Genomic DNA, 230,686 nt, shown 5'->3' with positions numbered 1-230,686 from the left:
TTTTCTTTTACTTGGACATTTAAGCGATAACGGTCGCCATCTAAATAACCGCCGCCGACATTAACAATATAGAATGTCGGGATGTTAGAGCCATTTAAATAGATAGGGCGAATCACTTTTAATGCTTGTTCAAAAAAGATATCGCGTGCGACAGAACGTTCACCATCATTAAAGACGGTGATATCTAATTGTCCCGTCCATCTCTTCACTTCAGACATTATTCTAGTCCTTTAAGCAGCACATCACGTTCAATCCAGTTAATCACATTGTCTAAACCATCTTCTGTTTTAAGGTTAGTAAATGTGAATGGACGCTCACCGCGGAAAGTACATGTATCTTCAGCCATTTGGTCTAAAGAAGCACCGACATATGGCGCTAAATCTGTTTTGTTGATAATGAAGAAGTCAGATTTAATCATACCTTGTCCGCCTTTACGCGGGATTTTTTCACCTTGTGCAACGTCAATAATATAAATTGAGAAATCTACAAGTTCTGGACTGAATGTCGCAGCTAAGTTGTCGCCGCCAGATTCAACGAAAATCAATTCAATATCTTCATGACGTTCCATTAATTCATCAATAGCCGCAAAGTTCATCGAAGCATCTTCACGAATAGCTGTATGTGGACAACCGCCAGTTTCTACACCGATGATACGATCTGCAGGCAATACGCCAGTGTTCACAAGAATTTTTTCGTCTTCTTTTGTATAAATATCATTCGTAATAACACCGATACTTAATTCTTTTGAAAGGTGTTTTACTACTTTTTCTACAAGTTCGGTTTTACCAGCGCCTACTGGACCACCGATTCCGATTTTAATAGGTTGAGTCATAAATCTTGCCTCCTAGGAAATAAAGATTCGTACATTCACTTTTTCATGTTCCATTTGATTGATTTCAAGTCCTGGTGCAGTGATGCCGAATTCAGATGCTTTAAGCTCAAAAATGTGGTTGCGTGTCTCTTTCATAAATGGAATCATCTGCGTCACAATACGTTGACCTGCAGTTTGTCCTAAAGGGATGGCTCTGACCGCGTTTTGAGTTAAAGATGAAACGTTTTGATATAAATAATAATCGATAATCATTTCAATATCGACACCGAGATAGTGACCAAGCATTGTAAAACAAATTGCGGGATGCAATTTTGCTTGTTTCGCTTGATATTGTTCGTGATACCAATGAATCCATTTACTGTCGTAAAGTTCATCCGCAAGTTTCACCATACGTGTGCCCATTTGTTTAGTGCCCACACGTGTTTCTCTCGGCATATTTTGAACAAATAATAAACGATCTAATTCTAATACTCTTTGTTCATCATTCTGATTCAGTGCTTCATAAACGAAGCGCATCGCTAATCCATCCGCATAGGTGAGTTGTTCACTTAAAAAGAGTTTCAGCCATTCTTGGAAGGACTGTTCGTCATGAACAGTCCCTCTTTGAATATATGTTTCTAGTCCGAAAGAATGACTGAATGCACCTGTAGGAAATTGCGAATCGCAAAATTGAAACAAGCGTAAAGATGCATGATCAATCATGTGAATGTCCTATATGACGGAAAGCTTTATTGACTTTGCGATCCTCGCGTGAATGGGGGATACCAAGTGATTGTAATAAATCTTCAACTAAATAATCGTATTGTACCAGCATCTCACTTTCAGTGAACTGTGCAGGCAAATGACGGTTACCTAATTGATGGGCAATATCTCCCATTTCTTGCAGTGAACGTGGTTTGATAACCAAGATATCTTCAGAGTTGACATCTACCACGATACGGTTGTTGTCATCTTCATATAAGATATCGCCATACTGCAAATCTACAGGGTTTTTTAAGCGGATGCCGATTTCATTGCCATGGTCTGTTTTTACACGTTGGATGCGTTTAACTAAATCAGAGTTTTCTAGATACACTTTTTCAGTGTGTTTTTGTTTTTCTTCAGGTGATAAATTGGCGATATTGCCAAGAATTTCTTCTACTATCATGAAAGCTAGCCTCCTAGAATAAGAAGTAACGTTGTGTTAATGGCAATTCTGTAGCAGGTTCGCTTGTAATTTTTTCGCCATCTACAAACACTTCATACGTTTGCGGATCTACGTCTAATTTTGGTGTTGCTGTATTATTTTTCATATCCGTTTTACGTAATTTACGGATATTTTTAACTGGACGTACCATACGGTGTAAATTCAATTGACGTTGAATATCGTTCATATAAGCAATATTTGAAACAAACGTCATATTTGTACCTGTCATATTGCCGCCGAATTGGCCGTACATTTTACGGAATTTAAGTGGTTCTGAGATAGGGATAGAACCGTTCGCATCACCGTTGACTGCAGTACTGATCATACCGCCTTTTAATACAACATCAGGTTTTACACCGAAGAATGCAGGTTCCCAAATAACGATATCTGCAAGTTTGCCTGGTTCGATAGAACCTACATATTCTGAGATACCGTGTGTGATTGCAGGGTTGATTGTATATTTTGCGATATAACGTTTGATACGGTTGTTATCATTGTATTCTGAGTCGCCGTCTAAATAACCGCGTTGTTCTTTCATGCGGTGTGCAACTTGCCAAGTACGTGTAATCACTTCACCGACACGACCCATCGCTTGTGAGTCAGAGCTGACCATACTGAATACACCCATATCTTGTAATACGTCCTCAGCTGCGATTGTTTCTTTACGGATACGTGAGTCTGCGAATGCCACGTCTTCAGGAATAGAAGCATTCAAGTGGTGAGTAATCATAACCATATCTAAATGTTCGTCAACTGTATTTGTTGTATAAGGTAATGTTGGGTTAGTGGATGATGGAAGGACATTAGGATAGCTTGCTGATTTGATTAAGTCAGGCGCATGTCCGCCACCAGCACCTTCAGTGTGGTACATATGAATAACACGGTCTTTAATGGCTTTCATTGTATCTTCCATGAAGCCCGCTTCATTCAATGTATCTGCGTGTAATGCGATTTGTACATCATAATCATCAGCCACATCTAATGCATGGCTTAGCGCAGATGGAGTAGCACCCCAGTCCTCATGGACTTTCAAGCCGATTGCGCCAGCGTGGATTTGTTCAATTAATGCAGTGTGGTTGTAAGCTTGTCCTTTACCAGTGAAACCAACATTGATTGGTAAAGCTTCAGCTGCTTCTAACATACGGTGCATATGCCAAGGACCTGGCGCAACAGTTGTTGCCTTAGAACCTTCTGAAGCACCTGTACCGCCACCGATGTGCGTCGTTACACCACTTTCAAGTGCAACCCATGATTGTTCAGGGTTTATAAAGTGCACGTGTGTATCAATACCGCCGGCAGTCACAATTTTACCTTCGCCAGAAATGATATCTGTGTTTGCGCCGATAATGATATTTACGTTGTCCATAATATCAGGGTTGCCGGCTTTACCATATCGCATAATGTAGCCGTTTTTAATTCCGATATCTGCTTTGTATACTTTATCGTAGTCGATAATAACTGCGTTTGTGATTACTGTATCTGCAACATTGCGGTCATCACGTGTAACATTAGGGTTTTGGGCCATGCCGTCACGAACAGATTTACCGCCGCCAAAAGTTGCTTCATCCCCATATGTCGCATAATCTTTTTCAACGCGTGCAAATAAGTTGGTGTCACCTAATCGAATAGAATCTCCGACTGTCGGACCATATAAACTTGTATATTGAGATTGCGTCATTTTAAAGCTCATCGATTATACCCACTTTCTTTATTCGCATTATTCATTCCTTCGTCGTTTGTAATACCAGCGTTTGGATGGTCATCATCTACACGGAAGATACGATCTTCATCAATCGGTCCGTTGACCATTCCGCGGAAACCGTAAATACGACGATTGCCATTATATTCAACAAGTTGTACTTTCTTTTCATCCCCAGGTTCAAAACGTACAGCTGCACCTGCAGGAATATCTAAGTGTTTGCCATAAGCTTTTTCTCTATCAAATTTTAAGCCGTCATTGACTTCAAAGAAGTGGTAGTGAGAGCCGACTTGGATAGGGCGGTCTCCTACGTTTTTGACGACGATGACTGTTTCAGTAGAATCAGTACCTCTATTTATTTCAATTTCAGTACGTTTTACAATAATTTCACCAGGTTTCATAATGAAAAATCCCCCTTTAAACAATCGGATGATGTATTGTAATCAGTTTAGTACCGTCAGGGAAGGTCGCTTCAACCTCGATATCTGTAATCATATCAGCTACACCTTCCATTACATCATCCTTATTTAAAATTTGTCTGCCGTAACTCATAAGGTCGGCAACGCTCTTACCGTCTCTTGCACCTTCTAACATTTCGTAACTGATGATAGCTACTGCTTCAGGATAGTTTAATTTTAAGCCACGTTTTTGACGTCTGCGTGCAACGTCGTTCGCAATAACCAACATCAATTTATCTTGTTCACGTTGAGTAAAATGCAAAGTGATCCCTTCTTTCATATATGTTAAATAATACTTATCCATTGTAAGACTCGACTTATCGATATACAAGAAATATATATTTGTAGTGCGAAATATAATTGCAAATTAACAAGTTAGAGCCTTAACATACACTTTTATTAACCTAAAGGAGATTTACCTTTTTTGGTAATTTTTCAAACAAGTTAGATTTACAATTTTATAGGACATGTTAAACAATATTGTAGGTTATCATAAATAAGAGCATTCGATTTTTGTTCGAAATCTTATTCTGTTATAATTTTAGCGGTTTATATTTTTAAGAAATCAGGTGAAGGATCGATGCGTCAATTTGTCGACGTTGTATTAAAGAATATTTCACAAGTATTATTATTGAATAATGCTTGGACGGGACTATTGATATTGATTGGATTATTTGTGGCCGACTGGAAAATCGGTCTCGCAGCATTACTGTCTAGTATCATTGCTTATGTGTTTGCACCTTATACAAACTATTCAGAAGAAGAAATTAAAGAGGGGCTTGCTGGATTTAATCCAGTATTAACAGGGGTCGCATTGACCGTTTTCTTAGTCCAAGACTGGCTAGGCATTGTGATGACAGGTCTTGCAGTGGTATTAACCTTGCCGTTAGGTGCAGCATTTCGTAATTTGTTAGCACGCTTTGAATTGCCGATGCTGACAATGCCCTATGTATTTATCAGTTGGATGTTCTTATTTATGTCATTCCAATTTGAACATGTGAATGCAGGGGTTAATATTTTGCCGTCAAAAGTGCAAGAAATTCACTTTTCTCATCATACGATTCATGGCATCATGACCTTTTTAGATGGTTTTAGTGAAATATTCCTAGTACAAAGTGCAGCAGGGGGTCTCATTATATTATTTGGGATCTTTGTTGCTTCCAAACGCGCAGGTATCTATGCGATTATCGCTAATATTATCGGTGTATTTGTCGTGATGATGTTCGGTGCTAACCATGATGACATTAACACAGGTTTATATGGTTATAATGTCATTTTGGTTATTTTAGCATTAGGTATTACTTTCAAAGAAAAATCAGTATTCAATCGCTATTTAAGCATGTTGTTTGGTATTTTCATCACCGTTGTGGTTCATGCAGGATTAGTGACATGGTTAAAACCATTTGGTTTACCAGCGTTCACTCTGCCGTTTATTGTCGCAACGTGGATCATGATGTTGGCGGGAAAATCTACGATGCCGCATGAAAAAGAAGAACAAGAAGCTTATTTAAAAGATGAGGCATAATTAAAACGGCTTACACAATGTGTTCCTGTGTAAGCCGTTTGATTATAATGTTGAAGTTTCAAGTAACATCATCGGTTCGTATCAATGATATGAGGTACGTAGTTGAATATATTGAGTGACTAAAATAAGTTAAGCTCTGATTTGGCAATATTGGTATACGCTGCATCTTCCATAGGCGGATTATGCAGACCGGCACGCATATCACGATAATAACGTTGAAGCGGTCGCTCCATTTCTAAACTTTTCGCACCGACAATCCGCATGGCTATATCAATCACTTTCAAACCTTGATTCATCACAAGAATTTTACTGGCAGACGTTTCATTCCAAACTGGCGCATCTGGCGCTTCATGATATGTCCGCGCAGTTGACCATAAAAATGCGCGTGCTGACAGTAACAGCGATTCCATTTCACCGATTGCTTGTTGAACTGTTGGGAGATGACCGATAGGGTGGTCAATACTGTTAGGCTGATGTACTTCAGCGAAATGCTTCGCATAATCTGCTGCCGCTTGTGCGATGCCTAAATAGACACTTGGGATATGCAGAATCCAACCATTCGGGCCTTTCGATCCGCCCGCAACTTCTACAAAGTTTTCTTGTGGAATATGCACATCTTCTAAGACTAAGTCGTGACTTTCAGTGGCTCGCATCCCAACGACATTCCATGTTTCTGCGACAGACACGCCGGGTGTGTCTTTTTTGACTAAGAAGAAACCAAATTGGTCAGTTGCTTCATTATACCCGCTGACTAACAAGTGTGTTAAAGCTGGAAGCATTGAAGTAAAGGTTTTGACGCCATTTAATACATAATCCGTACCGGATGCTTTGGCATGTGTTGCAGGTTTGCCGCCGCGTGTCGGACTACCGGTATCTGCTTCACTTACTGCTCTGTTGATCAGCGCACCTGCCTTGATGTCTTGTGCTAATTGATCAAGTAAGTGAGGCTCCCATTTCTGTTCTTCAAATATTTGACCCGCTGTACTTAAATGCCAACCGATAGATAAAGCTGTTGCCCCATCAATTGCGCCTAAATAACTTTGAATAATAACCATATCTTCAATTGTCGCACCTTCACCGCCATAAGCTTTTGGTAAGGTTAATAAGCTGTAGCCTTCTTTGACGAGCCACGCTATATTTTCATGGGGGAAGCGGCTATGTTTATCATTGTATGCTGCGTGCGCTTGAAATTCGTCTTTGACTGATTGTAACTTTGTTAACCATTTGCGTTGAATCTCTGTATGAACTAATCCTGATTGTAACAACGTTATTCCTCCTGACGTATATTGCTGTATTAAGTTTAGTGTATCACTCGGATTAAAGAGTTGGTAGTGTTTAGCAGCTTGCATTAGATTCAACGGAGAAATTCTATATAGTACAACTGAATATTGCGTTAAACACTTACTTTACATTTTTTCGCAAATTCCATTTAATAGGGAGTGAACCTAAAATTTGGAGGTAAACCATGAAAAAAATATATTTTAACCACGATGGCGGCGTAGATGATTTAGTTTCACTCTTTTTATTACTACAAATGGAAGATGTTGAATTAATCGGAGTCAGCGCAATTGGTGCTGATAGTTATGTAGAACCTGCAGTCAGTGCTTCTGTTAAAATCATCAACCGCTTTTCAGATAGAAAGTTGGATGTTGCCGCATCGTCATTAAGAGGCAAGAATCCATTCCCTAAAGAATGGCGTATGCATGCCTTCTTTGTTGACGCATTACCAGTATTAAATGAATCACGAATTAAACAACATTCAACGCAGCTAGAGATAGAAGCTTATGAAGATATCATTGAAAAATTAGAAAGCAGCGATGAAGCAGTAACGTTATTGTTCACTGGTCCTTTAACTGATTTAGCGCAAGCATTGGAAGTCGCACCACAGATTACTGACAAAATTGAACGTTTAGTATGGATGGGCGGTACGTTTTTAACGAAAGGAAATGTAGAAGAGCCGGAACATGACGGCACAGCTGAATGGAATGCCTTTTGGGATCCAGAAGCAGTCGCAACTGTCTTTGACGCAGACATTGCGATTGATATGGTTGCGTTGGAAAGTACGAATAAAGTACCATTAACGATTGATGTACGACAAATGTGGGCAGATCAACGTGATATTTTAGGTGTAGATTTCTTAGGCGTATGTTATGCGGCGGTACCGCCATTAACACACTTTGTGACCAACTCTACGTATTTCTTATGGGATGTACTTACTACAGCATCAGTCGGCAAACCAGACTTAGTCCACGTTGAAGAAGTTCAAACGGAAGTCATCACTAAGGGTCCAAGCCAAGGCCGCACAAAGCGTGTGACTGAGGGAGGAAGAACGATTCGTTTAGTGGATGATGTGAATAGAGATGATTTCTTTGAATATATTACTAAACTTGCGTCTAAAGTCCGTGTATAATTGTGTAAAATGGAACAAATATATGTTAACTTAACGTAAATATAAGTTAACATTTGTGGTATAATCTTTCTTGTAAGTTATTGAGGAGGTTATTTTATGACAACAAAACATATTACTTTCACCGCAATTATGACAGCGATTATCGCATTGCTAGGATTGGTACCGCCGATTCCGCTTCCTTTCATGCCTGTACCGATTGTCTTGCAGAATGTCGGTATTTTTCTCGCAGGTATTCTTTTAGGTAAAAAGTATGGTACATTAAGCGTAATTGTATTTTTAATTTTAGCAGCGTGCGGTTTACCTGTCTTAACAGGCGGGCGCGGTGGTATAGGCGTATTTGCTGGACCATCAGCAGGTTTCTTATTCTTATACCCAGTCGTCGCTTTCTTGATTGGCTATGCACGCGATAAATCAATAGAACGAATCAATTTCGGTCGTTTATTTATTCCTACATTAATTGCGGGTATCTTTTTATTAGATATTGTCGGCACATTAGTGATGGGCGTGATTACACATATGCCATTATCAAAAGCATTCTTCTTATCTTTTGTCTTTATGCCAGGGGATATTATTAAAGGCATTATCGCTTGTTTAATTGGTGCGGCGTTATTAAATCATACACGCTTTAAACAATTGATTCGTTTCTGAGTTATCAGAAAGAGGGATGAAGATGGGACCGCTATCTATGCGATTAATTGATCAGCCTGGAACAGTTGCTTATCAAGATGAACACAAAACGATTTATTTAACACCACAAGAACCGCTCACGTATTATACTAATAAGTGGGTTTATCATGAGATGCCGACGTTTGAAACATGGTTAAAACATGTTGATACACAAACTAAAGCGCATCTAAAACAAGGCAGCCATCATTTGGCATTTACATTTCCAGAAAACACAAAGTTAGATACAACATTTCGTACATACTTTGAACGAGAAAATTTTGAAGTTGTGTTATTGGAAATGTATGCGATAGAAGCACATGCGCTTGCTGGTGAGATGCCAAGTGATTTAGATATTCGTTGGGTCGACATTTATCATTTGGATGATTATTTAAAAATCTGCCGCTACTTTTCTTTAGATTATGGAAAAGACTATGCGGATGAAGTGGTTAAAACATTAAGACAGCAATTCGAAGGGGCGACTAATGTGAAGCGGGTCATCGCGTATAAAGATGCGCAGCCTGTCGGCACATTAGACATGATTGAATCAGAAGACACGATTGAAATTGATAGTTTCGGTGTAATTAAAGAGATGCGTGGCCAAGGCATTGGACGTGCCATGCAGGCCTTTGTCGCAAATTATGCGCAAAACAAACCTATGATTCTAATCGCAGATGGTGAAGATACCGCAAAAGAAATGTATATCAAACAGGGGTATACCTTTATTAGCTATTGTTATAGTGTGGTAAAAGAAAATATATAAATAGATAAATTAAAAGCTGTGTTCCGCAAGTTAATCTTGTGCGGACACAGCTTTTATACGTTCTGGATGACTATAAATATTAAAGTTGCCATCTCTGATAAAACCGATTGCGGTAATATTCAAATCATTCGCTAAAGTCACCGCTAAAGTAGTGGGTGCAGATTTAGAGAGAATTACACCCACACCGATCTTCGCAGCTTTAATTAGAATTTCTGATGAGATACGACCGCTGAAAATCAATACTTTATCTCTGACAGGAATATGGCGTTCAATACAGAAGCCATATAACTTATCGAGCGCATTATGTCGACCGATATCTTGGCGATGTTCAAAGAATGCATCGCCATCGCTGATGGCCGCATTATGCAGGCCACCTGTACGTTTGAATAGTTTACTTGCAGTTTGAAGTCTGGTCATCATATTAATCACTTGTTTTGGCGTTAAAGTGATATTGGACAATGACGTCTTGGCGACTGCCGCATCATTTTGAAAGTAAAATTCACGACTCTTACCGCAGCATGAAGCAATCATACGCTTCGTCGAATATTCAAAACGGTCCCCTAAATCTTTGGTTAATTCAACATGCGCAAAGCCTTTACTGTCATCGATTTGAATCGATTTCAATTCACTGCGTTTCAAAATGGCACCTTCAGACGCTAAAAAGCCCAGTACCAATTCTTCCATATGGTCTGGACTACAGATGACGGTCGCAAATTCTTCGCCATTTACCATAACGGTCAACGGAAACTCTGTAACATAACTATCAGTGGTTTCGAATAAATCTCCACCTTCATAACGGACAATTGTCTGATTCGTTAAAACATCTTTATCTTTATTCATATGCATGACTCCTTAATTTAACAATATACTACATCACCAGAATTTACAAAAAAGATTTGCATAGAAGCTGTATTTATTGAAAGTGAAGCGTTGTACAAGTAAACAAAGAATAGTAAACTTAAAGTAAACAAAAGAGAGGTGGCAATTATGGCTAGTATCAGAGATATCGCAAAACAAGCGGGTGTCAGTCCAGGAACAGTATCTCGTGTACTTAATGAAGATCCGACATTGTCTGTATCGGACAGCACGAGAACACGTATATTAAATACCGCAAAGGAACTTGAATATCATAAGGCAGTGCGTGTGAACCGCCAAGTTCAAATCATTACGTATGCGTCGCGCAGAAGAGAAATGGCAGATCCTTTCCACCGAGAATTACGCTTAGCGATAGAGTCAGAGATTAAGAAATTGAATTTAACTTTAAAGAAAACACTTAGAATTGAAACAGGCTTTAAAAAACAAGATTTATTAGATGTGAAAAAAGCAGGTGCAGTGTTAGTCATCGGTAATTTTTCTCTCGATGCGTTACAAGAAATTTATCATCACAACCCTAATATGGTTGTGATTAATAATAAACAAGTACCTGATTATATTGATGCTGTTTATTCAGATTTAGAGCAAGCCATGTATCAACTGCTAGATCAAATCAAAGCAGCGTATCCGAAAGCAACAGTTGCTTATTATGGCGGTATGCGTGAAGAACGTAAATTGGATGGCGAAGAAACAATGGAAAGTGATGCCAGATATCACGCTTATCTTTCTTGGTGTCAACAGAATGAGGTAATGCCGATGGGGCATCTTATCGGTTGGGCAAGAGAAGAAGGGTTTGAAGCGGTTGAACAAGCTGAAACGATTCCAGATATTTTGATAGCGGGTAATGATATGGTAGCCATCGGCTTGATTCAAGCCTTACAACAAAGAGGGGTTTCTATCCCTAAAGAAGCAGGCGTCATTGGTTTCAATGATTTAGATGTGAATCAGTATGTGACACCTTCTTTGACGAGTATCCGTATTGATATTGAACAGTTCGGGAAAAGTGCGGTGTTAATGGCGAAAGAACGGATTCAAAAAACACGTCAGTCAGCGATGCATGTAGTGATACAAACAAAACAAATAGAACGTCAATCTTTTTCCTTCAAGAAGAACTAGAAAGTGTTGACAAAACATTTAGTAAACAAATAAACTTTAATTGTGTTTACTAATAAATTTACCTTGTGAGAGGAGTTATACTATGTTGGCATCGATGCAAACGCAATTTGAAAAGCAATTTGAGACAAAACCAGATGTTGCTGCATTTGCACCAGGACGTATTAATTTAATCGGAGAACATACTGACTATAATGGCGGATATGTATTTCCGGCCGCAATTGAATTAGGCACATATGGCTTAGCACGTAAACGTGATGATCGCACGATTCGTTTTTACTCTTTAAACTTTGAAGAAAAAGGTATCATCTCATTTTCGTTAGACGACTTGGATTACAATACAGACCATAGTTGGGCGAACTATCCAAAAGGGATGGTTAAGTTTTTAATTGAAGCAGGCTATTCAATTGATTCAGGCTTTGACGTCATCGTAGAAGGTAATATTCCAAATGGAGCGAGCTTATCTTCTTCAGCTTCTATTGAAATGTTAACGGGTTGGTTAATGAAACAGTTGTTTGATTTAGAGGTTGAACGCTTAGAATTAATTCAGCTTGGACGAAAAGTAGAAAATCAATTTATCGGTGTGAACTCAGGCATTATGGATCAGTTTATTGTCGGTATGGGACAAAAAGATCAAGCGATTCTTTTAGATACACATACATTAGAGTATCATTACGTTCCAACTGAGTTTGGAGACTATACGATTTCTATTATGAATACAAATAAGCGTCGTGAATTAGCAGAATCTAAATATAATGAACGTCTTGAAGAATGCCAGAAAGCATTAGCTGCTTTACAACAATCAGTAGATATTGATGCACTTGGACATTTAGATGTGGAAACTTTCAATCAACATGCGCATTTGATCGAAGATGAAACGATACGTCGTCGTGCACGACATGCGGTCACTGAAAATGCGCGTGTCAAAGAAGCGTACGATGCGTTAGCACAATCTGATTTCGAGCGTTTTGGCACATTATTAAATGAAAGTCATGCTTCATTAAAAGAAGATTATGAAGTAACAGGCAAAGAGCTGGATACGCTCGCTGAGTCTGCGCAAGCAGTTGACGGTGTACTGGGTGCACGAATGACAGGAGCAGGATTTGCGGGATGTGCGATTGCGCTCGTACATCAATCAAAAGTTCAAGATTTAGAAGCAGAAGTTTCACGTATCTATACAGATAAAATGGGTTATGCGCCATCGTTTTATCATGTCAATATCGGTGACGGTGTAAAATCAATCGAACTTTAAGGAGGAAAATCATGTCAGTTTTAGTATTAGGCGGTGCAGGCTACATCGGAAGCCATGCAGCGCATCAATTGATAGATGCTGGATTTGATGTCGCAGTCGTAGATAATTTAGGAACAGGCCATAGAGGTGCTGTACCGAAAGCAGCACGTTTTTACGAAGGTGATATTCGTGACAGCGAATTCTTAAATCAAGTGTTTGCGAAAGAAGCGGTCGAAGGTGTTTTCCACTTCTGTGCGTATTCTTTAGTTGGAGAATCTGTAGAGAAACCTTTAGATTATTTCAATAATAATGTATATGGCATGCAAGTATTGCTTGAAGTAATGAAAGCACATGATGTGAAAGATATTGTCTTCTCTTCTACTGCAGCGGTATATGGCGAACCTGATGTCGTTCCGATTACAGAAGATGCGAAGAAAGCACCGACTAATCCTTATGGTGAAAGCAAATTGATGATGGAGAAAATGATGCATTGGTGTCATAACGCATATGGTATGAATTATGCAGCATTACGTTATTTCAATGTCGCAGGTGCACGTGAAGATGGCTCAATTGGTGAAGATCATAATCCAGAAACACATTTGATTCCTATCGTGTTAGAGGCAGCTTTAGGCCAACGCGATGCGATTACGATATTCGGTGTAGATTACGATACCGAAGATGGTTCATGTGTCAGAGATTATCTGCATGTTACAGATTTAATCGAAGCGCACATCTTAGCGTATCGTTACTTAAAAGAGGGCGGAGAAAGCGGCGCATTCAACTTAGGCAGCAGCCAAGGTTATTCAGTGATTGAAATTGTAGAAGCAGCACGTCAAGCAACGGGTGAAGCCATTCAATCAGAAATCGGTCAACGTCGTGCAGGTGATCCAAGTAAATTAATTGCTTCAAGTGACAAAGCACGTGAAGTACTAGGCTGGGAACCAAAACATGATGACATTCATGAAATAATTGAAACTGCTTGGCATTGGCACCGTGCACATCCTAACGGCTATGAAGATAAATAAAAAGGAGGCTGTCTCATGAAGCTGAATCAACAGCTGGTACAACGCTTTATTTCTTATGCAGTCACGTATGGGGATTTTGAAACAGAAGATGCGTACTATATTCAAAATTTAGTGTTAGAAATCACACAGGCAGAAGATGTTGAAACTGCAACGCAAGATCTATCAGAATTAGATACACCGAATGCGATTGCGCAGTATTGGATTCAACAAATGATTCAACATGATTTGATTGAAGATGCGGTCTATCAAAAAGAACAAGTTGAAACGAAATTACTAGATTTAATTACACCGAAACCTTCAACCATCAATCATAACTTCAGAGCGCTGTATAAAGAAAATCCAGAAAAAGCGACACAATACTTATACGATATTTGTATGCGTAATCACTATATTAAGGCAGATGCGATTGCGCAAAATATTCACTTCTATACACCGACACACTATGGTGACTTAGAAATTACCATTAATATGTCTAAACCTGAAAAAGACGCAAAAGAAATTGCGGCAGCACGCGAAGCGAAACAATCAAGTTACCCATTATGTGCGTTATGCATGGAGAATGAAGGGTACGAAGGTTCAGTTACACAAGCGGCACGTCGTAATCATCGTATTGCACGTATTTCGTTAGATGGCGAAAGCTGGGGCTTCCAATTCTCGCCTTATGCTTATTTCCCTGAACATAGTATTGTATTATCTGCACAACATGTTCCAATGGAAATTGGACGACAAACGTTTGTGAATCTGTTAGACTTCGTGAAACAATTTCCGCATTACTTTGCGGGTTCAAATGCAGACTTGCCAATCGTAGGCGGATCAATCTTATCACATAACCATTATCAAACAGGCCGACATACTTTCCCGATGGATAACGCGGCAGAATTAGAGCGCTTTAAACTCAATGGCTATGCGGAAGTCGAAGCGGTAATTTTGGATTGGCCAATGAGTGTCATTCGTTTGAAAGGGAACAATCAAGCGCAATTGATTGATGCGGCAGAACATGTCTTCAATCAATGGAATCTATATAGTGATGAAACGGTTCAAGTTAAAGCACAAAGTGAAGCAGGCGAACGTCATCATACGATTACGCCGATAGCACGTTATCGTAAGGAAACAGGTAACTATGAATTAGATCTTGTCCTTAGAGATAATCAAACATCAGAAGCGTATCCAGATGGTATTTTCCATCCGCATCCAGATGTACAACATATTAAAAAAGAGAATATCGGTTTAATTGAAGTCATGGGGACTGCGATTTTACCGGCACGTTTAAAACGAGAACTGAAAGAAGTCGAACACTATGTTTTAGGTGATACACAGCTAGATTTAGGTGTGCATCGAGCATTTGCGGATGAACTCAAAGCAGCACATCACTTCACTGAAGATAATGCAGAACAGATTGTTTTAGATGCGGTGGGACAAAAATTCAAGCGCGTTCTAGAAGATGCAGGTGTCTTTAAACGTAATCAAGAAGGATTAGAAGCATTCAAACGCTTTATTCAAACTTTATAATCATATGAAAAGGCCGATAGGATATGGGCCTTTTTCTTATGGAAACATAAAAGATAATATACAAATACAAATTGGAATTTATGTAAGTAAAGCGTATAATTTACAGTGAATAAAACATTTCAGGAGGCTCTTTAAAGATGAAATTGAAATACTTTACAGTTTTATTGTTAAGCTTCTGTTTAATCATTGCGGGATGTTCAAAGGATAAAAAATCAACTGACAGTAATCAAAAAGATAAAACATTACATGTCGCAGCGGCCGCAAGTTTAACGGATGTGACAAAAGAATTAGAAACAGCGTTTAAGAAAAAACATAGTGATGTGGACGTGACATTTAACTATGGCGGTTCAGGTGCTTTAAGACAACAAATTGAAAAAGGCGCACCTGTTGATGTCTTTATGTCAGCGAACACTAAAGATGTGAAAGCTTTAAAAGATAAAAAGAAAGCCGATAACACATATGATTATGCGAAGAATCAATTAGTTTTAATTGGTGAAAAAGGGACAGATTTGAAATCTGTGAAAGATTTAAAAGACGGACAAAAACTTGCGATTGGTGAAGTGAATTCTGTGCCTGCAGGCAAGTATGCAGAACGTTATTTAAAAGATAACGGCTTATATGATAGTGTGAAAGATCATTTAGTCTTTGCGAAAGATGTCCGCCAAGTGTTGAATTATGTAGAAAAAGGTAATGCGCAATTGGGTTATGTCTATAAAACGGATTTATATAAAAATAAAACGAACAATGATAAAGTAAAAGAAATCGAAGCGGTTAAATTAAATCAACCGATCATTTATGAAGCTGGAACTACATCTGATAATAAAGCCGCTAAAGCTTGGATAGAATTCTTGAAATCAGATGAAGCGAAACAAATCTTAAAAGATTATCAATTTGAAGTGTAGGAGGAGTGGCAATGCCTGATTTAACGCCATTTTGGATATCAATTGAAGTGGCTGTAATCAGCACAATCATTGTAACGGTACTTGGAATACTAATTTCAAGATTGTTATATCGACGACAAGGTCGGATTGTGACACTTCTTGAGAGTATTATTATTTTACCTATCGTGTTACCGCCGACTGTCATGGGGTTCTTATTATTAATTGTATTCTCACCTAAAAGTCCGGTAGGCGCATTTATGACTAACGTCTTGCATATGCCAGTCGTTTTCACAATAACGGGTGCGATTATCGCATCTGTTATTGTTAGTTTCCCTTTAATGTATCAACATACGATTCAAGGTTTCAGAGGAATCAATCATAAAATGTTGAATACTGCACGTACGATGGGGGCGAGTGAAAATAAAATATTCTTCAGACTGATTTTACCGCTGTCTAAACGCGCAATTTTGTCTGGTGTAATGATGGCCTTTGCGCGTGCGATTGGTGAATTCGGTGCGACTTTAATGGTTGCGGGTTATATTCCAAATAAAACTAATACGTTGCCGTTAGAGATTTACTTCTTAGTTGAACAAGGCAAAGAAAATCAAGCATGGCTGTGGGTCTTAGTGTTAGTTGCCTTTGCGATCACTGTCATCGGTACGATTAACTTAATGAATAAAGATCGTTATTTGGAGGTGGATTAACGTGTTGACCATCCAAATTAAATATCAATTAAAAGCACAATTATTAAACTTGAATATTCAAGATGAAGTGCCTAAAATTTATGCGATACGCGGTCCATCTGGAGTAGGGAAAACGACGATTTTAAATGTGATCGCAGGTTTGAGATTTGCGGATAGTGCGTTCATCAAAATCAATCATCGCGTTTTAACAGATACGAAGGAAGCGCACAATGTTAAAATACAAGACCGTCAAATCGGTTATTTATTCCAGGATTATCAACTCTTTCCGAATATGACAGTCTACCAAAATATCACTTTTATGGCACAACCATCTGAACATATCACACAACTGATGCATCAATTAAATATCAGTTATCTACAAAAGCAGTATCCAGCAAGATTATCGGGAGGAGAAGCACAACGTGTCGCATTGGCACGTGCTTTAAGTACAAGACCCGATTTATTATTGCTCGATGAACCGTTTTCTAGTTTAGATGATGCGACAAAAGAAGAAAGTATGCGTTTAGTCAAACGTCTCTTTGATGAGTGGCAAATTCCCATCATCTTTGTGACACATTCAAATTATGAAGCAGAACAACTGGCGGATGAAATTATTACGCTCGGTTCTATATAATGTTAAGCGCATCAGTTTTAATCCGGTCTATCTCAATTGAGGTATGACCGGATTTTCGGTGGCGTGAAATCATTTGAACAATTGTATCATGTCACTATTCGTCTTATAATAGAATCAATGCACTTAAGAAAGGAATCGAAAGATGTCAGAACGTTATTCCAGACAAATCTTGTTTAAACATATAGGCAAAGAAGGCCAAGAGAAAATTGCGCAAAAACATGCGCTGATTATCGGCATGGGTGCATTAGGGACACATATCGCAGATGGTCTCGTCAGAGCAGGCATCAAACAACTCACGATTGTCGATCGTGATTATATTGAGTTCAGCAATCTGCAACGACAAATGTTGTATACAGAACAAGATGCGATAGATGCGATGCCGAAAGTGATAGCGGCGAAAGAAAAGTTACAAGCAATAAGAAGTGATGTTATCATTGATGCGCATATCGCACAGGTGAATCCTCAGTTCCTAGAAGCACATGGGACGGATGTAGATTTAATTTTAGATGCGACAGATAATTTTGACACACGTTTATTAGTGAATGATTTTGCATATAAATATCATATACCATGGATTTATGGCGGTGTGGTACAAAGTACATATATAGAAGCCGCATTTATTCCTGGTGAAACCCCGTGTTTCAATTGTCTGATGCCGCAATTACCGGTTATTAACATGACATGCGATACAGTGGGTGTGATACAACCTGCAGTGACGATGACAACGAGTCTGCAGACACGTGATGCGTTGAAAATCTTGACAGAAACACCTTTTACGCCAAAATTGACTTATGGCGATATATGGGAAGGGACACACTATACCTTTGGTTTCAGTCGAATGTATAATGTGGACTGTCATACGTGCAGTGACCATGCGACTTATCCGCATCTTAACCACTCTGATTTACAATTTGCGACATTATGCGGCAGAGATACGGTACAATATAACAATGAAGATATTACCCAGGAAATGTTGAAAGAATATTTGGAAACGCATCATATTAAGTATCACGCGAATCCTTATATGATTCGTTTTGAATTCAACAATCATCGGATTGTCAGCTTCTCAGGCGGTCGCATGTTGATTCACGGCATGACGAAACCTGAAGATGCAATCAAATTAATGAATCAATTACTCGGTTGAGTCCAATTTACAGGAGGTTTATTAAATGAAGAATGAACATGTAAACGTTAAGTTAGATAGAACAATCAATGCGGCTGTACTCACGGTATCTGATACAAGAACAAAAGAAACAGATAAAGGCGGTCAGTTAGCGAAGTCATTACTATCAGAAATTAATGTCGAAATCACAGATGACCATTACACGATTGTCAAAGATGATAAACAAGCCATCACACAACAAGTCCAACAATGGTTGAATGAAGATGTGGATGTAATTATCACAACTGGCGGTACAGGTATTGCGCAACGTGATGTGACGATTGAAGCTGTCACACCATTGCTTACGAAAGAGATTGAGGGCTTCGGAGAGTTGTTCAGATATCTTAGTTATGTAGAAGATGTAGGAACACGTGCTTTATTATCACGTGCAGTCGGCGGTACAGTCGGTGAACAATTGATTTTCTCTTTACCAGGTTCTTCTGGTGCAGTCAAACTTGCAATCGAAAAATTAATTAAACCTGAATTGAATCATCTCATTCATGAATTAACAAAATAGAAGATAGGATAGAAGCGGTTAGATTTTACTTAAGTAGAATGTTGACCGCTTCTTATCTATATCTACTTGTACAATAAGGGAAAACACTGAAAGCGATGATGCATTTCACGTGATTCCTTAAACTTTTTCATCCATTCAGCCTATTTAACTTAAAGAGGTCGCATTATATAATAGAAATAACATGAAAAAACGGAACGATTGCCTTATGTGAGCGTTATATCACATGACAATGGTTCCGTAGTGCTGTTGTATGATTCATGTTTCCTTTGAAAACGGGTAAAACATGAGCAACAACAGTTTATGATCTGCGGTAATCTCCAGATTTTCCGCCAGATTTTGAGATAAGGTAAGTTTCACCGATGACCATGCCTTTATCAAGTGCTTTGGTCATATCGTAAACGGTTAAAGCCGTTGCTGAAGCGGCTGTGAGAGCTTCCATTTCTACGCCAGTCTTACCTGAGGTAGAAACAGTGGCTTCAATATTAAGTGTGTATGACGATGTTGTATCCCATTCAAAGGCAATATCGATACCCGTCAGTGAGAGCGGATGACACATTGGAATAATTGTAGAGGTATTCTTAGCTGCCATAATTCCCGCGATTTGGGCAGTATTCAGCACATTACCTTTCTTATTTGTATGTTCTATAATTTGCTTGTATATGGCTTCATTCACAGTAATGCTTGAATGTGCAGTCGCAATACGTTTCGTGATTTCTTTTTCTGAAACATCGACCATTTTCGCATTACCTTGAGCATTGATATGAGTAAATTCAGACATGTTATTCCTCCTCGCTTAGACATTATAGCACGAAATAAATTAGATGATAGGAGCAGATAGTTTATGCCAGTTGAAAAAAGAAATCCAATTGCGGTAAAAGAAGCAATCAAACGTGTAGTAGCACAAGCGTTTCGTACAGAAACACAACAAGTCCCTTTAAATGACAGTTTAGGTTATGTGCTGTCTGAAGATATCGTAGCTACGTATGAAATTCCACGTTTTAATAAATCACCTTACGACGGCTTTGCGTTACGAAGCGAAGATACACAAGGTGCCAGCGGAGACAACCGTATTGAATTTGAAGTGATTGATCACATCGGTGCAGGCAGCGTTTCTGATAAAACAGTCGGCCCAAATCAAGCGGTACGTATTATGACAGGTGCTGAAATTCCTGCAGGTGCGGATGCAGTTGTGATGTTAGAACAAACACGTGAAAGCGACCATTCATTTACCATTCGTAAAACCTTTGAACACAATGAAAATGTGTCATTAAAAGGTGAAGAAACAGAAGTCGGTGATGTGGTCTTAAAAGCAGGCCAACGTATCAATGCTGGCGCTATCGCAGTGCTCGCGACATTCGGCTACACAGAAGTGCCAGTACGTCGCTTGCCATCAGCTGCGATTATTGCGACAGGCAGTGAACTGTTAGATGTCGGCGATGAGTTAGAACCTGGTAAAATCCGTAATTCTAACGGACCAATGATTCAAGGTTTATTAAATCAATTCGGCTTAGACTGTGAAGTTTATAAAATCCAAGAAGATGACTTCGACAGCAGTTTAGCAGTGGTTAAAGAAGCTTTAGCAACACATGATATGGTCATCACAACAGGTGGTGTTTCTGTCGGCGACTTTGATTATCTACCAGCGATTTATAAAGCAATCGGTGCAGAAGTGCTCTTCAATAAAGTACAAATGCGCCCAGGCAGTGTGACAACAGTTGCGGTCGCAAACAATCAATTTTTATTCGGTTTATCAGGCAATCCATCTGCTTGCTATACAGGTTTTGAACTGTTCGTGAAACCTGCAGTATTAAATATGATGGGAGCGATTGAACGCTTCCCGCAAGTAGTGAAAGCAACGTTAATGGAAGACTTCAAAAAACCAAATCCATTTACACGTTTCATCCGTGCTAAAGCGACTTTAAATGGTTTACAAACAACAGTGGTTCCTTCTGGCTTCAATAAATCAGGTGCTGTTGTAGCCATTGCACATAGTAATGCGATGATTATGTTGCCGAGCGGTACACGCGGCTTTGAAAAAGGTTACACAGTAGATGTCATCTTGACTGAAACAGATACATTTGAAGAGGAATTAGCACTATGATTTTACAAATTGTGGGATATAAAAATGCGGGGAAAACGACTTTAGTAGCAGAAATCGTTAAATTTCTAAAAGCACAAGGTTATCGTGTGGTGACCATCAAACATCATGGCCATGGCACTGAAGATATTACACTGCCGAACGCAGACGTAGATCATATGAAGCACTTTGAAGCAGGTGCAGACCAAAGTATTGTGCAGGGGCACGCTTTGAGAGAGACCCTCACCCGTTCAACTGAGCAAGAATTATCCCACATTATTGAGTCAGCGGTAACGATTGACTATGATGTATTACTCGTCGAAGGTTTTAAACAAGCGGATTATGATAAAGTGATTATTTATAGAGATGAAGCGGAATTAGTTTCTTTATCTGAGCTGAGTCATGTACAATATAAGTTACCGTTTCAAAAAAATTCAGAGTTAAGTCATTTTAAATCATGGCTGTTAACTTTTATTGATAGAAAAAAGGATGAGTCAAAATGAAACAATTTGAAGTTGTGACTGAGCCGATTCAAACTGAACCGTATCGAGATTTTACCATTACACCGCATCAGGGTGCAGTAGTGGTCTTTACAGGACATGTCAGAGAATGGACGAAAGGCATTCGTACAGAACATCTTGAATATGAAGCCTATGTTCCGATGGCTGAGAAAAAATTAGCGCAAATCGGCGATGAAATCAATGAACAATGGCCGGGCACGATTGTCAGCATTGTACATCGTATCGGACCGCTGCATATTTCTGATATTGCGGTATTAATCGCAGTCTCTTCACCGCATAGAAAAGATGCGTATGCGGCAAATGAATATGCGATTGATCGTATTAAAGAAGTCGTACCGATTTGGAAGAAAGAAATATGGGAAGATGGGGCACAATGGATTGGCCATCAACGTGGCTATCACGACGATGCAGTTGAAAGGGGGCAAACAGAATGAAAGTCCTTTATTTTGCGGAGATCAAAGAAATCTTACAAAAAGGTACAGAAGAATTCGATTTAGAAAATGAAATGACAGTAGAAGCGTTCAAAAAGTACTTATTTGAAACCTATCCGGAAATCAGCGGTAAACAATTCCAAATCGCCTTGAATGAGGAATTTGTACCGAATGATGAAATGATTCAACAAAATGATGTGGTTGCGTTGATTCCACCGGTAAGTGGAGGTTAAATCAGTGAAAGCAATTATTTTAGCAGGCGGCCGTTCAGAACGCTTCGGTTCGCCTAAGGCATTTGCGATGTTGAATGGTAAGATGTTTTATCAACACATTATTGATGTCTTAAAAGCAACAAATGTCTTTAATGAAATTATCATCAGTTCTAATGCTGAATTAGCTGATCAATTTAAGGATGTTAAAGTCGTCGTAGATGATGAAGAACATCAAACGAAAGGACCGCTAGCAGGGATTTATTCAGTGATGAAACAGGATTTTGAAGCAGAGTTATTCTTTGTGGTTTCTGTAGATACACCGCTCATTACCGAAAAAGCTGTCAGTACCTTATACCAATTTATGGTAGAACATGTCATTGAAGATCAACTGGATATTGCGGGATATGAAGAAGACGGTTATCCGATTCCGACCATCGCATTTTACAGTCCGGCATGTCTGCCTGTGATTGCGCGTGCACTGGAATCAGATGATTACAGTATGAAACATGTGTATGACCAAGTGTCATCTGACTGGTTAGATGTGCATCAGGTGGATACGCAGCCGAATTGGTATGAAAACATAAATTACCAAGAAGATTTAGCCAAAGTCAGAAATCAATCGCTTTGATGAGATGTATCAAGACGATAAGAGAGAAAGAAAAGGGGGTCAAAAGATGGTAAAACAAATAACAGATAAACTAGGTCGTCCAATTCGCGACTTAAGATTATCCGTGACAGATCGCTGTAATTTCCGCTGTGATTATTGTATGCCTAAAGAAATTTTCGGCGATGACTTTGTCTTTTTACCCAAAGATGAATTATTGACTTTTAGTGAAATGGAAAGAATTGCTCGCGTATATACACGCTTAGGTGTGAAGAAGGTCCGTATTACTGGCGGGGAACCTTTAATGCGCAGAGATTTATATAAATTAATTGCGGCGCTCAATGCTATTGACGGCATAGAAGATATTGGTCTGACAACCAATGGTCTATTGTTGAAAAAACATGGTCAGAAGTTATATGATGCCGGTTTAAGACGTATCAATGTCAGTTTGGATGCGATTGATAATGAATTATTCCAATCGATTAATAACCGCAACATCAAAGCAGATACTATCCTCGAACAAATTGATTATGCCGTATCTATCGGTTTTAAAGTGAAAGTGAACGTTGTCGTTCAAAAAGGGATAAATGATGATCAAATTATTCCGATGATTCAATATTTCAAGGATAAGCATATTGTGGTGAGATTTATTGAATTTATGGATGTCGGCAATGATAATGGTTGGGATTTCAGTAAAGTCGTTACTAAAGATGAAATGCTTGCGATGGTTGAAGATGAGTTCGATATTGAAGCGGTCGAACCGAAATACTATGGTGAAGTCGCAAAATATTACCGCCATAAAGATAATGGCGCACAGTTCGGCTTAATCACAAGTGTCTCTCAATCATTTTGTTCAACTTGTACAAGAGCACGCTTATCTTCAGATGGCAAATTCTATGGTTGTTTATTTAGCACTGTTGATGGCTTTAATGTCAAAACATTTATGCGTTCAGGTAAAACAGATGATGAACTGCAAGCGAAGTTTGAAGAATTATGGAATATTCGAGATGACCGCTATTCTGATGAACGTACAGAACAAACCGTCGCAAATAGCAGACGTAAGAAAATTAATATGAACTATATCGGCGGATAAATCGCAGATATAACGAAAGTAAAAGCACGTCTTTCTCAAATTTAAAGGAAAGACGTGCTTTTTCATGGCGATTACTTTGCGAAGTTTTCAAATTCTTTGATGACAGAAGCGACGAATTGACGTTGTGAATCGTCTAATAAATAAAAGACTTGGCGTTCATCAGTCTCTGAACGTTCTTTTGCGATCAGTTCTCTTTTATAAAGCTTTCGTATCAATACATCAATTTTACTTGCATTCCATTTCATATCGTAATGGAGTGTATCCCTCAATACTTTACCCGTAATTTTATCTGTATCATTGAAACGATATAAGATAATAAATTCTTCCATGGTAAGATGGTGTTCTGCTTTTAGCCAATATTTAATTTGACTAAGTTTACATTCTGTCTCAATTAAATAGTCAATTGTCTGTGACATTGGTATTCCTCCTCTTGCCCTTTCATAGTTGTATTCCCCCAGGAATAATAATTGTTTTACTTATTATATTATATAACGAATTTCAATATAAATCTATTCTCTTTAATTTACTATAATAGTAAAAAAAGTGCGTTATCGCGGAAATTATGAACCGAAATTGAATATGTTGAAAGAAAAGTTGACTCAAGTGTTCAAACAAATATAGAAAAAATGACAAATGTCATAAGGAATCCATGACAGACGTGACTAACGTCAATGATTCAAACCAGATATTATGGAATCAACTAAGGTTAGAGGTGATTCTATGATAAAGGTAAACAATATAACCAAAACTTTTGAGAAAACGAAAGCGATAGATGGCGTTTCTTTTGAAATAAATAAAGGTGAATGTATCGCTTTAATCGGTGTGAATGGTGCAGGTAAGTCTACATTGATTGACTTGGTATTAGGCAATTTAGTCCCAGATGAAGGCAGCATTGACATGAGTCCATCTGTTCAAAATCATATCGGCGTGTTATTTCAAAAGACCATTTTTAATGAAGGGGTCAAAGTAAAAGAGCTTTACGCATTTTATGCATCTATCTATAAAAAAGCACTAGATTATAACCAATTTAAGACGTTGACTCAGTTTGATGATAAACAATTGAATCAATATGCGACAAAATTATCAGGGGGTCAGCAACGTTTATTAGATTTCATGTTGATGCTGACAGGAGAACCGCATCTCATTATTTTAGATGAACCAACTACAGCAATGGATGCGAAGACAAGACGTTATTTCTGGCAAATCATTGACGATTTGAAAGCGCGAGGGATCACGATTTTATATACTACGCATTATATAGAAGAAGTAGAGAAAGTCGCTGACCGTGTGATTGTCTTGAAACAAGGTAAGATGACAAACGATAGTTCACCATCAAAATTAAAGCACGCGAATAAAACATCGATGATTTATTTGCCTGAACAATTTGAGGCAGTTATTCAAAATCAAACACAATTAAGTTATCAAAAAGTTCAAAGTGAAATTCAAATTAAAACAGATGAAGTTCAAAAGGTTTTACAACAATTGATTGAAATAGATATCGATTTGAATGAATTAGAAATTAAGAAAAGTTCGTTAGAAGATTATGTGTTTGAAAGTGAAGAGGAGGATCTGTAATGGTATTTAAATATTTGAAATTAGAGTGGACAATAACTTTACGCCAAAAAATTTATCTTATTCTATCAGTGGGAATGCCATTAGTATTTTTCTTGATTTTCACATCGTTAGCCAAAGTGCCTCAAGCAGAAGCAAATCAAATTTATAAAGAAAGTTTGATGAGTATGACTGTCTTCAGTTTAACAAGTTATTGCTTATTAACTTTTCCTATTGAATTAGTACAAGATAAACAGAATGGATGGCAGAAAAAACTATTTGCGACACCGATGACACCAGTAAAATATTATTTAGCTAAAGTGTTTAAAATAATGAGCATGTTTTTATTTTCGATTGTGCTGATGTTTACAGTAGGCGGCATGATACGACATATACACATGTCTGTGTTTGAATGGATTGCTTCAGGTATTTTATTATGGCTTGGATCAAGTTTATTTTTGTCTATTGGATTAGTGCTTGCACAATATAAAGATGTGAAACAAGTAAGCAGTATTGGTAATTTGTTGTATATTATTTTAGCTGTCGTGGGTGGGTTATGGTTTCCGATTAGCTTGTTTCCAAAATGGCTAGCCTCTATTTCTCATTATATGCCGACGTATCGTTTGAAACAGTTAGGATTAGATATGATTCAGCATCAAACGATTAATTTAACGGCACTTGGTTTTCTTTTGGGATACTGTATACTATTTATAATTATTGCTTTAGTTATTCAAAGAAAAACGGATGTGATGTAATGTCTTATTTGTTACGTAAAATAAAGAAAAATCCAATGGGAGCCGCGAGTTTCATTTATTTAATGTTTCCTATCATCTCTTTAATGTATCTAGATGTTAAAGGGCCAAGGTTACTCGCGGTTTTAATCATTATTGGTTTTATCATAAATTATGGCATCATGATTTTTTCTGATGTCTATCAACATAAAGTTAAACGCTTGATTGTATGGCTGATTTATTTATTGGGTGTTTTCTATTTTTGTTGGGCGATGGGCAGTACGTTTATCATGTTCTTCTTTTTCGGTTCTTATGTGCTGCCATTTGTATATGAAGCGACAGTAAAGTCTCTAGAGAGTATTCTTTTTTATATCGCTGTGATTATTACAACTGGTTTTACACTTTACTTATTCCCAGCAGCTTTACCTCTTGTTATTGTCCTTGTGCTTGTCGTCATCATAACACTGTTTATTAACTTTAGATTTATTGAAAATAAAAAGGTGAAAGCACAAATAGAAGAGAAAAATCGCCATATCAATTTATTAATAGCGGAACAAGAACGTCAAAGAATCGGTCAAGATTTACATGATACACTTGGTCATGTCTTTGCGAGTTTGAGTATTAAATCGGAACTGGCAGCTAAGTTGATAGAACAACTTCCAAAGAAAGCTAAGGAAGAAATATTAGCGATTAATCAACTATCAAAAGAGACGCTAAATAAAGTAAGATCTATTGTTGAACATTTGAAATTTCAAGATTTTGAAGAAGAAGTGAAGTCTGTAGATGATTTGTTGAAGCAAGCGGACATTGCTTTTGATTTCGAAGGACAATCTACTGCCAGGACGTTAAATAAAGGACAACAGTCGATATTGGCGATGTTGTTGAGAGAAGCGGTTAATAATATCATTAAGCATGCGCATGCGACAAAAGTAACGGGAAGGTTGAAAGAAGAACATCACTTGATTGAATTGGTCATCAGTGACAATGGGATAGGTATGAGTGAATCGGAAGCTACGTTACACAGTATTAGTACCCGTGCAGCCTTATTAGATGGTACAGTAACAGTAAAGTCTGAACAGGGTGTAACACTAATCATTCAAATTCCAAGAGGTGACCAATTATGATAAAAACGGTTTTAGCTGAAGATCAAGAGATGTTGAGAAAAGCGATGGTTCAACTGATAGAGATGGATGACAATATTCAAGTGATTGCGGATATTTCAAGCGGGGCAGAAGCATGGCAAATCATTGAATCCAAGCAACCGGACATCGCAATTTTGGATATAGAGATGCCGGAATTAACAGGGCTAGAAGTGCTTAATAAAATTAAAGAGGCAAAATTAAATACAAAAGTGATTATCGTCACAACCTTTAAACGACCAGGTTACTTTGAAAGGGCGGTCGCTAATGATGTAGATGCTTATGTATTAAAAGAACGTTCTGTAGAAGAATTGATTCAAACGATGCATAACGTCATGAAGGGGCAAAAAGAATATAGTGAATCTTTGATGACGACTTATTTTCAAGAAAAGAATCCGTTGACACCGACCGAACAATTAATACTTAAAGAAATTGGTAATGGATACTCTAGTAAGGAAATTGCGCAGAAATTATACCTTTCAAATGGGACAGTGCGCAATTATACTTCAGTCATGATTGATAAGATGGAAACAGAAAATCGATTTGATGCGTGGAAAAAAGCGGTAGACAAAGGTTGGATTATATAAAAAGTGCAGACCGCGTGATCTGCACTTTTTTGATTTAAGCTTGTTCTAAATATTTTACTTTGCGGCCATGTAGGACATAGTAGAGTCCTGCAGTGATAATCGTTAAGACTGCCATGAAACCATATAGTTGTGCATAGGTAATAGATGAAGTAAAGGTACCTAACACGGAAGGGCCAAAACCGATACCAAAGTCCACGCCGATAAAGAATGTAGAAGTGGCTAGACCATATTTTTCTGGGGTTGTGACTTTGATTGCGATGGCTTGCATCAGTGATGATAAATTACCATAACCTACACCTAAAGCTGCCCCTGCAAGTAATAACATCCAGCCTGAATGTGCAAAATATAAAAGCACAAAGCTGATAAGTAAGAAGCAATAAGATGGATATACGACAACGTTTTCGTTCTTGTTATCCATTAAGCGTCCTGTAATTGGACGTGTAATTAATGATGTTAAGGCATAGAAAATAAAGAAGTAACTTGAAACGGTCACTAAGTTACGCTCTTCTGCGAAGAATTTCAAGAATGTCAAAATAGAAGAGTAAGCCACACCAGTGACTAAAATAACAATCGCAATAGGTATCGCATCTTTTGCGATAAATTGACTTAAACTGAAGCCTTTAGTAGATTTTGAATCTGTCACTTTCGTTGTTTCAAAGTTGACGTTAATTAAGAATGATAAAATCAAAGCGATAATACCTAATACTAAACATAAAGTGAAGAGGACATCGATTGAAAAACGATTGGATAATAATAAACCGAAGAATGGTCCTACTGCTGTACCGAGTACTAAGCTGAGTGAGAACATACTGATACCTTCACTTTTACGTTCAGGCGGTGTGATGTATGCGGCGATTGTACCTGTTGCAGTTGTCGCAACCGCTGTAGCTACACCGTTAATTAAACGTGTGAACATTAAGAAACCAAGTGAACCTTCAACAAAGTAAAGGGCTTGCGTGATAATGAGAAATATCAATCCAATGAGCAGGGTACGTTTTGGCCCTAATGCATTGACATATTTGCCTGTGATGAAGCGGCCGATTAAAGACCCCACAATAAACAATCCAGTCACTAGACCGGATAAACTATCAGAAACGCCATATTCGCTCTTGCTGTATCCTGCAATGACCACAATTAAAAGATACATACAAAGATAGACGAAGAAGTTGACGATGAAATTCATATTGAAACTTTTTGTCCAAATAGGTGCGTGTTGAGAATGCTCCACGCGAACTCCCTCCTTAAAATTGATTTTTAATTGCTTGAAGTGTTTGTATCGTTTGTTCGATATTTTCTTTTGACAGACCTGCATCTTCAATAATTTGTTGTTGAAGTGCTGTGACTTTGGTCATAACTTCATGATAAATTTGATTGCCTTTATCTGTCAGACCTAATAATTTCTGTCTTCTATCTTCTCCTGGTGTAACAGTCAAGAGGTCGTGTTCAAGCAACACTTTTAATAATTTACGCGTTGATGGTTTTTCGATACAACGACGTTTAGAAATTTCAACCAGTGTTGTCGGTTCGTGGAGGTAAATGTCTTTTAAAACTAAAAATTGAGCAGTATGCAGCTGATACTGATCAAGTAAAGGTTGAACGTTTTTGACATAAGGTCTATATAATTCAGTAAAGCTATTAAATAATTGATTAATTTCCATGATGTAGCTCCTTAAATTAAGATAGAGGTTGAGACCTCAGTAAACGTCACAACCTCCTGTATATACGAAATCATTTGAAATTTGTTTTGCAGGGAAATTTTAAGATTTCGCTTAAAGGTTAGCTAAGCTAACTAATTTACTTTACTATTGTAGGAAAATCTCACAGAAAAATCAAGAGATTTTTTCGAAGATAGTCTTTCAAAAGGCAATTAGATTCATAATTTGATAAGATGAAGAAAAATGAAGAGAGGATGGTCTAATTGGTTCCGTTGAAATTTGATCATATCATCCATTATATAAAGCACATTGATGAGTTTCAGTATCCAGGAGAGGTTATGAAATTATCGCCGGGCGGCTTACATAACCGTTATGGCACACACAATAAATTGGTTTACACTGACTTAGCTTATATTGAAATTATCGGTGTGAATAATGAAGAGAAATTAAAGAAAGTCATTAAATCGAATGAAGGGCGCGTTTCGTTTGTGGCGAAAATTGTCCAAGATAATTTCATTCAAGGATTTAAAGCGATGGCATTACGAACGAATGATTTAGATAAGTTGAAAGATGAATTTGAAGCAAAAGGTTTAGATGTGGTAGGTCCGATTGAAATGGGTCGTGAAAATAAAAAAGGGGAACAGACCTCTTGGCGTTTACTTTATTTGAACCAGCCTGATGCCAAATTGAAGCCGCCATTCTTTATTGAATGGAATAAACCAGAAGAAGAACGTATCGAAGCGTTAAAGGATAAGTTCCAACCGCACTTTAAAATAAAAGCCATTGAAATTCAAACAACGGACAAAACGTTAGTTGTCAATCAATGGCGTGATTGGTTCGAAATGGAAGTAGTATCAGATGAAGAAGACATTACTATCTTAAAGTTGCCAGATGAAGCAATTGAATATCGTATTCAATCCGGCCGTAAAGATAAATATGCGATTGTACTTCAAGACACAACAACGGATCAACCGTATCATATTGTGACACGTGGCGGTGCGTATCATTTCGAACCTTGATAGCTAGTAAACATAATGATAGACTGCGTTCGCAATCATAATCGCATACGATAAAGCGATGAGACCTAATATAACAGCTAACCACATATCAAGGCGTGTTTTACGCAACAAGACGAGATATACTGCACTGACTAAAGAGAAAGCAGTAAAGAAGACACGCAAGCTGAGATAGTCTATTTGAACATGGTTGACTAATGTTATACTAATCACAATGATGTTTAAAATAATCATGATAATTAAGAAGCTATTTCTCACAGTTTTCACCTCTGAATCTTTATAGTTTATAGAGTTACGTGAGGATACGACATGAAAGTCACTTAATTTCATTGTATAATAAGTAGATAGTGTAAGGAAAATAAAGGAGATTTTATTTTATGGAAAAGATGAATATCACGAACCAAGAACATGATGCATTTGTTAAATCTCATCCAAATGGTGATTTACTTCAACTCACACAATGGGCAGAAACGAAAAAGCTGACTGGTTGGTACTCTAGACGTGTTGCGGTAGGGGAAAATGGAACAATTAAAGGTGTCGGCCAATTGTTATTTAAGAAAGTACCAAAATTGCCTTATACACTTTGTTATGTGTCTAGAGGGTTCGTCGCAGATTACGATGATAAAGCAGTCATCGAAGCCCTCCTTCAATACACAAAAGAAATTGCTGAAGATGAAAAAGCTTATGCGATCAAAATAGATCCAGATGTAGAAGTGGATAAAGCAGGGGAAGCTTTAGGTAATTTAAGACAATTAGGGTTCAGACATAAAGGTTTTAAAGAAGGCTTATCTAAAGATTATATCCAACCACGTATGACAATGATTACTCCAATCGATAAATCAGATGATGAATTGATTCAAAGCTTTGAACGCCGTAACCGTTCAAAAGTACGTTTAGCATTAAAACGCGGCACAAAAGTAGAACGCGCAGGTCGCGACCAACTGAAAATTTTCGCGGATTTAATGCGTATTACAGGTGAACGTGATGGTTTCCTAACACGTGATATCAGTTATTTTGAAAACATTTATGATGCATTGCACCCGGATGGTGATGCAGAGTTATTCTTAGTGAAACTTGAACCTAAGCCTGTATTAACAGAACTTAATGGTGAAAATGCAGAAGTTGAACAGGATATTGAACGTTTGAAACAAAAGAAACAAGATAAAAAGACGTTAAATAAAATCAAAGATGCGGAAGCTAAAATCGCACGTAACCAAAAATTGATTGATCAAATGGAAGAATTGCATCAACGTCATCCTGAAGGGATTTATTTATCAGGAGCACTCTTAATGTTCTGTGGTGAAAAATCTTATTACCTCTATGGTGCATCTTCAAATGATTACCGTGATTTCTTGCCGAACCATCACATGCAGTTTGAAATGATGCGTTATGCACGTGAAAAAGGTGCGAAAACATATGACTTCGGCGGTACGGACAATGATCCGGATAAAGACTCAGAACATTATGGTTTATGGGCCTTCAAGAAAACATGGGGCACTTATTTAAGTGAGAAAATCGGTGAGTTTGATTATGTCTTAAATCAACCATTATATTATATGATTGAAAAAGCAAAACCGGCATTAACAAAAGCTAAAATTAAACTTTCTCGCAAAATTAAAGGCAGAAAATAATACAGAGTTGCAACATATTTTCATAGACACAGATGAAAAGGTTGGGATGATATATCGTCCCAATCTTTTTTTGTGAAGAAATATAAAAAATGAGTGAAAACAACGCCCTTTTAATGAATGATATGTTAAATTTAAAGTAATGAGATAATAGGAGGAACATGCACATGATAAACCGTTTGCTGAAGTTCTCTTTAGGCAATAAATTCGCAATATTTTTGATGGTTGTATTAGTCGTCTTGGGCGGTGTCTATTCAAGTGTCAAAATGCGTTTGGAATTATTGCCTGATGTAGAAGAACCGATGATATCTGTCAATACAGTCTTACCAGGAGCTACGCCACAGACTGTACAAGAGGATATCAGTGATAAAATAGATAACCAAATTAGAGGAATGGCACATGTAAAAAATGTTAAAAGCCAGTCATTAGAAAACGTCTCTATGGTTCAAGTCAGTTATGATGACGGCACAGATATGGATAAAGCTGAAGAAGCTTTGAAGAAAGAAATAGATAAGCTTAAACTGACAGAAGATGCAAGAGAACCTGAATTAATGCGTAATAGTATGAACGCATTTCCTGTCGTAGTTTATTCGTTTTCAGATAAAGATGGGAATTTAGAGAAAGCTACAAAAGCGATTGAAAAGCAACTGATTCCTAAACTGGAAACAGTAGACGGCGTACAAAATGTGCAGATGAATGGTCAAACAGCGCGTCAAGCAACGATTAAATTTAAACAAAGCGAGTTGCAAAAACGAGGCATGAGTGCCAAAGGTGCAGAAGACTATATTAAAAATGCTTCTGGCAAAACACCATTAGGTTTATTCCAATTCGGTAAAAAAGAAAAATCCATTGTAGTTAATGGAGAATTCACTTCAGCAGATGCTTTGAAAAACTTCGTGATTCCTGTCAGCGCAGCACAAGGATCACAGGGTCAATCTGGATCAGATGAAAGTTCAATGGCACCACAAAGTGCACAGGGACAACAAAGTCATGAAATGGTAAAACTTTCAGATATCGCAGATGTGAAAATCGGGCAAGAACGTGAATCGATATCAAGAACCAATGGTAAAGATGCGATTGATGTTCAAATCGTAAAAGCACAAGATGCGAATACGGTTCAAGTGAAAAAAGATACTGAAGCTAAAATTAAAGACTTTGTGAAAGACAATAAGAACTTAACAGAAACAAAGATTATGGATACGGCTAAGCCAATCCAAGATTCCATTTATACGATGCTCGAAAAAGCGATTCTAGGTACGATTGTTGCGATTATTGTGATCTTGTTGTTCCTTCGCAACATTAGAACTACCGCAATTTCAGTCGTTTCAATTCCAATGTCTTTATTGATTGCGATGATTGCCTTAAAGCTATCAGATGTCTCCTTGAACATCTTGACATTAGGTGCATTAACCGTCGCAATTGGTCGTGTCATTGATGACTCTATCGTTGTTATTGAAAATATATATCGACGGATGTCTGATCCAAAAGAACGAGAAAGCGGAGACAATTTGGTAACCAGCGCAACAGCTGAAGTATTTAAACCGATTATGTCTTCAACGCTTGTAACAATTGTCGTATTCTTACCACTTGTCTTTGTGGCAGGTTCCGTTGGTGAGATGTTCAGACCTTTCGCATTGGCGATTACCTTTAGTTTATTAGCATCACTGCTGGTATCGATTACCATCGTTCCAGCACTAGCTTCAACGTTCTTTAAAAATGGTATCAAAAAGAAACGTGAACGTTCTCTAGGTGCAGTAGGCAGAGGTTATAAAAAGGTATTGAATTGGTCATTGAACCATAAATGGATTGTCTTGATTTTAACGACTGTCATTTTAATCGGCAGTGTTGGATTAGGTGCTGCTAAAATCGGTACAAGCTTTATTTCAACTGGTGAAGACAAATTCATGGCATTAACGTATACGCCAAAACCAGGTGAAACAAAAGAACAAGTACTCAAAAATGCAGAACAAGTTCAAAAATATCTTAATAGTAAAGATAAAGTGAAGAAAGTTCAATATTCACTTGGTGGCGCTTCACCCGTCGATCCGACAGGCAGTACGAATAATATGGCTGTCATGATTGAATATGCGAGTGATACGAAGAACTTTGATACTGAACCAGACAGAGTGTTAAAACATATCGCAGACTTTAAGCAAGAAGGCGAATGGAAATACTTAGACATGGGTACTGGCGGCGGTAATAATGAAATAGAAGTTAAAGTTTCTGGCCCGTCAGGTCATGAAATCAAAGGTACAGTTAAAGCGATTGAAGATAAGATGAAACAAACATCTGGCGTGGTTAATGTTAAATCTGATTTAACAGAAGTCTATGATCAATACACAATTGATGTTGATAAAAACAAAGCAACAGAGAAAGGCTTGTCAGCGGGTCAATTAGCAATGGGCTTAAATCAAAACATTCCAGAGACGACACTGACAACAATTAATGAAAAAGGCCATAAAGTCGATGTAAAAGTAGAAAAAGAGAAACAGACAAACTGGACGAAAGAAAAATTAAACAATCTTGAAATACCAACACCGACTGGTGAAATGGTACAGCTTAAAGATATCGCAACATTGAAATCAACAGAAACACCAAGTAAGTTGATTAAAGAAGACGGCGACTATACAACCACTGTAACAGGTAAAATCAGCGGTAAAGATGTCGGCGGTATTTCAACGAAAGTCATGGATAAAGTGAATAAAATTGATAAACCTGCAAATGTGAAAATCAATTCAGGCGGTGCGACAGATGACATCAATAAAGCTATGACACAATTAAGCTTAGCTATGCTAGCAGCAGTTGTGATTGTGTATTTAGTCTTAGTGTTAACATTCAAAGGCGGTTTAGCACCATTTACCATTCTATTCTCACTCCCATACATTGTCATTGGTGTAGTATTGGCATTAGTCCTTACTGGCGAAACACTTTCTGTACCAAGTATGATTGGGGTCTTAATGTTAATAGGTATCGTAGTAACCAACGCAATTGTACTTATTGACCGAGTTATCAATAATGAACAAAAAGGTATGGCAATGAAAGAAGCGTTGTTAGAAGCGGGCGGAACGAGAATACGTCCAATCCTAATGACAGCACTTGCGACTATTGGTGCACTCGTACCAATGTTATTCGGACAAGACAGTTCAATCTTAATTTCTAAAGGATTAGCCGCAACAGTAATTGGAGGGCTTGTTTCTTCAACATTATTAACACTGATTGTAGTACCAGTGATATATGAAATTCTATTTACAATGAAAGACAAAGTAACGAACATGTTTAAACGAAAACCTAAAAAAGATAATCCGAATTGATTTTAGATGACAAAACAAAAATCGCCCCTCAGCTTTTACATTTAATAGCTGAGGGGCTTTTCTTTCTTAATATAAGACAAATGTTAAAATAGTACTGATAATGAAAATAAATAGGGTCATCACATTTAATAAGAAGACACCTTTTTGATCGCCTTTAGAATACTTGAAGGCTGTAATCTCCACGTTTCCTACAAGCATGACAATAACCGCAAATTCCCACCAAGCGACTGGAGGAACTGTTAAGTTAATCATTGCGACAATGAGTATGAGTAATCCACCCATGACCATGCGTAAAACACTGCTGTAAATTGTATTCATTTTGTAAATACTGATATAACTTACAAACAAATACAAAACGGGTAGTAATAATAGATAGAGTTGCATCGTGTGTACTTCCTTTCTGGTAATCGCAAATCACATTCAATCATGATGTGTTCTTAATCAAGATATTGGTTTTATTGTTGTTTTATTTGTGAACGAACGTGCGCGATTTCATGTTCGATTTGTTCAAGCTGTTTAATCAATGGATCCACTTGTTGGCCAGTTGATTCACGCTTTTCCAAATCATCTTGCAGACGAACGTAATCTTGTTTTAATTCTGCTAATTGACTTTCTAAATCCAAAAGATACACCACCTTATTGATTTTTAATATCAATAATAATAGTATAGCATGGAAAGATTAGAGATGTAATGAGCGAGAAATGACATTTCATGATGTTTAAATGTCTTTATATTGAAAGAGAAAGAAGGGTGACTTATGACAGGCAAATTCGCAATAATTGTTTTACTGATTGCGCTAGGTTATTTGCTGAAACGTGTAAATATATTAAAAGAAGAAGATAACCAAGTTTTAGCTAAATTAGTACTGAATGTGACTTTACCTGCATTAGTCATCGTCAATTTAAATCAAGCTGATTTGGATATGTCTTTATCAGTATTACCGATTATGATGGTGATTTACGGTATTGTTGCAAAAATTATCGCAATCAGCTTTTTCTTGAAGTATGACAATGAGATGCGAGGAACCATTGGTATGATGATGGCATCGCTCAATATTGGATTATTTGCATATCCGCTCGTACAAGCAATATGGCCGAAAGTCGGCATGATTTATTTTGGTATGGCAGATATCGGAGGTGCCATTGTCATGTTCGGCATCACATACTTTATTGGTAATTACTTCAGCAGCGGTGGGAATAACACCTTTAACCTCAAATTTCTTGTAATGAATTTATTGAAGTCTATTCCATTAATGACGTATTTGATGATGTTTGGATTGAATATGAGTAATCTGCATTTACCAAAGGCAGTCATCAGTTTCTTAGATGTATTGGCACAAGCCAATATGCCATTGTCTATGATCTTGTTAGGTTTAATGTTGAATTTCAGAGTAGAACGTCGTTATTTACCAATTGCCTTAAAATATTTAACAATTCACTATGGCTTCGGATTGATAGCCGGATTACTCGTTTACTTCTTCTTACCCGTATCAGATCCGATGATTAAAACAACATTAATGGTCATTTGGCTGTTACCGATTGGTGTTGCGGTAATACCGTATTCAATCCAATTCCAATATCGGACATTGCCGTTAATTGGCATGACGACCAATATGACGATTGTCATCAGCATTGTGATACTTTATTACTTCCAAATGTTTTTCGTATAGCACAAAGGGAGTGTCAACCATTACTTCAGTGGTCGACACTCCCTTTGTCTATATTGAGACTCAAATATTTGATGTGAATATTTTATGCTTTCAGACCGCCAAGCACAAAGGCGGCGATAACAATTAAGACAATACCTGCCACAATACCAATCATTTGGCGTTTATCTTTACGTTCTTTCAAGATAAAGATGCCGCCGAGTGTTGAAACAATCACAAGCAGTTGTGAGAATGAGAAGCTTGTCGCAACACCGACTTTTGGTTGTGAATAGAATAAGAACAAGTTACCAATAGCCCAAATCACACCGGGCAACAGATTACGTAACGTATAATGCATAGACGTTTGATGTTTGGCGGATAATAAGAAACCGCCAATTGCCATACCGATAGATTGGAAGAAGAGTGCATCTAAGCCATTGACACTAAAGATTTGTGCGACAACAACATAGACAACATAGCCAACAGTAGAAATTAATAAGATGATAAGCGCTTTACCTAATTTAGATTGGCCTTCACTTGTTTCATTTCTTCCTTTCAATGATGTCAATGCAATACCGCCAACAAGCAATACCATTGCTAAGAGTCCCATAGCAACTTGTGTTCCTGTACTCCATTCTCCTAAGAATAGGGCACTAAATAACGTAGTTCCGACCAGTTGCATGCCTGTAGAAATTGGCATCGTTTTAGATACGCCGATTAAATCAACTGAGCGTAATTGATAACCTTGGCCTAAAGCCCAAAATGCACCGGAGATTAATCCGACAATGATCACTTTAGGTTCAAAACTAGAATGTCCTGTTAACAGCAGTACAATACCTACAATCAATGCACCGAGTGTCGTGCCTCGAATTTGATTATAGGGTCCACCGCCAACTAGAACGTTGATTAATACAACACTACCCCAAAATAGGGCAGGAAGTAATGCGATAAGTAAATCCATCTCGATTCTTTCCTTTCTATATTCATACTTCCCCTTTGTTAGAATAAGAATAAATCAATTGCAAATAAAAGAAAAATAAAACGTCTGCTATGAAGGTTAACCTCATAACAAACGTTTATATCATTTGATATATTTGAATTTTTTACGTTCTGAACGGATGTCAAAACCAAGTTCGCTGAAACGGTCCACTAATTGATCGTTTTTACTGCGAATTTTAAAATAGACTTTTTCAATCGCTGCTTGTTGAAATGCAAAGTTAATCGCATAGCTTAATAAGTTGAATGCGATACCTTCATGACGATAATCCGTGTGTGAAGAAAAGTATTTGATTTCGGCTTTGTTTCGATCTGGCTTCATTTGCAAGTAGAGATAGCCTTTTAATATACCTTCACTGACGAAAAAGAATAGATGATTATTATTGTCTATAGTATTCACGATTTCAGAAGCAGTCATAGCATCACGTCTGAACACTTTACGATGCAAACGATTAAAGTGTGTGAAGAATGCTTTATGGTAAGGAATAATGTGTCTATCTGCTTCGTTACTCTTCTCTATCGTATGATCCGTTGAAAGATAGTAGTCTGTAAAAGTGTAGTGTGCATCAATCGCTTTCATCAATGAATTGTTGTAATGATCTGTGATATCGAAAGAGAAATTGAAATGTGCATGTTCTGGTTGTTCTGCAATGATAGTTTCGAACAGTGATTTAAATGCTTGTGCGTCTAATACATCTTCATGACTGATAAATGGACCTACAACTTTAAAGTGGTTGGTATCATATGCGAAACCGCCCATCATCATATGAATTTGATGATTGTCATCAACGAGTGCATACACACCTGTATCTTGTTTTAAAGCTTCAATACTTTGTGTCAGTGCGACATTTTTTTCGTGAAGTTTATAGAGATAGGAACAAAAGGATGTATCGGCTTGGTGAATAAAACTTTGGATGTCTTTTGCAGCTTCAATTTTAATTGCTTTCATAAGAACCTCCTTGGTTGTGAGATGAACAGCACCTTTGTCTACATTATACTGTGTTTTTAATTGAGTTGAAAGGAAACGTAAGAGAAACAAGCTGAATAAATCGTGTTACAATGGAAATACGATTTTGAGAAAGGAACATGAAGATGAAATCATTAATTCTAGCAGAGAAACCCTCTGTGGCTCGTGATATTGCGCATGCATTGAATATTAATCAAAAGCGCAATGGTTATTTTGAAAACAATCAATATATCGTAACATGGGCCTTAGGTCATTTGGTGACGAATGCAACTCCAGAACAATATGATTCGAAGTTTAAAACATGGGATTTACAAGAATTGCCGATTATTCCAAAATATATGAAAACCGTCGTCATCCCTAAAACTAAGAAACAATTTAATACAGTCAAAGCTTTAATGTTAAAAGATACAGTGAAAGAAATTATTATTGCGACAGATGCCGGAAAAGAAGGGGAACTTGTTGCACGATTGATTTTAGATAAAGTTCATAACAAAAAGCCGATTAAACGTTTATGGATCAGTTCAATCACTGAGAAAGCAATTCGTAATGGCTTCAAGCATTTGAAAGATGGCAAAGCATATATGCCTTTATATCGTGCTGCATTAGCACGAAGTGAAGCAGATTGGATTGTGGGGATTAATGCGACACGCGCATTAACAACGAAGTATGATGCACAATTATCATTAGGTCGTGTTCAAACACCAACGATTCAATTAGTGCAAATGCGTCAAGATGAAATCAGACATTTTAAACCGATGCAGTATTATACGTTAGAAGCACAAGTGGAAGGACAAACTATTAAATTAGTGTCTGAACGCCGTATACACGATAAACAAGTCTTAACAGATAGAGTAAAGCAATTAGAGGGACAATCTGCGACAGTTGAAGCGGTCACTTCTAAGCGAAAGAAACAATATCCGGCAAAACTGTTTAGTTTAACGGATTTACAGCAAGAAGCTTATCAACGTTATCGTATGGGTGCGAAAGAAACGTTAAATACACTTCAAAATTTATATGAGCGCCATAAACTAGTTACGTATCCGAGAACTGACTCAAATTATTTGACTGATGATATGGTAGATACGTTTAAAGAACGTTTACAAGCATTGCTTGCGACGGAGTATAAAGAAGCGGTGCGTCCGCTTGTAAATAAATCATTCAGCACTAAAATGGGGATTATTAATAATCATAAAGTATCAGACCATCATGCGATTATTCCAACTGAAATTCGTCCGAATTTGAATGATTTAAGCCAACGTGAACAACATGTGTATTTGATGATTGCAGAACGCTTTATTGAGAACTTGTTGCCGCCGTATGAGTATGAAGCAGTTAAAGCCAGCTTGAAGATTGGCAAAGAGACATTTGAATTACAAGATAAAGTTACGTTGAAACTTGGTTTCAAACAATTGCGCAATGAAACAACAACACAATCAGAACCAACACATTTTAAACAAGGTGCATCTTATAAAGTACAACGTTTCCATATTCTGGAACATGAAACCACACCACCGCCATACTTTAATGAGGGGACATTATTAAAAGCAATGGAAAGTCCTCAAAAATTCTTTGAATTGAAAAACAAAAAACATTCTCAAACGTTAAAACAAACGGGTGGTATTGGTACGGTTGCGACACGTGCAGATATTATAGAGAAACTCTTTAATATGAATGCGATTGAAGCAAGAGACGGTCACATTAAAGTAACGTCTAAAGGCCGTCAGATTTTAGAGTTAGCACCGCAATCTCTAACTTCACCATTACTTACTGCAGAATGGGAAGAAAAACTAACGCAAATTGAACAAGGCAAATATGATTCACGCCAATTCATCAAGGAAATGAAACATTTCACAGAAACGATTGTGAATGAAATTAAGAATAGCGAACAAAAATATAAGCACGATAATCTTACGACAACTGAATGTCCGACTTGCGGCAAGTTTATGATTAAAGTCAAAACGAAAAATGGCCAAATGCTTGTCTGTCAAGATCCAGCATGTAAGACGAAGAAAAATGTACAGCGAAAAACCAATGCACGTTGCCCGAACTGTCATAAGAAAATGACATTATTCGGTAAAGGTAAAAAAGCGACTTACCGTTGTGTATGCGGTCATTCTGAAACACAAGAACAAATGGATCAAAGACACAAAAATAAAGGTAAAGGAAAAGTATCTAAACGTGAGATGAAGAAATATATGGGTAAAGAAGAAATGAACAACAATCCATTCCAAGATGCTTTAAAGAATTTAAAATTATAAAGTAATAGATGAAGCACTCATGACGAACGTACTTTAACGAACAATATTGAAAAAATAATGTTGGAATCGTTCGTTAATGAGTGTTTTTTTAATAATTATATTTAAATCGTTTGGTTTTTGTTAAATCTTCATTGTATTTTCGCTAAATAGGGATTAGAATATTAAGGTATTTCATTTAAGGAGAATTCAAAGTGAAAAAATATTTCCAATTTGATAAGTATCAAACGAATTATCGTCGTGAGATTTTAGGCGGTTTAACAACTTTCTTATCTATGGCTTACATACTAGCTGTTAACCCGCAAATTTTAAGTTTAGCAGGTGTAAAAGGCATTCCTGATGATATGAAAATGGATCAGGGTGCAGTATTTGTCGCAACTGCCTTGGCCGCATTTGTTGGTTCGTTATTTATGGGACTCATCGCAAGGTATCCGATTGCGTTAGCACCAGGTATGGGATTAAATGCGTTCTTCGCATTTACTGTTGTGTTAACAATGGGGATTCCATGGCAAATTGGTTTAACAGGTGTTTTATGTTCTGGTATCTTCTTTGCGATATTAACCGTTACAGGACTCCGGGAAACCATTATTAATGCCATACCTTATGAGATGAAGATGGCTGTTACAGCTGGTATCGGCTTATTTATTACATTTGTCGGTTTGCAGGGCGCAGGTATTATTGTGAATAATGATTCAACGCTCGTAACACTCGGACATATTACAGATGGCAAAGTTTTGTTAGCAGTCTTTGGTATTATTGTCACAGTAGTCCTTTATGCGAAAAAAGTACCAGGCGCTATTTTTATCGGTATGATTTTGACTTCAGTAGGCGGATTAATCACTGGTTTAATTCAAATGCCGCATGCAATAATTGGTAAGGTCCCAAGTATTGCACCTACATTTGGTGTTGCATTTGAAGCGTTTAAAGATCCAGGTCAATTATTTACAGTACAATTCTTAATCGTTATTTTAACGTTCTTATTTATTGATTTCTTCGATACAGCAGGAACATTAGTGGCAGTGGCTTCACAAGCAGGTATGATGAAAGATAATAAATTACCACGTGCAGGTCGTGCCTTATTCTCTGACTCAATCGCAACGATTGTCGGCTCTATCTTCGGTACAACAACAACGACTTCTTATATCGAATCTACTTCAGGTGTTGCGGTAGGAGCGAGAACAGGTTTTGCGAGTATCGTAACAGGTGTCTGTTTCTTATTAGCATTATTCTTCAGCCCGTTAATGGCAGTTGTAACAAGTGCAGTTACAGCACCGGCATTAATTGTAGTAGGGGTATTAATGGCAGGAAACTTATCACAGATTGATTGGAAGAAATTTGAACTTGCTGTACCTGCGTTTATCACAATTATTATGATGCCTTTATCATATTCAATCGCTACAGGTATCGCATGCGGATTCATTTTCTATCCTATTACGATGTTAGTCACAAAACGTCATAAAGAAGTACATCCGATTATGTACGTACTCATGGTATTATTCATTTTATACTTTGTATTCGTACATGGTTAAATCATATTTTGAAACAAGCTCAATATTATATGGGCTTGTTTTTTCATAAAATAAGACACTTGCGAATGTGCAAGTGTCTTTCATGATACTATGCTTAACCTTTGCCGCCCATAAATGCTGGATAGTTTGTCATACCGCCATCTACATATATTGTTGTACCGTGAATGTAGCTTGATACATCTGATGCTAGGAATAATGCGACATTGGCGACTTGATATGTTTCGCCTATTTCTCTTGCAGGAATCATTTGAAGTGTTTCTTCGCGTGTTTCTGGATCAGAGAATTTTTCTTTCGTATGTTCTGTTACGACGGCACCTGGTGAAATATTGTTAATGCGGATACCGTATTGCGCATATTCCATAGACATTGTTTCCATCATACTTTTTAAACCGGCTTTACTTGCTGAATAGTTCACGTAGTATGGCCAAGGAATAATGTCATGCACGCTTGCGGTATTTATGATAACGCCTTTCTTATCTTCTTTAAGGAAGTATTTTACGGCTTCTCTAGAACCGATAAAGGCGCCTGTTAAATTGATATCCAAAGCTTTTTGAAATTCTTCAACAGACATTTCGTGAGAAGGTACAGGGTTTTCAAAGCCGGCATTATTAATCATGATGTCTAGTGTGCCGAAATGTTGAATAGCTTGTTCAACAAGATTCATGATGTCTTTTTCGACTGTCACATCACCTTGTACAGGTAACGCTTGGCCACCATATGCTTCTATTTCTTTTTTTAATTTCTCTAACTCAGGTTCGTGTTTAGATGAACGATAATTCAAAATAACTTTCGCTTTCGCTTTACCGAATGCTTCTGCGTAAGCTTTGCCTATACCGCTGCCACTACCAGTAACAATAACGACTTTATTTTCTAAATCTTGATACATAATTGAATCTCCTTTTTCTCTATATCATGCTTTATATCTATATCAATAGAGTGAAAAAGCAGTATGATGATTATGAAAATGAATGCTTTTAATATACCCGCTGATAAAAGTGAATAACCTCACGCACTTTGTTATGGAAATGTAATTAATAATAGAAGCGGTTACATAATATAGGAAGAAATCCATAAAATTGCATTTAAAAGAACAAAAATACCGGCAATGGTGCCGGTATATAGCTATCAGTTATTTAATTCTGCGTCCATGTTCGTCATATATTGCACGCGCATGACGATTTGGCATATAAATAGGTGTACTCATCACAATAAATAGGAAGAACAGCATAAGGAAAAACAAAATCCAATGCACAATCATTCCGACAAAAAGAATAATTGCGATGAATGATCCTGCGATACCTAATAAAGGAATAATCACCATAGGGCGGATTGTACTTTGACTGTCAGCTAATAATGCAATCACTAGTAATAAATAAAAGAAAGCATTAATGATTAATGGCTGCCAACCAAATGAAACGATGATAGAGCCGCCTATGAAAGGAATACCATATAAAAGTTCAGAAAGCAGTAAGATAATGCTTATAATAATCAATGCAAGTCTTGTACTGTGTTTCACTTTTAATCACCACCATTCATTTACTATTATATAGGATATGAGTCGATTGAAAAAATATGAAGACTTAGAGAAAAAATTCTCTATACGGGTTGAAGTGCGCATACATTTGAAGTAAAATATACTGGTATGTGTTAGAGAAAAAAGTCTTTCATAAAAAAGTTACAGGAAATGGTTGCAACTGAGCACGTATTCGTGTAACATATCTAATGTTGGACTTTGAATACGCGATGAAGCGAAAGGTTACTGACACACCCGGCCGCTTTGCCATGGCGTTGTGTGAGATAGTTTTCGTGGAGAAGTCTATCACTAAATGTAGACGATATAAGGAGGGAAAATTATGGCAAAACAAAAAATCAGAATCAGATTAAAAGCTTATGATCACAGAGTAATTGATCAATCAGCTGAGAAAATTGTTGAAACAGCAAAACGTTCTGGTGCAGAAGTTTCTGGACCAATTCCATTACCAACTGAAAAATCAATTTACACTATCATCCGTGCGGTGCATAAGTACAAAGATTCTCGTGAGCAATTCGAACAACGTACTCATAAACGTTTAATCGACATTGTTAACCCTACACCAAAAACTGTTGATGCTCTTATGGGCTTAAACTTACCATCAGGTGTAGACATCGAAATTAAATTATAATAGAAAATCATAGGAGGTGGACTTTCGATGACCAAAGGAATCTTAGGAAGAAAAATCGGGATGACACAAGTATTCGGTGAAAACGGAGACTTAATCCCAGTAACTGTAGTAGAAGCAGGTCAAAACGTAGTATTACAAAAGAAAACTGAAGAGGTAGACGGTTACAACGCTATCCAAGTAGGTTTTGAAGACAAACAAGCATACAAAAAAGACAGCAAGTCAAATAAATATGCTAACAAACCAGCTGAAGGTCACGCTAAAAAAGCTGACACAGCACCTAAGCGCTTCATTCGTGAATTCAGAAACGTTAATGTTGATGAATACGAAGTAGGTCAAGAAGTCTCAGTTGATACATTTGAAGCTGGGGACATCATTGACGTAACTGGAGTATCTAAAGGTAAAGGTTTCCAAGGTAATATCAAACGTCATGGCCACGGTCGTGGACCAATGTCTCACGGTTCTCATTTCCACAGAGCGCCAGGTTCAGTAGGTATGGCATCTGACGCATCTAAAGTATTTAAAGGTCACAAAATGCCAGGTCGTATGGGTGGCAACACAGTGACAGTACAAAACTTAGAAGTTGTACAAATCGATACTGAAAACAACGTTATCTTAGTTAAAGGTAATGTGCCTGGTCCTAAAAAAGGATTAGTAGAAATCAAAACTTCAATTAAAAAAGGTAACAAATAATTAATTAACGAAAGGAGGAAAATGCATAATGGCAAATTATGATGTATTAAAAGTAGACGGATCAAAAGCAGGTTCAGTTGAATTAAGCGATGCTGTATTCGCAATTGAACCAAATAAAGATGTTCTTTTCGAAGCAATTAACTTACAACGTGCTTCATTACGCCAAGGTACACATTCGGTTAAAAACCGTTCAGCAGTACGTGGCGGTGGACGTAAACCATGGAGACAAAAAGGTACAGGACGTGCGCGTCAAGGTACTATCCGTGCTCCACAATGGCGTGGTGGCGGTATCGTATTCGGACCGACTCCAAGAAGCTATGCATACAAAATGCCTAAGAAAATGCGTCGTTTAGCATTACGTTCTGCATTATCTTTCAAAGTACAAGAAAATGAATTCAAAATTGTTGATGCTTTCGGTTTAGAAGCACCAAAAACAAAAGAATTCACTAAAGTATTATCAAACTTAGAATTACCTAAAAAAGTTTTAGTAGTTACTGAATCAGAAGATGTGAATGTTGAATTATCAGCACGTAACATCCCAGGTGTTCAAATCACTACTGTAACTGGATTAAACGTATTAGACATCACAAGCGCTGACAGTGTATTAATCACAGAAGCAGCTGCTAAAAAAGTTGAGGAGGTGCTCGGATAATGGAAGCAAGAGACGTTCTTAAGCGCCCCGTAATCACAGAAAAATCTTCAGAAGCTATGGCTGAAGACAAATACACTTTTGATGTAGATACACGTGCGAATAAAACACAAGTTAAAATTGCAGTTGAAGAAATTTTTGATGTTAAAGTAGACAAAGTAAATACCGTCAACTACAAAGCTAAGAAAAAACGTATGGGCCGTTACCAAGGCTATACAAACAGAAGACGCAAAGCGATCGTTACACTTAAAGAAGGATCAATCGATCTATTCAACTAAAAAATAAAATTACCAATAAGGAGGTAAGCGACAATGGCTCTTAAACATTATAAGCCGATTACAAATGGTCGTCGTAATATGACTTCATTGGATTTCGCTGAAATCACAAAAACGACTCCAGAAAAGTCATTATTACAACCGCTACCGAAAAGAGCGGGACGCAACAACCAAGGTAAATTGACAGTACGCCATCATGGTGGCGGACACAAACGTCAATACCGTGTCATTGATTTCAAACGTAACAAAGATGGAATCCCAGCAAAAGTTGATTCTATCCAATATGATCCAAACCGTTCAGCTAACATTGCATTGTTAGTATATGCAGATGGTGAAAAACGCTACATCATCGCTCCTAAAGGTTTGGTTGTAGGACAAACAGTAGAAAATGGTGAAGAAGCTGACATTAAAGTAGGTAACGCTTTACCATTAGCTAACATTCCAGTAGGTACTGTTGTTCACAATATCGAATTAAAACCTGGCCGTGGCGGACAAATCGCTCGTTCAGCAGGTGCAAGTGCTCAAGTACTTGGTAAAGAAGGTAAATACGTATTAGTAAGACTTCGTTCAGGTGAAGTTCGTATGATTCTTTCAACTTGCCGCGCAACAGTAGGTCAAGTTGGTAACTTACAACATGAACTTGTTAACGTTGGTAAAGCCGGACGTTCTCGTTGGAAAGGTATCCGTCCTACAGTTCGTGGTTCTGTAATGAACCCTAACGATCACCCACACGGTGGTGGTGAAGGTCGTGCTCCAATCGGTATGCCATCACCAATGTCACCATGGGGTAAACCAACTCTTGGTAAGAAAACTCGTCGCGGTAAAAAATCATCAGATAAACTTATCGTACGTAGACGTAAAAGAAAATAATAACAACTTATTTGGGTGTGCGGCGTAAGCGCTGCACGCACATAATAAGAAGGGAGGCGCCATAATGGCTCGTAGTATTAAAAAAGGACCTTTCGTCGATGACCACTTGATGAAAAAAGTGGAAGCGCAAGAAGGTAATCAGAAAAAAACAGTGATTAAAACTTGGTCACGTCGTTCAACTATTTTCCCTAACTTCATCGGTATTACTTTTGCAGTATACGATGGACGTAAACATGTACCTGTTTATGTAACTGAAGACATGGTTGGTCACAAATTAGGTGAATTTGCTCCAACTCGTACATTCAAAGGACATGCTGCAGACGACAAAAAAACAAGAAGATAAATACTTTCTATTAAGTAGAGGAGGAAGACCAAATGGAAGCAAAAGCGGTTGCTAGAACTATCAGAATCGCACCTCGTAAAGTCAGATTAGTATTAGACTTAATCAGAGGCAAAAACGTTGGTGAAGCTATTGCTATTTTGAAATTAACAAATAAAGCATCATCACCAGTTGTTGAAAAATTATTAATGTCCGCTTTAGCTAATGCAGAGCACAACTATGACATGAATACAGATGAATTAGTTGTTAAAGAAGCATATGCTAACGAAGGACCAACTTTAAAACGTTTCCGTCCACGTGCTCAAGGACGCGCAAGTGCAATTAACAAACGTACAAGCCACATTACAATTGTCGTAAGTGACGGCAAAGAAGAAGCTAAAGAAGCTTAATAAACTATCTAAGGAGGGAATACTGTGGGTCAAAAAATTAATCCAATCGGACTTCGTGTTGGTGTTATCCGTGATTGGGACGCTAAATGGTATGCTGAAAAAGATTTCGCTACATTATTACATGAAGATTTAAAAATCCGTAAGTTCATCGATAACGAATTAAAAGAAGCATCAGTTTCTCACGTAGAAATCGAACGTGCTGCTAACCGCATCAATATTGCAATCCACACTGGTAAACCAGGTATGGTAATTGGTAAAGGCGGTTCAGAAATTGAAAAACTTCGTAACAAATTAAATAACTTAACTAGCAAACGTGTACACATTAACGTGATCGAAATCAAAAAAGTTGATTTAGATGCTCGTTTAGTTGCTGAGAATATCGCACGTCAATTAGAAAACCGTGCTTCATTCCGTCGTGTACAAAAACAAGCTATTCAAAGAGCTATGAAACTAGGAGCTTTAGGTGTTAAAACTCAAGTTTCAGGTCGTTTAGGCGGAGCTGATATCGCTCGTGCTGAACAATATTCAGAAGGAACTGTTCCACTTCACACATTACGTGCTGACATCGATTATGCACATGCTGAAGCAGATACAACATACGGTAAACTTGGTGTTAAAGTATGGATCTATCGTGGAGAAGTTCTTCCTACTAAGAACAATGGTAAAGGAGGAAAATAATAATGTTGCTACCAAAACGTGTTAAATATCGTCGTCAACATCGTCCAGACACTAAAGGACGTTCAAAAGGCGGTAACTTTGTAACATTTGGTGAGTATGGATTACAAGCTACTACAACTTCTTGGATCACATCTCGTCAAATCGAATCTGCTCGTATTGCGATGACTCGTTATATGAAACGTGGCGGGAAAGTTTGGATTAAAATCTTCCCTCATACACCATATACTAAAAAACCTTTAGAAGTACGTATGGGTGCTGGTAAAGGTGCAGTAGAAGGCTGGATCGCAGTAGTTAAACCAGGTAGAATCTTATTTGAAGTTGCAGGCGTGTCAGAAGAAGTTGCACGCGAAGCATTACGTTTAGCAAGTCACAAACTTCCAGTTAAATCTAAGTTTGTAAAACGTGAAGAATTGGGTGGTGAATCAAATGAAAGCTAAGGAAATTAGAGACTTAACCACTTCAGAAATCGAAGAGCAAATCAAATCTTCAAAAGAAGAACTTTTTAACCTACGCTTTCAGTTAGCTACAGGACAATTAGAGGAAACTGCACGTATTCGTACAGTAAGAAAAACGATTGCACGTCTAAAAACTGTTGCTCGTGAAAGAGAAATTGAACAAAGTAAGGCTAATCAATAATAATTGAAAGAGGAGGTTACAAAAGTGAGCGAAAGAAATGATCGTAAAGTTTATGTAGGTAGAGTCGTATCAGACAAAATGGATAAAACTGTAACTGTACTTGTAGAGACTTACAAAACTCATAAATTATATGGTAAACGAGTAAAATATTCTAAAAAATATAAAACTCATGATGAAAACAATTCAGCTAAATTAGGAGACATCGTTAAGATTCAAGAAACTCGTCCTTTATCAGCAACAAAACGTTTTCGTTTAGTAGAAATTGTTGAAGAATCAGTTATTATTTAATTATTTAAAGATAAGGGAGGTTTAATTCATGATCCAACAAGAAACACGCTTGAAAGTAGCTGACAACTCAGGTGCTCGTGAAGTTCTAACAATCAAAGTATTAGGCGGATCTGGTCGTAAAACAGCGAACATCGGCGACGTAATTGTGTGTACTGTTAAAAATGCTACACCAGGAGGCGTTGTTAAAAAAGGTGAAGTTGTTAAAGCTGTTGTAGTACGTACTAAATCAGGAGTACGTCGTAAAGACGGTTCTTACATCAAATTTGATGAAAATGCATGTGTAGTTATTCGTGACGATAAGAGTCCACGCGGTACTCGTATCTTCGGACCAGTAGCTCGTGAATTACGTGACAGCAACTACATGAAAATTATTTCATTAGCACCAGAAGTACTATAATTTTAATAAATAAAATCTAAGGAGGTGCCCACATGCATATCAAAAAAGGTGACAACGTAATCGTTATCTCAGGTAAAGATAAAGGTAAAACAGGTGTTGTACAAGCAACAGAACCTAAAAAAGACCGTGTCGTTGTGGAAGGTGTGAACATCATTAAAAAGCACCAAAAACCGACTCAATTTAATCCAGAAGGTGGAATCTTAGAAACTGAAGCAGCAATTCATGTTTCTAACGTACAATTATTGGACCCAAAAACAAATGAACCAACTCGTGTAGGTTACAAATTTGTTGATGGTAAAAAAGTTCGTATCGCTAAAAAATCAGGCGAAGAAATCAAAACTAATAATTAATAACTAGTTGAAAGGAGGATCCACTTTGAGCCGTTTAAAAGAAAAATTCAATACAGAAGTTACTGAGAACTTAATGAAAGAATTCAACTATAGTTCAGTAATGGAAGTACCTAAAATCGACAAAATCGTTGTGAACATGGGTGTAGGTGACGCTGTTCAAAACTCTAAAGTATTAGACAATGCTGTTGAAGAGTTAACATTAATTACAGGTCAAAAACCATTAATCACAAAAGCTAAAAAATCAGTAGCAACATTCCGTTTACGTGAAGGTATGCCAATCGGAGCAAAAGTTACACTTCGCGGAGAAAGAATGTATGAATTCCTAGACAAATTAATCTCAGTTTCATTACCACGTGTACGTGACTTCCACGGTGTTTCTAAAAAAGCATTCGACGGTCGCGGTAACTACACATTAGGTATTAAAGAACAATTAATTTTCCCAGAAATCGATTATGATAAAGTAAGTAAAGTAAGAGGAATGGATATCGTTGTTGTTACAACTGCTAACACTGACGAAGAAGCCCGTGCATTGTTAACTCAATTCGGTATGCCATTTCAAAAGTAAGCTCTAATATAAAGGAGGCTAATTAAGTGGCTAAAAAATCAATGGTTGTAAAACAAGCTAAAAAGCAAAAATTCCCAGTGCGCGAATACACTCGTTGTGAACGCTGTGGACGCCCACATTCTGTATACCGCAAATTCAAATTATGCCGTATCTGTTTCCGTGAATTAGCTTATAAAGGCCAAATCCCAGGCGTTCGTAAAGCTAGCTGGTAATCAAAAGAGAGTCTTGAAAGGAGGCAACAATCTATGACAATGTCAGATCCAATCGCAGATATGCTAACTCGTGTAAGAAACGCAAACATGGTGCGTCATGAAAAAATCGAGTTGCCTGCGTCAAATATTAAAAAACAAATCGCTGAAATCCTTAAAAGTGAAGGTTTCATTAAAAACGTTGAGTTCGTAGAAGATGATAAACAAGGTGTTTTACGTTTATTCCTTAAATATGGTCAAAACAACGAACGCGTAATTACAGGCTTAAAACGTATTTCTAAACCAGGTTTACGTGTCTATGCTAAAGCTGACGAAGTACCTAAAGTATTAAACGGTTTAGGTATCGCATTAGTTTCAACTTCTGAAGGTATCATCACTGACAGAGAAGCAAGAAAACGTAATGTTGGCGGAGAAGTATTAGCATACGTTTGGTAATAAATAATTAAGGAGGTGCCCGTAAATGAGCCGTGTAGGTAAGAAAATTATTGAAATTCCTAGCGATGTTACAGTAGACATCAAAGGTAATACAGTTACAGTTAAAGGTCCTAAAGGTGAATTATCACGTACTATGGATCCTAGCATGACTTACAATTTAGAAGACAACACACTTGAAGTTGTTCGTCCATCTGATTCTCAAAAAGACAGAACAGTTCACGGAACAACTCGTGCGTTAATTAACAATATGGTACAAGGTGTAGCTAAAGGTTACGAAAAAACTTTACAACTTATCGGTGTTGGTTACCGTGCACAATTGCAAGGTAAAAACTTAGTACTTAACGTTGGTTACTCTCACCCAGTAGAATTCATTCCTGAAGAAGGTATCACATTCTCAGTTGAGAAAAACACAACAGTTAAAGTTGAAGGTATTTCTAAAGAACTAGTTGGTGCTACAGCATCTAAAATCCGTGCCGTAAGACCACCAGAACCTTATAAAGGTAAAGGTATCCGTTACGAAGGCGAATATGTTCGTCGTAAAGAAGGTAAAACTGGTAAATAATAAATAACTCTCTAAAGAAAGGAGAATAAAGCATGATCAGCAAAATTGATAAAAATAAAGTACGCTTAAAAAGACATGCACGTGTACGTACTAACTTAACTGGTACATCTGAAAAACCACGTTTAAACGTATACCGTTCTAATAAACACATCTATGCACAAATCATTGATGATACTAAAGGCGTAACTTTAGCTCAAGCATCAACTCAAGATAAAGATTTCGAAAATGAAACTGGTTCTAAAGTTGAATTATCAGCCAAAGTGGGCGAAGCAATCGCTAAGAAAGCAGTTGATAAAGGTATCACTGCAATCGTCTTCGACCGTGGAGGTTACTTATACCATGGACGTGTTAAAGCATTAGCAGATGCAGCACGTGAAAATGGCTTAGAATTTTAATCATAAAAGGAGGGACAAATAATGGCTCGCAGAGATGAAGAAAACAAAGAATTTGAAGAACGCGTTGTTACGATTAACCGTGTTGCGAAAGTTGTAAAAGGTGGACGTCGTTTCCGTTTCACTGCATTAGTAGTAGTTGGAGACAAGAATGGTCGTGTTGGATTCGGTACAGGTAAAGCACAAGAGGTACCAGAAGCGATCAAAAAAGCGGTAGAAGCTGCTAAAAAAGAATTAGTATCTGTAAACCGTGTTGAAGGTACAACACCACACACAATCACTGGCCGTTTCGGTTCAGGAAGTGTATTATTGAAACCAGCAGCACCTGGTACTGGGGTTATCGCCGGTGGACCAGTTCGTGCCGTATTAGAGTTAGCAGGTATCACTGATATTTTAAGTAAGTCATTAGGTTCAAACACACCAATTAACATGGTTCGTGCTACAATCAATGGTTTAGAAAATCTAAAAAGTGCTGAAGAAGTTGCGAAATTACGCGGCAAATCAGTAGAAGAATTATACAATTAAGGAGGGAAAATGAATAATGGCTAAATTACAAATTACCCTCACACGTAGTGTTATTGGTCGTCCAGAAACACAACGTAAAACTGTTGAAGCGTTAGGTTTGAAAAAAACTAACTCTACAGTAGTTGTAGAAGACAACCCAGCTATCCGTGGACAAGTGAACAAAGTAAGTCACTTGTTAAAAGTTGAAGAATTAGACGCATAATTAGATAATATATAAGGAGGTGCCGTAATGAAATTACATGATTTACATCCAGCAGAAGGATCACGTAAAGTACGTAACCGCGTAGGTCGTGGTGCTGCTACAGGTAATGGTAAAACAAGTGGACGTGGTCAAAAAGGTCAAAAAGCACGTTCAGGTGGTAAAGTAAGACCAGGTTTCGAAGGTGGTCAATTACCATTATTCCGTCGTATTCCTAAACGCGGTTTCACAAACATCAACCGTAAAGAATATGCAGTAGTGAATTTAGACCAATTAAACCGTTTTGATGAAGGTACAGAAGTTACTCCTGAACTTTTAATCGAAACTGGCGTAGTTAAAAACGCAAAAGCGGGTATCAAAGTATTAGGTAATGGTTCTCTAGAGAAAAAATTAACAGTTAAAGCACATAAATTCTCTGCATCTGCAGCTGAAGCAATTGATGCTAAAGGTGGAGCACACGAGGTGATCTAATGTTTGACACATTCGTAAACTTCTTTAAAACAAAAGAAGTGCGAAACAAGATCTTTTTTACGCTCGCAATGTTAGTTATTTTTAAAATAGGTACTTATATACCAGCGCCTGGAGTCAATCCAGCAGCGTTTGAAAGTCAACAAGGTTCTCAAGGTGTCACTGATCTATTGAATACATTCGGTGGGGGAGCCTTGAAGAACTTTTCCATTTTTGCGATGGGGATTATGCCCTACATCACTGCTTCAATCGTAATGCAGTTATTGCAAATGGATATAGTTCCTAAGTTTACAGAATGGGCCAAACAAGGTGACGTTGGTCGTAAGAAATTAAACAACGTTACGCGTTACTTTGCGATACTTTTGGCATTCATCCAATCAATAGGGATGGCATTCCAATTCAATAACTATCTTAAAGGTGCATTGATTGTTGATCCGTCACCTATGAGTTATTTGTTAATTGCAATTGTATTAACAGCAGGAACAGCTTTCTTATTATGGTTAGGTGAACAGATTACACAATATGGTGTAGGTAATGGTATTTCTATTATTATCTTCGCCGGAATCTTGTCTACTTTGCCATCATCACTGATTCAGTTCTATCAACAAGCCTTTGTCGGGCAAAGTGATACAACAATCGCATGGTTGCAAGTAGCAGCATTAATTATTGGTTTGATTTTACTAACAATGGGTGCTGTGTACGTATTACAAGCTGTTCGTAAGATACCTATTCAATATGCGAAAAAACAATCCGCTCAGCGTTTAGGACGTAATGCAACGTATTTGCCGTTGAAAGTTAACTCAGCAGGGGTTATCCCGGTTATCTTTGCTATGGCATTCTTCTTGTTACCAAGAACTTTAACAATGTTCTTCCCTAAAGCAGACTGGGCGCAGCAAATTGCCAATACAGCCAATCCATCAAGTAACATCGGAATGGTAATTTATATTATCTTGATCATTGCATTCACTTATTTCTATGCATTTGTTCAAGTTAATCCAGAAAAAATGGCTGACAACCTTAAGAAACAAGGCAGTTACGTTCCAGGTATCAGACCTGGTGAACAAACTAAAAAGTATATTACCAAAGTACTATATCGCTTAACTTTTGTTGGTTCTATCTTCTTAGCAGTCATCGCTATTTTGCCGATTATTGCTACAAAATTTATGAACTTACCACAATCGATTCAAGTCGGCGGTACAAGCTTATTGATCGTTATCGGTGTTGCTATCGAAACAATGAAAAGCTTGGAAGCACAAGTTAATCAGAAAGAATATAGAGGCTTTGGTGGTAGATAATTTGTAGGAGGGCAATATGAATATCATCTTAATGGGTTTACCTGGCGCAGGTAAAGGAACTCAAGCGAGTGAAATTGTTAAGAAATTCCCTATTCCGCATATATCTACAGGTGATATGTTTAGAAAAGCTATCAAAGATGAAACTGAATTAGGTAAAGAAGCTAAGTCTTATATGGACCGCGGCGAACTAGTACCTGATGAAGTAACTGTGGGTATCGTTAAAGAAAGACTTTCTGAAGACGATGCGAAAAAAGGATTTTTATTAGATGGTTTCCCACGTACACTTGAACAAGCAGAAGCATTAAGTAAAATCATGACAGAACTTGGCAGAAAGATTGATGCAGTTATCAATATTGAAGTTCCAGAAGAAGAACTCATGAATCGTTTGACTGGACGTCGCGTTTGTGAAGTTTGCGGAACAACTTATCATCTTGTGTTCAATCCTCCAAAAGTGGATGGTGTTTGTGATCTTGACGGCGGTAAATTATACCAACGTGAAGATGACAATCCAGAAACAGTTGCAAAACGTTTAGAAGTTAACGTTAAACAGTCTAAACCTATCTTAGAATACTATGATAATAAAGGCGTTGTGAAAAACGTTGACGGTTCTAAAGATATCCAAGAAGTAACTGCTTCAGTTATCGATATCTTGGAAGATCTTAAGTAATTCAACATTGCTGCTTGTATGTTGAATGAAGGCAGTCTGATATTGTTTGTCTCTCAGCCTAACGAATTATGAGTGACAGCATAACGATAATGATTCCCGAATTTTGTTCAACGTAATGATACAAGGGCAGTATGTCTAACATTTTCCAATAGACATTAACTAATAATGCAAAAGGGGGAATTGTTCTAATGGCAAAACAAGATGTAATTGAATTAGAAGGTACAGTAACAGATACTTTACCAAATGCAATGTTTAAAGTAGAATTAGAAAATGGTCATGAAATTTTAGCACATGTGAGTGGTAAAATTAGAATGAATTATATTCGTATTCTACCTGGCGACAAAGTAACAGTAGAAATGTCTCCGTATGATTTAACTCGCGGAAGAATCACTTATCGTTATAAATAATTCGTCACTCCATTATTACAGGGAGGTATTAAAATGAAAGTAAGACCATCAGTAAAACCTATTTGCGAAAAATGTAAAGTCATTAAACGTAAAGGTAAAGTAATGATCATTTGTGAAAATCCGAAACACAAACAAAGACAAGGTTAATAAAAGAGAGGTGTAAAATAATATGGCACGTATTGCAGGAGTCGATATTCCACGCGAAAAACGCGTTGTAATTTCATTAACTTATATTTACGGTATTGGTAAATCAACTGCTGAAAAAATCGTAGCAGAAGCTGGAGTTTCTCCACAAACTCGTACGAACGAATTAACTGACGATGAATTAGGTCGTCTTCGTGAAGTTGTTGACAGCTACAAAGTAGAAGGTGACTTACGTCGTGAGCAAAACTTAAACATCAAACGTTTAATGGAAATCTCATCTTACCGTGGTATCCGTCACCGTCGTGGCTTACCAGTTCGCGGTCAAAAAACTAAAAACAATGCTCGTACACGTAAAGGCCCAGTTAAAACTGTAGCTAACAAGAAAAAATAATAGGTAAAGGAGGAAAATATTAATGGCACGTAAACAAGTATCTCGTAAACGCAGAGTGAAAAAGAATGTTGAAAACGGTGTGGCTCACATTCGTTCAACTTTCAACAATACAATCGTAACAATCACTGATGAATTTGGTAATGCATTATCATGGTCATCAGCAGGTGCGCTTGGTTTCAAAGGTTCTAAAAAATCTACACCATTCGCAGCACAAATGGCTTCAGAAACTGCATCAAAAGCAGCTATGGAACATGGCTTAAAATCTGTAGAAGTAACAGTAAAAGGACCTGGTCCAGGCCGTGAATCAGCTATCCGTGCATTGCAATCAGCAGGTTTAGAAGTAACAGCTATTAGAGACGTTACTCCAGTACCTCATAACGGTTGCCGTCCGCCAAAACGTCGTCGCGTATAATATTATTGTCAAGAAATAGTTATTTTCCGCAGATCACTAAGATAAACTGTATCTTATAAGTCGACGTAACCAAGGAGGATATGTAAATAATGATAGAAATTGAAAAACCTAGAATTGAGACAATTGAAATTAGTGAAGATGCTAAATTCGGTAAGTTTGTTGTTGAACCACTAGAACGTGGCTATGGCACTACGCTAGGAAACTCCTTACGTCGTATCCTACTATCTTCATTACCAGGTGCAGCCGTAAAGTACATCGAAATTGAGGGAGTTCTACACGAATTCTCAGCAATTGACAATGTGGTTGAAGACGTATCTACAATCATTATGAATATTAAGAAATTAGCTCTTAAAATTTATTCTGAAGAAGATAAAACATTAGAAATCGATGTTAAAGATGAAGGCGAAGTAACTGCAGCTGACATTACTCATGATAGTGATGTTGAAATTTTAAACCCTGAGCTTAAAATTGCTACAGTTGCCAAAGGTGGACATTTAAAAATCCGTCTTGTTGCGAATAAGGGTAGAGGTTACGCATTAGCTGAACAAAATAATACTAGTGATTTACCAATTGGTGTTATACCAGTAGACTCTTTATACTCACCAGTAGAAAGAGTTAACTATACAGTAGAAAATACTCGTGTAGGTCAAAGCAGTGACTTTGATAAATTAACATTAGATGTATGGACTGATGGATCTATCACTCCACAAGAATCAGTTTCATTAGCAGCAAAAATTATGACTGAACACTTGAACATCTTTGTTGGACTCACTGATGAAGCGAAAAATGCTGAAATCATGATTGAGAAAGAAGAAGATCAAAAAGAAAAAGTACTTGAAATGTCTATCGAAGAATTAGACTTATCAGTACGTTCTTATAACTGTCTAAAACGTGCAGGCATCAACAGCGTTCAAGAATTGGCTGACAAATCTGAAGCAGATATGATGAAAGTACGTAATTTAGGTCGTAAATCTTTAGAAGAAGTAAAATATAAACTCGAAGACTTAGGTTTAGGTCTAAGAAAAGAAGATTGATAAAGGTAAAGGAGGTTAACTCATGGGTTACAGAAAATTAGGTCGTACATCTGATCAACGTAAAGCAATGTTACGTGACTTAGCTACTTCATTAATCGTAAATGAGCGTATTGAAACAACTGAAGCTCGCGCTAAAGAATTATGCGGTGTGGTTGATAAATTAGTCACTTTAGGTAAAAAAGGAGATTTAGCTTCACGTCGTCAAGCAGCTAGAATCGTTCGTGATGTTGAAATCTTAAATGAAGATGAAACTACACAAACAGCTTTACAAAAATTATTCGGTGAAATTGCTCCTCGTTACACAGAACGCCAAGGCGGATACACTCGTGTACTTAAAGTAGGTCCTCGTCGCGGAGACGGTGCTGAAGCAGCAATTATCGAATTCGTTTAATTCCAACTTTAACTTGTAACAAAGCAACGATGATAAGTAGAAGCACACGATGGTGATGACATTGTGCGCTTATCATTGTACAAGTAAACACACTGATTTTATGAATATATAAAGCAAATGAGTGCAACGATAATGTTTGCCACATACAAATATTGTCTAGCTCAGAGTACCCCATTCACAGAACTTAATATTTTTTAAAGCGTGAACTCAATTATCGAATGGGGTGCGCGCTTTTTTATTTCGAAGCCCCTTTACTCTATATTGGTACAGGGGCTTTTGATACATAGTCATGGATATACACATATCGTATATTCATGTACAATAAATACAGTGAAATTAAATAGAAGGGACAGAGTCATATTGAATACAGAGAATATTATTGAATTTGATGACGTATCATTTCAATACCAAGGCGATGAATGGTTTACCTTAAAACATGTTTCTTTTGAAATTCCCAAAGGTAAATGGACTTCAATTGTCGGTCATAACGGTTCAGGTAAATCTACTATTGCGAAACTAATGATGGGTATGATGCCTTTTCAAGAAGGCGCAATCCGTGTCAATGGTCAAACGATGACAGCCGATAATTTAGTAGAGATTCGCCAGCACTTAGGAATTGTCTTTCAAAACCCAGAAAATCAATTTGTGGGTTCTACTGTTCAATATGACGTTGCATTTGGCTTAGAAAGCTTCGAAGTCCCATATGAAGTTATGCATGAAGCTGTTCCACAAGTATTAAAAGAAGTAGAAATGTATGCCCAACGAAATCATGAGCCTCAAGCATTATCGGGTGGTCAAAAACAACGTGTTGCGATTGCTGGCGTGCTGGTATTAAGTCCAGATGTGATTATCTTGGATGAGGCAACATCTATGTTAGATCCTGAAGGCAGACAATCACTCATGCAGCTGGTCAGACATTTAAACAAAGAGAAAAATGTGACGATTATTTCGATTACACATGACTTGACTGAAACACTTGATTCTGACTATATGATTGTGATGAATCGTGGAGAAGTGTATGAAAAAGGGACACCAGAAGCAATCTTTAAGAAAGGAGCATCATTAACAGAAATAGGCTTAGATTTACCATTCCCAATGCGCATCAATCAATTGCTTGGTAATCCGTCTGAATTTCTGACCTATGATGCATTGGTGGCACGTTTATGAGTATCAAATTTAACGACGTCACATATGTGTACCAAAAAGGGACGCCTTTTGAATATGAAGCATTACATCAAATCAATACAGAATTTGAACCAGGACACTATTACGCCATTATTGGACAGACAGGTTCAGGCAAGTCTACCTTGATTCAACACTTTAACGGCCTATTAAAGCCCTCTTACGGCACTGTAACGCTTGATGATATAGTATTGAAGGCTAAGACTAAGGATAAGGCGATTCGTCCAATGAGAAAGCGTGTAGGGCTTGTCTTTCAATTCCCTGAAGCACAACTCTTTGAAGATAGTGTCGAACGTGAAATTCTATTTGGCCCAAAGAATTTTAATATGGACTTAGCGCAAGTAAAAGATTATGCTTATCGTTTATTAATGAAATTAGGTTTTAATCGTGATGTAATGACAAAATCACCATTTCAAATGTCAGGCGGACAAATGCGAAAAATTGCGATTGTATCTATTCTTGCGATGAACCCAGATATTATTGTATTAGACGAACCGACAGCAGGATTAGATCCGCATAGCCGAAAACAAGTCATGGATTTATTGAAACAATTACAGCAAGAAGGAAAAACAATTGTACTGGTGACACATGATATGAATGACGTTGCACAATATGCAGATTATGTGAAAGTCTTGCAGCAGGGGACACTCGTTTATGAGGGAACACCTAAAGCATTATTCGGTAATCAGCAACATATTAATGAATACGCTTTGGATTTGCCAGATATCGTGCAGCTTCAAAGAGATTTTGAACAGAAACATCAAACCCAACTATCTGACATCGCCTTAACAGATGAAGCCTTTATCGAACTCTATAGGGAGTGGCAGCAAAATGAAAAATAAGTTTATCATTGGACGCTATTTACCTCTAGATTCCATTGTGCATCGTATGGATCCTAGAGCTAAATTAGCATTTGTCTTTTTCTATATTGTTTTAGTCTTTTTCTGTCATAGCTTTTCGATGTATGGTTGGATGTTGTTCGTATTATTAATTTTTATGTATAGCAGTAGAATTAAACTGTTATACTTATTAAAAGGGTTAACCCCGATTCTGTTCTTTTTAATTTTTACATTTTTAATGCATTTGTTTTTAACTAAAGGCGGGACAACGTTGTTCAGTTGGAAGTTTATTTCGATAGATTCAGGCGGTATTAAAGAAGGTATCTTTATTTCCATGCGTTTGATGTTTATTATGATGGCATCAACCATTATGACTTTAACAACGAATCCAATCGCTTTAACAGATGCGTTTGATAAGATTCTGTCACCGCTTAAAGTAATCAAAGTACCAGTTCAGCAATTAAGTATGATGATGTCTATTGCATTACGATTTATTCCAACCTTAATGGAAGAGTTGGATAAAATTATTCTAGCGCAAAAATCACGCGGATCAGAAATCAGTTCTGGTTCAATGGGGCAAAGAATCAAAGCATTTATTCCGCTGCTGATTCCACTCTTTATTTCTGCCTTTCAACGTGCAGAGGATTTAGCCATTGCGATGGAAGTTCGTGGTTATGATGTAAAATCTAAGCGTACGAGTTTTCGTAAATTAGAGTGGCAAGGAAGAGATACGTTCTTAATTATTTCATTGATACCGATTGCGGCCATTTTATTTGGATTAAAATATATAGGAGTGTAGACGTGTGCGTATTTTAGTCAATATAGCCTATCAAGGAAGCAATTTTTTAGGCTTTCAGATACAACAGCACGGCAGAACCGTGCAACAACAATTTGAGAAAATTTTAAAGCGTATGCATAAACGTCATGTACGTATTCATCCTTCAAGCAGAACGGATAGAGGCGTACATGCGATTGAGCAATACTTTCATTTTGATACAGAATTAGATATCGCACCTAAGCAATGGCAATATGCGATGAATAGCGCACTGCCAGAAGACATTTATGTCAAAGAAGTATCTATTGTCGATGACAACTTTCATTGTCGTTATGACTGCGTAGGGAAGCGATATCGTTATAAAGTGTATCAAGGTGCACATCGTGATGTCTTTATGAGCGGATTAAAGACATATAATGATTTTGACTTGGATTTAGATAAGATGAACCAAGCAGCACAACACTTTATCGGTACGCATGATTTTACAGGATTCTGTTCACAAAAAACTGAAGTAGAAAGCAAAGAGCGTACACTTTATCAAAGTGAAATAATTAAAACAAAAAATGGCTTTGACTATGTTGTGACTGGCTCTGGTTTTCTATATAATATGGTACGTGTGTTAGTCGCGTTTTTAATCGAAGTCGGCAAAGGCAAGCGATCGCCAGACGAAGTTTCAAGCTTATTAGAAGCGAAAGATCGTAATCAAGTACCATTCACTGCACCGGCAGAAGGATTGTATTTAGAAAAGATTTATTTATCACCAGAATCATTGATACAAGACTTTGGTTCGGATATAAAAATTCATCGCAAAAAATCATTGCAAAATGACTGATTCGTATTGACAAATACATCAATAAATTATACGATTATAAACGGTATTGTTTTATATCACCCCACGATAAGCCCCGGAAACTTATTGTGTTACTAGATATAGAAGCAAAGTCGAAACGAAATCAACAATATGAAATTATCTGAGCTTTGAATCGTAACATTGATTTTTTAAAAAGCAACTGAACACGCAGTTATTATTAGGAGGACAATTATTATGCGTCAAACATTTATGGCTAATGAATCAAACATTGAGCGCAAATGGTATGTTATTGATGCGGCTGGCCAAACACTAGGTCGTTTATCATCAGAAGTAGCAACTATTTTACGCGGAAAACATAAACCAACTTACACACCACACGTTGACAGCGGTGACTATGTAATCATCATCAACGCTGGTCAAATCAAAATGACAGGTAAAAAAGAATCTGACAAAGTTTACTACCGTCATTCAAACTACCCAGGTGGTATTAAATCAATCACAGCTGGTGAATTAAAAGAGAAAAACCCAGCACGTTTACTTGAAATTTCAATTAAAGGTATGTTACCAAGCAGCCGTTTAGGTGAAAAACAAGGTAAAAAATTATTTGTATATGGTGGCGCTGAACATCCACACGCTGCACAACAACCAGAAAACTACGAGTTACGTGGTTAATTAGAAGGAGGAAATTACATTGGCACAAGTTGAATATAGAGGCACAGGCCGTCGTAAACACTCAGTAGCACGTGTACGTTTAGTACCAGGCGAAGGTAACATCACTGTAAACGGTGTTGACGTACGTGAATATTTACCATTCGAATCATTAATTTTAGACTTAAACCAACCATTCGACGTTACAGAAACTCAAGGTAACTATGACGTTTTAGTTAACGTTCACGGTGGCGGTTTCACAGGACAAGCACAAGCTATCCGTCACGGTATCGCTCGTGCATTATTAGAAGCAGATCCTGAATACAGAAGTTCTTTAAAACGCGCTGGATTACTTACTCGTGACCCACGTATGAAAGAACGTAAAAAACCAGGTCTTAAAAAAGCACGTCGTTCACCACAATTCTCAAAACGTTAATTGTTGGACAAACGATTATTATTATACAAACACTTCCCAATTGCGGGAAGTGTTTTTCTTTATATTTGTAGCTAAATAGATGCTTTATGATATCATTGGATTAATTGAAGGAGGCGCTGGCATTGCGTGAAAAAGTAGATATTTTAGTAACGTTAAATGAAAACTATCTAAAACCTTTGAAGGTTATGCTATTATCATTACATGATACGAATCCGCATTTATCAATTAAGGTTTGGTTGGTACACGAAAAGATTCCACAAAATAAATTAGAACAATTAGAAGTATTATTGTCATCGTTTGATATGGAATTAGAAACGATTAATGTACCGCCTAACTATTTTGGGAATGCAAAAACAGTGGAACGTTATCCTCAAGAAATGTATTTTAGATTAGCATGTGGTGAGTTATTACCTAAAACAGTGACAAAAATACTATACTTAGATCCAGATATTTTAGTCATTAATCCCATTGATGATTTATGGCATCTGGATTTAGAGGAAAATATCTTTGCGGCTGCGACTCATGAAAGATTAACAAAAGTCACACAGAGTATGAATAATCTGCGTTTAGGAACAAAGCAAGGGCAAGTATATTTTAATTCAGGCGTCATGTTGATTGATGTAGAGAAAGCAAGACAACACATCAGTATGGATGATATTTTCGATTATATCCATAAAAATAATCAATATTTATTATTACCGGATCAAGATGTCATGAACAGTTTGTATGGTGACAAGATTAAGGAAATACCAGAAGAAGTTTGGAATTATGACACAAGAAAAGCAGCAATGTATTATACAAAAAGTGTTGGTGTCTATAACAGACATTGGGTAGCGTATCATACGGTGTTCTTACATTTTTGCGGTCGTCCAAAACCTTGGGATCTCAAAAGCAGCAGCAGATTCACCATGTTATATCTACAATATCAAAAAAAGCTAGAACACCTTGAAAGGAAAAGTGAAAAGTAAAAAGAATGAAAATATACTTTGTCAGGCATTCAGTAAGAGATAATAGTGTGAAAGAAGATGTCATTGCACCTTTAACTTCAGAAGGATTGAAGAAGGCAGAGGCATTGGCATCTTTTTTTGATGATAAAAATATTGATAAGATATATGCGAGTCCATATCGTCGTGTCATGGAAACGGTATTACCAACGGCACAAAGTTTGAAGTTGGCAGTTAACGAAGAGATAGATCTGCGTGAAAGAAGTATTGGACGTTGGGTTGAAGATTTTTATGGTTTTGCTGAAAGACAATGGCAAGATTTTGACTATAAGCTAGAGAATGGTGAGTCATTAAATGAAGTTCAAGATCGTATCGTTCAAGCCTATCACCGCATTATAGAAAATAATGAAGTACAAACGTTATTAATATGTGGTCACGGCACAGCAATGTCACTGTTATTTAATCACTTAACACAAGGTCAGTTTGGTTATAAAGATTTCCTACAAATGAAGATGCCTTCTATTTACGAATATGATACTAAATCACATGTACTAACACACATACAGTAAATCAGTGAATACACTAATATCCTCACTCATAGAAAGCAGTTATACTTAAAGAAATGAAATATAAGAATTGCAGGTGTTTGTGATGTTTAATATTAGTTCGGTTTCCAATGAGGTTAAAGAAGAAGTTAAAGGACTCATTGATCAACATATACATCAAGAAGATATTACTGACATGTTAAAAGAATTGTCTGAGAGTGTCCCAATGAAAAAGGTGACAGAAGCACTGAGACAGCTTTATTATATAGAAAAATTCACATTTATGTATGAAATAGAGCACTTTGTATCATCATATGAAAAGGTGACACATCAATCACTGACAGAAATGACACTTTCAACTGATACGACCCATCCGCTCAATATCTTTAAACATGAGATTAATCTATTTAAGTATTTATTGAAAGATACTGCTGAATTGTTTGATAAGGTAAAAGAGGATGATAGTGAAGCAGTTGAAATATTTAAAGAGAAAGTTCAAGCACTTTCTGGTTTGATTCCGCACTTTAATCGTAAAGAAAAGCTTATTTTTCCTGTCATAGAACGAAGAGGAGAGTATATCTTACCGAGAAAAATGTGGGCAGATGATGATGTGATTCGCTTTGCGTTGAATAAACTACAAAAGCGTGTTGCTAAAATAGATGAAGTAGAATGGCGACATATTCAAAATGCTTATACTGAATTAGAAATCAGTTTAACGGACATGTTACGCCAAGAAGAGATACTTTTCATCCCACTAATACAAGAAGATATTAGTCCAGTTGAGTGGCAACAAATTGCGCAAGAAAGCAGTGCTTTTGGTTATGCGATAGAAGTTACTGAGACATATCATGATTCTGAAATAGAAATCACACCGATTGATGCACAATATGACGCAAAACAAGGGCAACAGAATTTGCGCTTTGGCGGAGGTTTCTTAACGACGAAAGAAGCGGATCTTATTTTAAATAACTTGCCCGTTGAAATTACTTTTGTCGATAAAAATGGCACTTTTAAGTATTTCAATGATTTAATTGAAGCATCAGAGATGATGTTTATTCGTACTCCTATCTCTATTGGGAGAAATGTGGCCAATTGTCATCCACCAAAAAGCTTAAGCAAAGTGATGCAGATTATTCGTGATTTGAAAACGAAACAAAAAGAGTCTGAGTCCATGTGGTTTAAAAAAGGTAACCAATTTATTCACGTCACATACAAAGCTTTATTTGATGAAAATGATACGTATATCGGTATTCTAGAATATGTACAAGATATCCAACCATTCTTTGAACTACCACAAAGATTTAAGAGAGATGCGACAAAAAATAAATGATCAATCAGTATGAAACGAACAACCCGCGAGTCATAGAAGATTCGCGGGTTATTGATGTATTAGAAACGATTTAAAGAAATGGTAAGAATTTTGACCAATACGTAATTAAGTATAACGGGAAGTTCATACAGATATGAATCAATATGAGTAAATAAATATTGCGATACTTAGCCCAGAAAAAGCCGAGGAATATACCCGCAAGCGCATGTGTGACTAAAGCGTGTGCGGACAATTCCAATAGATTACCTTGTCCTTGTATACCTGCATGCCACAATGACCAAAGCAGCGTACTGATACAAATAGATGACAGGATTCCTAAATGTTCTAAGCGTGTTTGTAGCCACACGCGATAAAATACTTCTTCTAATACCGCATTCATTAATATGGAAATAATCGCAAATATCAGTACGAAAAGATAAGGTTCATCATAAGAGATATTAGATAAGTTGTTCAAAGGACTAAAGTATAAAACTAACCAAATTACATAAACAATAGGCGCATGAGACCAATTAATGATGGGTTTCGCTTTTGATAGCACAGATAGTTTTTCGCGCTTAATAATCCATAAAGGAATCAACAACAATAATACAAATTTATAAATATAAAAGAAATCAAAGTAGGGCTTAGGTGTAAGAAACACACAAGCGATATATAAAACACTTAATATAAGTAAAATACGCTCTGACTTTAATGGCTTTTGAATCAGTGGTTGAAACTTATAATGAATAGGTAAAAATAATAATACAACAAGAGGGATGAGATAGATTAGCCAAATAGTTATAAAATGTGTTTTAACTTGGGTATCAGCACTGGTTTGAATCAACCCGTGTTGTGAGATTTGTACATATAAAGCGGAAATCAAAACTAATAATAAAGTAAGAATGGGAATCAATAATCGTCGTATGTTTTTCTTCATGGCGTTCTCCTTAATATTAATTTGTATAAGCATTTAAATAATAATACCCAATTTTATTAAATTTTGGTACTTTAAATGTAAAAAATCCTCAAACCAAATTGATTTGAGGATTAAAGTACTTACACCTTAGTAAGCGAAATTATTTTTTAAAGTTTGATTGAAGGTATTCATAAATCTCAGTTGTATTAGTAGATTTAAAGAATGCTTCTAATTCAGCTTTATCTTGACGTTCAAAGAATACGATAAGGTCAGATAATAAGTGAACTTGACTCGCTTTCGTACTGTTTAAAATCACAAATAAGAATTCCACTGGTAAATCTTTATGAGGTGAACTCATATTTTGGAATACGATAGGGTTCGTTAATTTTACAGGTACAATTTTAGTTACATTTACAAATTCAGGTTCAGTATGTGGAACTGCCACATTAGGATATGTTTCACTGATGTTAGCCAAGCTTAAAGCTGTTGGGTAATTTTTTTCACGTTCTAAAACATGATCTAAGAAATTGTCTTTCACATAACCTGCTTTTACTAATGCTTCTGATACTTCTGTTAATACCGCTTCTTTACTATCCGCATTTGAAACAAAAACGCTATCTTTTGAAAATAATTGAGTCATAAGTTGCTCCTTCTTCGTTGTAAGTTTTTAATATTTATCTGGTCACTTAAAGTATAGGTAAATGAATAGATAGATGTCAATGTATTATGTGTTTTAAACGATAATACCTTTTACAACTTTAAATTTTTTGTCAAAAAAACGCCGATGCTAGACATCGACGTTAGTAATCTCTATTAACTTTCTTCAATTTCTTTCAATGCTAATTTAATATGTTCTAGATGATGGTTACCATGCCAAGCCATCTTCGCTACAAGATCTGCAAGTCTGCCTTCTCCTTCTTCAGGGTGGAAGAAAGTGCGGTCAAATGCTTCTGTAGGTAATTCACGTAAAAGGATGGCCCAACGTTTATGCATTCCATCAATCAATTCTAGTGAATATTCAAGCGGGGCTTGATTATCTGGCGCATCAGCCCAAGCATCTTGTAGGAACGATGTGACATATGGGTGGTCTTCGGTCAAAATTTGTTTCGTACGAATAAAACCGTGCATATGGCTATCTGCAATATGATGAATTAAAGTTTGAACATCAAAGCTGCCTTCGCGATAGGTCGCATGACGTTCTTCGTCTGATGCGTTCGTTGTCAGTGTTGTGAGTATGTCCGGCAGACCTTCAATTGCGTCTATCCACGTGTTTAAATCTTCTTCACTGTAACTTTCTGGTTTTTGAAACTTACCGATTGGAAATTGATTTTTCAGCATGGTTAATCACCTTTCATCAAATATTGAATTAAGTGCTAGTATATCACACGTGAATTTAAATAGTTAATTTACTCATTGTAGTTGGATTTTTGTATGAAGACTAAGCAACTTGTATGACACTATACCCCAATTGTTCAATTAATTCGCCGATTTGTGTAGAAGTTATGTTTGTTTCATTTAAATGTTTTCTTTAGCTTAATTCATTTAATTAAAAGGGTAAATGACATTGCTTTTAACTAAAATGTAACGAATTAGTGAAATTCTAAACAAATTAATTGAAACAATTGTATGTTTTTAATTGTCAAAGCGTTTACAGTGTGACATACTATAAATTAATTAGTATGACACATTGATAAAAATAGATGAGGTGATCTACAAATGACAAAATACATTTACGCATTTGAAGAAGGTAGTCAATCCATGAAGGATTTACTTGGCGGTAAAGGTGCGAACCTAGCTGAGATGATGCGCTTAGGTTTACCGGTACCTGACGGCTTTACGATTACAACCGAAGCATGTATTGAATACTTGAAACAAGGTGCAACATTATCTGACGAGTTACAAGAGGAATTACATACACAACTCAAAGCTTTCTCAGAACGTACTGGGAAATCTTTTTCATCTGACGACAACTTGTTATTGGTATCTGTCCGAAGTGGTGCGAAAATTTCAATGCCTGGTATGATGGATACGATTTTAAACTTAGGTTTAAATGATGAGAACGTTGAGAAGTTAGCCAATAAAACAAATGATGCACGTTTTGCGTATGATTGTTATCGTCGTTTACTTCAAATGTTCGGTCAAGTTGTATATGGTATCAACATGACCGCGTTTGACCGCTTCTTTGACCAATACAAAGATGAACATGGCTATGAAACAGATGCTGAAATTCCAGCAGAAGGTTTAAAAGTCATCAGCGCACGTTTTAAAGAAATTTACGAAGAAGAAGTATACAAACCATTCCCGCAAGATCCATTTAAACAATTAACTGAAGCGGTTGAAGCGGTCTTCAAATCTTGGGATAACGACCGTGCACGTGTCTATCGTGATTTAAATGATATCCCGCACGATATCGGTACAGGTGTCAACATTCAAGAAATGGTCTTCGGTAATAGTGGTGACCAAAGTGGTACGGGCGTTGCTTTCACAAGAAACCCAGTCACAGGTGACAATCATGTATTTGGTGAGTACTTATTAAATGCGCAAGGTGAAGACGTTGTAGCAGGTATTCGTACACCAAAAGAAATTGATACACTTGCACAACAAATGCCTGAAGTTTATCAAGAATTTGTAGATGTGACTGAGAAATTAGAAGCCCATTACAAAGATATGCAAGATATCGAATTCACTATTGAAAACGGCAAACTCTATATCTTACAAACAAGAAATGGTAAACGTACAGCCAAAGCAGCAATGAAAATTGCGGTTGATTTAGTTGATGAAGGGGTTATCACTAAAGCAGAGGCGCTAACAAAGGTAGATGTGAAATCAATTGATACATTATTGCATCCGACATTCAAACCAGAAGCAATTGAAGCAGCAGAAGCAATTTCTGATGCCGGACTTCCAGCAAGCCCAGGTGCATCAACAGGTAAAGTAGTCTTCTCTGCAGAAGATGCGAAAGTACAAGCAGAACAAGGTGAAAAAGTTATCTTAATGCGACCAGAAACATCACCTGAAGATATTGAAGGTATGGTAGCAAGTGAAGCGATTGTAACTACACATGGCGGTATGACATCACATGCGGCAGTCGTTGCACGTGGTATGGGTAAATGTTGTGTTACAGGCTGCTCAAACTTAAATATTGATACACAAAATAAAGTAGTCACTTATCACGGACAAACTTTACATGAAGGCGACATCATCTCAGTAGATGGTTCTACAGGTAATATCTATCTAGGAGACATTGAGAAAACAGATGCTGACCATAGTGAAGACTTTGACCGCTTCATGCAGTGGACACAAGAAACTGCACGTATGAATGTACGTATGAATGCTGAAACACCACAAGATATTGCATCAGGATATCAATTTGATGCGGCAGGTATCGGTTTAGTCAGAACTGAGCATATGTTCTTTGGTGCAGAGCGTCTCGTTCAAATGCGTCGTTTCATCTTAGCTTCATCTCAAGAAGAACGTATCGAAGCATTAAATGAAATCCGTAAATACCAAATTGAAGATTTCGAACAAATCTTCAGATTATCTGCAGGCCGACCAACGATTGTACGTTTACTTGATCCGCCATTACATGAATTCTTACCGAAAACGAATGAAGAAATTCAAATGGTGTCTGAACAACTAAACGTGGATAAAGAAGTATTACGTAAACGTATTGTAGACTTGCATGAAACGAACCCAATGCTTGGTCACCGCGGTTGTCGTTTAGCAGTCACATATCCAGAACTTGCGGAAATGCAGACCGAAGCGATTATCGGCAGTGTGCTAAAATTAAAAGATGAGGGTATCGAAAGCCAACCGGAAATTATGGTACCGCTTGTATCTACAGTAGAGGAATTCAAAACATTAAAAGACACAATCCAAGCCACAGCTGAAGGTATGTTAGCACAAGCCAATACGTCAATTGATTACTTAATCGGTACAATGATTGAAACACCAAGAGCTTGTCTGATTGCAGGTCAACTTGCGAAAGAATCAGAGTTCTTTAGTTTTGGTACAAATGACTTAACACAATTAACATTTGGATTCTCTCGTGATGATGCAGGTAAATTTATCGGTGAATATATTAACAGAGGCTTACTAGAAGTCGACCCATTCCAAACATTGGATGTTGACGGTGTCGGCCAGTTGATTAAAACAGCAGTAGAACAAGCCAAAGCAGCCAATCCAAATATTAAAATTGGTGTGTGCGGTGAACTTGGCGGTGATCCGAAATCAATTCATTACTTCAATGACTTAGCCATTGATTATGTATCATGCTCACCATTCAGAGTTCCTGGTGCGATGTTGGCTGCTGCTCAAAGCCAAGCAGAAAGTGAGAGAGCAATCGGTGCAAAACAATAACGAACACTTAGCATTATATATTGTGTCAGATTCTATCGGTGAAACAGCGCAACGCATGATTCATGCGACATTAACCCAATTTCCTGATATGGAAGATGACGTAGAAATTAAGAAATTCCCATTCATTAAAAATGAAGAAGAATTCCTAACGATTTTAAAATTAGCGAAGCAGCGTGATGCGATTGTCATCACAACGCTCGTTAACCCTAAATTTAATCAAATTGGCCAAGCTTATGCTGAAGAACAAGGTTTGCAATATGTTGATTATATGACGGATTTACTCAATTTAATTGAAAACAAAACGCATAAAAAAGCGTTGCGCGAAAGTGGTGCCTTACGCAAAATGGATCAGCACTATTTTGAACGTATTGAGGCAATGGAATTCTCTGTTAAATATGATGACGGCAAAGTCTTTACAGGGATTGAAGAAGCAGATGCGGTGATTTTAGGTGTGTCCCGAACTTCTAAAACACCTCTTAGTATGTATCTTGCGAACAAAGGCTATAAAATCGCCAATATTCCATTAGTACCTGAAGCACCGATTCCAGAAGAAGTTTTCAACAAAAAGATGTTAGTATTTGGCTTAACCGCAAGTCCCGATTATATTATGAATATCCGTACAGAACGCATCCGTGTGCTGGGTATGAAAGGTTCAGCCAACTATAACAGCTTACAACGTATTAAAAAAGAATTAAGTTATGCAGAAGAAGTCTTTGATAAGTTTAATGCGATTGTCATTAACACGGAATATAAATCTATCGAAGAATCTGCATTTTACATTGAAAAATATCTGAACAATTAACATCCATTCAATTCATCCATTAAATATAATAGAAAATTCCATAAAAACTTCTCACAAATATAAACGAAGCCGTAACTGCCTCCATTCAGTTACGGCTTTTTACTTGGTATATGGTGAGTCAGAAACTTAATTTTCATTGCAGTCCTTTACAGAAACCTCTATACTTAAGTGAAAATATACAATCAGCAGGAAAGAACGAGGGGATAGAGATGGAGAAACAAAATCAACCTGATGCAAAAACGGTTAGAATCATCGCTATCATTGCGATTATTCTAGGTGTGCTCGGCATTGTTAAATATATATGGACTGAATTTCACCCGGAGAATCCATTAGATAAAGAAACTAAAATTGCAACACCTACGCTCTTTATGCACGGCTATGGCGGAAGTGTGAAGTCATTACATTTCTTTGAAACTCAGGCGCAAAAAGAAGGGTACACGAAAAAACCTGTTATTGCGACAGTCGGCGGAAATGGTCATGTAACTTTAAAAGGGAAGTTGGATGAGAAAGACAAACACCCGATTGTGTTAGTTCATTTACAAGATAATGAAAATGGGGACATGAAGTTAAATGCATTATGGATTAAAAATGTCTTAGAAGCCTTACAACAAGACTATCAGTTTAATCAATTTAATATCGTGACACATTCCATGAGCAATATGTCATTTGTGAAGTATATGTTAGATTACAGTAATAATCCTGATTTGCCGAACTTACATAAACAAGTCAATCTTGCGGGTACGTTTAACGGTATTATCGGTATGGGCGATGAACCAGGTAAAGTTACATTAGATCAAAATGGTAAACCGGATCAAATGACAGATGGTTATGTAGAATTATTGAAATTGAAAAAAGAGCCTGCATATAAAAACGTTGATGTATTAAATATCTTTGGTGATATACAAGATGGCACAGAGAGTGATGGCCGTGTTACCAATGCATCTTCGAAGTCACTAAAATATATTATGCAAGGCCATGCGAAAAGTTATCGCGAAGTCTTGATTAAAGGTAAACAAGGCCAACATAGCCAACTGCATGAAAGTGATAAAGTTGCCGAAGCAATCTTCAAGTTCTTATGGAAGGACGAGTAAGGTTAGAAAATACGCAATTCGGCAATATAAGTACTATCATGTAAATAGATTGGAGCGAATGAAATGGCACAAAATGAACAAATTGTGTTAGCGCAATATCCTGAAGGCATGCCGAAAGCAGAAGACTTTCGCTTTGAAAACATTGAGATTACATCACCGACAGAAGGTGAAGTAACTGTAGAAATTGCGTATATTTCTGCAGATCCTTATATGCGAAATCGTATGAAACCGAATACTAATTCATATATTGGCGGCTTTGAATTAGACCAGCCGATAACAGGATTAGCAGTAGGGCAAGTCATTGAATCGCAACATTCAGATTTTGAAGCGGGAGATAAAGTCATGGGCATGTTGCCATGGCAAAAATATTGTACCGTTCAAGCGGATGATTTAAATCGATTACCAGATTTAGACGTACCTGCGTATTTATTCTTAGGAGTATTAGGTATGACTGGTCAAACTGCATATCATGGTTTATTAGATATCGGTCGACCAAAAGCAGGGGAAACGGTTGTCGTTTCTGCCGCATCTGGTGCAGTTGGCTCTGTAGTCGGACAAATTGCGAAGCTCAAAGGTGCTCGTGTTGTCGGGATTGCAGGCGGAGAACAGAAAACAAACTATTTGGTAGATGAATTGGGCTTTGATGAAGCGGTGGATTATAAGAAAGATGATTATCCAGAAGCGCTTAAGCAAGCTGTACCTGACGGTGTCGATGTTTATTTTGAAAATGTTGGAGGCACAGTCGCAAATGAAGTGTTTAAACATTTAAATACCTTTGCGCGTATTCCTGTTTGTGGTTCTATTTCAAAATATAATAATAAAGAAGTAGCTTATGAACCTGCAGTCCAACCCATGTTGATTAAACATCAAGCGTTGATGCAAGGTTTCTTAGTCCAACAATTCAAAGATGACTTTGATCGTGCAGGTCAAGAATTAGCACAATGGGTCAAAGTAGGTAAGATTAAAACGAAAACATCTGTAGCAGAAGGTTTTGACCAAGTCCCTAAAGCCTTCAATAATCTTTTCACAGGTGAGAATTTTGGTAAACAAGTGATAAAAATTTCTAATGTATTAGATAAATGAGGTGTATAGATGATGAAAGCAATTGGTGCAGATCGTGCCTTTCAATTATCAGAAGGCAATTTATTTTATGAATTCGATAAAGAAAAACCAATGCCGAAAGATAGAGAATTATTAATAAAAGTAAAAGCCATCAGCGCAAATCCGATTGATACAAAACAACGTCAAAGAGCTATCGAACAACCGCCTAGAATTTTAGGTTATGATGCAGTGGGTGTTGTAGAAGCAACAGGTGACAATTGTGAATTGTATCAAGTAGGAGATGAAGTGTTTTATTCTGGCTCATTGAAATTTGATGGTTCTAACGCGGAATATCAAACAATGGATGAACGTTATGTAGCGACGAAACCGAAAAATGTATCGTATACAGAAGCAGCAAGTCTCCCATTAACTTCTATCACTGCGTATGAAGTGTTATTTGATATCTTCAATATTTCTACGAATCCTGATAATAATAGAGGTAAAACATTATTAATTATCAACGGTGCTGGCGGTGTCGGCAGTATCGCGACCCAAATTGCGAAGGCCTATGGTCTGAAAGTCGTAACAACTGCAGGTCGTGAGGAAACGAAAGCTTGGTCAGAATCTATGGGTGCTGATCTGGTCATCAACTATAAGGAAGATATGAAAGCGCAACTTGAAGCGAATCATATTAAAACGATAGACTATATTTTCTGTACATTTGATACGGATTTATATTACGAAAAAATGATTGAACTCGTAAAAGCAAGAGGCACACTTGCGACAATTGTTGCCTTTAATGAAAAGCAAGATTTGAACTTGTTGAAAGGTAAAAGTTTAACGTTTGCGCATGAAAATATGTTCGCACGTTCATTGAATGATACTGATGTGATTCAATATCACCGTTATTTAACAGATGTTTCTAAAAAAGTAGATGAAGGTGTCTATCAGCCAACAGTGACAAAAGTCTTTGATGAACTGACACCAGAAACACTCTTTGAGGCCCATCAATTATTAGAAGACCATGTGATGAAAGGTAAAATTGTCTTTAACATGGATAAATAATACATGGTTTAACACTAGCGCAGCTTAACAAAAGTTGAACGCTAGTGTTTTTCTATAAGCGGAAATATTGCTTATGCGCATCAGTCATTCTATGATAGGTCAACAATCATATAGAGAAAGGAACGATATGAATGAAAGCAATCGGTGCAGATAGAGGGTTTGAATTATCAGAAGGTAATTTATTTTATGAATTTGACAAAACAAAGCCTGAACCAAAAGGGAATGAACTCTTAGTTAAAGTCAAAGCAATCAGTGTAAATCCGGTTGATACGAAGATTCGTCAGCAATCTGTAGATAAAGCACCACGTATTTTAGGGTTTGATGCGGCAGGTGTGGTAGAAGCGACAGGTCCAGATTGTGTATTGTTTAATGTTGGAGATGAAGTGTATTATTCAGGTGCGAGCTTCTATGATGGTTCTAACGAACAATATCAAGTGATGGATGAACGTTATGTAGCCAGAAAACCAAGCAACTTATCATTTACAGAAGCAGCGAGCTTGCCTTTAACATCATTAACCGCGTATGAAGTGTTATTTGATACATTTAATGTTTCATCGAATCCTGAAAATAATAAAGGTAAATCTATCTTGATTATCAATGGTGCAGGCGGTGTCGGCAGTATCGCGACACAGATTGCGAAAACATATGGGCTGCATGTTGTGACAACAGCTGGACGTGAAGAAACAAAAGCATGGTCTGAACAAATGGGCTCAGATTTAGTCATCAATCATAAAGAAGATATTAAAGCGCAGTTAGACGAACACGATGTCAGACCGTTTGATTATATTTTCTGTACGTATGATACGGATGGCTATTATGAATTGATGATTGATTTAGTGAAAGCACGTGGTCATATTGCGACGATTGTTGCTTTTGATGAAAAACAAGATTTAAACTTATTGAAAGGTAAGAGTGTGACTTTTACACATGATTATATGTTTGGCCGTGCAGACTATCACTTGAATGTAATCACGTTCCATCGTCATTTAACAGATTTGACGAAGAAGGTAGAAGCGGGCATGTATCAACATACGAAAACCAAAGAAGTACAAGGCTTAACGCCACAAACTCTTTATGAAGCACACCAACAATTAGAAAATCAATCTATGATTGGTAAGTTAGTGATCAATATAGAAAATGAATAATATAGTAGAAAGCACTGGGGAATTGTTCTCAGTGCTTTTAATTTTGAACACACAATAAATTATATAATGATTAATCTTTAGTGAAGAAACAATTGTATAAACGGGATTGAAAAGCGTCGTAGCGGGTATTGACATGTTATCAACTAATTAGAAAGGGTTTAAGGGTTATGAAAGAGAAAAAGATGACCAAAGTGTTTTGGTTTGCGCTAGCCATTTGTACATTATTTGTAATCTATGGGGCGATATTTCCAAAACAACTTGAGACAGGGACACAACAGATTACAACCTTTATCGCTAAATACTTTACTTGGTATTATCTCATTCTATTGTTAGTGATATTGATTGTATGTATTTATTTACTCTTCTCACGCTATTCAAGTATTACATTAGGAGAAGAAGGGGAAGATCCAGAGTTTTCACTGCAATCATGGTTTGCGATGTTATTTAGTGCAGGTATGGGTATCGGGTTAGTCTTTTGGACAACAGCAGAACCGATTAGTCATGCATATACACAGACACCGATACATAAAGCTGGAACACAAGCAGCGATTGATGATGCGATGCAATTTGCGTTCTTTCATTGGGGCGTTCATGCATGGGCAGTGTACGGTATTGTGGCATTAGTATTTGCGTATTTCAGTTTCCATCGAGGTTATCCTGGTTTAGTCAGTGCAACCTTGGTGCCGTTACTTGGCGAAAAACGTATGAAAGGGCCATTAGGCGGCATGATTGATATCCTTGCGATTATTGCGACAGTCACAGGTGTCGCAGCAACACTTGGTTTTGGTGCGTTGCAAATTAACGAAGGCTTGAATTATTTGTTTAAAGTACCCTCTAACTTCGGCACGCAAGTGATCATTGTAATTGTGGCAACGATTTTATTTACATGGAGTGCATGGTCAGGTATCGATAAAGGGATTAAGACGTTAAGTAATATTAATATGATTTTAGCGTTCATCGTGTTAATCGTATTATTCGCAGTAGGACCAACACTATTTACATTAAATAATTTTACAAATTCTTTAGGTAATTATATTTTCAACTTCTTTGGGATGAGTTTACGTATTCCGCAAAATGGCGGAGAGAAATTCCAATGGATGCAAAACTGGACAGTATTCTATTGGGCATGGTGGATTTCATGGGCGCCATTCGTAGGTATCTTTATTGCCAGAGTTTCACGTGGGCGTACCATTAAAGAGTTTATTCTAGGTGTGTTATTTGTACCTGCATTAGTATGTTTCTTCTTCTTTGCTGTATTTGGTTCAGCAGCCATTTATTTACAGAAGAATGGCATTGCGGATATTGCGAAAGAAGCAACAGAAACAGCAACGTTTGCGACCTTGCAGCATTATCCGCTGGGCTTCTTATTAAGTTTAGTGTCATTAGCTGTCATTATGATTTTCTTCGTCACATCCGCAGACTCAGCAACCTACGTCTTAGGAATGTTGAGTGCGAAAGGCAGTATTAACCCAGCTTCAGCCATTAAAGTGTCATGGGGTGTGATTTTAGCACTCTTTGCATTAATTATGATCTATACTGGTGGAACACAAGCGATTCAAAACTTATTGATTATCGCAGCACTGCCATTCTCGGTTGTCATTATATTAATGATGTGGTCCTTGTTTAGAGCGTTAAGTGAAGAGAAGCCGCGCTATCAACAACCGAGATATAAATACAAAGAAGTGCTCTCAAAGAAAAGTAACAGAGAAACAAATGAATAAGCGTTGAATTTAACGAAAGCATGGATTGCTATAGAAGTAATATATAGTAAATCTATGCTTTTGTTTTTTGCAATGTAATTTACTGTGTTTTTTAATAAGAGAGTCAGGGTATAAAAAGACTAACAATATTGTTATTACATGGATATGAGGAGGTGCAGCACCGTGAGAAGATTGAAGAATTTCATCTTAGGGTTGATCATTGTGGTCGTTGTCGGAATGTTAGTGTTTATGCTCGCTAAAGTGCCGCAAATTCCACAGGTAGAAACTTACCAACAACAATTGCTGACATTTGCATGGTTCTTACCAGTACTCTTTACTTTGGCTGGACTATTAATCTTGTTAGGTTTTATTTTGGTATTCAGTTTGTTTGCGCCGACACATCGCAAACCAGGGCTTTATAAATTTTATAAAGATGGTCATATTTACATTTCAAGAAAATCAATTGAGAAAGTTGTTTATGATACGATGGCGCAATATGAACAGTTAATGCAGCCGAATGTTGTGACGAAGTGCTACAGTAAAAAGAAAAAATCGTACATAGATGTAAAGGCGGATTTCTTTTTACCAGATGACACACATGCACGAACTTTAACAGAAAATGTCAGATCAGATATTAAGAAAAACGTTGAATATTTCACAGAAATCCCTGTCAGAAAGTTAGAGGTTAATGTGAAAGATCAGAAAAGTCCATCAAGTCCAAGAGTACTATAAAGGAGGGAAACCAGATGCCAAACGAAAATAATCAACAACCAAATGATTCAACACAACACGTGGTGAATTTTATTAAAAGTTATATGGGTAGAATTATCGGCTTTTTAGTGTTTTTAATCATCGCAATTTTATTCCTGACACTCGGCTTTTGGAAAACCATCCTGATTATCGTGTTGTGTTTGATTGGAATAGGAATTGGGTATATTAAAGACCGTAAGCAACAATTTCTTAACTTTTTAAATCGGTGGAGTTAATTTATAATTTAATGATTAGTTTAAGGGTATAGACATAAGTAATATTTTAATGTAAAGGAGAATGTGCTATGGCAGTAGATAATACAAAAGCAAAACAAGCATATGATCAAGAAACAGGAGTTAATAAAGTGGAGCAGCAACAACAAGAAAACCAACAAAATCAACAACCTAAATTCCAAAATAAATTAACATTTTCAGATGAAGTGATTGAAAAAATCTCTGGTATTGCTGCACGTGAAGTTAACGGTATTTTATCTTTAAAAGGGAACTTTGTTGATAGCATCAGTAATCAATTCTCTAGCAATGAAAATGTAACACAAGGTGTTTCAGTAGAAGTTGGCGAAAAACAAACTGCAGTAGATTTAAAAGTTATTTTAGAATATGGTGAATCAGCACCAAAAATCTTTAACAAAGTGACAGATTTAATTAAAGAACAAGTGAAATATATGACTGGTCTTCAAGTTGTAGAAGTTAACATGCGTGTTGAAGATGTCATGACACGTAAAGAGTTTGAACAAAAACAAAAAAATAATCAAGAGCAACAAAAGAACCAAGATAAAGGTCTGCAATAATTCATTGATATATCTTGATTAACTATCATAAATAGGAAAGAGGACGGATTTGAAGTTTTTTACTTCAAAATACCGTCCTCTTTTTAATATGTCTCTATTTATTCAGCAGCTAAAGGATTTTCAACTTTAACATACGTATATTCATGTGCTTCATCTTCTAAACGCATGGTAGTCACACACTTATAATCAATGGTATTCGCAAAGAATGTGCGTTTGATATCAGTTAAACGCTCATGATCAATCGCATGATCTGCTTGCATTTGTATGAATTTCTTTTGTGTAATCTGTTTAACATGGTGCCATAGTGTATTTTCTGTTAATACACTGTCTTGTGAATGTTGGGCAATCGTTAAAATCAATTCACCAAGATGGTTCTGTATCGTTGAATAAAACGCTTTGTTAAAGACAGAAGCGGATTTACTTGTTAAGATACGTGATTTTTCATGGAAGTGTTTGGTTGAATAGCCGCTATCATTTAATTGCTGTTCATCAATACGTAAACCTTCATAATCACGAATAAACATATGATTTAAACTGCCATCTTGATTGAATGATGCCACCGCATTTTGTAAATGTGCTTCTAATGCGATGCCGTATTTGACCATTAACGGAATAACGATATCAACAAGTGCTTGTGCATACTCAGCAAGCCAAGCTTCTGAGGCAGCTTCAAATGTTTCGATTTGTTTTGCATCTTGATAGTGTTCAATTAATGAATTGATGACCGCTATCTCATTATGAGGATTATCCGCTACTAAACTTGATGGAATGATATTAATGGTCTCAGGTGCTGTTAAATGATAGACATTTTCTCTTAAGAGTGAACCAAGTTGTTCGCTGCGTTCTGTTTGATAGTCTCCTTGATCTTGTTTGTTATAGAAATGAATACCGGCAAGTTCAGGGATGCCAGAAGCATGGATACTTTTAAATAAAGGATCATGGTCTAGAATTTGGTTAACAATGCGTGTCACGAGCGGACCGTTAAACGTCGTTTGTTCTGACAGCGTACGAATTTCACCAGTAATGTGCACATTCGTTGAAAGTTTGACATGCGGTGTTGTGTTTGGCCACTTCGGCATCAATGTTCTAAACGATAGTCCAGCATAATAAGACATTTCATACGGAATCGTCACGATTTGTCCTGCATCAAGTTCTGATTCATAGTCTCGTTGTAAGATATCGTCATATTGCCATGGATGCAGCACGACAATACTGTAATGATTCTGTTCACCTGAAGGAATTGCTTGGTTAAAGGCTTGTTCTAATCCTTCGAAGTTGTTAAAGAGCGTTTCATTATATGTATGCTCAAGTGTTTGTGTGCGGACGAGATCATTGTGTACGGCAATCCATTTTAACGCAATAGGGTGTTGGAACTCAGATGAATATTGGATGTTTTCTTCTGAGGTTAATCCCTTGCGTAATTTAGCTCCGGGATGAAGCGGGTGGCCTTCAATGACAGCTTGCTCTGAACGTAAATAACTATCAGATGCTTGCGCAATGATATCGTACATGGGACGCGTATCATCTTTTAGTGTGATGTGTTGGTAGCTGAGTGCGAGTGCCATATTCGCTGAACTATTCATCATATCATCACTGAATTGTTTACTCGCAGGGCCTTGAAATTTAGGGGCTTCTGTTAAGATGACTTCTAATACTTCTTCAGGATGCATAATACGTCTAGCTGTTTTAGGCTGATCTATTTCTGTAAAATAAAACGGGCCATCCATATCAATGCGATCAAAAGCATGAAAGCCTGAAATTGGGGCATAAAGTGTACGCTTTGATGTCGGCCAATCCATTTTCATCACTTTTCCTGTTTTCGATGTTAACGCAAATGGTAATTCTGCAGCAGGAATAATTTGTGCTTGTCTGCCTTGATTGACCATGTTTTCTCGATAAATTGAAACGACCAGACGTTTCGTGATCAAGTCTCTTGCAGTTAGTAAAATTGCTTTAAATTGCTCAGCCCATTTTGGATGGGATGCAGATAGGTAATCATAAGCTGATTGTTCCTCTGCTGTAAGCTTTAAAGGTTGTTCATTTATCTGTTGTAATTTATTTTCCATAATACACCTCTTATTTAATCATTTTACAAAACAACTAAAGATTTGTATAATCCATCATATCGGTAATGATAATCATTATCAATTAAAAAGACAGGTGGAATCTTCAAATGGCTAAATATTTTTTTCCAAGTTCATTCCTACTGTTTTTGGGGAATTGGATTGGACAAATCGCATTAAATTGGTATGTATACGAGCAATACCATAATGCATTTTATTTAGGATTAGTGAATTTCGTAAGACTGATACCCATTTTATTTTTAAGTATCTGGGCAGGGGCTTTAGCTGATAAATTCGATCGAGGGAGATTAATTCGAATTACTGTCACAGGTTCTACAACTTTAACTGCAATCTTATGTTTGCTGAGTTTCGAATTCAGGGAATTACCCATATATATTATTTTGATTTATGCATGTTTAAGGGGCATACTTAATGCTGTAGAGACACCTGTCAGACAGGCGATTTTGCCTGATTTGTCTGATAGACTTAGTACAGTCAAAGCAGTGTCATACCATTCGTTTATCATTAATATTTGTCGCTCAATTGGACCTGCAATCGCAGGCGGCATTATTGCAGTATTAAATGTGAAATATGCATTCTTAGCACAAACATCCGTTTACATAGGTGCTTTGCTTTTATGCTTGCCGCTTCATTTTAAAGTCGCTTCAACTTCAGATGAAGAAGGGGAAGCACGCTTTTCAATGTCAGTCGTCAAAGATTATTTTAAAACGCATGGACAAGGACTCAATATCTTTATTACGTCATTGTTGATTATGGCCACAGGCTTCTCATATACCACTTTATTACCGGTATTAACCAGCTTGAACTTTCCAGGTCAAGCTTCAGTCTTCGGCATCGCAATGACCTTTAGCGCAATCGGCGGGATTACCGCAACATTGATCCTGCCGCAACTGTTGAAAATATTTTATTCAATTAATGTATATTATTTAAGTTCAATCCTGTTCGGTATCGCATTACTTATGGTAGTCATGCCGAATTCAATACTGTTGTTTGTATGTATCTTTTTCATTGGTTTATTCAGCCAATGTGCACGAACAACGAATCGTGTATACTTTCAGACACACATTGAAGCCGAAAGAAGAGGCAGAATTTTAAGTATTGTCATGATGGATCGCGGCATGATTCCCTTAGGTGCAGTGATTATGAGTGCATTAACTGAACTCATCGGTATTGTACCAACTTTTATTACCATGGGACTTAGTACTTTAATTATTGCGGCGCTCTTTTATGGGGTGAAAGAACTGAAGAATAGAGGAAGTGTAATATGAGACAAACAACATTACAACAAGCAGATATGAATATGCAGCATCGCGTGTTCAACGCCATGATTAAAGAGCATATTTTTAACGAAGGGACTCGTGTGACTAAACAAAATCATCGTTTAGAAGTCCAATTTCAAGGCAAAGTATTGTCAGTTAGAATCAACGGTATATATGCTTTTGAACGCTTTCAAATGGAAGGCCCACTAGCATTCCAAGTGGGTGACAAAAAGCAAGCAGTCGCTTCTTTAGAACAGCTGATTGAAATTTTAGAGCAAGCGTTTGAAGTCGCATTCCCGACACGTTTAAAACAAGAGTTGATTCATAGCCGACGCGGCTTTGATTTAACATATGCACAACTGGAAAAACGACATCAGCTCATTCACGATAGCATGAAATTTTCTAGAATGCCGGTCAGTTTGAATTATTTTGCTTGGATGTCGCATATGACCGCATTAGGTGAAATGGATGATTTATTATACTCAGAGAGTTTAGTGGTCGAGGGTCATCCGACGCATCCGTTATCTAAAACCAAATTGCCTTTAACGAATGAAGAAGTGAAGCGTTATGCCCCTGAGTTTGAACAAATCATTCCCTTAAAAGTCATGCTGCTTAGAAAAGAAGATGCGGTTACGACAAGTGCCTCTTCAGATCCTGAATTTATGTTAAATGAAGTGTTAAAAGAGCACAAAGCACAATTAAAAGATTATGCCAAAGCACTGGGCTATCAAATTGAAGATTTTGAAATTGTCATTATCCATCCATGGCAATATGAACATATGATTTTAGAACAATTCAAAACTTGGATACAGCAACAACGTTTGATACCGACACCCGTCACTTTAAAATCAAAAGCGACGTTATCGTTTAGAACCATGGCGTTATTAGAAAGTCCTTATCATATTAAATTGCCAGTTCAAGTCCAAGCAACTAGCGCAATTCGTACAGTTTCATCTGTAACGACAGTCGATGGTCCGAAGTTAAGTTATGAGCTGCAAGATATGTTAAATGTCTTTCCTCAATTGAAAGTAGCGAGAGAACCGTTTGGTTTGCATGCGGCAATTGAACCAGATCAAGCTAGACAGTTAGCATACATCGTCAGAGAACGCCCAATGATTGATGGAGAGGGTGTGGCGGTTGTAACCGCAAGTTTAGTGAATCGAAATCCAGTGGATGATATGAAAGTAGTGGACAGTTATTTAGAATGGGTCGACCGAGAAGTCTCACCCCAATCAATTAAACACTTTATCACAGTTTATGCGCATACGTTGATTCCACCACTCATTGCTTATATACAAGAATATGGCATTGCGCTAGAAGCACATATGCAAAATACAATTGTAAAACTAGGCAAAGATTATAAGATGGCATTTATGGTCAGAGATTTAGGCGGTTCACGCATTGATTTAGAAACGATGAAAGAGAAAATACCGAATGTCAAAGTTGAGAATGACAGTTTGATTGCGGAAGATATTGAAGCGGTGATTGCCAAGTTCCAACATGCGGTTATTCAAAATCAAATGGGTGAATTGATATATCACTTAAGTCAGCATGAAGGTGTATGTGAACAAACATTATTCGACATTGTACGAGACGTTACACGCCATGCGATTGACCCAAACAAACCCCATGCAGAAGTATTGAATCAAATCCTGTTTGGACCAACGATTACTGTGAAATCGTTATTAAGAATGCGCATGGAAGGTAAAGTTAAGAAGTATGTGAATATAATATTAGATAATCCGTTAAAAGAAGGAGAGTGAACCGCATGGCTTATGTAGAAATAGATTTAGCCAAAATCCAATTCAATGCATTGATGCTGAAAGAAAAATTGGCACAAAGAAATTTAGAAATGATGCCAGTGATTAAATGTATCGCTGGAGATAAGTTGATTGTTGAAGCGTTGAAAACGCTAGGCTTTGATCAAATGGGCGATGCACGTATGGTCAATATTGACCAAATTCATGATGGTGCACTCTCTTATATGCTGATACGTACGCCTAACCGCAGTGAACTTGAAGATTGTATCGAGAAAACAGAAGTGAGTATACAAACGGATCTTGAAACGATTCGATTATTAAATGAGACCGCACAATCGATGGGCAAAAAGCATAAAATTCTATTAATGGTCGATTGGAAAGACAGCAGAGAAGGTGTCTTGGCGTATGATGTCGCACAGTACATAGAAGAAATCATGTACATGTCTCATATCTGTCTGGCAGGACTCGCTTTTAACTTTATGTGCTTTTTAGATATTCCGCCGACTGAAGAAGATATTTTACGTATTAATCAATTTGTGCAAACCATTGAAAAAGAAACAGGCTATACGTTGAAAATGATTTCTGGTGGCAACTCAAGTGCATTACCGTTGCTTGATTATTGTACTTTCGGCCGAATTAATCATTTGAGAATCGGCGAATCGTTGTTTCGAGGTATCAGTACGGTGGATCAAAAACCAATAAATTATCTTTACCAAAATGCGATTACTTTAAAAGCAGAAATTATAGAGATTAAACCAAGAATTGATATGAAACACGACCGTTCTTATTTACAAGCAATTTTAGACATTGGACATATCGATACCGTGATAGATGACATTACTCCTTTAAATGATCAAGTGAAAGTGATGGGGGCGACGAGTGATCATCTTATGATTGATTTACAAAATACCGATTACTATCAAACAGGAGATATTATAGAATTTACATTAGGTTATAATGCCTTAGCCCAAAGTATGTATCAAAAGACACTTAAACATGTATATATCAGAGATGCAGGTGTACAGATTTTAGTAGATCACTTTAAAGTGAATTATGACCACGTACAAATTAATCCCTAATATAGCACAACAAAATATTGACAATATTGTAAACCGGACAAATTTTGTTCGGTTTTTTGTGTTTAAATGAAAAAACGTTGTTGACATTGAGAATCGTTATCAATAGAATAAAAAGTAAGATGATTGAACGAGCGATAAATGGGATATATCTAATATGGATGATTATTCTAATCATCATACATAACTTGGCAAGATTAAAACGTCAAAGTTGACCGACAAGCTACATTTCATTTGTTGCCTCAAAGAGCATCTAACTATTTGAAGGAGTGGAAGCATGAATAAATTAAAGTTTCTTAGTATTCTTATGTTAGTACTTGCTTTGACTGTCGTTGCGGCATGTGGCAATAACAGCAAAGATAGTTCAAAAGAATCTGATAGTAAATCTTCAGAAGATACTATCGCAGTAAAAAATGAAGCCGGCACAACGAAAGTGAAAAAAGATGCAAAACGTGTCGTAGCTTTAGAATATTCATTCGTGGATGCTTTAGCAGCATTAGATGTAAAACCTGTAGGGGTAGCGGATGACAATAAAAAAGACCGTATTATCAAACCAATCCGTGAGAAAATTGGTGACTATGAATCAGTAGGTACACGTAAACAGCCTAACTTAGAAGTGATCAGTAAAGAAAAACCTGACTTGATTATTGCGGATGCGCAACGTCATAAAGGTATTTATAAAGAATTAAACAAAATTGCACCAACCATCTTATTACCAAGCTTCGATGGTGATTACGATGCCAACATCGAATCATTCAAAACAATTGCGAAAGCCTTGAATAAAGAAAAAGAAGGCGAAAAACGTTTAGACGAACATAACAAGAAAATGGATCAATACGCTAAAGACATTACTTTAGATAAAAAATTATCTGCGATGCCAGCAGTATTAACTAAAACTGATGTAATGGCACACTCAGATAAATCATATGTCGGTCAAGTATTCCATCAATTAGGATTTAAAGAAGCATTAAACAAAGACATCTCTAAAGATTTACCTAAATACTTAGATGGTCCATACTTGAAAATGAGCACGGAACAAATTGCGAAAGTAAATCCAAAACAAATGTTCATCATGATTGATGAAAAAGACAAACCATTATTAGAGAAACAACAAAATGACAAAGTATGGCAAACAATTGATGCGGTCAAACATAAACGCGTTTACACAGTAGATCGCAGTACTTGGTCTCGTTCTCGTGGTTTAATTTCATCAGAAGAAATTGCGAAAGAATTAGTAGAACTATCTAAAGAACAAAACAACAAATAAGCGATTAAGATGATTAGAAGGGTGAAGGGCTATGACAAACCAATCTAGCCACAGCCTGATTGAAAAGAAGCAAAGAAAACGCACCACACTCCTTTTTATTGGGAGTGTGTGCTTTCTTTTTATCGTGATGTATTTCAATTTGACTGTCGGCACAACACATATGAAGTTTAAAGATATTGCAGATTATTTAATTTGGCATCATGACACGAAAAATACATTTATTATACATAATATCCGTATGCCTAGAATGGCAGGCGGGCTGTTGATTGGTGCAGCTTTAGCAGTTGCTGGTTTATTTATGCAGGCTATGACACGTAATCCATTGGCATCACCGCAAATTTTCGGTGTGAATGCGGGCGCCTCATTTATCATTGTTGTGATTACTGTTATCTTCCCAGCACTGACTTCTATTTCGACATTGCTTGCGTTTATTGGTGCTTTAATTGGCGGCAGTATTGTTTATATGTTGTCTGATTCAACCAAAGGAATGACACCGGTCAAATTAGCATTAGCAGGTATGACGGTTCATTTATTCTTTACAAGTTTAACGCAAGGGATCATTTTGCTGAATGAAGATTCGACAACAACTGTTTATTTCTGGTTAGTCGGTACACTGTCAACGCTGAAGTGGGGCGATGTATTATCGATTACGCCATGGATTATCGGTGCGTTTATAGGTGCGTTATTTATGGCACGTCAAATTTCAGTGTTAGAACTTGGCGATGAATTAGCAAGAGGTTTAGGACAAAATATTAAATTAACACGTGCTTTACTTGGTGTGTTAGTGGTTATTCTAGCAGGTGCTTCAGTTTCGATTGCAGGGCCAATCGGATTTATCGGTTTGATTGTGCCGCATATTGTGAAGTACTATACGGCACATAATTATTTTGTGATTATCCCGTTAACAATGATTTTCGGTGCGGCCATCCTATTATTGTCAGATGTGATCAGCCGTTTAATCGCATTCCCATTTGAAACACCAGTCGGCATTGTGACATCCTTTGTCGGCGCATTATACTTCTTAGGCTTAACATTGAGAGGAGTGAAACGCGTATGACAAGACATTTAGGACGTAAATATTTGATTGTTATCGCGCTATTGATTGTTGTTTCTATCTTCTCATTATGTGTCGGAGCAGTATTTGTTAATCCGCTTCAAGCTGTCAAAGGTTTACTTATGCAAGATGACTTTATCATCAATGAATATCGGGAACCTAGACTTTATGTCGGCTTGCTTGTCGGCAGCAGTTTAGCGATTTCTGGTGCAGTGATTCAAGGGGTGGTGCGTAACCCATTAGCGTCACCAGATGTTATCGGGATTACCAAAGGTGCAAGCCTTGCGGCTGTCGCTGTATTGATACTCTTCCCGAAAGCACCAATTTATGTGTTGCCAGTCGCTTCATTTATTGGCGCTTTAGTCATTAGTTTATTATTATCTTACTTAATTGCACGTAAAGAAGTACAAGGTTCAAACTTAGCATTAATCGGTTTGGCCATTGGTGCAATCTGTATGGCGATTGTGCAGTACTTATTGATTCGTTTCCCATTAGAAGCGAACTTAGCTTTAGTATGGTTAACAGGTAGTTTATTCGGACGTTCAATGGAACACGTCATTTCCATTTTACCTTGGTTCATTGTGACCGTACCGCTTATTCTATTCTTCGCACAACGCTTAGACATTATTCATTTAGGCGATCAAGTTGCGACAGCACTTGGTACAAGAGTACGTACTGTTAAAATGGTGATGTTGATATTAGCAGTTATGCTTGCTGGTTCTTCCATTGCGGTCGTCGGCGGTTTAAGTTTCTTAGGCTTAATTGCACCGCATATTGCCCGCTCTATTGTTGGACATAAACATATTCATATTATTATGATGTCTGGTTTAGTCGGTGCGATTTTAATTATCGTCAGTGATACACTCGCACGTGGTATTCATCCGCCGTTAGATATTCCAGTCGGCGTTATTATCGCCATAGTGGGTGCACCTTACTTTATATATGTTTTACGCAAAATGTAATAGGGAAATAAAAAACTGTCTCTTAATAAATAGGAGGCAGTTTTTTTATGGGGAAAGTTGGGTGTCATAGAATTTGAAGTTGTTAAATTTATACAAATTTATGTATAAGTATAAAAATTCTTGTTGCTTAACCATTGCAATATGCTTATAATGTATTGTAATGAGAGGGAGAGATTATGGAAAAATATACAAAATCAGAAATCTTCAAGGGACGTTTGAAGTTCATTATCATGTCCTTAATCGGTATCATGTTATTCTTAGTACCGGTGCCTGTGACACAAGACGGAAAGCAACAAACGACATTAATGGTAGCATTTTTAGCAAGTTGGCTGAAGGACGTATTAGGTCCTGCAATGCCGTATTTAATTTTAATCGTTATCACGATTTCAGGTATTTTAACTTTATGTTGTTCTACTTTTTTAAAGAAACGATTAAAGCCAGAAAGTTTATGGAATAAAACGTTTAATGTGACACCGATTTGGCTGGTTGTCAGATTATTAGCGGTAGTATTTGCATGGATGACATTTTTACATATTGGGACAAAAGTGATTTATTCAGACGATACTGGAAATCTTATTTTTTCTAGTTTATTACCGACGTTATTCTCAGTGTTCTTCTTTGCGGCACTTTTCTTACCTTTACTGATGGAATTTGGTTTATTAGAAATGTTAGGACCAATCTTCAGACCAGTGATGCGACCACTCTTTACTTTACCTGGTCGTTCGACTGTAGATAACCTGGCATCATTTATCGGTGACGGTACAGTGGGGGTTATCATTACAAGTAAACAATATGATCAAGGCTTTTATTCTAGACGTGAGGCGACAGTGATTTCTACAACATTCAGTGTTGTTTCATTAACATTTGCGATTGTAGTGGCAGAGACAGTCGGCATGCAAAATCATTTCTTTTATTTCTATTTAACAGTCATTGTCTCTTGTTTAGTTGCAGCAGTGATTATGCCTAGAATTTGGCCGTTACGCAGTGTACCGGATGAGTACGCAGTAGAAAATAGTGAGTATGCGAAAGATGAATCAAAACCTGAAGGTGTTTCAGCATTTAAACACGGGTTTAATCTTGCGACTGAAAAAGGGATTAAATCTCCAGGTATTTTACAATTCTTTAAATCAGGCCTAGTAACGGTTGCTGATATGTGGTTTGCGATTTTACCTGTTGTTATGGCAATCGGGACAATTGCGACAATCATCGCAACGTATACACCAGTCTTTGAAATTATCGGTAAACCTTTTGTGCCGTTGTTAGAACTCTTACACATTCCAGAAGCACAACGTGCATCTGAAACGATGTTAATCGGATTCGCGGATATGTTTTTACCTTCAATTTTAATTGATGGTGTGAAGAGTCATATTACATTATTTGTGGTAGGTGCTTTGAGTATCTCACAATTAATCTATTTATCAGAAGTCGGTGGGGTTATCTTAGGTTCTAAGATTCCTGTCAGCGTATGGAAATTATTTGTGATTTTCTTATTAAGAACTATCATTGTTTTACCAATTATTGCCGCTATGGCACATTTATATTTCTAAATAATAAAGCTGAGTCAGCAGTGATACTGCAAGACTCAGCTTTTTCGTGCTTTCTATACTAATCTAATGTGCCTAATGATGATAAAACACGAGACTTCACGACAGTATTACCGATGATAGGTGATTTTGATGATTCATCAGAATCTGATGACTTAGGGCGTTGATGTGCTTGTTTGAAAGCATCGCTATTTTTCCAGTTCTCAAAATCTTCTTTAGTTTCCCACCATGTCATAACATGCATAAATTCAGTATCCTTTTCATCATCTTCTACTAATGTAACTTCAACGCGATGAAAACCTGGCATTTCTTCTAAGTGTGGATTTGATGTGAAACGGCCAGCCATTTTTTCTGCAAAGCCTTTCTTCAATTCGATTTGGTTTGTGACTATATACAAGACTATCATCCTTTCAAATGCATTGTTAGTTATCTTTACCCTAATTGGTGGATGTTCATTATACAAAATCGTCAGTGTTTGAATGATAAAACATGTGGTACGATATTAAAGATAATAGCATCTTAATTAATAGGAGAAGAGTGAATGAAGAAAAAAGAAGTCAGTATGGCCGAACTGTTTTTTGATTTGGTCTTTGTATATGTACTTTCGACGATTAATATCACTGTGGAACATATTTCTAGCTCATTAGTCGATTTAGAAAGTCTAGGCAAAAATTTTATGTTGTTTTTAGTGTTTTTCTCAATATGGATTTATCATACATTGCTGGTCAATCGCTTCTTTGAACAGAAATGGTACCAATATGTCTTTTTGTTTATAGATATGTTTTTAATCCTGTATTTGTCAAAAGCTATTAATGGTAATTTCCAAGAAACATTTGTTGCGTTTGCCTCGACAACGACAGTTATTTTTATCAGCATTATTATTCAATACATTATGAGTTATAAATTTGTGGAGCATTCCATTAATGCGCGATTCTTAAAAGTATATGTATCAGGTCTTGGATTAACTGTAATATTTTCAGTTGTCGGTTTATTGTTACCGAAAGGGATTAATTTTTGGGTCTATTTTATCGGTATTGTTATTTCAGCGACTTTCCCAGCATTCTTTGCGCGCGCTTCTAAAGAGAATCCAGTTATCTTTAAGCATCTAACTGAGCGCCTAAGTTTATTTATGATTTTGTTGTTTGGTGAAGGCATTGTTCAAATTGTCAATAATATGGAACTCTCACAATTTAAAGCCTTAGATGTTGTATATTTCTTAATGGTAATCAGTTTGTTTGTGATTTATACATTTCACTACAAAGGAAGTTTGGATCAAGAGAAAGATGAAGCAACAGGCTTTTTAACGATGTTCTTGCATTTGTTTATTATCTATTCCGCAAACTTTATTTTCTTGATTATGAACAAAGGGTTGTCAGAACATCCTTTAAGTTTCGCAGAAGGTATCGGTTATACTATCGCATTTTGTGTGTTCTTATTTGGCGTTTTCTTCGATACCATTTTACACCGCAATATCACCAAGAAAAAAGGTCTGTATATTGGCATTATTGTAGTTACAACAGTGATCGGCTTCATTATTCCAAATATCCACTTGATTACAATCATTCAGATTATCGGTATTATTGTGTTATGTAGTATGTATTATATTGAAAACAGGGATATCTTAAAAGAGTAAGTCAGATGTTTATGAACATAAAATAACCTTCCACTTCAAAGAGAGAAGCGGAAGGTTATTTATATATCTTCATTCATTTATTTAGTGAGTTCATTATATATCTTCATTCATTTATTTAGTGAGTTCATTATAGACTTTCTTGTCGTTGAAAGTGAAGATGATGTATTCGTGATCATCAGTATCAATAATAACGCGGTTAGTTTTACCAAATGTAGAACCAATACGAGATACCTCTCTGCCATCTTCTTCTGGAACTGCATGGATATCTTGGTCTTCTCTTACGTTTTTAATGTCTGCAGTTGGGATTTTGATGTCTGCTACTCTCCATTGGATACGAACTTCGTCATTATTTTTCTTTACTGTCATTGCCATTATGGAACACATCCTTTAATTATTTTTGTAGTGCTATCATACACTATTCAGAAACCGTTTTCAAGTAATGTGAGATACTTTTTTGTCAATGTGTCATACTAATTGAAAAAGCGAACATACAGTCCGAAAATATGTTCGTGTTTATTAAGAAATTGTGATAAAATAAAACAACTAGAAAGGAGTATAGAGATGACAGGGAAAACACACTTATCATGCGGGTTTCTCATTGGAACACTTGCGATTAATTATTATCATCCCGATTTATTCACTTCTATTACCGCTGTAGTCTTAGCAGGGGCTGGAAGCTTATTGCCTGATATTTGTCATGCACAAAGTAAAATCGGGAGACGTTTTAAGTTTTTAAGCTTAATTGTTCGTCTTTTGTTCGGTCACCGAACATTCACACATTCTATTTTATTTACGCTGCTTGTGGCGTTGCTGTTATCTACTATACATACACCTCCCGTATATATGACAGCAATTATCGGCGGAATGATATCTCATATTATTTTAGATATGCTGACGCCGAGAGGTGTTAAGTTATTATATCCATTTCCATTATCTGTTAAACTGCCGATGCAGTTTAAAACGGGAGGTATGGTGGATTTATCACTGGCCACTGCATTTACTTTTGGCGGGACATATGTTATATTCCGCGAAGTCATCAATCAATGGTTCATGCACTGGTTTCATTTGAATATATGAAAAGTTATACGATAAGATAAAGTCGTCACAATTAAAGAAAATTTTTAGAACCTCTGCTTGTTTTCAAAGTGGAGGTTCAAGCTTGAAGGATTGATTTGTGATATAATTCAAGAATATTGAAGGGTTTATGTTGGCCGATTACATATTTAAAGACAGAACCCTTTGTAATCGCGGAGAAACTTAAGGAGAGGTATCATGTTAGATAAGAATAAATTAGAGAAATTCAATCAGCAACATTTATTAGAATTGGAGAAATTGATGAGTTCCAATGAAAAAGAAAATATTGCTTCTAAATTAGAATCATTAGACTTATCTGCAATTTTAGATTTATATGAATCACTTTATGTAGAGCAATCTCAAAATAAAACAGAAGAAGTATCTGAAGCGTCTGAAGTAAAGTATAAGGTACGTAAAGATTACTCAACAGAAGAATTAAATGACTTTTATGCTCAAGGGATCGATGCGATTAAGAAGGGTGAATTTGCGGTTGTTTTAATGGCAGGCGGACAAGGTACACGTCTTGGTTATGACGGTCCGAAAGGTTCATTTGAAATTGAAGGTGTCAGCTTGTTTGAGTTACAAGCTAGACAACTCATAAATTTAGAAAAAGAAACTGGACGTTCGATTGACTGGTACATTATGACAAGCGATATCAATGATGAAGCAACACAAGCATTCTTTAAAGAACAAAACTATTTTGGTTATAACCCTGACTATATCCATTTCTTCAAACAAGATAATATCGTTGCATTAAATGAAAAAGGCGAAATTGTCTTAACTGAAAATGCTGAAGTAATGGAAACGCCAAACGGAAATGGCGGCGTATTTAAAGCATTAGAGGCTTACGGCTATCTTGATAAGATGGAAGAAGACGGTGTGAAGTACATCTTTATGAATAATATTGATAATGTATTGGCACGTGTATTGGATCCAGTTTTCGCAGGCTTTACTGCACAAGCTAATCGTGATATCAGCACGAAATCTATTCAACCGAAACAAGGTGAAAGTGTTGGACGTCTAGTGAATATCGATTGTAAAGATGGCGTTCTTGAATATTCAGAGCTTGGAGAATCAAATGTTGATGCATTCCACAATGCGAATATCGGTATTCATGCATTCAAGTTGGCTTTTATCAAATCATCAGTAAATCGTGAGCTGCCGTATCATTTAGCAATTAAACAATTGAATCAATTAGACGAAGATTTCAATGTGGTCAAAGCACCGGCATTGAAATTTGAATTGTTCTATTTTGATATCTTTAAATACGCGACAAGTTTTATTACATTGCAAGTTCCTAGAGAAGAAGAGTTTTCACCATTAAAAAATCGTGAAGGCAAAGATAGCGTAGAAACTGCAACAAAAGATTTAAAACGCTTAAATCTTATTTAACTGCAAAGGTGGAGTCCTCGTTGAAACAGACTTCAAAAACACAAGGTGAACATGGTCTCAATCGTTTTAAAGATATTATTCCTTTATCATTCGGTGAAGAAATTGGTAATGCAGTCTCGCATGGGGCAGCAGCTTTTATAACGTTAATGGTGCTGCCTTATGCGGCAGTACATAGTTATATTCATAATGGTACGATGGCATCGGTTAGTGTTTCGGTATATGTAATCAGTATTTTCTTGATGCTGATTTCATCAACCATCTATCATGTCATGCAAAATAATTCACCGCATAAGTACATTATGCGTATTATCGATCACAGTATGATTTATATCGCAATTTCAGGGACGTATACACCGGTCTCATTAGTCGTAGTCGGTGGTTGGTTCGGCTGGATAATTATGATCTTGCTGTGGGGCATTACGATTTGGGGTATTTTGTATAAAGCAATTGCTGAAAATGTTAACCCGAAACTTAGTTTGTTTATGTATTTAATCATGGGTTGGGTTGGCATTTTGTATTTGCCGATTATTTGGAGAGAAGCATCTTGGCAATTTATGTTGTTCATCTTGCTTGGCGGTATCGCATATACAATAGGTGCATGGTTTTATGCACAAAAGAATCGACCGTATTTTCATATGATTTGGCATATCTTTATTGTTATCGCATCGGTATGTCATTTCATCGGTATTTTATATTTTATGTAGGGGGAGAGGCTGAGGCTTTGGTTTTAGAAAAGTCTTGACCTCTTTCTTATTTGAGAAAAAGAAAGAGGTGTCATAAAGTGAAAATGGATTTGAAGTCCATCGGTGTAGTAACAGCATTGATTTTAATTATGTTTATGGCAGCTATTGAAACATCTATCATTTCTTTAGCTTTGCCGACAATAAAAACAGATTTGAACGTGACTAGTGCAATTTCATTGGTGTTCTCAATTTACTTTATTGCTTTAGTGATTGTGAACCCGTTAGTCGGAGAATTGTTATCACGTTTTAAATTAATACATGTGACTATTGCAGGGTTATTATTATTCAGTGTCGGTAGTTTGATGTCTGGATTAAGCAGTACGTTTGCGTTACTTATTATCTCTCGTTTTATCCAAGGTTTAGGCTCAGGTGTCATGATGGTATTGAGTCAAATCGTACCGAAACTCGCTTTTGAAATTCCGTTACGCTATAAAATAATGGGGATTGTCGGTAGTGTGTGGGGGATTTCCAGTATTATCGGTCCATTATTAGGTGGTGCGATTTTAGAACTTGCGACATGGCACTGGTTATTTTTTATTAATATCCCGATTGCTGTCATTGCAGGTATCTTAGCATTTATGACTTTTAAATTTGATGAAGAACCTGCTTCAAGTGGTGAAGCCTTTGATCAAAAAGGTCTATTCTACTTCTATTTAGTACTTATCTTTGTATTAGGTGCTATTACGACACCGTTATCATTGTGGGTAAAAGGTATTATGATTCTTATCGGCATAGTCTTTGCTTATCGTCTATTTAAAGTTGAGAAGCAAGTAGCAACGCCATTTCTTCCATTGGAAGAATTCAATCGCCGCATTACCATTATTTTTATTACAGATTTCATTTATGCGATGATTTTAATGGGTTATAACTTATATATGCCAATCTACTTGCAAGAAGAAATTGGATTATCTCCGCTACAAAGTGGATTTGTCGTATTCCCAATTTCAGCGGCATGGTTATTAATCAACTTCAATTTACATAGTATTGAAGCAAGATTAACACGAAAAGCATTGTACTTAGTGGCATTCACTTCGTTATTATTATGCAGTTTAATTGTTTTTGTGACACATGCAGCACCAATTCTTTTAGCCGCAACATTGATGTTGGCAGGCGCTAGTTTCGGGATTGTGTATACGAAGGATAGTGTGATTGTACAAGAGGAAACGTCGCCGAAAGAGATGAAGCGGATGATGTCGTTTTATTCTCTTTCTAAAAACTTAGGTAATTCTATCGGTTCTACAATTATGGGCGGCATGTATGCGATGCCGTTTGTGATAGGCGGTGCACGCATTTTAAACAACGTTGTTCTGATCATTGTATTTATCATCATGCTGTTTGCACTATGGATCGTATTCTATCGAAACCATTCTTATAATGAATAATTTAGTATCCCGCGAAATTGCGGGATATTTTTAATTTTTAGCAGATTTCGGTATGTGTTATTATACGAGTGTATAAAGAATGTGCGAAAGGAGTGAGGAAGACTTGAAATTCAATATATTCAATTTAATCTCTACATTGATTGTACTCTTAGTGTTTGTGATTTCTGGCGCGATTTTCCTCACACTTTTAGGTTTCGTATTATTTGGCTTAAGTCGTTTGCTTATTTTTTGGCATCTAGGGTATTTCGGATATAACAAAGGTTTCTATCAAAACTTACTGTATTACGGCAGCTATATTGTATTAGGTTACTTCACCATGTTTTTAGTGGAATATCTGATGGATTACTTTAAAAAGAAGTTACCGCAAAGTCCATATTTTCATGGTGAAATCTTTCATTTAATTTCATACTCTGTGACAACGATTATGTTCTATTTTGTAGTCCATATTCATTATAGTTATATCAACATTGATTTTTGGGTCATCATGTTGATTATGGCTTTCTTCTATGTATGTAAAGAAGTCTTTTATCCTGATAGTGAGGACTTAAATAGAAATAAGTGACCTGCATGAGCAATTAGTTTGCTTTGCTAACTATTTTTGGTGCATTATATTATGGTAAGTTTTTAAAGGAGTGTTAATATCTATGCCAGAGCAGGCTACTATTTCTAAGCAAAAAAGAAATTTGATTGTAACAGTTATGATTACGAGCGCATTCATTGCGATTTTAAACCAAACGCTGCTCAATACTGCATTGCCTGCAATCATGCGTAGTTTCAATATTGGAGAAAATACATCTCAATGGTTAGTAACAGGTTTCATGTTAGTGAACGGTGTTATGATTCCTTTAACTGCCTTCTTAATGGATAAAATTAAAACTAGACCACTCTACTTAGCTTCGATGGGAATATTTTTAATTGGTACCATATTAGCGGCAATTGCCCCAAACTTCGCTGTTTTAATGACAGCGCGTGTTATCCAAGCGATGGGTGCCGGTATTATTATGCCGCTGATGCAATTCACTTTATTTACACTTTTCCCGAAAAATGAACGCGGCTTTGCGATGGGATTAGCGGGGCTCGTTATTTCCTTCGCACCAGCAATCGGACCGACAGTATCAGGTCTGATTATTGATATTTCAAGTTGGCGTACGCCATTTATCGCAGTAGCTGTAATAGCATTAATCGGCTACATCTTCGGAGCAATCAGTATTAAAAGTTACAATGAACCTAAAGACATTACTTTAGATATGAAATCCGTGATTTATTCAACAATTGGATTTGGTATGATGCTCTTAGCATTTAGTAGTGCAGGTTCTTCAGGCTTTAATAGCTGGATGTTCTATGTGCCGTTTATTGTCAGTCTATTGGTGATTTGGGTCTTTGTGAAACGTCAATTAACAATTGAAAATCCAATCTTGAACTTGCGTGTCTTTAAGAATAAGACATTTACGCTTTCAGCAATTTGTTCAATGATCGTCATGACTTCAATGATTGGTCCAGCACTATTAATTCCAATCTTCGTACAAAATGCGATGGGCTTATCAGCATTCTTATCAGGTATCGTGATTTTACCAGGTGCGATTGTGAATGGCGTTATGTCTATCTATACTGGAAAATTTTATGATAAATATGGTGTGAGACCTCTTGTCATTATCGGTTTTACAATGTTGACCGTCTTTACAGCTGTACTAGCATTCTTAAAAGTAGATACACCATTTTGGTATCTTGTATTAATTTATGCTTTAAGAATGTTCTCAGTCTCATTACTTGCGATGCCGCTGAATACAGCAGGTGTGAATGCATTGCCGAATAAAGATATTTCTCATGGCACGGCAATTATGAACTTCGCACGTATGATGGCTTCTTCCATCGGTACGGCCATAATGGTTGCTTTAATGACGATAGGGACTAAAACCTTTGCACCGGCACCGCATGAAGTAGCTTCGAAAGAATTGTTAAAACGCGAAGCGATTGCACGTGGTGTAGACTTATCATTCGGTGTAGTGACCGTCCTTGTATTAATTGGATTCATTATTGGTTTATTCATTAGAGACAGAATTAAAGGTGAAACAAAACGACAAATGAATGCACGTAAAATTTAAAACTGAATCAAACTTTATCATAAAACCAGTAAAGCAATGCATAGATTGTTTTACTGGTTTTTATTTAGGTTTTATACAAAACGTTAACCACTTCGGATTATTCGTTACCACTTATACATTAAGTTTGTTAAAATAATAAGAGTAAACATTAATTTATATTTGGGGTGACGTACATTGTTAACAGTTGAACAAGTCAACGAACTAGTGGGAAATCTGAAAGATCCAATTCTAGATGTACCATTTAAAGATACAGGTGGTATTGTCAATATCACGATTAAAGAAGAAATTGAACATGTTAGTGTCAAAATTGCGATGGCAAAATTAGGTGGGAAACCTCAATTAGATGTGCAAATGGCAATTGTTGAAACATTAAAAGAAAACGGAGCAAACACAGTAGGTATCCGTTTTGAAGAATTAGATCCTGAAACTGTAGCTAAATTTACAGGTGATGATCCAGCTGAAGAACAACCGCAAACAATTGAAGGATTGCTTTCAAAAAATAATCCGGTTGAGTTTATTGCGATTGCATCTGGTAAAGGCGGCGTAGGGAAATCTACTGTAGCTGTTAACCTTGCTGTAGCATTAGCACGTGAAGGTAAAAAAGTTGGATTAATTGACGCTGATATCTATGGTTTCAGTGTGCCAGACATGATGGGCATTGATACTAAACCAGGTATTGAAGGCAAAACAGTTAAACCAGTTGAACGTCATGGTGTTAAAGTAATGTCTATGGCATTCTTCGTTGAAGAGAATGCACCAGTTATCTGGCGTGGACCAATGTTAGGTAAAATGTTGACGAACTTCTTCACAGATGTGAAGTGGGGAGATCTTGATTACTTATTATTAGATTTACCTCCTGGAACAGGTGATGTAGCATTAGACGTACATACAATGTTGCCATCAAGTAAAGAAATCATCGTTACAACACCACATCCGACTGCAGCGTTTGTAGCTGCACGTGCAGGCGCTATGGCTAAACACACTGAACACTCTATTTTAGGTGTCATTGAAAATATGTCTTATTTCGAAAGTAAAGAAACTGGAAATAAAGAATATATCTTCGGTAAAGACGGCGGTAAAAAATTAGCTGATGAACTGAATTCAGAACTATTAGGACAATTACCATTAGCGCAACCCACATGGGATCCGAAAGATTTTGCGCCTTCAATCTATCAACCTGATGATCAACTCGGTGAAATTTATCAACAAATCGCGCAAAAAGTTATCACTAAAACAATGAAGAAATAAGAAATGCTAATAAAACGCAGGTTTTTTTAAAAAATCTGCGTTTTTCTCTTGCGTTTTTCTGAAATCCTGTTAGAATATATTTTTGTGAGCGAGAAAAACAAGTGAAAAGCACTTAAAAAAACCTGAAAAAAGTTATTGACTTAACGCATTGAAGGTGCTATGATAATAAAGTCGCTGAAAAAAACAGCACGTTATCAAGAGTGTAAAACTTACTCTTGCAAGAATGAAAAAAACATTTTAAAATTGTAAAAGTAATGTTAATTAAATGTTGACTTCGAAAACGAGAAGCGCTACAATAAATAACGTTACTGAAAAAATGAACATTGAAAACTGAATGACAATATGTCAACGTTAATTCCAAATTAATAAACGTCTTAAGACGTTTAAAAAACAATTAGTTTTTATGAGCTAGTCAAACATCATAAATTATTATGGAGAGTTTGATCCTGGCTCAGGATGAACGCTGGCGGCGTGCCTAATACATGCAAGTCGAGCGAACAGATAAGGAGCTTGCTCCTTTGACGTTAGCGGCGGACGGGTGAGTAACACGTGGGTAACCTACCTATAAGACTGGGATAACTCCGGGAAACCGGGGCTAATACCGGATAACACATAAAACCGCATGGTTTTATGATGAAAGACGGTTTTGCTGTCACTTATAGATGGACCCGCGGCGTATTAGCTAGTTGGTAAGGTAACGGCTTACCAAGGCAACGATACGTAGCCGACCTGAGAGGGTGATCGGCCACACTGGAACTGAGACACGGTCCAGACTCCTACGGGAGGCAGCAGTAGGGAATCTTCCGCAATGGGCGAAAGCCTGACGGAGCAACGCCGCGTGAGTGATGAAGGTCTTCGGATCGTAAAACTCTGTTATTAGGGAAGAACAAGGATGTAAGTAACTGTGCATCCCTTGACGGTACCTAATCAGAAAGCCACGGCTAACTACGTGCCAGCAGCCGCGGTAATACGTAGGTGGCAAGCGTTATCCGGAATTATTGGGCGTAAAGCGCGCGTAGGCGGTTTTTTAAGTCTGATGTGAAAGCCCACGGCTCAACCGTGGAGGGTCATTGGAAACTGGAAAACTTGAGTGCAGAAGAGGAAAGTGGAATTCCATGTGTAGCGGTGAAATGCGCAGAGATATGGAGGAACACCAGTGGCGAAGGCGACTTTCTGGTCTGCAACTGACGCTGATGTGCGAAAGCGTGGGGATCAAACAGGATTAGATACCCTGGTAGTCCACGCCGTAAACGATGAGTGCTAAGTGTTAGGGGGTTTCCGCCCCTTAGTGCTGCAGCTAACGCATTAAGCACTCCGCCTGGGGAGTACGGCCGCAAGGCTGAAACTCAAAGGAATTGACGGGGACCCGCACAAGCGGTGGAGCATGTGGTTTAATTCGAAGCAACGCGAAGAACCTTACCAAATCTTGACATCCTTTGATAACTCTAGAGATAGAGCTTTCCCCTTCGGGGGACAAAGTGACAGGTGGTGCATGGTTGTCGTCAGCTCGTGTCGTGAGATGTTGGGTTAAGTCCCGCAACGAGCGCAACCCTTAAGCTTAGTTGCCAGCATTAAGTTGGGCACTCTAAGTTGACTGCCGGTGACAAACCGGAGGAAGGTGGGGATGACGTCAAATCATCATGCCCCTTATGATTTGGGCTACACACGTGCTACAATGGACGGTACAAAGGGCAGCGAACCCGCGAGGTCAAGCAAATCCCATAAAGCCGTTCTCAGTTCGGATTGTAGTCTGCAACTCGACTACATGAAGCTGGAATCGCTAGTAATCGTAGATCAGCATGCTACGGTGAATACGTTCCCGGGTCTTGTACACACCGCCCGTCACACCACGAGAGTTTGTAACACCCGAAGCCGGTGGAGTAACCTTTTAGGAACTAGCCGTCGAAGGTGGGACAAATGATTGGGGTGAAGTCGTAACAAGGTAGCCGTATCGGAAGGTGCGGCTGGATCACCTCCTTTCTAAGGATATATTCGGAACAGTTTCGTAGGAAACTGAAACGGAATAACGTGACATATTGTATTCAGTTTTGAATGTTTATTTGAAACATTCAAAGATTGTACATTGAAAACTAGATAAGTAAGTAAAAAATAGATTTTACCAAGCAAAACCGAGTGAATTAGAGTTTTAAAAGCTTTATTCATTTAAATGAATCGCTAGTAATCAATTGCCGATGGCAAACGATTACTCACAATATTAATAACGTGATTAAGTTATTAAGGGCGCACGGTGGATGCCTTGGCACTAGAAGCCGATGAAGGACGTTACTAACGACGATATGCTTTGGGTAGCTGTAAGTAAGCGTTGATCCAGAGATTTCCGAATGGGGGAACCCAGCACAAGTTATGTTGTGTTATCGACATGTGAATACATAGCATGTCAGAAGGCAGACGCGGAGAACTGAAACATCTTAGTACCCGCAGGAAGAGAAAGAAAAATCGATTCCCTGAGTAGCGGCGAGCGAAACGGGAAGAGCCCAAACCAATGAGCTTGCTCATTGGGGTTGTAGGACACTCTATACGGAGTTACAAAGGAATAAATTAGACGAATCACCTGGAAAGTTGAACCAGAGAAGGTAAAAGTCCTGTAGTCGAAAGTTTATTCTCTCTTGAGTGGATCCTGAGTACGACGGAGCACGTGAAATTCCGTCGGAATCTGGGAGGACCATCTCCCAAGGCTAAATACTCTCTAGTGACCGATAGTGAACCAGTACCGTGAGGGAAAGGTGAAAAGTACCCCGGAAGGGGAGTGAAAGAGAACTTGAAACCGTGTGCTTACAAGTAGTCAGAGCCCGTTAATGGGTGATGGCGTGCCTTTTGTAGAATGAACCGGCGAGTTACGATCTGATGCAAGGTTAAGCAGCAAATGTGGAGCCGCAGCGAAAGCGAGTCTGAATAGGGCGTTGAGTATTTGGTCGTAGACCCGAAACCAGGTGATCTACCCTTGGTCAGGTTGAAGTTCAGGTAACACTGAATGGAGGACCGAACCGACTTACGTTGAAAAGTGAGCGGATGAACTGAGGGTAGCGGAGAAATTCCAATCGAACCTGGAGATAGCTGGTTCTCTCCGAAATAGCTTTAGGGCTAGCCTCAAGTGATGATTGTTGGAGGTAGAGCACTGTTTGGACGAGGGGCCCCTCTCGGGTTACCGAATTCAGACAAACTCCGAATGCCAATCAATTTAACTTGGGAGTCAGAACGTGGGTGATAAGGTCCATGTTCGAAAGGGAAACAGCCCAGACCACCAGCTAAGGTCCCAAAATATATGTTAAGTGGCAAAGGATGTGGTATTGCCCAGACAACTAGGATGTTGGCTTAGAAGCAGCCATCATTTAAAGAGTGCGTAATAGCTCACTAGTCGAGTGACACTGCGCCGAAAATGTACCGGGGCTAAACATATTACCGAAGCTGTGGATTGTCCGTAGGACAATGGTAGGAGAGCGTTCTAAGTGCGTCGAAGCATGATCGCAAGGACATGTGGAGCGCTTAGAAGTGAGAATGCCGGTGTGAGTAGCGAAAGATGGGTGAGAATCCCATCCACCGATTGACTAAGGTTTCCAGAGGAAGGCTCGTCCGCTCTGGGTTAGTCGGGTCCTAAGCCGAGGCCGACAGGCGTAGGCGATGGATAACAGGTTGATATTCCTGTACCACCATTTATCGTTTTAAGCGATGGGGGGACACAGTAGGATAGGCGAAGCGTGCTGTTGGAGTGCACGTCTAAGCAGTGAGACTGAATGGTAGGCAAATCCGCCATTCTTAAGGTTGAGCTGTGATGGGGAGAGGAAACATGTTTTCCTCGAGTCGTTGATTTCACACTGTCGAGAAAAGCCTCTAGCTAGATAACTGGTGCCCGTACCGCAAACCGACACAGGTAGTCAAGATGAGAATTCTAAGGTGAGCGAGAGAACTCTCGTTAAGGAACTCGGCAAAATGACCCCGTAACTTCGGGAGAAGGGGTGCTCTTTAGGGTTCACGCTCTGAAGAGCCGCAGTGAATAGGCCCAAGCGACTGTTTATCAAAAACACAGGTCTCTGCTAAACCGTAAGGTGATGTATAGGGGCTGACGCCTGCCCGGTGCTGGAAGGTTAAGAGGAGTGGTTAGCTTCTGCGAAGCTACGAATCGAAGCCCCAGTAAACGGCGGCCGTAACTATAACGGTCCTAAGGTAGCGAAATTCCTTGTCGGGTAAGTTCCGACCCGCACGAAAGGCGTAACGATTTGGGCACTGTCTCAACGAGAGACTCGGTGAAATCATAGTACCTGTGAAGATGCAGGTTACCCGCGACAGGACGGAAAGACCCCGTGGAGCTTTACTGTAGCCTGATATTGAAATTCGGCACAGCTTGTACAGGATAGGTAGGAGCCTTAGAAACGTGAGCGCTAGCTTACGTGGAGGCGCTGGTGGGATACTACCCTAGCTGTGTTGGATTTCTAACCCGCACCATTGATCATGGTGGGAGACAGTGTCAGGCGGGCAGTTTGACTGGGGCGGTCGCCTCCTAAAGTGTAACGGAGGCGCTCAAAGGTTCCCTCAGAATGGTTGGAAATCATTCATAGAGTGTAAAGGCATAAGGGAGCTTGACTGCGAGACCTACAAGTCGAGCAGGGTCGAAAGACGGACTTAGTGATCCGGTGGTTCCGCATGGAAGGGCCATCGCTCAACGGATAAAAGCTACCCCGGGGATAACAGGCTTATCTCCCCCAAGAGTTCACATCGACGGGGAGGTTTGGCACCTCGATGTCGGCTCATCGCATCCTGGGGCTGTAGTCGGTCCCAAGGGTTGGGCTGTTCGCCCATTAAAGCGGTACGCGAGCTGGGTTCAGAACGTCGTGAGACAGTTCGGTCCCTATCCGTCGTGGGCGTAGGAAATTTGAGAGGAGCTGTCCTTAGTACGAGAGGACCGGGATGGACATACCTCTGGTGTACCAGTTGTCGTGCCAACGGCATAGCTGGGTAGCTATGTATGGACGGGATAAGTGCTGAAAGCATCTAAGCATGAAGCCCCCCTCAAGATGAGATTTCCCAACTTCGGTTATAAGATCCCTCAAAGATGATGAGGTTAATAGGTTCGGGGTGGAAGCATAGCGATATGTGGAGCTGACGAATACTAATCGATCGAAGACTTAATCAAATTTCAAGTTTTGATTGGTCGAATTGAAATTTACTTACTATCTAGTTTTGAATGTATAATACATTCCATTGTCTGGCGACAATGGCAAAGAGGTCACACCTGTTCCCATGCCGAACACAGAAGTTAAGCTCTTTAGCGCCGATGGTAGTCGGACTTACGTTCCGCAAGAGTAGGACGTTGCCAGGCAATTAAATATTATTCCACAGTAGCTCAGTGGTAGAGCTATCGGCTGTTAACCGATCGGTCGTAGGTTCGAGTCCTACCTGTGGAGCCATGGCTCCTTGGTCAAGCGGTTAAGACACCGCCCTTTCACGGCGGTAACACGGGTTCGAGTCCCGTAGGAGTCATTACATATTGGAGAATTAGCTCAGCTGGGAGAGCATCTGCCTTACAAGCAGAGGGTCGGCGGTTCGAACCCGTCATTCTCCACCATTTAGAATTAAATATTTGTCGGAGGGGTAGCGAAGTGGCTAAACGCGGCGGACTGTAAATCCGCTCCTTCGGGTTCGGCAGTTCGAATCTGCCCCCCTCCACCATCTTTAATGGGCTATAGCCAAGCGGTAAGGCAACGGACTTTGACTCCGTCACTCACTGGTTCGAATCCAGTTAGCCCAGCCATTAGAGCCATTAGCTCAGTTGGTAGAGCATCTGACTTTTAATCAGAGGGTCAGAGGTTCGAATCCTCTATGGCTCACTATTGCACCCTTTTCAAAAGGGTGCTTTTTTTATTATGATTTTTTTCTTTACTATAGAATGGGAATATATAATTCAGGTTTGTATGTATTTTTATTCTAAGGTAAAGGGGGATGTATGCTATAATTTAAATGTATGAACGCTGTATATGAATCTATATAACAGCATTCATTGTAATTAGGTTACCGGAGGAGATGCTATGAATTTTGGCGGCATTTTTGAAAATTTCAATACGGTAAAGTTAATAACAAGTGTATTAGACTTACTCATTGTCTGGTATGTGATTTATCTATTAATCACGGTATTTAAAGGGACTAAAGCAATTCAACTGCTCAAAGGGATTATTGTAATTGTAATCGGGCGTTGGGTCAGTGCTGCTTTAGACTTGACTACAACTGCGCGCTTGTTTGATATGGTGATTCAATGGGGGTTCTTAGCCATCATTGTAATCTTCCAACCAGAAATCAGACGTGCACTTGAGCAGTTAGGTAGAGGTAACCTGTTTAAACGCTATGTTGCGAATTCATCAGCAGATCAAGAAAAATTGATTAAAGCAGTTGGCGGAGCCGTACAATACATGGCTAAAAGAAGAATTGGTGCTCTTATAGTATTTGAGAAAAAGACCGGGCTTCAAGATTACATTGAAACAGGTATACCAATGGATTCTGATATCTCACAAGAGCTTTTGACAAACGTCTTTATTCCTAATACACCATTACATGATGGTGCAATGATCATTCAAGGAACAAAGATAGCAAGTGCTGCTTGTTATTTACCACTTTCTGATAGTTCTAAGATTTCAAAGAGTTTAGGAACAAGACACCGTGCTGCAGTAGGTATTTCAGAAGTTTCTGATGCATTTACCGCAGTCGTTTCTGAAGAAACAGGTTCTATATCTGTAACTTTTGATGGCAAACTGCGTAAAGACATCTCACTAGAAGTCTTTGAAGAATTATTAGCTGAACATTGGTTTGATACAAGACTTCCAAAGAAAGGCGTGAAGTAAAATGTTTGAGAGCAAATGGGGATTAAGATTTGTAGCATTTGTCTTAGCATTGGCTTTCTTTTTAACAGTGAACAATGTCTTTGGAGATATCTTTGGAACATCTAGCCTATCACAAACATCAACACGCACGATTTCGAATGTACCAGTAGAAGCTACATATAATAGTAAGAATTTATATGCGTCAGGCATACCTGACAGCGTAGATGTTCAAATTAAAGGTACGCAATCTAAAGTGTTGAAAGCAGAACAATCAGATGACATTAAAGTTGAGTTAGATTTAACGAAAACATCATTAGGGCGTCATAAAGTTCCTTATGTAATCAAAGGTTTAGATAATGAGGTAGAGGGTACTGTTAACCCTAAACAAGCGACTGTCAACTTAGAGAAAAAAGTAACTAAGATGATGACAGTAACGCCAGATGTCAGTGAACAGGAACTCAATCCAAACTATCAGATTAAAAATCAAACAGTGACACCTAAGAAAATGAAAGTGATAGGCGGACAACATCAAGTAGATAGTATTGCTTACTTAAAAGCAACTTTCAAAAATGATACAAGCATTAACGAAGATACGACAGACGTTGGTGAAATTGTAGCCTTTGATAAAAACTTGAAACGACTTGATGTGATTACGAAGCCAAGCACTGTTAATATAACTGTAGAGTTAGAACCTTACAGCAAGAAAGTAGATATTAAAAAGAAAGTTATCGGTAAATCAAATTCTAAGTTAAATGCTGATAATGTTAATTTGTCTAAAGAACAAATTGAAATTTTTGGAAATAGAGATGAGTTAAGTGATATCCATAGTGTTACAGCAGTAGTGGATTTAGCAGACTTTGAAAATTCAGATGAGGCTGCTGTGAAAATGGAGTTACCTGACAAAGTGAAAGATGCTGATGCGAGTGACATCAAAGCAACGATATCAGCGAAATAAATTAAGCATTAAAGGAGAATTTTGAAATGGGCAAATATTTTGGGACAGACGGCGTCAGAGGTGTAGCAAACGAAGAACTTACACCTGAACTGGCTTTTAAACTAGGTAGATATGGCGGCTATGTTTTAGCGCATAATGAAGACAAGAAACATCCACAAGTCCTTGTAGGACGCGATACACGTGTTTCTGGGGAAATGTTGGAATTTGCGTTAATCGCAGGTTTAATTTCTATCGGTGCTGAGGTCATGCGTTTAGGCGTTATTTCTACACCAGGTGTGGCATACTTAACAAAAGAAATGGATGCAGACTTAGGTGTTATGATTTCAGCTTCACATAACCCAGTCGCAGATAACGGAATCAAATTCTTCGGTTCAGATGGTTTCAAATTATCTGATGATCAAGAAAAAGAAATTGAAACATTATTAGATGAAGAAAATCCTGAATTACCACGTCCAATCGGAAATGAAATTGTTCAGTATTCGGACTACTTCGAAGGTACGCAAAAATATTTAAGCTATTTAAAATCAACTGTAGATGTTAATTTTGAAGGTTTAAAAATTGCTTTAGATGGAGCAAATGGTTCTACATCACAACTTGCACCATTCTTATTCGGCGATTTAGAAGCAGATACAGAAGTTATCGGTTGCAGCCCAGATGGCTACAACATCAATGATGGTGTAGGTTCTACACATCCAGAAGCTTTAGCAAAAACAGTTGTTGAAACTGAAAGTGACTTCGGTTTAGCTTTTGATGGTGACGGTGACCGTTTAATCGCTGTCGATGAAAAAGGTAATATCGTAGATGGTGACCAAATCATGTTCATTATTGGACAAGAAATGGCGAAAAACCAAGAATTGAATGATAACATGATTGTTTCAACTGTAATGAGTAACTTAGGTTTCTACAAAGCATTAGAAGCAGAAGGTATTAAATCTAATAAAACTAAAGTTGGCGATCGTTACGTTGTAGAAGAAATGCGCAGAGGCAACTATAACCTTGGCGGTGAACAATCAGGTCACATCGTATTGATGGACTATAATACAACAGGTGATGGTTTATTAACAGGTGTGCAATTAGCAGCTGTTGTGAAATTAACAGGCAAACCATTAAGCGAACTTGCTGAACAAATGAAAAAATACCCACAATCATTAATCAACGTGCGTGTGACAGACAAATACGCGGTAACAGATAATGCGGATGTTAAAGCAGAGATGGACCGTGTAGAAGCTGACATGAACGGTGAAGGACGTATTTTAGTTCGACCTTCAGGTACTGAACCATTAGTACGTGTCATGGTAGAGGCATCAACTGATGAAAAAGCAGAAAGCTATGCACAACAAATCGCAGACGTTGTAAAAGAAAAAATGGGCTTAAATGAATAATTAACATTTTGAACTGAGACTGATATATAAGTCTCAGTTCTTTTTTTAAGAATAAGCTTAGCGTTATCAATATTTATTAGTAAAACCTTTTAAAATTTAAGTGTGTTTATACTTATTATAAGAAGAAACATAATTTAAAAGTGCAAAAAATGTCATTTACATAAAAAAACTGGGTGTAAGCGGATACAGTACAGGAAAATAGTTGCATTTATAAAATCACTCATTGTAAAATACTTATATTACGTGTAAAAGGAGGGCAGAACGGTTAAATCATAATTATAGCGCCCGTACAATGACAAGCTGGCATTTGCGTGGATTTATATCTTAGAGCAGAAGATATAATAGCAAGCAAGACTTTTAATTGTCGACGAGGAAGACAGTGATCGGATTATCGGCGGATGCTGTCTCGGTTATGGTCAGTCGTAAGTTTACAGGGGAAAACACTGAGGTGACTCGGTGCACAAAGTTTGTAAACAGACCAAAGTTTATATTTTTTTGACGGTACTCACACAAGGGGATTAGTATGTCAATTTTTATAGGGTTCAAGTGAGAAGGAACGCTATAAAGTGAATTTTGACGACATCAATTTATATTCGATACTAAAAATTTAATATGAAACGAAAAGATTCCCCCGTGAAAAGGGTAACCGTTGGAATAAGAATACGGAGGAATTGAATTATGTGTGGAATTGTAGGATATATCGGATATGATAATGCGAAGGAAGTATTATTAAAAGGCTTAGAGAAATTAGAATACAGAGGTTATGACTCTGCAGGTATTGCATTAGTGAACGATGAAGGTACAAAGGTATTTAAAGAAAAAGGCCGTATTGCAGACTTAAGAAATATCGCTGACAGCAGTGATGTAGATGGTACAGTAGGTATTGGACATACACGTTGGGCGACACATGGTGTGCCGAACTATGAAAACTCTCATCCGCATCAATCAGCATCTAAACGCTTTACATTAGTACACAACGGCGTCATTGAAAACTATGAAGAATTACGTGATCAATACGTTTCAGATGTAAAATTTGTATCAGAAACAGATACAGAAGTCATCGTACAATTAATAGAACATTTCTCAAATGAAGGTTTAGCTACAGAAGAAGCCTTCACTAAAGTCGTAAAATTATTACATGGTTCATATGCCTTAGCATTATTAGACGAAGAAGATCGAGATACAATTTATGTGGCTAAAAATAAATCACCATTATTAATCGGTGTAGGCGAAAAATTCAACGTTGTAGCATCTGATGCTTTAGCAATGTTGCAAGTGACAAACCAATATAAAGAAATTCATGACCATGAAATTGTAATCGTTAAACGTGATTCAGTTGAAATCAAAGACTTAGACGGCAACGTACAAGAACGTGATACGTATACAGCTGAAATTGATGCATCAGACGCTGAAAAAGGTGTTTATGATCATTACATGTTAAAAGAAATCCATGAACAACCTGCAGTAATGCGTCGTATCATTCAAGAGTATCAAGATGATAACGGCGACTTGAAAATGGATAACGCGATTATTGATGAAGTTGCACAAGCTGACCGCATCTACATCATCGCAGCAGGTACAAGTTACCACGCTGGTTTAGTAGGTAAAGAATTTATTGAAAAATGGGCAGGTGTTCCAACTGAAGTACACGTTGCTTCTGAATTCGTATATAACACACCATTATTATCTGAAAAACCATTATTCATTTATATTTCACAATCAGGTGAAACAGCAGACAGCCGTGCTGTATTAGTTGAAATGAAAAAACGTGGCCATAAAGCATTAACAGTAACAAACGTACCAGGTTCTACGCTTTCACGTGAAGCGGACCATACGCTATTATTACATGCTGGTCCAGAAATCGCAGTTGCTTCTACAAAAGCATATACAGCGCAAATTGCGGTACTTGCTATCTTGTCTCAAATCGTAGCAAAACGTCACGGAAAAGAAGAAACAGTAGATTTATTACAAGAACTTGCGAAAGTTGCAAATGGGATGGAAGCAATCGTAGATGATGCTGAATATATGGAACAAATTGCGAAAGATTTCTTAGCAACAACACGCAATGCTTTCTTTATCGGTCGTACAATAGACTATAATGTCAGCTTAGAAGGTGCATTGAAATTAAAAGAAATTTCATATATTCAAGCAGAAGGATTTGCCGGTGGTGAATTAAAACACGGTACCATCGCATTAATTGAAGATCAAACACCTGTCATTGCTTTAGCAACACAAGAAAATGTAAATCTTTCAATTCGCGGTAACGTGAAAGAAGTTGCTGCACGTGGTGCACATACATGCATTATCTCTATGGACGGTTTAAACAAAGCAGGAGACACATATGTGATTCCTCAAGTTAATGAATTATTAACACCGCTTGTTTCAGTTGTTCCATTACAATTAATCGCATACTATGCTGCATTACACCGTGATTTAGATGTGGACAAACCACGTAACTTAGCGAAATCAGTAACAGTAGAATAATGAATTTTAACGAAACTGTCATTCTCTTTGCAGAGTGGCAGTTTTTTGTTTGCTGAAAGTTGCGAAATTAGTTTGAAAATGCCATAATCAAGGCGATAACAACTACTTGGAGGAAGAGTAATGGATAATGTACAAGCGATATTCTTAGATATGGATGGTACGATTTTACAAGAAAACAATAGAGTATCAGATAAAACAACAGAAACAATCAAACAATTACGTCAAAAAGGCTATAAAGTCTTTATTGCGACAGGACGTTCATTTGATGAGATTGAACATTTAACACCGGATAACTTTGAAATAGATGGAGTGATTTCTTCTAATGGGACTAGAGGAGACGCAGAAGGTGAAACAATTTTTGAACATAGTCTGACGTTCGAAGCGGTCAGTGAAATTGTTGAAAATGCGAAAGCACAACATATTTATTATGAAGTCTTCCCATTTAGCGGGAATCGTATGATTTTAAATGAGGACCGTGACTGGATTGAAGCAACTTGTGAAGGAGATACACCGCCAAACAATGTCGGTATCAGTGAATGGAACTCTCGTAAACATGCATTAAATGGTAACGTAAACTGGGTAGATACATTACCTCAAACACAATTCTCTAAGATTTATATGTTTACACCAGATTTAGAGAAGATCACGAAATTCAGAGAGCATTTAGTTGATGAACAACAAGCATTAGCAATTACAGTTTCTAACTCATCGCGTTTCAATGCGGAAACAATGGCTGAAGGTATCGATAAAGGTACAGGAATTAAAGAAATGATTGAACATTTTAATATTCCGCAAACCGATACACTTGTGATTGGTGATAGTGATAATGATCGTTCAATGTTTGCGTTTGGTCATTATACAGTCGCAATGAAAAACGCACGCCCAGAAATTCAAGCACTGACAAAAGATGTTACATCCTATACAAACGATGAAGATGGTGCAGCACGTTATTTAGAATCAAACCTTTTGAATCAATAAATAGAAAAAGCGTCTGAAGGAGTATGTAATAACACTGCCTTCAGACGCTTTCTGTATATTATTTTTTAAACTCATCTGAACGTTCATCAATTTCTTTCTTCTTTGATTGTAAGTGATCAAAGGTAGTATCTTGATAAAGTTCTTAATCGTTTTCATTTGTATTGTCTTTCGTTTTTGTTTCTTTATCTGTTGGTTCTGTTTCTTTCTTTGGTGTTGCTGTTTCTTCTTGTTTTTCTTGTTCTGCTTTAGCTTGTTGTTTGCGTTGTTGACGTGACGGTGCACGGTGAGGCAGAATATCATCAGTCACATTACTGAAGAATGCGATAATCGCATTAACGTTTAAGTAATAAACTAAAATACGAACGATAATGACAATGATAAGCAATGTTGTTGTGATAATACCTGCCATATTTTGAGAAATATTTCTAGTTGAGAATGTCACAAGTTGAGAAACAGGTGTTGATAGAATAATAACGATTAAGTCTAATACGACAAGGCCAAGTAAAAGCTTGAACCAAGAGTGATGTTTGTTTTTCATAGATTTAAAAGCGTGTTTAACATCTTGGAATGCACCGGCCTGACGGTTTTTAAAGTATGCGACTGTATAGGCAATCATGATGTAAGTAAATGTCCAAATGAAGAATGATAACACAATCGCTAATAGTGTTAACGCGACAAGTTGAACAGCGATGTATACACCGATATGTTCCATAAAGTAGCTTTGTCCGCTTCTCAACAATGATCCAATACCTAAAGTAAATAATTGTGTAATTAAGTAACGGACCAGACTAAGTATCGCGATAAAGAGTAAAGTAAATAATGCCAATTTAACAGCTTTTAAATAACTTCCTTTTTTAAATGCTTCTAAAGCATCAAGGATACTTACTTTTTCTTTATGGATACCTTTATAGATAATATTGATTGCACCTGCAGCCAGGTGGTAACCAGCAAAGATAAAGAAAGCTAATGGTATAATCAGACTGATAATCACCGGAATTAGAATTTGCGGTGACATGGATTGATACATCATAGCCATAACAAACATTGAAATGCTTTGTTGTAGCGGTTGTAATGTCAATCCAGTCAGTAATAGAAAGACAATAAATGTTAGAATACTAAAAAGAGCTATTTTAACATTTTGCGGTTTTGCGTTTTGTATTGCATGTTTATGAAATTTAAACAATGGCTTAGCACTCCTTTGATATGATATAAACACAATATCAAAAAAATGCTTTGTTTCAAATTAAAAAATCATGATTTTAAGCAAAATGTAATGTTTTGTTTCATTATAAACTTTAATGAGGGTGATAATATGAAATTTGCAGTATTTACGGATGTCCACGGTAATATGGACGCGCTAGCAACTGTCTTAAGAGATATCGATAGAAGAGGGGACATTGATCACATTTATAACTTGGGCGATATCATCGGTATCGGTCATAATACAAATGAAGTTTTAGGTATGGTGACATCACGAGATGATATTACTTCTATAGCAGGTAACCATGATGAAGCCATCATGTCAGTCATCAATCAAACACCATATCCAGAAGACTTAAAAGATAAATTTTATGAACACCATCATTGGATCGCTGAACATTTAAATCCGCAGTATTATGATTATTTAAATCAATTGCCAAGAACGTTCAACTTAGAAGTGTTCAGTCAAAAAGTGTTAGGTATTCATTATGAGATTGAAAATATGATGTTAGAGCAACCGATTGATAAAGTACCATTCAGTCCCATTGTAGAACCGACAGCTTCACATATGGCCCATTTATTTAAAGATAAAGATGCAGATTTAATCTTATTCGGTCATAACCACACACTGCATCATTTTATTTATGAAGATGTGGCTTACTTCAATCCTGGTTCAGTCGGCTTGAACCGTGCGCCTTATACAGTGTATGGCATTGTGACGATTACACCAGATGAATTTAATATTGAGCATGTGAGAGTTGTTTACGATAATACACGTTTCATTGACGGCTTCGAACAAAAAGAAGTTCCAGGTCAACAATTAATCTTTGATAAATTCATTCAATAATCCGTTGTCAAAATTAAATCTACGCAAAAAACGACGTATCAGATAATTTTCTGATGCGTCGTTTTGGTTTGAATTGAACTATTCGTTTATTCAGCTAGTGACAACATGCGAACATAATGTTTCACGGCTATGTTCATTTTGATTAGATTCTAGTTGAATCGTCATATGATGGACATTCAATGCGTTGAGTTGATGTTCAATGCGTTTAAGCAACGCTTCACATTCTCTAATAGATAATGTATCACTCACAACTGCATGACAACTGAATGCATTTAAATCATTTGAAATGGTCCATATATGACAATCATGGACATTTTGAACTTCTTTTTCAGCACGTACTGTTTCTACGACTTGATCAATATCGATATCTTTAGGTGTACCTTCCATTAAGATATTAAGCGAATCTTTAATTAAGCCATAACTGCTTTTAAGCAGTAATAACGATACCAGCATACTTGCGATAGGATCAGCAATTGTAAAATGGAAAGCCCAAATTAAAATAGCAGCAACAATCGCACCGAATGAGCCAAGCAAATCACCTAAGACATGTAAAAATGCGCCACGCATATTAATATTATGTTTCGTATCACTGCCCCGTAACATCATCCAAGCGACGATAATGTTTACGATTAAACCAATTACACTGATGACAAACATTTCGGTAGAAAGCACTTCAGGAGGTGCCGCAAATCTTCTGATTGCTTCTATCATTATGCCGATACTGATAACAAGTAATAAGACCCCATTAAATAATGCAGCTAAGATTTCAAATCGTTTATAACCAAAGGTCATGTGCACAGTCGCATGACGTTCTGCATATTTAAAGGCGAATAATGCTAATCCTAAAGAAAAGGCATCACTCAGCATATGGACCCCATCAGATAAAAGGGCTAAGCTGTTCGCAAAGAAACCGCCGATTAATTCGATAATCATAAATGATGCGATAATCATAAATGAAAAGGCTAAGACACGTTTGTTGTCGGTATGCACATGATGATGGTGATGATGTGCATGTTCATGAGAATGATTCATTGTATTACTTCCTTCCTAATCAACCGGATGCTCTGCATGATGGATGGCTTGTGACAGTAAAGTCACCACATGTTGATCATCAAGCATATAAATTTTAGATTGACCTTGACGTTGATCTTTCACTAATTCCGCATGACGCAAAACCTTTAATTGATGTGACACATTAGATTGTGAGAGGTTAAGCGTATGGCTGATGTGGCCAACACTGCAAGGTCCTTGTTCAAGTAAATGCATAATTCGGATACGATTGGGTTCACTTAAAGCTTTGAAAATGTCCGTCACTTGTGCAAGTGTACGGCCGCTTAATTCTTGGTGTGACATGCCTTTCACTCCTCTTATTAATATATGAACATGTATTCATATATAATGTACATCGGAAAGATTGATAAGTCAATATCAAGGATAAAAAGAGTGTTTGTTTGCTAAAATCAGCAATAGGGAAAAGTGATATATCTATAAAATGAACAGAAATAAATGATGAGGAGTGAAGTAATTGAGTATTTTATTCTTAGGTGCGAATGGCGGCGTTGGCCATTTTGCAGTTCAACAGTTAAAAGAAGCTGATCAAGAGGTAACTGCTGCATATCGTAAAGAAGAACAAGTGCAAAAAGCGCAAGAGGAAGGCTTTAATGCTGAACTTGTCGATGTTGAGAAAGATTCAATTGATGATCTTGCGCAGAAATTCAAAGACTTTGACCAAGTTGTCTTCTCTGTTGGTTCAGGCGGCAGTACAGGTGACGATAAAACCATCATCATTGATTTAGATGGTGCTGTTAAAGCGATTGAAGCAAGTAAACAAGCAGGTGTGAAACATTTTGTGATGGTATCCACATTTGATTCACGTCGTGAAGCGTTTGACAGTGTACCGGAATTAAAACCTTATACGATTGCGAAACATTATGCGGATAATCACCTGCGTGATTCTGGCTTACACTATACCATCGTGCATCCAGGTGCATTATTAGATGAAGCAGGTACAGGCAAAGTGAAAGTAGAAGGACAATTAGAAGAAGCGGGCAGTATAGCACGTGAAGATGTGGCATCTGTCTTAGTTGAAGTTGTAACACAAGAACAATTCCAAGGCGGAGAGTTCCAAGTTGTCAATGGTAATGAAGCCATTGAAAGTGCATTAACTAAGTATTATCAAAATAAATAAGCAGCAATATCTATTTTTGTTTAGAAGGTCTTTAATGGCCTTCTTTTTTCTTATCGTAACTTCTCCAGAGTTTGTTATAATTAAGTAGATAAAATTATGGGGGTCAAAGGTCGATGAAAATTTCTAAAACAAAGATATATGAAAAAATTGCCGACATCTTGTTAGAACAAATTAAATCTGGTGAATATGCTGTCGGGGACAAATTGCCTTCCATACAAGCGTTAGCGAAAGATTATGGTGTCAGTGTGGCTTCTGTACGCGAAGCCTTTAATGCGTTACGTACAATCGGTGTCATTGAAATCAAACAAGGTTATGGAACGTTTGTGACGAAAAGAGAACCTGTGTTTTTTGATTTGAATGAATCTAGTTTGACACGTAAACAGATTGAAGATTTATTAGAATTACGTGAAGTTGTTGAATTAGCTACTGTACAAAAAGCAGCTGTACATAGAACAGAAGAGGATTTAGAAGCACTGACTTCTGCATTGCAATTGATGCGAAAAGCGGTGGGTGATGGAACGTCAGGTGAAGCGGCGGATTTAAAATTCCATTTAGCCATTGCCAGAGCTGCTGACAATGATATGTTGTTTGATTTATTGAATAATATTTCTGACGTGATTCAAGAAACTATGAAAGAAACACGCAGAGTTTATCTATTTGATAAAGAGAAAGCATTGCTTCGCTTATATGAAGAACATCAGAAGATTTATCAAGCTATCAATCAAAAGGATGAAGCTAAAGCGATGCAGCAAATGCGCGCGCATTTAGAAGAAGTACGTGATACGATTTTGCAAAATATTCAACAAAAGTAATCATTTCAACAAGTCTCAAAATAGGGACTTGTTTTTATTTTGCCTAAGAACAGTTATCAAATATAAAAAAGTTTGAACAAATTGTTAAACATCTGATGACTAGATGTTTAAATAGCGCTATAATGTACGAGTAATCGTTTCTTGTCTTAATCTAAACAGTAATCGTTGTGGGGATGATTGCTGCTGTTTTCGTGATTAAGTCACTAGAAATCATTAAATTTGAATAGGGCAAATACGTTCACGTATGATGCGCGAGCGGGGAAAGGGTGTAAAATATGAAAGTCAGTTTATTCTCAACTTGTTTAGTTGAAGCCTTCCATACACGCATTGGTGTTGCGACAGTGGAATTGCTTGAAAGACTTGGTTGTGAAGTAGATTATCCAACTGCACAAGTATGTTGCGGACAACCAGCTTATAACTCAGGTTATTTTGATGATGCAAGACAATCAGCTAAACAAATGATTAAAGCATTTAAAGATTCAGACTATGTGGTCGCTCCATCTGGTTCTTGTATTACGATGTTCAAACATTACCCAAGTTTATTTGAAGAAGATCCAGTGATGCATAAAGCAGCCGTAGCATTAGCGGATAAATCTTATGAACTTACACAATTTATCGTTAATGTCTTAGGTGTGACAGATGTAGGTGCTTCATTAAAAGGTAAAGCAACGATTCATCCATCTTGTCATATCACACGTGTTTTAGGTGTTGTAGATGAACCTAAAGAATTATTAAGCCATGTGAAAGGTTTAGAATTAGTTGAATTACCGCAATATTATAATTGCTGCGGTTTCGGCGGTACATTTGCAGTCAAAATGTCAGATGTCTCAAGTGAAATGGTTGATGAAAAAGCACATTGTGTTGATGAAACAGGTGCAGATTACTTAATCGGTGCAGATGCCAGCTGTTTAATGAATATTGAAGGTCGTTTAAAACGTATCAACAGTAAAGTAAAAGTGCTTCATATTGCTGAAGTATTAAATCATCAACTTGAAGGGGCGGTGCATTAAGATGGGTATGCGTATCGGAGAAAAAACATTCAAAGAAGCATTCAAAGTTGAGAAGCAAAATAAATTTATGCGCGGTGCGGTAAGTTCAGCACAAGATGGTCTAAGAGTTAAAAAGCTCAAAGCACAAGAAGAGCTTGGCAACTGGGAAGAATGGCGTCAACTTTCTGCTGAAATTCGTCAACATACATTAGAAAATTTAGATTACTACTTGAATCAATTATCTGAAAATGTTGCCAAACTAGGCGGTCATGTTTACTTCGCAGAAACTAAAGAAGAAGCATCTAATTATATTGCTGAAGTTGTTAAAAAGAAAAATGCGAAAAAAATCGTAAAATCTAAATCAATGGTTACTGAAGAAATCAATATGAACCATGTCTTACAAGATACTGGTGCAGAAGTGGTTGAAACAGACTTAGGTGAATACTTACTACAAATTGATGAAGAAGATCCGCCATCACATATCGTAGCGCCTGCATTGCATAAAAACCGTGGCCAAATCCGTCGCGTTTTAAATGCGAAAGAAGGCTATGAAGGTACAGATGATCCAACAGAAATGGCACGTTTTGTACGTAAAATTATGCGCGAAAAATTCTTAGCAGCAGAAGTTGGTATCACAGGATGCAACTTTGCGGTTGCTGACAGCGGCAGCTTCTGTTTAGTCACAAATGAAGGTAACGCACGTATGTCTACAACAGTACCTAAAACTCAAATTACGGTTATGGGTATGGAACGTATCGTCCCATCATTTAAAGAAATGGAAGTTTTAGTCGGCATGTTGTCACGTAGTGCGGTGGGTCAAAAATTACCAAGTTACGTAACAACTTTAACTGGTCCACGTGGAGAAGGCGAAATCGACGGACCAGAAGAATTCCATTTAGTCATTGTTGATAACGGTCGTTCAACTATTCTAGGTACACAATTCCAAGAAATTTTACAATGTATCCGCTGTGGTGCATGTATGAACGTTTGCCCTGTATATCGTCATTCAGGCGGTCACAGTTATGGTTCTATTTATCCTGGTCCAGTGGGTGCAGTTTTATCACCATTACTTGGCGGTTATGAAGAATATGGTCAATTACCATATGCCTCTTCACTTTGTGCAGCATGTTCAGAAGCTTGTCCGGTAAAAATTCCACTTCATGATTTATTATTAAAACATCGTCAAGTTGAAGCGGAAGAACTTAAAAAATCAGCATTAGGCGAACGTCTGGTAATGAAAGGATTCGGTATCGGAACAACGAAACCGCAATTATTCCAATACAGTATTAAAATGGCAGGTCCGGCGCTTAAACCGTTTGCGAATAAAGACGGCTGGGTAGAAAAAGGTCCTAAACCATTACATGCTTGGACACAATCCAGAGATTTCCCAACACCTGAAAAAGAACGTTTCAATCACTGGATGAAAGAACATTTGAAACAGAAAGAGGGTAATCACTAATGACTGGTTCAGTTTCTAATAAAGACAAATTCCTAGCAAATATCCAAAATGCCTTAGAACGTAAAACACCTGAGAAAGTTATCAAACCTGAATGGTCAGTACAGCCGCAATATAAAACATTAAGTGATTTATCACAAGATGAACTTGTAGACCATTTAGAACAAGAATGTAAAAACATTCATACAGCATTCTTGAAAACAACGACTGCACAGTTAAACGATACATTGAAAGAAACAATCGAACAGTTTGGCGGCAATCCAGTTGTTCGTTTTGATGATCCACGCTTTGATCAATACAATGTAGATTTAAGTGCGTTTAAAACCACTGTATGGGATGAAGCACACCCAGAAGAAAGTAAATTAGCAGCGCAAACTGCACAAGTAGGTATTACGTTCAGTGATTATTGTTTAAGCGAAAGCGGCACAATTGTCTTATTCTCAGGCAAAGGACGCGGTCGTGCAGTCAGCTTAATGCCTGAAACGTATATTGCGATTGTTCCTAAATCTACAATCGTTCCAAGATTTACTCAAGCCGCAGACGGCTTATTCGATAAAAACCAAGAAGATACACGCTTCCCATCATGTGTAAACTTCATTACAGGACCTTCAAACTCTGCAGATATCGAAATGAACTTAGTTGTAGGGGTTCACGGTCCAGTCAAAGCAGCTTATATTGTTGTAGAAGATATCTAAATATATTTTGTATAGAAATGGTAAAATCCCTGAATCATAGATTGAATGAAATGATTCAGGGATTTTCTGTATTTAAAAAGACCTAAGCTTTTCCAGGGCTTAGGTCCTTATGCAAATTTTTTTATCAGTGTGAGCTGCATCAGCAACTCGTTCGATATTAATCATTTTTATTACCTTATGTAGCATATGTTAAGGTACTATTAACATACTTCTATTATAAAGGGTAAGAGATAGCCAACACAAGCAATAATTAATAGAAAATGTAGATTTAATAGTGAAAATGATAAATCGTTTCAAAAGTATTAAAAGTAATGTGAAAAAAACATATACTGAGTGAAATTTTGATGAGTAAGTTTTGTAAAAAAATTATGGATACTACCACCCAGAACAAAATATTGTTATAATATGCTAGATAACGCTAACATGAATGAAGCCCACAAGAATTCAGAAAAACAGATTTTGATACATAGTAGACACGGTTTGAAAAAGTAGCGGAGGTGGAAAGTTTCAATGCCATTGTTTTTAGACCCGATTTTTAAAGAGAGAATTTGGGGGAGTCATCACTTATCAAATTATGGTTATGCATTACCTGAAACAGATATTGGAGAAATATGGACAGTTTCTGCGCATCCACATGGTGACAGTGTCATCTCAAATGGTCCATTCAAAGGTCAAACACTCAGTCAGGTTTGGCAAACAAATAAAGAATTATTCGGTGATTTTCCAAGTGCGCAATTTCCCTTAATGGTTAAAATGATTGATGCACAAGAAGCTTTATCGGTACAAGTACACCCAGACACAGCATACGCTTATGAACATGAAGATGGTGATTTCGGCAAAAAGGAATGCTGGTTTATTATTGAAGCGGATGATGATGCTGAAATTATTTATGGTTTGAATACTGAGTCTAAAGATGATTTTGTAGAGGCTTTAGATCAAGGTAAACACCAAGATTTATTTAAACATATCCCAGTACAAGCAGGAGACTTTTTCTATGTGCCGAATGGTATTGTTCATGCGATTGGCAAAGGATTACTCGTGTATGAAGTGACACAAGCTTCAGATGTCACATATCGCATTTATGATTATGATCGTGTAGATGTTGATGGAAGACCGCGTGAAATGCATATTGAGAAAGCTAAAGATGTGGTTGAAGTACGCGAAGATAGCCCAAATGTGATTCCTGAATCAGAAATTATCGAGAATCATAAACGTACGACTTACATTGCACATGAAGCATTTACAGTAGTGAAATGGGAAATCACAGGAACGTTAAATTACATGAAACCTAGAGAGTTTTGTTTAGTCACAGTCATCGATGGTGAAGGGCAGTTGATTACAGATGGCGATGTTTATGAGATTGCCTCAGGCAGCAATTTTATTTTGACATCCGAGGATTTAGATAACATCTTTGAAGGTGACTTAACTGTTATGATTACGTATGTTTAAAGAAATAGAGGTGTAGCAGCATGCGAAAGTTTTTATACATTACTTTAATCTGCGGTATATTATCTGGTGCAGGTGTATTCATGAATTTTCCTAAGTATCCTAACTTATTGATTCCGGCTGGATTTTCTATTTTAGGGATATTATGTGTTTTCATCACAATACCAGATAAACAAACAAGCAATATGTTGAAATTAGGCGGATTTTTAATCAATTTCATGCCGTTGATGGCTATTTTATTCATGCCAAGATAATGAGTTTAACTTGTATCGTAAATAGGCATTTGATATAAATAGCTAGAATGAGATTTGCAATATAGGATTGAAGCGAACAGCTGTGAAATGCGTATATTGCACTTAAATTAATTTATTGATGAAGAAGGAGCAGTATAAAATGAGTGAAGAAACAAACTATTTCTGGCTGAACTGCGGTTATAATCGTTGGAACCATAATGAACCTTTAGTGGGCCAGACAACATTGTTTGAATCAGGGGCACAATTCAATCCTACGCAGGGTTTTAGAGCATTTAAAAAAGCAAAACCAGGCGATAAAGTAATCTTTTATCAAGTTCAAACAGATGCAGGTCTGCTTGGAAGCGGTGAAATCATCAGTGTCCAAACAGGTGCACAACATAAAATCCGCGTACAATTTCGTTTGACTGAGGCTTTAAAACCGTTAACTGCAGATTATTTAAAACGCAGTGAACAATTAGAGTTTCGTATCAATAACATGAAAGAGACATTGTTCAACCAAATCGCCAAAGAAGAGTTTGAGTTGATTGAACAACTTGGTAAAGGGACAACACAAGTACCAAGATATTTCTTCTTAGCTGAATCCAAAGAGTTTGAACCAGGAGAAACTTACACACTCTTTACACATACATTTAATGGGATTAAACGAAATGGCTATCATTATTACACACAACTTGAAATCGGTGACAAGCTTGTCTTTTACAACCGCAATGCAGATCATTCTGTTGTTGGTTTAGGTGAAGTGACACATCATATTCGTGAATTGCCGCCGATTCAAGGCCGTACGAACAGTACCGCAATTGAAGTGCGTTATGATGAAGATATTAATCCAGTAAACTTAGCAACTTTAAATAAGCACCCGAGATTGAAAAACTTGTATTACTTACAAGAAAATGCGAAACAAGCTATCGCCAGCATGTCTCAAGCACAATTTGACGCAATTCTTGAAATGAGTCGTAATGATAGTGTGAAGCCGCAATTTGAAGCGATTAAAAAAGACGATGCTGTTCAACAGACAGATGATGAAATCAAACCTTTCATCTTGTTGGTCATTCAAGATAAAGATCGTGCAGAAGGCTTAAAAGCTGCAGAAAATCTTTTACAAAAAACCAATGCGAAACCGGTTATAACAACTGGACATCCTGATTTCACTGAAGATATGCTGTATGGTAAATACTTACCAAATGAAGCAGGGGCATTGTATTATCGAGAAGGTTTCATTACAGAGTTGATGCCGAGAACTGATAGAAGTTATTTAGTCATCGATAATTTCAACCGTATCGATCCAGATATCTTCCAAACATATATCAATGTATTAGAAGGGTATGAGGTCACATTGCCACGCTATAATCGTGATGGTTCTATGGTTAGATGGTCACGCGATAAAGATTCCTTCTATCACTTCAATCCAAACTGGCATATTATCGGTGTCACATATGATGATTTAGAAACGATTAAACAAAAATACTCTGAACAATTCTTAAAATATGCACGAATTGTCAAAGTCAATCATGAATAATGATGCTATGAGTCTTAGAGGGTTATACCCTATCTAAGACTTTTTTTAATGAAAAATTATGGATCTACGAATACGGGTATTCTATATAATATATGGAAAAACAGACCGAAAGGAGCATGAGGACATGCCAATTATTTATTATGATGCAAACTGTGTATATTGCTATAACTATGCAATCTGGTTAATCAGACACGGTTTATCTAAACGCTATGAATTTGCGACATTAAAAGGAGAAGCAGGTCAAGAACTAGAACGCAGAAACCCAGGTATTTTAAAAATGAATACCGTCGTACTTCAAGAAGGGGAACATCTTTATTTCAAGTCTACAGCGATTGCCAAACTCTTGATGTCATTAACAGAAGATAAATGGATGGGCATACTGTTGACGCTTGTACCGAAACCTTTACGTAATTTCGGTTATGATTTATTCGCAAATAATCGTGACAAAATGTGGCATGCAGAATGGCAAACACCCACAGATTATGAGCGTTCATTCTTTATTGAAATGCCAAAGCATATTTAATTGAGAATGACATTTAAAATGAATAATTCATTAGTCTATACCAAAAATGGTTGTGAAAGAAATTAAAAGCACAGTGCAGAAGGATTTATCATGTGTTATAAGCTTTTAAGAAGGGTAAAATAATAAAGTGAGCAATAACGACATCTTTACTCCGTAGTTTATAATAATTTTAAATTAGGAGAGAAATAGCTTTACAGATTAGAATGGTTATAATATAATAATTATTACAAAGAGAGAAATGACAATCTAAAGGAGCGATTTTTTATGGCAAATAAACAAGATGTAGTAAGTGTATTAAATGAACAAGTAGCTAACTGGACAGTATTATATACTAAAATTCACAACTTCCATTGGTTTGTGAAAGGCCCTCATTTCTTCTCATTACACGTAAAATTCGAAGAATTATATAATGAAGCAAGTGTGCATATTGACGAATTAGCAGAACGTATTTTAGCAATCGGCGGCAGCCCAGTTGCAACATTAAAAGAAAGCTTAGATGTTGCGATTGTTGATGAAGCAGCATCAGAAAAATCTGCTGACGATATGGTTCAATCTATTTCTAAAGACTTCACTAGCATTTCTGAACAACTTGAAAAAGCAATCGGTGTTGCTGGAGATGCAGAAGATGATGTATCACAAGATATGTTAATCGCATTACAAACTTCAGTTGATAAACACAACTGGATGTTCCAATCATTCTTAGGAAAATAAGCATCGATCAGCTAAACAACAATAAAGAAGACCAAGCCGTGGTTCATCTAGCCATGACTTGGTCTTTTTTTATTTGTTTTGTGCATGTAAACTTTTATAACTTTTGCAAATAGATGTTGAAGAATATTTTAACAGTTCTATACTAAAAGTATGAAAGTGGATGAGGTGAATTAGAATGAATAAATTAATTGCGGGTACTCTAGCAGCAAGTCTATTACTTACCGCATGCGGCAGTACATCAGATCAAAGTGAAAATAAAGAGAAAAAACAATCTGAACAACAAAGCACGAAACAAGCACATCAAGTGAAACAAAAAAATGGTGTGACAACCGTTGATGGATTAATGATTGTGAATAAAAAAGTGCCTATTTCAAAACATTATAATCAAGGAGAAAATCAAACAGCGAGACAACATTTAAATGAAATGATACAAGATGCACATCAACAAGGCTTACATATTGTTTATCGCAGCGGATTCAGATCCTATCAAGAACAAGTTGGGCTCTATAATAGTTATGTAGCGCGTGATGGTCAAAAAGCAGCGGACAAATATAGTGCCAGACCAGGTTATTCTGAACATCAAACAGGCTTGGCTTTTGATGTAGGTACACCACCAGGCAATAAAGATTTCCTAGAAGCATATGGAGAAACACCTGAAGGCAAATGGCTTGCGCAGCATGCCCATGAGTATGGTTTTATTCTCCGTTATCCAAAAGGTAAAGAACAGATTACAGGCTATCAATATGAACCATGGCACTTCAGATATGTGGGCCAAAAACATGCGAAAGCTATTCATGATCAACATACGACATTAGAAGAATATTTAGATTATGGTTATGACAAAAAATAATAAAGCAAACGAAAAAGGCGAAGCTGACTGGAGCTTCGCCTTTAAGGATATAGAATGAATTATGCGATTTCTAACGCAATTTCCATCATTTGTGTAAATGAGTTTTGACGTTCTTCAGGTGTAGTTGCTTCATCACGTAAAATGTGGTCACTTACTGTGAAGATACCTAATGCTTTTTTACCTGCATATGTCGCATTTAAATATAAACCTGCAGATTCCATTTCGATACCTAAAATACCCATACGTTGCCATTGTTGGTTGAATGTAGAATCAGCATTGTAGAATGTATCTGAAGAAAGGATGTTGCCGACGTGTGTTGTTGCGCCAACTTTATCCGCTACATTTTTAGCTTCGACCATTAAATCAAAGTCAGCTAATGGTGCGAAATGACCTGGAATATTGTATTGGTCTACGTAGTTAGAGTTTGTAGATGCACCTTGTGCAATAATAATATCGTAAAGGTTCACATCTTCTTGTAATGCACCACAAGATCCGATACGGATAATTGTATCTACATCAAACGTGTTATAAAGTTCATAAGAATAGATACCGATACTAGGGATACCCATACCTGAACCCATCACTGAAACTTCTTTACCTTTATATGTGCCTGTATAGCCGAACATATTACGGACTTCGTTGAATTGAACGACATCTTCTAAATAATTATCTGCGATATATTTTGCGCGTAGCGGGTCACCAGGCATTAATACTGTCTTCGCAATTTTAGCACCATTTGGTTGAATATGCGGTGTACCTTGAGTCATATTTATCTGCTCCTTTAATAAAAAAATAAGTTAAGTTAAAGATAACACGCAAGCCTATAATTTGCGAGAATAACCTAATACCGTTACGTATATTTAACGCTAAAACAGGTATGTTTTCCATAAAAGAGTGAAAAAGAAACAAGGTAAACATCTCTTATATTTTAGTCAGTTAAAATATTTGGTAAAATGATATATGAATACGTTATATTATACGTGAGAGTAAACAACCAAAATGGAGGATGTATATAAATGAATTATGCGAAGTATATTGATCATACTTTATTAAAACCAGATACAACTGTTGAACAAATTGATAAGTTGATTGAAGAGGCAAAAGAATATAGATTTAAATCTGTTTGTATCAACCCGACTTATGTGAAACATGCGGCAGAAGCATTATCAGATTCTGATGTCTTAGTTTGTACAGTAATCGGATTCCCATTAGGCGCAAATACAACTGCGACGAAAGCATTTGAAGTTGAAGACGCAGTGAAAAATGGTGCAGATGAATTAGATATGGTAATTAATATCGGCGCATTAAAAGACAAACGCTATGACAAAGTTCAACAAGATATTGAAGCGGTTGTTAAAGCTGCAGATAGACACACAGTGAAAGTCATTATTGAAACAGTTTTATTAACAGACGAAGAAAAACGTAAAGCTTCTGAATTAAGTAAAGCAGCAGGCGCACACTTTGTGAAAACATCAACTGGATTCGCAGGCGGAGGCGCTACTGTTGAAGATGTGAAACTTATGAAAGAAGTTGTTGGTGACGCGTTAGAAGTCAAAGCCTCAGGCGGTGTTCGTAATTTAGAAGACTTCAAAGCGATGTTAGATGCAGGTGCGACACGTGTTGGTGCCAGTGCAGGTGTACAAATTGTACAAGGATTAGAATCAGATTCTGATTACTAAGTGAATAAATGAATCCAAAAGGTTCGGTTCTTAATTGTTAATTCAATTAAGAATCGATCCTTTTTTCATTGGCTAAAAGTAAACGTTAAAATATATAAATAATTACACGCTACATTGTTGTGTGTGGTGTTGTAGAGTGATAAAGTTAAACTGAGCAAAAACACCGAAGGAGATGCAACATGTACTTTACAAATTTAACTGAAGCAGAGTTTGATGATTATACGAAACAACATTTTTCACATTACACACAATCAGCGAAACATTATCATAATCGTTTGAAAATACAACATGACGTGCATTTAGTGGGTGTTAAAGATGATCATAATCATGTGATTGCGGCGTGTTTATTAACAGAATCCAGAAGTATGCGTTTCTTTAAATATTTTTATACACATCGCGGACCTGTCATGGACTATAAAAATATAAAACTTGTGGAATATTTCTTTGCGTCATTGACACTTTATTTAAAAAAACAAAAAGGATTGTATGTACTTGTTGACCCTTATGTATTAGAAAGTATTCGAGAAACTGATGGTGAAATCATCCAACATTTTGATAATCACCAATTAATACAGTCATTAGAGAAACTAGGGTATCAACATCAAGGATACCCTATCGGATATTCTTCTATGAGCCAAATTAGATGGCTGTCTGTGTTAGATTTGAAAGGAAAATCAGAGACACAGTTATTAAATGAAATGGACTATCAAACAAGACGTAATATCAAAAAGACATACGAAATGGGTGTGCAAGTGCGTACACTTTCTATTGATGAAACTCCATTGTTCTTTGAACTGTTTAAAATGGCAGAAGAAAAACATGGTTTTACATTCAGAGGGTTAGATTATTTTAAACATATGCAGAAAATTTATGGGAAACGTGGTTTCTTAAAATTAGCTTATGTAGATCTGCATACGTATTTAAAAGAACTAAAAGAGAAGCATGCACATTTACAAAGAGACTTAGATGAGATCAATGAGAAATTAAAAGAAAGTCCAAACTCTAAGAAGTCAAAAAGCAGAGCTAATCAACTTCAGCAACAGTTCAAAAGCAATGAGCGTAAAATTAATGAGACACAAACATTGATTGAAAAAGATGGTCATATTTTAAATTTAGCTGCCGCATTATATTTATATAATGAACATGAGGTTTATTATTTATCAAGTGGCTCAAATCCAAAGTATAATGCGTTTATGGGCGCCTATCGCTTACAATGGGAAATGATTAAATTTGCGAAAAAGAAAGGCATAGATCGTTATAACTTCTACGGCATTACAGGTGATTTCTCTGATAACGCAGAAGACTATGGTGTGCAGAAATTTAAAGAAGGTTTCAATGCGCATGTCGAAGAGTATATTGGAGACTTTATTAAACCGCTTCGCCCAATGCTGTATAAACTCTCATTACTATTAGATAAATTGAAAAACAAAGCGTAGTACGAATAGAACCAGTGCTTTAGATTTAAACTAAAATATAAACAAATGAAAATACCCGCTTCAAATCAATTCCGATTTGAAGCGGGTATTTAAGTCTTCAATTGCATTAAATAAAGCAATTAATCCATATTAATCTTCACTGAAGATTTTATCCCATTGGTCACGTTTTTCTAACATTTCTTTTGCGATTTCATGTGCACCTTCTAATGAGTGGCTTGCTGCCCAACCACATTGTACTTCGTTGCAAGCAGGTACTTCTTTAGCCGCAACAACATCTTTTAATGTTGCTTCGATAATGTTTAACACATCTTCATAATCATCATGGTTAATAAATGAGACATAGAAACCTGTTTGGCAACCCATTGGACTTAAGTCTACAACTTTGTCTGTATGGTTACGGATATTTTCAGCCATTAAGTGTTCTAATGAATGTAAACCAGGCATTTCCATATGTTCTTTGTTCGGCTGTTTGAAACGAATATCGTATTTCTTAATAACATCTCCGTTTAGACCTTCTTTTGTACCAGCAAGACGTACAAATGGTGCAACAACTTTAGTATGATCTAAATTGAAACTTTCAACGTTCATTTTAGGCATAAAACGAAACCTCCTTTAGTTCTTCATGTCTTATTGTAACAAGGGTAAGAGGCATTTACAATTTAACTGAATGTGCACTTTGAGAAAAGTTTATCGGTTTACTCGGAATGAATTTGTTGAAAATTAAGAAAAAGGATGACAAAGTCATGAAAAACCTTTAAAATGTTTAGTAATCAATTTTACTGATAAAGATATAAAAGGGGATAAGAACGGTGTGCAAAAGCGTTCTAAATCGTGTTAAAACAACCTAAAAGGCACATATATCTTTGAAAAATAAAGGGAGTCAATAAAATGTCATTTGAAACTCAAATTCAAGAATTTATAGATGCAAAACAGTCAGAATTTATAGATATCAGTCATAAAATCCATGAAAGACCAGAATTAGGAAACCAAGAAGTCTTTGCGTCTGGTTTATTAATGCAGGAATTAACTAAAAACGGCTTTGAAATTGAACAAGATATCGCAGGGCATCCGACTGGGTTTATTGCGCAATATCATAGTCATAAACCAGGACCAACAATTGGCTTTTTAGCAGAATATGATGCGCTTCCTGGACTTGGCCATGCATGTGGGCATAATATTATCGGAACAACGAGTGTATTAGCTGGGATTGCGTTAAAACAAGTGATTGATGAAGTGGGCGGACAAGTTGTGGTTTTAGGTTGTCCAGCTGAAGAAGGCGGAGAAAACGGGAGTGCAAAAGCAAGCTATGTGAAAGCAGGTATCATCGACGAACTCGATGTAGCGTTAATGCTGCATCCTGGTAATGAAACGTATAAAACAATCCATACTTTAGCGGTAGATGTATTAGATATTAAATTCTATGGTAAAAGTGCGCATGCCTCTGAAAATGCAGATGAAGCAATCAACGCTTTAGATGCGATGATCAGTTATTTCAATGGGGTCGCACAATTACGTCAACAAATTAAAAAAGGTGAACGTGTCCATGGTGTGATTTTAAATGGGGGAGAAGCGGCGAATATTATCCCAGACTACACACATGCGCGTTTCTATACACGTGCTACAACACGTAAAGACTTAGATGTATTAACACATCGTGTGGGTCAAATTGCACAAGGGGCTGCAATGCAGACAGGCTGTGACTATTCATTCAAACCGATTCAAAATGGAGTTAACGAATTTATTTTAACGCCTAAATTAGATGAACTCTTTGCGTATTATGCACGTCAAAAAGGCGAAGAAGTCAGTGAAGATGACTTTGGATACGGTTCAACAGATACAGGGAATGTCAGTCATATCGTACCGACATTACATGCGCATATTAAAATCGGTCCAAGTAATTTAGTGGGTCATACGTATAAATTTAAAGAAGCAGCTGCTTCTGATCATGGTGACAGCGCATTGATTAAAGGGGCAGATATTTTAGCACGCATGGGCTTAGATTTAATTCAAAACAATGAACTATTAAGAGAAATCAAAGAACAGCATGTCAGAAAAGTGAAACAAGCTTCTTTGAAAGAATTGAGAAAACATTCAGAGCAGCCAAAAGTTACATTAAGTGATTTATATGATGACTCAATTGTTTACACATCACGTCCATCTTATGTTTCTAATCCGTGGTTAGAACCGGATGAACATCAGTCTAATTTCTTAACTGGACGTGAGTTGCTGATAGCGAATAAAATGCCAGTTATTGTGCATGAAGCCAGTGTGACTGACAAATTGAAACAGCTCTTTAATGAAGTGGGTAAAGAAATTCCAAGCAATATTTATAAGTTCCATAACCAAGCAAGTTACGAACATTTATTACGTTCATTAACCCAAGAAGACCATAAGAAAATTTATTTCCAATATGTACACAGTGAAGAAATCGTACCTAAAGAAGATTATGCGCTAGATAAAGATACGTTTGTCGCATTAAATAATAAAGCACGTATTCCTGAATGGACGAACGGGAAGTATTTACCAAGACGTGAAGTTGTGGCAGTTGAAGATTTCGAAGCCGCGGTGAAAAAATGGGATTTACCGATTGTGTTGAAACCAGGTGACGATTTACCGACAGCTGGCGGTTATGGTGTGATGATTTGCTATAACCAAGAAGATTTGGAAAAAGCGATTGAACGTGTTCATAAAGCATTAGATGAAACGGAAACAATGATTATCGAACAAAAAATAGATGATATCGCAAATTACTGTGTCCAATTTGCCTACTCAGAACAAATTGGCTTGAAGTATTTAGGAACAGCTGAACAGATCACAGATGAATATGGATTCTATAATGGCAACCAAAGTGTGCCGGTAGAAGAGGTACCACAAGCGGTGATTGAAGCGGGCCGAGAAATTATGGAAAACGGAATTAAAGAAGGTTTCTATGGTGTCGGCGGCTTTGATTTGCTTTATGACAAGTATGGCCATGTCTATGCGATTGATTTGAACTTCCGTCAAAATGGTTCAACAAGTATGTTGCTATTAGATGATGAATTATCTGGAGATTTCCATAAATTCTACAGTTATTTCTCTCGTGGTGACAATACGAAATTCTATCGTACAATTATGAAATATGTCCGACAAGGTAAAATTTATCCGTTATCGTATTATGATGGTGATTGGTATGGTAAGGATAAAGTCAATTCTCGTTTTGCGTGCATCTGGCATGGCAGCTCGAGAGAAGAAATTGACTTGAATGAAAAAGCGTTCTTAAAAGAACTTGGCAACTAATCAATCAAACGGTTAAAATCTAGTGAGATTTTAGCCGTTTTTCGGTTTCTCTGCTGTATTAGATTGACTGTTTAAGTTTATTATTTTATATTTGCATTGATACACAACTATAGAGAAAGTGGGTTTATTATGGATTATAAACACGAAACGTTTTTCAAAGATTTGCTTGTAAATGAAACCTATTACATTGCAGTTAAAGATAGAAAAATGGTGCGTAGAGATGTGGATGGACAAGCCGTTGCGCTGTTTTGGACAAAAAAAGAATTAGCAGAAGCGTATTTTGAAAATCGTTCGGATGCTTATGACAAAATTATTATTCGCGATTTAGATCGCTTTGTGACAAGTGAAATGGATGATTTATTTGATAATGGTGACAAAGTCCTAGTAAATGTTACGGATGAATTAGATGGTCATTTTATCGATATTTATCAAGCGACAAATCAAATGATGACTGAGCTTGATCGCATCCGTACTGTCGAGTTTGCGCGTATTACTGCCAAAACAGATGAGGTCTATGGTTTAACTGACAAAGGAAATAAACAATTCATTATTATTAGTAATAATGGTGCGGACCAACCGAACTTCATGCCGGTATGGAGTGACTATCAATCAGCGTTAAATGTACGTGATAAAGATTTTGAAGAGTGTGAAGTAGAACAAGTTGAAGGTGAAGTCTTCAGTGAATGGTTAGATCATTTAAGAGATGATGACAATGGTGTCGGTATTAACTTAAAACCTGATGTCGTGGGCTCTATTGTTTCAGCACAAACACTCCAAAATGAACTTTCATATTAATAAGAGATGTATAGATAGAGATATTTTATAAATAGTAATAGGGAGTATGGCGTGGATTTGTTTCGCCATACTCCCTAATTTTTAGCTTATTGTTAAATTAAGCTGGGTTGCCTAAGTAAATACTGCCTAAGGCACCAGAAAAAGCACCGCCTTCAACATAGTAAGGTTTGAAACCACGTAAGACGGTATAATCTTCAACGACTTTACGAAGCAAGTGGTTGTGGTTGAAAGATGAACCAATATAGACAACATTTTCTGTATGGAATTCTCTAGCGAGTGTTATCGCCATTGTAGTGACAACCTCTCCAACAACACCCATAACAGAGGCCAATTTATCAGCAGTTGAAACTTCTTTGTCTAGGTGACGCATAACGTGTGCGAAGTTTGCGGCTGTTAAATCGCCAGGTATCGGCGGTTCACTATTTTTGTAGATATGTTTTACTTTTAAATCGATAAATTCTCGGTCGCCTTGTTCTGCAGTATCTGTCAAAGTTTGATAATCAGTAATACCTGATAGTAAGTAACCTAATCCTTGAATCATACCGCCTCCAGCACCAATACCGCCAACACGTCTTTGTGTTTGACCATCAAAATAGTGCATAGATGTTCCTGTTCCGACATTAGCGAAGATATAATCTTTTAAATAATGACCTTGTTCTTCTAATAACATATTTAAGCCTTTTGAAGCCGCATCGAATTCAACGAATTCTTGTGCGGGAAACTTCAATTGATCTTTAATCATTTGTGCTTTACCGCCTGTTAAAGAAACGTTTCTGCAAGGTTGTTCATTCAACCAATGAATCACTTCAGTTAATTCATCTGAGCGTTTTGTTCTGAAAGTGCGTTGCCCGTTGTCGATTTCGACAATTTTTATTAATGTACCACCGGCATCAATACCGATTTTCATAGTTTCACCTCAAAATTATGTATGACATGTAATCATTAATAGTATAATCAAAAGGGAAAGAAAAAAGCAAAGTTAAGGAGTGCACAATAAAAATGAAATTAAGTCCATACCTTATCGTAGAAAATGTTGCGCAAGCAGCTGAATTCTATCAAAGTGTTTTCGGCGGTGAAATTAAAGTATTGAATCAACAAAAAGAACAAGTATTACATGCAGAGGTACATGTTTCAGAATCGATGGTTTTGCATATTTCTAGCAATTACGGCAAACCTTTCAGCAATGAAAATGTTAATCTGTTATTAACCTTTGAAGATCCATCAGAACAACAACGTGTCTATGATGCGTTAAGTGTCGATGGAGATCCGCATATGCCGATTACCAAAACTTTTTTCAATGCAATGCATGGTCAAGTGAGAGATCAATTCGGTGTAAACTGGCTCTCAAATTGTTTCTCAGCGTAAGACCTAGGGAAACAATAAAGAAACTTGCAGTAAATTCGAAATGTAGGGGATGTATATGAAACACAGTAAGCAATATGAAGATATTATCGTACAGCCATATGAACCAAAGTATTATCAAGAACTCGTAGATTTCAAACTGTCAGAAAGACAGATGATTTATTCTTCTTTACCGATTCAAGTATTAGACGATGCTTTAAAAGACAAAGACCGTATCGCAAATATAGCTATCAATCAAAAAGGGGAAGTGGTCGGCTTCTTTGTTTTGCACCAATATTATCAACACGAAGGCTATGACACACCAGAACATGTCGTCTATGTCCGTTCGTTATCAATTAATGAAAAATTTCAAGGCAATGGTTACGGCACAAAGATTATGATGAACCTGCCGAATTATGTTCAGTCGCAATATAGCGACTTCAACCACTTATACTTAGTTGTCGATGCTGAAAATAAAGCCGCTTGGAATGTTTATGAACGTGCTGGCTTTATGCATACAGCAACCAAACAAGAAGGCCCCATCGGCGAAGAGCGCTTGTATTATTTAGATTTAGATTCTAAGTATGTCTCATCTTTAAAATTAAAAGCACCAGATGAGCAGCCTGATGAAGAAATAGATACAGTTCATTTGATGTTAGATGGCCAAAAAGCCGGCTTTATCGCTTTACAAGCCACTGGCAATCGTATGCATATCAGAGGAATTGAAGTGGATAAAGACAAACGCCATAAAGGTATTGCTGAAAGTGCCTTGCGTCAATTAGCAACTTATATCCGAAAAACATATCCTGAAATCGAGGTTTTAGATATTGTTTTATTCGGTGAACATAATGGATTAAAACCGCTATGTTTGAACAGTAATTTTGTCGCAACTTTGCAGACTGAAGATTATGTGAAATTCGAAAAATATATCGTTTATTAAAAAAGTCATCATTAGCATTGCGAAATAGGACATTGTCATTTATAATTTACATTTGTTAACATGAGATATAAGTAAACTTGTGATTGAATTGATAAAGCCTTTGAAAGGGAGTAATAGAACATATGAAAATTCAAGACTACACAAAAGAAATGGTAGACGAAAAATCATTTATCGATATGGCCCATACTTTATTAGAAGAAAAAGGGACTACGATGAATTTATACGATATCATTGATGAATTTAAAGCTTTAGGACACTATGAAGACAATGAACATTTAGAAAACCGTATCGTTCAATTCTACACTGACTTGAACACAGACGGTCGTTTCCTTAATGTTGGAGAAAATATGTGGGGATTGCGTGACTGGTATTCAGTAGATGATATTGAAGAAAAAATCGCACCTACAATCCAAAAATTCGATATCTTAGATGAAGATGATGAAGAAGATAAGAGTCTGAAACTTCTTGGCGAAGAGGAAGAAGAGGAAGACGAAGAAAGAACAGAAGAAGATGTTGAGGATGATGAAGAAAATTTAGACGATCCTCAAGATGAAGATGAAGTCAATGATTCTGACATCGTTATCGAAGAAGACGAAGACGAGTTAGATGAAGCAGAAGAAATGTTCGAAGACGCTGTCGGCTTCAATGATGAGCCGGACGAAGAATAATTATAATTGACTTTTCTGCGAAAAATGATAGAATTTTATTCGGGCTCCTTTAATTAGGACAACGTGTATAAATCATACGCTCCCCCTTTACATGAGATGTGAGAGGGAGCGTTTTTTTATTTTTAAAGCGATTTTTATATAAACGCTAAGACCTTAAATGTCTTAACAGGAATACAAACAAGTTATGGAATGTAAGATTAATTTGTAATTGAAAAGTAGGAGGAAAAAGAATGACTAAGTTCATATTTGTTACTGGCGGAGTAGTTTCTTCACTTGGTAAAGGGATTACGGCTGCATCATTAGGCAGATTATTAAAAGATAGAGGTTTATCCGTAACGATACAGAAATTCGATCCATATTTAAACGTAGACCCGGGTACAATGAGTCCGTATCAACACGGTGAAGTCTTTGTGACAGACGATGGTGCGGAAACAGACTTAGACTTAGGACACTATGAACGTTTTATCGACATCAACTTAAATAAATATTCAAACGTGACTGCAGGTAAAGTATACTCTCACGTATTGAAAAAAGAACGCCGCGGAGATTATTTAGGCGGTACGGTACAAGTTATTCCTCATATCACAAATGAAATTAAAGAACGTTTATTATTAGCAGGCGAAAGTACAAATGCCGATGTAGTGATTACAGAAATTGGCGGAACAACAGGTGATATTGAATCACTTCCATTTATCGAAGCGATTCGTCAAATCCGCAGCGATTTAGGCAGAGACAACGTCATGTATATTCACTGTACGTTATTGCCATACATCAAAGCAGCGGGTGAAATGAAAACAAAACCAACACAACATAGTGTTAAAGAATTACGTGGTTTAGGGATTCAACCTGATTTGATCGTGGTAAGAACTGAATATGAAATGACACAAGACTTAAAAGATAAAATTGCGTTATTCTGCGACATCCCTGAAAAGAATGTGATTGAATGCCGTGATGCAGAATCTTTATATGAAATTCCTTTACAATTAAGCAAACAACATATGGACGACTTAGTTATTAATCGTTTAGACCTTGATGCGAAATACGATACACAATTAGATGAATGGAAACATTTATTAGAAATCGTAAATAACCTTGATGGTGAAATCACTATTGGTTTAGTCGGCAAATATGTAAGCTTGCAAGATGCTTACCTTTCAGTTGTGGAAGCATTAAAACATGCGGGTTATCCATTATACAAAGACATCAAAGTGAAATGGATTGATTCTAGCGAAGTGACAGACGAAAACGCAGAAGCGTACTTAAAAGATGTAGATGGTATTTTAGTACCTGGTGGTTTCGGTTACCGTGCAAGTGAAGGTAAAATTTCAGCTATCCGTTATGCGCGTGAAAACAATGTACCATACTTCGGTATTTGTTTAGGTATGCAGTTAGCGACAGTTGAATTCGCACGTAACGTACTTGGCTTAGAAGGTGCACATTCTGCAGAATTAGATCCAGATACGCCATACCCAATCATTGACTTATTACCAGAACAAAAAGATATCGAAGATTTAGGCGGTACATTACGCTTAGGCTTGTATCCAAGTGAAGTCAAAGAAGGTACATTAGCTTATGATATTTACGGTAAAAAAGAAATCGAAGAACGTCACCGTCACCGTTATGAATTTAACAATGACTACCGTCAACAAATGGAAGATGCAGGAATGGTCTTCTCAGGTATCAGTCCAGACGGCAGAAGAATTGAAATGGTAGAAATTCCGGGTAATGACTTCTTCTTCGCAAGTCAATTCCACCCAGAGTTCTTATCTAGACCAAACCGTCCGCAACCAATTTTCAAGGCGTTTATTGAAGCGGCAAACAAATATCAACAAAACAAAAATAAATAAATTTAAGCATACAAAAGAAGCGGCAAAGCGCATTCACATCAAGTGAAACAGCTTTGCCGCTTTTTACTATAGAATAAGAACTGTTAATCTTCTACATTCAAATCTAAATCTCTGATCATTTCAATCATTTGGGTATAGATTTCATAATAGACATACGTAAATGCCATAGGGTGTGGCTGAACAATTTTATCGTAATCTTCTGTGTAAACAATCGGTCTTGGTGTACATAAATCTATATAATGCAATAAATGGTCTGGAATCGGTGTTTCTTTATTTTTATTGCAAATTAATACGAAATCAACATCTAAATCAATCAAGCGCTGTGTATCAGCTTGTACAGCTTCTGTATAAAAAGGCGCAAAGAGTAAGACACGGTCTGTCGTATCTAAGGCTTCATAACTTTCTAAACCAGAAAGTCGCTTGCTGGCTTCTAATTTCTCGCTGCTGTTTAGAACATAATCTTCAAAGCATTTTAAGTCGTCATAGCCTTTGACATAGACATGGCCTTCGCCGCCGATAGCTTGAATTAAACATTGTGCTGCCATTTGGATATCCAATTCTTGTTGATTTAAGCGATTGAATATTCCTGTAAGTTGTGTTTGTAAGATATTCGCCATAATAGCCTCCAACTAAATAATCGATAATTCAATTTTAAAGGATGACCTGCTTTAATTCAATTGACTGAAAAATGTATAAAGCGTTGTGAAAAGCGGGTAATGATAAAAAATATAACGTTAAGAATGAAATAAAGTGGTTGTGAAATACTTATACGCAAGTTGTATACGTTTTCATTTGAAAATTCACACAATTTTATCATTTATAACCGCTTACATTTAGTTTTGCAATGCATTACGGCGGTGACTTTGATATACTTAACGTATAAAAATCACGTGCACGATGCACGCAAGGAGGAACTTTCATGCCTTTAGTTTCAATGAAAGAAATGTTAATCGATGCAAAAGAAAAAGGTTATGCAGTTGGTCAATACAACCTTAATAACCTAGAATTCACTCAAGCTATTTTAGAAGCTTCACAAGAACAAAATGCGCCAGTTATTTTAGGTGTATCTGAAGGTGCTGCTCGTTACATGAGCGGATTCTACACTGTAGTTAAAATGGTAGAAGGCTTATTACATGACTTAAAAATCACTGTACCAGTTGCTATCCATTTAGACCACGGTTCAAGCTTCGAAAAATGTAAAGAAGCAATCGATGCTGGTTTCACATCAGTTATGATCGACGCTTCACACAGCCCATTCGAAGAAAATATCGAAATCACTAAAAAAGTGGTTGAATACGCACATGCACGCGGCGTATCAGTTGAAGCTGAATTAGGTACTGTCGGCGGACAAGAAGACGATGTTGTTGCTGACGGCGTTATCTATGCTGACCCTAAAGAGTGTCAAGAACTTGTTGAAAAAACAGGTATCGACACTTTAGCACCTGCATTAGGTTCAGTTCACGGTCCTTACAAAGGTGAACCAAACTTAGGCTTCAAAGAAATGGAAGAAATCGGTTTATCAACTGGTTTACCATTAGTATTACACGGTGGTACTGGTATCCCAACTAAAGATATCCAAAAATCTATTTCTTTAGGTACAGCTAAAATTAACGTAAATACTGAAAACCAAATTTCTTCAGCGAAAGCAGTTCGTGAAGTATTAAACAACGATAAAGAAGTATACGATCCACGTAAATATTTAGGACCAGCTCGTGAAGCAATCAAAGCTACAGTAACTGGCAAAATCAAAGAATTCGGTACTTCTAACCGCGCTTAATTTTTAAGAATTAAGTTTTGAAAGAGCATCTTTTATCAGGTGCTCTTTTTTCTATTGTGCTATAACATCAAAAGATTGTGTTCTCATCAACCATTTGTTAGGATACAAAAGATTGCGGAAATATTATATGACAATAATGTTAGATATAATTCATCTGAAGACCTAAATTATTTCGCAGTCTTAACGTGACTTGTGCTATAATGTCTTAAGTGATTTTTTGAATGAAACAAAAAAGTTTGTTAAGACTAACATCTTAAGACAAACGCATAAAATGGGTGCAACATATCAACATGTTGTAAATACTTTAACAAATGGCTTTGTATTCTATAATATGAATATACAATCGCTAGTGAATTCTACTATAATTAATTATGAAGTATATGGATAACAGTTTTTTCATAGAAATGATGAAAGCGTGGGTGTAGTCGAAGCGAAAACAAGGTAGACTATACATATAACTACGGAATAAAGATTGAATAACAAAGGAGAACAATCGAATGGCTCAAGAAGTAATAAAAATCAGAGGCGGACAGCCATTAAAAGGGAAACTGAAAATCAATGGCGCTAAAAACAGTGCCGTGGCGATTATCCCAGCAGCATTACTTGCAGAGGATGTTGTAACATTAGAAGGCTTGCCGCAAATTTCAGATGTTGCTACTTTAGTAAGCTTGTTAGAGGATTTAAACATTAAAACAGATTTAAAAGAAACAGACTTAAAAGTAGACCCGACAGAAATTCAAAATGCATCTTTACCGAATCATAAGGTAGAGTCATTAAGAGCATCTTATTATATGATGGGAGCAATGTTGGGCCGCTTTAAAAAATGTGTGATTGGATTACCTGGCGGATGTCCATTAGGGCCACGTCCAATTGACCAACATATTAAAGGATTTAAAGCATTAGGTGCGACAATTGATGAATCAAGTCCGACTTCTATGAAGATTGAAGCGAAAGAATTAAAAGGTGCCAATATCTTCTTAGATATGGTCAGTGTCGGCGCAACAATAAATATTATGTTAGCTGCAGTTCGTGCAGAAGGCCAAACTGTCATTGAAAATGCGGCGAAAGAACCTGAAGTAGTGGATGTTGCGACATTCTTAACAGGCATGGGTGCTAACATTAAAGGTGCAGGTACAAGCACAATTAAAATTACAGGTGTCGACCATTTGCATGGTGTGACGCATCAAATTATTCCAGACCGTATTGAAGCAGGTTCATATATGTGTATGGCAGCTGCTTGCGGGGCTGAAGTTGAACTTGATAATATCATCCCTAAACACATCGAACCGTTAACTGTTAAATTACGTGAACTGGGCGTAGATGTAGAGATTGATGATGACCGTGTTAAACTTCAAGGTCAATTACCGTTCAATAGCGTAAACATTAAAACATTAGTGTATCCAGGTTTTGCGACTGACTTGCAACAACCGATTACACCATTACTATTCTTAGCAGATGGTCCTTCATTTGTGACAGATACGATTTATCCAGAAAGATTCCGTCATATCGAAGAGTTAAGAAAAATGGGCGGAGAAATCTCTGTAGATCAAAATACAGCGACCGTGAAACCATCTAAATTACATGGTGCTTCTGTGTACGCAAGTGATTTACGTGCTGGTGCCTGCTTAATTATTGCTGGTTTAATCGCAGAAGGTGTTACTACTATTTATAATGTAAATCACATTTATCGTGGCTACACAAACATTGTAGAAAACTTAAAATCTTTAGGCGCAAACATTTGGACTGAAAAAATTTAAAAAACGTGGTATACTTTGTATAGTAAGTTTACATGATGTAATAATCATGAAGAGGTGATTTAAATGGAAATTTGTCCTTATTTAGAAGAAACATTCAAAATCATCGGTCGAAGCTGGAATGGATTGATTTTAAATTATCTATCAAGATGTCCAGAACAATCTGCACACTTCAGTGATATGAAGAAAGATTTGAAGACCATTACACCACGTTCTTTAAGTTTGAAACTTTCAGAACTGATGGAGTGGGAGCTAGTCGAAAAGAACATCGTATCCAAAGCCCCTTTATCAATCGTTTATCATTTAACAGATAAAGGTGCTGCTTTAGCTGAGGCTTTAGTACCGATGGAAGAATGGGCGCAAAAATATATTGAACTTGAATCTGAGAATCAATCAAATAATGTAGCCAATTCTTAATATAGATTTGAGCACTGTAAGAGTTATTCCTATTTGGAGTGGCTCTTATTTTGCGTTATAAGCAAAAACGTTTAAATATTTCTAAGAAAGGATAAACTATACAATAAGACTTAAAACTAAGGAGTGACTGAATTGAGAATTCAAACTAAGCAATATATCAATGGTCAATGGGTTGATAGTGCAAGTGGCGAAACAATCGATGTCATCAATCCAGCAACTGAAGAAGTACTCGGTCAAGTTGCGAAAGGTAATAAAGAAGACGTAGATAAAGCAGTTCAAGCTGCAAAAGATGTTTATATTGAATTCCGTCACAGCAGTGTAGAATATAGAAGAGATTTACTCGATAAGATTGTTAAAGAGTATGAAAACAGAAAACAAGATATTATTGAAGCAATTACGGATGAACTAGGTTCACCGCTTGAAAAATCAGAAAAAGTTCATTACCAAATGGGCTTAAATCACTTCACTGAAGCGAGAGATGCTTTAGATAATTTCCAATTTGAAGAACGACGCGGTAATGACTTGGTTGTGAAAGAAGGTATTGGTGTTGCAGGATTAATCACACCATGGAACTTCCCAACAAACCAAACTTCATTAAAACTAGCAGCTGCATTTGCGGCAGGTAGTCCAGTCGTATTAAAACCTTCAGAATTAACACCTTATGCAGCAATTATCTTAGCTGAAATCTTTGATAAAGTTGGCGTACCTAAAGGTGTATTCAACTTAGTGAATGGTGACGGTGAAGGTGTCGGTAACCCACTCAGTGAACATCCGGATGTACGAATGATGTCATTTACAGGTTCAGGACGTACAGGTTCTAAAATTATGGAAAAAGCATCACAAGACTTCAAAAAAGTATCACTTGAACTGGGTGGTAAATCACCTTATATCATTTTAGATGATGCAGATGTAGAAGAAGCTGCTGAAGCTGCAGTCGGCAAAGTTTATAACAATACAGGCCAAGTTTGTACTGCAGGTACAAGAACGATTGTTCCTGAATCAATGAAAGATGATTTTATCAAGGCAGCAAAAGAAAAAATGAGCCAAGTTAAAGTAGGTGACCCAAGAGAAGAAGGTGTTCAAATGGGTCCAATTATCAGTGAAAAACAATTCGATCAAGTTGAAGATTATATTCAAAAAGGGATTGATGAAGGCGCTGAATTAGTTCTTGGCGGTGTCGGTAAACCTGAAGGCTTAGACAAAGGTTACTTCGCAAAACCAACAATCTTTGCCAATGTTGATAATCACATGACAATCGCACAAGAAGAAATCTTTGGTCCTGTAATGTCAATTATCACTTACAAAGACTTAAAAGAAGCAATTGAAATTGCGAATGAAACGAAATATGGTCTTGCTGGCTATGTGTATGGTAAAGACTTGAATACTTTACGCAAAGTAGCACGTGAAGTTGAAGCAGGAACAATTGAGATTAATGAAGCAGGACGCAAACCAGATTTACCATTCGGCGGATATAAACAATCAGGTATCGGCAGAGAATGGGGAGACTATGGTATTGAAGAATTCTTAGAAATTAAATCAATCGCAGGTTACTATAATGAATAACCTTTGAATACTATTTGCTGGGCACGAAAGTGTCCAGCTTTTTTAATGAAGAATTAGTTAATTATACGCAATTGTTAACGCTAGACCAATGATTGTTTTTGTAATTAAAATGGAAATTTGCTATGGTTATCTTATGAAAAATACTTTATAATAAGTAAATACGTAAAATTAAAATGAAATGAGTGTCAAACATGCCTGAAAGAGAACGTACATCTCCTCAATACGAGTCTTTCCACGAACTTTATAAGAACAACACTACTAAAGCGCTAACTCAAAAAGCAAAATCTCTTAAACTGACAAACTACAGCAAACTTAATAAAAAAGAATTAGTTTTAGCTATCATGGAAGCTCAAATGGAAAAAGACGGCAACTATTATATGGAAGGTATCTTAGATGATATCCAACCAGATGGTTACGGATTTTTAAGAACAGTCAACTATTCCAAGGGCGAAAAAGATATTTATATTTCTGCGAGCCAAATCCGCCGCTTTGAAATCAAACGAGGGGATAAGGTTACAGGTAAAGTTAGAAAGCCAAAAGATAATGAGAAATATTATGGTTTACTTCAAGTTGACTTCGTTAATGATCACAATGCAGAAGAAGTCAAAAAACGTCCTCACTTCCAAGCACTTACACCACTATATCCTGATGAACGTATTCGATTAGAAACAAAATCAACAAATTATTCAACGCGTATTATGGACTTAGTATCACCCATTGGTTTAGGCCAACGTGGTTTAATCGTTGCACCGCCTAAAGCGGGTAAAACAACATTACTTAAAGAAATCGCGAATGCTATCACAGCAAATAAACCAGAAGCTAAATTGTTCATTTTATTAGTTGGAGAACGACCTGAAGAGGTTACAGATATTGAACGTTCCAGTGAAGATGCAGAAGTAGTTCATTCTACATTTGATGAGCCGCCAGAACATCATGTTAAAGTCGCTGAATTGTTATTAGAACGTGCGAAACGTTTAGTTGAAATTGGTGAAGATGTCATTATTTTAATGGACTCTATCACACGTTTAGCGCGTGCCTATAACTTGGTTATTCCACCAAGCGGACGTACATTATCAGGTGGTTTAGATCCAGCTTCATTGCATAAACCAAAACATTTCTTTGGTGCAGCGAGAAATATTGAAGCGGGCGGCAGTTTAACGATTTTAGCAACTGCCTTAATCGATACAGGTTCTAGAATGGACGATTTAATTTATGAAGAGTTCAAAGGTACAGGTAACATGGAATTGCACTTAGATCGCAAACTGGCAGAGAGACGTGTCTTCCCTGCGATTGATATCGGTCGAAGTTCAACACGTAAAGAGGAATTGCTGGTAGATAAGAAAGATTTAGAAAGCTTATGGCAATTACGTAACATGTTTACAGATTCAACAGACTTTACAGAACGTTTCATCAGAAAATTAAAACGTTCGAAAAATAATGAAGAATTCTTCCAACAATTACAAAAAGCTGCAGAAGACAGCAAGCGTACAGGCAAACCAATCATTTAAATATAAATTTGATTTGTCTGCCAGAATGGGTTGCAATTTATTCTGGTAACAATTATAATTACTAAGTATTGGGTAAAAACTCACAAATAACTCTGTTCCAGATGGTTCAGGGCAAAGGAGCTGAAAATAATAATGAGACAAGGAATCCATCCTGAATACCACAAAGTAATTTTCTTAGATACTACTACTAATTACAAATTCTTAAGTGGTTCAACTAAATCATCATCAGAAACAATGGAATGGGAAGATGGAAATGAATATCCAGTAATTCGTTTAGATATTTCATCTGACTCACATCCATTCTACACAGGTCGTCAAAAATTCGCAGCAGCGGATGGCCGTGTTGAACGATTCAACAAAAAATTCGGTCTTAAATCAAACAACAATCAATAATATTGAATGTATTTTACTCTCGCTTTTGAAGCGGGAGTTTTTTCTTTTTTATCTGAATTTATTCAGATTTTCTTGCGGTTATTTCTCTGTCAAAATTAAAAATATGATATAATGAGATGATTTTGTTTTGAAAAGGAAGGAAAAGCATAATGTATGAAACTTATCATTCCGGCTGGATTGAATGTATTACCGGCAGCATGTTCAGCGGCAAATCTGAAGAATTAATCCGCAGATTAAAACGCGGCATGTATGCAAAACAGAAAGTCGTTGTATTTAAACCTGCAATAGATAATCGTTACCATAAAGAAAAAGTGGTATCGCATAATGGAAATGCGATAGAAGCCATTACAATTAAAGTAGCAGAAGAAATCTTTGAAACAGACTTAACAGGCGTAGATGTCATCGGTATTGATGAAGTGCAATTCTTTGAACATGCAGTAGTAGACATAGCTCAAGAATTGGCTGAACAAGGTCACCGTGTGATTGTCGCTGGATTAGATATGGATTTCAGAGGTGAACCCTTTGAACCCATGCCGCAATTAATGGCAGTCAGTGAACTTGTCACAAAACTTCAAGCTGTTTGTGCGGTTTGTGGTGCACCTGCAAGCAGAACGCAACGTTTGATTAATGGCAGACCTGCCAAAGCAGACGATCCGATTATTATGGTCGGTGCAGATGAAAGCTATGAACCAAGATGTCGTGCACATCATATTGTTGCACCAAGTGAGACTGAGAAGGAGGAGTTATAATCATGTTTGATCAATTAGACATTGTTGAAGAACGCTATGAACAATTGAATGAATTACTGAGTGATCCAGATGTAGTCAGTGATTCTGACAAACTGCGTGAATACTCTAAAGAACAATCTGATTTACAGAAAACAGTAGATGTTTATCGTGAGTATAAACAAAATAAAGAAGATATTGAAGAAATGAATGAAATGCTGGATGAAACAACAGACAAAGAAGAAGTCGATATGTTGAAATCAGATATCAGCGAATTAAAAAACACATTACCTGAATTAGAAGAACAATTAAAATTCCTACTGATTCCTAAAGACCCGAATGATGACAAAAACGTTGTGGTTGAAATCCGTGCAGCAGCAGGCGGAGATGAAGCAGCTATTTTTGCGGGTGACTTATACCGTATGTATTCACGTTACAGTGAAGCGTTAGGTTATAAAACGGAAGTCATTGAAATGAATGACAGTGACCATGGCGGTTTCAAAGAAATCAGCTTTATTATCAATGGTCAAGGTGCATATTCTAAGTTGAAATATGAAAATGGTGCACACCGTGTTCAACGTGTACCAGAAACAGAATCAGGCGGCCGTATTCATACATCCACAGCTACTGTAGCGGTGTTACCTGAAGCGGAAGATGTTGAAATTGAGATTAGAAATGAAGACTTGAAAATTGAAACATATCGTTCAAGCGGTTCAGGTGGTCAGCACGTTAATACGACGGACTCAGCCGTACGTATTACGCACTTGCCAACAGGAATTGTCGCAACATCATCAGAAAAATCACAAATTCAAAACCGTGAAAAAGCATTAAAAGTGTTAAAAGCACGTGTATACGATATGAAATTACAAGAAGAACAAGAAAAATATGCATCTGAAAGAAAATCAGCAGTCGGTACTGGGGACCGTTCTGAACGTATTCGTACGTACAACTATCCGCAAAACCGTGTTACAGATCATCGTATCGGTTTAACGATTCAAAAATTAGATCAGATCATCGAAGGTAAGTTAGATGAAATTATTGATGCATTAACGATGTCAGAACAGACTGAGAAATTGAAAGAATTGAACAACGTTGAATTATAAAGAAGCAGTTCAAGCAGCCGCACAACAAGCGACAGCTAAAGGTTATGAGCCAAAACGTGCTGAATGGCTGTTATTGGATTTATTGGATTGGTCGTTGACAGATTATGTACTGCATATGCAAGATGAAATGACAACGCAACATGAACAGCTATATCAACAAGCGGTTGCACGTATGTTGACAGGGGAACCGATTCAATACATTACTGGCTTTCAAAGTTTCTTAGGGGAAAAGTTTAATGTCGACGAACGCTGCTTGATACCGAGACCTGAAACGGAAGAAGTGCTCATGTACTTTTTAGAACGTCTGCCTAAACAGAGTGTTGTGGCAGATATCGGGACAGGAAGCGGTATTTTAGCGGTGATGTTGAAACGCTTAGAGCCGAGTTTGAAAGTATATGCATCTGACTTATATGAAGGCCCTTTAGAGATTGCTCAATCAAATGCGAAGCTACATCAAACAGAAATAACATTGATGCAAGGCAGTGATTTAGAACCTTATATTGAACAAGGGATTCGACTAGATGGATTGATATCCAATCCGCCTTATATCGATGAAAGTGAATCTGTTGACATGACTGATACCGTGCTAGATTATGAACCGCATCAAGCTTTATTTGCGAAAGAACATGGGTTGGCTATTTATCGTGCCATTGTTGAGAAACTACCGCAAGTATTAAACGATCAAGCACTGGTTGTATTTGAAATTGGTTATAATCAAGGGGCAGTATTAAAACAGATGATTGAAACGATGTATCCGCAACTTAAAGTGGATGTGATTGCGGATATCAATCAAAATGACCGCATTGTCGCATTTAAATGGTCAGAATAAACAACGCATGAGAAGTTATGGGAGAAGAAGGGGAATGGTATGTTCCCTGTTCTCGCATAACTTCTTATTTTGTTTTACAATTAATTTGAAAGGACGTGCAGCGAAAAAATGATGACAAAAACATGGGATTTACGTAACCAATTACAGACAGAACAAGGTCAACGTGCATTAACAGAAATCAGTGAGATTTATCATGCGGGCGGTTTAGTCGCAATCCCGACAGAAACCGTATACGGATTAGGAGCCGACGCACGAAATGATCAAGCCGTACGTCGAATTTACGAAGCGAAAGGGCGTCCTTCTGATAACCCATTGATTATCCATATTCATGACAAGCACCAATTAGATGATTTTGTCGCTTCATATTCAACAGAAGTGGAACAATTAATGGATGCCTTTTGGCCTGGACCGATTTCCTTTATTTTACCGCTGAAACCAGGCTATTTATGTGAACGTGTCTCTGGCGGACTTGAATCCATTGCGGTAAGAATGCCAAGTCATCCCATTGGACGTGCAATTTTGCGACACAGTAACTTACCGATTGCGGCACCCAGTGCTAATATCAGCGGCAGACCTTCACCTACAACTTTCTCTCATGTCTTTAATGATATGGACGGACGGGTAGAAGGCATAGTCAATGGTGACCAAAGCGAAGAAGGGTTAGAGAGTACGGTACTTGACTGTACACAATATCCGTTTAGAATCGCAAGACCAGGCGCCATTACCGAAGAGATGATTGACGCTGTCTTACCAGGTTCAGTAGAACATAATGCACAATTAAATACCGATAAACCGATTGCGCCAGGCATGAAATATAAACACTATTCACCTAAAACACCTGTGGCAATGTTGACAGATTTGACTCAGCCGATTTCAGAGGATAAAGATTGGTCTCATACGTTATTTGCGGTGCCTAAATCTTTGAAAGCATATGTGCCGACAGATGCAATGTATCGTGAACTGGGTGAAGATGTCACTGATTTAAAATCTGCGAATCACCTGTTGTATCAAATTCTGCATGAACTGGATACACAGGCATCGATTGAACAAGGTTATATTTATCGCTTTGAACCTTCGGATGAAAGTACAGCTTTCTTAAATCGTTTAGAAAAAGCAACGGGCAATCAACAAATAGGAGCGGATGAACTGTGAAAATAATCTTTGTTTGTACAGGTAATACATGTCGCAGTCCAATGGCTGAAAGTATTGCGAAAGTATTAATGCCAGAACATAATTTTTATTCAAGAGGTTTGTTTGCGATGAATGGTCAGACAGCAGCTGAGCATACACAAACGATTTTAGAAGAAAAAAATTTGGGTGCTCCAACTAATGCCTGTCAGTTCTCTGAAAGCGACTTAGATGCCGATTTGATTTTGACAATGACTGAAGGACATAAGCAGCAATTGGAAATGATGTATGCGCAACCATTGCCGGTATATTCGCTTTATGCGTTTGCAGGACAAACGGGTGAAGTTTCAGATCCTTATGGCGGCGACCTCGAACAATATGAAAAAATTTATAATGAGTTGAATTACTTATTAAACGAAGTGAAGTTGAGATTGGAAAAAGATGTGAATAATTAGTATGAGTTGAGCATTAAATGCGTTATAATAGCAACTATATAGCATTGTTTGCTTACATAAGCGAGAACTTCCCTGTTATCGCTTAAGATGAGTTTACAAAGGGGTGGAATTAAATGGAAAATTTGAAGTTGTTGCTGAATGAATTGAAAGAACAAAATTTCTTCAAACCTGGAGAAATTTGTATCATTGGTTGTTCAACATCTGAGGTCATCGGCGAACGTATTGGTTCAGTCGGTTCAATGGAAGTTGCGCAGGAAATCTTTGATGCTTTGACAGAAATCCGTAAAGAGACAGGTGTCATTTTCGCGTTTCAAGGTTGTGAGCATATCAATAGGGCAATTACTATCGAAAGAGAACATTTCAATCCACTAACTATGGAAGAAGTTACAGTTGTGCCCGCAACGCATGCTGGCGGCAGTATGTCGACTTATGCATACCGTCATTTAGACAATCCGATGGTTGTTGAACATATCACTGCTGATTGCGGTATTGATATCGGTCAAACAATGATCGGCATGCATATCAAACATGTTGCTGTACCTGTACGTACATCAGTGAAGCGTGTCGGGGATGCGGTGGTGACACTTGCGACTTCCAGACCTAAGTTGATCGGCGGCGAACGTGCTCACTATACTTTATAACTAAATGAATTGGGGGAATGATGTCATGTCATTTATCGAAAAGGAAGACAAAGCAGTATTTGAAGCTATTCAAAACGAATACAATCGTCAGAATAACAACATTGAATTAATCGCATCAGAAAACTTTGTGTCAGAAGCAGTTATGGAAGCACAAGGTTCAGTATTGACTAACAAGTATGCTGAAGGTTACCCAGGACGCCGTTACTATGGCGGCTGCCAATTTGTAGATGTCACAGAAACATTAGCAATCGAACGTGCCAAAGAATTATTTGGTGCAGAACACGTTAACGTACAACCGCACTCAGGTTCACAAGCAAATATGGCAGTTTATTTAGTTGCATTAGAATACGGTGACACTGTATTAGGTATGAACTTAAGTCATGGCGGTCACTTGACACACGGCGCTAAAGTCAACTTCAGCGGACAGTTTTATAACTTTGTCGAATATGGTGTAGATAAAGAAACAGAACGCATCGATTATGAAGAGGTACGTCGACTTGCGAAAGAAAACAAACCTAAATTAATCGTTGCGGGTGCATCAGCTTACCCAAGAGAAATCGACTTCAAGAAATTCAAAGAAATTGCTGATGAAGTCGGTGCTAAATTAATGGTAGATATGGCACATATCGCTGGTTTAGTTGCTGCTGGCTTACATCAAAACCCAGTAGACTATGCTGACTTTGTGACAACTACTACGCATAAAACATTAAGAGGCCCTCGTGGCGGTATGATTCTTACTAAAAAAGAATATGCGAAACAAATTGATAAAACAATTTTCCCAGGTATTCAAGGCGGACCTTTAGAACACGTTATTGCAGCGAAAGCAGTAGCATTCGGTGAAGCATTGCAACCTGAGTTCAAAGTTTATCAACAACAAGTCATCAAAAATGCGAAAGCATTAGCGGACACATTAATCAAAGAAGGCTTCAGAGTTGTTTCTGGCGGTACAGAAAACCACTTAGTAGCGGTTGATGTGAAAGGTTCATTTGGTATTACAGGTAAAGAAGCGGAAGAAGCTTTAGACGAAGTCGGTATTACTTGTAACAAAAACACAATTCCATTTGACCAAGAAAAACCATTTGTAACTAGTGGTTTACGTTTAGGTACACCAGCTGCAACAACTCGCGGATTCGATGAAAAAGATTTTGAAGAAGTCGGTAAAATTATCAGCCTTGTTGTTCAAAATCCTAAAGATGAAGCGAAACTAAAAGAAGCTTCAGAGCGTGTTCAAGCATTGACTTCAAAACATCCATTATATAAATAAGAGCTAGGAGGCTATTCCTTTATGGGAAAAGTACATGTATTTGATCATCCGTTAATTCAACACAAATTAAGTTACATCCGTGACGTCCACACTGGAACAAAAGAATTCAGAGAGTTAGTAGACGAAGTCGGTATGTTGATGGCATATGAAGTGACAAGAGATTTGGAACTTCAAGATGTTGAAATTGAAACACCTGTAACTAAAACAGTAGCAAAAAGACTTTCAGGTAAAAAATTAGCTTTTGTACCGATTCTTAGAGCTGGTTTAGGTATGACACAAGGTGTCTTAAGCTTAATTCCTGCAGCACGCGTTGGACATGTTGGTTTATATCGTGATCCAGAAACGTTAGAAGCCGTAGAATACTTTGTTAAATTACCTCAAGATATCGAGGAAAGACAAATTATTGTCGTAGATCCAATGTTAGCAACAGGCGCTTCAGCAATCGAAGCAATCAATTCATTGAAAAATCGCGGAGCAAAACATATCCGCTTTATGTGCTTGATTGCTGCGCCTGAAGGTGTGGAATTACTTCAAGAAGCACATCCAGATGTAGATATTTATATTGCTGCACTTGATGAAAAACTGAATGATAAAGCATATATCATCCCAGGTTTAGGTGATGCTGGAGACCGTTTATTCGGGACTAAATAAGAATTTCAGCAGTCACACATGTTAATCCATGTGCATGCTTTAAATGGAAATAAGAGATAAATAGATATAAGAGTATGCAAATTGTTTAGCGTAGATGAACGAACATTGCATACTCTTTCTCTGTATAGGAGGCACATTGACTTGAAGAAAATAATGACAATCTTCGGCACACGACCTGAAGCCATCAAAATGGCACCCTTAGTCAATCATTTAAAACAAGAAGAAACATTAGAACCTGTGGTGGTCGTTACGGCACAGCATAGGGAAATGTTGGATGCTGTATTAGAAACGTTCGATATTCAACCTGACTATGATCTAAATATTATGAAAGCAGGTCAGACTTTATCGGATATTACTTCTAGAGTATTAAAAGGTTTGGAGACTGTGATTCAACAAGAAAAGCCAGACATGATTTTAGTTCATGGTGATACTATGACGGCATTTGCTGCAGGATTAGCTGCATTTTACAATCAAGTGGCAATTGGCCATGTAGAAGCTGGATTAAGAACATGGAATAAGTATTCACCTTATCCAGAAGAGATGAACCGTCAAATGATCAGCTGTTTAGCAGATATTCATTTTGCTCCCACTAAAGCGGCAAAGGCAAATCTTATAAAAGAAAATATACCAAATTCCAAAGTCGTCATTACAGGCAACACAGCAATCGATGCGATGCATACTACTATTCGAGATGATTACTATTCCGAAGTAATGAATCGTCATAAAGGCAAACGTGTAATCTTACTGACAGCACATCGCAGAGAAAATTTAGGCGAACCGATGGCACATATTTTTAGAGCGGCACGCAGATTAGTAGAAGCACATGAAGATGTTGTGCTGGTTTATCCAATGCATAAGAACCCTAAAGTACGTGAAATTGCGCAGCAATATCTCAGTCATCATGCGCGTATTGAATTAATCGAACCGTTAGATGTAGTTGATTTTCATAACTTTGCACATCAATCGTATTTAATTTTAACTGATTCTGGCGGCATTCAAGAAGAAGCACCTTCTTTAGGCAAACCGGTCTTAGTTTTACGAGATACGACAGAACGACCTGAAGGAGTAGAAGCGGGTACTTTAAAATTGACTGGAACGGATGAAGAAAATGTGTACCGAGAAGCGGATTTATTATTAACAGATGCAACGCGTTATAAACAAATGAGTGAAACAGCCAATCCTTATGGTGATGGCAAAGCATCCGAACGTATTTGTGACAATATTAAGTATTATTTTAATATTATTAACGAAAAACCGGATGATTTTAATGAAAATAAAGACAATTGTGAATGATTCGTTAAAAATGTGTCTAATTTGTGACAAAAACAACTCATTAGAATTGCATATTTTGAATGTAATTGACACGCGTTCCATTGCTATATTATGATTAAAAATGTATGGATGAAATGGTTTACAAATGATTCGTATCTCCATGTGAAATGAGGCACAATAAATGAAACAGTTCAACTTAATTTTTAAGCAATATCTTCAATATTACATTTATTGGTTGTTAGCCTTGGTTGTAATTGCATTTTTCATACCAAAGCCTTTCATTATTGGTCTTATCATTGGTTCATTTGGTTCCTTGATCAATACATACATCTTTGAATTATATTTATTTCAGGCGCAGAAAAAAGAAACGTCTCAGATATCTACAGGTGGAATATGGCGCTTTTTAGTGGCACTTGCTGCTTGTATTGTCTGGGTTTATTTCAAAAACCAAGTGAATATTATTGGTGTAATGATTGGTTTAATGATTTCATACTTATTAATCATTTTTCGACCATTTCTTCACAAAATGTAATACAAATCAACGAATGAAAGAGGTGAGTATTATATGCAACATAAAAGCCCTGTAGTTACATGGGAGCTATTTGGTTTGGATCTCAAATTCAACTTGGCTAGTATTTTAATGGTAATTATTACAGCGATTATTGTTTTAGTGATAGCCATTGCTTGTACACGTAACTTACAGAAACGACCGACAGGCAAACAGAACTTCATCGAATGGATCTTTGACTTTGTCAGAGGCATCATCGAGAGTAACCTTGCATGGAAACATGGCGGTCAGTTCCACTTCTTGGCAGTTACATTAATTATGTTTATCTTTGTTGGTAACATGTTGGGTCTGCCATTCGCGATAGTCATCGACCATACGCTTTGGTGGAAATCACCGACAGCTGATGCGACAGTTACTCTGACTTTGGCAACGTTGATGATTTTATTAACGCATTATTATGGTATTAAGTTACGCGGAGCAAAAGGTTACTTCAAAAATTATGCTCAGCCTTTCTTAGCACTAACACCTGTCAATATATTTGAAGAATTTACAAATACATTGACACTTGGCCTACGTTTATATGGTAATATTTACGCTGGTGAAATTTTAATCGGTTTATTATCATCATTAATCATAGGTAATGCGGCTTGGGGATGGATTGTCGGTATTCCAGGCTTGATAGCTTGGCAGGGATTCTCGATTTTCATCGGTACAATCCAAGCGTATATCTTTATCATGTTATTCATGGTATACATGTCCCACAAAGTTGCGGACGACCACTAGTTTTTCCAATTTAAAAATTTTATAAAAATATTTAGGAGGATTTTTTAATATGAATTTAATCGCAGCGGCAATCGCAATTGGTTTATCAGCACTTGGTGCAGGTATTGGTAACGGTCTTATTGTATCTAGAACAGTTGAAGGTGTAGCACGTCAACCAGAAGCACGTGGACAATTAATGTCAATCATGTTCATCGGTATCGGTTTAGTTGAGGCATTACCTATCCTTGGTCTTGTAATCTCATTCATCGTCTTATTCATGTAATTTATACATCGATACAAGCGGCGAAGTCTCATATCGACTCTCGCCATTTCTTTCGTAAACAACTATCGTAAGAGCCAATAGAGGACTTTGAATGAAAGGAGTGTCCAAGTACTGTGACTGCGACTACAAACACATTAGTTTTAGGTGCTGCAGGCGGCGGTGTTGAATGGGGTTCAGCATTAGTAACATTGATTACTTTCTTAATCCTTTTAGCATTGCTTAAAAAGTTCGCATGGGGTCCATTGAAACAAGTCATGGATAAACGTGAACGTGATATCAACAAAGATATCGATGATGCAGAACAAGCTAAAATTAATGCTCAAAAATTAGAAGAACGAAATAAACAAACACTAAGAGAAACTCAAGAAGAGGTTCAAAAAATCTTAGAAGAAGCAAAAGTTCAAGCACGTGATCAACACGAACAAATCATTCACGAAGCAAATGTACGTGCTAACGGCATGATTGAAACTGCACAAAGTGAAATCAATAGCCAAAAAGAACGTGCAATCTCTGAAATCAACGATGAAGTTTCTAAACTATCAGTTCTGATTGCGTCTAAAATTTTACAAAAAGATATCTCAGAACAAGATCAAAAAGACTTGATCGACAAGTACATTAAAGAGGTAGGGGATAAATAATGGCAAATGTTGCTAAAAAATATGCCCAAGCACTGTATGAAACGTCACTCGATAAAGATGTTTTAGACTTAATGTACGATGAATTTGCTGTTATTGATGAAGCAGTAATTCCTTATAAAGAGAAATTAAAATCTTTCGATGAAGATCCAAAGAATATTGCACAAGACCGCAAAGCTTTTGTTGATTCAATCTTTAAAGATATCAATGTGTACTTGAAAAACATGCTACATGTTTTAGCAGAAAATCGTAACCTTGCGATTATTTCTGAAGTATTCACTGCATTCCAAGGTTTATACAATCAACATTATAATCAAGACTTTGCAACGGTTGAGTCTGTATATGAGCTTTCTCCAGAAGAACTGGATAAAGTAGGGGAGTCTTTAATTCAACGTACTGGACTTGAAAAAGTCATTCTTACAAACAAAATCAATCCAGCACTTATTGGCGGTTTGAGAACAACTGTAGGAACTAAAGTATACGATGGCAGTATTCAAAACGATCTTATTAATTTAGAGAGAAGATTTACTAGAACGAAATAATAATTATAGAGGAGTGACATAGATGGCCATAAAAGCTGAAGAGATTAGTGCATTACTTCGCTCACAAATTGAAAATTATGAGTCAGAGATGTCTGTTACTGATGTTGGTACAGTAATTCAGATTGGTGACGGTATTGCATTAGTTCACGGATTAAACGACGTTATGGCTGGGGAGTTAGTAGAATTCCATAATGGTGTGCTTGGACTAGCTCAAAACCTAGAAGAATCAAACGTCGGTATTGTAATTTTAGGACCATACACTGACATTAAAGAGGGCGACGAAGTTAAACGTACAGGACGTATCATGGAGGTGCCTGTAGGTGAAGAATTAATCGGTCGCGTCGTGAACCCATTAGGTCAACCACTTGATGGACAAGGTCCAATTGAAACACATAAAACACGTCCAGTTGAAGAAAAAGCAACAGGCGTTATGGCAAGAAAATCAGTTGACGAACCATTACAAACAGGTATTAAAGCGATTGACGCATTAGTACCAATCGGTCGTGGTCAACGTGAGTTAATCATTGGTGACCGTCAAACTGGTAAAACTACAATTGCGATTGATACAATCTTGAACCAAGCGGATCAAGACATGATTTGTATCTATGTAGCGATTGGTCAAAAAGAATCAACAGTACGTGCGACTGTTGAAAAATTAAGACAGCATGGTGCATTAGATTACACAATCGTTGTAACTGCATCAGCAGCTGACCCAGCTCCATTATTATACATTGCGCCATATGCAGGTGTAGCAATGGGTGAAGAATTCATGTTCGACGGTAAACAAGTGTTAATCGTTTATGATGATTTAACTAAACAAGCAGCAGCTTACCGTGAACTTTCATTATTACTTCGCAGACCACCAGGTCGTGAAGCATACCCAGGTGACGTTTTCTATCTACATAGTAGATTATTAGAACGTGCAGCTAAATTGAACGATGAATTAGGTGGCGGTTCAATTACTGCATTACCTATCATTGAAACACAAGCCGGAGATATCTCTGCTTATGTTCCAACAAACGTAATCTCAATCACTGATGGACAAATCTTCTTAGAATCAGACTTGTTCTTCTCAGGGGTACGTCCAGCGATTAACGCCGGATTCTCAGTATCTCGTGTAGGTGGTTCAGCACAAATTAAAGCAATGAAAAAAGTTGCGGGTACTTTACGTTTAGACTTAGCTTCATACCGTGAGTTAGAATCATTCGCGCAATTCGGTTCAGACTTAGATGAATTCACAGCAAGAAAATTAGAACGTGGTAAACGTACAGTTGAAGTTCTTAAGCAAGGACAAGGCGAACCATTACCAGTTCAAAACGAAGTATTGATCATCTACGCATTAGTTAACGGTTTCTTAGATGATATTCCAGTTCAAGACGTTCAACGTTTTGAAGCAGAAATCATCAGCTGGACTAAAAACAATGCGCCAGAAATCTTAGATGAAATCAAAACAAAAGGTACTTTACCTGACAAAGAAAAAATGAACAGCGCAATTGAAAACTTCAAACGTAGTTTCAGCATTTCTGAAGAGTAAGATGAAGCGAAGTATAAATAAGGTGGTGAAATAATGGGATCTCTAAAGGATATTGATTCAAGAATCAAGTCGACGAAAAAAATGAATCAAATTACCAAAGCGATGAACATGGTAGCGAGTTCTAAGCTCAACAGAGCGCAACGCAACACGAACCAGTTCAAACCTTATATGGAAAAAATGCAAAATGCGATTACAGCAGTTGCAGGCCAAACGACTTCTAATCATCCGATGCTGAAGAAACGTCCAGTTAAAAAACGCGGCTACTTAGTTATTTCAAGTGACCGTGGATTAGCAGGTGCGTATAACGCAAATATCTTGAAGAAAGTCGTACAAGATATCGAAGCGCGTGGTGAAGGTCAAAACGATTATAAATTACTCGTTCTTGGTAAAGTAGGTATCGATTTCTTTAAAAACAGAAACTATAAAATTGACTTTGCATTGCCGGATGTTCCAGATCAACCGACATACAAAGATATTTCTTCTGTAACGAAGAAAGCAATCGACTTCTACAGCGACGGTGATATTGATGAGTTGGAAATTTATTACAACAAATTCGTCAACGTTCTTGAAAACAAACCGACTGCAAGAAGAGTATTACCATTAGCAGAAGAAGATACAAGTTCAGGACATGGACAAATGTCTTCATATGAATTCGAACCAGATAAAGAATCAATTTTAAATATTATTTTGCCGCAATATGTAGAAAGCTTAATTTACGGCTCAATTCTAAATGCGAAAGCCAGCGAGCACGCATCAAGAATGACTGCCATGAAAAATGCTTCTGATAATGCGAGCGACCTTATTGACGATTTATCATTAGAATATAACCGAGCACGTCAAGCAGCAATCACACAACAAATTACTGAGATTGTCGGTGGCGCAACAGCTCTTGAATAGTATATTAAAGGAGGAAAAAAGAATGGGTGTAGGCCGCGTAACACAAATCATGGGTCCAGTTATTGACGTAAGATTCAATCATGATGAACTGCCTAAGATTAATAACGCATTAGTGCTAGATGTACCTAAAAAAGATGGCACGACTGAATCTCTCACATTAGAAGTAGCACTTGAATTAGGCGACGATGTTGTTAGAACAATCGCTATGGACTCTACAGACGGAATTAAACGTGGTGACGACGTTAAAGACACTGGTCGTCCAATCAGTGTTCCTGTCGGTGAAGATACGTTAGGAAGAGTATTTAACGTTTTAGGTGATCCAATCGATAATGATGGACCAATTGCTGAATCAGTTCCACGTGAACCAATTCATAGACAACCGCCTAAATTTGATGAATTATCAACAAAAGTTGAATTACTTGAAACTGGTATCAAAGTAGTAGACTTATTAGCACCATATATCAAAGGTGGTAAAGTTGGTTTATTCGGTGGTGCCGGTGTAGGTAAAACCGTATTAATCCAAGAATTAATCAATAACATCGCGCAAGAACACGGCGGTATTTCAGTATTCGCTGGTGTAGGTGAACGTACACGTGAAGGTAATGACTTGTACTTCGAAATGAGCGACAGTGGTGTTATCAAGAAAACAGCGATGGTATTCGGACAAATGAACGAGCCGCCTGGTGCACGTATGCGTGTAGCATTATCAGGTTTAACAATGGCTGAATACTTCCGTGATGTTAAAGGACAAGACGTTCTTTTATTCATCGATAACATCTTCCGCTTTACACAAGCAGGTTCTGAGGTATCAGCATTGCTTGGCCGTATGCCATCAGCCGTTGGTTACCAACCAACATTGGCAACAGAAATGGGTCAATTACAAGAACGTATCACTTCTACAATGAAAGGTTCTATCACGTCTATCCAAGCGGTATTCGTACCTGCCGATGACTATACTGACCCAGCGCCAGCAACAGCTTTCGCTCACTTAGACTCAACAACTAACTTAGAGCGTAAATTAACAGAAATGGGTATCTACCCAGCCGTTGACCCATTAGCGTCAACTTCTCGTGCACTTGAACCAAGCATCGTAGGTCAAGAACATTACGATGTTGCGCGTCGTGTACAATCAACATTACAAAAATACAGAGAATTACAAGATATCATCGCAATCTTAGGTATGGATGAATTATCAGATGAAGATAAGAGCACAGTTGAACGTGCAAGACGTATTCAATTCTTCTTATCTCAAAACTTCCACGTGGCAGAACAATTCACTGGTCAAAAAGGTTCATATGTACCAGTTAAGCGTACAGTAGAAGACTTCAAAGATATTCTTGAAGGTAAATACGACCATATCCCTGAAGATGCATTCCGTTTAGTCGGCAGCATGGACGATGTATTAGAAAAAGCTAAAGACATGGGTGTTGAAGTTTAATATTAGGAGGTAAAGTTTAATGAACACAATGAACGTTAATATTGTTACTCCTAATGGTTCTGTTTATAACCAAGATAATGTTGAAATTGCGATTCTGCAGACAGTTGGAGGCGACATTGGTGTAATGGCTGGCCATTTACCAACTGTTACAGCAATTAAAACAGGTTATGTTAAAGTAAATTATACAGATGGGATTGATTTCATTGCGGTCAGTGATGGTTTCGTTGAAATCAGACATGAAAGCACATCAATTATTGTACAGACAGCAGAAAAAGCTGAAGATATAGATATCAGACGTGCTAAATCGGCTAAAGAAAGAGCAGAATCACATTTGAATAACAATGACGAAGATACTGACATTAACAGAGCAGAACGAGCTTTAGAACGTGCGGAAAACCGCATTAAAGTTTCGGAAATGAAATAATAACAACCATAAAGCATGGGATATACCTCACTTTGGGGTATATCCTATTTTTTAATGCCTAAAATTAGGGTAGATATAAGAATGAATGGACATTAGGATTTTGAATTTCTAAGTAAGAATGTATGATTTTATGCTCATTTCATGTACAATATGAGACAGTAAACAATTGAGGAGACGACAAAGATCATGGAATATTTAGGACAATTTGCGATTGCACATTTAATTATGCATGTACTTTGTATCTGTGTCGCATATTGGGCATTGAATGCGATTAGGTTAGATCAATTCTTTAAAAAAGGTTATCCTGTCCAAGTACAAGTATTGTTGATTTTTGTGGCGATTTTAATCGGAACAGGTGTTAGTAATTTTGTTATAGATTTATTGCAATTTTCAACACAACTTAAATATCTTGGCAGCTAATCGTTTGAGTGTAATTCAAATGTTTTTCCATATATAATAATAGGTAATAGAAGTGATGAGAAATTTTTAAGTTGAAGATGTTCAGGAGTTAAAAAGTGGAGGAGTAGTAATGAATAGAGATAGAATGATTATCAAAGGCGGAAATCGCCTAGTAGGAGAAGTACAAGTAGAGGGAGCAAAAAATGCAGTATTGCCAATTTTAACTGCATCTTTATTAGCTTCGAAAGGTACAAGTACATTACATAATGTGCCTGAGTTAAGTGATGTTGAAACGATTAATAATGTACTTTCAACATTAAATGCAGACATTGAGTATCATAAAGAGGATAACAGTGTCACAGTAGATGCGACGAAGCAATTAAATTCAGAAGCACCTTATGAATATGTCAGCAAAATGCGTGCGAGTATTTTAGTAATGGGTCCATTACTTGCACGTTTAGGACATGCGAAAGTAGCATTACCAGGCGGATGTTCTATCGGAAGCAGACCGATTGAACAACATATCAAAGGATTTGAAGCATTGGGTGCGAAAATTCATTTAGAAAATGGCTTTGTCTTTGCGGAAACAACAAATGGTTTAACAGGTGCAGAGATTCATTTAGATTTCCCAAGTGTCGGTGCGACACAAAATATCATCATGGCAGCATCATTAGCAAAAGGTAAATCTGTGATTGAAAATGTTGCCCGTGAACCAGAAATTGTTGATTTAGCAAACTATATTAATGAAATGGGCGGCAATGTGACAGGTGCAGGTACAGATACGATTACCATTCATGGCGTAGAAGCATTACAAGGTGTAGAACATGCGATTATTCCAGATCGTATCGAAGCAGGTACATTACTTGTAGCTGGTGCAATCACAAGAGGTGATGTATTAGTTAAAGGTGCAATCAAAGAACATTTAACGAGCTTACTTTATAAACTAGAAGAAATGGGCGTTAAATTAGCTTATGAAGAAAATGGTATCCGTGTTTCTGCCGAAGGCGAATTGAAACCAGTAGATATCAAAACATTACCGCATCCAGGATTCCCTACAGACATGCAGTCACAAATGATGGCATTATTACTAACAGCAGAAGGGCATAAAGTCATTACAGAAACAGTATTTGAAAATCGTTTCATGCATGTTGCGGAATTCAAACGTATGAATGCTCAGATCACTGTTGAAGGGCGCAATGCGAAAATTACAGGCAAAAGTAAACTACAAGGCGCACAAGTGAAAGCGACAGATTTACGTGCAGCAGCCGCATTGATTTTAGCAGGATTAGTGGCTGAAGGTACAACTGAAGTTTCAGAATTACAACACTTAGATAGAGGTTACGTAAACTTTAACGGTAAACTTAAAGCTTTAGGTGCTGATATTGAACGTGTAAATAAATAAGTAAGTAGGAGATTATGATGATGAAACGCTTTTATTTTAAAGTGATTAAATGGCCGATGGGTGTTCACATCCTCATCGTGATGTTCATGATGCTATTGATGTTTTTCATTGGTATGTGTATCGGTTTTATATTGAATCATCAAAATCCGCTTAACATCTTTGAATACCAGACTTGGTATCATTTCAAGCAAATTTTTGGAGGCTAGTAACATGGAAACAATTTTTGACTATAACGAAATTAAAAACATTATCCCACACCGTCAACCTTTCTTATTGATTGATAAAGTTGTTGAGTATGAAGAAGGACAACGTTGTGTGGCAATTAAACAAGTATCAGGTAACGAACCTTTCTTCCAAGGTCATTTTCCAGATTACGCTGTGATGCCAGGTGTATTGATCACTGAAGCATTAGCACAAACAGGTGCGGTTGCGATTTTAAATAGTGAACAAAACAAAGGTAAAATCGCATTATTCGCAGGTATTGATAAATGTCGTTTCAAAAGACAAGTCGTACCTGGCGATACATTACAGTTAGAAGTAGAAATTACTAAAATGCGTGGACCGATTGGTAAAGGAACAGCGAAAGCAACAGTTGATGGCCAACTCGCATGCAGCTGTGAATTAACATTCGCAATCCAAGACGTATAAGCCTATATAAAAAGACTGAGACTATTGATAAAAGCATTGCTTTTCAATAGAGCCTCAGTCTTTTTTCAGTCTTCTTTCTTTTCATCTTTTAAACGTGGTTTTGATTGCATCATACGATTGAACGATGTTTTCAATGCTTCGCCTGTTAATCCTTCATCAACAAGTTGCGCTAATAAATTTTCAGCATAAACTTGTCTTAAAGTATAAACATGGCAATCAAATATAATCGACATACGTTCATTGTCATATAATGCTATATTTTTAATTGTCGCATCGAATAACGCCGGATCATTAGATGGACGTGTGATAACAACACGAATATCTAATAGGGTTTCGTTATCCATATATTCTTTCATAATATCGTAATGGTTACTGGAGATTACAATTTCTAACAACCAGCCGGTGCCGCTTTGTTCTTTATTAATGATTACACCATCATAGAGTTCATATTCTATAACGCCACCATGTTCAGTGACAATTTGGAATCTGACTGCTTTAAATGTTTTCAATTGAAGTCACTCCAATCTTTTTTAAATTCTGCAAATTTTTTCTTTATGATACTAGTATAGCGTAAAAGAGAAAAATATTTGAGAGATTGTACAGAAATTCACTACGATAACTCTAAAATTTCTCTTAATTTGAGTTTTGACGGAATGCATCAATCTGAATATGATAGAAAGCAAGGAGGTGACAAAATGCTTAATAAAATCGTGATTGTAGGAAGATTGACGAAACAGCCTCAATTAACAGTAAAGGAGGAATCAGACATTGTATACTTTAATGTTGCGACAGAACGTCATTTTAACTATCAAGGCCAGAACAAACAATCTGTAGACTTTATCAATTGTAAAGCTTTCGGCAAGATCGCCCGAAATATTGCCAGCTATACACAAAAGGGGTCACTTGTAGGTATTACTGGTTATATGCATTCCTACAAATATGAAAAAGAGAATCAAACACATTTCGGTATGGAGCTGGTTGTAGAAACAATCAAATTTATCTCACACCCGAATGACAATTCAAATTACCAAAATCCATCACACCATGCACAAACAGATTTATTGATGAATGCATTTGAAGGAAGCCCGTCTTTTGATGCCATCCACCCTTAATCACAAAGTCATCCAATGACAATAACTATGCTTAACTGCATATCTCCCAAAATCAAATTGCAACAACCAGCATGATGCATCTATCTCTATCCTGTTCAAATTATCATGCTGTCCTCTCGTTAATTAAAAGTAATTCATTATGATGTTAGAATTATCCTTCTTTCTATTATAGGAAGTTTCCTATAATCTATTCCAAACTCTATTTTTAAACTCTATTTAGTCCAACGCATAGCTTTTACTGCAAAAGATGCTTGGATTGCTCCATTTTCAATTTTGTACTTTCAACTTAATCCATAAAAAACTCTTTAAATATACTAATACTCACTAAGGCTTTGCATAAAATTAACTTTATGCAGAGTCTTTTTTCATGAAATCTATGTTTGACAGATAGAAAATCGGGTTTTAAACGATTATTTTTAGTAATTTTACAGGATGTTAAAGGGTAAAATAACCTGCCAATTATCTGAAAGATTACAGAAATATTACATGGGATAAAGGTCGAAATTTAGTTTAAAAGCGATATTAATAGGATTTGAAGTGAAAGTAAGATATCTAACTATTTTATTTTAATGTAATTTACACGTAAAAATAAGCTTGTTTTTTTTATTTCACTGTAACCTACACCCTGATTTCAGATGATATAGTTGTAATTGCAAATTGATGATATTAATCACACGAAAAAAACAATTACCTTATAGGAGGATTTTTAGAAATGAAAAAATTATTAGTAGCTTCATCAGCAACAGCAGCATTATTCGCAGTAGGAGTAGGAGCAGAAGCTCACGCATCTGAACAAGGAAATGCAGATCAAGCACAATTAGCAGAAACAGCTTTAAACAATCCTGAACAATTAAACGAAAGCCCTGTACAAGAAGGCGCTTATAATATTAACTTTGAATACAACGGTTTAGACTTCAACTTTGAATCAGACGGTCAATATTGGAGCTGGAGCTATGGTCAAGCAGGCGGTAACGCACCAGCAGCTCAAACTACAACTCAACAAGCACCAGCAGCTCAACAAGCTCCTGTAGCTGAACAAGCAGCACCTCAAGCACAACAAGCAACAACTCAACAAGCACCAGCTCAACAAGCAGCACCTCAAGCACAACAAGCTGCTCCACAACAATCAGCAAGCACTGGTTCATCAGCTGGCTTAAATGATCACTTACGTGCAATTGCACAACGTGAATCAGGTGGCGACATCCACGCTATCAACCCATCATCAGGCGCAGCAGGTAAATTCCAATTCTTACAATCAACTTGGGATTCAGTAGCACCAGCTGAATGGGTAGGTAAATCACCAGCATCAGCACCAGAAAGCGTACAAGACGCAGCAGCTGTTAAATTATATAACGGTGGCGCAGGTGCAGGTCACTGGGTTACTGCATAATTCAGTTAACTAATTAAAAATAAATCGTTAAAGATAAAATAAGGCAGGTTATCTCCAATAGAGGAGGTAACCTGCCTTTTTGTAATATGGATGTAATGAAAGAAACAAGAAATATATATTGTTGTAACCTATGTTATTAGGAATGGTGCTATTATAAAGACAAGAAAATAATCATATAAAACAAACACCTTATGGGAGGACATATTTTACATGAAGAAATTACTAGTAGCATCAACAGCGGTGACAGCTGCTGCAGCAGTATTAGCAACAGGATTTGGAACTCAAGACGTACAAGCAAAATCATCATCAAAAGCTGAACATGCGAAGAAAGTAAAAGAAGCTGAAAAGTATCTTAATGAAAAAGGTGAATACACTGTAGTTAAAGGTGACACTTTAAATAAAATCGCTAAAAAATTCGACGTTACAGTTAAAGAATTAAAAAAATGGAACGATAAAGAATCTGACTTAATCTTAGTAGATGAAAGCTTAAAAGTAAAAGAACCTAAAAAAGTTGCGACAGCACAAACAGCTGCACAATCAAACGGCAACTATGCATACAATACGCAACAAGTATCTTACAGCAATTACAACCAAGCGCAATCAGACAATGCGCCACAATCATCATATACAGCACCTCAACAATCTTATAATGCACCACAAGCTTCATACAGCGCGCCATCATACGCTTCATATGGTTCAGGTTCAGTAAGATTAGCAAATGGTAATACTGCAGGAGCTACTGGTTCATACGCAGCAGCACAAATGGAAGCTCGTACAGGTGTATCAGCATCAGTATGGGAAAACATCATTGCACGTGAATCAAATGGTCAATTACATGCACATAACGCATCAGGTGCACATGGTTTATTCCAAACAATGCCTGGACATGGTTCAACAGCTACAGTTCAAGACCAAATCAACTCAGCTGTACACGCTTATAACGTACAAGGCTTAGGTGCTTGGGGTTATTAATCTTAAATAGGTAAAATTCAAGTCGAGACTTCGGTCTCGGCTTTTTTTATTGCAAGTATGAAAGGGCTTTGATATGTTTAATATGTAATCAACTAAATAAGAACTGCTAGGGGCGCCATGTGGCTGAGATAGGAAACTAGACCCTTTAAACCTGATTTGGTTAAGACCAACGTAGGAAAGTAGATACAAATGATAAGATGATGGAATAATCATGAAACTGCACTCCTAGGTTGGACTGCAGTTTTTTTATTGGAGGAATCAAAGTGACATTTGCTGAAACATTAGAAAGAGATGCACAACCCATCATTGATCAAATCTATCAAGATAACTTTATTCAAGCCTTATTAAAAGGCGATATCGATAAAGAAGCAATCAGACAATATTTACGTGCAGATGCTTCATATTTAAGAGAATTCGCAAATATCTATGCGTTATTAATTCCTAAAATGCCAAATTTAGAAAGTGTTCGTTTTCTTGTAGATCAAATTCAGTTCATCGTGAATGGTGAAGTAGAAGCACACGAAATTATGGCAGACTATGTAGGGGAACCCTACCAAGAAATTGTGCAACAGAAAGTATGGCCGCCAAGCGGTGATCACTATATTAAACATATGTATTACAACGTTTATGCACATGAAAATGCGGCATATGCGATTGCGGCAATGGCGCCATGTCCATACGTTTATGCTGAAGTTGCGAAACGCGCAATGCAAGATGAAGCTCTGAATCAGTCATCTATCTTGAAGCAATGGTTTGAATTTTATCAAACAGAAATGGATGCGTTGATAGACGTATTGAACCAATTAATGAATGATTTAACAAAACATATGACAGATGATGAAAAACAAGAGGTAAGAGATAATTATCTGCAAAGCACGGTACATGAACGTAACTTCTTTAATATGGCTTATACAAAAGAACAATGGGAATTTGGAGGTCAAACATTATGAATAAACCAAAAATTGCTTTAACAATTGCGGGCACTGATCCAACAGGCGGTGCCGGTGTCATGGCAGATTTAAAATCATTTCATGCTTGTGGTGTTTATGGCATGGCCGCTATTACGAGTATCGTTGCGCAAAATACCAAAGGTGTGCAGCATATTCACAATTTAGAATTATCTTGGCTAGAAGAACAATTAGAAAGTGTCTTTGATGATGAGCTGCCGCAAGCGATTAAAACAGGCATGATTGCGACAAAAGAGATGATGGAATTAATCCGAACATATTTAGAAAAATATCCAGAGATTCCATATGTAATAGATCCAGTTATGTTAGCAAAAAGCGGTGATTCCTTAATGGATGATAAAGGTAAACATGCCTTACAAAGTATTTTATTACCATTGGCTGATGTGGCAACACCGAACTTGCCTGAAGCAGAAGAAATTGTAGGATTTAAACTAGAAGATGAAGCCGCTATTAAAAAAGCTGGCAAAATTTTCATTGAAGAAATCGGCAGTAAAGGTGTTGTTATTAAAGGTGGTCATATTGAAGATGATAATATCGCTAAAGACTATCTATTTACAAAAGATGGTTTAGAAGTATTTGAAAGTGAACGATATGACACGAAACATACACACGGTACAGGTTGTACTTTCTCAGCAGTCATTGCGGCTGAACTTGCGAAAGGAAAAACAATTTATGAAGCGGTGAAAAAAGCGAAAGACTTTATCGCATTGAGTATCAAATATACACCTGAAATCGGTCAAGGCAGAGGTCCAGTCAATCACTTCGCATATATGAAGAAAGTTGGGTTAGATGATGAGTAATGGTTTAGAACGCATTAGAACTGAACATCCATTAGTGATTTGTTTTACGAATGATGTCGTCAAAAACTTTTCAGCAAATGGTTTATTAAGTTTAGGAGCAAGCCCAGCCATGAGTGAGGCTCCTGAAGAAGCAGAAGATTTTTACCCGCATGCAGGAGCAGTGTTGATTAATATTGGGACACTGACTAAAGCAAACGAACAAGCTATGTTAGAGGTAGGTAAAATTGCCAATAAGACAAACACACCACTTGTGTTTGATCCAGTTGCGGTAGGTGCATCAACTTACCGCAAGCAATTCTGCAAAACATTCTTGAAACAAGTGAAACCAACAGTGATTAAAGGAAATGCATCTGAAATTCTAACATTAATTGATGACACAACAACGATGAAAGGCACAGATAGTGCTGATAGTTTAGATGTCGTAACGATTGCGAAACAAGCACATGAACAATATCAAACTGCGATTGTACTGACGGGTGAAACAGATGTCATCGCCCAAAACAATAAAACTGTGACATTGAACAATGGTTCACGTTTCTTAACACAAATTACAGGAGCAGGTTGTTTATTAGGTGCCATCGTAGGTGCATTCTTATTTAGAAATGAAAAACCAGAGATTGAGACTTTAATTGAAGCCGTCTCAGTTTATAATATTGCAGCTGAACGTGCTGAACAATTAAGCGAGAGTAAAGGGCCTGGCACTTTCTTAGTGCAATTTATCGATGCATTATACAAAATCGATAGTGAAGCAGCACGAGAAAATCGCAAAGTACAAGAGGTGAATTAAGGTGTTTCAACCAGAAGATTTAAGTGTGTACTTTATTTGCGGTACACAAGATATACCAGAACATCGGACGATTCACGAAGTGCTGGCTGAAGCCTTAGAAGGCGGCATTACCATGTATCAGTTTCGTGAAAAGGGAGCGACTGCTAAAACAGGTGAAGCTAAAAAAGAATTAGCACAATCTCTACAACAATTATGTCGCAAATACCATGTCCCCTTTATTGTCAATGATGACGTAGAATTAGCAGAAGCGATAGATGCTGATGGCATTCATGTTGGTCAAGATGATGCGAAAATCGAGACATTTAAAACACACTTTAAAGATAAAATTATCGGTTTAAGTGTCGGCAATGAAACAGAACTCGCGCAATCAGATTTGACAGATGTCGATTATATTGGCGTGGGTCCGATATTTAAAACCGGATCAAAAGCAGATGCTAGTGAGCCAGTAGGACCCCAAATGATTGAAACCTTATATGAGAAAACCAACGGTATGCCAATTGTTGCGATTGGCGGTATTGCATTAAATAATGTTGCGCCTTTAGCACAAACACATGCACAGGGTGTTTCTGTAATTTCCGCAATTGCGCAAAGTTCAAATGTGAAAGAAACTGTTCACAATTTCTTACAATATTTTAAATAATGCCGTTAATTCTATGTTTTTGTTTTCTACACCTCATAGAATGTGATAAAATTATTTCTATGTGAATAATACCAATAGAGGTGGAAAAATGAATAAAAAAGCATTATTGCCTTTGCTTCTTGGGGTTATGGTTTTTCTTGCAGGGTGTGATTATTCTAAACCTGAAAACAGAACAGGTTTTTTCTATAATACATTTGTGAAAAACATGGATAACGTCATCCATTGGCTAGGCGCTAGTTTTAATAACGATTATGGATTAGCGATTATTGTGTTAGTTTTAGCAATCCGTATTATCGTTCTGCCATTCATGCTTTCTAACTATAAGAACAGTCATTTAATGCGTGAAAAAATGGTCATTGCAAAACCAGATATGGATGCAGTGAAAGAGAAAGTTAAACGTGCACGTACACAAGAAGAAAAAATGGCAGCGAACCAAGAAATGATGGAAGTATATAAGAAATACGATATGAATCCAATGCAAAGTATGCTTGGATGTTTACCGATGTTAATCCAAATGCCGGTTATCATGGGCTTATTCTTCGTATTAAAATACCCATCACCAGGTGGCATCGTAGAACATCCTGATTTCTTATGGTTCAACTTATCGAAACCGGACATCTGGATTACAATTATTGCCGGTGTGTTATACTTCTTACAAGCTTACGTATCAACATTCAGTATGCCGCCTGAACAAAAACAAATGAGTTACATGATGATGATCATTTCACCAATTATGATTATCTGGGTATCATTAAGTTCAGCATCAGCTTTAGGTTTATACTGGTCAGTCAGTGCCGCATTCTTGATTATTCAAACTTATGTTGCGAACCAATATTACTCTAAGAAAGCGAAAGAAATCGTCGCTCCGATGATTAGAGAATATGAAAAGAAACAAGGTAAAGACGGCAAACAAAAAGGCGCACAAGTACTTGGTAAGAAAAATAGAAAGAAAAAATAAAACCCTTTAGATAAAATCAGTTGCAACTCAAATTGCAGCTGATTTTTTTATTTAGGATTTGCACATTAGGGAATAGTAATAGTAACTCAAAGTGTTTTATTAAAATTGGAGGGGAAAACCAATGGAAATTAAATCAGTAACCACTGCTGACATTTTAGAGTTACAGAAAATCAGCTATAGAACTTTCGACGACACATTTAGAGAAATGAACAATCCAGAGAATATCAAAGATTATTTAGATACCGCGTTTACACAAGACAAATTACGCAGAGAATTAGAAGATCCACATTCACATTTCTACTTCTTATACGACAACGATAAAATTGTTGGATATTTAAAGTTGAATGAAGGAGACTCTCAAACAGAATCTGTTTCATCTGATTGTACAGAAATCGAACGCTTATATGTATTGAAGAATTATCATGGTTATGGCTATGGCAAGAAGTTATTAAATTTCGCAGTTAAAACTGCTGTTGAAGATAAGAAGAAATGTGTATGGCTAGGGGTATGGGAAAAGAATGAACAAGCTTTAGGCTTCTATAAACATTTAGGTTTCAAGAAAATTTCGGAACATGACTTTATGATGGGGAATGACAAACAAACAGATTATATCTTAGCTTATAATATTGAATAAAAAGAAGCGGTTGCGCACTTTGTTTAGTGTTCAACCGCTTCACTTCTATTTGTTGCTTACTCAGTAAATTGCCATTCATTAAAGAACTGCGCAACGAAGAATTCCATAAAACGATGACGTTCTTGCGCAATTTCAGATGCCGTCTCAGTATGCATTAAATCCTTCAGTTTAAACAACTTATCATAGAAATGTTTAATCGCAGAAGCATCATAACCGTCCAGTTCAACCTCCGCACTGATATTGTCTGGGATAGGTCCTTGCCACATTGGCTCATCAAAGTGACCAGCAAATTGGAATGTACGTGCAATTCCTATCGCACCAATGGCGTCTAATCGATCAGCGTCTCTGACAATATAGCCTTCTTGAGAAAGTGGAATGTCTTTATCAGATTGATGGCGAAAGCTGATGTTTTGAATGATATGCATAATTTTTTCTTGATCATTGTTGCGCACTTCGATGCGATTTAAAAATTCAATCAGTTGTGTTTCAGCTGTACTTTCATCAGTCAATTTAGTATCAATCGTATCATGTAATAAAGCGGCCATTTGAATAATGTATGGATTGCCATAACCTTCTTGTTCTGAAATGAACAGTGCCATTTTAACGACACGCATAACATGATTCACGTCATGACCTGTATGGTCTGCTTGATGGAAGTCTTTCATATAATGTTCAGCTGCTTTTAATTGTTGGTATTGATTCATGACAGTATGTGCTCCTTTAGTGATTTACAATATCGGTGAAATTAAGTTAGCAATCGCTTCTTTGAATTTCACCCATAAACTGCGTTGATTATAACGTTCTTGTGTGAGTTCTGAAGATAGTTCTAAATCTTGTTTAAATTGTTCACTCAGTTGTGCTGCGATTTGACGGTCGTAAATAAACGCATTAATTTCAAAATTAAGTGTGAAACTGCGATGATCCATATTGGCTGTACCAACACTTGCGACTTCATCATCAATAATCATCATTTTAGAATGGAGGAAACCATTGTCGTAATGATAAACTTTAACGCCAGAAGCAAGCAGTGAAGCAACATTTTTAAGGGTCGCAAAGAAGACGAAAGGATGGTCTGGTTTGTTTGGAATCATGATCGATACATCGACACCGCCTAAAGCCGCAATAGACACAGCATCCATAAAGGCTTGGTCAGGGATGAAGTAGGGCGATTGAATCTGAATGGATTTTTTCGCTGAAGTAATCATTTTTAAATAACCATATTTGATTTGTTCCCAATCTTCATCTGGTCCGCTTGAAGCGATTTGAATACCAATAGAGCTGCCGGTATCAATGTCAGGGAAGTATCGATCAGAATAGGTGATATTATCACGTTTAGCTTGCGAGTTCCAATCTAAAATAAAACGCAATTGCAAGGCGTTGACCGCATCACCGACAATACGCAGATGTGTGTCTCGCCAGTAGCCGAAACGTTTGGATAAGCCTAAATACTCTTTACCAACATTGAAACCGCCGACGTAACCGATATAACCATCAATAATCACAATTTTACGGTGGTTACGGTTGTTCAATCTAAAGTTGATTAATGGTAATTTAGAAGGGAAGAAAGATTCAACTTGTCCGCCTTTTCTTCTAAATTCATCAAAGGCTTTTAATGTTAAGCCCCGAGAACCCATATCATCATACAACATTTTAACTTCTAAACCTTCATCCAGCTTTTTCTCTAAAGCATCTAAGATACGTTTCCCCAGTTTATCATTTCTAAATATGTAGTATTGAATATGGATATAATCGGTCGCATTTTCAATGTCTTTAATCAACGCATCAAATTTTTCGTGGCCATCAGAAAAAATGGTCATTTCATTATCAGTGGTTAAGAACGCTGAGTTATTATAAAGCAGCATTTGAACCATTGATTTATGTTTGACGATTTCATGATTACCTTTTGAGAATTCCTCTGTTTGTAAGGCTTTTAATTGTTCGTTGACAATTTCTTCTAACCCAATCCGGTCTTCCTCATCTAATGAAAAGATGTGATCTCGTTGGATTTGACGTCCAAGTAATAAATAGAGTATGAATCCAATGACTGGCAGGAACATGAGTACAAGTAACCATGCCCATATTGATCCTGCAGATCTTCTCTCCATAAATACAATAACGAAACCAAAGACGAGGTTTAATATGAATAAGCCGATCAGGATAATATTGACGACTAAATTGGTTTGAAAAGGTATTAATTCTAAACTATACATAAGAAACCTCCGTGTTGTTAATCAACAGTGATGTAATTATATTTTCTTGCTGATATTGAACTTATTGTAACACAGCCATGCTATTTACAACACAGTTGACATATACCTATATAGGGTATATCCTTGAGTTAGAAAGCCAATAGGACGGAGGTTCAATCATGACGCAAAATGAACGCGCACATCATTCAGAACAAATCAAATCTAACCTTAAAGCACGACTGAATCGTATTGAAGGACAAGTCAGAGCGATTAACCGTATGATAGACGAAGATGTTTATTGTGATGATGTTTTAACGCAAATCAGAGCGACACGTTCTGCTTTAAATAGTGTTGCTGTGAAATTGTTAGATCATCATATGAAAGGCTGTATTTTGCATAAAGCTGAAGATGGACAGGCAGAAGCGGCTATGGAAGAGTTATTGGTTACCGTCCAAAAACTAATTAAAGATTAATAAAGGAGTCAGACATGCAGACAAGTGTGATTCAAATAGGTGGCTTAGAAACTGATGAGCAACAACAAAGCTTGCAAGAACATCTGCAATCTATGATTGGTGTATCAGAAGTACAAGTTGATGTTAAGTCGCAAGAAGTAAAAGTAAGTTATCAGACACCTATCAGTTTAAATAATTTAGAAAAAGAAATTTATGATCAAGGATATCAAATCTTAAATTAAAAACTAAGGAGTGTTAATAGATGGAAAAACAATTAAAAGTTGAAGGTATGAGTTGCAGTCATTGTAAAAAAGCAGTAGAAGATGCAGTAGGTAAAGTCAACGGTGTGGATCAAGTGACTGCGAACCCAGATGCTGACACAGTCGATGTGACATTCAACGGAGAAGACGCGGTCTTATCTGAAGTTGAATCAGCAATCTATGATGCAGGTTATGACGTTGTAAAATAAGGATAAATTTTAAGGCTCAAGTTATGTGATGGCTGAGCCTTCTTTTTTAAATGAAAATATACCTCTATAGGGTATTGGAGTGGGTGAAGTATGGAAAAAGCAGAGTTTAAAATCTCAGGTATGACTTGTGCTGCGTGTTCATCTCGCATTGAACGTGTACTGAACCGTACGGAAGGTATTGATCAAGCCAATGTGAATTTAGTCACTGAAAAAGCCTCTATCGCATATGATCAAAATCAAGTAGATATGGATCAAGTCTTTGATAAAGTGAAACAACTTGGTTATGAACCGATTGCGCTTGAAACAGCGGATGAAGCGAAAGCACGTAAAAATAAAGAATTGAATCGTCAAAAAATGAAATTTATCATTGCGATGATTTTATCCTTGCCATTGTTATATACCATGGTAGGGCATTTCAGTTTTTTAAATTTCTTGCCATTGCCGCATGTGATGACAGAACCATGGTTCCAATTTGTGTTAGCCACACCCGTTCAATTTATTCTAGGTTGGCAATTCTATAAAGGTGCTTATGGTGCGTTGAGAAATAAAAGTGCCAATATGGATGTATTGGTCGCATTAGGGACTTCTGCCGCATATTTCTACAGCATTTATATGTGGGTCATTCATGCAGGTGAAACACATATTCCATTATATTTTGAAACGAGTGCGGTTTTAATTACATTAATCTTGCTTGGTAAATATTTTGAAGCGAAAGCGAAAGGTCATGCGAGTGATGCGATTAATAAATTGTTGTCACTTCAAGTGAAAGAAGCGCGTGTAGAACGAGATGGAGAAGCGGTATCATTACCTGTTGATCAAGTACAACAAGGTGATATCTTGCTTATCAAAAGCGGTGAATACGTACCTTTAGATGGAGAAATTATCGAAGGTGATACGAGTTTAGATGAATCTATGTTGACAGGGGAAAGTATTCCTGTTGATAAAACAATTGGAGATGAAGTAATAGGTGCAACTTTAAATCACGGCAACTTTATTAAAGTGAAAGTGACACATACAGGTGATGATTTAGTGTTGAACCAAATCATCAAAATTGTTGAGGAAGCACAAGGCGAAAAACCTAACATTCAACGTTTGGCAGATAAGATTTCTGGTATCTTTGTGCCGACAGTGTTAGGGATTGCGCTGGTTGTCTTTATTATTTGGTTTAGTTTCATTACACCGTTAGACTTTCAAGCGAGCTTAGAAGTCTTTATTGCGGTTATTGTGATTGCTTGCCCATGTGCTTTAGGACTCGCGACACCGACTTCTATTATGGCAGGTTCGGGTCGTTCAGCAGAATTAGGCGTCTTATTCAAATCATCAGAAGCGCTAGAACAAACACAAAAAGTAGAGACCATTGTCTTTGATAAGACCGGTACGTTAACAGAAGGCAAACCTTCAGTGTATAAAGTGATAGATAATACTGAAAACCAACAATTCGGTACACTGGTTAAAAGTTTAGAAATACAATCGGAACATCCATTATCTCAAGCAATAACTGATTATTATCAGGATGTGCCAAACTTGATTGTCGATCAGTATCAAACACATCCAGGTAACGGAATCAGCGGATATATTAATAATCAGTTCATTAAAATAGGTTCTCAAAGCTTTATTCAACCTGATTTAAAACAATTTGACAGTGCGCTAGAAGATGAAATTAAATCACTTCAAAGTCAAGGTGCAACGGTTGTCTTAGCGTCGATTGATCACCAATTTGCGGGATTAATTGCTTTGAGAGATGAACCAAAAACAAGTGCGAAAGCCTTAATTGAACGCTTAAGACCTAATTATGACATTGTGATGTTAAGCGGCGACAGCCAAGGTACGGCAGAAGCAATAGCGAAAGAGTTAGGGATTCATCGTGTGATTGCGGGTGTGAAACCTGACCATAAAGCTGAAGAAATTACAAAACTTCAAGATGAAGGTAAAAACGTTATGATGATCGGCGATGGTATTAATGATGCTCCGGCATTAGCGAAAAGTAATATCGGCTTGGCGATGGGTACAGGTTCTGATATTGCGATTGAAGCGGGCGACATTATGATTGTCGGCGGAGACATTGAAAAAGTAGCAGCTGCGTTAGATATGAGTCAGCGTACGATGAAGAATATTAAGCAAAACTTATTCTTCGCATTCTGTTACAATACGATTGGTATTCCAATTGCGGCATTCGGTTTACTTGCCCCATGGGTAGCTGGTGCTGCGATGGCATTCAGTTCAGTCTCAGTCGTACTCAATGCATTAAGACTACAAAAAGTTAACCCGCAAAAGAAAATATAAAAATAATGTAGTAAAATGAAAATTTTTAGGGTAGAATAAAAGTAACTATAACATAGTAATACGAAGATGGGGTGAACACGAATGAATAATAATACAGATAAACTACGTAATGTCGTTCAATTGTTATCTTCGCTCGGTGTCAATATCAAGAAAACGAAATCCAGATTAGAGATTATGCATACGTTACCGAATACTTCAGTAGCGACACCAAAATTAAAGTAATAAAAAACAGGTTATCGATTTGGACATTGAAATCAATGTTCAACCGATAACCTGTTTTTTTAATTTGAATATGATTTAGAACGGAAGAAGTCTGGTTGATAAGGTACAGGTTGGTGATAGTAGATAGATAAGATTACGCCAACACCTGTCATCAAACTCCATAAAGAACTACCGCCATAACTGATGAATGGAAGCGGAATACCTGTAATAGGTAATAATTGAATAGTCATGCCCATGTTTTGAACAGCATGGAATAAAACGAGTGTCATAAATCCGATAATATAAATTTTGTTGTAGATGACTGTGTTTTTATTTGCGAGTCGTACCAAGTGGAACATCAATACGATAAATAAAATGATTAATAACACAGCACCAATAAATCCGAATTCCTCACCCACAACAGAGAAGATAAAGTCTGTATGGTTTTCAGGAATGTAAACTTCACCATGGTTTAATCCTTTTCCTAATAATTGACCAGAACCGATGGCTTTCAAGGATTCTGTTAAATGATAACCATCACCTGAACTATAAGCATAAGGATCTAACCATGAAGCAATACGTCCTAATTGATACGTTTTAATACCGAAACCATTTTCAATCAAGGATGGTTTGAAAATGATAGACAAAATGAAGAATGCGCCGACAGATAAAATCGTTAAGAAAATCGGTGCAAGAATCTTCCAAGAAATACCGCTGACAATTAACACGCCTGCTAAGATTGCTAGACAGACTAATGTTGTTCCTAAGTCATTCTGCAAGAAGATTAAAGCCATCGGAATACCTGAGACGACGAGTAATTTAAAGAATAACTTAAAGTCAGTTTCTAATGATTTATTAAATGTATATTTATTGTGACGTGAGACAATCTTCGCAAGCATTAAAATCAAGATGATTTTCATAAACTCAGAAGGTTGAATACTGATAGGTCCGAAACTATACCAACTTTTAGCCCCGTTAATAATAGGTGTAATCGGTGTTTCTGGCATTACTAATAAGATAATTAATAAACCACATAATATGCCGTACAATGTGTAGGTATATTTCATAATACGTTTAGGTGAAATAATCATAATTGCGAAGGCAATGATAAAACCGAGTATGTAATAAATGATTTGTTTAATACTGAAGTTTGCGCTGTATTGACCGCCGCCCATGGCAGATTTAATAAAGATTACACTGATAATCGCAAATATGACTAGAATGCCGATCAGAACCCAGTCAATACGCCGTATCCATGATTTATTAGGTTGTTGACGTGACGCTTTCATAATAAGTCTCCTTTAATGCATGTTTTACATCACTTTAATGATGTTGACAGTTTGCTCTGTGATGGATGTATTTTACGTGTAGTTATCCATATGAAAAACTATAGCATATTTAAACTTTCTTCTGTAGCTATTTCCTATTATATAACGTTTTACCAATTATGACTTCACTTTCTCAGGTTTGACATGCAATAAATTAGGAAATCGTGATAAAATAAAGTTTAACAATGCGTTTGGAGGAAAGAACATGGCTAAAGAAAATATATGTATCATTTATGGTGGAAAGAGCGCGGAACACGATGTATCTATTTTGACTGCGCAAAATGTCTTAAATGCTATTGATAAAGATAAATATCAAGTAGATATTATCTATATTACCAATGACGGTGCCTGGAAGAAGAAAGATAACATCGTTGATAGTGTGGAAGATACAGAAGCCTTGCGCCTAGAAGATGTAAAAGAAGGTGAAATTTCCAGCTTGCTTACAAATAGCAGTTCTGGACAGCCATATTCAGCAGTATTTCCATTATTACACGGACCAAATGGTGAAGATGGAACAATTCAAGGATTATTTGAAGTGTTGGATTTACCTTACGTCGGCAATGGTGTATTAGCAGCTTCTAGTACAATGGATAAACTTGTGATGAAACAATTATTTGCGCATAGAGGTTTACCGCAATTACCATATGTCAGCTTCTTAAGAAGTGAATATGATAAATATCAAAGCAATATTTTGAAATTAGTGCATGATAAATTAGAATATCCTGTCTTTGTAAAACCAGCAAACTTAGGTTCAAGTGTCGGAATCAGCAAATGTAACAACGAAGAAGAATTAAAAGCAGGGATTGAAGAAGCTTTCCAATTCGACAGAAAACTTGTGATTGAACAAGGTGTTGTGGCGAGAGAAGTTGAAGTTGCCGTATTAGGTAATGACTATCCAGAAACAACTGAACCTGGAGAAGTAATTAAAGATGTCGCATTCTATGACTACAAATCTAAATACTTAGATGGCAATATCCGTTTATCTATCCCAGCAGATTTAGATAATGACGTACGTACAACACTGCGCAATATGGCAGTTGAAGCATTTAAAGCAACAGACTGTGCAGGCTTATTACGTGCAGACTTCTTTGTGACAGAAGATAATCAAATCTATATTAATGAAACAAATGCAATGCCTGGATTTACTAAATTCAGTATGTATCCTAGTCTATGGGAAAACATGGGTGTTTCTTACTCTGACTTAATTACTAAATTGATTGAGTTAGCGAAAGAAAAACATGTTGAGAAACAAAAGAACAAATACAAAATTGATTAAGGTCGTGTACTTACATGATAGAAGTAACTTTAAAACAAATTAAAGATTGGATTCCTTGTGACATTGATGACAATTATTTAGATCATACGATTAAAGGTGTCTCAATTGATTCAAGAAAAATTGATAAAGGCAATTTGTTTGTCCCGTTTAAAGGTGAAAACACAGACGGACATCGATTCGTACAACAAGCATTAGAAGATGGTGCAGGTGCTGTCTTTTACCAAAATGATGTCAAACCAGAGGAGCCTGTCAAAGGGCCTGTGATTTGGGTTGATGATACATTATTAGCCTTGCAAGAACTTGCGAAAGCTTACTTGCAGCACGTACAGCCGAAAGTGGTTGCGGTAACAGGCTCTAATGGTAAGACAACTACAAAAGATATGATTGAAAGTGTCTTAAAACCGAATTTCAAAGTGAAGAAAACACAAGGGAATTATAATAATGAAATCGGTATGCCGTTAACGATTTTAGAACTTGATGAAGACACTGAAATTTCTATTTTGGAAATGGGTATGTCAGGTTTCCATCAAATTGAACTCTTGTCAGAAATTGCTCAACCAGATATTGCGGTCATTACCAATATCGGAGAATCACACATGCAAGACTTAGGTTCTAGAGAAGGGATTGCACGTGCAAAATTTGAAATTGTCGCAGGATTAAAAGAAAATGGCGTACTGTTATATGATGGTGACGAACCGCTACTTGTACCGCACGTGCAAACGCTTGAAAATCATCAGGCAATCAGCATCGGTATAGAATCTAGCAATGAAGTGGTCTGCCATGTTGAACAACATGATGCTTTAGGTATTGCGTTCAGCATTAATGGTCATGAACAATATCAAATTCCTATTTTAGGTATTCATAATATGCGCAATGCGGCGATTGCGATTACAGTGGGCAAATTATTAGGACTTGATTATGAAACAATCAAAGCTAATATTGCTAAAGTACAATTAACGCAAATGCGTATGGAATTGCATCACTCTAAGCAAGATGTTGCAGTGATAAACGATGCTTATAATGCGAGTCCGACAAGTATGAAAGCAGCAATTGATACACTTTCAGCGATGGATGGACATAAAATTCTAATTTTGGCAGATGTTCTTGAATTAGGAGAAAACAGTGCTGAGATGCATGCTTCAGTTGGTGAATATTTAGAAGGTAAAGGAATCGATTATTTATTAACTTATGGACAAGAGGCAGCACATATTCATCAAGCTGGTAAAACAAATGTGGAAACAGCTCAACATTTTGATGATAAAGCGCAATTAATTGAATATACACTAACACACGTCCAACCAAAAGATAATGTGTTGATTAAAGGTTCAAGAGGTATGGCTTTAGAAGAAGTCGCACAAGCACTTTTAAAACAACATTAATTAAAAGTCAGCGAGATGATGAAATTTCTTATTATGAGAAATCCTATCATCTTACTGACTTTTTCATATTCTAGTGAGAATTGCATGATTGCTATAATAGGCACAAGGTGGTACTATATAGAAGTTGATGAAAAATTAAAGACAAGGTGGGGGCGGGTGCTCATTAGTTCTGTATCCATACAGAATAATTGTTAAAGGATTAACCGCTCATTTTTTATCATTTTTAGATGAAAATGAAACTTATAGATGATGTATATCTACTGAATTGAAGAGAGCACAAATTCATCAAAGTCGTCTCGACCATATATAAAGGAGAATTATTTTGCAAAAATTTAAAGACTTAGGTGTTTCAGAACAAACTGCTGAAACGCTTGCTAATATGGGCTTCGAAGAACCGACTCCTATACAAAATGACAGTATTCCGTTTGCACTGCACGGATTAGATATTTTAGGACAAGCGCAAACAGGTACAGGTAAAACAGGAGCGTTTGGGATTCCGTTAATTGAGAAAGTTGTCGGAAAAGAAGGCGTACAAGCACTGATTTTAGCACCTACTCGTGAACTTGCGATGCAAGTTGCGGAACAATTACGTGCATTCAGTCGCGGCCAACGCGTACAAGTCGTAACAGTTTTCGGCGGTATGCCGATTGGACGCCAAATTAAAGCGTTGAAAAAAGGACCACAAATTGTGGTAGGTACACCAGGGCGTGTCATTGACCATTTGAACCGTCGTACACTTAAAACAAATGATATCCACACATTAATTATTGATGAAGCGGATGAAATGATGAACATGGGCTTTATCGACGATATGAGATTCATTATGGACCAAATTCCATCAGAAAATCGTCAAACACTGTTGTTCTCAGCAACAATGCCTAAAGCCATCCAAGCTTTAGTTCAACAATTTATGAAAGACCCTAAAATCGTTAAAACAATGAATAACGAAATGTCAGATCCGCAAATTGATGAATACTACACAATCGTTAAAGAATTAGAGAAATTCGAAACATTTACCAACTTCTTAGATGTCCACCAACCAGAACTCGCAATTGTCTTCGGTCGTACAAAACGTCGTGTAGACGAATTAACAAGCGCATTAATTTCAAAAGGCTACAAAGCTGAAGGTTTACATGGTGATATTACACAAGCAAAACGTTTAGAAGTCTTGAAGAAATTTAAAAATGATCAAATCGATATTTTAGTTGCGACAGACGTTGCAGCACGTGGTTTAGATATTTCAGGTGTCAGCCATGTATACAACTTCGATATTCCTCAAGATACTGAAAGCTATACACACCGTATTGGTCGTACTGGCCGTGCTGGTAAAAAAGGTATCGCGGTTACATTTGTAAACCCAATTGAAATGGATTATATCCGTCAAATCGAAGATACAAATAACCGACGCATGAAAGCGTTAAGACCACCACACCGTAAAGAAGTATTACGCGCGCGTGAAAATGATATTAAAGAAAAAGTAGAAAAATGGATGGCACAAGAACATTCAGAACGTCTGCAAAACATTTCATCTCAATTATTAAATGAGTATGACGATGTAGAATTAGTATCAGCATTATTACAAGAATTAGTGGAATCAAATGACGAAGTAGAAGTTCAATTAACTTTCGAAAAACCACTTGCACGTAAAGGTCGTCATAATACAAAAGGTCCTCGTCGTGGAGGAAAACCTTCAAATAAACGTTCAAACAACAAGTTTGATAATAAAAACCGTCGCGGTAAAGGCAAATTTAATGGTAAAAAACAAAAACACGACAAAAAAGATCATAAAAAACCAATTAAAGGCCGCACTTTCGCAGACATGCAAAAATAAGAATATACAATGATGATAAACCGTTTCGAAACTATTCGAAGCGGTTTTCTCTTTATAGAAATTTATAAAAATTTAACAAAATAATGTTAATCATTGTTAAAATATGACTGATAGCAAAAATACATAGAAAGGTGCGAAGTTCACTGATGTCTAAACAAAGCCCGCGACGTGCAGTAGGATACTATTATGTCCGTTACTTCATTGGATTTTTAGTGGAGGTCTTGATATTTAGCGGTTTAGTATTCTTGTATCATCACTTTAAGTGGTCACCTTGGGTATTAAATATACTTATCATATTATTGGCCATGAGTTTTCTATACAAAATCATCTATCCTTGGATTTTATGGAAATATCGCTTTTATAGTTTGCAGGAACAATATTTATCAAATGAAACGCGATTTTTCTTTCAGAAGCAACAAGTACTTAAATACAACAGAATACAATTTGTAGAAAGAGAAAGCGGACCGATTTTATTAGGGTTTAAACTTTATAAACTTTCCATTGTTACTGCTGGTCATGTCGTCACATTACCACTATTGACAGAAGGTGATGCGGTGACCATAGAATCCGTATGTATGCGCCAACTTGAGGAGGTAGATGCAGATGTATAATCCGCAAAGATTACACCCGTTGTCTTATCTCACAGGATTGATTACCACGATTAAGCAAAATATCGTCGTTATCATTATCTTTTTTATTAATATCAATAATTTTGAATACACAGATTTAACATCTTATATTTGGCCGGCTATTTTAGTCTTATTATTCCTGATTTCATTTGTTTTTAATGCGTTAGAAGTTTACTCCACACGTTATTGGATAGAAGGTCATCATTTTGTCGTGACCAAAGGCGTGTTTAATAAAAAGCGAAAAGAACTGGATATTCAAAGAATCCAAGCATTTGATTCCTCACAAGATATTGTTAATCGAATCTTTGGCGGAGTAATTATGGAAATAAAAACACCAAGTGATGGCATAACGTTGCAAATAGTGTCTAAGCATCAATTCAATTTGATAGAACAAGCCATCAGATCAGAACAAACATCAAAAGATTATAAAGGTGAATCATCTCATGGACCTATTGATGAGGAACAGCAAGTTTCTCATGACTCGGCAACAGACAAGCCTGAACACATTTTTAAACTTTCACTGAAAGAGTTAATTTTTATGGCTTTGTCTAGCGGGTCTATAGGGATTGCGTTAGTGACTTTAGCACCATTATTAGGAAGTTTCCAAGAAATTATTCCGTGGGATCAAGTATTCCATCAGTTTGATTGGATTGCCGAAGCTGCGTATGTAGTGGTGTCAGGTATGATCATTTTAGCTTTGCTATTAGCGTATATTATTGGTGTCATCATAGAATTTGTAAGGTATTACGGTTATACCTTGAGTGAGAAAAATGAACAACTGCATGTGAAATATGGCTTGTTGAATGTAAAAACGGTAAATGTGGCAACACGCCGAATTCAAGCGGTAGTAGAAAAACAATCATTTATACGTCGATTTATCGGTTATACTTCTATTTACTTTATTATTACGAGTGATGCGGAAAAGACTGATAGCACTACAACAGCTTCAGGTGATATTATGATTTTACCGTTTATAAAACGTAAGAAAGCCTATCAAATCGTTGAGCAGTTAGTGCCTTCTATTCAATTTGAAACCGTAGAACCCGGATTGCCGATAGGCGGTATACGGCGTCATGCACAAATTGGAATCGGTCTATTTTTAATCGCAGGTGTGATTTGTACGTACTTTTGGTCATGGTGGTATATGTTATTAGCAATTGTCGCAAGTCTGTTAGTATTAGTGCATAGTTTTATGACTGTACATTATTCAGGCTTTAAAACAGATTCTTCTACATTAACTGTTAAGAAAACTCAATTAACGAGAACGCGTTATTATTATGCGAAAAGAGATAAGTTGATCGGGTTTGAAAAATCACAGAATTGGTTTATGAAACGTGTCGGCTTAGCTGATTTCTCATTTTCAGCTGCAAAAGGGCAAGGTCAAATAGATATCGGTTTGCGCTTTATTAATAATGATGCTGCTGAACAACTAAAACAATGGTATGTAAAGGAGGACAACGATGAATAGAATGGCTCAAGATGGAAAGAAAGTGTTGTTTATTTCAGGTTTAATTCAAACAGGACTGATTGTTTTAGTGTTTTCGGTATTAATTACGGCTGAATATCTGTGGTTGCACCTATTAACTAAAGATGCATTGAAATGGATTATTTTGGTTGCGGTTATACTTGTATTATTTGTCTTTATATGGACTTGTCTGCTTAATCCGTGGTTGAAGAATAAACAACATGGTTATTTGTTGGAAACAAAACAAATTATTGTTCAAGAGGGTATGATTTTTGTCAGCATGAAACATATTCCTTTGTTTAGAATTCAAAATATAGATATTAATGAAGGTTGGTTGATGCGTAAATGGCAATTAGCAACATTGACACTATCGACTGCTGGGGGAGATAGTGAGATTTTGTTAATTGATAGGACAACTGCACAGCGTATCATGTATGATATTAAACATATAAACGAATCAGATGAATTGATTGAAGAAGAAGCAGGTGAATAGATTGATTTATGGTATAGGTATAGATTTGATTGAAATCGATCGAATTAAAACCATGATAGAACGCCAACAGAGATTTCCTGAAAAGGTGTTAAGTCAAGAAGAGTTAGAAAAATTCGATTCGTTTTCACATCCGCAACGCAAAGCTGAATTTTTAGCTGGGCGCTTTGCCTGTAAAGAGGCATTTAGTAAAGCATTAGGAACTGGCATTGGCAAACGCATCAGTTTTCAAGATATTAATTGTAAAAATGATGAACTTGGACGACCTTATATTCATTTTGAAGGATTTAAAGTGCATGTCAGTATCTCACATACGAAAAATTATGCGACAAGCCAAGTGTTGCTAGAAAAAATATAGTCTGAATTGAGTATTGATAAAACCAGTCAGAAAGTATTATAGTAGTAATACATTTTACTTGGTTAAAGGAGATGACGGTATGGCGGATAAATTTTATCGCCCTACGTATTTAAAGGTAGACTTAGAAGCAATTTTAAAAAACTACCAAGTACTAGGAGAACTACAACCAAACAAAACAGTAATGCCTGTCATTAAAGCAAATGCATATGGAACTGGCAGTGTGAAAGTCGCACATTATCTCGAAGAACATGGTGCAGAATTCTTTGCGGTCGCTACGCTGGATGAAGCTATTGAACTGCGCATGCATGGGATAGATGCCAAAATTTTAATATTAGGTGTCGTCATGCCTAATGATATTAACAAAGCAATACAGCATCGTGTTGCTTTAACCGTACCTTCTTACCAATGGTTGGAAGCTGTATTAGATCATATTGAACCTGAGAATACCAAAGATTTATGGCTGCATGTCAAAATCGATACGGGTATGGGACGTTTAGGTGTGAAATCACTTGAGGATTATCAAAACATCGTTGAAACGATCCAACAACATGATCATTTAATATTCGAAGGCGTATTCACACACTTTGCGCAAGCAGACGAAGATTCACCACACACACATGAACAATATCAAGTGTTTGAAGAATTGGTAAACTCCTTACCGCATCCACCATATGTTCATGCGCAAAATTCAGCAGGTACAATTCTACATGAAGCACCTATTTGCAATATGGTACGTACCGGTATTTCTTTATATGGTTATTATCCATCTGAATATGTAGAAGAAGTAACGGATACTGTACTCTATCCTTGTGCGTACTGGGCAACTGAAATTATGGAAATCAAACGTTTAAACTTAGGAGATACCGTAAGTTATGGTTCTACTTTCACTGCTGATCACGAATTAAAAATCGCTATTTTAGGTGTAGGTTATGCTGATGGATTCCCACGTATGATGCAAGGCGCAACCGTAAACATCAGAGGTCATCATTGTGAAATTGTCGGTCGCGTTTGTATGGATCAAATGATGGTGGTATTACCTGAAGATGAAACATTTGAAGTTGGAGATACAGCGACATTATTAAACCGTGAACATCAAGGCCCTGAATCTTTAACTGCGTTGGCGCATCAACAACAAACTATCAACTATGAGGTGTTATGTCGAATTAGCCGACGTGTGCCGAGAATCTATGAACCAGAAAAAGTATTTGATATTGTCAACGAATTACAAAAATAGTATGGTCATGAATTTTGAAATTTGTTATGATTAATTTGAATATTAGTTTAGAAGTTCTTTATTTCTTGGAGGTCTTACTTATGTCAACGTTTAATCAGAATAGAAGCTATAGTTTGGAACAGTCATTAAAAGAAGGCTATTCACAAATGGCTGATTTGAATCTCTCCCTAGCAACGGAGGCATTTTCAGTAGAATGTGAAGCCTGTGATTGCAACGAATCTTATCTCACATTTGATAAGGATGAATGATGAGGAGAGGCGATGTATATTTAGCTGATTTATCACCAGTGCAAGGTTCTGAACAAGGGGGAGTTAGACCTGTTGTAATTATACAAAATGACACTGGCAATAAGTACAGTCCGACAGTAATTGTAGCCGCGATTACTGGGCGTATTAACAAGGCGAAAATTCCAACACATGTTGAAATTGAAAAAAGTAAATATAAATTGGACAAAGATTCTGTTATACTACTTGAACAGATTAGAACTGTTGATAAAAAACGTTTGAAAGAGAAGTTGACTTATCTTTCAGATGAAAAGATGAAAGAAATTGATAACGCAATTGGAATCAGTTTAGGCTTGACACATAAGAATTAGGAACCGATTTCAAAGCTTGCGTACACAACTAAATGAGAAGCGGTTGTATCAGTTTATGCTGAACAATCCAGTTCATTCAAATGAACGATTTAAAAAAGGTGAAGCAACATTTTCAGCCTGCTTAGCAATTTTGCTTATTGCTCGATTTTAATCATAGTGTGATACAGCATTTTACTATGATGCTGAAATGTGACGTTTAACCTCTTTTTATTTCATCAAACATGAATTTAATAAGTATGTGTGGTTACTGGGTAAACAGCAAAACTGGTGTAAAGAGAGGGACAACGCAATTGGAAAATTTCAAAAAAAGATACATGCAATTAATGAAGTCTTATGTAGAGTCCTATAATAAGGAAACTGTAATTAAGCAATTTGAAGGCTTTGGCCAAGAAATTTTAGAAAAAAACATCCATGCAGAAGATGTATTAGATATACACAGAGAATGTGCAAAACAGATGGACTTAACTAAAGAACAAGTCTTTGCGACATTTGAATTATTGAAAATCATCGCAAGTATATTTGGATATAGTTATCAAGATTATCAAGAAATGGTTGATAGACTGTATTATCATGATAAAGAAATGGATTTAGCTTCACGTTTACAACAAACGATGCTGCAAACAGAGATACCGCAATTCGATAGTATTCAAATTGGGGTGATTTCAGTGGCAGCTCAAAAAGTAAGCGGAGACTATTTCAACTTAATTGATCATAAAGATGGGACGATGAGCTTTGCGGTCGCAGATGTCATCGGCAAAGGTATTCCTGCAGCACTTGCGATGAGTATGATTAAATTCGGCATGGATTCTTATGGCCATTCACAACTACCAAGTGATGGTTTAAAGCGTCTGAATCGTGTAGTAGAGAAAAACGTCAATCAAGATATGTTTGTGACGATGTTTTATGGCTTGTACGAAGAGATGAATCATTTATTATATTGTAGTTCAGCTGGTCATGAACCAGGTTATATTTTCAGAGCTGCAGAAGATAAGTTTGAAGAAATCTCTGTTAAAGGACGTGTACTAGGTGTTAAACAATTAGAACGCTACATGCAACAGGAAATTCCTATTCATTTAGATGATTTAATTATTATCTTTACAGATGGTGTTACTGAAATCAGAGATGAAAACGGTAAGTTTATTGAGACGGATTATTTACTAGACTTTATTCATAAGTATAAAGATCTGCATCCGCAAGATATCGTACAGTTATTGTATGAAGATTTACTTGGCATTCAGAAGTCAGGCAAGCGAGATGACTTAACAATCTTAATTATTAAACGCGTAAATTAAATAAAAATGGTTAACCTTTAATAAAATTGGGTAAACTAGTGTTTGAAATATGAACAGACTGGAGTGTATCACTGAATGAACTTGAATATAGAGACACAAAAACACGATGGGTATTATGAAATTAAAGTCGGAGGGGAACTAGACGTTTATACTGTACCTGAATTGGAGCAAGTTTTAACACCAATTAAACAAGAAGGTACACATGACGTTTATGTTAACTTAACGAATGTTAGCTATATGGATTCAACTGGACTCGGCTTATTTGTCGGAACATTAAAAGCATTAAATCAAAATGATAAAGAATTATATATTATCGGCGCTTCAGAGCGTATCAGCCGTTTATTTGAAATTACAGGTTTAAGCGACTTGATGCACGTAAATGAAGGATCGGAGGTAGAATGACATGGAAGCGAAGCGGAATATAATTGAAATGAAGCTGCCGGCAGAAGCTGAATATGTCAGTTTAATTCGATTAACGTTATCGGGCGTGTTTTCACGTGCAGGTGCTTCATATGAAGATATAGAAGATGCTAAAATTGCGGTAAGTGAAGCAGTGACAAACGCAGTTAAACATGCATACAAAGAAGAAGAAATCGATACATCTATTTATTTATGTTTTGAAATTTATGAAGATAAAATCAGAGTTGTCATTTCTGACCAAGGTAAGAGCTTTGATTACGAAGAAAAGAAAAAAGAACTTGGACCATATAAAGAAAATGAAAACATTGATTTCTTAAGAGAAGGCGGATTAGGTTTATTCTTAATTGAGTCATTGATGGATGAAGTTAAAGTAAACAAAGACAATGGTGTAACGATAAGTATGATCAAGTATATAAAAAAAGAGCAGGTGCACAATAATGGCGAAAGAGTCGAAATCAATTAACGATATTTCACCACAACAAATCAACGAATGGATCAGACAACATCAGAATGAAGAAAATACCAGTGCCCAAGATAAGCTTGTCAGACATTATCAAAAATTGATTGAATCTTTAGCTTTCAAGTATTCAAAGGGACAATCACACCATGAAGACTTGGTTCAAGTAGGAATGGTAGGACTTATTGGTGCGATAAATCGATTTGATATTAATTATGGCCGAAAGTTTGAAGCCTTCTTGGTGCCTACGGTAATTGGTGAAATCAAAAGATACTTAAGAGATAAGACTTGGAGCGTTCATGTTCCAAGAAGAATCAAAGAAATCGGGCCGAGAATTAAAAAAACCACAGATGAACTGACTAATGAACTTGAACGTTCGCCATCCATTGCCGAAATTGCAGATAGATTAGAAGTTACAGAAGAAGAAGTATTAGAAGCGATGGAGATGGGACAAAGTTATAACGCGTTAAGCGTAGACCATTCCATTGAGGCAGATAAAGACGGTTCAACAGTTACTTTGCTTGATATTATGGGAGATCAAGAAGACGGTTATGATTTAACTGAAAAACGCATGATATTAGAAAGAATCTTACCAATTTTATCTGATCGTGAACGTGAAATTATTCAATGTACATTTATTGAGGGACTAAGCCAAAAAGAAACAGGCGAACGCATCGGCTTAAGTCAAATGCATGTCTCACGATTGCAACGTAATGCAATTAAAAAATTGCAAAAAGCAGCTAAAAAGTAATAATAAATATAAAGAAATACAATCTATAGAAAGGGCTGAGATACATGAGGTGTATTTCAGCCCTTTCTATCCTTATGATATGATAGTTACAGATTATGAATTTGAGGTGCAAACATTGAATAACGAATTAATCAACTCAATTGAAAAACAACATCATTTTTCAAAGAAACAAATTACAGAAGTTCTCGCTTTATTAGAAGAAAACAATACTGTTCCATTTATCGCACGTTATCGTAAAGAACGTACAGGCGGTTTAGATGAAGTAGAAATCAAAAAAATTGCTGATGAATATCACTATATGGAACAACTTCAAAAACGAAAAGAAGAAGTTTTACATAATATCGAACAACAAGGATTACTCGATGCACAGTTGAAAGATGATATTTTAAAACAAACTAAATTGCAGCGTGTTGAAGATTTATACAGACCATTTAAGCAAAAGAAAAAAACACGTGCAACAGAAGCTAAACGAAAAGGTTTAGAACCTTTAGCAAAATGGTTGATGCAAAAAAGTATCAATCAATCACCTGAAAAATATGCGGAATCATTTAGCAATGAAGAAGTAGCTTCAGCAGCAGAGGCTTTAGCTGGGGCACAAGATATCATAGCTGAATGGGTGTCAGACAATCCTAAATATAGAAATAAAATATTAACGCAAACGCAAAAACGCGGTTTGATTACAAGTACGAAAAAGAAAAAAGCTGAAGATGAAACGAAAACTTATGAAATGTACTATGACTTTTCTGAACCGATTCAGAAAGTAGCGAATCACAGAATCCTAGCAATGAACCGCGGGGAAAAAGAAAAAGTACTATCTGTAAAAATTGAAATGGATACGGATGCTTTAGAACGTGAAATTTCACGTCAAGAAATCAAGGGCCAACATGAAGGGACAAAATTCATTGAGGCAGCCATCCAAGATAGTATGAAACGTTTGATTATGCCGTCCATTGAACGAGAAATTCGCATTGATTTGACAACAAAAGCTGAAAATCATGCGATTGATGTCTTCAGTGTAAATTTAAAGCATTTACTTTTACAACCGCCGTTAAAAGGAAAACAAATTTTAGGTGTGGACCCTGCATTTAGAACTGGATGTAAGTTAGCAGTTATAAATCCATATGGAACGTTTATTGCTAAAGGTGTGATGTATCCGCATCCTCCAGTTTCTAAAACAGCTCAGGCGGAAAAAATATTCTTACAATTCATCAAGGATTATGATGTGAAGTTAGTAGCAATTGGTAATGGTACGGCAAGTCGTGAAACAGAACAGTTTGTAGCGGAATTAATTCAAAAACATCAGCTCGATGTACAATTTATCATTGTAAACGAGGCAGGGGCTTCTGTTTATTCTGCTTCTGAAATTGCTAGAACAGAATTCCCTGATTTCCAAGTAGAAGAAAGAAGTGCAGTATCGATTGGACGTCGTGTACAAGATCCATTAAGTGAATTAGTAAAAATTGACCCGAAATCTATAGGTGTAGGTCAATATCAACATGATGTTAACCAAAAGGCATTAGAAAGTGCATTGAACTTCGTAGTAGAGACTGCGGTTAACCAAGTAGGTGTGGATGTAAATACAGCTTCACGTTCACTATTACAACATGTTTCTGGACTGTCACCGCAAATCGCACAAAATATTATCGACTACCGTGAAGAAAATGGGGTAATCAATCATCATAAACAAATTGCTAAGGTCAAACGTTTAGGGCCTAAAACATTTGAACAAAGTATTGGTTTCTTACGTATCGTTAATGGCAAAGAACCTTTAGACAATACAGCAATTCACCCTGAAAGTTATGCGATTGCCTATCAATTATTAGAGCAACAAGGACTAAGCGCAGACGACTTAGGAACATCACATCTTAAAGAAGTATTAAATAAATTAGATTTAAAGCAGTCAGCTGAACAATTAAATGTTGGTTTACCAACATTAGAAGATATTGTAGCGGCATTAATTGCGCCGAATCGAGATCCGCGTGACGAATACGAAACGCCTATTTTGAAATCTAATGTATTGTCATTAGAAGATTTAACAAAAGGCATGAAACTAAGCGGTACGGTTAGAAATGTTGTAGACTTTGGTGCGTTTGTAGACGTAGGTGTAAAACAAGACGGCTTAGTGCATATTTCTCAATTAGCGAAACGTTTTGTGAAAAATCCAATGGATGTCGTTAATGTAGGGGATATTGTAGATGTTTGGGTGTTAGATACAGATACAGTGAAAAATAAAGTGTCATTGACGATGATTAATCCAAATGAAAAATAATTGGATGAACAATGAAAAGCTGCAGCAATTGACTGAAGACATTTCCAGACAATCATTTGGATGGGAATTCAAACATCAAGCTTATTTTAATAAGAGGTTAAGGACTACAGGCGGCAGATATTTATTGCAGTCGCATGATATTGAAATCAATCCAAAGCAATTTGAGTTGTTTGGAGAAGCGGCTATAATTGATATTATTAAACATGAATTATGCCACTATCATCTTCATCTCCAAAAAAGAGGTTACCAGCACAAAGATAAAGATTTTAAAGCGCTAAGTGAAAAAGTAGGTGCACCTAGATTTTGCAGTGCTGTTAAAAGTTATGAAGATCGGGCAAACTATGTCTATCAATGTCAAACGTGCAAAAAATCTTTCTTGCGTATTAGAAAAGTGAACACAAGGAAGATGGTCTGTGGTCATTGTCATGGCAAATTAAAATTGCAAAAGAAGCTCTAAGATACTATGCCGAGTATCTAAGGTAATATGCCTTGGAACTCGGTCTTTTTTAACATTTAGGATGATTTTAAATAAATTTAAAGAAATATGATGTTTAGTGTTGACTCAAATCTCAATATGTTATATGATAGTTCATGTCCTAAAAAAACGACATTAAATATTTGAAACGAACTTTAACGCTTTGTTAAAAACTTTTAAAAAGTTATTGACAAGAGATTACAAGAGTGTTACAATAGAGTACGTTGTTAAAATAAATGATTAATGAAATCAAAGCCAAGCGGTCGTGGCGGAATGGCAGACGCGCTAGGTTGAGGGCCTAGTGGGAGAGATCCCGTGGAGGTTCAAGTCCTCTCGGCCGCATCAACATTTCATTAATTGCGAATATATGCGGGTGTAGTTTAATGGCAAAACCTCAGCCTTCCAAGCTGATGTTGTGGGTTCGATTCCCATCACCCGCTCCATTGAAACATTAAATGAACATTGAAAACTGAATGACAATATGTCAACGTTAATTCCAAATTAACAAACGTCTTAAGACGTTTTAAAACAATTAGTTTTTATGAGCTAGTCAAACATCATAAATTATTATGGAGAGTTTGATCCTGGCTCAGGATGAACGCTGGCGGCGTGCCTAATACATGCAAGTCGAGCGAACAGATAAGGAGCTTGCTCCTTTGACGTTAGCGGCGGACGGGTGAGTAACACGTGGGTAACCTACCTATAAGACTGGGATAACTCCGGGAAACCGGGGCTAATACCGGATAACACATAAAACCGCATGGTTTTATGATGAAAGACGGTTTTGCTGTCACTTATAGATGGACCCGCGGCGTATTAGCTAGTTGGTAAGGTAACGGCTTACCAAGGCAACGATACGTAGCCGACCTGAGAGGGTGATCGGCCACACTGGAACTGAGACACGGTCCAGACTCCTACGGGAGGCAGCAGTAGGGAATCTTCCGCAATGGGCGAAAGCCTGACGGAGCAACGCCGCGTGAGTGATGAAGGTCTTCGGATCGTAAAACTCTGTTATTAGGGAAGAACAAGGATGTAAGTAACTGTGCATCCCTTGACGGTACCTAATCAGAAAGCCACGGCTAACTACGTGCCAGCAGCCGCGGTAATACGTAGGTGGCAAGCGTTATCCGGAATTATTGGGCGTAAAGCGCGCGTAGGCGGTTTTTTAAGTCTGATGTGAAAGCCCACGGCTCAACCGTGGAGGGTCATTGGAAACTGGAAAACTTGAGTGCAGAAGAGGAAAGTGGAATTCCATGTGTAGCGGTGAAATGCGCAGAGATATGGAGGAACACCAGTGGCGAAGGCGACTTTCTGGTCTGCAACTGACGCTGATGTGCGAAAGCGTGGGGATCAAACAGGATTAGATACCCTGGTAGTCCACGCCGTAAACGATGAGTGCTAAGTGTTAGGGGGTTTCCGCCCCTTAGTGCTGCAGCTAACGCATTAAGCACTCCGCCTGGGGAGTACGGCCGCAAGGCTGAAACTCAAAGGAATTGACGGGGACCCGCACAAGCGGTGGAGCATGTGGTTTAATTCGAAGCAACGCGAAGAACCTTACCAAATCTTGACATCCTTTGACAACTCTAGAGATAGAGCTTTCCCCTTCGGGGGACAAAGTGACAGGTGGTGCATGGTTGTCGTCAGCTCGTGTCGTGAGATGTTGGGTTAAGTCCCGCAACGAGCGCAACCCTTAAGCTTAGTTGCCAGCATTAAGTTGGGCACTCTAAGTTGACTGCCGGTGACAAACCGGAGGAAGGTGGGGATGACGTCAAATCATCATGCCCCTTATGATTTGGGCTACACACGTGCTACAATGGACGGTACAAAGGGCAGCGAACCCGCGAGGTCAAGCAAATCCCATAAAGCCGTTCTCAGTTCGGATTGTAGTCTGCAACTCGACTACATGAAGCTGGAATCGCTAGTAATCGTAGATCAGCATGCTACGGTGAATACGTTCCCGGGTCTTGTACACACCGCCCGTCACACCACGAGAGTTTGTAACACCCGAAGCCGGTGGAGTAACCTTTTAGGAACTAGCCGTCGAAGGTGGGACAAATGATTGGGGTGAAGTCGTAACAAGGTAGCCGTATCGGAAGGTGCGGCTGGATCACCTCCTTTCTAAGGATATATTCGGAACAGTTTCGCAGGAAACTGAAACGGAATAACGTGACATATTGTATTCAGTTTTGAATGTTTATTTGAAACATTCAAAGATTGTACATTGAAAACTAGATAAGTAAGTAAAAAATAGATTTTACCAAGCAAAACCGAGTGAATTAGAGTTTTAAAAGCTTTATTCATTTAAATGAATCGCTAGTAATCAATTGCCGATGGCAAGCGATTACTCACAATATTAATAACGTGATTAAGTTATTAAGGGCGCACGGTGGATGCCTTGGCACTAGAAGCCGATGAAGGACGTTACTAACGACGATATGCTTTGGGTAGCTGTAAGTAAGCGTTGATCCAGAGATTTCCGAATGGGGGAACCCAGCACAAGTTATGTTGTGTTATCGACATGTGAATACATAGCATGTCAGAAGGCAGACGCGGAGAACTGAAACATCTTAGTACCCGCAGGAAGAGAAAGAAAAATCGATTCCCTGAGTAGCGGCGAGCGAAACGGGAAGAGCCCAAACCAATGAGCTTGCTCATTGGGGTTGTAGGACACTCTATACGGAGTTACAAAGGAATAAATTAGACGAATCACCTGGAAAGTTGAACCAGAGAAGGTAAAAGTCCTGTAGTCGAAAGTTTATTCTCTCTTGAGTGGATCCTGAGTACGACGGAGCACGTGAAATTCCGTCGGAATCTGGGAGGACCATCTCCCAAGGCTAAATACTCTCTAGTGACCGATAGTGAACCAGTACCGTGAGGGAAAGGTGAAAAGTACCCCGGAAGGGGAGTGAAAGAGAACTTGAAACCGTGTGCTTACAAGTAGTCAGAGCCCGTTAATGGGTGATGGCGTGCCTTTTGTAGAATGAACCGGCGAGTTACGATCTGATGCAAGGTTAAGCAGCAAATGTGGAGCCGCAGCGAAAGCGAGTCTGAATAGGGCGTTGAGTATTTGGTCGTAGACCCGAAACCAGGTGATCTACCCTTGGTCAGGTTGAAGTTCAGGTAACACTGAATGGAGGACCGAACCGACTTACGTTGAAAAGTGAGCGGATGAACTGAGGGTAGCGGAGAAATTCCAATCGAACCTGGAGATAGCTGGTTCTCTCCGAAATAGCTTTAGGGCTAGCCTCAAGTGATGATTGTTGGAGGTAGAGCACTGTTTGGACGAGGGGCCCCTCTCGGGTTACCGAATTCAGACAAACTCCGAATGCCAATCAATTTAACTTGGGAGTCAGAACGTGGGTGATAAGGTCCATGTTCGAAAGGGAAACAGCCCAGACCACCAGCTAAGGTCCCAAAATATATGTTAAGTGGCAAAGGATGTGGTATTGCCCAGACAACTAGGATGTTGGCTTAGAAGCAGCCATCATTTAAAGAGTGCGTAATAGCTCACTAGTCGAGTGACACTGCGCCGAAAATGTACCGGGGCTAAACATATTACCGAAGCTGTGGATTGTCCGTAGGACAATGGTAGGAGAGCGTTCTAAGTGCGTCGAAGCATGATCGCAAGGACATGTGGAGCGCTTAGAAGTGAGAATGCCGGTGTGAGTAGCGAAAGATGGGTGAGAATCCCATCCACCGATTGACTAAGGTTTCCAGAGGAAGGCTCGTCCGCTCTGGGTTAGTCGGGTCCTAAGCCGAGGCCGACAGGCGTAGGCGATGGATAACAGGTTGATATTCCTGTACCACCATTTATCGTTTTAAGCGATGGGGGGACACAGTAGGATAGGCGAAGCGTGCTGTTGGAGTGCACGTCTAAGCAGTGAGACTGAATGGTAGGCAAATCCGCCATTCTTAAGGTTGAGCTGTGATGGGGAGAGGAAACATGTTTTCCTCGAGTCGTTGATTTCACACTGTCGAGAAAAGCCTCTAGCTAGATAACTGGTGCCCGTACCGCAAACCGACACAGGTAGTCAAGATGAGAATTCTAAGGTGAGCGAGAGAACTCTCGTTAAGGAACTCGGCAAAATGACCCCGTAACTTCGGGAGAAGGGGTGCTCTTTAGGGTTCACGCTCTGAAGAGCCGCAGTGAATAGGCCCAAGCGACTGTTTATCAAAAACACAGGTCTCTGCTAAACCGTAAGGTGATGTATAGGGGCTGACGCCTGCCCGGTGCTGGAAGGTTAAGAGGAGTGGTTAGCTTCTGCGAAGCTACGAATCGAAGCCCCAGTAAACGGCGGCCGTAACTATAACGGTCCTAAGGTAGCGAAATTCCTTGTCGGGTAAGTTCCGACCCGCACGAAAGGCGTAACGATTTGGGCACTGTCTCAACGAGAGACTCGGTGAAATCATAGTACCTGTGAAGATGCAGGTTACCCGCGACAGGACGGAAAGACCCCGTGGAGCTTTACTGTAGCCTGATATTGAAATTCGGCACAGCTTGTACAGGATAGGTAGGAGCCTTAGAAACGTGAGCGCTAGCTTACGTGGAGGCGCTGGTGGGATACTACCCTAGCTGTGTTGGATTTCTAACCCGCACCATTGATCATGGTGGGAGACAGTGTCAGGCGGGCAGTTTGACTGGGGCGGTCGCCTCCTAAAGTGTAACGGAGGCGCTCAAAGGTTCCCTCAGAATGGTTGGAAATCATTCATAGAGTGTAAAGGCATAAGGGAGCTTGACTGCGAGACCTACAAGTCGAGCAGGGTCGAAAGACGGACTTAGTGATCCGGTGGTTCCGCATGGAAGGGCCATCGCTCAACGGATAAAAGCTACCCCGGGGATAACAGGCTTATCTCCCCCAAGAGTTCACATCGACGGGGAGGTTTGGCACCTCGATGTCGGCTCATCGCATCCTGGGGCTGTAGTCGGTCCCAAGGGTTGGGCTGTTCGCCCATTAAAGCGGTACGCGAGCTGGGTTCAGAACGTCGTGAGACAGTTCGGTCCCTATCCGTCGTGGGCGTAGGAAATTTGAGAGGAGCTGTCCTTAGTACGAGAGGACCGGGATGGACATACCTCTGGTGTACCAGTTGTCGTGCCAACGGCATAGCTGGGTAGCTATGTATGGACGGGATAAGTGCTGAAAGCATCTAAGCATGAAGCCCCCCTCAAGATGAGATTTCCCAACTTCGGTTATAAGATCCCTCAAAGATGATGAGGTTAATAGGTTCGGGGTGGAAGCATAGCGATATGTGGAGCTGACGAATACTAATCGATCGAAGACTTAATCAAATTTCAAGTTTTGATTGGTCAAATTGAAATTTACTTACTATCTAGTTTTGAATGTATAATCGTATATTATATATTTTGGATGCGATGAGCCGCATTGAGATCTCAGGTTTGAGGTCTTTTTTTTATGCCTTGATATTGTATTTGAGCAGCAAGAACAGTTAAATGTAGAGGATTGTCTATATAAATTGTGGTAACTTTAAGGCTTTTCATGTCTGTATATACGTAATGAATAGATGAATTGATAATAGATGGATTGATAACTGTATTAATAAAGGAGTAGAGATAAAGAAAAAAGCAGGGGAACCTTTTAATCATGACGATTGATAGGTTCTCCTGCTTTCTGAATTAAATCAATAAAGAATACAACATTTTGTTTTCATTGATATAGATATTAGAAGGGTCAAATTCATGTACTTTTTCTTTTAAACGTGTTAAGTCATCATGATTATTTAACTGGATACCAATGATAACTGTACCTGTATTTTGAGAAGATTTTTTTAAGTACTCGAATTTAGTAATATCATCATTTGGACCTAATACTTCGTTTACGAACTCTCTTAACGCACCAGGACGTTGAGGGAAGTTGAAAATGAAGTAATGTTTCATTTCTTCATATAATAGGGAGCGTTCTTCGATTTCTTTCATACGGTTGATATCATTATTACCACCGCTGATAATACAAACTACTGTTTTGCCTTTGATTTGATCACGATATTGTTCGAGCGCTGAGACGCTTAAAGCACCAGCAGGTTCTGCGACAATGGCTTGTTTAGAATACATATCTAAAATTGTAGAGCACACAGCACCTTCGTCGATTTGAAGATAATCATCAACGACTTTTTTCGCAATCTCAAATGTGATTTTGCCGACTTGTGCTACAGATGCACCATCAACGAACTTATCAATTTCTGGAAGTTTAACTCTGTGTTGTTCTAATACCACTGAAGTATACATACTTGCAGCGCCCTTAGGTTCAACACCAATAACTTTTGTTTGAGGAGACTTCTCTTTCATATAAGTTCCTACACCAGAAATTAATCCGCCGCCACCAATTGCGGCAAAAAGATAATCTACATCAATATTGCTTTCTTGTGCTTCATTTAGTATTTCAGCTGCGATAGTACCTTGACCCGCAATCGTGTTGACATTATCAAACGGATCAATGAAGTTCATCGCATGTTTCTCAGTATATTCTAGAGCCTCTTTTAAACAATCATCAAATGTATCACCGACTAAAATTACTTCAACATTCTCTCCGCCAAAGAATTTAACTTGATTAATTTTTTGTAGGGGAGTTGTTACAGGCATAAAGATGACTGCTTTTAAACCTAATCGTCGTGCAGTAAATGCCACACCTTGTGCATGGTTGCCGGCACTCGCACATGTGATACCTTTTGCTTTTTCACTTTCACTTAATGCTTGAATTGCGTTATACGCACCTCTTAGTTTAAAAGAACGGACCCATTGCAGATCTTCTCTTTTTAAATATACATTACAGTCATACTTTAAAGATAAATAGTGATCTTTCTCTAAAGGCGTTTCTTTGACAATCGGCTGTAATGATAAAAAAGCCTCATCTATATCTTTAGCTGATACAGCAGTTTGTACTGTCATTTCGCTCACTCCTTAATTATGTTGGTATTTCTGTTCATATTGTTCAATTTGGTCTTCATACGCCAATGTGATAGCAATATCATCTAGTCCTTGAACAAGTTTGTTCTTCCAAGTTGAATCAATATCAAAATGTAATTCACGGTCAGGTGTTTTAATCACCTGGTTCGGAAGGTCGATTTCGAGTTCTTTATAGTTCGCAAGGAACTCACGATCTTCTTTTCCTAAAGCAATCGGCAATAATGCATTTTTTGTGCAGTTCATATAGAAGATATCACTGAAACTGCCAGCAATAATAATGTTAATGCCGTAATCTTTCAATGCCCAAGCCGCATGTTCACGACTAGAGCCGCAACCAAAGTTATCACCTGTAATAAGAATTGAAGCTCCTTTATATTGCGGTTGGTTCAATTCAAAATCAGGATTATCAGAACCGTCTTCTAAGTAACGCCATTCATCAAAGGCATAGGGACCAAGTCCTGTTTTTGAAACACCTTTAAGATGAACTTTCGGGATGATTTGATCGGTATCAATATTATCATGGAATAAAATAGCGGTTTTACCAGTATATTGCGTAATTGGTTCGATTTTAAGCATGTTCAAGCGCCTCCCATTTTCTGACATCTACGAAGCGTCCTTCAATCGCAGCAGCTGCTGCCATAGCAGGGGATACAAGATGTGTTCTTGCGCCTTTACCTTGACGACCTTCAAAGTTACGGTTGCTGGTAGAAGCACAGTGGACACCCGCTGGTACTTGGTCAGGGTTCATACCGAGACACATTGAGCAACCAGGTTCACGCCATTCAAAGCCTGCATCTTTAAAGATTTTATCAAGGCCTAATGCTTCAGCTTGGTGTTTTACACTTCTAGAACCAGGTACGACAATTGCGGTAATATTCGGATGTACTTTATGTCCTTTCACAAACTTACTTGCTTCCTGTAAGTCTGAAAGACGCGCATTTGTACATGAACCTAAGAATACATAGCCAAGTTCAATGTCTTCTGCTTTATCACCTGGTTTTAAATCCATATAGTGATAAGCACGCTCATCGTTAATGTTTTGAATTTCTGGGAAAGGTGTGTTGAAACTTACACCCATTTCTGGACTTGTACCCCAAGTGACTTGAGGTTCTAAGTCTGTCACATCTAACTCAATCACACGATCAAATTGTGCATCCTTATCTGAATAAAGTGTTTGCCAATATGCGGCTGTGGCTTCATCAATATTCGCGTAAGGACGACCTTTGACATATTCAAGTGTTGTTTCATCTGGTTCAACTAAGCCATATTTTGCGCCGGCTTCAATCGCCATATTACAAATTGTCATACGCGCATCCATAGATAGGTTGCGAATGGTAGATCCCGCAAATTCAAGTGCATAACCTGTACCGAAATCTACACCGTATTGATTGATCAAATGTAGAATAATATCTTTCGCATAGACACCTTTAGGCAGTTCCCCATTAATATCAATTAAGAGATTCTTCGGTTTAGTTTGCCATAGGGTTTGTGTCGCAAATACATGTTCTACTTCACTTGTGCCGATACCGAATGCGATAGCACCGAAAGCACCGTGTGTTGCTGTATGAGAGTCACCGCAAACAATGGTTTTACCAGGTTGCGTTAACCCCATTTCAGGTCCAACCATATGTACGATACCTTGTTCTTCAGTACCATTATCAAATAGTCGAACACCAAACTCTTCACAGTTCTTTTGAAGTGTCTTGATTTGTGTAGCCGCAATTTCATCTTTGATGTTGAAAATATCTTGTGTCGGTACATTATGATCAATTGTCGCAAACGTTAAATCAGGACGTCTCAAAGGTCTATGTTGAATTCTTAATCCTTCAAAGGCTTGAGGTGATGTGACTTCATGGATAAGATGCAAGTCAATGTATAATAATTGCGGTTCACCTGCATTTCCTGTGAGAACATGTCTATTCCATATTTTATCGAACAAAGTTTGTCCCATTTCAATCACCATCCTTTAAAGTTTTTCTAAAATTTTATCAAAGATTTCTGATGTATGTGCTTTACCGCCTAAATCCGGAGTTGTAAAGCCATCTTTCAGTAAACCATAAACAACTGTTTCTAATTCTTCTGCTGCTTCGACTTGATTAAAAGTTTCTCTGAAACACATTGCTAATGAAAGAATCATACCTGTTGGGTTCGCAATATCTTGGCCAGCAATATCAGGTGCAGAACCATGAATAGGTTCATATAATTTTGTTCCTTTTTGTCCATAGCTGACAGAAGGGGAAACACCTAATGAACCTGGAATCACAGAGGCTTCATCACTTAAAATATCACCGAATAAGTTTTCAGTAACAATCACGTCAAACTGTGTTGGACGTGTAATTAAGTGCATGCTGCATGCATCAACCAATAAATGTTCAACTTCTACATCAGGGTATGAAGCAGCAACTTCATCAACCGTTTTGCGCCATAATTTACTTGAGGCTAAAACATTTTCTTTATCCACGGATGTCAATTTCTTACGTCTTGCTTGTGCAAGTTTAAATGCTGCATGCGCGATACGTTCAATTTCAGCTTTTGTATAGGTTAAGGAATCAATTGCATGATCGTCGGCTAGTTCTTTCGGTTCACCGAAGTATAAACCGCCAGTCAATTCTCTTACAATCACTAAATCCGTACCTTGTACACGTTCAGCTTTCAGTGGTGAAAATTCGCTTGCACCCTCTACAACAGCAGTAGGGCGGATGTTTGCGAAGAGCTCTAAATTCTTTCTTAAAGCAAGTAAGCCAGCTTCAGGACGTTTTGGGCTATTTGTCCATTTAGGACCGCCGATTGCGCCTAAAAGAATCGCATCAGATTGTTTACAAGCTTCAAGTGTAGATGATGGAAGCGGGTCGCCATAGTTGTCTATAGCGGCCCCTCCAAAATCATATGTTTCTAATTCATAATTAATGTTATATTTACGACTTAATTTTTCTAATATTTTCAAAGTACCTTCTAATATTTCTGGACCGATACCATCGCCTGGAAGGGCAGTGATTTTATAACTCATGCGTTCACCTCATCATTAACTGATGCTTCAGCAATATGATTAGAATAAGCTTCCACATAAGCTTTACATGAAGCAAGCAATACGTCATGGTCAATACCGATACCATAGTAAGAACGTCCATCGATGCTAAGCTCTACATTAACTTGTGCTTGTGCATCTGAACCTTCAGTAACTGAAGAAATTTGATAATTCAACAATTCAGAATCAGCATCGAAGATCAAGTCTACTGCATTATATACTGCAAGGATAGAACCTGTGCCTGTTGCTGCTGATTGATATTCTTTGCCATCGTTGTCACGAAGTTGCACAACTGCGCTTTGAACACCTTCAGCCACAAATTGAAGTTGAAGATTTTCAACATGATAAGCAGCATTTGTTTCATGGTAATGACCTTGAACAAGGGCATGTACATCATAGTCAGAAACATTTTTCTTTTTATCGGCAATAGATTTGAACTGTTTGAACAATTCAACTTGTTTTTCTGGACTGATTTCGTAGCCAAGTTGTTTTAACTTTTCTGCGAAAGCATGTTTACCAGACAATTTACCAAGTGGTAATTCAGAAGTTTTGATACCAACTAATTGAGGCGTCATGATTTCGTAAGTTTCACGATGTTTCAAGAAGCCGTCTTGGTGGATACCTGATTCATGACTGAATGCATTTTGACCGATAACTGCTTTGTTACGAGGTACAGGAATACCAGCGAAACGAGAAATTAAATCAGATGTTTCTTTTGTACGGCCAAGTTCAAGTTTTGTTTCAATACCATAATGATCTTTACGAACATATAAACCAAGTGCTACTTCTTCAAGTGCTGTATTACCAGCACGTTCACCGATACCGTTAATTGTACCTTCTACACGTTTTGCACCATTTTCGATGGCTGCCATACTGTTAGCTACAGCTAAACCAAGGTCATCGTGACAGTGTGCACTATAGATGATTTCTTTATCGGATTTGACATTTTCAAGCAATACTTTGAAGATATTTCCAAATTCAGTTGGATAACTATAACCTACTGTATCAGGAATGTTGATAATTGTTGCACCTGCATCTACAGCTGTTTGAACACTTTTGATTAAGAAATCTAAATCAGTACGTGTTGCATCTTCGGGTGAGAATTGTACAACATCGAATAAAGATTTGCCATAAGCAACATTTTCAGTAATTTGCTCTAGCACTTTTTCTTGAGTCATTTTCAATTTATGCTCTAAGTGAATAGGGCTAGTAGCGATAAAGACATGTAATTGCGGATATTTAGCTTCTTTAGTTGCTTCGTACACAGCATCGATGTCGCTTTTTTTACATCTCGCTAAGCCTACTACAGCAGTTTTTGTTAAAGCTTGGGAAATCGCTTGAACAGATTTAAAACTACCTTCACTGGAAGCAGGGAAGCCTGCCTCAATAACATCGACACCCCATTTTTCAAGTTGCTTTGCGATCGTCAATCTTTCATCGAAGGAAAAACTGACTCCGGGCGTTTGTTCACCGTCTCTTAGTGTTGTATCAAAAATTTGAATATGACTCATAAATAATCAACCTCCTGATTTAGTATTATTCTTCAATAGTTTTATTTTCAACGAAAGGCATCATTTCACGAAGTTTTTTACCAACTTCTTGGATTTGATGACCTTGAGCTGCTTTACGTAGTTTGTAGAATTCTTTGAATCCATTTTCATTATCTTTGATGAAGTTGTTAGCGAATGTACCATTTTGGATATCAGTTAATACAGCTTTCATGTTTTCTTTTACTTCTGGTGTGATAACACGTGGACCTGAAACATAGTCACCATATTCAGCAGTGTTTGAAATTGAATAACGCATAGTTTCCATACCGCCTTCGTACATTAAGTCAGCGATCAATTTCATTTCATGTAATACTTCGAAGTAAGCAAGTTCTGGTTGGTAACCAGCTTCTACTAATGTTTCGAAACCGTTTTGAATTAATTGCGTAACACCACCGCAAAGTACTGCTTGTTCACCGAATAAGTCTGTTTCAGTTTCTTCTTTGAATGTAGTTTCAATGACACCAGCTTTAGTTGCGCCGATACCTTTTGCATAGCTTAATGCGATGTCAAAAGCGTTACCAGTTGCATCTTGGCCTACACCGAATAATGCAGGAACTGAGCTGCCTTCAGTGAAAGTACGTCTTACAAGGTGTCCAGGACCTTTTGGAGCTACTAAGAATACATCTACGTCACTTGGTGGTTTGATTACATCGAAGTGGATGTTGAAACCATGTGCAAATGCTAAAGCATTACCAGCTTCTAAGTTAGGAGCGATTTCTTCGTCGTATACTTTACCTTGGATTTCGTCTGGTAATAATACCATTACTACGTCTGCTTGTTTTACTGCTTCTCCAACTGGATATACATCGAAGCCATCTTTTTTAGCTCTGTCGAAAGAATGTCCAGGGCGGATACCGATTATAACGTCATAGCCGTTGTCTTTAAGGTTTTTAGCATGTGCATGACCTTGAGAACCATAGCCTAATACTGCGATTTTTTTACCTTCTAAAGCGTCTTTTTTCACTGATTCGTCATAATAAACTGTTGTCATAATAAATTCCTCCAAAAATTTGTTTTATTTTAAATTCTCAACATTGTGAAAATTCAAATTATAATAATGCTGCAGTTCCTGTTCTAGAAACTTGTTCAATCTGTTGTGATGATAGTGCCTGCAATACATCGTCTAATGCTTGTTGTGTTCCCGATGCTTGTAAGTAGGTATGACCATCTTCTTCTTTTAAAACTGAAACTAGCGCATCACTGTGATTGATCAAATTATCTAATTCAGTGCTATCTGCAGGTGTTGCAATTTTAGCAAGTAATAACTCCACACTGTAGACGTTATTATTTGTGATATCTTCTACAGATAATACATTGATTTGTTTTTCTAAATGAAGCATGAGTGATTGTACTTTTGAAGCTTCATCTAACTCAGCTACGAATGTCATATCAGAAATACCAGGTTGAATACTTGGTGTAACACAAAGTGTTACGATGTTAAACTGACGACGTAAAAAGGTGCTTGTCAGTCGATTTAATGTACCAGATTTATCTAAAACTTTTGTTTTGAATGTATATCTCATAGGACACCCTCCATTTCGTTGTTTGCTTTACCGCTTGGAATCATTGGTAAAACAGGTTCTTTAGGTGAGATTCTCACTTCGATTAAAGCAGGGCCGTTATGCGCAAATGCTGCATCTAAATCTGCTTCAAGCGTTTCAGGATCTTCTACTAAGAATGCTTTCACACCATAAGCTTCAGATAATTTTTGGAAATCTGGTTGGCCATTAAATACGGAATGAGAGAAACGTTGTTTAAAGAATTTATCTTGCCATTGTTTAACCATACCTAATGTCCCATTATTGATTAAAACGATTTTGATATCTAGACCATACTCATTTAAAATCGCCATTTCTTGGTTTGTCATTTGGAAACCGCCGTCTCCAACGAAACAAACAACTGTTTTATCTGGTTCGGCTAATTTAGCACCGATAGCAGAAGGGATACCGAATCCCATAGTACCAAGACCGCCGCTTGTTACTAATTGGTTATCATGTTTGAATGGATAGAATTGAGCAGCCCACATTTGGTGTTGACCTACATCTGTCGTTACGACCGCTTCGCCGTCTGTGATTTTACCGATATATTCAATCGCTTGTTGGGGTTTGATAAATACGTCCGCTTCTTCATCTGTATAAGCGAATGGATGGTTTTTCTGATTATTCAAACAATAATCCACCCAATCTTTATGTTGGTCATAAGTGTTTGTTTCTGTAAGTAATGCTTCAAGTACTAATTTACAATCAGCAACTACGCCCAAGTCTGTTTTGATGATTTTATTGATTTCAGAAGGGTCGATGTCTACATGAACCACTTTAGCGTTTTTCGCAAATTCTTCTGGGTTACTCGCAAGACGGTCATCGAAGCGGCTGCCAAAGTTAATTAACAAGTCACATTCATGTAATGCCATGTTACTTGCGTATGATCCATGCATACCACCCATACCTAAGAATAGGGGATTGCTGTATGGCACTGTGCCTAACCCGTGCAATGATGTAACAACTGGGATTTGATGACGTTCAGCAAATGCAGTTAATAGCTGACCTGATTGCGAATGTCTTACGCCTGCACCAGCTAAGATGACTGGCTTTTTGGCTTCTTTCAACCACTCTAGTACTGTTTGTACATCTTGAGGATTCGGAGCATCAGCTAAACGATAGCCTGGTAAATCAAGATTTTCGCAAACATCAACATCAGATTGCAAGATACCAACATCTTTTGGGAAGTCGATTACAACTGGACCTTTACGTCCTGTGTTTGCAATGTGGAATGCTTGATGTACAACTTCAGGAATTTCATCTGGATGTTTAACTTGGAAGTTATGTTTAGTAATAGGTGTTGTCATTGATAACAAGTCTGCTTCTTGGAAAGCATCTTTACCAATACCTGGTGTTGCTACTTGGCCTGTAAATACAACTAGCGGTAATGAGTCACTGTAGGCATCTGCAATACCTGTGATAACATTTGTTGCGCCAGGACCGCTAGTTACAACAACTACGCCAGGTTTGCCAGAAACTCTGGCATAACCTTCGGCAGCATGTACAGCACCTTGTTCGTGTCGTGCTAGGATATGTTTGATTTTACCATCATAAAATGTATCGTAGAGCGGAAGTACGGCACCTCCAGGATAACCGAAAAGCAACTCTGTGCCTTCTTTTAGCAGTGCTTCTACTAGCAATTCCGAACCACTTCTACTCGTTTTCGTGGCTGCTTGTGTACTATTGGCTTCTTTATTATGTTTAGTCATTTGTGGGTAAGACATAAAGCATCACTCCTCAATTAAATATTCTGGTACTCTCATAACTCCGCCTGTATTTGCGCTTGTAACAAGAGCTGTATAACGTGCTAAGTAACCAGTTTTTACTTTAGCTTTAAATGGTTTCACTTCTGTTTTACGTTTGTTCAATTCTTCTTCTGAAACATCAACATCTAATGTTCTGTTTGTTAAATCAATAACGATTTCATCACCATCACGGATTAATCCGATAGGACCGCCAGAGGCTGCTTCCGGTGAGATGTGGCCGACTGCGATACCTCTTGTAGCACCTGAGAATCTTCCGTCAGTGATTAATGCGACATCTTTACCTAAGCCGCGTCCTACGATAGATGAAGTAGGGGCTAACATTTCCGGCATGCCTGGTCCGCCTTTAGGGCCTTCATATCGGATGACAACAACGTGGCCTTCACGAACGGTGTGATTGTCGATGGCTTCAACGGCTTCATCATGTGAGTCAAAGCAAATCGCTTTTCCTTTAAACACTTTGATTTCTGGATCAACACCGCCGACTTTGATAACTGCGCCATTTGGAGCTAAGTTACCATATAAGATTGAAAGTCCGCCTTCTTTATCATACGGTTGATCGAGTGGATGGATAACATCTGTATTTTTAATTTCTTTGCCTTGGTTGTTTTCACGAAGTGTTTTACCTGTAACAGTAATTCTGTCTGGATGTAATGTACCTTCTTTTTTCATCAATTCATTGATGATGGCTGGAACACCGCCGGCTTCATGAACATCATGCATAGAATAAGAAGAACTTGGTGCAATTTTAGATAGGTAAGGTGTGCGTTTCGCAATTTCATTGATACGGCTTAAGTCATAATCAACATCTGCTTCATTCGCAATTGCAAGTGTATGAAGGACAGTATTTGTTGAACCGCCCATCGCCATATCTAGTGCGAAAGCATCATCTAAGGCTTCTTTAGTCACGATATCACGTGGTTTCAAATCGTTTTTAATATTTTCTACTAATTGGAAAGCGGCTTGTCTAATCATTTCTCGACGTTGGTCAGATACCGCTAATGCTGTACCATTATATGGAAGTGCTAGTCCTAAAACTTCCATTAAACAGTTCATTGAGTTTGCTGTGAACATTCCTGCACAAGATCCGCAAGTAGGGCAGGCATTTTGTTCCATGTCTAAGAATTCTTCTTTACTCATTGAACCGCCTTTAAAGGCACCGACTGCTTCAAACATAGATGAAAGGGTTAAAGCTTTACCTGTTGCAGATAAACCAGCTTTCATCGGACCACCTGAACAGAAGATAGCAGGTACGTTTGTTCTTACAGCTGCCATCAACATCCCTGGTGTGATTTTGTCACAGTTTGGAATGTAGAACACACCGTCAAACCAGTGCGCATTGATAACTGTTTCAGCAGCATCTGCAATAATTTCCCGTGATGGTAATGAATAACGCATACCAATGTGTCCCATCGCAATACCATCATCAACACCGATTGTATTGAATTCAAATGGAATGGCGCCTGCTTCACGAATCGCTTCTTTAGCAATATCGGCTAATTCTCTTAAATGAACATGTCCTGGAACGATATCGATGTAAGAGTTACAGATAGCTACGAATGGTTTGTTCATATCTGTTGGATCTTTGATTTGTCCTGTGGCATGGAGTAAACTTCTGGCCGGAGCCTGTTGGTCTCCTTTTTTGATAGTGTCGCTTCTCAATATAATTCCCCCCGAAGATTCAAATAAAAAAACGTCCCAATAATTATTGGGACGTCAATGGAAGTCCCATTCAATCGGAAATAGGACTTAAACATTTAGTAGTGGTGCTTACTAAAGTTCGAGTCCTAGCAAATTAATAAAATGACTAAAATATTTGTTGTTGTCGGTTGAGTATTTGCTTGTGTTCTGTTAGTCATTTCAATTTGCTCCTTTCGAATGGTTTTATGAATAAATTTGAATTGTCTAAAAATTTGATAAACTTAATTTACTACATGTCCAAAAGGATGTCAACACGATTTCAGAAAATTTTTTAAATTAATACATGTAAGCGTTTGTAAAACATGACATATTTCAATTTAATAGCAAACAAACATTATAGTCAAAAGCTATTGCATGCCATGTTACAATATAGAAGACGAAATTTCTGTACACAAACAGAATAGAAAATAGGAGATTTGAACATGATAACAATCAACAATATTGATCAAATGAATCAATTTGCTGAAATACTGACAAAGCATTTACAACCTAAAGATTTAATTTTACTGAATGGTAATCTAGGTGCAGGTAAGACAACTTTAAGTCAATTTATCGGTAAACATTTAGGCGTGAAACGTACGATTAACTCTCCGACGTTCAATATTATTAAATCCTATAAAGGAACTAACATGAAGTTTCATCATATGGATTGCTATCGCTTAGAAGATTCTGATGAAGACTTAGGGTTTGATGAATATTTTGAAGATCATGCTGTAACCGTTATTGAATGGAGTACATTTATTCAAGATTTATTGCCAGATGATCATTTAACAATTAATTTGACTGCTATAGATGAAAATAAAAGAACAGTTACTATAGAAGCAAACGGTGCACACTATGCACAATTGAAGGAGGACGTGACACGTGATTTACTTGCTGCTGGATACATCCAATAAGCCTATGTCACTTGCAGTCATGCAAGATAACAATATATTAGTAGAACATACGACGAATATTAAGCGTAATCATTCTGTTCAACTGATGCCGGCAATTCAAAAGATAATTGAAGAAGCGGGTTTAAACAAAAAGGAAATTGAGGCGATTGTTGTCGCGAAAGGACCAGGTTCTTATACAGGTTTAAGAATCGGGGTAACCACTGCTAAGACTTTAGCTTATGCATTAAATACTGAGTTATATGGTGTTTCTTCCTTAAAGGCATTAGCCGCAACATTGCCTGATACGCAGTCTGAACAATTGATTGTTCCAGTATTTGATGCTAGAAGAGAAGCGGTCTATACAGGTGTGTATCAATATCAAGATGGTCAACTCGTCAATGTATTAGAAGACCAATATATGTTAATTTCAGAGTTAAATGACTATCTAACAGCGCAAACACAGGCACACATTTTTGTAGGTCATCATATCGAAAACATAACTGAATTATTAAACGGACCTATTATTTATCAACTTCCTAAGGCAAGTGTGATGCAAGCATTAATTACACAACCTGAAAACATCCATACCTTTAAACCAGATTATCTTAAACTTTCTGAGGCAGAACGCAATTGGTTAAAAACACAACAGAAATAGAGGGTTTGAATATACGATTAATGACATTAGAAGATGTTCCTCAAGTGTTTGATTTAGAACGCATGTGTTTTAATGATAGTTCTTGGACGATTGATGCTTTTTATCATGAAGTCGAACGTAACCAGTTTGCGCGTTACTTTGTGATGGAATATCAGCAAAAGATTATCGGTTATATCGGGATGTGGACAGTCATTGATCAAGCACAGATTACAACAGTTGCGATCACTGAAAAGATGCGCGGGTATGGATTAGGAAAACTGATTGTTGAATATGCGATGAATTTTGCGAGACAAACTTGTGATGTCATGAGTTTAGAAGTACGAATTGAAAATAGCGTTGCGCGCCGAGTCTATGAATCATTAGGATTTAATTATGGCGGCAAACGCAAAAACTATTATGGAGAAGGCGAGGATGCACTCGTAATGTGGGTGGATTTATAATGGAAAAAGATACATTAATTTTAGCAATAGAATCAAGCTGTGATGAAACAAGTGCCAGTGTGATTAAAAACGGCAAAGAAATCTTAAGCAATACTGTGCTGAGCCAAATTGAAAGTCACAAACGTTTTGGCGGTGTAGTCCCTGAAGTCGCAAGCAGACATCATGTTGAAGGGATTACACAAACGATTGATGAAGCATTAAAAACGGCACATACTGATATGGAAGATATTGATGCGGTCGCAGTGACTGAAGGTCCTGGATTAATTGGTGCGCTTTTAATTGGTGTTAATGCCGCAAAAGCATTAGCCTTTGCTTATGATAAACCGTTAGTTCCAGTACATCATATTGCTGGTCATATTTATGCGAATAATTTGGAAGAGCCCTTTGAATTTCCATTAATGGCATTAATTGTATCAGGAGGGCATACGGAATTAGTTTATATGAAAGATCATTTAAACTTCGAAGTCATTGGCGAAACTAGAGACGATGCGGTCGGGGAAGCTTATGATAAAGTAGCGCGTACAATAGGTTTGCCATATCCCGGCGGACCAAAAGTCGACCAACTAGCTGCTGAAGGTGAAGATGTATACGACTTTCCGCGTGTATGGCTAGAACCAGATAGCTTCGACTTCAGTTTCAGCGGTCTAAAAAGTGCTGTTATTAACAAACTGCATAACTTAAAACAAAAAAACGAAGAAATTGTGCCAGCAAATGTCGCAGCAAGCTTCCAAAATAGTGTGGTAGAAGTCTTAGTACACAAAGCGATAAAAGCGTGTGAAACGTATCAAGTCAATCAATTGATTGTTGCTGGCGGTGTCGCAAGCAATAAAGGCTTACGTAAAGCACTAAAAGAAGCTTGTGCAGAACACCAAATCAAACTCTCTATTCCGAGTCCTAAGTTATGTACAGATAATGCCGCAATGATTGGTGCAGCAGGTCATTACTTATATAAAACAGGTTTAAATGCTGGCTTAGATTTAAATGGTAAGAGCAGCATTGATATAGAAGAATTTTCAGTGGAATAATAAAATTAAGCGCATACTTATAAATGAGAAAAGTAGAGAAGCGGTCATTTCGCTTCTCTACTTTTTTGTATTTTTTAAAGCATTTTGATACACCACTGTTGGAAAATCCATTAAGCGTAAAAGTTCAATGGCATTACGTGTATCAGTGCAAAAGCATTCATAAAGGTAGAATCTGTCAGCAAGATATTACGAATGGTTAAATCAATAGCCACATTAAGACTAAAAATAAAAAATGTTAAGTAAACTATTCATATAAGTAATACCTCACTATGTATATTAATTATTTATATATTCTCGTTAATAGAAGGGCAGTGCCATTGAGAACAAAATGGAAGGTTGTCAATAGCGAACATGCGTACTTATCAACAAAAGGTGTATAACTTGTGGATAAGTGTGTATAAATGGGTGGATAACTGTGGGAAGTGATGTGAATAGCTGTTAAAATGATGTCTTTTTACCTGTGGATAAAGTGGATAACTCTGTGGATAGTTGATGTTAAGGGATTTTTAATGTTGATAATATTGTAAAGGAATTGTAAAAAAAGAAGGCTGAAAATGAAGTTGTCATTTCTAGCCCTCGGTAACCTTTATGGTTTATATCATTTTTTCTTGTAATTCTTCCCATGTTTCCATGACGTGTTCGAGTTGCTGTTCGATAGTCTCTTTTTCTTCAGCTAATTGAGCTGCTTTCTCTGGATCGCTAAAGACTTCAGGTTGTGTTAATTGTTCATCTATCATTTCAATCTGTTGTTCGAATTTATCAATTTCAGCTTCGCAGTTTTCAATTTGACGTTCTAATTGACGTTGTTCTCTGCGTTGCGCTTTTTGATTTTCATATGAATTGGCATGGGTTTCTGTTGAGATTTGGGCAGCTTGTTGTGCTTCATTTTTGGCTTCTATTGCTGCTTTCTCTTCTGTTTTATCTAAATAGTATTGATAATTACCTGCATAAACAGTACCGCCATCTGGCTGCATATCAAATACCTTATTTGCAAGCTGGTTAATAAAGTAACGATCATGTGATACAAAGATTAATGTGCCTTCAAAATCTTGAAGTGCTTGTTCTAACATTTCTTTAGAATCGATATCAAGGTGGTTGGTAGGTTCATCTAGAATTAAGACGTTATTACGTTCCAACATTAATAATGCGAGTTGTAAGCGTGCTTTTTCGCCGCCTGATAAATCATTGATGATTTTTTTAACATCATCTTGTACAAACAAGAAGCGTCCTAATACGGCGCGCACATCTTTTTCAGGCATTGTAGGGTATTGGTCCCATACATAATCTAAAATCGTTTTGTTAGATTTGAATTCTGCTTGTTTTTGGTCATAGTAACCTACACGTAAATTCGCACCATGAATAATTTCGCCGCCTAATTTCGGTATACGATCTGCGACAGTTTTAATAAATGTAGATTTTCCGATACCGTTTGGGCCAATGACTGCTAAATGGTTACCTTTAGTAATTTCCATTGTAATAGGGGAAATCACAGGTTCAGCATAGCCAATTTCTAAGTTTCTGATATGGTAAACATCATTGCCTGTGTTACGATCAAAGTCAAATTGGATATTTGCGCTGCGGGCATCTAGCATCGGTTTATCAATGCGTTCAATTTTTTCTAAGACTTTTCTGCGGCTTTTAGCCATACCGCTTGTGGAAGCACGCGTGATATTTTTTTCGACAAACGTTTCTAGACGTTTAATTTCTGCTTGTTGACGTTCGTATTCTTGCATGCGTTTTTGATAGTATTGATCACGTTGGGTAATGAATTTACTATAGTTGCCGACATAATGTTGAACTGCACCGAGTGCAACGTCATAAATTTGGTTGACCGTTTTATCAAGGAAGAAGCGGTCGTGACTGATAATCACGATAGCCCCTTTAAAGAAATTTAAGTAATCTTCAAGCCATTGTGTCGTTTCCATATCTAAATGGTTGGTCGGTTCATCAAGTAATAATAAATCAGGTTCACTTAACAACATTTGCGCAAGTGACAAACGTGTCTTTTGACCCCCGCTGAAATCGTTAACTGGACGATTGAAATCTTCTTCGTTAAAATCTAGTCCGTGTAGGACAGTTTTAATCTTACTTTCAAACTGATACCCATCTAAACGCTCAAACTGATTTGATAAGGCTTCATACCTTGCCATATGTTCTTTAAAAGCATCTGTTTCATAGTCACCAGCATGGTCAGCAAGCCAGTTAGTTTCAGCTTGCATCTCTTGTTCCATTTGTTTGAGGTGCGCAAAGGGTTTAGACATTTCCTCCCATACAGTATGATCAGTATCTAATGTCATTTGTTGGGTTAAATAACCCACTTTTAAGTTTTTAATTTTTGAGACATTACCGCTGTCATAGCCATCCAAACCGGCAATAATTTTCATTAATGTAGATTTGCCGGCACCATTTCTGCCGACAATGCCTATTTTTTCATGACTCTTCACTTCAAAGTGGACATCACTAAAGATTTCTTCACCGTCGAAGGATTTTGAGACATTGTTCAATTGTAGTAGTATCATTCAAATATTATACGAGATGTATCTATAAAATATCTCGTAGTCCTCCTTCCTAAAAAAGCGTCGCTTAGTTACTATTATAAGCGCAATTGCCATGAATTCCTAACATATCATGCGAAATGTATGGATAGAATGTTTCATAAAGAAAATGTGTCAATACACATTAAATACAGACTATTAATTATGATTTGTCACAAAAAAATGTGTTCAAAACAAAATTCTAATCGTATAATAGTTTATATCTTGGTGTAAATTTCAAAACCATTTTTTAGATGTTTTAGTGTAATAAAGAGCGTATTCACTAAAATGTTGATATTACAGTCATTCCATTTTCTGAAATCATACGGTATACTTAGATAATAAAAAATGTTTTCAGAAGAACATCTGAGTAGATTGCAGCAAAGTAACCATGATAATACTATAATCTGCTGGTAGTCGAAAAAGGCTGCTTTTCACAACACCATGGCTAAACTATTATTTTTGTACGCATAAATGCATAGTTTTTATTAATGGTTAATTTGAATAAAGTTTGGGATAGTAGTTAGAAAGATTTGGAGGGAAACACATTGGCTAATCAAAACAATAAAATTCCTCGCGCGACTTTGAAACGATTACCCTTATATTACAGATTCGTAAATACCCTTCAAGAAAAAGGGATAGATAGAGTGAATTCTAAGACAATCAGTGAAGCATTGGATATTGATTCAGCTACGATTAGAAGAGATTTTTCATACTTTGGTGAGCTGGGCAAAAAAGGCTATGGCTACAATGTGGAAAGTTTATTAGAATTTTTTAAAGGCGAAATCAGCGAAAGTGATGTAATTCGCATTGGATTAGTCGGCGTAGGGAACTTAGGGAAAGCGTTGCTTTCATATAACTTCTCAATCCATGATGATATGGTCATTACAGAAGCGTTTGATATTAACGAAAATGTAATCGGCACACAAATTGGAAAAGTTGTAGTAAAAGACATGGATGCAATACAAGATATTTTGAAAGAAGGCAATTTGGATGTTGTGATTATCACGACACCAGGCAAAGCAGCACAAGAGGTTGCTGATCAGCTTGTCGCATGTAATGTAAAAGGCATCTTGAACTTTACACCTTCTCGTATCGATGTACCCGATACTGTGTCAGTCCACCATATTGACCTAGGGGTAGAACTACAGTCTTTACTCTTCTTTATGAATAATATGAATCGTAAATAAAGAAAAGGAGTTTGCTTGATAAATTTCAAACAAACTCCTTTTTATTTATGCTTTTTGAACTGTAATAGTCCAAGAAGCATCTCCTAATTGTTCATAATTTGTTACTGGATAAGATTTTTCTGCTGCCCAGTTCGGAATAGCTTCTGTTGCTTGTGTGCAGTCAAAGTCAATTTTCAATTCGTCTCCGACTTCTAATTCTTCCATTTTCTTTTGTGCTTCGATAAGAGGGAAAGGACAAACCATTCCGACTGTTCCTAATTCGTATAACATAGCTTCATTCTCCTTTGCTTTTTACTTATATACATATGATTATTTTAATTAGATTATGATTGTGCTGCTGGTTTTGAAGCAGTCGCTTTTGCGGGTGCTTTGCGTAATGCTTTCATAGGTTTAACAAAAATAAAGTAACTCATTAACCAAGTACCCAAAATCATTGATGCTAATGCAATCCAACCTTGCCAAGATAAGGCAGCTGTTGCAACTAAGCCGTTACCAATTGAGCAACCGCCAGCTACTGAAGCACCGAATCCCATTAATGCGCCGCCGATAACGCTATTTCTTAATGTTTTCTTATCAGGTAAGCGCCATGCGAATTCACGTGAACCTTTCGCTGCAATATATGATCCGATGAAAATACCTAATACTAAGAATACGCCCCAGTCTAGGAATGATGTTTTACCTGTAAGGATATATTGTACTAAATTTGAAGAAGGCGTCGTAATACCTAAACCACCTTCACGACCTGCAGAATAACTCATTGGCCAAGCAAGTAATGCAATTAAACCAACAACAATTGCTGCAACGAAGGGGTGGAATTTCTTTTCAAAGAAGAAATGACGTACACCTGTGAATTTTTGTTTTAATTTAGGGACTGCAATTTTAGGTTTCGGTTTACGCAGTGTTTTTACTACGAAGAACACTGTGATTACTGAAATGACAATAACCCAAACCCAAGCAGGAATACCAGTACTTGTTGACATATCTGCGTTTACATTTGTTTTTGAGTTAAGACTTTCCATAACGGGTTTAAGCAATCCAGCTTTTGTAATCGCTGAGAATATAGCATATGCTGCTAATGCTAACCAACTTCCGATAAGACCTTCACCAGCACGGTAATACGTACCAGTTGCACAACCTCCAGCTAATACAATGCCAACACCGAATATAAATGAACCAATAATAGTTCCGATTATTGGGAATGTTCCATTATCTAAAGGCTTACCAATTATTGCTGTAAATGCTAGTAAACCAATCGCTTGAACAGAAATTGCGATGAGCAAAGCGTAAAACATTTTATTATTCTTTTGAACATACATATCTCTAAATCCACCGGCTAAACAAAATCGTGTCCGCTGCATTACAAATCCTAGTAAACTCCCCACAATTAGACCGCTGATAATCATCCAAATCATTTAATCCCTCTTTTCCGATAATGTTGATAAGGTTTATCCTAATATACAATGAACTAAATTGCAAGGGTGTAATTTCACTCTAGAATATTAATTGATAAACCTAAAAAATAATCATATAAATTTGATATAAATATCATAAGTCAGAAACACAATGAAAAAGAGGATAGGTGGTCGGATATAAATATGCTAAAATAAAAGAAATGATGATTAACGTTTAATTAGGAGGATATGGTTGATGCAAGATTGGATGAATGAAGTCGAAACACAACGAATAGAACAACTACCCGCTGAAAGAATAACTGAACTAAAAGAAAAGTTCGCATCTTCACCGTATAAACAGACATTCCATTTACAGCCGCCATTTGGCTCTGCAGGAAAGCCGAACGGACTATTATTTGATGGTGAACACTATTTGATAAGTCATGTATGGTATCCATTTACAATTAATAATGGATTAAGCTATAGCTATGCGTATCAGACTCCTGATTTAATTCAATATCCTATAGAACAGATTTTATTAAAGCCAGACGGATTATACGACGATGAGGGGATTAAAGGCGGCAGTGCTATAGGAATTGATCAACAAACTTATTTTGTTTATTCTGCAGAAAGTAAAGATGCAACATTAGAAGTACCTTTTACACAGTTATATGCTGTGAGAAATCAACAAGGTGCGCTTGAAAAAGCACAACAGCCCATACAATTTGACGTGCCAGAAGGTTATAGCAACAAGGTACAAGATCCGCATGTATTTGAAAAAGAAGGGCAACGCTATGCGTTATTAAGTGCCCAATCTGACAAAGGCCAAGGAAGATTATTGGCTTATCATGCCGATGATCTTAATCACTGGCAATTAATTGCTCCAGTGCATACGAATCTTTCACACTTTGGTGATTACTGGCATGCGCCTGATTATTACACGATGAATGGGTATGATGTTTTGACGTTTACCGCAGAGAATGCAGAACACGCATATAGAGCAGGGTACTTAATGGGACATCTTCATTTCCATAACTTTAAAATGAATCATGGGGACTTCAAATTGTGGGATGACGGCTTTGGTTTTGTCTTTCCGCAAACTTTTGAAGATGCGGAAGGTTCGCGTGTATTGATAGGCTTGCTAAAAACTGAAGGGGACTATGCGCATTTACCTGAAATTGCTCAAGTGCCTTGCCTTTCTATTCCAAGACAACTTTCGATGCGTAATGGGAAAATTTATCAAACACCGCATTCAAGTTTAAAACAACTGAGATACAACGAGGAAACAGCCTTAGGTTACGCGAATAAATTTGCGAAACAACTGCATCCATACGAAGGCGATAACTTTGAATTACAAGTTGAAGTGTTAGAAAATGATGCGACTGAAATTTATTTTGAAGTGAAAGTTTCAAAGTGGAATTCAACGAAAGTAACGTATAATACACATTCACGTTTAGTAACGTTAGATTGCAGTGAAAGTGGAGAGATTCCGCTTGAAGATGCAGAAACAAAATGTTCAGTACAATTGAGTCAAGATTTAGAGCATCTACAAATCTTTGTAGATCAATCTAGTATTGAGGTCTTTTGTAATCATGGTGAACGTGTAATGTCTTCTCGTATCTTCCCGCCAGAAAACAGCAGAGGAATTCGTGTAGGTACTGAATCAGGTCAGGCTTATTTAAAATTTACGAAATATGATTTACACGGTATCTATGAAGGGGAAGCAACTACAGAGCAATAACAAACAATGTAACTATAAGTAAAACAAACATAAAAGAAGGGCCGAAATCGCATTTTTGATTTCAGCCCTGTTTCTTTAGATTTTTTTCAAATTCCTTACTGAGATATAACAGTGTTCACCATTTTTAAAGTGAACTTCTCGTTCTTTAGAAATCACTTCTTCGATATTGTTTCGATTAATAACGAAACTGTTGTGGCAACGGAAGAAGCGGTCATCTAATTGACTTAAATCTTTTAAGTTGCCGTAAAACTCAATTTGTCGATTATCGAGATGTGCAATTAAGCGATGTGATTTTGCTGAGGATTCAAAGAACATAACATCATCATAATTCACATAGATTGAATTGCTGCCACGTTTCAACTCAATGGTCTCAAGACTTGATTCTTTTGAAAGCAGCTGTAATCTTGTCAGTGCCGTTTCTATACAATCGATAATACGAGATTTCATTTCTGAAGGATCGTCTTTAAAAATAAAATCCATCGCTGCTACTTTATAAACAAAAGTAAGATAAGTCAGCTCACTGTGACTCGTAATAAAGATAATGCTGCCGACTGAATCATAATTTCTTAACTCACTGCCAAGTTTAATACCGTTAATATCAGAATCTAATTGGATATCTAAGAAGTAGCAACAAATTTCATTCGTAGCTTTCGCAAATTCCAGTACCTCATAAGGATCACCTGTAGATAACGCAACTTCTAGAGGCTTTTCTTCAATCATAATATAATTTTCAATGATGGATTCAATGTGTTCACGTTGTTGTACATCATCTTCACAAATAATAATCTTCACGTTATTTCACATCCTCGTGTTCTGTATTCATGATTTCAAGTTTTTGTATAAAGTAGTGATTTTCTATAACCGTATCTAGTAAGACATTATCCGTTTGATCGATAATTTCTCTTAAAGTTGATAGCCCTAAACCTCGATTTGGACCTTTGGTAGAGAAGCTCTCTTTAAACAACTCATGAACTTTAGGAATATCTTTTGCACATTTGTTCATCACAATAATCATTACCGCTTTATTACTTTTCATAAAGCCGATTTGAATTAAAGGATCATCAATTTCAGTTGAAGCTTCAATGGCGTTATCTAAAATAATGCCCATGACTCTCGATAAATCAATCATATCTAGTGAGATATGGTTAATTTCATCAGGTACTTCAACGCTGACTCTGACATTGTTTTCTTGTGCTTGAATAATTTTAGTCGTCAATAAACCTTTCAGCTCTCGAATCTGTAAACGTTCAAGTCCGTTGATTTTAAATGAATTCGTCTGCATATTATCCTTAAGCGGAACAATATGTTTCTCAAAATAAGCCCTCAAACCAGGCATATCATCATCACGAATATACTCAGACATTGATAGTAATATATTTACATAATCGTGTCTGAATTTACGCATGTCATTATTAATCTTCTCGATACGTAACGTATATTTATAATAATTCTCTATTTCTTCTACTTGACGCTTATACTTCATTTCTCTTAGTACAGTAAAACTAATGACAATGACTAAAACAACAATAGCCAGAATAAAGGATATATAAATCACCATAACTGTTTTAAAAGTACCTGGTGTGTTTACGCTATATGGCATGAAAAGAAACAGTAAAACGAAAGATAATGTCAAAAACACTGTTACTGTACTGATATAGAGCTTATTACTAGAAAGATAAGAGTTTTTCAGTTTCTTAATCAAATATCTAACTGCATAAGCTAATAATAGTGCTACAATCGTAAATAATACTAAATAAAGTATATTTAGAAATATTCGTTTAGGGTCATATGCATCAAGCAATATAAAAACAGACATGGCAGAAAGGTTACCTAAGTATAAGATTAGGACACTTCCTACCATAGTCAGCAAAGAGTATAATTTGATTTTTTTATATAAATAGATTGTGGTAAGCAATATCACGATAAATAAGGCATATTTACCAATGATAATATATGAAAAGCTTCCCAATGTATTTATCGCTATAAGTATAGCTATTTCTTTATAAGTATAACGTAGGTTCAATATAATTTTTGCGATTAAAAAGAGTAGTATACCTTGATAAGTCGCTATAAACATACCATTTAATAATTCCATGTTTGACACACTTTCTTATACAATGCAGATTGTACGCTTTATATTTTAGTTATCTTCTTCTAATAATTCTTTTGGCACTTCTGTTTCGTCGAAGTAACCCCAACAAGGATAATACTTAGCTAAGTTTCCAATTTTCTCAAAGATAAAAGCGAATAATTTAAAGATACCATTTAATAAGTCCATTATTATACATCCTTTCTGGTTTTAGGGAAAAATATCGGCAATTGTGAAGCCCCTTGTAATGTAATACCTAGCAAAATCATTTGTTGAAAAGTATTTGGAACAAGGAAAGAAAGTGCAAACAATACTGTTGCGAGAATGATTGCCGTAATTTTCTTTTTCTTAATCAGTCGTGTGGGAATTGGTTGCTTAACTGTAGCAGCAGGTGCATAAATACAAAGTAAAACTATGGCGATTGCTGCAAGTGTCATCATAATGTAGCTAGGCAAGTGATAGGTTGCTAAAAGCCATGGAAACATTACGAATAAAACAATACTTTCTATATAGCATGCAAGCGTTGACTTAGCATGCGCACCGTGTGCAAAGTGTCGAATAATAAAATAGCTTAAATGAACAGTTAGTGTGTATAAGAAAACATGGAATAGAAGAGCAAGTCCATAAACGACAATGGTTTTGAAAAGGTTATTAAAAAAGACTTCTAGGCCAAGCTTTATTTTTAAATAAGCAATACGGTCTAGATTGTTTCTCTTTTGAAGGGCTTGTGCCCAACGATCAACCTGCCTATAAAAAGCCTTTTGCATAGCCTCACTCTCCTCACTGTCATTATACAACTAAAAAGGATATTTTATTGATTCATTGCCCAACTGTTCATTTTCAATGCCAAACTGTAGAAAATTCTCTAATATCGTCATTTTAACATATTTTTATAGACAGTTATGATTGAAATATCATAAGTTAGGGATTATTTAACATTAAATTTAGAATTGATGTTTTAATAAGGATGTATCACAGAGATGTGATAAGAACTCAGGTAGCACATTACATAAGCACAACGTGTTTTTTAGTAAGTCGTGTTACCGTACTTCATCTTAATATTTCAAAGAAATTGGTTTATGGCATCGTTAATATTCTTCGTAGATGTAACATGCTTTAACCGAACTGATCATCCTATATTTCATTAGAAAGGGGGGAATTCACATGGCAGGCGATATCGTAGGTACTATCGGTGAATTCGTAAAATTAATCATCGAAACTGTTAAAAAATTCACTCAAAAATAATAATCCTTTACTTATTGTCCTTTGAGTATAAGCACTAAATTGTTTAATCCTTACGCAGGAATTGATGTTTGTCCTTGCATTGATTCCTGCATCTCTCATATTGTATATCGGAAATGAAGCGTTCGGTATGCATATCATTGTAGTTAAATTATCGTGAGTAACATTTAATTTATCAATATCGGTAAATTCACTAAAATTTTTTCATAATTAATAACATCCCCAAAAATAGATAGAAAAATAACTGTAAACATTCCCTTAATAATAAGTAAAACCCATGAGTTCCTCCCAAACTCATGGGTTATTTTTAATGGTCGTATTTATAAAGGTGAGGACGTCTATTATCAAATACAGGGATGTTTTTGCGTTGTTGTTTTACTTCATCAAGATTGATATCTACAGTTAAGACTTCTTCTTCGGTTCCTGCTTCAGCTAAAATTTCACCATTTGGATTAATGACTAACGAGTGGCCTGCATATTCAGTACCGCCGTCCTTTTCATAACCGCATGTATTACAAGCAATAACAAAGATATCATTTTCAATTGCTCGGCTTTGTAGTAGGGTGCGCCAATGATTTAAACGTGCCATCGGCCATTCGGCGACATAGAATAAAATATCTGCACCATTAATTGCAGGGTGTCTTGCGATTTCAGGGAATCTCAAATCATAACAGATAATTTGAGAAGCGGTTACTTGTTCATTGAGGTTAAAGGCATAGGGCACAGTTTCGCCACCTGTTAAATATAAATGTTCATCTAACATCGGAACGAGATGAATTTTATCATATTGATAAATCAACTCTCCTTGAGTATTTACTGTGAATGCTGTATTAAATGTGTTGCCGTTTTTTCTATTAGATACAGATCCGGCAACTATTGTGACATTATATTGACGACTCAGTTTTTGAATGAATAATAAACTCTCTTTTAAATCATCATCTGATAGGGTGTTTAATTGTTCAAGTGCGTAACTGTTATTCCACATTTCAGGTAAAACAGCAACTTCTGTATCAGATTCAAGATGTTTTGAAAAGAGCGTTTCAATCTTGTCTTGATTGGCTTTCGCATTACCATGTGCAAGATTGAATTGAAATAGTTGAACTTTCATAGATAATCCTCTCCATTCTTTTATTATTACTGTACTAAAGTACGTCTTAAATTTCCAATATTGATAATAATCTGATATTTAGGGGCTTTATTTGGATTATTACAAATTATTAAGTATATTAACACTTCTTTTCATTCTAAAATACATATAGAATTTAAAGATAAGTTCTTATATACTTAGGTTGATTGCTATATTTGATAAAAGGAGGTGCGTGAAATGAAAAAGAAAATATACAAAAAATTAACATTGACCATCGCTGCCACAAGTCTACTATTGCCTAGTACAGTAACACATGCTGCAGAGCAAACACAAAATATGCAGCAAACAAATCATACTACAACTCAGTCAGATGGTTTGAATCATCAAAGCGCGCCTAAGGAAGAAACGCCAACGCAAACACCTTCAACAGAAAGCGACAATTCCAATACTAATGAGTCATCTCAAACAGAGGCAACCACAAAACCTGATAATCAAACAACTGATCAAACTAACAACACTACAACCAATGATGAATCGAATACAACACCACCAACACAAGAAGATACTTCACAAAGTCAAACAAAACCTCAGCCAAATGAGCAACCTGATGGCGGTTCAACAGGTGGAGATACTTCCCAACCTCCAAGTGGTGAAAGTAATAACACTGAAACGGATCCAACAAGGCCAGGTGAAACAAAGCCGAATGAATCTAAACCAGACGAAACAAAACCAGATGAAGAAACACCACCTCAAGATAATCATGTAGATAAACCTGATAATAATGAAACAGATAGCAGTCAGGGTGGCGGATTCATTCCGCAAAAAGGTGAGGGAGGCTCAAAGCCGGATAAACCAAAACCGGATAGTTCTGGGTCAGGAGAAACTCATAAGCCCGAACAACCATCTGTGCCGGATGAACCTGTTACACCTGAAATGCCCGAAACACCCACAACACCAGAAGAACCGGAATCAAGACCAAATCATACAACAGATCAAAATCAATCAGGACATCATGCATATCAACCGAATCAACAAGTTACACCTATTTCAAGTTCTCAACCTTCAGCAGATTATATGCCGACGCAAGCTAATTTAGGTTCGGCAATGCCTGCTTTAAATGGAGGTTCTGATGAACATCAATCGATGGATGAAATGATGCCGTTTTCTAATTTTGGTTTAACGGGTGATCGCTTTGGACATTTAGTAACTGGGTCATTTAAATATAATCCATTTATTGTACATCAAGTCGGTATGATTAGTAATGACACGCACTCTACTGAAGATGATGTGAATGCGATGCTTCGACCGCAGAACTTCAGCAACAATAATAATTTAAATACCTTGCAGCAAAATACAGGCTATTTTAAATATCAATACTTTAGCCCAATGCGTGCACAACAATATTATACGAATTTAGATTTACAGATATTAGGATTAGTAACGAGTGATTTAGGTTCAATGCCAGATTTAAAAGAAATTAAACGTGAGAAAAAGGCTGAAGCAGAACACACAAGCAAACCTTCAGAAGATACGAAACAAAATGCGGATAAAGTAAAAAAGTCACATGAAGAAAAGACAACAGATAATCAGAAGTATCCACGCTTGCTTAATTCGTTGATGATTGTCTTTGGTGCTGCATTTATCTGGTTTATTATATTAATGATTATGAAACGTAAGAAAAAATCACAGAGTGAATAATGTACGAAGAAATAAAAATCACGCAACAAGGTCATATGTAACCTGTTGCGTGATTATTTAATATCCAATCATATGAAATATAAATGATACGGATTCTTGCATTTTCTTAATATCGTCTGCGAATAATAATTGAATAACGACGACATAACTGTTCATTAATATATGGATTAAAATAGGTACAGCAATACGTTTGGTGTAGACATAAAAACCAGCTAATATAAAGCCCATACCAAAATAAATCAAAATGAAGTTTGGATCGTTATGCGCCATCGCAAATAATGCAGAACTGACTGTGCCTGCGATGATAAATCGAATAACTTTATTACCTCTAAGAATGTTGAAAATCTCACCGAAGATAACCTTTCTGAAAACAAACTCTTCTAGTAAAGGTCCGGCAATTGCGACAAGAACAATAAAGATGGGTGCTTCTTGAATAATCTTCATAATGCCGGTTGTATTCGGACTGGGTTGATCGATTTTAAATACAAAATGATTTAATAGAGAAGCAATAACTTGATATAACAGTACGACAATGAGCCCAACAATGGCCCAGAGAATGACGTAACGTTTTTGGACTTTTGGCTGCAATTCTAAACGTGTTTGATTTTTGATTTTATAATTCATCCAAATGATGATTAATGCAGCTGCAATCATTAAAATAACTTGTGTGTAGGATGTCGCAAACATCAGCTGTTTTCCTTTAAAATGATTAAACAGACCAGCTTGATAAAGCATCTGTGGTCCGAACAATGCAAGTCCATAAACGATTAAGGTTAAGATTGAAAACCATAGTCGTGACATAATTTAACTCCTCCATACTATCTAGTTGTTATTTCCATTTTAAACTAAAAGTTTGTGCGAGGAAAATAAAAATCTAATTGCTTGATGTATTGACCAATTTTGATTAATATAGAGAGTGGATTAGCACTCTGGATATGAGAGTGCTAAACAATTCAGATATGTAAACAAAATAAATATGAAATAAACAATTGCAACAGATTAGAGGAGGAACGACCATGCTTAAACCATTAGGGAATCGCGTGATTATTCAAAGAGTTGAAACTGAACAAACAACTAAGAGCGGAATCGTATTAACTGATAAAGCGAAAGAAAAATCTAATGAAGGTAAAGTAATCGCAGTCGGACCAGGCAGAACTTTAGATAATGGTACTGTTATTACGCCTGAAGTTAAAGAAGGCGACACTGTGGTATTTGAACAATATGCAGGCAGTGAAGTACAAGTCGGCGAAGACAAATACCTTGTTATCAGTGAAGAAGAAATTCTAGCTATCGTACAATAATACATCAAACATAACACATAACAGGAGGCTATCAATCTATGGCTAAAGAAATCAAATTTTCTGAAGATGCACGTCAATCAATGCTTCGCGGTGTAGATCAACTTGCGAATGCAGTTAAAGTAACAATCGGACCAAAAGGCCGTAATGTGGTGCTAGATAAAGAATTTACAGCACCTTTAATTACAAATGATGGAGTAACGATTGCGAAAGAAATTGAACTTGAAGATCCATATGAAAATATGGGGGCAAAATTAGTTCAAGAAGTTGCAAATAAAACAAATGAAATTGCTGGTGACGGTACAACTACAGCCACAGTACTTGCGCAAGCAATGATTCAAGAAGGCTTAAAAAACGTAACAAGCGGTGCGAACCCTGTTGGTTTACGTAAAGGGATTGATTTAGCAGTAGGTGAAGCGGTTCAAGCTTTACATGACCAATCTCAAAAAGTTGAAAATAAAAATGAAATTGCACAAGTAGGTGCTATTTCAGCAGCCGATGAAGAAATTGGCCGATACATTTCAGAAGCAATGGATAAAGTTGGTAATGATGGTGTCATCAGCATTGAAGAATCAAACGGCTTCAACACTGAATTAGAAGTGGTTGAAGGTATGCAATTTGACAGAGGTTACCAATCACCATATATGGTGACAGATTCAGAAAAAATGGAAGCGACTTTAGAACGTCCATATATCTTAGTAACAGATAAAAAAATCAGCTCATTCCAAGATATCCTTCCATTATTAGAACAAATTGTTCAATCAAATCGTCCAATCTTAATTATTGCTGACGAAGTAGAAGGCGATGCTTTAACTAATATCGTCTTAAACCGTATGCGTGGTACATTTACTGCAGTAGCAGTTAAAGCACCAGGTTTCGGTGATCGTCGTAAATCAATGTTAGAAGACATTTCAATCTTAACAGGTGCACAGTTCATTACTGACGACTTAGGTTATGACTTAAAAGATGCATCAATTGATATGTTAGGTACAGCGAATAAAGTCGAAGTTACAAAAGACAATACAACAATTGTTAATGGTGACGGAGATAAAAATTCTATCGATGCGCGTGTTTCTCAAATTAAAGCACAAATTGAAGAAACAAATTCTGATTTCGACCGTGAAAAATTACAAGAACGTTTAGCTAAATTAACTGGCGGCGTAGCAGTAATTAAAGTCGGTGCAGCAAGTGAAACAGAATTAAAAGAACGTAAATTACGTATCGAAGATGCATTAAACTCTACACGTGCAGCAGTAGAAGAAGGTATTGTTGCTGGTGGCGGTACTGCATTAGTTAACGTATACAAACGCGTTAGTGAACTTGAAGCAGAAGGTGATGTCGAAACAGGTATCAACATCGTCTTAAAAGCATTAGAAGCACCTGTACGTCAAATTGCTGAAAATGCTGGATTAGAAGGTTCAATTATCGTTGAAAAATTAAAACATGCAGATCCAGGTGTGGGTTATAACGCAGCAACTGGTGAATGGGTTAATATGTTAGAAGCAGGGATTGTAGACCCTACAAAAGTAACACGTTCAGCATTACAAAATGCAGCAAGTGTCGCAGCAATGTTCTTAACAACTGAAGCTGTTGTCGCAAAAATTCCTGAAGAAAATAATGATGCAGGCAACCCAGGAATGGGCATGCCAGGCATGATGTAATTTATAATTTAACTAGCTTACAGTCTGGTTAATCAACTGTTCACAAAAGAAAGACACCGCATTAGTGTTGAGTGCTAATGCGGTGTCTTTTGTGTTCGTTTCAAATTAAATATGTGCTTTTAGATAAGCAATGTGTTCTTCACGTGTTGCCCAACTTGTCGCAAAACGAACGATTTTATGTGTATCGTTATATTTTTCCCAACAAGTGAATTTTAAATATTTGCTAAGTCTTTGAATGGTTTCATTATTCATAATAAAGAATTGTTGATTGGTCGGTGAATCAAAATAAAGTTGATAGCCTTTTTCTACAAATGCTTGTTTTAATTGCATCGCCATATCCACCGCATGACGACTAATATCCATATATAAGTTATTTGTGAATAATTCTGAGAACTGTACACCTACGAAGCGGCTTTTTGCCAGTAATGCACCATGTTGTTTAACAATTGATACGAAGTGCCTAGGTTCATTATTGCTTGAGAAGACAATAGCTTCACCACAAAAGGCACCGATTTTAGTACCGCCTATGTAAAATACATCAGCATATTTGGCAATGTCTTGAATATTCATATCACTCGCATCACTTGCTAAACCATATCCGAGACGTGCGCCATCAATATACAAAGGAATGTCGTAGGCTTTGCATGTGTTTGATATACTTTCTAATTCTGCTTTTGTATATAATGTACCGTATTCAGTAGGATATGAAATATAGACCATTCCTGGATAAACCATATGTTTATAGTTAGAGTCTTCATAAAAATCATCGATATTAGATTTCACTTGATCTGCATTGATTTTACCGTTGTCAGAAGGTACCGTTAATACTTTATGACCGCTGAATTCAATTGCGCCAGATTCATGTACACTAATATGGCCAGTGTCCCCGGCGATGACACCTTCGTATTTGTTTAGCATTGCGTTAATTACAACTTGATTCGTTTGTGTTCCACCGACTAGAAAATAAATAGAAGCATCTGGCATATCGATCGCTTGTCTGATTTTACTGATAGCATCTGCAGTAAATGTATCATTGCCGTATCCAGACTCCTGTACGTAATTAGTTTGAACTAATTTTTCTAAAACTTTTTCATGTGCACCTTCTAGATAGTCATTTTCAAAAGATATCATGGGTCCTTCCTCCAATTCATCGTATTTTGTTTTGCGTTTCTAACTGTGCTATTGCTTGAGCGTAAAGTGTTAATATTCTGATAATAAAATTTAGTGTTGTGTTCATCATGATATTGAAACACATGTATACTCACGCTCATGTGCAGTTAGAGAATGTTTTAATAATAATGCGGGTAGATGGTTGTGTCAACTGCAATATAAACATTTTATGATTTAATAAGTCAGAGCTTTAGCGCGATAACGCTGTAAAATAAAGGGATACTATAAATTGTATCAATTTTTTGACAATTCATTTGAAAGTAT

At 37.2% G+C, this 230,686-nt stretch carries 242 protein-coding genes, 8 tRNA genes, 5 rRNA genes, 1 pseudogene and 1 riboswitch (1 of these 257 running past the window's edge); of the genes and pseudogenes, 200 read left to right on the top strand and 56 right to left on the bottom strand.

What is annotated here, in order from left to right; all coding sequences use genetic code 11:
- The 7 genes in view from ACFCT9_RS06770 to ACFCT9_RS06740 are tightly spaced (at most 16 nt apart) and all read right to left on the bottom strand, a layout consistent with a single transcriptional unit that may run on beyond the window.
- Window positions 1-218: the start of an urease accessory protein UreD gene (locus ACFCT9_RS06770; RefSeq protein WP_412517993.1), read on the bottom strand. 622 nt of this gene lie to the left of the window's left edge; 218 of the gene's 840 nt are visible here — the first part of the coding sequence; its start codon is at window positions 216-218; the stop codon falls past the left edge of the window.
- Window positions 218-832: an urease accessory protein UreG gene (gene ureG, locus ACFCT9_RS06765; RefSeq protein ID WP_412517991.1), complete on the bottom strand. Its 615-nt coding sequence runs from the start codon at window positions 830-832 to the stop codon at window positions 218-220. The genes ACFCT9_RS06770 and ureG overlap by 1 nt, the downstream gene beginning before the upstream one ends.
- Before the next feature lie 12 nt (window positions 833-844).
- On the bottom strand, window positions 845-1,534 hold the full coding sequence (locus tag ACFCT9_RS06760; protein ID WP_412517989.1) for an urease accessory protein UreF: 690 nt from the start codon (window positions 1,532-1,534) through the stop codon (window positions 845-847).
- Window positions 1,527-1,979, bottom strand: a complete 453-nt coding sequence (ureE, locus tag ACFCT9_RS06755) for an urease accessory protein UreE (RefSeq protein ID WP_412517987.1) — start codon at window positions 1,977-1,979, stop codon at window positions 1,527-1,529. Before ureE ends, ACFCT9_RS06760 begins: the two co-directional genes overlap by 8 nt.
- 13 nt (window positions 1,980-1,992) lie before the next feature.
- Window positions 1,993-3,708, bottom strand: a complete 1,716-nt coding sequence (gene ureC, locus ACFCT9_RS06750; protein ID WP_412517985.1) for an urease subunit alpha — start codon at window positions 3,706-3,708, stop codon at window positions 1,993-1,995.
- Window positions 3,705-4,118 (bottom strand): urease subunit beta, encoded by a 414-nt coding sequence (locus ACFCT9_RS06745; RefSeq protein WP_412517984.1) that lies wholly within the window; start codon window positions 4,116-4,118, stop codon window positions 3,705-3,707. Before ACFCT9_RS06745 ends, ureC begins: the two co-directional genes overlap by 4 nt.
- Window positions 4,119-4,134: 16 nt before the next feature.
- Window positions 4,135-4,437, bottom strand: a complete 303-nt coding sequence (locus tag ACFCT9_RS06740) for an urease subunit gamma (protein WP_002479619.1) — start codon at window positions 4,435-4,437, stop codon at window positions 4,135-4,137.
- Between the two features lie 318 nt (window positions 4,438-4,755).
- Between ACFCT9_RS06740 and yut the strand changes: the two genes are divergently transcribed.
- The gene (gene yut / locus ACFCT9_RS06735; RefSeq protein ID WP_412517981.1) at window positions 4,756-5,700 is read left to right on the top strand and encodes an urea transporter; all 945 of its coding nucleotides are present in this window, start codon (window positions 4,756-4,758) and stop codon (window positions 5,698-5,700) included.
- A gap of 119 nt (window positions 5,701-5,819) precedes the next feature.
- On the opposite strand, the gene ACFCT9_RS06730 is transcribed toward yut, so the two are convergent.
- Entirely contained in the window at window positions 5,820-6,965 is a 1,146-nt protein-coding gene (locus ACFCT9_RS06730) for an acyl-CoA dehydrogenase family protein (protein WP_412517979.1), read from the bottom strand.
- A 200-nt stretch (window positions 6,966-7,165) separates the two neighbouring features.
- Between ACFCT9_RS06730 and ACFCT9_RS06725 the strand changes: the two genes are divergently transcribed.
- The 3 genes from ACFCT9_RS06725 to ACFCT9_RS06715 all read left to right on the top strand — a co-directional run bounded on the left by ACFCT9_RS06725 (window position 7,166) and on the right by ACFCT9_RS06715 (window position 9,536).
- Window positions 7,166-8,110, top strand: a complete 945-nt coding sequence (locus ACFCT9_RS06725; protein WP_412517977.1) for a nucleoside hydrolase — start codon at window positions 7,166-7,168, stop codon at window positions 8,108-8,110.
- Between the two features lie 96 nt (window positions 8,111-8,206).
- Window positions 8,207-8,758 carry a biotin transporter BioY gene (locus ACFCT9_RS06720; protein WP_412517975.1) on the top strand — a complete coding sequence of 184 codons (552 nt, stop codon included), beginning with the start codon at window positions 8,207-8,209 and terminating at the stop codon, window positions 8,756-8,758.
- A gap of 22 nt (window positions 8,759-8,780) precedes the next feature.
- Window positions 8,781-9,536, top strand: a complete 756-nt coding sequence (locus ACFCT9_RS06715) for a GNAT family N-acetyltransferase (protein WP_412517974.1) — start codon at window positions 8,781-8,783, stop codon at window positions 9,534-9,536.
- A 30-nt stretch (window positions 9,537-9,566) separates the two neighbouring features.
- Here ACFCT9_RS06715 and fdhD read toward each other — a convergent pair whose 3' ends face one another.
- Window positions 9,567-10,376: a formate dehydrogenase accessory sulfurtransferase FdhD gene (gene fdhD, locus ACFCT9_RS06710; RefSeq protein WP_412517972.1), complete on the bottom strand. Its 810-nt coding sequence runs from the start codon at window positions 10,374-10,376 to the stop codon at window positions 9,567-9,569.
- A 147-nt stretch (window positions 10,377-10,523) separates the two neighbouring features.
- On the opposite strand from fdhD, the gene ACFCT9_RS06705 reads away from it, so the two are divergent.
- From ACFCT9_RS06705 to ACFCT9_RS06665, 9 genes are all read left to right on the top strand, one after another.
- Window positions 10,524-11,525, top strand: a complete 1,002-nt coding sequence (locus ACFCT9_RS06705) for a LacI family DNA-binding transcriptional regulator (RefSeq protein ID WP_412517970.1) — start codon at window positions 10,524-10,526, stop codon at window positions 11,523-11,525.
- A gap of 82 nt (window positions 11,526-11,607) precedes the next feature.
- A complete protein-coding gene (locus tag ACFCT9_RS06700) occupies window positions 11,608-12,774 on the top strand; it encodes a galactokinase (RefSeq protein WP_412517968.1) in 1,167 nt (388 codons plus the stop codon).
- A gap of 11 nt (window positions 12,775-12,785) precedes the next feature.
- Window positions 12,786-13,778, top strand: coding sequence for a UDP-glucose 4-epimerase GalE (galE, locus tag ACFCT9_RS06695; protein WP_412517966.1), 993 nt, complete (start codon window positions 12,786-12,788; stop codon window positions 13,776-13,778).
- Between the two features lie 15 nt (window positions 13,779-13,793).
- Window positions 13,794-15,287 carry a UDP-glucose--hexose-1-phosphate uridylyltransferase gene (galT, locus tag ACFCT9_RS06690; RefSeq protein WP_412517964.1) on the top strand — a complete coding sequence of 498 codons (1,494 nt, stop codon included), beginning with the start codon at window positions 13,794-13,796 and terminating at the stop codon, window positions 15,285-15,287.
- A 137-nt stretch (window positions 15,288-15,424) separates the two neighbouring features.
- Window positions 15,425-16,189 carry a molybdate ABC transporter substrate-binding protein gene (gene modA / locus ACFCT9_RS06685; protein WP_412517962.1) on the top strand — a complete coding sequence of 255 codons (765 nt, stop codon included), beginning with the start codon at window positions 15,425-15,427 and terminating at the stop codon, window positions 16,187-16,189.
- 11 nt (window positions 16,190-16,200) lie between these two features.
- A complete protein-coding gene (gene modB, locus ACFCT9_RS06680; RefSeq protein WP_412517960.1) occupies window positions 16,201-16,872 on the top strand; it encodes a molybdate ABC transporter permease subunit in 672 nt (223 codons plus the stop codon).
- Between the two features lies 1 nt (window position 16,873).
- Complete coding sequence (locus ACFCT9_RS06675; protein WP_412517958.1) at window positions 16,874-17,485, top strand: ATP-binding cassette domain-containing protein; 612 nt, start codon at window positions 16,874-16,876, stop codon at window positions 17,483-17,485.
- Window positions 17,486-17,627: 142 nt separating this feature from the next.
- The gene (locus ACFCT9_RS06670) at window positions 17,628-18,629 is read left to right on the top strand and encodes a ThiF family adenylyltransferase (RefSeq protein WP_412517957.1); all 1,002 of its coding nucleotides are present in this window, start codon (window positions 17,628-17,630) and stop codon (window positions 18,627-18,629) included.
- A gap of 25 nt (window positions 18,630-18,654) precedes the next feature.
- A complete protein-coding gene (locus ACFCT9_RS06665; RefSeq protein ID WP_412517956.1) occupies window positions 18,655-19,164 on the top strand; it encodes a molybdenum cofactor biosynthesis protein B in 510 nt (169 codons plus the stop codon).
- 298 nt (window positions 19,165-19,462) lie between these two features.
- Here the strand turns inward: ACFCT9_RS06665 and moaC are convergent, their stop codons facing one another.
- Window positions 19,463-19,942, bottom strand: coding sequence for a cyclic pyranopterin monophosphate synthase MoaC (moaC, locus tag ACFCT9_RS06660; protein WP_412517954.1), 480 nt, complete (start codon window positions 19,940-19,942; stop codon window positions 19,463-19,465).
- Between the two features lie 63 nt (window positions 19,943-20,005).
- On the opposite strand from moaC, the gene glp reads away from it, so the two are divergent.
- The 6 genes from glp to moaA are packed head-to-tail and all read left to right on the top strand — an operon-like array spanning window position 20,006 to window position 24,102.
- Window positions 20,006-21,265, top strand: a complete 1,260-nt coding sequence (gene glp, locus ACFCT9_RS06655) for a gephyrin-like molybdotransferase Glp (RefSeq protein ID WP_412517953.1) — start codon at window positions 20,006-20,008, stop codon at window positions 21,263-21,265.
- Entirely contained in the window at window positions 21,262-21,744 is a 483-nt protein-coding gene (gene mobB, locus ACFCT9_RS06650; RefSeq protein WP_412517951.1) for a molybdopterin-guanine dinucleotide biosynthesis protein B, read from the top strand. Before glp ends, mobB begins: the two co-directional genes overlap by 4 nt.
- Window positions 21,741-22,196 carry a molybdenum cofactor biosynthesis protein MoaE gene (locus tag ACFCT9_RS06645; protein ID WP_412517950.1) on the top strand — a complete coding sequence of 152 codons (456 nt, stop codon included), beginning with the start codon at window positions 21,741-21,743 and terminating at the stop codon, window positions 22,194-22,196. Before mobB ends, ACFCT9_RS06645 begins: the two co-directional genes overlap by 4 nt.
- Window positions 22,193-22,426: a molybdopterin converting factor subunit 1 gene (gene moaD / locus ACFCT9_RS06640; protein ID WP_412517948.1), complete on the top strand. Its 234-nt coding sequence runs from the start codon at window positions 22,193-22,195 to the stop codon at window positions 22,424-22,426. The genes ACFCT9_RS06645 and moaD overlap by 4 nt, the downstream gene beginning before the upstream one ends.
- A gap of 4 nt (window positions 22,427-22,430) precedes the next feature.
- A complete protein-coding gene (mobA, locus tag ACFCT9_RS06635) occupies window positions 22,431-23,033 on the top strand; it encodes a molybdenum cofactor guanylyltransferase MobA (protein WP_412521599.1) in 603 nt (200 codons plus the stop codon).
- 46 nt (window positions 23,034-23,079) lie between these two features.
- The gene (gene moaA, locus ACFCT9_RS06630; RefSeq protein WP_412521598.1) at window positions 23,080-24,102 is read left to right on the top strand and encodes a GTP 3',8-cyclase MoaA; all 1,023 of its coding nucleotides are present in this window, start codon (window positions 23,080-23,082) and stop codon (window positions 24,100-24,102) included.
- Between the two features lie 71 nt (window positions 24,103-24,173).
- Here the strand turns inward: moaA and ACFCT9_RS06625 are convergent, their stop codons facing one another.
- The gene (locus ACFCT9_RS06625; protein WP_412521597.1) at window positions 24,174-24,518 is read right to left on the bottom strand and encodes a transcriptional regulator, SarA/Rot family; all 345 of its coding nucleotides are present in this window, start codon (window positions 24,516-24,518) and stop codon (window positions 24,174-24,176) included.
- A gap of 304 nt (window positions 24,519-24,822) precedes the next feature.
- On the opposite strand from ACFCT9_RS06625, the gene ACFCT9_RS06620 reads away from it, so the two are divergent.
- From ACFCT9_RS06620 to ACFCT9_RS06605, 4 genes are read left to right on the top strand one after another with little or no spacing between them, the layout of a single operon-like run.
- The gene (locus ACFCT9_RS06620) at window positions 24,823-25,677 is read left to right on the top strand and encodes an ABC transporter ATP-binding protein (protein ID WP_412521596.1); all 855 of its coding nucleotides are present in this window, start codon (window positions 24,823-24,825) and stop codon (window positions 25,675-25,677) included.
- Complete coding sequence (locus ACFCT9_RS06615; RefSeq protein WP_412521595.1) at window positions 25,677-26,408, top strand: ABC transporter permease; 732 nt, start codon at window positions 25,677-25,679, stop codon at window positions 26,406-26,408. Before ACFCT9_RS06620 ends, ACFCT9_RS06615 begins: the two co-directional genes overlap by 1 nt.
- Window positions 26,408-27,508 carry a sensor histidine kinase gene (locus ACFCT9_RS06610; protein WP_412521594.1) on the top strand — a complete coding sequence of 367 codons (1,101 nt, stop codon included), beginning with the start codon at window positions 26,408-26,410 and terminating at the stop codon, window positions 27,506-27,508. The genes ACFCT9_RS06615 and ACFCT9_RS06610 overlap by 1 nt, the downstream gene beginning before the upstream one ends.
- Window positions 27,505-28,110, top strand: coding sequence for a response regulator transcription factor (locus tag ACFCT9_RS06605; protein ID WP_412521593.1), 606 nt, complete (start codon window positions 27,505-27,507; stop codon window positions 28,108-28,110). The genes ACFCT9_RS06610 and ACFCT9_RS06605 overlap by 4 nt, the downstream gene beginning before the upstream one ends.
- A gap of 34 nt (window positions 28,111-28,144) precedes the next feature.
- On the opposite strand, the gene ACFCT9_RS06600 is transcribed toward ACFCT9_RS06605, so the two are convergent.
- Complete coding sequence (locus ACFCT9_RS06600; RefSeq protein ID WP_412521630.1) at window positions 28,145-29,293, bottom strand: MFS transporter; 1,149 nt, start codon at window positions 29,291-29,293, stop codon at window positions 28,145-28,147.
- 58 nt (window positions 29,294-29,351) lie between these two features.
- Window positions 29,352-29,768, bottom strand: coding sequence for a MarR family winged helix-turn-helix transcriptional regulator (locus ACFCT9_RS06595; protein WP_412521592.1), 417 nt, complete (start codon window positions 29,766-29,768; stop codon window positions 29,352-29,354).
- Between the two features lie 335 nt (window positions 29,769-30,103).
- Between ACFCT9_RS06595 and ACFCT9_RS06590 the strand changes: the two genes are divergently transcribed.
- The gene (locus tag ACFCT9_RS06590; protein WP_412521591.1) at window positions 30,104-30,784 is read left to right on the top strand and encodes a VOC family protein; all 681 of its coding nucleotides are present in this window, start codon (window positions 30,104-30,106) and stop codon (window positions 30,782-30,784) included.
- A 3-nt stretch (window positions 30,785-30,787) separates the two neighbouring features.
- On the opposite strand, the gene ACFCT9_RS06585 is transcribed toward ACFCT9_RS06590, so the two are convergent.
- Window positions 30,788-31,039: a hypothetical protein gene (locus tag ACFCT9_RS06585; protein WP_412521590.1), complete on the bottom strand. Its 252-nt coding sequence runs from the start codon at window positions 31,037-31,039 to the stop codon at window positions 30,788-30,790.
- Window positions 31,040-31,158: 119 nt separating this feature from the next.
- Between ACFCT9_RS06585 and ACFCT9_RS06580 the strand changes: the two genes are divergently transcribed.
- Both ACFCT9_RS06580 and ACFCT9_RS06575 read left to right on the top strand, forming a co-directional pair.
- Entirely contained in the window at window positions 31,159-32,412 is a 1,254-nt protein-coding gene (locus ACFCT9_RS06580) for a peptidoglycan bridge formation glycyltransferase FemA/FemB family protein (RefSeq protein WP_412521589.1), read from the top strand.
- Window positions 32,413-32,576: 164 nt separating this feature from the next.
- A complete protein-coding gene (locus tag ACFCT9_RS06575) occupies window positions 32,577-35,720 on the top strand; it encodes an efflux RND transporter permease subunit (protein ID WP_412521588.1) in 3,144 nt (1,047 codons plus the stop codon).
- Window positions 35,721-35,786: 66 nt separating this feature from the next.
- Here ACFCT9_RS06575 and mspA read toward each other — a convergent pair whose 3' ends face one another.
- Window positions 35,787-36,104: a membrane stabilizing protein MspA gene (gene mspA / locus ACFCT9_RS06570; protein ID WP_412521587.1), complete on the bottom strand. Its 318-nt coding sequence runs from the start codon at window positions 36,102-36,104 to the stop codon at window positions 35,787-35,789.
- A 71-nt stretch (window positions 36,105-36,175) separates the two neighbouring features.
- Complete coding sequence (locus ACFCT9_RS06565; RefSeq protein ID WP_412521586.1) at window positions 36,176-36,343, bottom strand: SE1832 family protein; 168 nt, start codon at window positions 36,341-36,343, stop codon at window positions 36,176-36,178.
- A 135-nt stretch (window positions 36,344-36,478) separates the two neighbouring features.
- Between ACFCT9_RS06565 and ACFCT9_RS06560 the strand changes: the two genes are divergently transcribed.
- The gene (locus ACFCT9_RS06560) at window positions 36,479-37,390 is read left to right on the top strand and encodes an AEC family transporter (protein WP_412521585.1); all 912 of its coding nucleotides are present in this window, start codon (window positions 36,479-36,481) and stop codon (window positions 37,388-37,390) included.
- 82 nt (window positions 37,391-37,472) lie between these two features.
- Here ACFCT9_RS06560 and ACFCT9_RS06555 read toward each other — a convergent pair whose 3' ends face one another.
- Together ACFCT9_RS06555 and ACFCT9_RS06550 are read right to left on the bottom strand one after the other, a co-directional pair.
- Window positions 37,473-38,327, bottom strand: coding sequence for a GRP family sugar transporter (locus ACFCT9_RS06555; RefSeq protein WP_412521584.1), 855 nt, complete (start codon window positions 38,325-38,327; stop codon window positions 37,473-37,475).
- Window positions 38,328-38,447: 120 nt separating this feature from the next.
- Window positions 38,448-39,311: a GNAT family N-acetyltransferase gene (locus tag ACFCT9_RS06550; protein WP_412521583.1), complete on the bottom strand. Its 864-nt coding sequence runs from the start codon at window positions 39,309-39,311 to the stop codon at window positions 38,448-38,450.
- Between the two features lie 143 nt (window positions 39,312-39,454).
- Between ACFCT9_RS06550 and ACFCT9_RS06545 the strand changes: the two genes are divergently transcribed.
- Complete coding sequence (locus tag ACFCT9_RS06545) at window positions 39,455-41,587, top strand: DNA topoisomerase III (RefSeq protein ID WP_412521629.1); 2,133 nt, start codon at window positions 39,455-39,457, stop codon at window positions 41,585-41,587.
- Window positions 41,588-41,778: 191 nt separating this feature from the next.
- Window positions 41,779-43,113: an NCS2 family permease gene (locus tag ACFCT9_RS06540; RefSeq protein ID WP_412521582.1), complete on the top strand. Its 1,335-nt coding sequence runs from the start codon at window positions 41,779-41,781 to the stop codon at window positions 43,111-43,113.
- A gap of 94 nt (window positions 43,114-43,207) precedes the next feature.
- Here ACFCT9_RS06540 and ACFCT9_RS06535 read toward each other — a convergent pair whose 3' ends face one another.
- Window positions 43,208-43,999 carry a glucose 1-dehydrogenase gene (locus ACFCT9_RS06535; protein WP_412521581.1) on the bottom strand — a complete coding sequence of 264 codons (792 nt, stop codon included), beginning with the start codon at window positions 43,997-43,999 and terminating at the stop codon, window positions 43,208-43,210.
- 243 nt (window positions 44,000-44,242) lie between these two features.
- Window positions 44,243-44,629 (bottom strand): hypothetical protein, encoded by a 387-nt coding sequence (locus ACFCT9_RS06530; RefSeq protein ID WP_412521580.1) that lies wholly within the window; start codon window positions 44,627-44,629, stop codon window positions 44,243-44,245.
- A gap of 337 nt (window positions 44,630-44,966) precedes the next feature.
- Between ACFCT9_RS06530 and rpsJ the strand changes: the two genes are divergently transcribed.
- From rpsJ to ACFCT9_RS06340, 38 genes are all read left to right on the top strand, one after another.
- Window positions 44,967-45,275 (top strand): 30S ribosomal protein S10, encoded by a 309-nt coding sequence (rpsJ, locus tag ACFCT9_RS06525; RefSeq protein WP_002479572.1) that lies wholly within the window; start codon window positions 44,967-44,969, stop codon window positions 45,273-45,275.
- A gap of 27 nt (window positions 45,276-45,302) precedes the next feature.
- Window positions 45,303-45,965 carry a 50S ribosomal protein L3 gene (gene rplC, locus ACFCT9_RS06520; protein ID WP_412521579.1) on the top strand — a complete coding sequence of 221 codons (663 nt, stop codon included), beginning with the start codon at window positions 45,303-45,305 and terminating at the stop codon, window positions 45,963-45,965.
- Between the two features lie 28 nt (window positions 45,966-45,993).
- Window positions 45,994-46,617 (top strand): 50S ribosomal protein L4, encoded by a 624-nt coding sequence (rplD, locus tag ACFCT9_RS06515; RefSeq protein WP_105993315.1) that lies wholly within the window; start codon window positions 45,994-45,996, stop codon window positions 46,615-46,617.
- The gene (rplW, locus tag ACFCT9_RS06510; protein ID WP_412521578.1) at window positions 46,617-46,892 is read left to right on the top strand and encodes a 50S ribosomal protein L23; all 276 of its coding nucleotides are present in this window, start codon (window positions 46,617-46,619) and stop codon (window positions 46,890-46,892) included. Before rplD ends, rplW begins: the two co-directional genes overlap by 1 nt.
- Window positions 46,893-46,925: 33 nt before the next feature.
- Window positions 46,926-47,759, top strand: a complete 834-nt coding sequence (gene rplB / locus ACFCT9_RS06505) for a 50S ribosomal protein L2 (protein ID WP_412521577.1) — start codon at window positions 46,926-46,928, stop codon at window positions 47,757-47,759.
- Between the two features lie 64 nt (window positions 47,760-47,823).
- Window positions 47,824-48,102, top strand: coding sequence for a 30S ribosomal protein S19 (gene rpsS, locus ACFCT9_RS06500; RefSeq protein ID WP_002479567.1), 279 nt, complete (start codon window positions 47,824-47,826; stop codon window positions 48,100-48,102).
- Between the two features lie 32 nt (window positions 48,103-48,134).
- Complete coding sequence (rplV, locus tag ACFCT9_RS06495) at window positions 48,135-48,488, top strand: 50S ribosomal protein L22 (protein ID WP_015900972.1); 354 nt, start codon at window positions 48,135-48,137, stop codon at window positions 48,486-48,488.
- Window positions 48,489-48,512: 24 nt separating this feature from the next.
- The gene (gene rpsC / locus ACFCT9_RS06490; protein WP_412521576.1) at window positions 48,513-49,166 is read left to right on the top strand and encodes a 30S ribosomal protein S3; all 654 of its coding nucleotides are present in this window, start codon (window positions 48,513-48,515) and stop codon (window positions 49,164-49,166) included.
- A gap of 2 nt (window positions 49,167-49,168) precedes the next feature.
- On the top strand, window positions 49,169-49,603 hold the full coding sequence (rplP, locus tag ACFCT9_RS06485) for a 50S ribosomal protein L16 (protein ID WP_412521575.1): 435 nt from the start codon (window positions 49,169-49,171) through the stop codon (window positions 49,601-49,603).
- Complete coding sequence (rpmC, locus tag ACFCT9_RS06480; protein WP_000644737.1) at window positions 49,593-49,802, top strand: 50S ribosomal protein L29; 210 nt, start codon at window positions 49,593-49,595, stop codon at window positions 49,800-49,802. The genes rplP and rpmC overlap by 11 nt, the downstream gene beginning before the upstream one ends.
- A gap of 24 nt (window positions 49,803-49,826) precedes the next feature.
- Window positions 49,827-50,090, top strand: coding sequence for a 30S ribosomal protein S17 (gene rpsQ / locus ACFCT9_RS06475; protein WP_001829723.1), 264 nt, complete (start codon window positions 49,827-49,829; stop codon window positions 50,088-50,090).
- 28 nt (window positions 50,091-50,118) lie between these two features.
- Complete coding sequence (gene rplN / locus ACFCT9_RS06470) at window positions 50,119-50,487, top strand: 50S ribosomal protein L14 (protein ID WP_002479563.1); 369 nt, start codon at window positions 50,119-50,121, stop codon at window positions 50,485-50,487.
- 32 nt (window positions 50,488-50,519) lie between these two features.
- The gene (rplX, locus tag ACFCT9_RS06465; protein ID WP_156666538.1) at window positions 50,520-50,837 is read left to right on the top strand and encodes a 50S ribosomal protein L24; all 318 of its coding nucleotides are present in this window, start codon (window positions 50,520-50,522) and stop codon (window positions 50,835-50,837) included.
- Window positions 50,838-50,862: 25 nt separating this feature from the next.
- Window positions 50,863-51,402, top strand: a complete 540-nt coding sequence (rplE, locus tag ACFCT9_RS06460) for a 50S ribosomal protein L5 (RefSeq protein ID WP_412521574.1) — start codon at window positions 50,863-50,865, stop codon at window positions 51,400-51,402.
- Between the two features lie 26 nt (window positions 51,403-51,428).
- Complete coding sequence (locus ACFCT9_RS06455; RefSeq protein WP_002479560.1) at window positions 51,429-51,614, top strand: type Z 30S ribosomal protein S14; 186 nt, start codon at window positions 51,429-51,431, stop codon at window positions 51,612-51,614.
- A 33-nt stretch (window positions 51,615-51,647) separates the two neighbouring features.
- A complete protein-coding gene (gene rpsH / locus ACFCT9_RS06450; RefSeq protein ID WP_095104044.1) occupies window positions 51,648-52,046 on the top strand; it encodes a 30S ribosomal protein S8 in 399 nt (132 codons plus the stop codon).
- 25 nt (window positions 52,047-52,071) lie between these two features.
- Window positions 52,072-52,608, top strand: coding sequence for a 50S ribosomal protein L6 (gene rplF / locus ACFCT9_RS06445; RefSeq protein ID WP_412521573.1), 537 nt, complete (start codon window positions 52,072-52,074; stop codon window positions 52,606-52,608).
- A 32-nt stretch (window positions 52,609-52,640) separates the two neighbouring features.
- Complete coding sequence (gene rplR, locus ACFCT9_RS06440; protein WP_070462562.1) at window positions 52,641-53,003, top strand: 50S ribosomal protein L18; 363 nt, start codon at window positions 52,641-52,643, stop codon at window positions 53,001-53,003.
- A 21-nt stretch (window positions 53,004-53,024) separates the two neighbouring features.
- On the top strand, window positions 53,025-53,525 hold the full coding sequence (rpsE, locus tag ACFCT9_RS06435) for a 30S ribosomal protein S5 (protein ID WP_002479556.1): 501 nt from the start codon (window positions 53,025-53,027) through the stop codon (window positions 53,523-53,525).
- A 16-nt stretch (window positions 53,526-53,541) separates the two neighbouring features.
- Window positions 53,542-53,727: a 50S ribosomal protein L30 gene (gene rpmD / locus ACFCT9_RS06430; RefSeq protein ID WP_002479555.1), complete on the top strand. Its 186-nt coding sequence runs from the start codon at window positions 53,542-53,544 to the stop codon at window positions 53,725-53,727.
- A gap of 27 nt (window positions 53,728-53,754) precedes the next feature.
- On the top strand, window positions 53,755-54,195 hold the full coding sequence (gene rplO / locus ACFCT9_RS06425; RefSeq protein WP_412521572.1) for a 50S ribosomal protein L15: 441 nt from the start codon (window positions 53,755-53,757) through the stop codon (window positions 54,193-54,195).
- A complete protein-coding gene (gene secY / locus ACFCT9_RS06420; RefSeq protein ID WP_412521571.1) occupies window positions 54,195-55,487 on the top strand; it encodes a preprotein translocase subunit SecY in 1,293 nt (430 codons plus the stop codon). Before rplO ends, secY begins: the two co-directional genes overlap by 1 nt.
- Before the next feature lie 16 nt (window positions 55,488-55,503).
- Complete coding sequence (locus tag ACFCT9_RS06415) at window positions 55,504-56,154, top strand: adenylate kinase (RefSeq protein WP_412521570.1); 651 nt, start codon at window positions 55,504-55,506, stop codon at window positions 56,152-56,154.
- Between the two features lie 188 nt (window positions 56,155-56,342).
- Window positions 56,343-56,561, top strand: coding sequence for a translation initiation factor IF-1 (gene infA / locus ACFCT9_RS06410; RefSeq protein ID WP_002479551.1), 219 nt, complete (start codon window positions 56,343-56,345; stop codon window positions 56,559-56,561).
- 33 nt (window positions 56,562-56,594) lie between these two features.
- Window positions 56,595-56,708 (top strand): 50S ribosomal protein L36, encoded by a 114-nt coding sequence (gene rpmJ / locus ACFCT9_RS06405; protein WP_002479550.1) that lies wholly within the window; start codon window positions 56,595-56,597, stop codon window positions 56,706-56,708.
- Between the two features lie 22 nt (window positions 56,709-56,730).
- Window positions 56,731-57,096: a 30S ribosomal protein S13 gene (gene rpsM, locus ACFCT9_RS06400; RefSeq protein WP_002479549.1), complete on the top strand. Its 366-nt coding sequence runs from the start codon at window positions 56,731-56,733 to the stop codon at window positions 57,094-57,096.
- A gap of 22 nt (window positions 57,097-57,118) precedes the next feature.
- Window positions 57,119-57,508 carry a 30S ribosomal protein S11 gene (gene rpsK / locus ACFCT9_RS06395; RefSeq protein WP_002479548.1) on the top strand — a complete coding sequence of 130 codons (390 nt, stop codon included), beginning with the start codon at window positions 57,119-57,121 and terminating at the stop codon, window positions 57,506-57,508.
- An 89-nt stretch (window positions 57,509-57,597) separates the two neighbouring features.
- Window positions 57,598-58,542, top strand: a complete 945-nt coding sequence (locus tag ACFCT9_RS06390; protein ID WP_105993330.1) for a DNA-directed RNA polymerase subunit alpha — start codon at window positions 57,598-57,600, stop codon at window positions 58,540-58,542.
- A 22-nt stretch (window positions 58,543-58,564) separates the two neighbouring features.
- Entirely contained in the window at window positions 58,565-58,933 is a 369-nt protein-coding gene (rplQ, locus tag ACFCT9_RS06385) for a 50S ribosomal protein L17 (RefSeq protein ID WP_412521569.1), read from the top strand.
- Window positions 58,934-59,290: 357 nt separating this feature from the next.
- Window positions 59,291-60,100, top strand: coding sequence for an energy-coupling factor transporter ATPase (locus ACFCT9_RS06380; protein ID WP_412521628.1), 810 nt, complete (start codon window positions 59,291-59,293; stop codon window positions 60,098-60,100).
- On the top strand, window positions 60,097-60,957 hold the full coding sequence (locus ACFCT9_RS06375; RefSeq protein WP_412521568.1) for an energy-coupling factor transporter ATPase: 861 nt from the start codon (window positions 60,097-60,099) through the stop codon (window positions 60,955-60,957). Before ACFCT9_RS06380 ends, ACFCT9_RS06375 begins: the two co-directional genes overlap by 4 nt.
- Window positions 60,947-61,753, top strand: a complete 807-nt coding sequence (locus ACFCT9_RS06370) for an energy-coupling factor transporter transmembrane component T family protein (protein ID WP_412521567.1) — start codon at window positions 60,947-60,949, stop codon at window positions 61,751-61,753. The genes ACFCT9_RS06375 and ACFCT9_RS06370 overlap by 11 nt, the downstream gene beginning before the upstream one ends.
- Window positions 61,754-61,757: 4 nt before the next feature.
- Window positions 61,758-62,561, top strand: a complete 804-nt coding sequence (gene truA / locus ACFCT9_RS06365; RefSeq protein ID WP_412521566.1) for a tRNA pseudouridine(38-40) synthase TruA — start codon at window positions 61,758-61,760, stop codon at window positions 62,559-62,561.
- 213 nt (window positions 62,562-62,774) lie between these two features.
- Window positions 62,775-63,212: a 50S ribosomal protein L13 gene (gene rplM / locus ACFCT9_RS06360; protein ID WP_412521565.1), complete on the top strand. Its 438-nt coding sequence runs from the start codon at window positions 62,775-62,777 to the stop codon at window positions 63,210-63,212.
- 19 nt (window positions 63,213-63,231) lie between these two features.
- On the top strand, window positions 63,232-63,624 hold the full coding sequence (gene rpsI / locus ACFCT9_RS06355; protein ID WP_412521564.1) for a 30S ribosomal protein S9: 393 nt from the start codon (window positions 63,232-63,234) through the stop codon (window positions 63,622-63,624).
- Between the two features lie 122 nt (window positions 63,625-63,746).
- Window positions 63,747-64,592, top strand: a complete 846-nt coding sequence (locus ACFCT9_RS06350; RefSeq protein ID WP_412521563.1) for a glycosyltransferase family 8 protein — start codon at window positions 63,747-63,749, stop codon at window positions 64,590-64,592.
- A gap of 47 nt (window positions 64,593-64,639) precedes the next feature.
- On the top strand, window positions 64,640-65,137 hold the full coding sequence (locus ACFCT9_RS06345) for a histidine phosphatase family protein (protein WP_412521562.1): 498 nt from the start codon (window positions 64,640-64,642) through the stop codon (window positions 65,135-65,137).
- Window positions 65,138-65,219: 82 nt separating this feature from the next.
- Window positions 65,220-66,443, top strand: coding sequence for a PAS domain-containing protein (locus ACFCT9_RS06340; RefSeq protein WP_412521561.1), 1,224 nt, complete (start codon window positions 65,220-65,222; stop codon window positions 66,441-66,443).
- 70 nt (window positions 66,444-66,513) lie between these two features.
- Here the strand turns inward: ACFCT9_RS06340 and ACFCT9_RS06335 are convergent, their stop codons facing one another.
- From ACFCT9_RS06335 to ACFCT9_RS06325, 3 genes are all read right to left on the bottom strand, one after another.
- Window positions 66,514-67,359 (bottom strand): CPBP family intramembrane glutamic endopeptidase, encoded by an 846-nt coding sequence (locus tag ACFCT9_RS06335; protein WP_412521560.1) that lies wholly within the window; start codon window positions 67,357-67,359, stop codon window positions 66,514-66,516.
- 139 nt (window positions 67,360-67,498) lie between these two features.
- Entirely contained in the window at window positions 67,499-67,978 is a 480-nt protein-coding gene (locus ACFCT9_RS06330) for a PTS sugar transporter subunit IIA (RefSeq protein ID WP_412521559.1), read from the bottom strand.
- A 173-nt stretch (window positions 67,979-68,151) separates the two neighbouring features.
- Window positions 68,152-68,676 carry a YfiT family bacillithiol transferase gene (locus ACFCT9_RS06325; protein WP_412521558.1) on the bottom strand — a complete coding sequence of 175 codons (525 nt, stop codon included), beginning with the start codon at window positions 68,674-68,676 and terminating at the stop codon, window positions 68,152-68,154.
- Window positions 68,677-69,054: 378 nt separating this feature from the next.
- On the opposite strand from ACFCT9_RS06325, the gene ppdK reads away from it, so the two are divergent.
- From ppdK to ACFCT9_RS06275, 10 genes are all read left to right on the top strand, one after another.
- A complete protein-coding gene (gene ppdK, locus ACFCT9_RS06320; protein WP_412521557.1) occupies window positions 69,055-71,697 on the top strand; it encodes a pyruvate, phosphate dikinase in 2,643 nt (880 codons plus the stop codon).
- The gene (locus ACFCT9_RS06315) at window positions 71,684-72,499 is read left to right on the top strand and encodes a pyruvate, water dikinase regulatory protein (protein ID WP_412521556.1); all 816 of its coding nucleotides are present in this window, start codon (window positions 71,684-71,686) and stop codon (window positions 72,497-72,499) included. Before ppdK ends, ACFCT9_RS06315 begins: the two co-directional genes overlap by 14 nt.
- Window positions 72,500-72,708: 209 nt before the next feature.
- Complete coding sequence (locus ACFCT9_RS06310; protein WP_412521555.1) at window positions 72,709-73,590, top strand: alpha/beta hydrolase; 882 nt, start codon at window positions 72,709-72,711, stop codon at window positions 73,588-73,590.
- A gap of 63 nt (window positions 73,591-73,653) precedes the next feature.
- Window positions 73,654-74,673 carry an NADP-dependent oxidoreductase gene (locus ACFCT9_RS06305; protein WP_412521554.1) on the top strand — a complete coding sequence of 340 codons (1,020 nt, stop codon included), beginning with the start codon at window positions 73,654-73,656 and terminating at the stop codon, window positions 74,671-74,673.
- A gap of 12 nt (window positions 74,674-74,685) precedes the next feature.
- Window positions 74,686-75,696 carry a zinc-binding alcohol dehydrogenase family protein gene (locus tag ACFCT9_RS06300; RefSeq protein ID WP_412521627.1) on the top strand — a complete coding sequence of 337 codons (1,011 nt, stop codon included), beginning with the start codon at window positions 74,686-74,688 and terminating at the stop codon, window positions 75,694-75,696.
- A gap of 131 nt (window positions 75,697-75,827) precedes the next feature.
- Window positions 75,828-76,841: a zinc-binding alcohol dehydrogenase family protein gene (locus ACFCT9_RS06295; RefSeq protein ID WP_412521553.1), complete on the top strand. Its 1,014-nt coding sequence runs from the start codon at window positions 75,828-75,830 to the stop codon at window positions 76,839-76,841.
- A 167-nt stretch (window positions 76,842-77,008) separates the two neighbouring features.
- Window positions 77,009-78,562 (top strand): BCCT family transporter, encoded by a 1,554-nt coding sequence (locus ACFCT9_RS06290; RefSeq protein ID WP_412521552.1) that lies wholly within the window; start codon window positions 77,009-77,011, stop codon window positions 78,560-78,562.
- A 162-nt stretch (window positions 78,563-78,724) separates the two neighbouring features.
- Window positions 78,725-79,273, top strand: coding sequence for an alkaline shock response membrane anchor protein AmaP (amaP, locus tag ACFCT9_RS06285; RefSeq protein ID WP_412521551.1), 549 nt, complete (start codon window positions 78,725-78,727; stop codon window positions 79,271-79,273).
- Window positions 79,274-79,287: 14 nt separating this feature from the next.
- A complete protein-coding gene (locus ACFCT9_RS06280; RefSeq protein ID WP_412521550.1) occupies window positions 79,288-79,527 on the top strand; it encodes a DUF2273 domain-containing protein in 240 nt (79 codons plus the stop codon).
- A gap of 68 nt (window positions 79,528-79,595) precedes the next feature.
- Window positions 79,596-80,099: an Asp23/Gls24 family envelope stress response protein gene (locus ACFCT9_RS06275; RefSeq protein ID WP_412521549.1), complete on the top strand. Its 504-nt coding sequence runs from the start codon at window positions 79,596-79,598 to the stop codon at window positions 80,097-80,099.
- Between the two features lie 98 nt (window positions 80,100-80,197).
- Here the strand turns inward: ACFCT9_RS06275 and ACFCT9_RS06270 are convergent, their stop codons facing one another.
- Entirely contained in the window at window positions 80,198-82,165 is a 1,968-nt protein-coding gene (locus tag ACFCT9_RS06270) for an IucA/IucC family protein (protein ID WP_412521548.1), read from the bottom strand.
- Window positions 82,166-82,272: 107 nt separating this feature from the next.
- On the opposite strand from ACFCT9_RS06270, the gene ACFCT9_RS06265 reads away from it, so the two are divergent.
- The 7 genes from ACFCT9_RS06265 to ACFCT9_RS06235 all read left to right on the top strand — a co-directional run bounded on the left by ACFCT9_RS06265 (window position 82,273) and on the right by ACFCT9_RS06235 (window position 91,108).
- Complete coding sequence (locus ACFCT9_RS06265) at window positions 82,273-83,451, top strand: MFS transporter (protein WP_412521547.1); 1,179 nt, start codon at window positions 82,273-82,275, stop codon at window positions 83,449-83,451.
- Window positions 83,448-85,205: an IucA/IucC family protein gene (locus tag ACFCT9_RS06260; protein WP_412521546.1), complete on the top strand. Its 1,758-nt coding sequence runs from the start codon at window positions 83,448-83,450 to the stop codon at window positions 85,203-85,205. The genes ACFCT9_RS06265 and ACFCT9_RS06260 overlap by 4 nt, the downstream gene beginning before the upstream one ends.
- Before the next feature lie 5 nt (window positions 85,206-85,210).
- Window positions 85,211-86,281, top strand: coding sequence for an alanine racemase (locus tag ACFCT9_RS06255; protein WP_412521545.1), 1,071 nt, complete (start codon window positions 85,211-85,213; stop codon window positions 86,279-86,281).
- A 274-nt stretch (window positions 86,282-86,555) separates the two neighbouring features.
- Entirely contained in the window at window positions 86,556-87,545 is a 990-nt protein-coding gene (locus ACFCT9_RS06250; RefSeq protein WP_412521544.1) for an ABC transporter substrate-binding protein, read from the top strand.
- A 31-nt stretch (window positions 87,546-87,576) separates the two neighbouring features.
- A complete protein-coding gene (locus ACFCT9_RS06245; protein ID WP_412521543.1) occupies window positions 87,577-88,602 on the top strand; it encodes a FecCD family ABC transporter permease in 1,026 nt (341 codons plus the stop codon).
- Window positions 88,599-89,561, top strand: coding sequence for a FecCD family ABC transporter permease (locus ACFCT9_RS06240; protein WP_412521542.1), 963 nt, complete (start codon window positions 88,599-88,601; stop codon window positions 89,559-89,561). Before ACFCT9_RS06245 ends, ACFCT9_RS06240 begins: the two co-directional genes overlap by 4 nt.
- A gap of 176 nt (window positions 89,562-89,737) precedes the next feature.
- Entirely contained in the window at window positions 89,738-91,108 is a 1,371-nt protein-coding gene (locus tag ACFCT9_RS06235; RefSeq protein ID WP_412521541.1) for a YjiH family protein, read from the top strand.
- Window positions 91,109-91,166: 58 nt separating this feature from the next.
- Here the strand turns inward: ACFCT9_RS06235 and ACFCT9_RS06230 are convergent, their stop codons facing one another.
- A complete protein-coding gene (locus ACFCT9_RS06230; RefSeq protein WP_412521540.1) occupies window positions 91,167-91,502 on the bottom strand; it encodes a heme oxygenase in 336 nt (111 codons plus the stop codon).
- Between the two features lie 144 nt (window positions 91,503-91,646).
- On the opposite strand from ACFCT9_RS06230, the gene ACFCT9_RS06225 reads away from it, so the two are divergent.
- Window positions 91,647-92,738: a low temperature requirement protein A gene (locus tag ACFCT9_RS06225; RefSeq protein WP_412521539.1), complete on the top strand. Its 1,092-nt coding sequence runs from the start codon at window positions 91,647-91,649 to the stop codon at window positions 92,736-92,738.
- 111 nt (window positions 92,739-92,849) lie between these two features.
- Here the strand turns inward: ACFCT9_RS06225 and ACFCT9_RS06220 are convergent, their stop codons facing one another.
- Window positions 92,850-93,110 carry a hypothetical protein gene (locus tag ACFCT9_RS06220; protein ID WP_412521538.1) on the bottom strand — a complete coding sequence of 87 codons (261 nt, stop codon included), beginning with the start codon at window positions 93,108-93,110 and terminating at the stop codon, window positions 92,850-92,852.
- A gap of 189 nt (window positions 93,111-93,299) precedes the next feature.
- Here ACFCT9_RS06220 and ACFCT9_RS06215 point away from each other — a divergent pair, with 189 nt between their 5' ends.
- From ACFCT9_RS06215 to ACFCT9_RS06115, 21 genes are all read left to right on the top strand, one after another.
- Entirely contained in the window at window positions 93,300-93,815 is a 516-nt protein-coding gene (locus tag ACFCT9_RS06215) for a metal-dependent hydrolase (protein ID WP_412521537.1), read from the top strand.
- A gap of 195 nt (window positions 93,816-94,010) precedes the next feature.
- Window positions 94,011-95,204, top strand: coding sequence for a UTP--glucose-1-phosphate uridylyltransferase (locus ACFCT9_RS06210; protein WP_412521536.1), 1,194 nt, complete (start codon window positions 94,011-94,013; stop codon window positions 95,202-95,204).
- Between the two features lie 20 nt (window positions 95,205-95,224).
- Window positions 95,225-95,908 carry a PAQR family membrane homeostasis protein TrhA gene (gene trhA, locus ACFCT9_RS06205; protein WP_412521535.1) on the top strand — a complete coding sequence of 228 codons (684 nt, stop codon included), beginning with the start codon at window positions 95,225-95,227 and terminating at the stop codon, window positions 95,906-95,908.
- 83 nt (window positions 95,909-95,991) lie between these two features.
- Window positions 95,992-97,329, top strand: coding sequence for a multidrug efflux MFS transporter SdrM (gene sdrM, locus ACFCT9_RS06200; RefSeq protein ID WP_412521534.1), 1,338 nt, complete (start codon window positions 95,992-95,994; stop codon window positions 97,327-97,329).
- 103 nt (window positions 97,330-97,432) lie between these two features.
- A complete protein-coding gene (locus ACFCT9_RS06195) occupies window positions 97,433-97,891 on the top strand; it encodes a SepA family multidrug efflux transporter (RefSeq protein ID WP_412521533.1) in 459 nt (152 codons plus the stop codon).
- An 82-nt stretch (window positions 97,892-97,973) separates the two neighbouring features.
- A complete protein-coding gene (locus tag ACFCT9_RS06190; protein WP_412521532.1) occupies window positions 97,974-99,431 on the top strand; it encodes an MDR family MFS transporter in 1,458 nt (485 codons plus the stop codon).
- Window positions 99,432-99,605: 174 nt separating this feature from the next.
- On the top strand, window positions 99,606-100,679 hold the full coding sequence (locus ACFCT9_RS06185) for a P-loop NTPase (RefSeq protein ID WP_412521531.1): 1,074 nt from the start codon (window positions 99,606-99,608) through the stop codon (window positions 100,677-100,679).
- Between the two features lie 428 nt (window positions 100,680-101,107).
- Window positions 101,108-102,659: ribosomal RNA gene (locus ACFCT9_RS06180) — 16S ribosomal RNA — on the top strand.
- 245 nt (window positions 102,660-102,904) lie between these two features.
- Window positions 102,905-105,828 (top strand): 23S ribosomal RNA (locus tag ACFCT9_RS06175).
- Window positions 105,829-105,899: 71 nt separating this feature from the next.
- Window positions 105,900-106,014: ribosomal RNA gene (gene rrf / locus ACFCT9_RS06170) — 5S ribosomal RNA — on the top strand.
- Together the 16S, 23S and 5S rRNA genes with 6 tRNA genes alongside form the textbook arrangement of a ribosomal RNA operon.
- Window positions 106,015-106,027: 13 nt before the next feature.
- Window positions 106,028-106,102: transfer RNA gene (locus ACFCT9_RS06165), tRNA-Asn, on the top strand.
- A gap of 1 nt (window position 106,103) precedes the next feature.
- Window positions 106,104-106,175, top strand: a tRNA-Glu gene (locus tag ACFCT9_RS06160).
- A gap of 9 nt (window positions 106,176-106,184) precedes the next feature.
- Window positions 106,185-106,260: transfer RNA gene (locus ACFCT9_RS06155), tRNA-Val, on the top strand.
- Window positions 106,261-106,280: 20 nt separating this feature from the next.
- Window positions 106,281-106,364: transfer RNA gene (locus ACFCT9_RS06150), tRNA-Tyr, on the top strand.
- Between the two features lie 7 nt (window positions 106,365-106,371).
- Window positions 106,372-106,446: transfer RNA gene (locus ACFCT9_RS06145), tRNA-Gln, on the top strand.
- A gap of 3 nt (window positions 106,447-106,449) precedes the next feature.
- Window positions 106,450-106,522 (top strand) — tRNA-Lys (locus ACFCT9_RS06140).
- 198 nt (window positions 106,523-106,720) lie between these two features.
- Window positions 106,721-107,527: a diadenylate cyclase CdaA gene (gene cdaA, locus ACFCT9_RS06135; protein ID WP_412521530.1), complete on the top strand. Its 807-nt coding sequence runs from the start codon at window positions 106,721-106,723 to the stop codon at window positions 107,525-107,527.
- Between the two features lies 1 nt (window position 107,528).
- Window positions 107,529-108,461, top strand: a complete 933-nt coding sequence (locus ACFCT9_RS06130) for a YbbR-like domain-containing protein (protein ID WP_412521529.1) — start codon at window positions 107,529-107,531, stop codon at window positions 108,459-108,461.
- Between the two features lie 26 nt (window positions 108,462-108,487).
- Entirely contained in the window at window positions 108,488-109,843 is a 1,356-nt protein-coding gene (glmM, locus tag ACFCT9_RS06125; protein ID WP_412521528.1) for a phosphoglucosamine mutase, read from the top strand.
- Window positions 109,844-110,521: 678 nt separating this feature from the next.
- Window positions 110,522-112,327 (top strand): glutamine--fructose-6-phosphate transaminase (isomerizing), encoded by a 1,806-nt coding sequence (gene glmS / locus ACFCT9_RS06120; RefSeq protein WP_412521527.1) that lies wholly within the window; start codon window positions 110,522-110,524, stop codon window positions 112,325-112,327.
- A gap of 120 nt (window positions 112,328-112,447) precedes the next feature.
- Window positions 112,448-113,305, top strand: coding sequence for an HAD family hydrolase (locus ACFCT9_RS06115; RefSeq protein ID WP_412521526.1), 858 nt, complete (start codon window positions 112,448-112,450; stop codon window positions 113,303-113,305).
- A gap of 142 nt (window positions 113,306-113,447) precedes the next feature.
- Here ACFCT9_RS06115 and ACFCT9_RS06110 read toward each other — a convergent pair whose 3' ends face one another.
- Window positions 113,448-114,488, bottom strand: a complete 1,041-nt coding sequence (locus ACFCT9_RS06110) for a hypothetical protein (RefSeq protein WP_412521525.1) — start codon at window positions 114,486-114,488, stop codon at window positions 113,448-113,450.
- A 129-nt stretch (window positions 114,489-114,617) separates the two neighbouring features.
- On the opposite strand from ACFCT9_RS06110, the gene ACFCT9_RS06105 reads away from it, so the two are divergent.
- Complete coding sequence (locus ACFCT9_RS06105) at window positions 114,618-115,352, top strand: metallophosphoesterase family protein (RefSeq protein ID WP_412521524.1); 735 nt, start codon at window positions 114,618-114,620, stop codon at window positions 115,350-115,352.
- A 90-nt stretch (window positions 115,353-115,442) separates the two neighbouring features.
- On the opposite strand, the gene ACFCT9_RS06100 is transcribed toward ACFCT9_RS06105, so the two are convergent.
- Window positions 115,443-116,384, bottom strand: coding sequence for a cation diffusion facilitator family transporter (locus ACFCT9_RS06100; protein WP_412521523.1), 942 nt, complete (start codon window positions 116,382-116,384; stop codon window positions 115,443-115,445).
- 15 nt (window positions 116,385-116,399) lie between these two features.
- A complete protein-coding gene (locus ACFCT9_RS06095; protein WP_412521522.1) occupies window positions 116,400-116,705 on the bottom strand; it encodes an ArsR/SmtB family transcription factor in 306 nt (101 codons plus the stop codon).
- Between the two features lie 172 nt (window positions 116,706-116,877).
- On the opposite strand from ACFCT9_RS06095, the gene ACFCT9_RS06090 reads away from it, so the two are divergent.
- The 11 genes from ACFCT9_RS06090 to ACFCT9_RS06040 all read left to right on the top strand — a co-directional run bounded on the left by ACFCT9_RS06090 (window position 116,878) and on the right by ACFCT9_RS06040 (window position 126,792).
- Window positions 116,878-117,540, top strand: coding sequence for an NAD(P)-binding oxidoreductase (locus ACFCT9_RS06090; RefSeq protein ID WP_412521521.1), 663 nt, complete (start codon window positions 116,878-116,880; stop codon window positions 117,538-117,540).
- Between the two features lie 113 nt (window positions 117,541-117,653).
- Window positions 117,654-118,352 carry a FadR/GntR family transcriptional regulator gene (locus ACFCT9_RS06085; RefSeq protein ID WP_412521520.1) on the top strand — a complete coding sequence of 233 codons (699 nt, stop codon included), beginning with the start codon at window positions 117,654-117,656 and terminating at the stop codon, window positions 118,350-118,352.
- A 275-nt stretch (window positions 118,353-118,627) separates the two neighbouring features.
- The gene (locus ACFCT9_RS06080) at window positions 118,628-119,362 is read left to right on the top strand and encodes a (Fe-S)-binding protein (protein ID WP_412521519.1); all 735 of its coding nucleotides are present in this window, start codon (window positions 118,628-118,630) and stop codon (window positions 119,360-119,362) included.
- Between the two features lies 1 nt (window position 119,363).
- Complete coding sequence (locus ACFCT9_RS06075) at window positions 119,364-120,800, top strand: LutB/LldF family L-lactate oxidation iron-sulfur protein (protein ID WP_412521518.1); 1,437 nt, start codon at window positions 119,364-119,366, stop codon at window positions 120,798-120,800.
- On the top strand, window positions 120,800-121,492 hold the full coding sequence (locus ACFCT9_RS06070; RefSeq protein WP_412521517.1) for a LutC/YkgG family protein: 693 nt from the start codon (window positions 120,800-120,802) through the stop codon (window positions 121,490-121,492). The genes ACFCT9_RS06075 and ACFCT9_RS06070 overlap by 1 nt, the downstream gene beginning before the upstream one ends.
- A gap of 510 nt (window positions 121,493-122,002) precedes the next feature.
- A complete protein-coding gene (manA, locus tag ACFCT9_RS06065; protein ID WP_412521516.1) occupies window positions 122,003-122,941 on the top strand; it encodes a mannose-6-phosphate isomerase, class I in 939 nt (312 codons plus the stop codon).
- A gap of 20 nt (window positions 122,942-122,961) precedes the next feature.
- Window positions 122,962-123,192, top strand: coding sequence for a hypothetical protein (locus ACFCT9_RS06060; RefSeq protein ID WP_412521515.1), 231 nt, complete (start codon window positions 122,962-122,964; stop codon window positions 123,190-123,192).
- 139 nt (window positions 123,193-123,331) lie between these two features.
- On the top strand, window positions 123,332-124,708 hold the full coding sequence (locus tag ACFCT9_RS06055; RefSeq protein ID WP_412521514.1) for an EVE domain-containing protein: 1,377 nt from the start codon (window positions 123,332-123,334) through the stop codon (window positions 124,706-124,708).
- A gap of 124 nt (window positions 124,709-124,832) precedes the next feature.
- Window positions 124,833-125,231 (top strand): thiol-disulfide oxidoreductase DCC family protein, encoded by a 399-nt coding sequence (locus tag ACFCT9_RS06050; protein ID WP_412521513.1) that lies wholly within the window; start codon window positions 124,833-124,835, stop codon window positions 125,229-125,231.
- Window positions 125,232-125,495: 264 nt separating this feature from the next.
- Window positions 125,496-125,942, top strand: a complete 447-nt coding sequence (locus ACFCT9_RS06045) for a Dps family protein (protein ID WP_412521512.1) — start codon at window positions 125,496-125,498, stop codon at window positions 125,940-125,942.
- Window positions 125,943-126,117: 175 nt separating this feature from the next.
- A complete protein-coding gene (locus ACFCT9_RS06040) occupies window positions 126,118-126,792 on the top strand; it encodes a D-alanyl-D-alanine carboxypeptidase family protein (protein ID WP_412521511.1) in 675 nt (224 codons plus the stop codon).
- A 59-nt stretch (window positions 126,793-126,851) separates the two neighbouring features.
- On the opposite strand, the gene deoD is transcribed toward ACFCT9_RS06040, so the two are convergent.
- Window positions 126,852-127,559, bottom strand: a complete 708-nt coding sequence (deoD, locus tag ACFCT9_RS06035; protein WP_002481817.1) for a purine-nucleoside phosphorylase — start codon at window positions 127,557-127,559, stop codon at window positions 126,852-126,854.
- 249 nt (window positions 127,560-127,808) lie between these two features.
- Here deoD and deoC point away from each other — a divergent pair, with 249 nt between their 5' ends.
- Window positions 127,809-128,471, top strand: a complete 663-nt coding sequence (deoC, locus tag ACFCT9_RS06030) for a deoxyribose-phosphate aldolase (RefSeq protein WP_412521510.1) — start codon at window positions 127,809-127,811, stop codon at window positions 128,469-128,471.
- A gap of 179 nt (window positions 128,472-128,650) precedes the next feature.
- On the top strand, window positions 128,651-129,907 hold the full coding sequence (locus tag ACFCT9_RS06025) for an aminoacyltransferase (protein WP_412521509.1): 1,257 nt from the start codon (window positions 128,651-128,653) through the stop codon (window positions 129,905-129,907).
- A gap of 129 nt (window positions 129,908-130,036) precedes the next feature.
- On the opposite strand, the gene ACFCT9_RS06020 is transcribed toward ACFCT9_RS06025, so the two are convergent.
- The gene (locus ACFCT9_RS06020) at window positions 130,037-130,504 is read right to left on the bottom strand and encodes an S-ribosylhomocysteine lyase (protein WP_412521508.1); all 468 of its coding nucleotides are present in this window, start codon (window positions 130,502-130,504) and stop codon (window positions 130,037-130,039) included.
- A gap of 291 nt (window positions 130,505-130,795) precedes the next feature.
- Here ACFCT9_RS06020 and ACFCT9_RS06015 point away from each other — a divergent pair.
- The 3 genes and pseudogenes from ACFCT9_RS06015 to ACFCT9_RS06005 form a co-directional block, all read left to right on the top strand.
- Window positions 130,796-131,953, top strand: a pseudogene (locus ACFCT9_RS06015) (M20 family metallopeptidase); the annotation flags it as partial.
- A 33-nt stretch (window positions 131,954-131,986) separates the two neighbouring features.
- A complete protein-coding gene (gene ldmS, locus ACFCT9_RS06010) occupies window positions 131,987-133,183 on the top strand; it encodes an L-aspartate--L-methionine ligase LdmS (protein ID WP_412521626.1) in 1,197 nt (398 codons plus the stop codon).
- Between the two features lie 129 nt (window positions 133,184-133,312).
- A complete protein-coding gene (locus ACFCT9_RS06005; protein WP_412521507.1) occupies window positions 133,313-133,978 on the top strand; it encodes a DUF2750 domain-containing protein in 666 nt (221 codons plus the stop codon).
- Window positions 133,979-134,075: 97 nt separating this feature from the next.
- Here ACFCT9_RS06005 and coaW read toward each other — a convergent pair whose 3' ends face one another.
- On the bottom strand, window positions 134,076-134,885 hold the full coding sequence (gene coaW, locus ACFCT9_RS06000) for a type II pantothenate kinase (RefSeq protein WP_412521506.1): 810 nt from the start codon (window positions 134,883-134,885) through the stop codon (window positions 134,076-134,078).
- A 92-nt stretch (window positions 134,886-134,977) separates the two neighbouring features.
- On the opposite strand from coaW, the gene ACFCT9_RS05995 reads away from it, so the two are divergent.
- From ACFCT9_RS05995 to ACFCT9_RS05980, 4 genes are all read left to right on the top strand, one after another.
- A complete protein-coding gene (locus ACFCT9_RS05995) occupies window positions 134,978-135,343 on the top strand; it encodes a VOC family protein (protein WP_412521505.1) in 366 nt (121 codons plus the stop codon).
- Between the two features lie 49 nt (window positions 135,344-135,392).
- Window positions 135,393-136,259, top strand: a complete 867-nt coding sequence (locus ACFCT9_RS05990) for a GNAT family N-acetyltransferase (protein WP_412521504.1) — start codon at window positions 135,393-135,395, stop codon at window positions 136,257-136,259.
- Between the two features lie 122 nt (window positions 136,260-136,381).
- Window positions 136,382-136,927, top strand: a complete 546-nt coding sequence (gene rpoE / locus ACFCT9_RS05985; RefSeq protein ID WP_412521503.1) for a DNA-directed RNA polymerase subunit delta — start codon at window positions 136,382-136,384, stop codon at window positions 136,925-136,927.
- Window positions 136,928-137,157: 230 nt separating this feature from the next.
- Entirely contained in the window at window positions 137,158-138,774 is a 1,617-nt protein-coding gene (locus tag ACFCT9_RS05980) for a CTP synthase (RefSeq protein WP_412521502.1), read from the top strand.
- Window positions 138,775-138,857: 83 nt separating this feature from the next.
- Here ACFCT9_RS05980 and ACFCT9_RS05975 read toward each other — a convergent pair whose 3' ends face one another.
- Window positions 138,858-139,391 carry a DUF2529 family protein gene (locus tag ACFCT9_RS05975; RefSeq protein WP_412521501.1) on the bottom strand — a complete coding sequence of 178 codons (534 nt, stop codon included), beginning with the start codon at window positions 139,389-139,391 and terminating at the stop codon, window positions 138,858-138,860.
- A gap of 302 nt (window positions 139,392-139,693) precedes the next feature.
- Between ACFCT9_RS05975 and fdaB the strand changes: the two genes are divergently transcribed.
- The 28 genes from fdaB to fabZ all read left to right on the top strand — a co-directional run bounded on the left by fdaB (window position 139,694) and on the right by fabZ (window position 163,726).
- Window positions 139,694-140,551: a class IIb fructose-bisphosphate aldolase FdaB gene (gene fdaB / locus ACFCT9_RS05970; protein ID WP_412521500.1), complete on the top strand. Its 858-nt coding sequence runs from the start codon at window positions 139,694-139,696 to the stop codon at window positions 140,549-140,551.
- 497 nt (window positions 140,552-141,048) lie between these two features.
- Window positions 141,049-142,308, top strand: coding sequence for a UDP-N-acetylglucosamine 1-carboxyvinyltransferase (locus tag ACFCT9_RS05965; protein ID WP_412521499.1), 1,260 nt, complete (start codon window positions 141,049-141,051; stop codon window positions 142,306-142,308).
- A gap of 63 nt (window positions 142,309-142,371) precedes the next feature.
- On the top strand, window positions 142,372-142,722 hold the full coding sequence (locus ACFCT9_RS05960; protein WP_412521498.1) for a winged helix-turn-helix transcriptional regulator: 351 nt from the start codon (window positions 142,372-142,374) through the stop codon (window positions 142,720-142,722).
- Between the two features lie 132 nt (window positions 142,723-142,854).
- Window positions 142,855-144,285 (top strand): aldehyde dehydrogenase family protein, encoded by a 1,431-nt coding sequence (locus ACFCT9_RS05955; protein WP_412521497.1) that lies wholly within the window; start codon window positions 142,855-142,857, stop codon window positions 144,283-144,285.
- A 191-nt stretch (window positions 144,286-144,476) separates the two neighbouring features.
- Entirely contained in the window at window positions 144,477-145,793 is a 1,317-nt protein-coding gene (gene rho, locus ACFCT9_RS05950) for a transcription termination factor Rho (RefSeq protein ID WP_412521496.1), read from the top strand.
- A 132-nt stretch (window positions 145,794-145,925) separates the two neighbouring features.
- Window positions 145,926-146,186 carry a type B 50S ribosomal protein L31 gene (locus ACFCT9_RS05945; RefSeq protein ID WP_107606111.1) on the top strand — a complete coding sequence of 87 codons (261 nt, stop codon included), beginning with the start codon at window positions 145,926-145,928 and terminating at the stop codon, window positions 146,184-146,186.
- Window positions 146,187-146,335: 149 nt separating this feature from the next.
- Window positions 146,336-146,935 carry a thymidine kinase gene (locus ACFCT9_RS05940; RefSeq protein WP_412521495.1) on the top strand — a complete coding sequence of 200 codons (600 nt, stop codon included), beginning with the start codon at window positions 146,336-146,338 and terminating at the stop codon, window positions 146,933-146,935.
- 2 nt (window positions 146,936-146,937) lie between these two features.
- On the top strand, window positions 146,938-148,014 hold the full coding sequence (prfA, locus tag ACFCT9_RS05935; RefSeq protein ID WP_412521494.1) for a peptide chain release factor 1: 1,077 nt from the start codon (window positions 146,938-146,940) through the stop codon (window positions 148,012-148,014).
- A complete protein-coding gene (gene prmC, locus ACFCT9_RS05930; protein ID WP_412521493.1) occupies window positions 148,004-148,843 on the top strand; it encodes a peptide chain release factor N(5)-glutamine methyltransferase in 840 nt (279 codons plus the stop codon). The genes prfA and prmC overlap by 11 nt, the downstream gene beginning before the upstream one ends.
- A 108-nt stretch (window positions 148,844-148,951) precedes the next feature.
- Entirely contained in the window at window positions 148,952-149,995 is a 1,044-nt protein-coding gene (locus ACFCT9_RS05925; protein WP_412521492.1) for an L-threonylcarbamoyladenylate synthase, read from the top strand.
- Window positions 149,992-150,426, top strand: a complete 435-nt coding sequence (locus ACFCT9_RS05920; protein WP_412521491.1) for a low molecular weight protein arginine phosphatase — start codon at window positions 149,992-149,994, stop codon at window positions 150,424-150,426. Before ACFCT9_RS05925 ends, ACFCT9_RS05920 begins: the two co-directional genes overlap by 4 nt.
- A gap of 113 nt (window positions 150,427-150,539) precedes the next feature.
- Entirely contained in the window at window positions 150,540-151,067 is a 528-nt protein-coding gene (locus ACFCT9_RS05915) for a TIGR01440 family protein (protein ID WP_412521490.1), read from the top strand.
- A 25-nt stretch (window positions 151,068-151,092) separates the two neighbouring features.
- Window positions 151,093-152,331, top strand: a complete 1,239-nt coding sequence (gene glyA / locus ACFCT9_RS05910; protein ID WP_412521489.1) for a serine hydroxymethyltransferase — start codon at window positions 151,093-151,095, stop codon at window positions 152,329-152,331.
- Window positions 152,332-152,352: 21 nt separating this feature from the next.
- On the top strand, window positions 152,353-152,982 hold the full coding sequence (gene upp / locus ACFCT9_RS05905; protein WP_002481792.1) for a uracil phosphoribosyltransferase: 630 nt from the start codon (window positions 152,353-152,355) through the stop codon (window positions 152,980-152,982).
- A 141-nt stretch (window positions 152,983-153,123) separates the two neighbouring features.
- Complete coding sequence (wecB, locus tag ACFCT9_RS05900) at window positions 153,124-154,275, top strand: non-hydrolyzing UDP-N-acetylglucosamine 2-epimerase (RefSeq protein ID WP_412521488.1); 1,152 nt, start codon at window positions 153,124-153,126, stop codon at window positions 154,273-154,275.
- 160 nt (window positions 154,276-154,435) lie between these two features.
- Complete coding sequence (locus ACFCT9_RS05895) at window positions 154,436-154,786, top strand: ATP synthase subunit I (protein WP_412521487.1); 351 nt, start codon at window positions 154,436-154,438, stop codon at window positions 154,784-154,786.
- Window positions 154,787-154,819: 33 nt separating this feature from the next.
- Window positions 154,820-155,545: a F0F1 ATP synthase subunit A gene (atpB, locus tag ACFCT9_RS05890; RefSeq protein ID WP_412521486.1), complete on the top strand. Its 726-nt coding sequence runs from the start codon at window positions 154,820-154,822 to the stop codon at window positions 155,543-155,545.
- Window positions 155,546-155,594: 49 nt separating this feature from the next.
- Window positions 155,595-155,807 carry a F0F1 ATP synthase subunit C gene (gene atpE / locus ACFCT9_RS05885; protein WP_105994330.1) on the top strand — a complete coding sequence of 71 codons (213 nt, stop codon included), beginning with the start codon at window positions 155,595-155,597 and terminating at the stop codon, window positions 155,805-155,807.
- A 113-nt stretch (window positions 155,808-155,920) separates the two neighbouring features.
- A complete protein-coding gene (locus ACFCT9_RS05880) occupies window positions 155,921-156,445 on the top strand; it encodes a F0F1 ATP synthase subunit B (protein ID WP_412521485.1) in 525 nt (174 codons plus the stop codon).
- Window positions 156,445-156,984, top strand: a complete 540-nt coding sequence (locus ACFCT9_RS05875) for a F0F1 ATP synthase subunit delta (protein ID WP_412521484.1) — start codon at window positions 156,445-156,447, stop codon at window positions 156,982-156,984. The genes ACFCT9_RS05880 and ACFCT9_RS05875 overlap by 1 nt, the downstream gene beginning before the upstream one ends.
- A gap of 22 nt (window positions 156,985-157,006) precedes the next feature.
- Complete coding sequence (gene atpA / locus ACFCT9_RS05870; protein ID WP_412521483.1) at window positions 157,007-158,518, top strand: F0F1 ATP synthase subunit alpha; 1,512 nt, start codon at window positions 157,007-157,009, stop codon at window positions 158,516-158,518.
- A 33-nt stretch (window positions 158,519-158,551) separates the two neighbouring features.
- Entirely contained in the window at window positions 158,552-159,415 is an 864-nt protein-coding gene (atpG, locus tag ACFCT9_RS05865; RefSeq protein ID WP_412521482.1) for an ATP synthase F1 subunit gamma, read from the top strand.
- A gap of 22 nt (window positions 159,416-159,437) precedes the next feature.
- Window positions 159,438-160,853: a F0F1 ATP synthase subunit beta gene (gene atpD / locus ACFCT9_RS05860; protein WP_412521481.1), complete on the top strand. Its 1,416-nt coding sequence runs from the start codon at window positions 159,438-159,440 to the stop codon at window positions 160,851-160,853.
- A 19-nt stretch (window positions 160,854-160,872) separates the two neighbouring features.
- On the top strand, window positions 160,873-161,277 hold the full coding sequence (locus ACFCT9_RS05855; protein WP_412521480.1) for a F0F1 ATP synthase subunit epsilon: 405 nt from the start codon (window positions 160,873-160,875) through the stop codon (window positions 161,275-161,277).
- A 186-nt stretch (window positions 161,278-161,463) separates the two neighbouring features.
- Window positions 161,464-161,697: a DUF1146 family protein gene (locus ACFCT9_RS05850; protein WP_412521479.1), complete on the top strand. Its 234-nt coding sequence runs from the start codon at window positions 161,464-161,466 to the stop codon at window positions 161,695-161,697.
- Between the two features lie 109 nt (window positions 161,698-161,806).
- A complete protein-coding gene (gene murA, locus ACFCT9_RS05845) occupies window positions 161,807-163,078 on the top strand; it encodes a UDP-N-acetylglucosamine 1-carboxyvinyltransferase (protein ID WP_412521478.1) in 1,272 nt (423 codons plus the stop codon).
- Window positions 163,079-163,098: 20 nt separating this feature from the next.
- A complete protein-coding gene (locus ACFCT9_RS05840; protein WP_412521477.1) occupies window positions 163,099-163,284 on the top strand; it encodes a DNA-directed RNA polymerase subunit beta in 186 nt (61 codons plus the stop codon).
- A 4-nt stretch (window positions 163,285-163,288) separates the two neighbouring features.
- Entirely contained in the window at window positions 163,289-163,726 is a 438-nt protein-coding gene (fabZ, locus tag ACFCT9_RS05835; protein WP_412521476.1) for a 3-hydroxyacyl-ACP dehydratase FabZ, read from the top strand.
- 65 nt (window positions 163,727-163,791) lie between these two features.
- Here fabZ and ACFCT9_RS05830 read toward each other — a convergent pair whose 3' ends face one another.
- A complete protein-coding gene (locus ACFCT9_RS05830) occupies window positions 163,792-164,235 on the bottom strand; it encodes a YwpF family protein (protein WP_412521475.1) in 444 nt (147 codons plus the stop codon).
- Window positions 164,236-164,421: 186 nt separating this feature from the next.
- Between ACFCT9_RS05830 and ACFCT9_RS05825 the strand changes: the two genes are divergently transcribed.
- The 9 genes from ACFCT9_RS05825 (at window position 164,422) to ACFCT9_RS05785 (ending at window position 171,987) form a co-directional block, all read left to right on the top strand.
- Window positions 164,422-164,838, top strand: coding sequence for a single-stranded DNA-binding protein (locus ACFCT9_RS05825; protein WP_412521474.1), 417 nt, complete (start codon window positions 164,422-164,424; stop codon window positions 164,836-164,838).
- Window positions 164,839-165,550: 712 nt separating this feature from the next.
- Window positions 165,551-166,228, top strand: a complete 678-nt coding sequence (locus ACFCT9_RS05820) for a transglycosylase family protein (protein ID WP_412521473.1) — start codon at window positions 165,551-165,553, stop codon at window positions 166,226-166,228.
- Window positions 166,229-166,438: 210 nt separating this feature from the next.
- Window positions 166,439-167,200: a LysM peptidoglycan-binding domain-containing protein gene (locus tag ACFCT9_RS05815; RefSeq protein WP_412521472.1), complete on the top strand. Its 762-nt coding sequence runs from the start codon at window positions 166,439-166,441 to the stop codon at window positions 167,198-167,200.
- A 98-nt stretch (window positions 167,201-167,298) separates the two neighbouring features.
- Window positions 167,299-167,395: riboswitch (TPP riboswitch) on the top strand.
- A 68-nt stretch (window positions 167,396-167,463) separates the two neighbouring features.
- The gene (gene tenA / locus ACFCT9_RS05810; RefSeq protein WP_412521471.1) at window positions 167,464-168,150 is read left to right on the top strand and encodes a thiaminase II; all 687 of its coding nucleotides are present in this window, start codon (window positions 167,464-167,466) and stop codon (window positions 168,148-168,150) included.
- The gene (thiD, locus tag ACFCT9_RS05805; RefSeq protein WP_412521470.1) at window positions 168,147-168,968 is read left to right on the top strand and encodes a bifunctional hydroxymethylpyrimidine kinase/phosphomethylpyrimidine kinase; all 822 of its coding nucleotides are present in this window, start codon (window positions 168,147-168,149) and stop codon (window positions 168,966-168,968) included. The genes tenA and thiD overlap by 4 nt, the downstream gene beginning before the upstream one ends.
- Window positions 168,961-169,755, top strand: coding sequence for a hydroxyethylthiazole kinase (gene thiM / locus ACFCT9_RS05800; RefSeq protein ID WP_412521469.1), 795 nt, complete (start codon window positions 168,961-168,963; stop codon window positions 169,753-169,755). Before thiD ends, thiM begins: the two co-directional genes overlap by 8 nt.
- A 1-nt stretch (window position 169,756) precedes the next feature.
- A complete protein-coding gene (gene thiE / locus ACFCT9_RS05795; RefSeq protein WP_412521468.1) occupies window positions 169,757-170,395 on the top strand; it encodes a thiamine phosphate synthase in 639 nt (212 codons plus the stop codon).
- 88 nt (window positions 170,396-170,483) lie between these two features.
- Entirely contained in the window at window positions 170,484-171,353 is an 870-nt protein-coding gene (gene yidC / locus ACFCT9_RS05790; RefSeq protein ID WP_412521467.1) for a membrane protein insertase YidC, read from the top strand.
- Between the two features lie 121 nt (window positions 171,354-171,474).
- On the top strand, window positions 171,475-171,987 hold the full coding sequence (locus tag ACFCT9_RS05785; protein ID WP_412521466.1) for a GNAT family N-acetyltransferase: 513 nt from the start codon (window positions 171,475-171,477) through the stop codon (window positions 171,985-171,987).
- A 56-nt stretch (window positions 171,988-172,043) separates the two neighbouring features.
- Here ACFCT9_RS05785 and ACFCT9_RS05780 read toward each other — a convergent pair whose 3' ends face one another.
- The gene (locus tag ACFCT9_RS05780) at window positions 172,044-172,691 is read right to left on the bottom strand and encodes an HD domain-containing protein (RefSeq protein ID WP_412521465.1); all 648 of its coding nucleotides are present in this window, start codon (window positions 172,689-172,691) and stop codon (window positions 172,044-172,046) included.
- A gap of 24 nt (window positions 172,692-172,715) precedes the next feature.
- A complete protein-coding gene (cls, locus tag ACFCT9_RS05775; protein WP_412521464.1) occupies window positions 172,716-174,197 on the bottom strand; it encodes a cardiolipin synthase in 1,482 nt (493 codons plus the stop codon).
- A 158-nt stretch (window positions 174,198-174,355) separates the two neighbouring features.
- On the opposite strand from cls, the gene csoR reads away from it, so the two are divergent.
- From csoR to ACFCT9_RS05750, 5 genes are all read left to right on the top strand, one after another.
- Entirely contained in the window at window positions 174,356-174,649 is a 294-nt protein-coding gene (csoR, locus tag ACFCT9_RS05770; protein ID WP_107605435.1) for a copper-sensing transcriptional repressor CsoR, read from the top strand.
- Window positions 174,650-174,663: 14 nt separating this feature from the next.
- Complete coding sequence (csoZ, locus tag ACFCT9_RS05765) at window positions 174,664-174,870, top strand: putative copper chaperone CsoZ (protein WP_412521463.1); 207 nt, start codon at window positions 174,664-174,666, stop codon at window positions 174,868-174,870.
- A 20-nt stretch (window positions 174,871-174,890) separates the two neighbouring features.
- Complete coding sequence (locus ACFCT9_RS05760) at window positions 174,891-175,097, top strand: copper ion binding protein (protein WP_412521462.1); 207 nt, start codon at window positions 174,891-174,893, stop codon at window positions 175,095-175,097.
- A 90-nt stretch (window positions 175,098-175,187) separates the two neighbouring features.
- Window positions 175,188-177,380 (top strand): heavy metal translocating P-type ATPase, encoded by a 2,193-nt coding sequence (locus tag ACFCT9_RS05755; protein WP_412521461.1) that lies wholly within the window; start codon window positions 175,188-175,190, stop codon window positions 177,378-177,380.
- Between the two features lie 81 nt (window positions 177,381-177,461).
- Window positions 177,462-177,602 (top strand): Lmo0850 family protein, encoded by a 141-nt coding sequence (locus ACFCT9_RS05750; protein WP_023016106.1) that lies wholly within the window; start codon window positions 177,462-177,464, stop codon window positions 177,600-177,602.
- A 59-nt stretch (window positions 177,603-177,661) separates the two neighbouring features.
- On the opposite strand, the gene ACFCT9_RS05745 is transcribed toward ACFCT9_RS05750, so the two are convergent.
- Window positions 177,662-178,870, bottom strand: coding sequence for an FtsW/RodA/SpoVE family cell cycle protein (locus ACFCT9_RS05745; RefSeq protein ID WP_412521460.1), 1,209 nt, complete (start codon window positions 178,868-178,870; stop codon window positions 177,662-177,664).
- 244 nt (window positions 178,871-179,114) lie between these two features.
- Between ACFCT9_RS05745 and ACFCT9_RS05740 the strand changes: the two genes are divergently transcribed.
- The 20 genes from ACFCT9_RS05740 to ACFCT9_RS05645 all read left to right on the top strand — a co-directional run bounded on the left by ACFCT9_RS05740 (window position 179,115) and on the right by ACFCT9_RS05645 (window position 199,117).
- Complete coding sequence (locus ACFCT9_RS05740; protein WP_412521459.1) at window positions 179,115-180,185, top strand: D-alanine--D-alanine ligase; 1,071 nt, start codon at window positions 179,115-179,117, stop codon at window positions 180,183-180,185.
- Window positions 180,186-180,199: 14 nt separating this feature from the next.
- Window positions 180,200-181,564: a UDP-N-acetylmuramoyl-tripeptide--D-alanyl-D-alanine ligase gene (locus ACFCT9_RS05735; RefSeq protein WP_412521458.1), complete on the top strand. Its 1,365-nt coding sequence runs from the start codon at window positions 180,200-180,202 to the stop codon at window positions 181,562-181,564.
- 322 nt (window positions 181,565-181,886) lie between these two features.
- Window positions 181,887-183,395, top strand: coding sequence for a degradosome RNA helicase CshA (gene cshA / locus ACFCT9_RS05730; protein WP_412521457.1), 1,509 nt, complete (start codon window positions 181,887-181,889; stop codon window positions 183,393-183,395).
- A 146-nt stretch (window positions 183,396-183,541) separates the two neighbouring features.
- Entirely contained in the window at window positions 183,542-184,006 is a 465-nt protein-coding gene (locus ACFCT9_RS05725) for a PH domain-containing protein (protein WP_412521456.1), read from the top strand.
- Window positions 183,999-185,492, top strand: a complete 1,494-nt coding sequence (locus ACFCT9_RS05720) for a PH domain-containing protein (protein ID WP_412521455.1) — start codon at window positions 183,999-184,001, stop codon at window positions 185,490-185,492. Before ACFCT9_RS05725 ends, ACFCT9_RS05720 begins: the two co-directional genes overlap by 8 nt.
- Window positions 185,485-185,982 carry a PH domain-containing protein gene (locus ACFCT9_RS05715; RefSeq protein WP_412521454.1) on the top strand — a complete coding sequence of 166 codons (498 nt, stop codon included), beginning with the start codon at window positions 185,485-185,487 and terminating at the stop codon, window positions 185,980-185,982. The genes ACFCT9_RS05720 and ACFCT9_RS05715 overlap by 8 nt, the downstream gene beginning before the upstream one ends.
- A gap of 1 nt (window position 185,983) precedes the next feature.
- Window positions 185,984-186,337 (top strand): holo-ACP synthase, encoded by a 354-nt coding sequence (acpS, locus tag ACFCT9_RS05710; protein WP_412521453.1) that lies wholly within the window; start codon window positions 185,984-185,986, stop codon window positions 186,335-186,337.
- Between the two features lie 79 nt (window positions 186,338-186,416).
- Entirely contained in the window at window positions 186,417-187,571 is a 1,155-nt protein-coding gene (gene alr, locus ACFCT9_RS05705) for an alanine racemase (protein ID WP_412521452.1), read from the top strand.
- Between the two features lie 80 nt (window positions 187,572-187,651).
- Window positions 187,652-187,819 (top strand): type II toxin-antitoxin system antitoxin MazE, encoded by a 168-nt coding sequence (gene mazE, locus ACFCT9_RS05700; protein WP_023016097.1) that lies wholly within the window; start codon window positions 187,652-187,654, stop codon window positions 187,817-187,819.
- Window positions 187,816-188,166 carry a type II toxin-antitoxin system PemK/MazF family toxin gene (locus ACFCT9_RS05695; protein ID WP_031262808.1) on the top strand — a complete coding sequence of 117 codons (351 nt, stop codon included), beginning with the start codon at window positions 187,816-187,818 and terminating at the stop codon, window positions 188,164-188,166. The genes mazE and ACFCT9_RS05695 overlap by 4 nt, the downstream gene beginning before the upstream one ends.
- Window positions 188,167-188,456: 290 nt before the next feature.
- The gene (locus ACFCT9_RS05690; RefSeq protein WP_412521451.1) at window positions 188,457-189,458 is read left to right on the top strand and encodes a SpoIIE family protein phosphatase; all 1,002 of its coding nucleotides are present in this window, start codon (window positions 188,457-188,459) and stop codon (window positions 189,456-189,458) included.
- A gap of 75 nt (window positions 189,459-189,533) precedes the next feature.
- On the top strand, window positions 189,534-189,860 hold the full coding sequence (locus tag ACFCT9_RS05685) for an anti-sigma factor antagonist (RefSeq protein WP_105967039.1): 327 nt from the start codon (window positions 189,534-189,536) through the stop codon (window positions 189,858-189,860).
- A 1-nt stretch (window position 189,861) separates the two neighbouring features.
- Entirely contained in the window at window positions 189,862-190,341 is a 480-nt protein-coding gene (rsbW, locus tag ACFCT9_RS05680) for an anti-sigma B factor RsbW (protein ID WP_412521450.1), read from the top strand.
- Complete coding sequence (sigB, locus tag ACFCT9_RS05675) at window positions 190,316-191,086, top strand: RNA polymerase sigma factor SigB (protein ID WP_412521449.1); 771 nt, start codon at window positions 190,316-190,318, stop codon at window positions 191,084-191,086. Before rsbW ends, sigB begins: the two co-directional genes overlap by 26 nt.
- Window positions 191,087-191,201: 115 nt before the next feature.
- Entirely contained in the window at window positions 191,202-193,355 is a 2,154-nt protein-coding gene (locus ACFCT9_RS05670; RefSeq protein ID WP_412521448.1) for a Tex family protein, read from the top strand.
- A 4-nt stretch (window positions 193,356-193,359) separates the two neighbouring features.
- Complete coding sequence (locus ACFCT9_RS05665; protein WP_412521625.1) at window positions 193,360-193,812, top strand: SprT family protein; 453 nt, start codon at window positions 193,360-193,362, stop codon at window positions 193,810-193,812.
- A gap of 277 nt (window positions 193,813-194,089) precedes the next feature.
- A tRNA-Leu gene (locus ACFCT9_RS05660) sits at window positions 194,090-194,172 on the top strand.
- Window positions 194,173-194,199: 27 nt separating this feature from the next.
- Window positions 194,200-194,273, top strand: a tRNA-Gly gene (locus ACFCT9_RS05655).
- A gap of 123 nt (window positions 194,274-194,396) precedes the next feature.
- Window positions 194,397-195,948, top strand: a 16S ribosomal RNA gene (locus ACFCT9_RS05650).
- Between the two features lie 245 nt (window positions 195,949-196,193).
- A 23S ribosomal RNA gene (locus ACFCT9_RS05645) occupies window positions 196,194-199,117 on the top strand.
- A gap of 345 nt (window positions 199,118-199,462) precedes the next feature.
- On the opposite strand, the gene ilvA is transcribed toward ACFCT9_RS05645, so the two are convergent.
- From ilvA to ilvD, 9 genes are read right to left on the bottom strand one after another with little or no spacing between them, the layout of a single operon-like run.
- Window positions 199,463-200,731 carry a threonine ammonia-lyase IlvA gene (ilvA, locus tag ACFCT9_RS05640; protein WP_412521447.1) on the bottom strand — a complete coding sequence of 423 codons (1,269 nt, stop codon included), beginning with the start codon at window positions 200,729-200,731 and terminating at the stop codon, window positions 199,463-199,465.
- Between the two features lie 12 nt (window positions 200,732-200,743).
- Window positions 200,744-201,325, bottom strand: a complete 582-nt coding sequence (gene leuD, locus ACFCT9_RS05635) for a 3-isopropylmalate dehydratase small subunit (protein WP_412521446.1) — start codon at window positions 201,323-201,325, stop codon at window positions 200,744-200,746.
- Window positions 201,318-202,700 (bottom strand): 3-isopropylmalate dehydratase large subunit, encoded by a 1,383-nt coding sequence (gene leuC, locus ACFCT9_RS05630; RefSeq protein WP_412521445.1) that lies wholly within the window; start codon window positions 202,698-202,700, stop codon window positions 201,318-201,320. Before leuC ends, leuD begins: the two co-directional genes overlap by 8 nt.
- A gap of 15 nt (window positions 202,701-202,715) precedes the next feature.
- Complete coding sequence (gene leuB, locus ACFCT9_RS05625; RefSeq protein ID WP_412521444.1) at window positions 202,716-203,756, bottom strand: 3-isopropylmalate dehydrogenase; 1,041 nt, start codon at window positions 203,754-203,756, stop codon at window positions 202,716-202,718.
- Window positions 203,753-205,285 carry a 2-isopropylmalate synthase gene (locus ACFCT9_RS05620; RefSeq protein WP_412521443.1) on the bottom strand — a complete coding sequence of 511 codons (1,533 nt, stop codon included), beginning with the start codon at window positions 205,283-205,285 and terminating at the stop codon, window positions 203,753-203,755. The genes leuB and ACFCT9_RS05620 overlap by 4 nt, the downstream gene beginning before the upstream one ends.
- Window positions 205,286-205,310: 25 nt before the next feature.
- Complete coding sequence (gene ilvC / locus ACFCT9_RS05615) at window positions 205,311-206,315, bottom strand: ketol-acid reductoisomerase (RefSeq protein WP_412521442.1); 1,005 nt, start codon at window positions 206,313-206,315, stop codon at window positions 205,311-205,313.
- Window positions 206,316-206,373: 58 nt separating this feature from the next.
- Window positions 206,374-206,847 carry an acetolactate synthase small subunit gene (gene ilvN, locus ACFCT9_RS05610; protein WP_412521441.1) on the bottom strand — a complete coding sequence of 158 codons (474 nt, stop codon included), beginning with the start codon at window positions 206,845-206,847 and terminating at the stop codon, window positions 206,374-206,376.
- The gene (gene ilvB / locus ACFCT9_RS05605) at window positions 206,844-208,571 is read right to left on the bottom strand and encodes a biosynthetic-type acetolactate synthase large subunit (protein ID WP_412521624.1); all 1,728 of its coding nucleotides are present in this window, start codon (window positions 208,569-208,571) and stop codon (window positions 206,844-206,846) included. Before ilvB ends, ilvN begins: the two co-directional genes overlap by 4 nt.
- Window positions 208,572-208,592: 21 nt before the next feature.
- Window positions 208,593-210,287, bottom strand: coding sequence for a dihydroxy-acid dehydratase (gene ilvD, locus ACFCT9_RS05600; protein ID WP_412521440.1), 1,695 nt, complete (start codon window positions 210,285-210,287; stop codon window positions 208,593-208,595).
- Window positions 210,288-210,748: 461 nt separating this feature from the next.
- Here ilvD and tsaE point away from each other — a divergent pair, with 461 nt between their 5' ends.
- The 5 genes from tsaE (at window position 210,749) to ACFCT9_RS05575 (ending at window position 213,747) form a co-directional block, all read left to right on the top strand.
- Window positions 210,749-211,222, top strand: a complete 474-nt coding sequence (tsaE, locus tag ACFCT9_RS05595; protein WP_412521439.1) for a tRNA (adenosine(37)-N6)-threonylcarbamoyltransferase complex ATPase subunit type 1 TsaE — start codon at window positions 210,749-210,751, stop codon at window positions 211,220-211,222.
- The gene (tsaB, locus tag ACFCT9_RS05590; protein WP_412521438.1) at window positions 211,191-211,856 is read left to right on the top strand and encodes a tRNA (adenosine(37)-N6)-threonylcarbamoyltransferase complex dimerization subunit type 1 TsaB; all 666 of its coding nucleotides are present in this window, start codon (window positions 211,191-211,193) and stop codon (window positions 211,854-211,856) included. The genes tsaE and tsaB overlap by 32 nt, the downstream gene beginning before the upstream one ends.
- Window positions 211,857-211,876: 20 nt before the next feature.
- Window positions 211,877-212,296 carry a ribosomal protein S18-alanine N-acetyltransferase gene (gene rimI, locus ACFCT9_RS05585; RefSeq protein WP_412521623.1) on the top strand — a complete coding sequence of 140 codons (420 nt, stop codon included), beginning with the start codon at window positions 211,877-211,879 and terminating at the stop codon, window positions 212,294-212,296.
- A complete protein-coding gene (gene tsaD / locus ACFCT9_RS05580) occupies window positions 212,296-213,321 on the top strand; it encodes a tRNA (adenosine(37)-N6)-threonylcarbamoyltransferase complex transferase subunit TsaD (RefSeq protein WP_412521437.1) in 1,026 nt (341 codons plus the stop codon). The genes rimI and tsaD overlap by 1 nt, the downstream gene beginning before the upstream one ends.
- Before the next feature lie 351 nt (window positions 213,322-213,672).
- Window positions 213,673-213,747: a hypothetical protein gene (locus ACFCT9_RS05575; RefSeq protein WP_412521622.1), complete on the top strand. Its 75-nt coding sequence runs from the start codon at window positions 213,673-213,675 to the stop codon at window positions 213,745-213,747.
- 167 nt (window positions 213,748-213,914) lie between these two features.
- Here ACFCT9_RS05575 and ACFCT9_RS05570 read toward each other — a convergent pair whose 3' ends face one another.
- Entirely contained in the window at window positions 213,915-215,840 is a 1,926-nt protein-coding gene (locus tag ACFCT9_RS05570; protein WP_412521436.1) for an ABC-F family ATP-binding cassette domain-containing protein, read from the bottom strand.
- Between the two features lie 563 nt (window positions 215,841-216,403).
- Between ACFCT9_RS05570 and ACFCT9_RS05565 the strand changes: the two genes are divergently transcribed.
- Complete coding sequence (locus tag ACFCT9_RS05565) at window positions 216,404-217,045, top strand: redox-sensing transcriptional repressor Rex (protein WP_412521435.1); 642 nt, start codon at window positions 216,404-216,406, stop codon at window positions 217,043-217,045.
- A 45-nt stretch (window positions 217,046-217,090) separates the two neighbouring features.
- On the opposite strand, the gene ACFCT9_RS05560 is transcribed toward ACFCT9_RS05565, so the two are convergent.
- Together ACFCT9_RS05560 and ACFCT9_RS05555 are read right to left on the bottom strand one after the other, a co-directional pair.
- The gene (locus ACFCT9_RS05560; RefSeq protein ID WP_107606162.1) at window positions 217,091-217,315 is read right to left on the bottom strand and encodes a sulfurtransferase TusA family protein; all 225 of its coding nucleotides are present in this window, start codon (window positions 217,313-217,315) and stop codon (window positions 217,091-217,093) included.
- 53 nt (window positions 217,316-217,368) lie between these two features.
- Window positions 217,369-218,457, bottom strand: a complete 1,089-nt coding sequence (locus tag ACFCT9_RS05555) for a YeeE/YedE family protein (protein ID WP_412521434.1) — start codon at window positions 218,455-218,457, stop codon at window positions 217,369-217,371.
- Window positions 218,458-218,692: 235 nt separating this feature from the next.
- Here ACFCT9_RS05555 and ACFCT9_RS05550 point away from each other — a divergent pair, with 235 nt between their 5' ends.
- Window positions 218,693-220,177 (top strand): GH32 C-terminal domain-containing protein, encoded by a 1,485-nt coding sequence (locus ACFCT9_RS05550; RefSeq protein ID WP_412521433.1) that lies wholly within the window; start codon window positions 218,693-218,695, stop codon window positions 220,175-220,177.
- A gap of 75 nt (window positions 220,178-220,252) precedes the next feature.
- Here the strand turns inward: ACFCT9_RS05550 and agrA are convergent, their stop codons facing one another.
- Genes agrA through ACFCT9_RS05530 form a run of 4 tightly spaced genes read right to left on the bottom strand, consistent with a single transcriptional unit; the run spans window position 220,253 to window position 223,033 of the window.
- Window positions 220,253-220,969: a quorum-sensing response regulator AgrA gene (agrA, locus tag ACFCT9_RS05545; protein ID WP_412521432.1), complete on the bottom strand. Its 717-nt coding sequence runs from the start codon at window positions 220,967-220,969 to the stop codon at window positions 220,253-220,255.
- Window position 220,970: 1 nt separating this feature from the next.
- Window positions 220,971-222,272 carry a quorum-sensing sensor histidine kinase AgrC gene (gene agrC / locus ACFCT9_RS05540; RefSeq protein WP_412521431.1) on the bottom strand — a complete coding sequence of 434 codons (1,302 nt, stop codon included), beginning with the start codon at window positions 222,270-222,272 and terminating at the stop codon, window positions 220,971-220,973.
- Window positions 222,273-222,317: 45 nt separating this feature from the next.
- On the bottom strand, window positions 222,318-222,455 hold the full coding sequence (gene agrD / locus ACFCT9_RS05535) for a cyclic lactone autoinducer peptide AgrD (protein ID WP_107540291.1): 138 nt from the start codon (window positions 222,453-222,455) through the stop codon (window positions 222,318-222,320).
- 2 nt (window positions 222,456-222,457) lie between these two features.
- The gene (locus tag ACFCT9_RS05530; protein WP_412521430.1) at window positions 222,458-223,033 is read right to left on the bottom strand and encodes an accessory gene regulator AgrB; all 576 of its coding nucleotides are present in this window, start codon (window positions 223,031-223,033) and stop codon (window positions 222,458-222,460) included.
- Between the two features lie 397 nt (window positions 223,034-223,430).
- On the opposite strand from ACFCT9_RS05530, the gene ACFCT9_RS05525 reads away from it, so the two are divergent.
- A complete protein-coding gene (locus ACFCT9_RS05525; protein ID WP_105994213.1) occupies window positions 223,431-223,511 on the top strand; it encodes a delta-lysin family phenol-soluble modulin in 81 nt (26 codons plus the stop codon).
- A 304-nt stretch (window positions 223,512-223,815) separates the two neighbouring features.
- On the opposite strand, the gene ACFCT9_RS05520 is transcribed toward ACFCT9_RS05525, so the two are convergent.
- The gene (locus tag ACFCT9_RS05520) at window positions 223,816-224,616 is read right to left on the bottom strand and encodes a carbon-nitrogen family hydrolase (protein WP_412521429.1); all 801 of its coding nucleotides are present in this window, start codon (window positions 224,614-224,616) and stop codon (window positions 223,816-223,818) included.
- A 216-nt stretch (window positions 224,617-224,832) separates the two neighbouring features.
- Here ACFCT9_RS05520 and ACFCT9_RS05515 point away from each other — a divergent pair, with 216 nt between their 5' ends.
- A complete protein-coding gene (locus tag ACFCT9_RS05515; RefSeq protein ID WP_412521428.1) occupies window positions 224,833-226,293 on the top strand; it encodes an SdrH family protein in 1,461 nt (486 codons plus the stop codon).
- 57 nt (window positions 226,294-226,350) lie between these two features.
- Here the strand turns inward: ACFCT9_RS05515 and mroQ are convergent, their stop codons facing one another.
- Window positions 226,351-227,094 carry an intramembrane glutamic endopeptidase MroQ gene (gene mroQ / locus ACFCT9_RS05510; RefSeq protein WP_412521427.1) on the bottom strand — a complete coding sequence of 248 codons (744 nt, stop codon included), beginning with the start codon at window positions 227,092-227,094 and terminating at the stop codon, window positions 226,351-226,353.
- Between the two features lie 215 nt (window positions 227,095-227,309).
- Between mroQ and groES the strand changes: the two genes are divergently transcribed.
- Both groES and groL read left to right on the top strand, forming a co-directional pair.
- Window positions 227,310-227,594, top strand: coding sequence for a co-chaperone GroES (gene groES / locus ACFCT9_RS05505; RefSeq protein ID WP_412521426.1), 285 nt, complete (start codon window positions 227,310-227,312; stop codon window positions 227,592-227,594).
- A gap of 38 nt (window positions 227,595-227,632) precedes the next feature.
- Window positions 227,633-229,252 carry a chaperonin GroEL gene (groL, locus tag ACFCT9_RS05500; protein WP_412521425.1) on the top strand — a complete coding sequence of 540 codons (1,620 nt, stop codon included), beginning with the start codon at window positions 227,633-227,635 and terminating at the stop codon, window positions 229,250-229,252.
- 105 nt (window positions 229,253-229,357) lie between these two features.
- On the opposite strand, the gene ACFCT9_RS05495 is transcribed toward groL, so the two are convergent.
- Window positions 229,358-230,383 carry a threonine aldolase family protein gene (locus tag ACFCT9_RS05495; RefSeq protein ID WP_412521424.1) on the bottom strand — a complete coding sequence of 342 codons (1,026 nt, stop codon included), beginning with the start codon at window positions 230,381-230,383 and terminating at the stop codon, window positions 229,358-229,360.
- Window positions 230,384-230,686 lie beyond the last annotated feature (303 nt).

Origin of the sequence: Staphylococcus simulans, from assembly GCF_047037175.1 — a bacterium.
GTDB lineage: Bacteria > Bacillota > Bacilli > Staphylococcales > Staphylococcaceae > Staphylococcus > Staphylococcus simulans_C.
The sequence above is the reverse complement of the archived record's forward strand: the minus strand, read 5'-3'. Positions and strand labels throughout refer to the sequence as shown.

Bases quoted from the DNA above. Each gene is read 5' to 3' on its own strand.
- ureG (WP_412517991.1), bottom strand. From the start codon at position 832: ATGACTCAACCTATTAAAATCGGAATCGGTGGTCCAGTAGGCGCTGGT.
- ACFCT9_RS06760 (WP_412517989.1), bottom strand. From the start codon at position 1,534: ATGATTGATCATGCATCTTTACGCTTGTTTCAATTTTGCGATTCGCAA.
- ureE (WP_412517987.1), bottom strand. From the start codon at position 1,979: ATGATAGTAGAAGAAATTCTTGGCAATATCGCCAATTTATCACCTGAA.
- ureC (WP_412517985.1), bottom strand. From the start codon at position 3,708: ATGAGCTTTAAAATGACGCAATCTCAATATACAAGTTTATATGGTCCG.
- ACFCT9_RS06745 (WP_412517984.1), bottom strand. From the start codon at position 4,118: ATGAAACCTGGTGAAATTATTGTAAAACGTACTGAAATTGAAATAAAT.
- yut (WP_412517981.1), top strand. From the start codon at position 4,756: ATGCGTCAATTTGTCGACGTTGTATTAAAGAATATTTCACAAGTATTA.
- ACFCT9_RS06725 (WP_412517977.1), top strand. From the start codon at position 7,166: ATGAAAAAAATATATTTTAACCACGATGGCGGCGTAGATGATTTAGTT.
- ACFCT9_RS06720 (WP_412517975.1), top strand. From the start codon at position 8,207: ATGACAACAAAACATATTACTTTCACCGCAATTATGACAGCGATTATC.
- ACFCT9_RS06715 (WP_412517974.1), top strand. From the start codon at position 8,781: ATGGGACCGCTATCTATGCGATTAATTGATCAGCCTGGAACAGTTGCT.
- fdhD (WP_412517972.1), bottom strand. From the start codon at position 10,376: ATGAATAAAGATAAAGATGTTTTAACGAATCAGACAATTGTCCGTTAT.
- ACFCT9_RS06705 (WP_412517970.1), top strand. From the start codon at position 10,524: ATGGCTAGTATCAGAGATATCGCAAAACAAGCGGGTGTCAGTCCAGGA.
- ACFCT9_RS06700 (WP_412517968.1), top strand. From the start codon at position 11,608: ATGTTGGCATCGATGCAAACGCAATTTGAAAAGCAATTTGAGACAAAA.
- galE (WP_412517966.1), top strand. From the start codon at position 12,786: ATGTCAGTTTTAGTATTAGGCGGTGCAGGCTACATCGGAAGCCATGCA.
- galT (WP_412517964.1), top strand. From the start codon at position 13,794: ATGAAGCTGAATCAACAGCTGGTACAACGCTTTATTTCTTATGCAGTC.
- modA (WP_412517962.1), top strand. From the start codon at position 15,425: ATGAAATTGAAATACTTTACAGTTTTATTGTTAAGCTTCTGTTTAATC.
- modB (WP_412517960.1), top strand. From the start codon at position 16,201: ATGCCTGATTTAACGCCATTTTGGATATCAATTGAAGTGGCTGTAATC.
- ACFCT9_RS06670 (WP_412517957.1), top strand. From the start codon at position 17,628: ATGTCAGAACGTTATTCCAGACAAATCTTGTTTAAACATATAGGCAAA.
- ACFCT9_RS06665 (WP_412517956.1), top strand. From the start codon at position 18,655: ATGAAGAATGAACATGTAAACGTTAAGTTAGATAGAACAATCAATGCG.
- moaC (WP_412517954.1), bottom strand. From the start codon at position 19,942: ATGTCTGAATTTACTCATATCAATGCTCAAGGTAATGCGAAAATGGTC.
- glp (WP_412517953.1), top strand. From the start codon at position 20,006: ATGCCAGTTGAAAAAAGAAATCCAATTGCGGTAAAAGAAGCAATCAAA.
- mobB (WP_412517951.1), top strand. From the start codon at position 21,262: ATGATTTTACAAATTGTGGGATATAAAAATGCGGGGAAAACGACTTTA.
- ACFCT9_RS06645 (WP_412517950.1), top strand. From the start codon at position 21,741: ATGAAACAATTTGAAGTTGTGACTGAGCCGATTCAAACTGAACCGTAT.
- moaD (WP_412517948.1), top strand. From the start codon at position 22,193: ATGAAAGTCCTTTATTTTGCGGAGATCAAAGAAATCTTACAAAAAGGT.
- moaA (WP_412521598.1), top strand. From the start codon at position 23,080: ATGGTAAAACAAATAACAGATAAACTAGGTCGTCCAATTCGCGACTTA.
- ACFCT9_RS06625 (WP_412521597.1), bottom strand. From the start codon at position 24,518: ATGTCACAGACAATTGACTATTTAATTGAGACAGAATGTAAACTTAGT.
- ACFCT9_RS06620 (WP_412521596.1), top strand. From the start codon at position 24,823: ATGATAAAGGTAAACAATATAACCAAAACTTTTGAGAAAACGAAAGCG.
- ACFCT9_RS06615 (WP_412521595.1), top strand. From the start codon at position 25,677: ATGGTATTTAAATATTTGAAATTAGAGTGGACAATAACTTTACGCCAA.
- ACFCT9_RS06610 (WP_412521594.1), top strand. From the start codon at position 26,408: ATGTCTTATTTGTTACGTAAAATAAAGAAAAATCCAATGGGAGCCGCG.
- ACFCT9_RS06605 (WP_412521593.1), top strand. From the start codon at position 27,505: ATGATAAAAACGGTTTTAGCTGAAGATCAAGAGATGTTGAGAAAAGCG.
- ACFCT9_RS06600 (WP_412521630.1), bottom strand. From the start codon at position 29,293: ATGAATTTCATCGTCAACTTCTTCGTCTATCTTTGTATGTATCTTTTA.
- ACFCT9_RS06595 (WP_412521592.1), bottom strand. From the start codon at position 29,768: ATGGAAATTAATCAATTATTTAATAGCTTTACTGAATTATATAGACCT.
- ACFCT9_RS06590 (WP_412521591.1), top strand. From the start codon at position 30,104: ATGAAATTATCGCCGGGCGGCTTACATAACCGTTATGGCACACACAAT.
- ACFCT9_RS06580 (WP_412521589.1), top strand. From the start codon at position 31,159: ATGGAAAAGATGAATATCACGAACCAAGAACATGATGCATTTGTTAAA.
- ACFCT9_RS06575 (WP_412521588.1), top strand. From the start codon at position 32,577: ATGATAAACCGTTTGCTGAAGTTCTCTTTAGGCAATAAATTCGCAATA.
- mspA (WP_412521587.1), bottom strand. From the start codon at position 36,104: ATGCAACTCTATCTATTATTACTACCCGTTTTGTATTTGTTTGTAAGT.
- ACFCT9_RS06560 (WP_412521585.1), top strand. From the start codon at position 36,479: ATGACAGGCAAATTCGCAATAATTGTTTTACTGATTGCGCTAGGTTAT.
- ACFCT9_RS06555 (WP_412521584.1), bottom strand. From the start codon at position 38,327: ATGGATTTACTTATCGCATTACTTCCTGCCCTATTTTGGGGTAGTGTT.
- ACFCT9_RS06550 (WP_412521583.1), bottom strand. From the start codon at position 39,311: ATGAAAGCAATTAAAATTGAAGCTGCAAAAGACATCCAAAGTTTTATT.
- ACFCT9_RS06545 (WP_412521629.1), top strand. From the start codon at position 39,455: ATGAAATCATTAATTCTAGCAGAGAAACCCTCTGTGGCTCGTGATATT.
- ACFCT9_RS06535 (WP_412521581.1), bottom strand. From the start codon at position 43,999: ATGTATCAAGATTTAGAAAATAAAGTCGTTATTGTTACTGGTAGTGGC.
- rpsJ (WP_002479572.1), top strand. From the start codon at position 44,967: ATGGCAAAACAAAAAATCAGAATCAGATTAAAAGCTTATGATCACAGA.
- rplC (WP_412521579.1), top strand. From the start codon at position 45,303: ATGACCAAAGGAATCTTAGGAAGAAAAATCGGGATGACACAAGTATTC.
- rplD (WP_105993315.1), top strand. From the start codon at position 45,994: ATGGCAAATTATGATGTATTAAAAGTAGACGGATCAAAAGCAGGTTCA.
- rplW (WP_412521578.1), top strand. From the start codon at position 46,617: ATGGAAGCAAGAGACGTTCTTAAGCGCCCCGTAATCACAGAAAAATCT.
- rplB (WP_412521577.1), top strand. From the start codon at position 46,926: ATGGCTCTTAAACATTATAAGCCGATTACAAATGGTCGTCGTAATATG.
- rpsS (WP_002479567.1), top strand. From the start codon at position 47,824: ATGGCTCGTAGTATTAAAAAAGGACCTTTCGTCGATGACCACTTGATG.
- rplV (WP_015900972.1), top strand. From the start codon at position 48,135: ATGGAAGCAAAAGCGGTTGCTAGAACTATCAGAATCGCACCTCGTAAA.
- rplP (WP_412521575.1), top strand. From the start codon at position 49,169: ATGTTGCTACCAAAACGTGTTAAATATCGTCGTCAACATCGTCCAGAC.
- rpmC (WP_000644737.1), top strand. From the start codon at position 49,593: ATGAAAGCTAAGGAAATTAGAGACTTAACCACTTCAGAAATCGAAGAG.
- rplN (WP_002479563.1), top strand. From the start codon at position 50,119: ATGATCCAACAAGAAACACGCTTGAAAGTAGCTGACAACTCAGGTGCT.
- rplX (WP_156666538.1), top strand. From the start codon at position 50,520: ATGCATATCAAAAAAGGTGACAACGTAATCGTTATCTCAGGTAAAGAT.
- rpsH (WP_095104044.1), top strand. From the start codon at position 51,648: ATGACAATGTCAGATCCAATCGCAGATATGCTAACTCGTGTAAGAAAC.
- rplF (WP_412521573.1), top strand. From the start codon at position 52,072: ATGAGCCGTGTAGGTAAGAAAATTATTGAAATTCCTAGCGATGTTACA.
- rplR (WP_070462562.1), top strand. From the start codon at position 52,641: ATGATCAGCAAAATTGATAAAAATAAAGTACGCTTAAAAAGACATGCA.
- rpsE (WP_002479556.1), top strand. From the start codon at position 53,025: ATGGCTCGCAGAGATGAAGAAAACAAAGAATTTGAAGAACGCGTTGTT.
- rpmD (WP_002479555.1), top strand. From the start codon at position 53,542: ATGGCTAAATTACAAATTACCCTCACACGTAGTGTTATTGGTCGTCCA.
- rplO (WP_412521572.1), top strand. From the start codon at position 53,755: ATGAAATTACATGATTTACATCCAGCAGAAGGATCACGTAAAGTACGT.
- secY (WP_412521571.1), top strand. From the start codon at position 54,195: ATGTTTGACACATTCGTAAACTTCTTTAAAACAAAAGAAGTGCGAAAC.
- ACFCT9_RS06415 (WP_412521570.1), top strand. From the start codon at position 55,504: ATGAATATCATCTTAATGGGTTTACCTGGCGCAGGTAAAGGAACTCAA.
- infA (WP_002479551.1), top strand. From the start codon at position 56,343: ATGGCAAAACAAGATGTAATTGAATTAGAAGGTACAGTAACAGATACT.
- rpmJ (WP_002479550.1), top strand. From the start codon at position 56,595: ATGAAAGTAAGACCATCAGTAAAACCTATTTGCGAAAAATGTAAAGTC.
- rpsM (WP_002479549.1), top strand. From the start codon at position 56,731: ATGGCACGTATTGCAGGAGTCGATATTCCACGCGAAAAACGCGTTGTA.
- rpsK (WP_002479548.1), top strand. From the start codon at position 57,119: ATGGCACGTAAACAAGTATCTCGTAAACGCAGAGTGAAAAAGAATGTT.
- ACFCT9_RS06390 (WP_105993330.1), top strand. From the start codon at position 57,598: ATGATAGAAATTGAAAAACCTAGAATTGAGACAATTGAAATTAGTGAA.
- rplQ (WP_412521569.1), top strand. From the start codon at position 58,565: ATGGGTTACAGAAAATTAGGTCGTACATCTGATCAACGTAAAGCAATG.
- ACFCT9_RS06375 (WP_412521568.1), top strand. From the start codon at position 60,097: ATGAGTATCAAATTTAACGACGTCACATATGTGTACCAAAAAGGGACG.
- ACFCT9_RS06370 (WP_412521567.1), top strand. From the start codon at position 60,947: ATGAAAAATAAGTTTATCATTGGACGCTATTTACCTCTAGATTCCATT.
- rplM (WP_412521565.1), top strand. From the start codon at position 62,775: ATGCGTCAAACATTTATGGCTAATGAATCAAACATTGAGCGCAAATGG.
- ACFCT9_RS06340 (WP_412521561.1), top strand. From the start codon at position 65,220: ATGTTTAATATTAGTTCGGTTTCCAATGAGGTTAAAGAAGAAGTTAAA.
- ACFCT9_RS06335 (WP_412521560.1), bottom strand. From the start codon at position 67,359: ATGAAGAAAAACATACGACGATTATTGATTCCCATTCTTACTTTATTA.
- ACFCT9_RS06330 (WP_412521559.1), bottom strand. From the start codon at position 67,978: ATGACTCAATTATTTTCAAAAGATAGCGTTTTTGTTTCAAATGCGGAT.
- ACFCT9_RS06325 (WP_412521558.1), bottom strand. From the start codon at position 68,676: ATGCTGAAAAATCAATTTCCAATCGGTAAGTTTCAAAAACCAGAAAGT.
- ppdK (WP_412521557.1), top strand. From the start codon at position 69,055: ATGACAAAATACATTTACGCATTTGAAGAAGGTAGTCAATCCATGAAG.
- ACFCT9_RS06310 (WP_412521555.1), top strand. From the start codon at position 72,709: ATGGAGAAACAAAATCAACCTGATGCAAAAACGGTTAGAATCATCGCT.
- ACFCT9_RS06305 (WP_412521554.1), top strand. From the start codon at position 73,654: ATGGCACAAAATGAACAAATTGTGTTAGCGCAATATCCTGAAGGCATG.
- ACFCT9_RS06300 (WP_412521627.1), top strand. From the start codon at position 74,686: ATGAAAGCAATTGGTGCAGATCGTGCCTTTCAATTATCAGAAGGCAAT.
- ACFCT9_RS06295 (WP_412521553.1), top strand. From the start codon at position 75,828: ATGAAAGCAATCGGTGCAGATAGAGGGTTTGAATTATCAGAAGGTAAT.
- ACFCT9_RS06290 (WP_412521552.1), top strand. From the start codon at position 77,009: ATGAAAGAGAAAAAGATGACCAAAGTGTTTTGGTTTGCGCTAGCCATT.
- ACFCT9_RS06280 (WP_412521550.1), top strand. From the start codon at position 79,288: ATGCCAAACGAAAATAATCAACAACCAAATGATTCAACACAACACGTG.
- ACFCT9_RS06275 (WP_412521549.1), top strand. From the start codon at position 79,596: ATGGCAGTAGATAATACAAAAGCAAAACAAGCATATGATCAAGAAACA.
- ACFCT9_RS06270 (WP_412521548.1), bottom strand. From the start codon at position 82,165: ATGGAAAATAAATTACAACAGATAAATGAACAACCTTTAAAGCTTACA.
- ACFCT9_RS06265 (WP_412521547.1), top strand. From the start codon at position 82,273: ATGGCTAAATATTTTTTTCCAAGTTCATTCCTACTGTTTTTGGGGAAT.
- ACFCT9_RS06260 (WP_412521546.1), top strand. From the start codon at position 83,448: ATGAGACAAACAACATTACAACAAGCAGATATGAATATGCAGCATCGC.
- ACFCT9_RS06255 (WP_412521545.1), top strand. From the start codon at position 85,211: ATGGCTTATGTAGAAATAGATTTAGCCAAAATCCAATTCAATGCATTG.
- ACFCT9_RS06250 (WP_412521544.1), top strand. From the start codon at position 86,556: ATGAATAAATTAAAGTTTCTTAGTATTCTTATGTTAGTACTTGCTTTG.
- ACFCT9_RS06245 (WP_412521543.1), top strand. From the start codon at position 87,577: ATGACAAACCAATCTAGCCACAGCCTGATTGAAAAGAAGCAAAGAAAA.
- ACFCT9_RS06240 (WP_412521542.1), top strand. From the start codon at position 88,599: ATGACAAGACATTTAGGACGTAAATATTTGATTGTTATCGCGCTATTG.
- ACFCT9_RS06235 (WP_412521541.1), top strand. From the start codon at position 89,738: ATGGAAAAATATACAAAATCAGAAATCTTCAAGGGACGTTTGAAGTTC.
- ACFCT9_RS06225 (WP_412521539.1), top strand. From the start codon at position 91,647: ATGAAGAAAAAAGAAGTCAGTATGGCCGAACTGTTTTTTGATTTGGTC.
- ACFCT9_RS06220 (WP_412521538.1), bottom strand. From the start codon at position 93,110: ATGGCAATGACAGTAAAGAAAAATAATGACGAAGTTCGTATCCAATGG.
- ACFCT9_RS06215 (WP_412521537.1), top strand. From the start codon at position 93,300: ATGACAGGGAAAACACACTTATCATGCGGGTTTCTCATTGGAACACTT.
- ACFCT9_RS06210 (WP_412521536.1), top strand. From the start codon at position 94,011: ATGTTAGATAAGAATAAATTAGAGAAATTCAATCAGCAACATTTATTA.
- sdrM (WP_412521534.1), top strand. From the start codon at position 95,992: ATGGATTTGAAGTCCATCGGTGTAGTAACAGCATTGATTTTAATTATG.
- ACFCT9_RS06190 (WP_412521532.1), top strand. From the start codon at position 97,974: ATGCCAGAGCAGGCTACTATTTCTAAGCAAAAAAGAAATTTGATTGTA.
- cdaA (WP_412521530.1), top strand. From the start codon at position 106,721: ATGAATTTTGGCGGCATTTTTGAAAATTTCAATACGGTAAAGTTAATA.
- ACFCT9_RS06130 (WP_412521529.1), top strand. From the start codon at position 107,529: ATGTTTGAGAGCAAATGGGGATTAAGATTTGTAGCATTTGTCTTAGCA.
- glmM (WP_412521528.1), top strand. From the start codon at position 108,488: ATGGGCAAATATTTTGGGACAGACGGCGTCAGAGGTGTAGCAAACGAA.
- glmS (WP_412521527.1), top strand. From the start codon at position 110,522: ATGTGTGGAATTGTAGGATATATCGGATATGATAATGCGAAGGAAGTA.
- ACFCT9_RS06115 (WP_412521526.1), top strand. From the start codon at position 112,448: ATGGATAATGTACAAGCGATATTCTTAGATATGGATGGTACGATTTTA.
- ACFCT9_RS06105 (WP_412521524.1), top strand. From the start codon at position 114,618: ATGAAATTTGCAGTATTTACGGATGTCCACGGTAATATGGACGCGCTA.
- ACFCT9_RS06100 (WP_412521523.1), bottom strand. From the start codon at position 116,384: ATGAATCATTCTCATGAACATGCACATCATCACCATCATCATGTGCAT.
- ACFCT9_RS06095 (WP_412521522.1), bottom strand. From the start codon at position 116,705: ATGTCACACCAAGAATTAAGCGGCCGTACACTTGCACAAGTGACGGAC.
- ACFCT9_RS06085 (WP_412521520.1), top strand. From the start codon at position 117,654: ATGAAAATTTCTAAAACAAAGATATATGAAAAAATTGCCGACATCTTG.
- ACFCT9_RS06080 (WP_412521519.1), top strand. From the start codon at position 118,628: ATGAAAGTCAGTTTATTCTCAACTTGTTTAGTTGAAGCCTTCCATACA.
- ACFCT9_RS06075 (WP_412521518.1), top strand. From the start codon at position 119,364: ATGGGTATGCGTATCGGAGAAAAAACATTCAAAGAAGCATTCAAAGTT.
- ACFCT9_RS06070 (WP_412521517.1), top strand. From the start codon at position 120,800: ATGACTGGTTCAGTTTCTAATAAAGACAAATTCCTAGCAAATATCCAA.
- manA (WP_412521516.1), top strand. From the start codon at position 122,003: ATGCCATTGTTTTTAGACCCGATTTTTAAAGAGAGAATTTGGGGGAGT.
- ACFCT9_RS06060 (WP_412521515.1), top strand. From the start codon at position 122,962: ATGCGAAAGTTTTTATACATTACTTTAATCTGCGGTATATTATCTGGT.
- ACFCT9_RS06055 (WP_412521514.1), top strand. From the start codon at position 123,332: ATGAGTGAAGAAACAAACTATTTCTGGCTGAACTGCGGTTATAATCGT.
- ACFCT9_RS06050 (WP_412521513.1), top strand. From the start codon at position 124,833: ATGCCAATTATTTATTATGATGCAAACTGTGTATATTGCTATAACTAT.
- ACFCT9_RS06045 (WP_412521512.1), top strand. From the start codon at position 125,496: ATGGCAAATAAACAAGATGTAGTAAGTGTATTAAATGAACAAGTAGCT.
- ACFCT9_RS06040 (WP_412521511.1), top strand. From the start codon at position 126,118: ATGAATAAATTAATTGCGGGTACTCTAGCAGCAAGTCTATTACTTACC.
- deoD (WP_002481817.1), bottom strand. From the start codon at position 127,559: ATGACTCAAGGTACACCGCATATTCAACCAAATGGTGCTAAAATTGCG.
- deoC (WP_412521510.1), top strand. From the start codon at position 127,809: ATGAATTATGCGAAGTATATTGATCATACTTTATTAAAACCAGATACA.
- ACFCT9_RS06025 (WP_412521509.1), top strand. From the start codon at position 128,651: ATGTACTTTACAAATTTAACTGAAGCAGAGTTTGATGATTATACGAAA.
- ACFCT9_RS06020 (WP_412521508.1), bottom strand. From the start codon at position 130,504: ATGCCTAAAATGAACGTTGAAAGTTTCAATTTAGATCATACTAAAGTT.
- ACFCT9_RS06005 (WP_412521507.1), top strand. From the start codon at position 133,313: ATGGATTATAAACACGAAACGTTTTTCAAAGATTTGCTTGTAAATGAA.
- coaW (WP_412521506.1), bottom strand. From the start codon at position 134,885: ATGAAAATCGGTATTGATGCCGGTGGTACATTAATAAAAATTGTCGAA.
- ACFCT9_RS05995 (WP_412521505.1), top strand. From the start codon at position 134,978: ATGAAATTAAGTCCATACCTTATCGTAGAAAATGTTGCGCAAGCAGCT.
- ACFCT9_RS05990 (WP_412521504.1), top strand. From the start codon at position 135,393: ATGTATATGAAACACAGTAAGCAATATGAAGATATTATCGTACAGCCA.
- rpoE (WP_412521503.1), top strand. From the start codon at position 136,382: ATGAAAATTCAAGACTACACAAAAGAAATGGTAGACGAAAAATCATTT.
- ACFCT9_RS05980 (WP_412521502.1), top strand. From the start codon at position 137,158: ATGACTAAGTTCATATTTGTTACTGGCGGAGTAGTTTCTTCACTTGGT.
- ACFCT9_RS05975 (WP_412521501.1), bottom strand. From the start codon at position 139,391: ATGGCGAATATCTTACAAACACAACTTACAGGAATATTCAATCGCTTA.
- fdaB (WP_412521500.1), top strand. From the start codon at position 139,694: ATGCCTTTAGTTTCAATGAAAGAAATGTTAATCGATGCAAAAGAAAAA.
- ACFCT9_RS05965 (WP_412521499.1), top strand. From the start codon at position 141,049: ATGGCTCAAGAAGTAATAAAAATCAGAGGCGGACAGCCATTAAAAGGG.
- ACFCT9_RS05960 (WP_412521498.1), top strand. From the start codon at position 142,372: ATGGAAATTTGTCCTTATTTAGAAGAAACATTCAAAATCATCGGTCGA.
- rho (WP_412521496.1), top strand. From the start codon at position 144,477: ATGCCTGAAAGAGAACGTACATCTCCTCAATACGAGTCTTTCCACGAA.
- ACFCT9_RS05945 (WP_107606111.1), top strand. From the start codon at position 145,926: ATGAGACAAGGAATCCATCCTGAATACCACAAAGTAATTTTCTTAGAT.
- ACFCT9_RS05940 (WP_412521495.1), top strand. From the start codon at position 146,336: ATGTATGAAACTTATCATTCCGGCTGGATTGAATGTATTACCGGCAGC.
- prfA (WP_412521494.1), top strand. From the start codon at position 146,938: ATGTTTGATCAATTAGACATTGTTGAAGAACGCTATGAACAATTGAAT.
- ACFCT9_RS05925 (WP_412521492.1), top strand. From the start codon at position 148,952: ATGATGACAAAAACATGGGATTTACGTAACCAATTACAGACAGAACAA.
- ACFCT9_RS05915 (WP_412521490.1), top strand. From the start codon at position 150,540: ATGGAAAATTTGAAGTTGTTGCTGAATGAATTGAAAGAACAAAATTTC.
- glyA (WP_412521489.1), top strand. From the start codon at position 151,093: ATGTCATTTATCGAAAAGGAAGACAAAGCAGTATTTGAAGCTATTCAA.
- upp (WP_002481792.1), top strand. From the start codon at position 152,353: ATGGGAAAAGTACATGTATTTGATCATCCGTTAATTCAACACAAATTA.
- ACFCT9_RS05895 (WP_412521487.1), top strand. From the start codon at position 154,436: ATGAAACAGTTCAACTTAATTTTTAAGCAATATCTTCAATATTACATT.
- atpB (WP_412521486.1), top strand. From the start codon at position 154,820: ATGCAACATAAAAGCCCTGTAGTTACATGGGAGCTATTTGGTTTGGAT.
- atpE (WP_105994330.1), top strand. From the start codon at position 155,595: ATGAATTTAATCGCAGCGGCAATCGCAATTGGTTTATCAGCACTTGGT.
- ACFCT9_RS05875 (WP_412521484.1), top strand. From the start codon at position 156,445: ATGGCAAATGTTGCTAAAAAATATGCCCAAGCACTGTATGAAACGTCA.
- atpA (WP_412521483.1), top strand. From the start codon at position 157,007: ATGGCCATAAAAGCTGAAGAGATTAGTGCATTACTTCGCTCACAAATT.
- atpG (WP_412521482.1), top strand. From the start codon at position 158,552: ATGGGATCTCTAAAGGATATTGATTCAAGAATCAAGTCGACGAAAAAA.
- atpD (WP_412521481.1), top strand. From the start codon at position 159,438: ATGGGTGTAGGCCGCGTAACACAAATCATGGGTCCAGTTATTGACGTA.
- ACFCT9_RS05855 (WP_412521480.1), top strand. From the start codon at position 160,873: ATGAACACAATGAACGTTAATATTGTTACTCCTAATGGTTCTGTTTAT.
- ACFCT9_RS05850 (WP_412521479.1), top strand. From the start codon at position 161,464: ATGGAATATTTAGGACAATTTGCGATTGCACATTTAATTATGCATGTA.
- murA (WP_412521478.1), top strand. From the start codon at position 161,807: ATGAATAGAGATAGAATGATTATCAAAGGCGGAAATCGCCTAGTAGGA.
- ACFCT9_RS05840 (WP_412521477.1), top strand. From the start codon at position 163,099: ATGAAACGCTTTTATTTTAAAGTGATTAAATGGCCGATGGGTGTTCAC.
- fabZ (WP_412521476.1), top strand. From the start codon at position 163,289: ATGGAAACAATTTTTGACTATAACGAAATTAAAAACATTATCCCACAC.
- ACFCT9_RS05825 (WP_412521474.1), top strand. From the start codon at position 164,422: ATGCTTAATAAAATCGTGATTGTAGGAAGATTGACGAAACAGCCTCAA.
- ACFCT9_RS05820 (WP_412521473.1), top strand. From the start codon at position 165,551: ATGAAAAAATTATTAGTAGCTTCATCAGCAACAGCAGCATTATTCGCA.
- ACFCT9_RS05815 (WP_412521472.1), top strand. From the start codon at position 166,439: ATGAAGAAATTACTAGTAGCATCAACAGCGGTGACAGCTGCTGCAGCA.
- thiD (WP_412521470.1), top strand. From the start codon at position 168,147: ATGAATAAACCAAAAATTGCTTTAACAATTGCGGGCACTGATCCAACA.
- thiM (WP_412521469.1), top strand. From the start codon at position 168,961: ATGAGTAATGGTTTAGAACGCATTAGAACTGAACATCCATTAGTGATT.
- yidC (WP_412521467.1), top strand. From the start codon at position 170,484: ATGAATAAAAAAGCATTATTGCCTTTGCTTCTTGGGGTTATGGTTTTT.
- ACFCT9_RS05785 (WP_412521466.1), top strand. From the start codon at position 171,475: ATGGAAATTAAATCAGTAACCACTGCTGACATTTTAGAGTTACAGAAA.
- ACFCT9_RS05780 (WP_412521465.1), bottom strand. From the start codon at position 172,691: ATGAATCAATACCAACAATTAAAAGCAGCTGAACATTATATGAAAGAC.
- cls (WP_412521464.1), bottom strand. From the start codon at position 174,197: ATGTATAGTTTAGAATTAATACCTTTTCAAACCAATTTAGTCGTCAAT.
- csoR (WP_107605435.1), top strand. From the start codon at position 174,356: ATGACGCAAAATGAACGCGCACATCATTCAGAACAAATCAAATCTAAC.
- csoZ (WP_412521463.1), top strand. From the start codon at position 174,664: ATGCAGACAAGTGTGATTCAAATAGGTGGCTTAGAAACTGATGAGCAA.
- ACFCT9_RS05760 (WP_412521462.1), top strand. From the start codon at position 174,891: ATGGAAAAACAATTAAAAGTTGAAGGTATGAGTTGCAGTCATTGTAAA.
- ACFCT9_RS05755 (WP_412521461.1), top strand. From the start codon at position 175,188: ATGGAAAAAGCAGAGTTTAAAATCTCAGGTATGACTTGTGCTGCGTGT.
- ACFCT9_RS05750 (WP_023016106.1), top strand. From the start codon at position 177,462: ATGAATAATAATACAGATAAACTACGTAATGTCGTTCAATTGTTATCT.
- ACFCT9_RS05745 (WP_412521460.1), bottom strand. From the start codon at position 178,870: ATGAAAGCGTCACGTCAACAACCTAATAAATCATGGATACGGCGTATT.
- ACFCT9_RS05740 (WP_412521459.1), top strand. From the start codon at position 179,115: ATGGCTAAAGAAAATATATGTATCATTTATGGTGGAAAGAGCGCGGAA.
- ACFCT9_RS05735 (WP_412521458.1), top strand. From the start codon at position 180,200: ATGATAGAAGTAACTTTAAAACAAATTAAAGATTGGATTCCTTGTGAC.
- ACFCT9_RS05725 (WP_412521456.1), top strand. From the start codon at position 183,542: ATGTCTAAACAAAGCCCGCGACGTGCAGTAGGATACTATTATGTCCGT.
- ACFCT9_RS05720 (WP_412521455.1), top strand. From the start codon at position 183,999: ATGTATAATCCGCAAAGATTACACCCGTTGTCTTATCTCACAGGATTG.
- ACFCT9_RS05715 (WP_412521454.1), top strand. From the start codon at position 185,485: ATGAATAGAATGGCTCAAGATGGAAAGAAAGTGTTGTTTATTTCAGGT.
- alr (WP_412521452.1), top strand. From the start codon at position 186,417: ATGGCGGATAAATTTTATCGCCCTACGTATTTAAAGGTAGACTTAGAA.
- mazE (WP_023016097.1), top strand. From the start codon at position 187,652: ATGTCAACGTTTAATCAGAATAGAAGCTATAGTTTGGAACAGTCATTA.
- ACFCT9_RS05695 (WP_031262808.1), top strand. From the start codon at position 187,816: ATGATGAGGAGAGGCGATGTATATTTAGCTGATTTATCACCAGTGCAA.
- ACFCT9_RS05685 (WP_105967039.1), top strand. From the start codon at position 189,534: ATGAACTTGAATATAGAGACACAAAAACACGATGGGTATTATGAAATT.
- rsbW (WP_412521450.1), top strand. From the start codon at position 189,862: ATGGAAGCGAAGCGGAATATAATTGAAATGAAGCTGCCGGCAGAAGCT.
- sigB (WP_412521449.1), top strand. From the start codon at position 190,316: ATGGCGAAAGAGTCGAAATCAATTAACGATATTTCACCACAACAAATC.
- ACFCT9_RS05665 (WP_412521625.1), top strand. From the start codon at position 193,360: ATGAACAATGAAAAGCTGCAGCAATTGACTGAAGACATTTCCAGACAA.
- ilvA (WP_412521447.1), bottom strand. From the start codon at position 200,731: ATGACAGTACAAACTGCTGTATCAGCTAAAGATATAGATGAGGCTTTT.
- leuD (WP_412521446.1), bottom strand. From the start codon at position 201,325: ATGCTTAAAATCGAACCAATTACGCAATATACTGGTAAAACCGCTATT.
- leuC (WP_412521445.1), bottom strand. From the start codon at position 202,700: ATGGGACAAACTTTGTTCGATAAAATATGGAATAGACATGTTCTCACA.
- leuB (WP_412521444.1), bottom strand. From the start codon at position 203,756: ATGAGTTATAAAATCACTGCCCTTCCAGGCGATGGTATCGGTCCAGAA.
- ACFCT9_RS05620 (WP_412521443.1), bottom strand. From the start codon at position 205,285: ATGAGTCATATTCAAATTTTTGATACAACACTAAGAGACGGTGAACAA.
- ilvC (WP_412521442.1), bottom strand. From the start codon at position 206,315: ATGACAACAGTTTATTATGACGAATCAGTGAAAAAAGACGCTTTAGAA.
- ilvN (WP_412521441.1), bottom strand. From the start codon at position 206,847: ATGAGATATACATTCAAAACAAAAGTTTTAGATAAATCTGGTACATTA.
- ilvB (WP_412521624.1), bottom strand. From the start codon at position 208,571: ATGACTAAACATAATAAAGAAGCCAATAGTACACAAGCAGCCACGAAA.
- tsaE (WP_412521439.1), top strand. From the start codon at position 210,749: ATGATAACAATCAACAATATTGATCAAATGAATCAATTTGCTGAAATA.
- rimI (WP_412521623.1), top strand. From the start codon at position 211,877: ATGACATTAGAAGATGTTCCTCAAGTGTTTGATTTAGAACGCATGTGT.
- tsaD (WP_412521437.1), top strand. From the start codon at position 212,296: ATGGAAAAAGATACATTAATTTTAGCAATAGAATCAAGCTGTGATGAA.
- ACFCT9_RS05570 (WP_412521436.1), bottom strand. From the start codon at position 215,840: ATGATACTACTACAATTGAACAATGTCTCAAAATCCTTCGACGGTGAA.
- ACFCT9_RS05560 (WP_107606162.1), bottom strand. From the start codon at position 217,315: ATGTTATACGAATTAGGAACAGTCGGAATGGTTTGTCCTTTCCCTCTT.
- ACFCT9_RS05555 (WP_412521434.1), bottom strand. From the start codon at position 218,457: ATGATTTGGATGATTATCAGCGGTCTAATTGTGGGGAGTTTACTAGGA.
- ACFCT9_RS05550 (WP_412521433.1), top strand. From the start codon at position 218,693: ATGCAAGATTGGATGAATGAAGTCGAAACACAACGAATAGAACAACTA.
- agrC (WP_412521431.1), bottom strand. From the start codon at position 222,272: ATGGAATTATTAAATGGTATGTTTATAGCGACTTATCAAGGTATACTA.
- agrD (WP_107540291.1), bottom strand. From the start codon at position 222,455: ATGGACTTATTAAATGGTATCTTTAAATTATTCGCTTTTATCTTTGAG.
- ACFCT9_RS05530 (WP_412521430.1), bottom strand. From the start codon at position 223,033: ATGCAAAAGGCTTTTTATAGGCAGGTTGATCGTTGGGCACAAGCCCTT.
- ACFCT9_RS05525 (WP_105994213.1), top strand. From the start codon at position 223,431: ATGGCAGGCGATATCGTAGGTACTATCGGTGAATTCGTAAAATTAATC.
- ACFCT9_RS05520 (WP_412521429.1), bottom strand. From the start codon at position 224,616: ATGAAAGTTCAACTATTTCAATTCAATCTTGCACATGGTAATGCGAAA.
- ACFCT9_RS05515 (WP_412521428.1), top strand. From the start codon at position 224,833: ATGAAAAAGAAAATATACAAAAAATTAACATTGACCATCGCTGCCACA.
- mroQ (WP_412521427.1), bottom strand. From the start codon at position 227,094: ATGTCACGACTATGGTTTTCAATCTTAACCTTAATCGTTTATGGACTT.
- groES (WP_412521426.1), top strand. From the start codon at position 227,310: ATGCTTAAACCATTAGGGAATCGCGTGATTATTCAAAGAGTTGAAACT.
- groL (WP_412521425.1), top strand. From the start codon at position 227,633: ATGGCTAAAGAAATCAAATTTTCTGAAGATGCACGTCAATCAATGCTT.
- ACFCT9_RS05495 (WP_412521424.1), bottom strand. From the start codon at position 230,383: ATGATATCTTTTGAAAATGACTATCTAGAAGGTGCACATGAAAAAGTT.